The sequence below is a fragment of the Hyphomicrobium denitrificans ATCC 51888 genome (assembly GCF_000143145.1).
In the GTDB taxonomy this organism is placed as follows: domain Bacteria; phylum Pseudomonadota; class Alphaproteobacteria; order Rhizobiales; family Hyphomicrobiaceae; genus Hyphomicrobium_B; species Hyphomicrobium_B denitrificans.
This window is the reverse complement of the sequence record NC_014313.1, coordinates 2046807-2277492: the sequence shown is the minus strand read 5'-3', so window position 1 is coordinate 2277492 and position 230686 is coordinate 2046807. Positions and strand designations below refer to the sequence as shown.

Here is a 230686-nt window from a genome sequence, read left to right as displayed (position 1 = left end):
ATGCGATCGTCTTCTTCACCGGGTTTGCGACAGGACCGTTCATTCTGCAAAATCTCGGGCTCGATGGTCCGTGGCCATTCATCGTCGGGACGCTGGGCTCGGCGGTGGCGAGCATCCCCATATTGCTGGCGCGGCGGTTCGCGCCGGAGTTCTGTCACGACGGATCGAGCGACGTCACGTCCGCGCTTCGCATGGCGCCCGCAGCGATGGCCTCGGCATTCATCGGAGGTTTCGCCGAAATCACCAACCTGTCGCTCATCCCGAACGTCGGGCTCGCAGCCGGGCTGTCGCAGAACGAAGCGCTGGGCCTGCTCAGCGCCATGACGATCGGAGGCATCGCTCTCCAGTTCCCGATCGGGTGGCTCTCCGACAAGGTCTCGCGTCACGCCGTCACGATCGGCCTCGCCGTCGCGTTTGTGCTGCTTGTGCTGCTCTTGCCGTTCGCTTTAGCGAGTTCCGGCCAGGCGAAGATCGTGTGCTTCCTGCTCGGCGGCGCCATCCTCGGCTTCTATACGTTGGGCCTCGCGGTGATCGGTGAGCGCATCGCGCCGGGTGATCTCGCCGCCGCCAACGCCGCGTTCCTTGTCATGTATCAGGCTGGCTCCATCGTCGGCCCGTTCGCGGCTGGCGTGGCGATGACGGCGTCGCCGGTGAATGGCTTCGTCGCGATCATGACCGGCTTGATGATCATTTGCGGCGTGGCCGTCGTGCTGCTCGACAGGCGTGAGCGCCGCGCAGTCGAGCGTGGTTAACAGATTGTTTGCGCCATCGCGCTAGCTTGCAAGGGTCGAAAACGGAGCCGGCTTTTTGCATTGGCTCAGCCCCGCGCAAGGTGCGTGCGATGATGCGATCGGTTCTGTCTTTTTTTTCGGTGCTGGCGTTCGGCGCGATGACGGCGGCGCTTTTCATCGCGGTTCTGCCGTGGGTGTCGGGACATGCGCCGGATAATCTCAAGGCCCTGACCGATGGCCTGCAATTCAATTCGCTGATGCTGGGCTTGATCTTCGGCCTGATGCTGGGCTCGCTCGGCCGCTACAACTGGGCGGACATTCCGCGCCGCGTGGTGACGTGGTTCCTCGTGCGCGAGCGGCAGTTTTTCTATTACGCCCTGATCGCCATCTGCGCCGGCGTGCTGCTCTATTACTGACGCGTTCGGAGCCCATCAGAAAAGGGCGGTCCTTTCGAACCGCCCTTGAGGTAGTGCCTGAAATCTTTGGGTCGCCTCAGACCGAATAGTACATGTCGTACTCGACCGGATGCGGCGTCATCTCGTAGCGCATGTTCTCTTCCATGCGCAGCGCGATGTAGGCGTCGATCATGTCGTCGTTCATGACGCCGCCCGCTTTGAGGAAGTCGCGATCCTTGTCGAGGCTGTCGAGAGCTTCGCGCAAGGAGGCCGCAACGGTCGGAATCTTCGCAAGCTCTGCCGGCGGTAGGTCGTAAAGATTCTTGTCCATCGCAGGACCGGGATCGATCTTGTTCTGGATGCCGTCAAGGCCCGCCATCAACATCGCCGTGAACGCGAGATACGGGTTCGCGCCCGGATCGGGGAAACGGACTTCGACGCGCTTCGCCTTGGGGTTCGAAACGTGCGGAATGCGGCACGACGCCGAACGGTTGCGCGCCGAGTAGGCGAGCAGAACCGGCGCTTCGTAACCCGGGACGAGACGCTTGTAGGAGTTCGTCAGCGGGTTCGAGAACGCGTTGATCGCCTTCGCGTGCTTCAGGATACCGCCGATGTAGTAGAGGCACATCTGCGAAAGGTCGGCGTACTTGTCGCCCGCGAACATCGGCTGTCCGCCCTTCCATATCGACTGGTGGACGTGCATGCCCGAGCCGTTGTCGCCGAAGATCGGCTTCGGCATGAACGTCGCCGTCTTGCCGTAGGCCTGCGCGACGCTGTGCACGACGTACTTATAGATCTGCATATGGTCGGCCATCATGATCATCGGGCCGAACTTGACTCCGAGCTCATGCTGGGCGGCGGCGACCTCGTGGTGATGCTTCTCGACCGAGACGCCCATCTCCGACAGCACCGACAGCATTTCCGAACGGATGTCCTGGCAGCTGTCGATCGGCGGAACCGGGAAGTAGCCGCCCTTGACGCGCGGACGGTGTCCGAGGTTGCCCATCTCGATGTCGGCCGACGAGTTGGTCGGCAGCTCGCTCGAGTCGACCTTGAAGCCGACCGAGTACATGTCCGTCGAGAACTTGACGTCGTCGAAGATGAAGAATTCGGCTTCCGGGCCGAAATAGACTTTGTCGCCGAGGCCGAGCGACATCATGTAGGCTTCGGCCTTCTTGGCGATCGAGCGCGGGTCGCGTTCGTAGGGCTGACCCGTCGACGGCTCGAGAACGTCGCAGAACAGAACGACCGTCGTCTGCGCGAAGAAGGGATCGATGTGCGCCGACGTCGGGTCCGGCATCAGCGTCATGTCGGACGCTTCGATCGTCTTCCAGCCCGCGATCGACGAACCGTCGAAGGCGTAGCCGTCGCTGAACACGCTGTCGTCGACGCAGCTGACGTCGGCCGTCACGTGCTGCATCTTGCCTTTGGTGTCCGTGAATCTGAAATCCACGAACTTGGCTTCCTTGTCCTTGATGAATTTCAGGACGTCACTTGCGTTCTTCATAGACACTCCCCTGTCTTGCAATGCGTTACGGCTCCGGGCGAGCCGAGTTGGCCGATTGATGTGTTCAAACCGGAATTCGATCGTGCGGTGTTAGATTGCGTCGCGGCCGGATTCACCGGTGCGGATGCGGATGGCGTCCTCAATGGTCGAAATGAAGATTTTGCCGTCGCCGATGCGGCCCGTCTTCGCGGCCTTTTGAATGGCCTCGACGGCCTTGTCGAGCATCTCGTCGCTCAACACGACCTCGATTTTCACCTTCGGTAGAAAATCGACGACATACTCGGCGCCGCGGTAGAGTTCGGTATGGCCCTTCTGGCGGCCGAACCCCTTGGCTTCGATCACAGTAATGCCTTGCAAGCCGATTTCCTGTAGCGCTTCTTTCACTTCATCGAGCTTGAAGGGCTTTATGATCGCTTCAATCTTTTTCATTTTCGTCCCTTGATGATGGGCAGGATATCGAATGGCGACCCGCACCTGCCCAATGGCCAAATAGCTAGCAGGGGCCGTGCCAGTCTCGGCACCGGCATGGAATGCAAGACAAATCAAAGGCTTAGCTGTTGTCTGCGGATTAAATAGCCAGCCATGATCGAGTTATACGCCTAAAAAACAAGCCGTGTGCTTGAATTTCAGGCGGCAGACGAGGGCGCGGCGCCGTGACCGCCGCTGACGTAGGATCGAGCGCATCGCATGAACGAACTTTTGTCGACGACGGAGATGGCCGAGGCGGATCGTCTGGCTGCAGCGGGAGGCGTCCCGAGCCTCGATCTGATGGAAAACGCCGGCCGCGCCGTCGCCGAAGCGGCGCTGAAACTGGCCGCCGATCTCTCGCGCCCGAGCGCCCGCATCGTCGCGCTCTGCGGCCCCGGCAACAACGGCGGCGACGGCTTCGTCGCGGCCCGCCATTTGCGCGATCGCGGCTTCGACGTGCGGGTCTTTCTGCTCGGAGATCGCGCCGCATTGAAGGGCGACGCCGCCGAGATGGCGCGCCGCTGGCCGTTGCCCATTCGCCCTGCATCGCCCGACGCGTTGCAAAGCATGAACATCGTGATCGACGCGCTCTTCGGCGCCGGACTTTCGCGTCCGCTCGATGGCGAAGCCGCCGAACTGGTCGAGGCCGTAAATGCCAGCCGCATCCCGGTGATCGCCGTCGATGTTCCGAGCGGGCTCAACGGTTCGACGGGGCAAAGCGACGGGCCGGTCGTTCAGGCTCGGAGGACGGTGACGTTCTTCCGCAAGAAGCCGGGTCATCTTTTGATGCCGGGCCGCGACCTCTGCGGTGAGGTCATCGTCGCACAGATCGGCATCCCGGACAAAGTCCTCGAAACCCTGAAGCCTTCCGTGCACGAAAACCGGACGGACCTCTGGCTGTCGTCTTTCCGCTGGCCTGAGGACGCCGGACATAAATACGATCGCGGCCATGCCGTTGTCGTCTCAGGGCCGGCACTGCAAACCGGTGCCGCTCGCCTCGGCGCACGCGGAGCGATTAGGGCCGGAGCCGGCGTCGTGACACTCGTCGGCAATGCGACCGCAACCGCCATCATCGCCACGCAGGTCACGTCGATCATGGTGCGCTCGGTTGCGGGCCCCACCGCGCTTACCGACTTTCTCGCCGATACGAGGCGCAACGCCGTGCTGATCGGACCCGGCGCATCCGTCGGAGCCGAAACGGCGGCGGACGTTCTCGCGATCTTGCGATCCTCTGCGTCTGTCGTCCTCGACGCTGACGCCCTGACGTCGTTTGCCGACGGCGACAATGATCGCCCGCAACGAGAGGCCGGCATGGGCTTCCTGGTGCGCAACGGCGACAAGACGCTGAACGCCGACAGCTTGTTTGCGGCGATCAAAGCGCGTTCCGCGCCCGTCGTCCTGACGCCGCACGACGGCGAGTTCAAGCGCCTGTTCGGCGATGTCGGCGGCTCGAAGCTCGATCGCGCGCGGCACGCAGCCGAGCGATCCGGAGCGATCGTCATTCTCAAGGGAAGCGACACGGTGATCGCCGAACCCGAAGGCCGCGCGGCGATCAACGCGAATGCGCCGCCCTGGCTCGCAACCGCCGGATCGGGCGACGTACTGGCCGGATTCGTCGTCGGTCTTCTGGCGCAGCGCATGCCGGCGTTCGAAGCTGCCTGCGCGGCGGTCTGGCTGCACGGAGAGTGCGCGCGCCGCTTCGGCATCGGTCTGATCGCTGAAGATCTGCCTGAGCTTCTGCCGCCGGTGTTAGCCGATCTTCACAGCCGCAAACGGCGTTAAACGCGCCCGGCCTGTTTCAGCTGATCGTCGGCATGAAGAAACGCCTCGACTTCCGAGGTCGCGGGCGGGCTCGTCTCCGAAACTCCGAGCAACGCCATCAGCTGCGCGATTTCGACGAACTTTCGCGTCTTGCGATCATAGAGGCCGCCCTTGAACAGCGCCCGCGCTGCGACCTGACCGTCGCGCGGTCCGCCGTCGATGACGAAAATCTGCTCCATGACGACGAGGCTCGCATCCCAGCACAGCAGTTTGGTTTCGAGACGGAATGGCTGGAACGGACGAAGCTCGCGCTGGAAGCGAATAGTGATGGCGCTCGCGATCGGCGTCCAATTGTGACGCATCACCTCGCGCCATAGCCCCGACCTGACCATGGTGTCGAGGCGACCGAGGTCCATCAGCGTCAGATAGCGGCCGTTGTTGAGATGAAACGAAAGATCGAGATCGTGCGGCCACACCCGGAAATTCAGCGTCGACGATTCGCGCGGCAGGCTGACCGGCCCGCGTCGCCGCGCCGTCAGCAGGAGCCATAAAAGCCGCAGCCAGAGGTTCATCGGAACGGTCTCCGAAACGAGACTTGCAGCGTCACGCAGGCCCTACCTATAAGTCAAACAGGCTGACTGCCGCGGCAGTTCGCAATTGCTCCTTGCCGGGCCATAATGGCAATTTAAGAGGACTGTACGGCGAATCGCTTGGACGTCCGGCTGGAAAGGTGAACGACAGGAATGCTGCGGCCACTACGCCTCGCGCAGATACTCGTTGCGTCGGCTTTCGTCACGAGCGGAGTGCAGGCCGCCGAAGGCGTGCCGCAGCCGTCCGCCGCCGAGCAGGGCGCAGCGCAAATGGTGCGCGGCGACGTTGCGACCGCGGTGACGGCCTACACGGAAGCGCTGCGCGACACGGGCCTCGCCAACGACCGCCGCGCGACGATCCTGAATGATCGCGCCGTCGCCAACGCACGGCTCGGCCAGATCAAGCTGGCGCTCGAAGACTACAATCACGCGGTCGAGCTGTTTCCCGAATACCCCGTTGCTTACAACAATCGCGGCAACCTGCTCGTGGCCGTCGGTCAGCTCGACGAGGCGATGAAGGATTTCGACCGGGCGCTCGTGCTCGCGCCGGGCTACGCCGCTGCATATTCCAATCGCGCCAACGCCGAGATGAAGCTCGGCAAGCCCGCGGTCGCAATCCGTGATTTCACGAAGGCGATCGAACTGTTGCCGGCCAGCGCGCCGCCGCTGTCCGGGCGCGGCTTGGCCTATCTCGCGACCGATAAGCCGCATGCCGCCATCCGCGATTTTTCGCGTGCGGTCAGCGCTGATGCGCGCTTTGCGACCGCTTATCGCAACCGCGCCGAAGCGCGGATGACTATCGGTCTGCGCGACGACGCGATCGAGGACTTGTCCCGCGCCATCGCGTTCGACGTCAACAACACCGAACTCTACGTCGTTCGCGGCTACGCCTATCTGCTGAATGCCAATACCGCCTCGGCCTTGAAGGATTTCTCCCGCGCCATCGAACTCGATCCCAACGCGAGCGCGGCGTTCGAAGGGCGCGGCCTCGCCAACAGCTTCGCCGAAGCCTCCGACGAAGCCTATGCGGACTTGAACCGCGCCATCGAACTCGATCCGCGATCGCCGGTCGCATATGCGTTCCGCGCCGTCGTCTACAAACAGAACAACCAGCCTGACATCGGAGCGAAGGACGTCGAAACGGCGATCAAGCTCGATCCGAATTCGCCCGAAGCGCTCTGGGCGCGCGGCGAGATCGCGGAGGCAAGCGGCCATGCCGACACCGCGATCGCCGATCTGCGACGTGTGCTGCAACTGAAGCCGAGCTGGCAGTTCGCGGCCGACGCGCTGAAGCGGCTGGGCGCACCGATCGATGACGGCGATGACAAACCGCAGCCGTCGCTCGATATCCCGAAGTGGCATGTCGTCCAGAACGGAAAGACATATACCGCCGTGAGCGACGACTACGGGCAAATTCGCGTGCCGCTCGAAATGATCGGCGAAGGCTTGCCGAAGCTGCTCGACTGGGAGGTGAAAACAGCCCCCTACGCGAGCTACGGTATCCTGCGCTTTTCGGGCGGTAGCATGCCGGGCAAGAACGGCCCAGAGGACACCGAACTCGCAGCCATCGTCGATATCGCAGCGGCGAAGGTGATCGCGATCCAGCCCAACAAGCAGGGCGCTCGCGTCGCGACCTGGACGTGGGACGGCGACCACCTGCAAGTCGCGAGCGTCGACGGCGTAACCGACGAGTATCAGCTGCGCACCGTCGCGGTTGCGGCGGCCGCTCCTGTTCCGCAACGGCGCTACGATTCTTGGGAATCGCGGGAAACGCGTCAGCGCCGCGCGCCAAAACCGAAAACGATCTTCGACTTTTTGTTTGGCAACTGACGTCTTGCCGCAAGAACGCAGCGGCCCCGAAAGCGTTATCCGAATTCAGTCGGATTGGGACGCTGCGATAAAATCATGCATGACAAGCCAATCGTTCTCTGGTTCCGCAACGACCTTCGGCTTGGAGATCACGCGGCGCTCGTGGCGGCGGTCCATACTGGCGCTCCGATCCTACCGCTCTACATTCTCGACGATGCGTCACCCAAACAATGGAAGATGGGCGGCGCGTCGCACTGGTGGCTGGATAAAAGCCTCGCTGCGCTTGCGGGCGATCTCGCAAGTCGCGGCGGCCCGCTCGTGCTTCGTCGTGGCGACAGCGAGACCGAGTTGCTGCGCATGATCGAGGAGACCGGAGCAGCCGCCGTTTACTTCACCCGCAGCTATGAGCCGTGGGCAGTCGCGCTCGAGCAGCGGCTGAAAACAAAGCTCGACGACGCCAACGTCGCGTGCCGCCGCTTCGGGGGCCGCCTGCTTCGCGAGCCTGAAGACATGCGCACGTCCAACGGCGGATTTTACAAGGTTTACACGCCATTTTCGCGCGCCATCATGAAAGACCTCGTTCCGGCGAAATCCGTGCGCGCGCCCGAACGCATCGCGACGCTTGAGAAACAGCCCAAAAGCGAACGTCTGCGCGACTGGGCGTTGCACCCGCAAAAGCCCGACTGGTCGAAAGGTTTCGCAGCGGCCTGGCAGCCGGGCGAAGCCGGCGCACGCAAACGGCTTTCCGATTTTGTGCGAACTGCGCTGAAATCGTATGCGCGCGACCGCAATTGTCCGGCGACGCCCGGCACGTCGCGATTGTCGCCGCATCTCGCGTTCGGCGAAATCTCGCCCGCTGCATGCTGGCATGCGGCGGCACACGCTGGCGGCAAAACCAATGGCTCGGACAATGCGGCCGAGACATTTCTCAAAGAGCTTCTTTGGCGTGAATTCTCCGCCGGTCTTTTGTTTCATTTTCCCGAATTGCCCGAGGAGCCGTTTCGGCCGGAATTCTCGGCATTTCCCTGGCACGGGAACGCCAAGCATCTCAAAGCATGGCAAACCGGGCAGACCGGATATCCGATCGTCGACGCCGGAATGCGCGAGCTATGGGCGACGGGCTACATGCACAATCGCGTGCGCATGATCACCGCGTCGTTTCTCATCAAGCACTTGCTCATTCCGTGGCAAACCGGCGAAGCCTGGTTCTGGGACACGCTCGTTGACGCCGATCTCGCAAACAATTCGGCGAACTGGCAGTGGGTTGCGGGCTCCGGCGCCGACGCGGCGCCTTATTTTCGTATATTCAACCCGGTCTTGCAGGGCGAGAAATTCGATCCCGATGGCGACTATGTCCGCCGCTGGGTTCCGGAACTCGCGAAATTGCCCCGGCAAATCATTCACGCACCGTGGAAAGCCGATTCCGGCACGCTCATGGAAGCCGGCGTTAAACTCGGGAAATCATACCCAAATCCGATCGTCGAGCATGGTGAAGCCCGCGCCCGCGCGCTCGCCGGCTACGAACACATTAAAAATTCGCACTAGAGACCGGCTTTCTGGGACAGTAATTCCCGCACAATAAAAGGGCACGTCGCATGCGCCGGGCGCATGAGCAACATGTCGCTCGTAAGTATCTGGTTTAGAATATTCCCCGATAACAAGCACGATCTGGCCTACTCGGTCGCATCTTGTGATAGAGATAGGTGGGCTCCGCCGTATTGCGTAGGGAGAGAGTTATGTTGCGCGCACGAACCTTGGCAGCGTTGCTGTTCGCTGTTTTGCCGATTGTTCCTGTATCAGCTCAGGAGATCGGAACCAGTGAAAATGCCGGCAGTGCCGCGAGCGCGACTGCCGCGCCGGAGAAGGGCGCAGACGCAACGGAAGCCGCTGCCGTCGAGCCCAAACCGAAGCCGAAACCTTTGCCGCCGACGCTGACGGCATCAATCGATCTCACGCGCCAGACGATGACCGTCAAAGTCAACGGCGAGGCGCGCTATAGCTGGCCGATCTCGTCCGGTGTGGCCGCGTTCGCGACGCCGACCGGCAACTTCCATCCGCAGTGGACTGCGAAGATGTGGTACTCGCGCAAATACGACATGGCGCCGATGCCGCACGCCGTCTTCATCAACGGCGGCGTCGCCGTGCATGGAACTTCGCACACGAAATATCTCGGCAGCCCGGCATCGCACGGATGCATCAGGCTCGCGCCGGGCAACGCCGCGACGTTCTACAATCTCGTCCAGCGTCACGGCTATAGCCGGACGCGCGTCAGCGTTCACGGCCGCCCGAACTGGAAAGGCGGCACTCAGATTGCGAGCCGCAGCGAAGAAGATCGCAAGCCGCGGTACGCCGACAGCGGAAGCTGGTTCTGGGGCGATAGCAGCGATGACTCAGCCTACAATCCGCGCTTCACGCGCAAGAAGGCACCGAAGGGCCACGTCTACATCGACGGCAAGCTGATGAAAGTCTATCGGCGCAAGAACGGCGAATACGTCTACCGCCAAGCGCAGCGGCAGGTTTCTCCCGGCTATTCCAACAGCTATTGAGATCGCTTGAACGATCGGTGGAAATACGAAAAGGCCCGGTTTCGACCGGGCCTTTTTCTTTGATCGTCAGTTTCTTTGATCGTCAGAATGGGTTCCACGTCGGTTGCCGTGTGAAGCGCACATACCCGAGATTTGCTCCGATCCGCACGCCGACACCGGACCGTATCGGCGCCATGATGACCTGCCCACCCTTCAGCAACGTCAAACCGACGCCGCCGACGAAATAAGCCGACCCGTCGATGCCGGTGAAGTTGCGGTAGATGTCGTCGGAATTGTTCATCCGGTAGATGAGGAACAGCGTCCTCGACCCCGAGGCTCCGAAGTCGGTGCCGACTGAAGGTCCGTGCCAATAAACCTCGCGCACATCGCGCTCGTTGCGCATGTAGAGCGAGCCCTTGCCGAACCGAAGGCCAGCGAAGAACGCGCCGCCGCCTTCGGTGCCGAGCACGTAGCCCGTCGGCCGCCCCATTTCCTTGAAGGCGTGCTCGATGACGCTGGCGAGGTTGGTCGAGATCGTGCCGAAGAAACCGCGCGTCGCCTCGCGAACCTCGTCGATCGAATAGCCGTCCGCTTCAGCCGCCGGAGGTGAGGCCGCGCCGCCTTGTTCGCGCATCGCGAGGTCAGGCGTTTTGTAAGCGTCGTCCGGCTTCGTGTCGGCCGTCCACGGCGACGTAACCGGAGGCTTTGCGGCAGGCGGCGCGGGTTCCGCGTGTTTGACGGGTGCTGTGGCGGCGTGCTGCTCGGGCTTCGCTTTTTCGGGCGGCTGCGATGCCGTCTCGTGCGTCGCCGCTGGAGCCTGCGGCTCAGCCTCGGCGATCTTTTCGTCGAGGCGCCTGATGATGTGGTCGGACTTCGCCTTGATGACCTTGTTGAGTTCGGCGGCTGCCGATCTGACCTGCGGAAGCTTGGAGCAGTCAGGCACCGCACCATCGGGAACCCGGCCGAGCGAGTCGACTGTCAGCAGCAGTTCCGCACTCTTTTTGTCCAGGTCATCGAGCGTTGAATCTCTGACCGCGTCGAGAGCCGTCTCCTCGGAGCTTTCGTTGGAGAGCTTCTTCGCGGCCTTGTAACGCCGCAAGCGTTCTTGGATTTTGGGTTGCGCGTCGAGCGTCAGCGCGCGCAAGCTTGCTCCGGATTGATCGACGACTTCGGCGAAATCATTGGCCGTGCAATCGGCGGCAGCAGCGGGCTGTCCGAGGACAACGAGCGAGAGAAAAGCCGCGGCTGAGAAAAGACCCGGTCGCATGAATTGCAAGCTCCGAAAGCAGTCGCCCATATTCAAAAACGTAAGTCCTGATTCCGTCGTCTAAAGGGCCGACGGCCGATTGTCAGGTTTGTTGCAGGGATTTAGCAGTTAGACGCGCCATGAACCTGGCGGTATCGACGACGACGCGCGTATGCGAGCCGGATCCGATCTGATCGATACCATCGCTTGCAACGACGTCGAAACTCAGCTTGCGGCCTTCGACGGCTTTCAGCGTTGCGGTCGCTGTAACGGTGAAACCGAGCGGCGTCGGCGACGCGTGCGTCACATCAAGGTGCACGCCGAGGCTTTGATGTCCTTCCGGCAGGTGCGCTTCGATGCAATCCACCGCCGCCGCTTCCATCAGAGCGATGAGCATCGGGCTTGCAAACACGGGCGCGATGCCGCTGCCGACGGCGGGCGCGAGACGTTGCTCGACCACAAGCGCACTCGACGTCCCTTTCGAACCGATCGTTAACTTCGATAAATCCGCCATCTTCGGCTCCTTTTGGCAATCGGCCATAGCGGGCAACGCCGGGCGGGGCAAATCTTTTCGAGGCGGCGGCTTTCGTCGCGCGGCGGCGCTGCAGACGATAACCATTTCAGGCTGGAGCGCGCAGCCCTCGTTCCCTAGCGGCCCGGCCCTTCGAGCAGGCCCGGGAACACCGTGCCGGTCGGCCCGATCTCGATAAGCGCCGCGGCGCAACTCTCTTCGACCACCACCCGGCACTCGTTCGGATCGTCGAGCGTTCCGCACTGCTTGAGCTTGATCCACGCGTTGAAAATGCGAGACGCCTGCGCCTGGAACGTCTGCAGGTCGGCGCCCGTGTAAATCGTGTTGAGGGCCGGCACTTTGACCGTCGTTTGCGCGCCCTGGCATATTTCGATCGCGCCGAGCGCCTGACCATAGCGGGAGCCGACGTCGTGCGGCGTCATCTGCGCGACGGCGGAGCGTGCAGCGTCCTTTGCTTCGGTGTCCGACGGCGCCGCAGCAAAACTTGGCCAGGCCAGTGCGGCGGCGACGCAACTGACGATCACACCGGTTAAGCGTTTCGGGGCAGGCATGAATCCATCCGGAAGGCGTGCAAGGGCCCGAGCTTCGAGATGCTCGAATTTGAGCGAGGGGGTATACTTTTTCGTAAGCACAAGTCTTTCGTATTTGAGCAACCCTGACAGCACCTTATATGTTTCCCCGAAGGTCCGTTAGGAGTAAAACGGCAACCCCTGCACCAGCAACGTCCGACGCGCCGAGCGCGGTTGCCTGCGCCTCGCCGCCGCCCAATGGAGACTACCAATGATCTCTCGCATTTTCCTCTCCGCAGCTGCGCTCGGAGCCTTCGCACTCGCCACCGCCGGACCGAGCGCGGCGCTGACGAGCAAGGAATGCAGCACGAAATACCAGGCCGCAAAAACGGCCGGCACCCTGAACGGCAAATCCTGGAATGACTTCCGCAAAACGGAATGCGCCGGGGGCGATGCTGCAATGGAAGCGCCCGCGACCACAACCGCAGGCGGCGCGGTATTCCCGAAGTCGGTCGATCCCAAGTACGCGAAAGAGACTGCCGGCAAAGCCCGCATGCACACGTGTCTTGATCAGTACAAGGCCAACAAAGCCAACAACGGCAACGCCGGCTTGAAATGGATTCAGAAGGGCGGCGGTTATTACAGCAAGTGCAACGCCGCACTGAAAGGCTGAGGCGGCCGTCGTCCATCGGCGCCAAATAAATCGAAGGCGAGGCTAGGGCCTCGCCTTTTCTATTGGCTGCGAGAAAGCGCCTTCGACTTAGCGAGCGCCGCGATCACGCTGCCATGCAAGGAACAGCGACGTCGTCAAAGCCGTCAGGATCATGGTGCCCAAGATCGCCGGCTGTCGCATATAGGAATACCAGACGTCGAAACCGTTCACCCAGCCGCCGCGTCCGGTGAGCACGTTGTTCAAGACGAGAATGAGAAGCGCGACGCAAGACGTGAGCGCCGTCGCAACGCCGGCTTCCACCGCACGTTTCGTCAGGCGCGGGACCGAAATGGAGTTGCGGCCAATTGCGAGTTGTGTCCGGTCCGACATTTTTCGCTCCGTCGTTGATGCAGCATAAGAGCAGGGCGCGCCGCGAGAGCATCGAACCCCGATTCTATTTCTGTTTACCAGATTCGCCGCAGCAACGTGGCAAGGTCGAGGCAGTGAATTGTGCCTGTTATGCTGCCCGTGATGCTATCGCTTGCTATGTGTGATTGCCGGTTTGCTCATCGCGTCGCGCTCTTCCGATAGTCTGATCTGAGTGACGCGCCTTGTTACACGCCGACGGCTTGTTTTGCCGCCGATCTGGTCAGCAGCATTTGCATGCCTGTTTCACCCGGCATCGGAGCTAATGCTTTGAAGGCGATCGACCTCTCGGCCCATCTCACCGGCGACCTCGATCCATTGCGCAAACATTTCGAACTCGATCCTGAATAGGAGAAATTCATGGCGCGCACGCATTTGATCTTGGGCGGGCTCACAGCAGCCCTCATGAGCTTGTCCGCACCCGCAATCGCGGCGCCGGGCGGCTTGGCGACGGCAACTCCCGCCGCACACAATCAGACAACGCTTGTTCGTGGCGGCTGGGGTCACGGCGGCGGCGGCTTCGGGCACGGTGGCGGTGGTTGGGGCCACGGTGGTGGCGGCTGGGGACATGGCGGAGGCGGTTGGGGTCACGGCGGCTGGCACGGAGGCTACGGGCACCGTCGCGGGTATCCCTACTTCGCGTATTGGGGCGGTTACCCCTATTTCAACGATTACTATTATGACGACTACGGATACGATTACGGCTACGACACCTGCTACTACAGCCGCAGACTGCGCGCCCGCGTCTGTCCGGAATACTGAGCAGGCCGACACCGCCCGACGTCGTAATCGGGAATCATATGCAAGCTTGGCCCTCCGCACACATTGCGGAGCGGCCGACTTCAGCAGTTAGGCGATGGTGACAACCGTGAGACGCTTCGGCTTTTGCACAATGGTGGCGGCGCTAGGTTTCTGTTCAGGCGCCGCGCAGGCCCAGACGCTTTTCGAGGTCGAGCATGCGCGCGGAAACTATCGCGCCGGTCTCGTCAGCGAATATGATGCTGACCTGATCCGCACCTGGGGCGCGCCGAGCGGCAATTATCCCGGTGCACGATACCTCGACGCGCGCCAGCGCGAGACGCGAGCCGCAAGGACGCAGCGCGCTCGCGCCAAGCGAACCACAGGGCAATAGCACTGGCAACTATGCGCGCGGCTTGCGCGTCAGACGCTCCATGAATGCCATCGCGGCGTGCGGCGCGCGAACCTTTCCTTCGTGAATGAAGAACACGAAGACGTCGCGCGCTTTCTGTTTCAGCTTCGCATCCGGCTCGGCGACGTGCAGGTCATCCGGCACGCCGCCCTCAGCCCAAACCTTCGCCCGCGCAACCCATTCGTTGAGCGCCTTGGGCGTGTACGCCGTCGGAATATCGTCCTTACCGGTCTGCAGGCGCGCATAAACGAAATCGCCGGTCACATCCGCGATGGCCGGATACTTCGCGTGATCTGCAAATACGATCGCGACCGATTTCTTCCGAGCAAGATCGACGAAAGCCGGCGTCGAGAAGGAATCGTGCCGAACCTCGACCGCATGCTGCAGTTTTCGTCCGTTGAATTTTTCCGGAAGCAGATCGAGAAATGCTCCGAAGTCGGCTTCGTCAAATTTTTTCGTCGGCGCGAACTGCCAGAGCAGGGGGCCGAGCTTGTGGCCGAGTTCGGTGACACCCGACTCCAGAAATCTCGTGATCGACTCGCCAGCGCCGCCGAGTTCACGCCGGTTCGTGGCGTAGCGCGGACCCTTCAGCGTGAAGACGAACTCGTCCGGCGTTTCCGCGGCCCAACGCGCGAACGTCTGCGGCTTCTGCGTGCTGTAGTAGGTGCCGTTGATTTCGATCACGGGCAGCTGGCGGCTCGCGTAGCCGAGTTCCTTGGCCTGCGCGAGATCGTCCGGATAGAAGACGCCGCGCCAGGGTTCGAACGTCCAGCCGCCGATACCGGCGCGAATTTTGCCGTTTTTCGCGCTTTTGCCACTTTTTTCTGGCGCATGCGAAGGATCGTTGTGTCGGCGGGGCATCGACGGCTCCCATTCGCTGTTGTGTCGGTTTGCGGAAAACTGCCTGTCGCCGCCCGTTAAAACGCATTTGGACCGGGCGAATCGCTGCATACCCGCGACCTCACGGCGCAGCGAGAGGCGATAACCACAGCAATGTCGCGGCGATTTCCGCCGCTTATGTAACACGTCTGGCTCGCATGCTGGCAACGGGGTAATCTTTGAACTGGGCCGATCCAACGGGGATGGGCGCGGAGGGGAATGGATCAGACTGCTGATCTGACAACCGCCGGATTCGCGCGGTGGGGTGAAAGCAACAAACGCGAGCGCAATTTCTGGATTGCGCTGGCGTGTGCGGCTGTGCTCCACGCGTCGCTTTTTATCGGCGCCGTCAACAGCAAGACGAAGCGTCTCGGCGCTGAGAACGGCGCCGACAATGCGATCAGCGTTTCGCTCGTAACGGAAGCCGATCTCGAGAGCAGAGCCACGGTCGCCGAGGAACCGCAGCCGCCTCCTGGTCCGCCGCCGCAACCCGCACAACAGCCGCAGCCTCAGCAGCCGCCTCCGCAGCCCGAAGCGAAGCAGGAACCTCAGCCGCCTGAGCCTGAACCGCCGAAGCCGGAGCAGCAGGAAACGAAAGCGGAGCCGGCTCCGCAACCGGAGGACGTCAAGCCCGCCGAGAAGCCCGAGCTGAAAGAGTCAAAGCAGGAAGACCCGGACCCGATCGACGACGCGTCCGACCTCTTGTCGTTGCAGAATGAAAATCCTGCCAACGTGAAGAGCGCCGAAAAGCCGAAGCCGAAACCCAAGGCTGAGACCGAGACGCCGAAGGCCGCGCCCAAGCCTGCGCCGAAAAAGCCGCAAAAGAAGGTGGCATCGCTCGACTTGTCGACGCCGAAAAATTTGATGCAGCCGTCGTTCGGCGGCGGCCGCTCTGCGGGATTGCAGCGTCCGCCGGGGATCACGCGCTCCGGATTGAACGATGCCTTCGCACGCGGCGTGATCCGCGCATTGCAACAGACGATGCCGCAGCTCGTCGACATCAATGGCCGCGTTACGATCCGAATTCTTTTGTCGGAGACCGGCAACGTCGTCGAAGTCAGGTTGCTATCGGGGGCGAAGAATTCGACGCTCAATCAGGACGTCGTGTTCGCGGCTCAGCAGACGAGCTACCCGATCCCGCCGACCGGCTCCAATCTCGCCGATCGCACGTTCATGGTGACGTACATCTACGATTGAGAAAGAAAAACGGACGAAGCGCACGCGATGCACTTCGTCCATTGCTAGCCATCGCTCGATGCGAGACTAGCGCTGGCCGCCCGCCGTCTGCGACGTGGTCGAAGCGGCGCCGAGCTTCATCGGCGTATATTCCGGTGTTTCGCGACGGCACGCGCCGAGCGCGAGAGCTGCGAGACAAATTCCAAGAACCGCGATTTTCATGATTGCTGCCTCCCGTTGGGGTTTTCGACTGCTTGCCTGCATTTCGAAGCATCAACGTCGCGCAATTCCGGCCCGTTCCGCTCTGCACGATTGCTTTTGAAAGGATGTCACCGCAAATCCACACTCCGGTGAACCAGGCTGTTCGCGGAAAGCGCGCTCGCGTTGTTCTGCTCTGCCGTTTAATATCGGGGCCGATCGCGAAGGAGGCGCACGATGACATTTTGGTTCGCGGCCCGCCGAGCCGTTGTTTTGTCGGCCATCCTCGCACAGATGAGCGGCGTGCCCGCGCAGGCTGAAGCCGCAGCGGATGAGCCCGCCGGTTCCATCGAACAGCTTTTGAAATCCGGATGGGAAGTTGCGGGATACGCGAGCAACGCTGACAATCGCTCGACCTTCATTCTTCTCAAAAATTCCGCGCAGCCCTATCTCGTGCAGTGCCTCGCAGGATATGACGTGACGCGCACGCCGCGCGTTTTTCAAAATTGCTATAAGCTGCGCTGATCGCACTGCGCGCCACGGGGGGAAGAATGCATCGCGCCGAGCGCTTGAGCCGGGGAGCATGGGCAATTGTCGCTCTGCTGTGGCTCGTCGCTACACTGAATTATCTCGATCGCCAACTCGTCGTGACCATGCCCGGCCCGATCAAGGCCGACCTCGGCATCGGCAACGAGCGCTTCGGACTTCTCTCCTCGGTCTTCCTTTGGATCTACGGAATTTGCTCGCCGATCGCGGGCTATGTGGCGGATCGCTTCGGTAAGCGTCCCGTCATCATCGCGAGCTTGCTTGTCTGGTCGGCGGCAACCTTCGTCACCGGCATGGTGACGTCATTCGAAGGCATGCTCGCGGCGCGCGCCATGCTCGGCGTCAGCGAAGCCTTCTACATGCCGGCCGCCGTCGCGCTGATCGTCGAATATCATCGCGGGCCGACGCGCAGCCGCGCCACGGGCCTTCACTTGAGCGGCGTCTACGCAGGCTCCGTGCTCGGTGGCCTCGGCGGAGCCTTCGCCGAAATGTACGGCTGGCGAACCGGCTTCCTCGTGATGGGCGCGATCGGTGTCGCGTACGCGATGGTCCTGATGATCTTTTTCCCGCGCCCGTCCGATGGCGCATCCGATGAGCAGGCACGAGACGCCACCGCCGCCTCCGAAGCATTGCCCTCGACGCCGATCGCCGGTGCCTTCAAATCGCTGCTGACGACGCGCGGATTCCTCTTTCTCCTCGCGATGAATCTTTTGAACGGCGCCGCATACTGGCCGGTCCGGAACTGGCTTCCGGAGTTCTTCCGTTCCGAGCTTGGCGTCAATCAAGCCTGGTCCGGCATCTACGGACCAATGACGTTCAACGGCGCGGCATTTATCGGAATGCTGATCGCAAGCAACATTTCCGATTGGTGGTCGGGCTGGAACGAACGCGCCCGCGCACTCGTCCCGGCGATTGGGTTCATGATCGCCGCGCCGTGCCTGTTCGCGGTGGGAGCTGTCGACTACATCCCGATCATTCTTGCGTGTGTGCTCGTCGCTGGCATGTCGCAGGGCTTTCTCGATGCGAACCTGATGCCCGCCGCATGCACCGTGACGGACTTCCGTCATCGCGCCACCGCCTACGGTCTGCTGAACTTCGTCGGCACGACGGCGGGCGGCGTGATGACGTATGTTGGCGGCATGTTGAAAGAACAGAACGTGCCGTTCGGCACGACATTCCAGGTCGCGAGCCTGCTGATCTTCGTCGCGGGGCTTTGCCTGTTCGCCGTCAAACCCGCGCGTGTGGGATTGTCGGCTCCGCGTGCCGCTGGGCTGCTTCCACCTTCGCGCAACGAAGCCAGCGAGCGCGAGCCCGCGTCGCCCTAGGGCGCGGGCCCGGCTTTCACATACTGCGTGTAAAGCGCCTTCGAGACCGCGAGCAGGGCGGCATCGGCTTTCTCGCCCGGGAAATTCGTGACCGCGACGATCCCGGTATCGTGCTCGACATCGACAACGATCATCGCGAGATTCATCGAGTTCGATCCCGTGTGCACCAGCACCGGCTTATCGGTCCAATCGAAATGAGATAGTCCCCAGCCGCATGCGTAGCTTCCGCTTTTCGGCGTGCCGGGTTTGGGATGCGGAATTTCAGTTTTGATGTGCGCCTGATGCAGCCGCTTCAGGGTTTCCGGTTTCACCAGCGCAGGTCCGCGTTTGCCTTCTCCGGCATTCCAGCCTGCCCAGGTCGCGAAATCCGCGACGTTCATATGCGCGATGCCCGCAGGTCCGACGACTGCCGGTCCGTCCGCCGAGAGACCCCACGGCCGCGGAGTGACTTTGCCGTCCGCATCGACGCTATGACCGACCGCGGCGTCGTATTTTCCGAACGTCGCCTGCGGTCCAAGTCCCGCGGACTTGAGGCCGAGCGGTTCGAAAATCCGCGTCGTGATCAGCACCTCCCACGGTTTGCCCGAGGCCTGTTCGATCATTGATCCCACGATCGCGTATCCGAGGTTCGAATATTGAAATGCCGAACCAGACGGCACACTCAGATCATGCGCCGCGTTCCATTCGGAGATCATGCGCAGCCGATACGCCGTCAACGTATAGTCGAACGCATCCGAGCTGAAATAGAGCTTCATGATATCTTCGGTATCGCTCGGGATTCCGCTCGTATGCGAGAGAAGCTGCTCCAGCGTGATCGCCGCGAATTTCGGCTTGAGATCCGGCACCACCGGACCGAGCACTTCGCCGATGGTCGAATCCCATCGGAGCTTACCCTCGTCGATCAGCATTCCGGCGAGCGTCGCGGTCATCGCCTTGCCGTCCGAGCCGAGATGAAAGCGATCGTCTTGCGTGACGGGAATATCCATGCCGAGAACACGCACTCCAACCGCGCCCTGCGCGACGATCTTGCCATCCTTGACGATCGCCGCTCCGAGCGCTGGAAGCTGATATTGCGCGCGGATCGGTTCGAGCAGATCGGATAGCGTGCCGTCCGCCTGAGCCACGTTCGAGAAAGCAACGAATCCCGCCAGCGCAACAACCTTCGCAACGTGGACCATGAAACGCTCCAGGATGATCGCACCGGAAGAAAGGTGCATGCTGAGGACACTCCATTTCGATAGCGAAGGCGGATAACGGATATGCTTCCTTGCCCTCGACAACATGCGTAAAAATTTAAGAAATAAATCCGCCGCTCAAACCTTCGGCTGCAGCGGCGCTGGTGGATGGCTCGGCTCGCGATGGAAATATTTGAGCGTCAGATACGCGCCGATCCAGGAGCCGACGATCGCAAACCCGACATAGATCCAGTTGTTCGTATAACTGATGACTGCGAACGATGAGAGCATGTACCAGACGCTGCTCCAGTTCGCGGCAGCAAGCGCACGCCGGGACACGACGGACGACGTGAACATCACATAAGCGGCGTCCGTCGCTGCCGTCGCGACCAGGACGCCCGCGCCAATCCAATAATCGACCGTCATGGAAAACTCCTCTGTTGGATTATCGAAAATCGCCGCTGTGCCGAGCGACCGTCACCACCGCACTTTTTGGAGCGCAAAGAATCTGCCGAAGAGTTTGCGCACAGTGCGCGATGGAAGCTTTCCGCGTGCGAAATGCATGAACTTCGCGGTCGGGCCGACGGCCGTTCGAAAGCGCGGGCGCGGCGCATCGAGCGCGTTCGCGATTGCCTTGGCGACCTCGCCCGGATCGCGCGCAAGCTTTGCGACGTAAGCGTCGATGGTAACTTCGAGGTGGCGCAGCAGAGGCCGGTAGGCACTCGTCTCGGGTAGCACGCGTGGTGAGCTTTCCCAGATGTTGGTCCGATACGCGCCGGGCTCGATGAGGATTATGTCGATGCCGAAGGGCGCGAGCTCATAGGCGACGGACTCGGCCCAGCCCTCGACCGCCCATTTCGATGCGCAGTAGGGCGAGTTCGCAGGCTGCCCGGCGAACGCCGATTCACTCGACACGATCAGGATACGCCCGCGCCGCCGCGCTCTGAAGCCTGGCAGAAGCTTCTGCGTCAGGGCGAGCACGCCGAAATAGTTGACCTCCATGACGCGCCGGATATGCGCATCGCTCAAGTCCTCGAACGCACCACCGACGGCGACGCCAGCATTGTGCACGACCGCATCGAGAGGCCGTCCCTGCGTATCGAGGCGTGCAACCGCCGTATCGATCGATTTCGGGTCGGTGACATCGAGTTGCTCGACGCTGACGAGGTTTTGAACGTTGGCCGCCGCAACGGCGCGATCGAGTTCGGCACGCTTGCCGAGGTCACGCATCGTGGCGATGACGTTCCAGCCGCGTTTCGCCAGTTCGACGGTCGTGACGAGGCCGAAGCCCGTTGATGTTCCGGTAATAAGAACGGTTGGCATTTGAAAGCGCGCTCCGTATCGAAGTTTTTTCAATATTGCACCTTGCGGCCGGCTCCGCGAAGCGGAGTCGCAAGGTGCCCGAAGAACTTACCTTGCGGCCGGCTCTGCGAAGCGCAGTCGCAAGGCGCAATTCAAAGCCCCATCTTGTGCGCTCGCCGCCGCCGTATTAGCAACGCCAGGAAATCCTGATGCACGGAGTCGGAACCTATGTCTGAATCGACCAACACCGAAAAAACCCTCGCGGACTTGAAGCGCGAAGTCGCTGAACTCTCCGGCTTGTCGCTCGCAACCGGCGTCATTCTCACCCAGCTTCTGCAGAAGATTGCGAGCCGCGAGATGAATCCGCAAGGCGCCGCCGGTCAGATCGTCAACAACGCGCGGGCTGCGATCGAAGGCTTCACGGCCTCCCAGAATTCCGATCCCGTCATGAAAGCCCGCGCGCTCGAAGCCGTGCAGCAGTACGAGGATCAGATCCGCTCGGTCCTGCGCGAGTAGCGCCGCGTTAACCATCCAATACCTGCGGCAAGAGACGGCGGGAACAGCTGGGGCGTGGGCGGACGTTTACACCCTATATAGATTAGCCTCGCTAAGCTGCCTCCGATGATGCGCGAACAGGAGTTGCCATGAAACGGATATGGACCGCAGCCGTAAGCGTCGGGTTGGCCGTGGCATTCGGCGCTCCCGTCGCGCAGGCGGACATGATCTCCGAAGTCGAAGGCGCCCGCGCCAAGGAGCGCGCCGGTTATTACCTCAACAGTCAGGACCGCGAGAAGCTCCGGCGCTACGGTGGCAACACCGACTACCGCGACAGCTACGCCCGCGACTTCGACTATGGCCGTCGCGGGCCGGGAATGCGCATCTATATCGGCCCGGACGGCTATTACGGCCCCGGCCGATACTGATCGTCCGGCGTCAGGGCCGCCACGATCACTCCAGAAACGACACGCGCCCCGTCGAGACGTCATGCATCGCGGCGACGATCTTGAGCTGCTTGGCATCGACGAGATCGCGAAGCACGCCGCTGGTCTTCGTCAGGTTATCGGCGGCGAGCTTGGCATTCGCCACCGCCACCTGCTGCACGAACGACGTGTTCTTTGAGATGTGATCGCCCGGCGCATCCTTGCAGATCGTAACCGCCGGCTTGATCTTCGCGAGCAGCTGCGTCAGCTCGCCAAGCTCCGCGCCGTCGATCGCGCCTTTGACCGCCCCGCACTCGCTATGCCCGAGCACGACGATCAACCGCGCGCCGGAGAGTTTCGTCGCGAACTCGCAGCTTCCGATGATATCATCGTTGACGACGTTGCCCGCAACCCGCGCACTGAAGATGTCGCCGATGCGCTGGTCGAAGACGAGTTCGGGCGGAACGCGCGAGTCGATGCATCCGATGACGACGGCCGACGGAAATTGCCCCGCTGACGTCGCATGCACCTGCTTGAGCAAGTCGCAGTTGAGCGTGCTGCCCGACAGGAACCGCGCATTGCCATCCTTGAGGTTGGCGAGCGCTTCGTCGGGCGTCAGCGCCGCCTGCAGATTGCGCGTCGGCACCGCGCAGCTCCCGGCGGCGACTGCACGATCGAAGGTGAGAAGGCTGCCGGCGATCAGACCGCTGCAGCAGAAATGCCGTCGTGTGAGCATCGCGTGATCTCCTCGAAATATTTCGGAATGCGGTGAGGTCTTGCGTGATCTCTAATGCGCGGCCCGTTAAAACGGCATGATCGGCGAGCCAGGCTTGCGAACCACGTTGGATACGAAGCAGCAACCATGCGCGGCACGCTCAAGCGCTCGATTATCGCACGCATCCCCCCGCACCAGGGCGCGATTTGCTTAAAAGCGACGGAATTTTACGCTGCACGCGTTTTCTTGGAATTCGGCACGACGCAATAATGCGTCCGCTGTGTGCCTGAGGATGCCCTTGCGCCTGCGCACGGCCTCGGCCAAAATCACGAACCAGCTAGGAGGATATCGTGATCAAACGTCTTGCAATTATTGGATTTTTGGCACTTGGAACGGCCCTCGGAAGTTCCGCGGCTTCCGCCGCACCGGCCCCGGCGGGCCTCGCCGGTCTGAGCCAGGCGAAAACGAGCGGCATCGAGCTCGTCCAGCATCGCCGCGGACATTATCGGCATCGCCACTTCCGTCGCGGCTACGGCACCCGCCATTACCGGCACCGCAACTATCGCGGCTGGCATCGCTACAGCCACCGCCCCTACAACTGGCGTTCGCGCGGCTGCGTGATCGTCGGCCCGGTGTGGTTCTGCCCGTGAGCTGACACCCGCATCGGCGGGACACGATCTGACAATTCAAGCCGGGCGGAAAATCTCCGTCCGGCTTTTTTGTTTGCGCCGAGCGACTCGCGTTCCGCTGGACCCCCGGCCTTCGCTCCGCGCCCCGAGGATGACGAAGATCCCGACAAACGCACACGGCGGCCGGCTCCCCGCAAGGGGGTCGCCGTGTGCAATCAAAAACGGAAGCGGAGCCGCCAGCACCCACCTACGCTTTCTTCACGAACTCGGACTTGAGGCTCATCGGGCCGATGCCCTCGATCTTGCAGTCGATATCGTGATCGCTGTCGACAAGGCGGATGTTCTTCACCTTGGTGCCCATCTTCACGACATTGCTTGAGCCCTTCAGCTTCAGATCCTTGATGACGATGACGGTATCGCCGTCTTGCAGGGTGTTGCCCGCCGAGTCCCGGTAGACCTTCACGTCGTCATCGTCGGCTGCGGAGGCCGCTTGCGGGCTCCATTCGTGCGCGCACTCCGGACAGACGTAGAGGTTGCCGTCCTCGTAGGTGAATTCGGAGGAGCATTTCGGGCAGGGTGGCAGTGTGCTCATGAAGGATGCCTCTATTGAGGGCGCCATCCGACTCCGCATCGCGGAGCCGGCCGGATGGCGCGGATGTGTGTTGAGCCGGCGGCCCGGCGTGTTTGATGTTGGTTCTTTCGCGCAGAATTGAACCGCCGGGAATGAGTGAAACCGTCATCCTCGAACGGCCTCGCTCGACCGAAAGTGCGAAGAACGACGACACACGCATGTGCTGGCGGCCGGCTCCCCGCAGGGGAGTCGCCAGCACCAAATAAACTGCGAAGAACGACGACACACGCCTGTGCTGGCGGTCGGTGATCCGAGCGAACGCACACGGCGGCCGGCTCCCCGCAGGGAGTCGCCGTGTGCAAATAAGAACGACGCTCCAAGCATGTGCAACCGGCCGGCTCGCGGAACGCGAGTCGATTGCACCATCAATAACGCACACGCGCCATCCGGCCGGCTCCCCGGAGGGGAGTCGGATGGCGCAAGCAAAAGAGTAAAGCACGAAGCGGACGGGTTCCGCGGCGCGGTCTTCGCAATTTTAGTCTCGGAACCGGTCCGCTCCGTGACAGACCGAGAACAGGGTTCCGATCAGGCCACTTAAGGAAGCGGGATATTCCGCACACGGTTTCTCTCATGCCGTGCGGACTTGGCCGGTCGCCTTGTCCGCATCGCGCGCGTGACGCGAGCGGGTCGGGCTGCCCCACCCGAGCCCCGCGCGACGCCTCGCATGCAGCCCTTGCCGGATGGGTGAGGGGATTATGGGGGAGGCGGAGAAAGCGGGGATAAGTATTTTTGGGGGGCGCTCAATGGGCCGACGGCCTTGCCAGACGCCTAAGCCGTCGTATGAAATGCGATTATAGTCATTGTCTTTTAAATGAGTCTTCTATGGCGGAAGCATATAACCAGTCAGCTTTGCGTCACTACTTTGATAGCGAAAAGCTTGCAGATCTGGGTCGGTTTGACAATGCGGGGCACTTAATAGGATTCGCAGCGGAGTGCGCTTTGAAGCACGCTTTCGCTATAATGGAACCGGTCAACTCACCACGGGTTCATTTACCCGATTTGGCTAATGCCCTGCTTAAACATGTTAAATCTCGAAATTCACAAGAGACAGCGCTGCGGAACCTCTTGGCCCAGACAAAAGGAGGCTTTTTTGATGATTGGCGTGTTGCAGCCCGTTACGAGATCGATGGATTGGTCGACCAAGCGACATATAGAAAATGGAGAGGTTTGGCCCAACGGGCAATCGGCGCAGCGGGTCTGAGACCCTGAGGAAATGAAATGACGCCAAGCAGCAACCACCATTCGACTGTAGCCCGCTTTGATGACGCTTTGCCGACGTTCGTTCGCCTCGCACTCTCTGAATTCGGGGAAGAATTTTTAGGTCGTTCCCTCATACTACGCGATGCAAACGGTAGATTGACGCTTATTATTCGCGGCGATGTCGATCAGAGTACACGGAAGCGCTTTGACACTGCTGCTGAAGCGAGCTTGGGAGCTTATGTTTCCGGACCGACGGCAACGCCGCAAGAAATTTTCGACGATAGCCTGCAATCAAACGAGGGGGCGATCGCGGAGCGTGTTCTTGTAGATGGATCCTACGTCGCAGTTCAACTAGTTGATAGACGCATAGTAGGCCAGGATTGGAACCAACCACACTTTACAAGCTCTAAACCACCGCTGGCCGTCTTCTTCAGCGTGAAAGGTGGAGTGGGGAGAACCACGGCGCTCGCGGTCGCCGCGGCAGCTTTCTCGCACCAATCCAAAAATATTCTGGTTATTGACCTTGATCTAGAAGCTCCTGGGCTAGCTTCAGTTTTGCTTCCAATAGAAAATTTACCGAAATATGGGGCGCTCGACTATTTCGTGGAAAATGGCCTCAATGGTGTTGACGATGGCTTTTTGGAGGATTGCATATCTCCCTCCCCTCTCACTGCCGGTCGAGGGCTCGTGGAGATCGTCCCCGCAGTCGGGCGAATCGGCCGTAAAAACCCCCAAAATATTTTACCTAAGCTTGGACGCGCATTCCTCGATGATCCCAATGAGCGCGGAGCGATGAATTCATTTGGCGACCAGGTAAGGGAACTTGTCAAAGCATTCACCGCTAGACGAAGATATGATGCTGTATTTGTGGACGCGCGAGCTGGTCTCAGCGAAAGCACATCGGCTGCCATTATGGGGCTCGGCGGGGAAATTCTAATGTTCGGTGTGGACACGCCGCAGACATTCGACGGATACAGCTATCTTTTGGCTCATCTCGGTCGATTTGCCAAAGAGGCTAAATCAATTGATGATTGGCGATCTCGTCTTCGAATGATACATGCAAAAGCAGACCGCGGTGTCGAAGCGCTTTCCCACTTTCGCGATCAAGCACAAGAGGTCTTTTCTGCTTACATTTATGAGGAGGCTTCCCCTGGCGATTTTGATGCATTCAATTTTGACTTAGACGACCCTGACGCTCCTCACTTCGCTTGGCCCATCCCGTACGACGCGGCGTACGCGGAATTCGACCCGACGGCACGACGGGAACAACTCACGCGAGAGTTTTTCGATCGGACGTTCGGTCCTTTCGTAAATCGACTTGCAGAAGTACTCTTTGGTCTGGAGAGTACCGATGGCGGTCAGTGAAGTGCCGATTCGAGCGGTCCTACGTCGGCTTAATCCATCGGTTGCTCACAAGGCGGCCGAAAAGCCCAATATTGATGAAATTTATGCTCCCCTACACCATGCGGACGCGTTGGATCCAAATCGTGCACTGGTTATAGGGGGGCGTGGCGTTGGCAAAAGCTTTTGGGCTGCCGTTCTGGCGGCCAAGGACGGCCGTGCTGCCGCTGCCAAAGCTTATCCGCTTCTTGGTCTTAATAGACTTGATGTCGAACTCGGATTCCATGAAGGTGCCCTGGGCACAGGAGGGATCGCACCCTCTCCGGCAGCTCTCAGGTCAGCGTTGGTGGTCGCAAAGGACCCCGTATCAATTTGGCGATCGGTAGTTTTGAAGGCGCTGGACCGAGGCGCGGGGCCGCAAAAACTAAATGAACGTGTAAAGTGGCTCGAGAACGATCCTGAGACTTTCGAAGATCTCCTTTTGAGCTCTGACTTCGATCGGTCAAAAAGAGAACGACCTCTTTTAATTGTCTTCGATGCGTTGGATGTTCTCGCGAATGATTGGGAGACAATTCGGAAGTTGACCAGGGCTCTGGCCAAATTGGCTCATGAGATGAGTGCTAGACGTGCGATTCGATTAAAGCTTTTCATGCGCATAGACCAGTTCAAAGATATGCAGCGCAAAACGTTTGCGGATTTTTCAAAATTGCAAACTGCGGCTGTAGCTTTGGAGTGGAGACCTGTTGACCTTTATGGGGCAGTGTTTACGCGGCTTTGGAGAGATGTGCATGCGAATAAAGTAATACGGACTCTTGGCCGAGCGGTACCCATAGCAGTGGGAGGCGCCGATCTACCCAGAGAACTGAAAGAAGATGAGAATAAGCAGGACGCCCTTTTTTCCGCTTTTGCAGGCGAGTTCATGGGCGCCAACAAAAAGCGTGGTCGAACATATACCTGGGTTCCAAAGCATCTTGCGGATGCATATGGCGAAACTAGTCTTAGGAGCTTCTTGATAGCGCTGCGAGAGGCCGCAGAACGCGCAAGTAGCAAAACGGGGTTAGCGATCGACAGCAATGGCCTTCATGCGGGGGTCTTAAAGGCCTCTGATACGCGACGGGAGGAATTGAAGGAAGACCATCCGTGGGTGGAAGATGCTTTGAATGCGCTCGATGGTCTTACTGTGCCTTGCGAAGAGCACGAAATCATTGCTCGATGGCAAAATGCTAAAGTCCTCCAAAGCATAAAAAAGAGGATTAATCCCGAACGGCCAGCAGCACCGGTTCAACTTGAACTTTCGGAGCATGACACGAAAGAACAAGCACTACTTGATGCTTTGATCGAACTCGGCGTAGTCGAGCGTCGGGCGGTAAACCGGATAAATGTTCCGGATATTTTCCGAGTGGCGGCTCGCATGAAACGCAAAGGAGGAGTCGCGCCACGAAAAGGCTGAACGTATTTTTTCGTTACTCCGCCGCCGCCTTCTTCCCCGCCACCTTCGGCTTCCGCGCCAACACCGGCTTCAGCTACCGCCCGGTGAAGCTCTCCTTCACCTTCCAACGTCCTCTAGCGTGCCCGCCGCTTTTGTTGGCGCTCGGCGACTCCCGTTCCGGGAGCCGGCGGCCGAGCGGGATCACCCCTTCCTCGCCTTCTCAATCGCCGCAACATCGATCTTCCGCATCGTCATCATGGCTTCGAACGCGCGGCGGCCTTCGTCGCCGCCGATGGCCAGCGCTTCGGTCAGCACGCGCGGCGTGATCTGCCAGTTGACGCCCCACTTGTCCTTGCACCACCCGCATTCGCTCTCGCGGCCGCCGTTGCCGACGATGGCGTTCCAGTAGCGGTCGGTCTCGGCTTGGTCCTCGGTCGAAATCTGGAACGAAAACGCCTCGCTGTGCTGGAACGCCGGGCCTCCGTTAAGTCCGATGCACGGGATGCCTATAACCGTGAAGTTGACGACGATCACGTCGCCCGCCTTGCCTGACGGGAAGTCGCTCGGCGCGCGGTGGATGGAGCCGATGGAGCTGTCGGGAAACGTCTCGGCGTAGAAACGCGCTGCCTCTTCGGCGTCCTTGTTGTACCAGACGCAAATCGTGTTCTTGGCCATGAGTGCTCTCCCTTTTTGTAAGCGCTTTCCGACTCGCCTCCGGCGAGCCGGCCGGAAAGCGCGTTTTTTTGTTTGCGCCCGGCGCTCCTCTGCGAGGAGCCGGCCGCCGTGCGCGATGGCGTGCGCGTTATCTTACTAAGACGGCCGCGCACCTCCGGTTCCGACACGCGTGACGACTTTATTTTCGGGGTGAGGCTCTGCTTCGCGGGCTGCCCGGACCCGTCATCCTCGAACGGTCGAGCCTGCGAGGCCGTTCGGGGATCCAGCACAAGGCGCGCCGTAGGCTCTATAGTGCGTCTTCGACGAGTCTTACGCTGGATCCCCGGCCTTCGCATTGCTCGGCCGAGGATGACGAATTCCCTCGTGCTTTCTCTCACTGGTGGCAAGTGGAGTGGAATTACTCCGCCGCTTGCCGCTTGCTCTTTTTGGCTGTGCCTTCCGACTCGCTCTTTTGATGCGCGTCGCGACTCTCCTTCGTCGAGCCGGCCGCGGCGCGGCGTGCCAGCACGGGTTTCAGATATTGCCCCGTGTAGCTCTCTTTCACCTTCACGATGTCCTCGGGCGTGCCCGCCGCGACGATAGTGCCGCCGCCGTCGCCGCCTTCGGGGCCAAGATCGACGATCCAGTCGGCCGTCTTGATGACTTCGAGATTGTGCTCGATGACGACGACGGTGTTGCCCGCATCCGCAAGCTCGTGCAGCACCTCGAGCAGCTTCGCGACATCGTGGAAATGCAGACCCGTCGTCGGCTCGTCGAGAATGTACAGCGTACGTCCCGTCGCACGCCGCGACAGTTCCTTCGACAGCTTGATGCGCTGCGCTTCGCCGCCCGACAGCGTCGTCGCCTGTTGCCCGATCTTGATGTAGCCGAGCCCGACGCGCGCCAGCGTTTCGAGCTTGTCGCGGATCGACGGCACCGCCTTGAAGAATTCTGCGCCTTCCTCGACCGTCATGTCGAGCACGTCCGCGATCGACTTCTCCTTGAACGTGACGGCGAGCGTCTCGCGATTGTAGCGTTTGCCCTTGCATTCCTCGCAGGTCACGTAGACGTCGGGCAGGAAGTGCATCTCGATCTTGATGACGCCGTCGCCCTGGCAAACCTCGCAGCGCCCGCCCTTGACGTTGAACGAGAAGCGGCCCGGCTCGTAGCCGCGCGTTTTCGCTTCGGGCAGCCCCGCGAACCATTCGCGGATCGGCGTGAACGCGCCCGTATACGTCGCCGGGTTCGAACGCGGCGTGCGCCCGATCGGCGACTGATCGATGTCGATGATCTTGTCGAAATTCTCGATGCCGGTGATCTTGTCGTGCTCGCCCGGATGATCCTTCGCATTGTTGAGCTTGCGCGCCACGGCCTTGAAGATCGTGTCGATCAGCAGCGTCGATTTTCCGCCGCCCGACACGCCGGTGATGCAGGTCAGCAGCCCGACCGGGATCGACGCCGTGACATCCTTGAGGTTGTTCGAGCGCGCGCCGGTGACGGTCAGCATCTTTTTCGGATCGGGCGCACGGCGCTTTTTCGGGATCGGCACGTAGCGCACGCCGGACAGATATTCGCCGGTGAGACTCTCGGCCGACTCCATGATGTCGCTCGGCGAACCCTGGGCGATGACGCGGCCGCCGTGAATGCCCGCGCCCGGCCCGATGTCGACGATATGGTCGGCCGTCATGATCGCATCTTCGTCATGCTCGACGACGATGACGGTGTTGCCGATATCGCGCAGATGCTTGAGGGTACCGAGCAGGCGGTCGTTGTCTTTTTGGTGCAACCCGATCGACGGCTCGTCGAGCACGTAGAGCACGCCCGTCAAGCCCGAGCCGATTTGCGAAGCAAGACGGATGCGCTGCGATTCGCCGCCCGACAGCGTGCCGGATGAGCGCGATAGCGTCAGGTATTGCAAGCCGACGTCGTTCAGGAACTTCAAACGGTCGCGGATTTCCTTCAGAATGCGCGTCGCGATTTCCGACTGCTGCTTCGTGAACGTCTTCGGAACGTCGGCGAACCATTCGTTTGCAGCCTTGATCGAGAGATCACCGACCTCGCCGATGTGCTTGCCGCCGATTTTGACGGCGAGCGCCTGCGGCTTCAGACGATAGCCGCCGCACGCGTCGCACGGATGCGCCGCCTGATAGCGCGAAAGTTCTTCGCGAACCCAATCGCTGTCCGTTTCCTTGAAGCGCCGCGTGATGTTGCCGATGACGCCCTCGAACGGCTTCTCGGTCGAATAATTGCGCGTGCCGTCCCAGTACGTGAAGACGATATCCTCGTCGCCCGAGCCGTAGAGGAGCGCAAGCTGCACGTGCTTCGGCAGCCGCTCCCACGGCGTCTTCATCGACACTTTGTAATGCTTGGCGAGGCTTTCGAGCGTCTGCTCATAGTAGGGCGATGACACGCCGGTCTTCGCCCAAGGATAGATCGCGCCTTTTTCAAGCGAGAGCGTGGAATCCGGAACGACGAGATCAGGCTCGAAGCGCAGTTCCGAACCGAGGCCGTCGCACGTCGGGCAGGCGCCCGCCGGCGCGTTGAACGAGAACAGCCGCGGCTCGATCTCGTCGATCGTGAAGCCCGACACCGGACACGCAAACCGCTGCGAGAACATGATCCGCTCATGCGTCTCGTTCTTGTTTTGCAAAACGCCGCGTTGCTCCCTCTCCCCATCCTTTATGGGGAGAGGGTTGGGGTGAGGGGCGGCCGCTTGCTTCTCGTTCTGTTGCTGCCCCTCACCCTGACCCTCTCCCCGCTTGCGGGGAGAGGGGGAGTTGAGCGGCCTATCAACAAACTCCGTGATCGCGAGCCCATCGGACAACTTCAGCGCCTGCTCGAAGCTATCTGCGAGCCGCGTGCCCAAGTCCTTCTTCACGACGATGCGATCGACGACGACGTCGATGTCGTGCTTGTATTTTTTGTCGAGCTTCGGGGCGTCGCCGATGTCGTAAACGGTCCCGTTGATCTTGAGGCGCTGATAGCCCTTCTTCTGCCACTCGGCGATTTCCTTGCGATACTCGCCCTTTCGCCCGCGCACGACGGGTGAAAGCAGCAGCAGCCGCGTGCCTTCGGGCAGCGCGAGCACGCGATCGACCATCTGCGAAACGGTCTGGCTTTCGATCGGAAGACCCGTCGCGGGCGAATAGGGAACGCCGACGCGCGCGAACAGCAAACGCAGGTAGTCGTAAATCTCGGTGACCGTGCCGACCGTCGAACGCGGGTTCTTCGACGTCGTCTTCTGCTCGATCGAGATGGCGGGCGACAGACCGTCGATATGATCGACGTCCGGCTTCTGCATCATCTCGAGGAACTGCCGCGCGTAGGCCGAAAGACTTTCGACGTAGCGGCGCTGGCCCTCGGCGTAGATCGTGTCGAAGGCGAGCGACGATTTCCCCGAACCCGAAAGCCCAGTGAACACGACCAGCGCGTCCCGCGGAATTTCGAGATCGACGTTCTTTAGATTGTGCTCACGCGCGCCGCGCACGTGAATGGTCTTCATCAATTCGGAGCCGGGACGGGCGGCCAGCTTTTTTGTCGGTGATTTCATGGGGCAACGGTCTAGCCGAAGGGCGGGGGGCGCCGCAATGCGACCCCACGCGAGCGACCAAAAATGATGGCGGACAGCCCCATTTTCAAGGCCCCGCGTCGATGGCCACCACAAAGCAATCCCTTTGCTGGGAGACGGCCAAGCACGGCCGCCTGCTGTTTCCGCCCCCCAAGCCGCGGAACGCCGCGCCTTTCCCCATCCTTCACGGGAAGTGGGGAAGTGGGGAAGTGGGGAAGTGGGGAAGTGGGGAAGTGGGGAAGTGGGGAAGTGGGGAAGTGGGGAAGTGGGGAAGTGGGGAAGTGGGGAAGTGGGGAAGTGGGGAAGTGGGGAAGTGGGGAAGTGGGGAAGTGGGGAAGTGGGGAAGTGGGGAAGTGGGGAAGTGGGGAAGTGGGGAAGTGGGGAAGTGGGGAAGTGGGGAAGTGGGGAAGTGGGGAGACCTTCGCAGGCAAATCCCCTCTCCCCGTCCTTTACGGGGAGAGGGTTAGGGTGAGGGGCAGCCTCACGTAAATTTGCCCCGGCAATCCGCCAAGCCCTTCACCCCACCCCCGACCCCTGCCCTGAGGGGAAGGCACACGTCGCTGCCGAGCCAAGTTCAAGGAAAGATAGATGGACCGTCACGAACGCTGTTCGCGCGTGCAGAGCACGGAGCTTTTCCCTCTCCCCGTCCTTTACGGGGATAGGGTTAGGGTGAGGGGCAGCTTGAGGCACCGCCGGTTGCATCCGTTTCGCCACGCAACAAGGCAGAGCGAACCGTCGCTAATTCCCCTCCCCCTTGCGGGGAGGGGTTAGGGGTGGGGGAACGCGCCAGGCGTTATGCGTTGGAACGACCGCGACTCCTTCCGTCGCACCGGACGACTACCTCCACGCGCTGCCCGCGAATTTCGCCAACAATCCGCCAATCCCTCCACCCCACCCCCAACCCCTCCCCGGTGAAGGGGAGGGGAGAAGGGCGGAAGTCTCTCTGCCTGCGGACTGCCCGCGAACTGCTTCAAAGTTCCAAGGGGAGCGAGAAAAGCGACGGCCAAATCCGCAGCATTGAAGTGAGAGGAACAAGCGAAATCCGAAGCATCAAGCGCGTGGAAAAAGCGGAGGGCCAATCCGCCACATCGGCCCCCACACAACTCATGCGCAATCCACACACGCCATCACGAACGGCGTTCGCTCCACCACCCGTTCACACGGCTGTCAGCAAAACGACGCCATTCAGCCTTGACGCCATCCTATGGGTTTCGGAAACTTTTGCGGGCTTGTTATCAATGAGGGCACTGGAATGAGCGACGCTCCATCTCTGCTGAACATTTCGCACCCCGCGCATCCGGTGAACCGCACGCTGACGCTCGTCAAGCTGCTCGTGCTCGCCGTATCGGTCGCGGCCGCCGTCCCGACGGCGCGCAATCTCTACTTCTCCTGGAAAAACGACGTGCCGTTCAACCAGGTCGATCATCGCCTCGCGCAGGCGGCGCTGCTGGAGAAGAATTTCGGCTGCAAGATCGACTATCGCGCGCTCGTTACGCAGGGCTCCGCCCGCGTCGAGGTCGGAAGCTGCCCGAAGACCGGCGACATCTCGATCCGCGTGAACGGACCTCGCGGGCAGGTCAATTACGAATGGATCGCGTTCGATCGCCTTCCCAAACCGTTGACCTTGAACACCGCGAGCCTGCTCGACCTGATCGTGCCACGCGCGCTCGCCGCGGAAAATACGGCCGACGACCAGCAGTCGTTTGAGGTGGCGCAAGACATGTCTGTTCTTTGCCAGGCAAAATCCGGCGACAACATTATCCGCGTCGTGCAGTCGGGCGGACAATGCGTGCGTGAAACGGTGTCGATTTTCCGCGGCTCTGTTGAGAAGAGCGAAAACGTGCCGTGCGATAAAGCGTGCCCGATCAAATAGCGTCGGCTTGGCGCACGGTGGCGCGCGATTTGAATTCGCCTCGCCGTGCGCCTCACCATTCGTCCTTCTGCGGAAGACCGTCAGTCAGATCGTAGTAATCCGATTTCGATGCAACGAAGATGTGCTCGCTGATTTTGAGGCCTGTCGGCGTATCAAGCGTGCCTGCGGTGATGTAGATATCGCTGCTTCCGGTTTGCTTCCAAAACAGATTGCCGCCGCAGCGAGTGCAGAAACCGCGCTCGACTGTTTCCGAGGATCGGAACCAGCGCAGTGTCTCGTCGGAGAGAATTTTCAAATTCTCGCGCGGACAGGAAGTCATTGCAGCGAAGTTTCCGCTTGTTTTCGCACATTGCGAGCAATGACACGCGAGCACCGGACGGAGCGCGCCGGCAACTTCGAAAATCACACCCCTGCAAAGGCAACTGCCAGTCGCATGCAATTCGCTCATTGAATGCTCGCGCTTCGAACGTTGTCTATTCTCGGTTCCGGAAAGTTAAATGCACCGTATACAAACGATGTGCGACCGTTAAATATTTTTGATCGCATTCTCGCATATGACGTCTTGACGACACCGCATTTGAGGCACAGATTTAAGTGGTGACGGTGCTGCTGTCGCCAATGATCGCAAAGGCATCTCGGCCGATGGGGTCGATGAGCAGCGTTCGTGATGGCGAGTTGTTCGGCGCATGTGGTTTGTAAAGTCCCGTGCGCCGGATGAAAAAGGCGGTAAGCGTGACACGGCGAAACAATCGAGGAGGGAGATGACTCCACCGGATCATTCAACGGGACCTCGAGGATTGACGTTCACGAGGTCAGCAGCTTGACGGGCGCTCTCGAGACTTTGGCCGCGCTCATGACGGCTGTCACGTTCACAATTTGGATCTATCGCACGAGGGCGGCAGCCGTAAAGGTGAGCCAGAGCCTCGCTTCAAAAGCCCGGTTTTAGTCTGGGCACACCATCGAAGGTAAAAACGAACCCCGCGCGCATCCGAGGATGCGGCGGGGTTTAATTTTTGGCGATGCCGGTTGAATTGGCCGAAGTGAGATGCACGAAGCGCGCGTCTGAGCGCGGTGACTTTGCAAAATCGTCTCGCGCGTCGACACACGAGCGACCGGAAACGTCACCGCGCCGGCTGATATTCGCTGACAGTCCAGAGATTGCCCTCTGGATCTTCGAGATCAAATCCCATGACCCCGTCGGGAAACGCTGGCGACGTGCTGCGCCTTAGCGGCCTGAGGATGCGTGCGCCTGCATCGACAGCTTGTCGATAGTGCGCTTCGACGGCGTGCGAATTCGCAACAAGGCAGATGCAGGTTTTGCCGGCCTTTGCCCAAGGTCCGGTGCGCGGCGTCCTCGAAACGAAAATCATTCCATTGCCCCACGCGAGTTCTGCGAACTCGGGCTCTCCACTCGGTCCGTTGTAGGACGCCTTGGTTTCGAAGCCGAGCGTGGAGATCAGCCAATCGACGCCAGACTGCAGATTGTCGTAATAGACGCCGGGTATCAGAGACGGGCCGATGGCTGGAGCATTCATCATCGTCTCCTGCAAAACAGGTCAGGCCGGGCCGCCGGCTCGATGAAGCGCAGTCCCTTTAGCGCAAGACCGAATCTCAATCCTTGTGATTGGTGATGGCAACGAACGTGTCGTCGTTCTGGCAGCGGCGCTCGTGCATCAGGAAGTCATAGTAGCCGCAGCGTCCGTTGCCGGGATACTCGCGGCAGGCGCGCGGGCGCCCATGATAAATCGTGCAACGGCGCTCTTTCGTGTCGAAGAACTGGCAGATGCGGCCGTAATGCTTGTCGCCCTTGCGGCGCATCAAATATTTGTGCCCGTGGCCTTCGCGCGTATAGCGCTTCTTCGCCGTGTTGAACGTCACCTTGAAATATTTCGCGAGGCGTTCGACGTCGCGCTTGTTGAGCGCGATGACCGGATACGAGCAGCAATATCCCGGGCATTTCAGACAATTATAGTAAGCCATCTGCGGCTTTGGTGCTCCGGTCGTGCGCGGCGGCCGCGCGTGAAAAACAAACCATCGCCTTAGACCATGGCATCCGCCAGTCAAGCGCCACCAGGGCGACCGCCGCCACTCGGTTCGGATTTTCCCTTGCGCTGTTGCAGCTGCCTCTCTATATTAGAACATAAAGAGAACATGATCGGCATGGAAAGCGTGGACAACGGCAAATGATCTGAGGAAGCCCGACGCCCTAGCCTCTAATGTCGGTTGGAGATTCTGCGGTGCTGCCGCCGATACAACTAAGATGCCGCCGCGTTCATTTCAGATCAGTCCGAGATGAACCGGCCGATGACGCAATCCGCGTCTGAAGTTCAAACATGTTTCAAGGAGACTGCGAATGGCAGGTTCGGTCAATAAGGTCATTCTCGTCGGCAACGTCGGCAAGGACCCCGAAATTCGCCGCACGCAGGACGGGCGGCCGATCGCCAATCTCAGTCTGGCGACCAGCGAGACCTGGCGCGATAAGCAGACCGGCGAGCGCAAGGAGCGGACCGAGTGGCATCGTGTCGTCATTTTCAGCGAGCCGCTGTGCAAGGTCGTCGAGCAATATGTGAAGAAGGGCGCGAAGCTCTACATCGAAGGCGCGCTTCAGACGCGCAAGTGGACCGACCAGTCCGGCGCTGAGAAGTATTCAACCGAGGTCGTGCTGCAAGGCTTCAGCGGTACGTTGACGATGCTCGATGGAGCGTCCGGCGGCCGTGGCGCGTCGGTCGGCATGCAGGAAAGCGGACCCGATTACGGGAACGATGGCGGCTTTGGCTCAAGCGAGCCGCGCCGGGTGTCATCGAAATCCGGCGGCGGCGGTGGTGGCTCCAAAGGCGGCTTCGACAAAGCCCTCGACGACGAAATCCCATTTTAGTTTGCGCTTGGCGACTCGCGTTCCGCGAGCCGGCCGCCAAGCGCAATTCGCCAAGCGCGTGTCCCATCGTCATCCTCGAGCGCGCGAGCTTGCGAGCTCGTTCGGGGATCCAGTGCAATAAGTGCCGAAGGCCCAATAGACCGTCTTCGACGAGTCTTGTGCGGGATTCCCGGCCTTCGACGCAGCTTCGCCGCGCTCGGCCGAGAATGACGAAGACGTGCTAATGCAGCGTCACCGATGTGGGCTTGAAGGTCTCCTCCGACTGCCCCTCGATGAACAGGTGGCGCACTTCCGGAAATCGCGATTTGATCGCAGCCTGCAAACGCCCCGTCGCGTCTTCCACCGTTCGCGCGCTGATGCCGTCCTGAAAATCGACGCTTGCCGTGACCAGCACGTCGTTCGGGCCGAGATGCATCGTGCGAAGATCGTTGATCTTGCGAATGGGCTTTCCGGTGCCGATCTCGCCGGTCACGATCTCGCGAATGCCAGCTTGCACCACGCGTGACGCCGCCTCGCCGACGATCAGCGATTTGATCTCGATCGACATGAACGCCGCGACGCCCGCAAGCAGCAGACCGATCAGGATCGACGCGACGCCATCGGCTTTGTCGAAACCGCCGAGATGTGCGACGAGCGTGCCGAGGAGAGCGATCGTCAGGCCGAGCATCGCCGCCATGTCTTCAAGCACGATGGCGAACAGACTTGGGTCCTTCGATCGGCGCAGGGCTTCGACGAATCCGTTCCTCGCTTCCGGCCGCGCATTGAATTCGCGCACCGCCTTGAAGAGCGAAAAACCCTCGAGGATCATCGCCACGGCGAGGACGGCGTAAAGGACTTCCACGTTCTGCAGCGGGTGCGGATCGAGGATTTTCAGCACGCCTTCGTAGATGGCCACGCCCGCGCCGAGCGAGAACAGAACCATCGCGACGATGAAGCTCCAGAAGTAGATTTCCTTGCCGTAGCCGAACGGGTGCTGCTCGTCCGCCGGGAGCTTGGCGCGCGCAATGCCGAACAGGAGCAATCCCTGATTGGCCGTATCGACGAGCGAGTGAATGGCTTCCGAAAGCATCGCGGACGACAACGTCCAGGCCGCCGCGACGAACTTCGCGACCGCGATCCCGAAGTTGCACCCCAGTGCAATCAGAACGACTGATCTCGACCCGCCCGACGCCACGCTCACCCTCCGTACTTTTGGGCGGCCATGCGTAGCCGAAACGGCCGGGAGGCGTCTACTGCCAAAGCTTGGCTGACTTAACGCCCCGGTGTCGACCGATGCCGTCGTGGCGCACTATCAAAAACGGCGACACAAATGGCGGCGCACCTGGACCCGGCCGCCGGCTTTGCCGAAGTCCTGCCCTCGTCACGTCATGGCCGCGGAGGCGGCCATCCACGCGACGAGAGGCGGTCGCGAGCACTCAAGACATGACGGACACGAACGCCTTCGGAGACCGCCAAGCGCCTGCGCAGGCTAATCACTTCGACTTCAAAAACTCGACGATATGCTTGCGTGTCGCGGCGTCGGTGATGCCGTTGAAGGGCTTCATGTTGTTGCTCTGCACGACGGAGTCGGGGCTCGCGATGAACTTGTCGAGCGTTGCCTCGTCCCAGGTGAGGTTCGCCTGCTTCATCGATTGCGAATAGGCGTAGCCTTCGACCGCGCCGGATTTTCGCCCGACGATCTTGTGCAGGTTTGGTCCGAGCCGGTTATCGCCTTCCTTCCACGAGTGACAGGTACGGCAATTGTTATTGAACAGCTGTTCTCCGGAAGTTTGGTCGGCGGCGAACGCAGCTTGCGAGAACACCGCTGAAAGAACCAGCGCGGCCGCAATCAAAACCATATGCATTTGGCGTTTCCTTCATCGACTGCATCCGCCGCACGGTTGCGGTAATGCTGGATGGAAGAAAAACGCAAAAAACCCCGGTGCCGTTCCGCACCGGGGTAAACATGCAGACCACAACGATAATTCGCGCGTATGCGCGTCAGTTCTTCGGAGCTTCGGGCGGAGTTTGAGCTGGCTGCGCGGCCTCCTTCGCCTTGGCGAGCGCGTCCTGAGCCTCTTGCTTAGCCTTCTCGAGTGCTGGGCCGGCCTTTTCCTTCGCCGACTCGTAGGCTTCCTTCGCGGTCTCTTTTGCTTTCTCGTAAGCGGGGCCGGACTTGTCGCGAATTTCTTCGCCCTTTTCGGCGGCGCGCTGCAGCCAGCCCTTCGGCGGATTGGCGCGCTTATACGCCGGAGCGGCGGTCAGTGCTTCCTTCGTCGCTGTCGGCAGCGAGATGACGATGCCTTTCTCCGCCGCTTCGATGTTGAGCGACGGCAGGCTGACCGCAACCTTTTTCTCGCCGACGCCGAGGAGACCACCGACACCGACGATCGCGCCGATGATTTTGTTGTCGCCGTCGACGATGAGATCTTCGATGTCGCCGATCACCTTGCCATCGCCGTTATGGACGTTGACGCCGATGAGACGGTCCTTCGCGAGATATTCCGTCGACTTTTGCTCGGTGAGGAAGACGTCGTCGGCAAGCGCCGGGAGCGTTCCGGCGGAGAGCGTGAGGAAGGCGAGAGCGAAGAGTTTTGGGCTCATTGAGAGTTCCTTTTTAAGTCACGCGCGGGGCTCCCCGGCGCCGCGCCGCCGGTTCAATCAGGACCCACGAAAATCCCGAATCTGCACGATTGAGCAAATAGTCTCGGACTGTGTCCGGATGAAGTCACGGAAACGCCGCGCCGCGTGCAAGGCGGGACTAGTAACATATTGAATATACGTACGAATTTTTCCAGCGGGATTTCGCGTCACGTCGCCGCGCTGATAGCTTTCCGGCGCGCTTTCCGATATGGTATTCAGCACCATCCCGCGCCAGCCGAACGTCCGCGCTGCAGCCGCGATCTGCCTCCAAGAAAGTTGAGACTTTGACCGACAATAGCGACGACGAAAGACCGGCTGGCCGCGAGCCGAGCGACATCCGCCCCGTCTCCATTTCAGACGAGATGAAGAAGTCGTACCTCGACTACGCGATGAGCGTCATCATCTCGCGCGCGTTGCCCGATGTCCGCGACGGTCTGAAGCCCGTGCACCGCCGCATCCTGTTCGCGATGAACGAACTCGGGCTCGATTGGAATAAGAAGTACGTCAAGTCGGCGCGCATCGTCGGCGAGGTGATGGGCAAATATCACCCGCACGGCAACCTCGCGATCTACGACGCGCTCGTGCGTCTCGCGCAGGATTTCTCGATGCGCGTGCCGCTCGTCGATGGGCAGGGCAACTTCGGTTCGATCGACGGTGACCCGCCGGCGGCTGAGCGCTACACGGAATCGCGTCTCGCCAAAGTCGCGAGCTTCCTGCTCGACGATCTCGACAACGATACGGTCGATTATCGCGACAACTACGACGGCACCATTCAGGAGCCGTCCGTTCTGCCCGCCAAATTTCCGAACCTGCTCGTCAACGGTGCGGGCGGCATCGCGGTCGGCATGGCGACGAACATTCCGCCGCACAACCTCGGCGAGGTCATCGACGCCTGCATCGCCGACCTCGACAATCCCGAGATCGGTATCGACGAGCTTTCGCAGATCATTCAGGGCCCGGATTTCCCGACGGCCGGTCTCATTCTCGGCCGCGGCGGCATTCTCTCAGCCTATCACAAGGGCCGCGGCTCGATCATCATGCGTGCCCGCGTGACCGTCGAGCATATCCGCAAGGATCGCGAAGCCCTCGTCGTCTCCGAAATTCCCTATCAGGTGAACAAGCGCACGCTGATCGAAAAAATCGCCGATCTCGTGCGCGACAAGAAGATCGAAGGCATCTCCGATCTTTGGGATGAATCGAACCGCGAAGGCATTCGCATCGTCATCGAGCTGAAGCGTGATGCGGTCGCCGATGTCGTTCTGAATAACCTCTACAAGTATTCCGACCTGCAGACGACGTTCGGCGCCAACATGCTGGCGATCAACGGCGGCCGTCCGGAAAGCCTGACGCTGAAGGATTTCATCTCGGCGTTCACGAGCTTCCGCCAGGACGTCGTTACGCGCCGCATCAAGCACCTGCTGAACAAGGCGCGCGATCGCGCTCACGTGTTGGTCGGCTTGGCGATCGCCGTCGCCAACATCGACGAGGTGATCAAGCTCATCCGCTTTTCCGCGTCGCCCGCCGAAGCCAAAGAGCAGCTGATGGCGCGCGACTGGCCGGCGAAAGATATGGTGCCGCTGATCGAGCTGATCGCCGATCCGCGCCACAAGGTGTCGGCGACCGGCACGTACCGGCTTTCGGAAGAGCAGGCGAAGGCTATCCTCGAACTGCGACTTGCCCGCCTCACGGCTCTCGGCCGCGACGAGATCGCTGACGAGTTGAACAAGATCGCCAATGAAATCCGCGAATATCTTGCAATCCTTGCGTCGCGCGCGCGTGTCGTCGATATCGTCAAGGGCGAGCTGCAGACGATCAAGGATGAGTTCGCGACGCCGCGCAAAACCGAAATCGTCGACATCGAAGGCGAGGTCGAAGACGAGGATCTTATCCAGCGCGAGGATTGCGTCGTCACCGTCAGCCATAAGGGCTACATCAAGCGCGTGCCGCTCGCGACGTATCGCGCGCAGCGTCGTGGCGGCAAGGGCCGCTCCGGCATGTCGACGCGCGACGAGGATTTCGTCACGCAGCTGTTCGTGACGTCGACACATACGCCGGTGCTGTTCTTCTCGTCGCGCGGCATGTGCTATCGCATGAAAGTCTGGCGCTTGCCGCCGGCTTCGCCGCAATCGCCCGGCAAGGCGCTCGTCAACCTGCTGCCGCTCGCGCAGGACGAGGTCATCACGTCGATCCTGCCGCTGCCGGAGGATTCCTCGACGTGGAGCGAGCTTGAGCTGATCTTCGCGACACGTTCCGGCAACGTCCGGCGCAACGCGCTCGCCGACTTCGAGAGCATCAATCGCAACGGCAAGATCGCGATGAAGCTCGATGAAGGCGACAGCATTGTGCAGGTCGCGATCGCCAAGCCCGATCAGGACGTGCTTTTGACCAGCGGTAACGGCCAGTGCGTCCGCTTCCTCATCAGCGATGAAATCCGCCTGTTCAAGGGGCGCGACTCGACCGGCGTTCGCGGCATCAGGCTCGGCGACGGCGACGAAGTCATCTCGATGGCCATCCTCGATCACTTCGAGGCGTCAGCAGAGGAACGCGCCGCCTACCTGAAGCAGGCGAGCGCTCTGCGTCGCTCGGAAGAAACCGAAGACGCCGAACCCGTCGCGGAGGCCGACGCCGAGGAAGTCAGCGCCGAGGCCGTGACGCTCAGTCCCGAACGCTTCGCCGTGATGCAGGCGGGCGAGCAATTCGTGCTGACCGTTTCGAGCAAGGGCTTCGGCAAACGATCGTCGTCGTTCGAGTTCCGCACGTCGGGTCGCGGCGGCAAGGGCATCGTCGCGATGGTCGTCAACGATCGCAACGGCCGTTTGCTCGCGTCCTTCCCGATCGACGAGAAGGATCAGATCATGCTCGTCACCGACGGCGGCCAGCTGATCCGTTGTCCCGTGGACGGCGTCCGGATCGCGGGCCGCAACACCCAGGGCGTGCGCATCTTCAAGACGGAAGCCGAGGAGAAGGTCGTCTCCGTCGAGCGTATCACCGAGGATGAGACGGACGAGGGCAGCGAAGGCGTCAGCCCATAAGCAGGGGCTTGCCTGCGCCGTGCAGCCGGATGATCGCTTCGCTGAGCGGGCACTTCGCAACGAGTGCCCGCCAGTTGCGGATCGAGACTTGAAACCGGCCGCGGCGCTCGATGATCCCGTCGCTGACGAGCGACGACAGAATGCGTGATACGGTATCGGGATTGAGCGCGAGATAATCGGCGATGTTGTAGCGCGTCAGCGGGAGATCGAACGAGATCGCGCCGCCCGCCTGCATGCCGATATGCGCCCCGATCTCGACGAGAACCGCCGCGATCCGCTCCTCCGAATTCAATCCCGACATCGCTGCGATGTGCAGCTGGGCGCGTGCGTTCTGAACCTGCGGAAGTAGGAAGAGCGCTTTGCGAAGCTGCGGGTGCTGCTCCGCTTCTTCTGCAAGCGCCGTCATGGTCAGCTTCCAGAATTCCGAAGGCCGCTGCGTCGTCAGCGTCAGCTCGGGCAGCGGCGCCTGCAGCTCGGGGATCAGAACGTCGCCCTCATAAAGAAGCGACGTAACGGCGTGGATGTCGGTTTGCGCCGTGGTCTCGATGCAGACGACGCCACGGGCGACGATATAGACGAAGCCCGATCCGAGCGCGCTGACGGCATAACGATTGCCGAGCCGCACGAGCTGCGCACGCTTTTGGAGAGGCGCGAGGATGTTCGCACGGTCGCCTGACAGCATGCGGTCGATGATTTTCGCTGCGGTTTCATAAGACGACATAGTGTAGGGCTCGCAGCGATCGACCTCGTTAGACGTTTCTTATCGACCGGTCGCCTCCGCATGATTTTGATTGAAATCAACAAAATTCGTGGCGTGAGCGTCACACGCGAAATTATCGCGTCCATCGTCTGATCTCCGTCAGAAGTCGGCGCGGCAGCATCGTAGGCACGTTGCTGCGCTGCATCGATAACGTTTCTCAGACCGGCGAGTTGCTCGCGATTCGCGGTGGGGACTGAGAAGCAAATGGGGGTTAGGAAAATGCAGAAAGAAGCAATCGGCGTGCTTCTTGCGCTTGGGTTATCGATGATCGCTGCGCCAGCAAACGCTGGCAATTATAGCGGAGACACGCTGGTGCGCGTACAAGGCACCGTCGTCGTTCCGGACTCGAGCGCGAAGGTCAATATCGATCCGAACGCCAGTGCCGACGTCAGCACGGAAGTTCTTCCGACTCTGACGGTGACGCACTTCTTCACCAAGAACATCGCGGCGGAGTTGTTCTGCTGCTTCGCGCGTTTCGAAGCGGAAGGTAAGGGATCGCTGCACGGCACGGATCTCGGAAGCTTCTGGACCTTCCCCCGATCGTAACGCTGCAATATCATTTCGATCCGGTCGGCGGCTTCAAGCCGTACGTCGGCGCGGGCGTGCAATACATCCACTATTTCGACGGCGGCAAAAGCGATCTCGGCGGCGCCAAAATCAAGCTCGATGACTCATGGGGCTTCGCGCTGCAGGCGGGCGTCGACGTGGAACTCGGCCAGGGCTGGTACTTCAACGCCGACATCAAAAAGGTCTGGCTCGATACCGACGTTTCCTGGAAGGGCACGGACGTCAAGGCGAACGTGACGGTCGACCCGCTCATCGTCTCCGTCGGCCTCGGCTATCGTTTCAATCTCTCTGACATTTTCGGATCGCGTTCCGAGTATGCGCCACTGAAATAGAACGCGCGCGACACGCGAGTCTTTTGCGAGAGGCCCGGCGACATCCGGGCCTCTTTTTTGTTTGCACGATCGGGAGAGTAGAACGCGTTTAGGATCATGAAATGATTGAATTTTATCGGATAGGCAAATTCCTCGCCAGCCTTAACGCGCCTTTCAGGCTTCTCTGGCAGAACACCCCGGTCGAGTAGTGGGGCCGTCCCGATGAGTATTGCGTCTTTCGCGATTTTGCCGAAGCCGATGTGGGAGGTCGCGTGGGTGTACCTGCGTGCCGGCATTCCCGAGCTTTGGAACCGTTCGGCGCGCCTCGCCTGGATCATCATGGCGGCCTGCGCGGTGCTGCTCGCGATCCTGTCGGTCGCGATGGGCTTTCATTACGCGCCCTATCTGCTCACTGCCCAGTTCGTCATTCTGCTCGCGATCGCCGCGGCGTTGACAGGCGCCGGCTGGCTTCGTCCGGCGCTGATCATGGAAATGGCCGCGATTCTGATGGCGACGTTCCTCGTCGTGCCGCCGTTGTGCTCCGTTCTCGCTGCCTTCGCGATGCCGCTGCAGGATTCGGCGTTGGCCGAAATCGATCGCCGCATGGGCGTCGACTGGGTTGCGATTGCGTTCTGGTTCCGCGACCACCCTCTGCTTTCACGCGTGCTGTGCGACGTCTACGCCAGCAATCTCTGGCAGCCCGTCGTGTTGATCGTTGCGTTGACCGCGACCGATCCCCAGCGTTTGCGCGTGATGATCACTGCGTCCGCCATCACGCTCGCCATCACGATGTTCGGATTTTTCCTGTTCCCCGCGATGGGGCCGTATTGGCACTTCAATTTCACGCCCGCCGACTTCCCCGACGCGGTCAACGTCATGCCTTGGGAGCAGCCGAAGTTCATTGAAGGCTTGCGCAACGGCTGGCGCGAAATGGTGTTCAGCGGCATCGTCGAGTTCCCGAGCTATCACGCGGCGTCCGCCATCCTGTTCGCTGTGGCCTGGCGTGGTGTACCGATCATCGGCGTGCTCGGCATATTGCTGAACGTGGTCATGTTCGTCTCGACCGTCCCGGTCGGCGGCCATTACCTCATCGACCTGTATGTCGGGGCAGCCATCGCCCTGGTGAGCCTCGCGCTCGCCAAGCGCTACTATCGTGCGACGGACCGCATTCCCCCGCTCGAAGCTTGGACCCGCACCCGGGACGGCCGCCGGTTCCTGGCCGCGTTGCGAAAACGCCCGATTGTCTCGGCCCTGATCAAGCGGACGCTTAAGACCTCCTCTAAAGAAGCGGCGACGGCTTGATCTCGGATCGGTTGCGCCCTTACAAGCGATCATGATCCGCATCGGCTTCTATTCCGGCTCCTTCGACCCCGTGACCCTCGGGCACACCGACGTCATCCGTCGGGCCGCGGGCCTGCTCGATCGATTGGTCATCGGTATCGGCGTCAATCCCGGCAAGTCGCCGATGTTCACGACCGACGATCGCATCGCGATGCTGCAGGATGAAGTCCGTCCCATCGTGCGCGATACGAAAACGAAAATCGAGGTCGTGACGTTTTCCGGCCTGGCCGTCGATGCCGCGAAGGCCAACCGCGCGACCGTGATCGTGCGCGGCCTGCGCGATGGCACGGACTTCGACTACGAAATGCAAATGGCGGGCATGAACGGCGAGATGGCGCCGGACATTCAGACGGTCTACGTCGCGGCGTCCCCGCACGTGCGCCACATCGCAGCCAACCTCGTGCGCGCGGTCGTGTCGATGGGCGGCGATCCTTCGCCGTTCGTCTCCAAGGACGTTTTGAAACGGCTGAAGGCCAAGGCTGCCAAATCCAAGTAACGTCACGACGGACAACGCCATGTCGAAAAGAGCCGATCTATTGACGCTCGTCCGCGCCGTTCCGATCGGCCGCGTAACGACGTTCGACGTGCTGGCGCAAAAGATCGGCGAGCCCTTGGCGCTTGTTCAGTCGCTGATTGCGCATTTGTCCGAAGACGAGCGCGAGTTCGTGCCCTGGCATCGCGTCGTCGCGAAAGGCGGTGCGATCGGGCGTGGTCCGCATCGCGATCAGCAATTCGCCCGCCTCGTGCGTGAGGGCGTCCAGGTTCTGCCGGCGGGCATCGTTCACGACATGCCGCGCTTTCTCGTGACGTTCGACGGCGCGCCGCAGCACACTCGTAAACCTGTCGAACCCGCTCCCGAGCCCGCAGCGCCGCTCAGCCGCTCGCGCGGCATGAAATCCCATCGCTAGCGACGGTCCGGCCCGCCGAAATCCCTGTGCAAGCGCCGCAGCCCTGTCCAAGGGTTGCGATCAGGCCGTCAAATCGCCATAAGGGCGGCAACACTGCCGGCCGCAACGACAGAGCGGCTCCGCCCGCCTCTGGAAAACCTCCAAGACATCATGAGGAGCGCCATGACCCGCTATCTATTTCTTGCCCTCGCGTCCGTATTCGCGATGACGTGTCTCGCCGGAACGTCTGCGCGCGCCGCAGGCGACGATCTCGTCATTGAGCTGAAGACCGGCAAGGTCGTCATCAAGCTCCGGCCCGATCTCGCGCCGAAGCACGTCGAGCGCGTCAAGACGCTCGCCGGCGAAGGTTTCTACAACGGCCTCAAGTGGCATCGCGTGATCGATGGCTTCATGGCCCAGACCGGCGATCCGACCGGCACCGGCATGAGCGGCTCGAAGCTGCCCGATCTTCCCGCCGAATTTTCGCAGGAGCCGTACAAGCGCGGCTCGGTCGGCGCGGCGCGCACGCAGGATCCGAACTCCGCCAACAGCCAGTTCTTCATCTGCTTCAACGACAGCGGCTGCGCAGGTCTGACGGGCCAGTACACCATTTGGGGACAGGTCGTCTCGGGCATGGAGAACGTCGACAAGATCAAGCGCGGCGAGCCGGGCTCCGGCACCGTCGAGGATCCCGATACGATGGTCAAAGTTTACGTCCAGTAGCAAAACTCCCTTTCCCCATTCCTCCGCGCTTGGATTGGGGAGAGGGAACGAAATCATGAAAGGAGCCCACAAGTGGCTGACTACAAAGACCCCGAGAACACGCTGCTGATCGAAACCAGCAAGGGTCCGGTCGTGATCGAGCTTCGTCCCGATCTCGCGCCGAAGCATGTCGAGCGCATCAAGACGCTGGCGCGCGAAGGCTTCTACGACGGCATCGTGTTTCATCGCGTCATCGACGGCTTCATGGCGCAGACCGGTTGCCCGCAAGGCCGTGGCACCGGCAGCTCGAAGCTTCCGAACCTGCCCGCCGAATTCAACGCCGAACCGCACATTCGCGGCATCTGCTCGATGGCACGTGCGCAGAATCCGAACTCGGCGAACAGCCAGTTCTTCATCGTGTTCGACGACGCACGCTTCCTCGACAAGCAGTACACCGTCTGGGGCAAGGTGATCTCGGGCATGGAAAACGTCGACAAGATCAACAAGGGCGAGCCGCCTGCGAGCCCGGACAAAATGATCACCGTCCGCGTCGCTTCGGATGCAGCGTAATGGCCGACTCCTGTGACACGACCAAGGGCGCGCTTTGCGGCGCGCCTTTTCTCATTCTCGCCTGGGCAGGATTGGCCGGCGCTGCAGGCGTCGCGCTCGCCGCCGCCGCTTCGCACAAATACCCGAGCGCGTCGCTGGCCACCGCCGCGACCATGCTGACGCTGCATGCCGCCGGGGCCGTCGCCCTGATCGCCGTGGCGTCGCGCACCGCGCGCTCGTGTCTCTGGCAGGCCGTCGCCGCCCTGATGCTCGCGGGAGCTTCGATATTCTCGGGCCAAATCGCGTACCACACGATCTTCGATGACGCGTCGTTCCAGATGCTTACGCCGATTGGTGGTACGCTGATGATCGTGAGCTGGCTCGTCGTCACGCTGCTTGCGCTCATGGGAGCATGGCGTAGAGGCTGACACGAACGCGATGCGCACCGACCTTTTCGACTTCGAGTTGCCCGATAGCGCCATCGCACTGCGTCCCGCCGAGCCGCGGGATTCGGCGCGCCTGCTGGTCGTGCATCCAGTAAAGGGCGGTTGCGCGCGCGACGATGCCGAACTTTCCGACAAGACGGTTCGCGATCTGCCGGGCTTGCTCAATCCGGGCGACGCGCTCGTCTTCAACGACACGCGCGTCATTCCGGCGGCGCTCTCGGGCGTGCGTACGCGCGGCGACGTGCAGGCGAAGGTCGATTTCAATCTGACGAAGCAGGTCGGAGACAGTTCCTGGCGCGCCTTCGCGCGTCCTGCGAAACGTCTCGAGGTCGGCGATCGCGTGCATTTCGGCCACTCAGGCGAAAGCTGCTTTCTCGGCGCACTCGATGCGACCGTTTCGGCGAAAGGAGAGGCGGGGGAAGTCGAGCTGGCGTTCGACTATTCGGGGAGCATTCTCGACGATGCGATCCGCGCGGTCGGCGTGATGCCGTTGCCGCCTTACATCGCGTTGAAGCGTGGCGCCGACGATCGCGACCGCCAGAGCTATCAAACTGTCTACGCGAAGAATGACGGCGCCGTTGCCGCGCCGACCGCCGGGCTGCACTTCACGCCCGAGCTTTTCGCCGCCCTCGACGCGCGCGGCATCTCTCGCCATTTCGTGACGCTGCACGTCGGACCGGGCACGTTCCTTCCCGTGAAGGCCGATGACACCAGCGAGCACAAGATGCACAGCGAGTGGGGCGAGATCTCCGCCGAAACCGCCGCCGCGCTCAACGAAACGCGCGCACGGGGTGGACGCATCGTCGCCGTCGGCACGACGTCTCTGCGCGTTCTCGAAAGCGCCGCGGGCGACGACGGAAGCATTCCGGCCTGGTCGGGCGACACGTCGATCTTCATCACGCCAGGTTATCGCTTCAAAGCCATCGACGCGCTGATGACCAACTTCCACCTGCCGCGCTCGACGCTGTTCATGCTCGTCGCGGCCTTCTCCGGCCTCGGCACCATGCGCGCCGCCTACGGCCACGCCATTCACTCTGGCTATCGCTTTTATTCCTACGGCGACGCCAGCCTGCTATTCCCCGCGGATGCAGAGCCTAGCACCTGACCGATGACAGAACACTTCGCCTTCCATCTCAAGACGACAGACGGCCTTGCGCGTCTCGGCGAGATCACCACCTCGCGCGGTGTCATTCGCACGCCCGCGTTCATGCCGGTCGGAACGGTCGCGACGGTCAAGGCGCTCTATCCCGATCAGGTGCGCGACGCCGGTGCCGACATCCTCCTCGGCAACACCTATCATCTGATGCTGCGTCCCGGCGCGGAACGCATCGCGCGCCTCGGCGGGCTGCACAAATTCATGCGCTGGGATGGACCGATCCTGACCGACTCCGGCGGCTTCCAGGTGATGAGCCTCGGCAAGATTCGCAAGATCACGGAAGAGGGCGTCGCGTTTCAATCGCATCTCGACGGCTCGCGCCACATGCTGTCGCCCGAGCGCTCGATCGAAATCCAGTGCCTGCTCGGCGCGGACATTCAGATGCAGTTCGACGAATGCATCGAGTTGCCCGCCGAGCGCCGCGAGGTCGAGCGCGCGATGGAATTATCGCTGCGCTGGGCCGAACGCTCCAAGCGCGCCTTCGAGGCGCAACGTGCCGCTGGCGGCGCGCATGCGGGCCAGGCGCTGTTCGGAATCGTGCAGGGCGGCACCGACGCTGAACTCCGCCACCGTTCCGCGGCAGCGCTCGTCGATATGGATTTTCCGGGCTACGCCGTCGGCGGTCTCGCGGTCGGCGAAGGTCACGAGGCGATGATCGCGACGCTCGGGCAAACGCTGCCAGCGCTTCCGACCGACAAGCCACGCTACCTGATGGGAGTCGGAACGCCGCTCGACCTGATCGAGTCCGTCCGTCTCGGCGTCGATATGTTCGACTGCGTGATGCCGACGCGAAATGGCCGTCACGGCTACGCCTTCACGTGGAACGGCGCGCTCAACATGCGCAACGCCAAGTTCGCCGAGGACATGAGCCCGCTCGACGAGCTGAGCTCATGCCCCGGTGCGCGCGACTATTCGAAGGCTTACGTGCATCATCTCATCAAGTCCGGTGAATTCCTCGGCGCCATGATCCTGTCGTGGGTCAACACCGTTTTTTATCAGGACCTGATGGCGGCGATGCGGGACGCGATCGCGCACGGCCGCTTCGCCGAATGGGCCGACGAAACGAAAGCGCGGATCACGAAGCGGCCTGCTGCTCCATAGCGGCATCCTTGCTCTCGCGATGCGCGATGCGTTCGCGGTGCACGAGATAGATGCCCGACGCGATGACGACGCTCGACCCGATCAGCGTCCAGCGATCCGGCGTGTCGCCAAACACCAGGAACTCCAGCCCGATCATGCTCATCAGCTGGAAGTACAGGAACGGCGAGACGGATGACGCCGGCGCGAGCGCATAGGCATGGATCAGCAGATAATGCCCGAGCCCGCCAAGCGCGCCGGTCGCGAGCAGCAGCAGCCAATCGAACGCCGTCGCCGGCCACACCCATTCCGGAATGGCGAAAAATCCGCCTGCAACCACGCCGACGAGCAGCGCATAGAAAAGCGTGACGAGCGGCGGATCGACACCCGCGAGCTTGCGCGTCACGATCATGAACAGCGCATAAGCCGTCATCGACACGAGCGATGCCAGAAAGGCCGGATGAAACTCGACGATGCCCGGCCTGACGACGATCAGAACGCCGATAAATCCGGATACGATTGCAATCGCACGGCGCCATCCGACGTACTCGCCGAGTAGCGGACCGGCGAGCGCTGCCACGAGAAGCGGCGCCAGAAAGGCGATCGAGATCGTCTGGTCGAGACGCAGGTATTGGATGGCGATAAAATTGAACGCCGTCGTCGCCACCATGAACAGCGAGCGCAAAAGCTGTAGCCCGGGGCGCTTGGTTTTGAACCATCCCGGAACCGAGCGCGGCCCGAAGATAACCACCATCAGCAGAGCCTGGCCGAGGAAGCGGGCCCAGACGATTTCCGACGTGGGGATACCCTGGTAGCTGCCGAGGTATTTCGCGGTCGCATCGAGGCACGAGAACAGCGAAACAGCCGTGCACATCAGAAGAACGGCTTTGAGGCGGTCAGGCATGGCGGCGCCGTAATTGAAACGGGATGTTTCCGAGCCGAGTCCTATGGCGCCCGGCGGCTGCGGGAACCTCGAAGCACTCACACGTGGAAACGAATATGCGAGTGTCTAAGCGGAACTGCGTGCTGATACTGCGACCATATCGCCGCAGAACACGAGACCGGTGGCATCTAGGGCGTCGCTGCAACGCTTCCGCCCGCGGAATCGGTCAGAGCAGCTGCCAAATGTCGGGCTCAGGTGCGTAAATCTGTCCGGAAAGCCTCACCACGCGGGCCGCACGCAGCGATCTTTACACAACGCGTGCGCCGACACTTGCGCTCCGGCCAAAAGGCAGGTAACCGGACCCCTTCGGGGGCCCGTAGCTCAGCGGTAGAGCATCTGACTTTTAATCAGAGGGTCGTTGGTTCGATCCCAACCGGGCTCACCATTTCTTTCAAGGCGTTCGCGGATTTCGGCAGGGGCCGAAATTCGTGGGGTGCGATCGCGGTGCGAACCGGCGCAGCGATCACGCCGCATTCTCCCAACGCCGTGACGCGGCTCGTCTGCCTGCAGCACGATTGTTCGCGACTACAAGAACGAACTCAGCCAGGATTTGATCTTTCTCGAACGCTGCCGTTGGTCACGGTATTGGCGCCGACCTCCGTGCTCGAAGAACGGTCTGTCATAGAGACCGCATTCTTCGCACGGAGCTTTGCGGCCGCACTCGTCAGGCCAGCAACGAACTTCCGTGATGCGGTCGAGCAGAAGCCGTTCCAAGTGCAAATTCTTCGCGGACTTCACGAGGATGACCTCGTCTTTGACCGCCGTATCTCTGAGATGAGCAGCAAGAGCTTCGATATTGGCGAAGGCGCGGAACTTACCGCTGTCGATGTCTGCTTGCGGCGCCCGCGCCTTATGCGCCCACGGCCCGACGAAGCAGACTTCATCCGCGACCTGGACGGCGGCAGCGTAGGCATCTCTATACTTCTTTGTGGCGTTACCTGCGTAATCGCTGATCTGCCCCAGGATGAAACGCTTCTTGGGCGCGGTGATGGATCTCAGCGTCTCTAACGGCAGAAAAATGCTGTGATAGGGAGCCTTGGCGCAATCGAGAATTATGCGCGTCCCACCCGGAGTCGTGTGCGGGCTCATGCGCCCGTGAATGGGCGCGAACGAGGCGATCCTGGCGCGAACGGTTTGCGCGGGGACGCCGAGTTCGAGCGCAGACGTGGCGGCGGCTGCGATCGTCAGCCAGTTGTGCGCGCCGAGAAGCTGGGTTTCGAGATCAATTGTGTGGCCACCGCCGGTTAGCGTCAGCAAGAGCAGTCCGCATACGTCCGTCCGAATGTTTGTCGCGAGATAATCGCCGCCCGTCGTTCCGAAAGTGATCGAACGCGCGCGGGTGCGATCCGCCATGGCACGTACGTTCGGATCGTCGAAGTTGAGGACGACAAGGCCGTCGTCGGGAACGGCCTCGACCAGTGCCGATTTTTCTTGTGCCACCGCCTCGATGGATTTGAGCGTCGCGTAATGCTCGATGGCGACGAGCGTGATGATCGCAAGATCCGGCTTCAGCAGTTTCGCCGCTTGAGGTATATGCCCCGGCTTTTTCGTGCCCTGCTCGATGACGGAGTAGCGGGTGTCAGAACGTAGATTGAGCAACGCGTCGATGGCGTGGCCATATCCGTTACAAAGAAACTGCGACGTGACCTTGGAATGGCCCGCGAGAATATGGGAAAGCAGCGCAACGGTCGTTGTCTTGGCGCTGCTTCCGGTGACCGCGATGATGGTGGCGGAAGTTCTTTCGCGCTTGATCTTCGCGATCGTCTCTCGCGTCCGGAGCTTGATCGTATGCTCAAATGTTTTGTAGTTGCGCGCTAACTGGCCGGCTCCGCCAAACATCGAGCGCCTCCGAAATAAATAAAAGAAAGAGATTGAAAGAAATCAGCAGTCGTAAAATGTTGCGCCATTATAGCGATCGCATCTGATCGAGAAAGTTACGGCAGGCGGCTCGCTGTGGATAATGAATTTCCGACGCGCAAGCGCACAACCTGCGCCATCAGTGTCGGGAAAGTTTCCACATGTAAGAGAGATCTGAACGGCGATCACGTTCGCACGGCGCAAAGGTTTTGCCGTGAGATATGAGTCCTGCACCAGCATGTCTGGTGCAGGACCGAATTGAACTGTTTAGAACAACCAGCGCCACGATCCCCACGGATTCGAACGCTGATAGCTGTCGAGCTTATTCTTTTTGAGAACTTTAAATAACAGACTGGCAACCTTGTCGTTGTCCATGTCCATGAAGGGAATGTGCGTGCTCCCCTTGAGGCCGGCATCTTCGGCGAGCTTCAGCACTTCGGCGTTGCCGCCGTACTTGTTGATGAGCTTGGCACACAGTCGCGAAAGAATGACCTGCTGCTCGGTCTCTGGCCGGTTGTCACCCCACACAAACTGAATCTTCTTCAGCTTCGCGAGCTTTTTGAAATCCTCGAGCGGAACACCAAGAGGACCGAATGCACAGGCCGGCGTGAGGGCTGTGCAAAGCGTCGGGCTTTCGGGATCGCCGATCGGGAACACGTATCCGATGCTTTCGTAGGTGACGATTCCCGAAATATTACTTTTCGTCGTTTTCGCGGTTGTCTTCATGGCGCGAAGCCCGCCGGCTGAGTTCGTCAGATAAACAATCTGATTTCCGAGCCTGCCGGAGTCTGCGGCGACGGCTGCCGCATCCGTTTCAATCTCGATATTGTAAGCATTGTCGAATTCATCGTAGCGCGCGCCGGTCGCGTTCCACCAATACTCTTCAAGTTTTGGGCTGTTCGCCGGGAACTGAGTACCAGGATAGAACTCGGCGGGTGTCGGGACCTGACCGGCTGGAATCGTCGGTCCGAATTTCCATGCCGTGAAATTTCCCTGATCGCGATTGCTCGGCGTGTAGGTTATTGTTTCGCAGCTCCAGTTGGCACGCCCGACGCGCGGCCCGTCCCAAATATATGTCGGATAATCCGCACGCAGAAGCTTGTCCTTATAACCTTCGCCGCCATCCCAACGGTTTTGCCAGACCTGCGCACTGGAACTGTGCCACAAGACGATGCTCGTTTTGCGCGGATTTATGGGAAGGAAATACTCCACGTATCCATGATCACAGGAAAGCGTGCGATTGGGTGTTGCTGGTGTGTTGGAATTCGCGGGAGGCACATTAAAGTGCTTGCCGCCGATGATGAAGCCACCCGTTTTCTCGAGCACGATCGGATCTATGCGGGACGTGCCGTGAGCCCAGGCCCCTGGTGCTCCCGACAATATTAGAAGCGCCGCGATTGGAAGTTTTAATGTTCTTCTTGCTTCGGCCGAATGGCCGTCAAAATGCGCCATTATTTCCTCCTAGCAATGATTTTGTATGCGAGCGCAAATTGGCTTGGATGACATCCCAATGCGCTGGCGGAGGAAAAGATATGAAAGTGGCGTGGGTGGAACTACAACGTTCCTGCGCGTGTTGACATCATCCTGCTCCGTATGAAGATTATTTTCGGATATAGATATATTCGCCGATGGCAATTGATCCGATCAGCTGCAGCTTATGAAAACTTTGCGCCGGCCTTGTACTGTTTGGGCGTCATTCCGGTAAATTGACGAAAAACTTTCGTAAAATGGCTTTGGCTTGAAAATCCGTATGTGGAGGCGATTGCAGAAGCTGAAAGGCGCGTCGAGATCAGCATTTCCTTGCTGCCATTGATGCGTTCCTTCAAGACGAAGCGGTAAGGCGGCATACCGGTCGTTGAGCTGAATATGCGCGTGAAGTGCGAAGGGCTCATCTCAAGAAGCGCCGCAAGCTCAGCCACGCGAATGTGGTCCGTCAAGTTTGCGCTGATGTATTTCACGACGACAGCCGCCTGAGTTTGTGAAAGGCGCAATTCGCGGCAGGGCGCGCCCTGGATGCCGTCTGACCGGCTCGCGATGCACGCAAGCAATGCGATCGCGATGGCCTGCTCGAATGCTTCTCCCGAAGGGCACCCTTCCAGAACTTCATCGCGCACAACTGAAAGAATTATCGCAAGTCTCCGATCGCTGGTCGCTGGCGAGGAGTTTGCATTGTCACCGACGTTAGGACGAGCGCCTCGCCGCAACGAGGTTGATTTTGAATTTGAATTTGAGCGTGAAAGCCTCATTGTCTGAGTTCCCGATTTGCCTGATGCAAATCTTCAACGCCTTGCATGTGCGTTGTCTCGTCCCTTCATCACAGTGAACGTTTTCGCACTAACCAGGCGCGTGGCTGGCGACCAATAGCGATACGCGCAGGCTCAATGGTTATGGCCTGGACCAGAAGTTCTTCGATATTTGACGTGCTTTTTGATCCAAGAAATCAATATATCGGCAACCTGCAGATTGTTGTTGTCCTGCATGAACATGTGGCTGTTGCCGCGGATGCCGATGTCCGGCAGGGCAACGAACGTCATGTCGCCACCCGCATCCCGGATCTGTTTTTGCATCGTGATGCAGGCGGCAGGCGGCTGCGGCGTTGTAAAGTGGTCGCCGACGACAATCAGGATCGGAATATTTTTCAAGACGCGGATATTCGCCGGCGTCAGATTGGCAAAACATCCGGTCTCGAGCTGAATGATGCCCCGGACCCCCATCGAGCCCGGACGCAGGGCCGCCATCGTCGGGAACGGGCTGGACTGCGAATGTCCGACCAGGATTGCGCCTCCGAGCTGATTGGCGAGTGTCGCCATGTTATCCGGCGAATTGAACCGCGCATTCGGATCCGTTGGCGTGCAGTTGCCATCCGCGCATGTCGGCGAGGAGGCATCGCTCAAAGTCGAGTTCAGATCGGGAATGACCTGCTTGTAGAAATCGAGCGTTGCGCCTTTGCCGATGCCGACGGTTTTCATCGGAAAACGCTCGTCCTTGAACGGCGTCTTCGTTGCGTAATCGCCCCATCGGAACACGTTCCACGCAAACTGGTCGGTCGCGATAAGAATAGCGGGGTTTGACGTGTTTGGAAGGTCGCCGGTCAGAACCTTCTGATAGCGCAACGCGTCGAACCCCGAGCGACCGCGACCAACTTGTTCGCCCATGTAGGTCGCGAAGCCCTTTCGCGTAAAATATTCGTACCATCCCATGCGCCCATCAGGCGTGGTTTCCCATGTCTTCGACGTCAAGCAGCAGCCGTGCACGAAAACGATCGGGTATTGATCGGTCGTCCTCTGCGGGATCTGAAACTGAACGTACATCTGATTGATCACCGAGTTCCCGGAGTCGGACGCGAAGGTAGGCGGCGAGATGTATTTGGAATCGATGAACTGCGTGCTTCCACCCACAAAGAAGCTCCCCTGGCCACTCAGAGTCAGAGGCGGGGAAGGCTTGATGTCGGAGAGCTGCTGCGCCGAGGAGGGCTGCGAAGACCCGAACGATAGAAGAATAGCGATTGCGCATGCGGCCATCATCGAGCGCCGGCGGATCACGACCTGCAAGTCCTCGTTGTTCTCAAATCCGACCAGGGTATCCATTGAAGGGTCTCTCCTTTCGCTTCCTAAGCGACGCACGCATGCAGCATTCTCCTGCGGAGCAGCCGGGCATAATAAAGGCGCTCTCAAATTCGGAATCTTCGCGCTGAAGGAATAAAGTTGGTCGCCTGCGCACAGAGGTGCGATTTCTTCGCCTGGCTAAGCATCGGTTCGAAGAAGAGATGCAATTTTGAGAGAAATTTAAATTTAGAGAATTGCCGCCGGAGAACGTAACAGACGATCAAAATTTTGATCGGTACTCACGCGGAGAGCAGCCGAATTTTCTCTTGAAGCATCGAATGAACGTCGAGAGATCCCGAAAACCCCACCGGTACGCTAAAACGGATATTGGCGGATTTGCGCCAACGCCGGAAATAAGATCATGGCTGATGCGTTCGAGACGCCGCGAGGTGACGTAGCTGCTGAATGTCGTGCCGAGCATCGCAAACTGCTTATGCACGTATCGCACAGAAATGCCGAGATTATCGGCCGCCATGCTGGGACACAGTTCAGCGTCCGCAATGCGCGCATCGATGAAGCGTACCAACTCGCGCGCATAGTGATTAGAGGCATCTTCGGCAATGCCGTCGGGCCGGAATTCGTGTGAACGCCCACCGCTTATAGGCAAAAGCGCCGCGCACGCGCCCCCAAGCGCCGCCAATTCCTCAGGCTGAGCTGACGAAATATTATGGGACAGGAATGCGAAGCAGCTCGCCAGTGGCGGGATGATGTCGACCTTCGAAACGAGAAGATTGTCGAAAGTCTTGTCGGGTCGTCCGATCCGCTCCTTCGGAATGCAGAACGCGAGGTCTTCGAATGAAGTATCGCCGAGCTTTAAATGCTTCACCGGCAGCGTGCTATCGTAGAGGACGAGGTCACCTTTCTCAGCTGTGACGGTGACGTCATTCTGAGTGACGACAAGGCGTCCGGAAATCACGTAGTTCGCGTAGAGGCTGCCTTCCGGGCTTTTGGAGATCTCCGATTTGTTGCGCAATCCGAGTAACGGCGTCATTTTTGTGCGTGAGAGCGAGCCGAACTCCCCGGACAATCTGACAATGCGCGCGTTAAAATCCTGGTCCGACTTGTGCTCCATGAACCACGGCATGAATGCAGCGGCGACGATCTCCCGAAAAGCGGAAAAGCCGTCACGGGCGGAGTAGAATTCCGTATCGCAGACGCTCACAATCGTCTCGTCGGAATGGCCGCGTTTGCCTTCGACGTAGGTCATGAGATGCCCCAGCGATCGTTGCGAACCCGACCGAAACATGCCGAGTGAGGTGTTTCGATGCGCGTCGTTTTCCTTGGCGCCGCCTATCTAGCGAGCGCCGGCGGACGATGTCACTCGGAAAGCGGCGATAAGACATAATCCGGGCATCAACGAAACCGAAACGCATCATTCCGGACGACAAGATTGCAGGTGCGCCGCGCGGGCGACGGATGTTAAAGCTTTAATCGTTTTTGAGATTAGGTTGAAGCAAATCGGCCGGTGGCGCCATGTCCGATGATCCCCGTCTCCTGATCGCATTTTGTCATGCGATTGAACAATCAACGAAAAATGGATTTGAAGTTTTGGATCGCGAAAAGCTGACGGCGATCCATCGCGCGCTCATCACACTCAAGAGCCAGATCGAAGACACGCTGGCTCGCCTAGAAGAAAAAGAAAAAAAGCGCCGTCAGTTGCAATAGAAAAAAAGGCCGCCCCGATGGACGGCCTTTCTGTAGTTTCGTCTTTCGTGCGTAGGGCAGTATTATTCAGACGGATATAGCAGAACCGTATCCCAGAAATCGCACTTGTAATTCGTCCGGTAGTCTTTGCGATTTGAGGTCGACAGCGGGATGTCCTGAACAAGGTACTTCGCATTATTGCCGGCGCCGTACTTCGGCCAGGGCGAATTGCCCGAACCGTTTGGATTGCCGGACCACGCGAAGTTCGTCCACGCGGCAACGAGCTGATCGGAAAGCTTCGTTTCCTGACCCGTGAGTTCACGCGGCTGGCCGGTCGTCTGATCGAGGTTCACGCCGAGCTGACCGCCATGCCAGTTGTCGAACAGGAACTGGATGTCGATCGTATGAGCGGCACCCGGTTTGAAGCCCGGCATCTTCGGGAAGTAGTAGGGAGCGTCCTGATACGTGAAGTCGTAGGCATAGGACGTGATCTGCGGAGCCCAGAGATGCAGAACGTGATCGGCCTGGCATTTCTGCGTGTCGGTCTGCACCCGGTTGTAGGCTTTCATCGGATCGTTGCCGAAAGCCGACAGCGGATACTGTGCGAGAACGCGATCAGCCGTTCCTGCCGGGTAAGCCGGAGGCGCGCCGCCAGGACCGGCGTTGCCATTATATGTGGCCTGAAGCGCCGACGTGTATTGGGCGGCAGTCATCGGCACAAACGGCTGGCCGGAGAAGTATTCCGTGATACCGATCGAGAAGTTGGCTTCGTCCTGCACGCGCCCGCCCATCACCGGCATCTTGTTGAACTGACCCGTTGTCCAGGCCTTTTCCGGAGTGATCGGGATCACGGTGCCGTCGACGAACGGCCCGACGATATAAGGACCGTTTGCGTTGGGCGTACCCTGCAGCTGCAGGATGCGCTCAGGCGTCAGATCGCGAAGACACTGAGCCGAAGATTTGCTCGCGTCGGTGCCGCATCCGGCAGCAGTTGCAAAACCCTGCCCTCTGCCGAGTGCTGTTGCCGCTGAAGGCAAAGTCGGCAGCGGACCGCTTTCATAGATGGCGCGCGTCAACAGATTGGCGCTCATTGGAGAAAGAACGTTCGCCCCGGTGTCGGTTGCGCCTGCGGATTGTCCGCCGAGTGCAACACGATTGGGATCGCCGCCGAACGCCGCAATATTGCGCTGGACCCAGCGAAGGGCCTGCTGGATGTCCATGATGCCATAGTTGCCGGACAGATGGCCTTCACCGTTCAGCGCGGGATGCGATAGGTAGCCGAACAGGCCCATGCGATAGTTCAGAGTGACGACGACGGTCTCGCGTCCATCCGGGCCGCCCTGAGCAAGCTTGGTTGCGTCGTAATCGTTCGATTCACCGTCGACGTTGCCGCCGCCGTGGATCCAGACGATAACGCCCTTCTTCTTGCTGCTGCCTGTGGTGAAGACGTTCAGATACAGGCAGTCTTCCGTAACGCTCGTCGGTCCGGCGAATGCGCCGAGTTCCGTGACCTGCGGGCATGTATTGCCGAAGCTCGAACCGTCGCGAACGTTGTTCCAACGTTTGACGGCCTGCGGGGGCTGCCAGCGGAGCTTGCCCACGGGCGGCGCGGCGTATGGAATTCCACGGAAGACATTGACGCCACTGGCCGACGTACCCTGAACCTGGCCATCGGTCAGCGATACGATGGGTCCGTCATTGTTCTTCCCCGCCAAGGCCGATGATGAAACCAGACCGGCGGCTAAGAGCGAGCAGACGACAGCGCCTCGCCTCAGCGATGCATGTCGAGCTTCCGACACTATTTTGCTTCGCATTGTTCCTCTCCTCAAATTTTGTGCCCCTCGGCTTGCGTATGTCGGCAAACCATGAGGAGCAGCGGCACTGTTTGACGTGGATGCCGCGGGAGAAATTATGCGGAGAGCAGTTTTTTCAGCGTCGCGTCGAGAGAACTGCATCAGGCATGCGGTGCATGTCGAATGCGCAATCAGCGCATTGCCGTCGCATTGCGTGTAGTGGGTGAAAATCGAATGCAATTTGCCGCGATAAATCGGAATTGAATCGGCGATCGCAATATTAGAATCTGAAAACCAACAAGTGGCAATTATATCTTATTTTAAATAATGGGGCAATAAAAAGCGGAGCGCAAATAAATCGCGCTCCGCACGCTTGTTGCAGGAGATTTCAGTACGTCAACTGGGTGTCCCAGAAGTTGCACTTATAAGTGTCTCTGAAGTTGGAAACGGCCGTCGTAGAGAGCGGAATATCCTGGACGAAATATTTTGCGTTCTTGCCGGCACCGAATTTTGGCCATGGCGAATTTCCGGAACCATTCGGATTGCCGGTGTTGGCAAAGTTGCTCCACGCGGCGACAAGCTGATCCGAAAGCTTCGTTTCTTCGGCGTTGAGTTCGCGCGGCTGTCCCGTCGTCTGATCGATATTTACGCCAAGATTGCCGCCATGCCAGTTGTCGAACAGAAACTGGATGTCGATCGTGTGAGCGGCCAGCGGTTTGAATCCCGGCATTTTGGGGAAATAGTAGGGAGCGTTCTGATAGGTGAAATCATAGGCGTATGTTGGGACCTGCGGCGCCCAGAGCTGCATGACGTGAAGCTCGCGGCATTTTGCAGGGTCGGTCTGGAACCGCTCATAAGCCAGCATCGGATCGCCGCCGAAGCTCGAAAGCGGATATTGCGCCGCCGCCGGCCCGGTCACAGCGGCTGCATATTGCGCGGCGGTCATAGGCGCCTGCGGAGGTCCGGAAAAATACTCCGTGATGCCGGTCGTGAATGTGATTTCGTCTTTCACGGCGCCGCCGATAATCGGCATTTTGTTGAAGCGGCCGCTTGAGAACGCCTGCTCGGGCGTCAACGGAATGACGCTGCCGTCGACAAAAGCGCCGGCCGTATAAGGGCCGTCGGCATTCGGAGTTCCCTGCAACTGCAGAACCCGCGATACGGGAAGATCGCGCAAGCAGGCTGCGGCCGCAGTATTGGATCCTGGGCAATTCGCTGCCGTCGCGAACGCAGAGCCCTTCGTCAGAGCGTCATTGGCAGACGGGAGGGTTGAAAAGAAGCCGGGGGAGCTTTGATAAATGGCTCTGTTGAACAGGCCATTCGCATATGGAGAGAGCTGGTTTGCGCCAGTATCCACAGCGCCGGCAGACTGACCGCCGAGGGCTACCTTGTCAGGATCGCCGCCGAAGGCCGCAATGTTGCGCTGAACCCAACGAAGCGCGGCCTGTTGGTCGAGAATGCCGTAGTTGCCCCAAAGATGACCTTCGCCGTTGATCGAGGCATGCGAGAAAAAGCCGAAGATGCCGAGGCGATAGTTGAGCGTGACAACAACTGTCGGAACGCCTGACGGCCCACCCGTCGCAAGCTTGCTCGCGTCATAGTCGTTGGTTTCGCCGTCGATATTGCCGCCGCCGTGAATCCAGACGATGACCGGCTTCTTCTTGCCGTTACCGCTTCCGCCCGTCGTAAAGACGTTGAGATAGAGGCAGTCTTCGCTCGTGCTGGACGGACCCGCGAACGCGCCAAGCTCTGTCACCTGAGGGCATGTGTTTCCGAAGCGAGTCGCGTCGAGAGTGCCTTTCCATTTTTTGGCGGCTGCCGGCGGCTGCCACCGGAGCTTGCCGACGGGCGGCGCTGCGTAAGGGATTCCAAGAAAAACATTGACGCCTTTATCAGCATATCCGCGGACCGATCCGTCGACAGTGCTGACGACGGGCCCGTCGTTCGCCGCGCCAGCCAAAGTCGGTGCTGCCGCAGCAGCGACGGACAGCACGGAGACTGAAGCGAGTAATGCCATATAACGCGACCGCGCGCGGCGACGCCCTTCAATCGATGATGTATTGATGTGCATGATTCACTCCCTGAAACGCGGCGATCGCTTCACGACAGAGATGAAAAGGCGCGTCGCCTTTGGGTCGGTGTCTACCGGCTATCTGAGCGGCCTCTGCCGCGGGGAGTTGTCCATGATCTTTGTTGCTGCCGCGACGGCGTGAAGGCCCAAGTTGTTGCAGGAGCTGCACGGTGCGAGTGCTCGTTCGCGAAGCATCAGGCTCACAAGGTAAAGCAGGTCCAAGTCCGACTTGGAGCAGACTTCGCGAATATTGGGGATGATTCGGAGAATAATTGTGCGTGCCCTTATTCGCGCACTATTCTTCTCATTTAAAGCAAATGCCAGGGATTTGCTGGCAAGCGCAGATTTTCGGCGGCGCTATTATTTTGCCGGTTGGCTCACGTAATTCCGACGTAGTGCACTACACGCCATGGCTGTTGAGGGGCGAACACGTTATTGAGGCAGCGCTAGCATTGAAAAAAGCAGTGGCGCAAGAACCGCTGTGAGGAGGAGTCAATGACGAGCAATGTTGATGCCGCCTTCCGGCAACAAGGCGGTCATATCCATGTTTGGGATAGCCAATACGGCGCAAAAGCCGAGGCGTTCAGCCTCTTTCGGGAGACGATCTGCACGGCTTTCATGCCCTGGACGCCGGAATTTTACGGACGGGATTTCGTTGGTCGGGTCGAAAGCATCGACTTGGCAAATGGTGCAATCGGCCGTGTCCGTATGAGTCCGATCGTTGCAGTAAAAACGAAGTCTAACATTTCACACTCGCCAATAGATTGCATTCACGGCAATCTCATCATCTCCGGCGAACTCAAGGTCGACCAAGGCGGCACGACAAATATCGCGAAGCGCGGCGATCTCATTCTCTATGAGAGTTTTTCACCAGTTACTTTGACCGAACGCCCGGACGCACCGTGCGATAACCTGGCTTTTATCATCCCGACGTCGTCGTTTGCCCACTCGCAGGATATCGATCACAAATTCTCCAATATCCTGGTTCCGTCCGAAAAGTTGAGCGGTCCTCTGGCGGGCTGCCTCACGATGCTTGCACAATCGCTGTGCACGGCTCCCATAGAGGAGATCGCCGCTCTATTTCAGGCGTGCGTCGCGCTATTGCCCGTTGCGATCGGAGCGCCAGATTGTGTCCAGCATCCGAGCGTGCCCAAGAATTACTTGCTGTCCCGGATACTGGACTACATCGGCCAGAACCTTTCCGATCCCGAACTATCGCCGCCGAGGGTAGCGGATCAATTCGGCATCTCGGTTCGCTATCTGCACAAGCTGTTCGTACAATTCGGAACGACCTTCAGTGCGCACGTCACCGCCGAACGGCTGAAGAGAATAAAGTGGGATCTCGAAGTCAGTTCGGGCCGTCGTCCTTCTATTTCGGCACTGGCTTACCGCTGGGGCTTCAACGATCTTTCGACCTTCCACCGGGCTTTCAAAAAGCAATTTGGATGCACGCCGAGCAATTCTCACGCGCGTGACCTTGCCGGAGAATGTGGGATTGGCTTGCCGAACACAGCTCTGGCGCAAAAACGCGGATAGGATAATTAGCGCAATTCGGGGTCCGCGGTCGATCTCGACACGCAGACAGCGAGCTACGGCCTCGCCGAACGCGCACCGGAGTTGAATGACACGCGACGCGCTAACAAGTGTCCCAGTCATCGCAGGCGCTATCGCCATAGCGGCAGTGTCGTTTTCCCTACTCAGTTTTCCGCTTGCCGCCGCGTCATGTCTTCTCGGATGGATGATGCTCCTCATCGCGCAATCGGACGCGGAGCGATACATTATCCCGGATGCACTGTCGTTGCCGTCAATTCCTCTTGGCCTGCTCGTTGCCATTTCTTTCGACGAAACGAACCACAACCCGCCGCTGGTGATTGAGCATCTCGGTGCAGCGCTGGTAAGCGCCGCACTGCTCTTTGGTGTGCGGGCGGCCTACTATCATTGGCGAGGACGGGAAGGGCTAGGGCTCGGTGACGTGAAGCTTGGTGCGGTTGCGGGAGCCTGGACTGGCTTTCAAGGAATGACGAACTCTCTCCTTATTGGATGTCTTCTCGCAATCGGATACGTCGGCGTCGTGAGCCTATGGCATCGCCGGATTCCGGGCCGCGCCACGGCATTGCCGTTCGGTGTTTTCTTCGCGCCCGCAATCTGGCTCGTCTGGCTATGGAATGCGTTATAGAAGCCGACGCCCCGTGCTGGACCGGCGAGCATAGGCCAATCATCAATCACTTGATGGAGCCGCCGCCGACGACTCTCGGATCTTCGCGACTCTCGATGCGCGCGTCCCAAGCCGTTGGTCGCGGCGCCAGAGACGCCATTCCGGCGCGCAAGGCTTCTGCCGCGTTGCTGGCGTCTTCAGGATTGCGAATGACGATGGGGCGTATGAAAACGACAAGCTCTGTCCGTGTTCGCCCGTTGTCCGTCTCGCCCCCAAGCACGTCGCCGAGATATGGAATTTTATTGATGACCGGGATGCTGGACTTCGATCGGCTGACTTCTTCGCGGATCAGGCCGCCAAGCACAACCATTTGTCCGCTTTGAACCGCGATCGTACTCGTGACGCGGCGTTGTGAAATCGTGGGTGTCAGCGAGGTCGCTGCATCGGACTGGCCAGACGTATTCTGAACGGCGCTGACCTCCTGCTGCACTTCCATTGTAACGAGCCCATTGCTGTTGATGCGCGGTGTGACGTTCAAGATCACACCGGTATTCTTGAATTCGATCTCGTTGACAGTCGGCGAGTCGGGGTTAATCACGCTCTGAGCCTCGCGCGTGATGATGGGCACCTGATCCCCGACCTCAAGGATCGCCTGCTGATTGTGGAGAACCACGACAGACGGCGATGACACGATCCTAACCGCCGTTTCCTTGGCGAGTGCATCGAGAATAACGCGCGGGTCCGAACCGATGTTTCCGGCAATGAGATTCAGTCCGGGCATGACGGGCGCAATTGCCAATGCATCGGACGTGCTGAATCCGATGCCTCCGGATTTGCCGTGGTTCTTCTGCAGGAAGAACTGCACGCCATATTGAAGATTCTTATTGAGCGTCACTTCAGCGAGCGTGGCATTGATCAACACCTGTAGAGGCGGTTGATCGACGCGATGCAAGATTTGCAGAATTTTCTTGTAGTTTCGCTCTGACGCTTTGATGAGCAACTTATTATTGCGTTCGTCCGGCGTGACGCGGACCTGATCGGATGATGTGGCTGCCGACGACTGAGGACCCTCGTCAGCAGGTTCCTCTTCCGCCGATGCAAGCGTCGGAGCGCCTTTCAGCGGACTGCCGTTTGACGAACCGGACGCGTCACCTCCACCCAGACTTGTGCTTCCCGTCGTTGAACCGCTGAGCGGCCCGGAGTTCGAATTGCTTCCCGTCCCGCTCGAGGAGCTTCCGAAACTGCTCCCGGAACTCGTTCTTGATGCGGCGAGCGTTGGCGCAACTTCCTTCTCCTCAGCGCCGCGGCCCGAGCCTCCTGCCGCGCCACCCCCTGTGAAGGCTGCCATCAATAGGCGCGCCAAGTCCTTCGCTCTGCCGTTTTCGACTCTATAGACATAATAATTGTCGTCGTCGGCGCCACTGTGATCCAGGCGCGAAATCCATTCGCCGACTTTATCGACAGTTTGCGATCTCGGGGCCAAAACAAGTACGGCGTTGAGGCGGCCGATCGTTTGAAACTTCACAAGGCCGCGGCCTTGGCGATCGGTCTGGAACACTTGCTTGAGCTCGCGGATCACGTCATCCGGCGACGCATTGTCGAGCTTAAATATTCCCGCAGATTGTCCCTTCATCCAGTCGACGTCGAACATCGAGACGATTTCAACAATAGACTGCCGTGACTGGCCCGGCCCCCGAATGAAAAGCATATTATTGAAGACGCTCGCTCGCAGGTCTTCCTGTTTGACCATCAATCCGTCGAGCATCCGCATCATCGCTTCAGTCGAAACATATCTGAGTGCAAAAATCGAAACACCGTATCCTGCGCCAACCTCGCGGCTCTCGCGCACGTAATCGAACGCAGAAATGCCCTGCTGACGGGCGTCCGCTTCCGGCACGACACGATAGACGCCGTTTTCAATCAGCAGCGCGGCGTGGTTGGTCGCCAGAATGCTTTCAAGGATGGAAATGAGTTCTGCGCGGGTAACTGGCCCTCCCGTCGATATCGATACCCGGCCCTCTATGTGGGAATCAAACACGTACGTGATGCCGAGTGTGTCTTTCAAAACGACTTTGACGAGCTCGGATAAATCTGTGTCTGAAAAGTTCAGCTCGTACCCGGACGCATTTTGCGAGATGCCTGGCGTGCGCGCTTCGACGGCCCTGGTTGTCCGGTTATCGCCGGCGTATTTCGCAGCGATTGATCCGGTATTTAGCGTTGGATTTGAAACCGGTCGGACGCCCATCGGCGCAGCAGGAGACAGATCAGCATTCGAGAGCTTGGCGATTTCGTCCGGGGGCTCGATCAAGGGCTTTTCGAGTAACGCCGCACATCCTGAAACGCTCACGGATACTAATCCGAGCAGAGCGAAAACCTTCCAACCGAACATCAATGCTTCTCCCGTCGCAACTCAGACGCCAATAGGATGCTTGCAAAATTTGTCCTCCGTTCCCGCAGGTCCAACGAGCTTTGTCATTCCCCTCTCTCGGCTGGGACTTCGAATCGATCGGCGAAATGACAATAGCTTGATTAAAAAAGAACGGCGTCTTTTCGCTCTAATCGGTACGCATTGATTGAGTGTCTGTTGCGGCGACGTAACTTCAATATGAGGCATAACAGCGAAAGAATTTGCGCTCAGTGCACTCGATTGGATTTCCGTGCACTATCGTCAAAATCGGAATTATAATTACAGAGTTTCGAGATAAGGCTCGCCGGGAAAAATCAAAAATCCGGCATAAAAATCTTTTTAAGAAGACAGCATCATCTATGCTGATAAAAATTTTGCGCCGGAAAACTTCGTGCTCGGTGCCGGAGGCTCGCATGAGTGGAAGTTTCAAAGAATATCTTTTGAGCGAACGCCTCGTCACGCCGACTGATCTCGATAACGTCGATAAGTTTCGGCTCGAGTCCGGCGCCTCAATTTTTTCCGCCCTGCGCAAGGCATCAGGAATGCAGTCCCAGGCGATCGTGCGCGCCGTCGCGGACTATCACAAAATTGCGCGCGTTGAAGAAGGCGATTGGGGGCGCTTTCAGCCGCCGCAGACTGAAATACCGACCGCGTTTCTGCGCGAGAATAAAATCTATCCATTGGGTGATGTGGAAGACGGAATACTGCTTGCGATGGAGGATCCATCCGACGCGCAAGCCATCAATGCTGTGAGAATTGCGCTTCAGAGGGAAGTCATTCCGCGCGTCGCTTCGGCCGAAGATATTCTGGCAGCGATCGAGCGCATGGCGCGGGAGCGCGGCACGTCCGCGGTCTGGCAGGAAGCCGAAAAGGCTGAGGCCGGCGACGATGTCGAACATCTCCGCGATATGGCACTCGGCGCACCGGTGGTGCGGTTCGTCAACCAGATGATCCAGAACGCCGTGCATGCGCGGGCAACCGACATCCATATCGAACCGTTTGACGGCCACGTCGCAATCCGCATTCGCGTCGATGGTATGCTGCGGGACGTCACCGCGCCGCCCGCGCAAATGGCGAAGGCAATCGTCTCGCGTGTTAAAATTCTATCCGGTTTGAATATCGCCGAGCGTCGCCTGCCGCAGGATGGACGTGCGCGCATACGTATTAATGAGCATCGGCTCGATCTTCGCATTGCCACGATCCCGACGGTTCACGGCGAAGCCGTCGCTATCCGCTTGCTCGATAACGTTCGGCGCATGCTCGATTTCGCACCACTCGGATTTTGCGCCATTGATGAAGCGGAAATCCGCAAGCATTTGTCGGCGCCTTACGGTCTGATGTTGGTCACCGGGCCGACCGGATCGGGAAAAACGACGACTCTGGCCACGGCGCTGTCGTTGTTGAACGAAGGCCATCGAAAAATCCTGACGATTGAAGACCCGATCGAATATGAGCTTGACGGTATCAACCAAACGCAGGCGAAGCCATCGATTGGATTGAGCTTTGCCGACGCGCTCCGCTCATTCCTTCGTCATGATCCGGACGTGCTGATGGTTGGCGAAATGCGCGACGGTGAGACGGCGAGCATCGCGATTCACGCGGCTCTAACCGGCCACCTCGTTCTCTCGACCTTGCATACCAATACCGCAGCCGGCGCTATTCCCCGCTTGCTGGATATGGGGATCGACTCATTTTTGCTCGCATCATCGTTGCGCGGCGTGGTCGGGCAGCGGCTCGTCAGAGTCCTTTGTGAGCATTGCAAGCAGCCATCCGACGAAGTGCTGTCGCTCGGCCGCGCGCATGGCATTGATGCCGTGCCCGAGGGAAGCCGGCATTGGAGAGCGGTGGGATGCGAGCGCTGCTTCGGCACAGGCTACAGCGGGCGTGTCGTGATCTCGGAAGTCTTGAGCGTCGACGATGAAATTCGCGAGCTGATCCAGCCGAACGCTCAGCCCGCGCTGATCGAAGCGGCCGCGCGCCGAAAGGGAATGACCACGATGATCATGGACGGACTGGCGAAATGCCTGTCCGGAGTGACGACACAAGAAGAAGTTCGACGCGTGGCGCTCGACGTGTGACGTCGCCTCGCAAGTCGAAATAAAAACGTAGGCGGAGGAAAGCCAAGTGGCGCTATTCATTTGGACGCGCCGGTCGTGCGATCGGAGAGGCGCCTTCTAGTCATGCTTTATCGCTATACGGCGTTGACACGAACCGGCTCCAGCCTCGTTGGGGAAATGGAAGCTGTCGACAGGTCCACGGTCATTCAGGACCTCAATCAGCTCGGCCATTTTCCTATTGAAGTGTCGGAGATCAAGGGGGCTTCGAGTAGCGCTGCATCGGGCGGAGCTTCACTATTCTCCGGCCTGCCGTCGGCGCGCCAGATCACGCTCTTCACGCGCGAATTGGGAATGTTGCTGAAGGCCGGTTTGCCGCTCGATCAGGCGCTCACATTTCTCGAGCGTGACGCGGGATCAAAATCGCTTGCACGTTTGATCGGACGTGTCGGGACGGAAATCAGTTCCGGTAAGAGCCTTTGCGAAGCATTGGAAATGCAGGGCGGCGCGTTTCCGCCAATCTATTCGCGTATGGTTCGTGTAGCCGAAGCGAGCGGAACACTGGAAACGGTTCTGGAACGCATCGCGGCTGGCCGTGAGAAAGCGCAAAAGCTCAAGAGTATGGCGCTTTCGGAATTGCTCTATCCGTGTCTCCTGATCCTCATGGCAATTGCAGCCGTCACGATCATGCTGACCGTTGTCGTTCCGCGCTTCAAGGATATGATCGGCAATGCCGGCACGCAAATTCCCGATCAGGCGCGCTTCGTCATCGGCGCTTCGGATTGGCTCATTGCGAACTGGCAGTACCTTGTTGCCGCGATCGCGTCGGTTCTGGCTATCGTAGTCCTGGGTTGGTCGCGGATACGCGGCAACGTCGAGACGCTGCTGCTGCGCATGCCGCTGATCGGCGGCATCATGAAGCTCAATCTGACAGTCCGCTTCTGCCGCACGCTCGGCATGCTGATTGAGAATGGCGTCGATCTTCCATCGGCGATGAAGCTCGTTGGCGACGTGATCGGCAACAAAAACGCGTCTTCGGCGCTGAACGAGGCTTACGACGCGCTTCGGAAGGGACGTAGCTTTCTCGATCCAATCTCCGATTCCAAACTGTTCCCACCGGTCCTCATCAATATGCTTCGCGTCGGTGAGGAAACGGGAAGCCTCGCGTCATCACTTCTTCATATGGCGGAAGTCTTCGAGGAAAAGCTCGAGCGAACGGTTGAACGCACCTTCACGATTCTGGAGCCGGTCATCATCCTCGTCGTCAGCGGCATCATCGCGTTCATCATCGTCTCCATTCTGAGCGCAGTCATAAGCATCAACGATCTCGCTATGTGAGAAGGGTAACGACATGAAGGTCACGACGTATGAAGTGGGATTTAGCGCTCAGCGTACCGAACGGCGGCGAGATGGCGAACTGGGATTTACGCTCGTCGAACTCTTGGTGGTGATGGTCATTCTCGTTCTGCTCGCGAGCCTCGTTGCGCCGCGCGTCATCGGATATCTCGGCAGCTCACGAACAAAGACCGCGAAGGTGCAGATCGAAAGCCTGAGTACGTCGCTCGAACTCTACAAGCTCGATACTGGACAGTACCCCGATGGCCGCCAGGGCTTGGTGGCGCTCGTCCAGCGCCCTGGAAATATCCCGAGTTGGAATGGGCCTTATCTGAAGAAGGATCGCGTGCCGCTCGATCCTTGGGGCCAGCCCTATTTTTACGTCTATCCCGGCAAACACGGCGCTTTCGATATTCTGTCTCTTGGCGCGGACAAAAAGGAAGGCGGTCAGGGTGAGGATCAAGATGTCACCAGCTGGCAGTGAGCCGAAAGATTGCAACCGTGAAGCGGGCTTCACGCTCTTCGAGATGTTGGCCGTGCTTGTGATTGTTGCGCTGACGGCCGGCGCGATTTCGATGCTGTATCGGAGCCCTTCGAGCGAAGCCCAATTGAAAACGGCGTCACTTATGGCGGCCTCGCGCCTGCGAGATATTCGATCGGGAGCAATGATTTCGGGATCGGATCGTCTCGCCGTCATCGATGTCGCTCGCAAGTCGATCGAATTCAGCAACGGTATCGCGCCGATGACGTTTCCGCGATCGATCGATCTCGATGTCATGTCAGCCGATAGCGAACGGGTATCGCCAACGGCCGCCGGAATTCGCTTCTTTCCGAACGGAGCTTCGACGGGCGGCACCATCAACTTGAGATCAAGAGACAAAGCCTATGAAATTCGAGTCAACTGGCTTACGGGCCGCGTTTCGTCCGCCTCCATCAACTGAGGCGGCCGGGGCTTCGAGCGCGAACGCGGGTTTCACGCTGTTCGAAACCCTGATCGCAATGCTCGTTTTATCGATCGGCCTTGCCGGATTGTTCGAGGCGAACGGCCGCGCGCTGCGGACGGTTGGGACAGCCGCGGACTATGCAAAAGCCCGGGTGATTGCCCGCGGCCTGCTCGCCGATGCAACGACGGGCTGGTCAATTCCGCCGACGTCGCAGAACGGCAGCAGCGGCGGCTTTCAGTGGGCAATCGATGTCGCTCCGGAAACATCGCCGTGGGCAAAGGTCGACGTGCGCGATGGCTGGAAGCTGCGGCGCGTCCGCGTGACCGTCGCGTTAGGCGACGGGCGCGAGCTTGTGCTCACGACATTGAAGTTCGGACGTAACAATGGGTAGCGCGCAGCAGCCTCAGGATTGGAACGGGCAGAGCGGGTTCACGTTGATCGAGCTGCTCGTGAGCCTGACGATCCTCACGATGCTTCTCGGCATCGTGAGTTCGGCGCTGCGCACGCTGTCAATGCATTGGAACGCGAACGCCAACGGCATCGAACGTCTCGAAATGATTTCGCGCGCCTTCGATATATTCGAACGCGACGTGTCGGGCATGCGACGCCTGACGCGGATTGCTGACGTCGATCGCCGGTTCATATTCTCAGGCACCGCAAGCCGTTTGTCGTTCGTCACCGTAGAGCCGCCCTATCCGACCGCTCCGGGACTGTACTTCGTTGATTATTCGAATTCGGCGACGAACGGAAAAAATGAACTAATCAGAGCCCGTGCTCCGTATCAGGCCGGCATGTCAGCGTTCCCGGGAGCAACGCCAGCCAATAAAGTTTCACTATTGGATGGACCATTCGCATACCAATTCTCTTACGCCGAAAAAGGCAAGCGCCAAGGTTCCTGGCTCGCGACATGGAAAAAGCCGAACCGCCTGCCGGATCTCATTCGCTTGCAGATCGTTGACGCCAGATCGGGGGATGAAATCGCGCAACCCTTCATCGCCGCCGTGCGAGCCGATGCCGAAGTCGGCTGCGTAAGCGACGGTTCCGATGGCTGCAGCGCACGCACCGGAGGGGAATTCCATCAGAGCACTCCCGTCGCCAATGCGACCAAGGAGAAATGATTTCATGGAACAGCGAACCAAGTGCGCCGGACGGGAGCTTCAGCAGCACGGAGAAGCCGGGTTCGTCATGCTTGTCGTGCTCTGGGTCCTGACAGCGGCAACGATCCTCGTCGTCTCGTTCAATGCAGCGGTCCGCAGCAGCGCCGCGTCAGCAACGGCCGAAGTGGACTGGACCGTATCGGAAGCGCTGCTCGATGCAGGCCTCGAAGTCGGCGCCGCGCATCTCGTCGATCTCAATGAGAAGCAACGCTGGCCGGGAGATGGGACGCCGCACGCGATTGCGTTTGCCGGTGTGAAACTTGTCATCACCGCCACGGATGCAAACGCGCTGATCGACGTCAATCAGGCAGATGAAAAACTGTTGCGGTCATTTTTGCGCAAATTCTCGAGCGCGCCCGCCGAAGCCGATCGCCTGGGTTCGCTCATCATGGAGGCGCGTGAGGCGGCGGTGAACACGAACTCTCAAACACCTTCGAAAACGAATGATAACGCGTCGCAGGACACGTTTCGCGCGCATATGGCGTTCGCCGACGTATGGCAGCTTGGGCGAACGCGCGGCGTTCCCGAGAGACTGTTTAAGCGCATCGAACCCTATCTGACCGTCTACAGTGCCGAAGGCACGATCAATCCGGCGACGGCGCCCGAGAAAGTGTTGGAGGCCATTCCAGACATCAATCGCGCCGACTTGGTCAAGCTCAAGTATTCCAGCAGAGACGCATCGAACGACGTTCTGGACAAAGCACGGTCCTACCTGACGGAGCAGCGCGGCCCCGCGTTCATCATCAAAGTCAGCGCTCAGCGCACAGGCAGCAGTCACCGCGTCGAGCGCACGTTTGCGATCGTCACTGGCATCGATACGGCGGCACCATATCGATTGCTCGCGAAGTGGCCCACGGTGAGCGCGTCAGCGGAGAAGATGTGATGGCGCAAAGCGCAGACCGATTTGGCCGAATTCACCGCTTCTATGCGTGGTGGATTTATGAACTGAGCAGCGTGCTCACGCGCAAGCAGGCTAAAGAGCGGCCCTGGCGGACAATGCTTTATCAAAGCGCCGACGGCCTGCGTATCATTGCGAACAGCGACGGCCGGATCAAAGAAATTGCGATGCTTGCCCACGATGCAGGTAGCGATGCGATCGCGGACGCTAGACGAAGCGTGATTGGAAAACGGGACACCAATCAGATCCTGCTCCGGCTTGCACCCAGTCAGGTTGTGAGACGGACGCTGCGGGTTCCCCGCGCAGCAGCGGACCTGCTCAGCTCAGTCGTCGAGAACAAAGTCGAGACGATTGTCGCCTGGCCGGTAGAGAATACCTATTTTGGCTATCGCGTCGTCGCTGACGATCCGGCATCGAGTGATCAGATCGACACGGAAATCATCGCGACGACAAAAACGCTCGTCGATAGCGCGCTGCAAAGAGCGCAAGAGCTCGGGCTTTCTCCAAGAGCCGTCGATTTTGCCGAGGCACCGGAGGATGCCTCACAGGTCGAAATTCTGAAGTTGGAGCAGGATCCGGTCACGAGAACGGCCGCGCGCGTGAAAGTCGCGCTCGCAGGACTTGTTATTTGCAGCCTGCTTGCCGGGGGATTTGGGCTCTATCGGCTTTGGGATCTGCAAACGCAGTTCGACGAACTCGACGGTAAAATCGCGGCTGTCATGTCCAAGGTCGACGACATCAAGAAACTCAACGACGAGAATACCAAGATCAAAGATCAGCGCGAGCGTTTGGCCAAAATGAAATTGGACAACCGTCCCGCCATGGAGTTGATCGAAGCCCTGAGCCGCGCGCTTCCGGATACGGCTTATCTCGATGAATTTGAAATTCATGACGGCGAGGCGCGCATGGTCGGAAAATCAGCAGATCCGACGGGCTTGATCGGAGAACTTGAGAGCACGCCCGAATTTGAGGATGTGCGGTTCGCGGCGCCCACCACGCGCGAGGATGGTCAAAAGCTTGGAACATTTTCGATCGTTGGAAAAATCCAAGCTGAAGGAACACCGGAGAAACGTCAGTGATGCCGCTTGGAAGAACATACAAGGCTTATGCGGCCGTCGCCATTTTGATAGCGCTGCTGGCCGGCGTCGCGGCGCTTGCGGCGGTGCCATTTCTGCAGGTTGCGGGCCTGGAAGACGAGATTGCCGAAAAGCAGAAACTTTTGCCGGAGTTGCGCGCCAAGGTCGCGCATGAGGACAAGTTGCGAAAGGAGCATGAGGAGCTTTCGGCACTCGGACAGGACAAGAGCCTGCTGCTCGAGGGCGACAAGACAGGTGTCGCCGGTGCGAATTTGCAGAGTCTCGTCAATTCGCTGGTGGCAGCAAATGGAGGAACGGCCTCCAGCATTCAGATTCTTCCGCCCAAGGAAGACGGCAATCTGATGCGAATATCCGTGAGCGTATCAATCAACGTCGGGACGCAAGGCCTCCGCGATATCATTCATACGCTTGAGACAGGAATGCCGCTGATCTTTATCGACGACGTCTCCGTGCAAGCCATTCACGATGATTTCCGCCCGCCCGAGCCTCATTACATGGGGCCTCTCGAAGTGACTCTGCAGGTGAGCGGTTTCGCGGCTCAAGGCGGAGGAGCTTCCTGATATGACGAAGCTTCGCCCGTTGTTGCTCGCATTGGTGTCGCTTGGCCTTGCGGCGCTCGTAGGGTTCGATAACCGCGACATGCTGATGTCGATGTGGAGTAATCGCGGCACAGTTGCGGAAGCGGCGCATGAAGGCGCAGCCGCGAACAATGGGCAAGCCGAGCAGGTCGCTGCCGATGATGATGCAGCTCAACCGGAGAATGACGCGTTACGAACAGGCAATCCGCTCGCATCGTTTGAGAAGGGCGCGCTCAAGAATTGGGTGCAACGGCCGTTGTTCGCGCCGTCTCGCAAGCCGCCGCCGCCCGCGGAGGTGAAGCAGGCGGTAGCCCCTCCCAAGCCTCCGCCCGACTATCAACTGATCGGCGTGCTGCTCAATCAGAGGCGTACGATAGCTCTGTTGCGGAGCGAGAATTCCGGTGCTCAGTATCGTGTCGAGGTTGGCGACATGATTGGCGGATGGCTCGTCAAATCAGTCGAACGCGATACGGTCGTGCTGAAACGCGATGAAGACACGTCACAGGTTATCCAATTCAAGAAAGCATGTTCCAAACCCGACGATCCTAAGTGCTCGTAACGCTTAGTGCGCTACAGGCGGGCGACTAGGGCATAGGCGTAGGCTCCGGTGCCGGCGCTGATTTCATCGGCTTGGAACGATCGACGACCGCAATCAAAATCTTCTCAACACCTGTCACGTTCTTCGCGGACCGCACCAGCATGTAGTTTTGATTGCGCAGCAAACGCTCGAAAATTTTGGGTAAGTTGCCTTCATAGGTCGCGGTGATCGGCTCGTCGAAAGCGGGATCGTCGCTAGCCGAAATCTCTATACCGTATTTGTCGCGCACGGCCTCGAGAACGCTCCGGATCGTCGCGTTATCAAGTTTTAGCCGGATGCTTTGACGCGGATTTTCGCTTTCAATCGTAACGCCGTCGGCGCGCGCATTCGAAGGGAGCGTCAACGACGCTGACGCCAAAATCAAAAACAGGCGAAGACTTCGAATTTTCACATTTGATCTGACGGATAACAACATGGAGCATCTCGCACTGAGGATTAATAACACCCCGCGTCCAACATGCACTTGTCGAAGCGCCAATTGTCGAATCCCCAACGCTCATAAGACCAAGGCTCCCAGCCTTTCCCCATCAGCGCATCGCAACGATACATAACCTTCATGCAGCGCTGGAAATTCTGGCAAATGCCTTCATGCCGATGCTTGTGATAAACGCCGAGCCGTGGATCCCAGCCGAACATAGGGCGGCAATGAAAGCCATGCACCAACTGCACTGCAGCGCCAGGTAGTGTCGAAGCGGAATATTTTGGCAAGCCTAAAGAATTGGCGGGACCAGCAAGAATTGCGATCGACGCGAAACTGAAAAGGGCACTTTTTGCCAATTGAAGACACTTTCTGCAAATCGCCAAAGCCATCTCCATATTTCGCGGATTCGAATTCCAAACCGTAATAGAGTCATTCACGACTGCGGAATGACTTGCAAGGGCGGTTTTGGGCCGAAATAAACCGCAGGCCCGATTGCTTGCTGATCGTCACATGGAGGCAACGGGACTACACCGCTGGACCCGTACAGAGGCGAAAATATCGCGGGGCAGACCGAGCACATCGGAATCAACAATAAGGCGGCAGCGGCGGGAATCCGGCCGATCCTGCGCTTTCCTTTCATCCTTAGCGCCAACGGACGTCAGGCAGCTATGCCCCGCAGTCGCCTTGAAACATCGCTGACATCGCGGCTCAGGCAGCTAGGCCTTCGTGCTTCAACGCAAGATGAACCGTCGGACGCGCTTTCATCGCTTCCGCCAGCTTTTTCAACGCATCGGGTACCTTGACGCCGTTTTTCTCTGCCCAAAGCAGCATGACGAAGAGATAGGCATCGGCGACCGTCATGTTGTCTCCGAAAAGATAAGTGCCGGACGTCGGTTTGTGCTTGGCGAGGAACTCGAGACGCTTCGCTATCGCGTCCTTCGCCGCTTGTTTTTCTTCCGCAGTTGAGTTGGCGCTAAACAGAGGCTTGAAGGATTTGTGGACCTCGCTCGAGATAAACGCCAGCATTTCGAGCAGGCGATACTTTCCGTGTTTGCCGGGTGCTGCGAGCGTTGAATGACGATCCGCAATCTTCGTCAGAATGGCGACGTTCTCCGTAAGCACGTCGCCATTATCGAACTGTAGCGCCGGGACATAGCCCTTCGGATTGATATCCTTGAACGAACGTCCGTCCTCGAGTGCATGTGTTTTGAGATTGACTTTCACAAGATCGAATTTCTCGCCCGCCTCATGCAATGCAATGTGACTGGCGAGGCTGCATGCGCCAGGCGAATAGTAAAGTGTCAGCATGATGAGGCTCCATTGTTCGGGATGAGCGCAAGGCAATTCACAAGCCGCCGCGAAGCGCGAAGGCTGCGCGTTGGAGATATGAATTGCATTAGAAATTATAAGCGAACCGGGTCGATTTTCTGTCGATTAATGTCCGGAACGTTTTGAGCCGCTCAGCCGTTTTTTCTGTCCCAACCATGGAGACTGATCAAATGGGTAATGACCAGAAACAGGGCCACCAGCAGCAGGGTGGCGAGCAGCGTGGTGGTCAGCAGCAGCAGAGCCACGAACGCGACAAGCAGCATGAGAAAGAGCAGAAGAAGCAGCAGGGTGGCCAGGAAAATCGCCCCGGCCATCAGCAAGGTTCCGAGCATCGGAACGACGAAAGAAAGCGCTAACGAAATCGACACCCTGGCTCAATCGCCAGGGTGTTTTCCTATGATTACAAGTGTAGACCGCAGCTTGCTGATCGTCGTGGGCGAGTGCGCACACTGATGAAAATCTTTTAATAATAATCGCTGTTTTTATGACTTTGCGGGCTGGAACCAATCGCAGACGCGCCCTGTTGATGATGTGAAGACCGGTGTATCCCCCTGCACCAAAAGCCAGCGCACCCCCGGCTGGTGGTCTTCATTTGCGAAGAGGCTCAGTCTGCCCCCGGACTGGGCCTCTCCTCGTTCCGCTTCCTCACCATTACGTTTGCTTGCTTGGCAGGCGCGCTCGGCGCCGAATTGATCGCAAGCAAAAAGGGCTCGCAGCAATGCTACGAGCCCTCGTTTTTGAATTCGCTTCTCTCAGCTTACGCCAGCAAGATGATGTCGACGACTTCAAAAGTGTCGGGATCAATAATAGCGATCCGGTTATCGTCGATCTGGATGTACTCATATTCGCGATATGCCGGTACGATCTCGACCACAGCCAGCGGCACCGGATATAAATGCACCGTGCGCGGCAGCCGCACGCCGACATTCACTGCTACACCGAGATCACGGACTGGCGCGACGCGATGGCTGCTGAACGCCGAGCGCGCTCTGCTGCGTTGTTCAGTTGTGACGCTAGCGATCGATCCGCGATGTCCTTCCGCGCGACCTTCCGTGCCCTGACTCGCGCCGCTCGACGCGCCACCGCGGTCTTCTCCGCGCGCCTCGTTCCGGTTGCGATCCCGGTCTCCCGAAGCATTTCGATTTTTCATATCGGAATCGCGGTCGCCTCGGGCGTTGCGGTCTGAATTCCTTTCAGATCGATCAGCACGATTTCGCTGCATATCGCGATCGCGATCGGAGCGGCTTTCAGACTGCTTTCCGGTCCTATCTTTCTCGTGTCCGGGAGCGTACTCACGCGCGGACCCTTCGGATTTCATGTTGCCGGGCGCACGCTCATTGGCCGGCCCACTGCCTTTTTCATGTCCCGGCGCATAATTCGAGCCCGACGAGCCTTCGCTTGCGCCGGACGCTCCGCCCATACGCTCATGCGAGGATCTATCTGACATACCCGCGCCTGCGCCGCCTTTGTCGGCGTTCGGCGCGCCCTGCGCAAACGCCATTGGCGCGCCGATCATCAACGCGGCAATTGCAATTGAGGACTTCAGCATTTTCGTCTCCTTGTGAGATTCCACTAACCCGCAGTCGGGGAGGGAAACCGGGAAACGCTTCTGGCTGTTCCTTCAATTGTTGTTACGCTGATCAAAAGCGGCGCACGTTCATGAGCTATTCACATTGCGAACACGCTCTGCGGAGCTGACTACTTTTGCAGCGGCTCAGCGTCCGGCTTGTGGGGATCGTCGATTGGAATGGGTGCCGGCTGCGGCGGCTCCGTGGGTTCCGGCGGCAAGGGCGGTAACTGTCCAGGCTCTTGCGTCGGAAAAGGATTGGTCGGGGGATCGTGTTCGTTGCCCATTCTCGGAACTCTCCAGCTGTCGCTCGTCACGTGACGCGCACCAGTCGCGTCTCGTGTTAAGCGCGCAGCTCAAGCTTGGAGTTCCGACGGTGTGACGGCTAGCTGACACGACGCAAATAGCCCGCTGGGGGGCGGCCAGCGGGCTATCGCGCACGCTGAACATTAAACGTCCATGCTGCCGTCGTCGTCCGACCAGTCGTCATCCTGCTCGTCCTGCATGTCGTCGAGCGCAGCATCGTCGGCAGCGAGGTCTTTCCGCGCTTTATCGGCGTCGTCTTGCGCGTCCTGCGCATCGTCCTGAGCGCGATCAAGCTTGGCCTGGGTTTCGCTGGCCGATGCCGAACTGCCGCCACCGAAAAGATTGCGAATGCTGTCCGCGATGAACATGCCGCCGGCAACGCCGGTCGCTGTCGAAAGCGCAGTGCCGAGAAAGCTGCCGGTGCGCGACGGTTGCGACGCCCACGGGCTTTCAGTGGCTCGCGCAGGGTCGGGAGATGTTTCGGCATCCGCATACCGGCGGCCGGTCTGGTAGCTGGTCTGCGCGCCTGTCTGCGGCACCGATGAGCCGCCGAGAAAACTGGATGAACCGCGCGACGCACTGGCGCTGCGATCTTCGCCCGCGGCCTCAAGCTCCTTGATCCGCGCTTCGGCGCGATCCAGCGCCTGCTGCTGCACGAGCACGCTTTGCGTCAGATAATAGGGAGCGTCTGGAAAGCGAGACAGAATATCTCGAATGAGCTGTTCCGCATCCCGATCCTTCGGCCCGCCGCTTGCGCTTCGCAAGCGAGCAAACAAATCCTCGATGAGATGTTGCTCCTGAGAATCCATGACAGGGGCTCCTTCGCCGTTGTGCGCCACGCCGAATCCGCACGGCGATTGTTATGTAGGGTGCGGAACGGCGGAAGAAATACCGCCGCGATTACATTTCGGTCAGACGACTCTTGTTTCGTTGAGTTCGTGAACCTGGTTGTCGAACGAGCGCGCGGGGCTCAGCGCTGAATCGGCTTCAGGAAAGCTGACGCGCGATTGTGCGCGCGAGCGTCGCGCGTGAACGCGGTTGTCATACGGCAAAGAGCGCCGCGACGCCTTCCGCTGTTTGGCCTAGGCCGCAGCATCGCGCTTCTGTCGTTGGTCTGGGTCGCGCGCGAAAATCACCGGCGCGGCGCCGCCGCTCGCAAGCGTCAGCGCGTTGCGGAGCAAAGCGATTAGCGTTGCTCGGTCTGCGATCCGAGGGTCGCGATATTCTCGCCCGTGTGATCGAGCGTTTCCGCGATGAGCGCGATCGGCGCCTTCGACGGAACGGCACGGCGCACGATTTGCGGAGCCGGCCGACGTACAACCCGGCGCTCCGGCGCGGCCGAGGCGATCTTCTTATCGGAAGGCTTCTTCTCTGACGGCTTCGGCATCGCGCGCGCCAGCCCGCCGCCAAGGCCCATGTAGCCGCTCATCCATGTCGTTTGAACGGCGACGGTTTCGTCGATCGTAAGGCTCTGAGCCGCGAGATCGCCCGGAATGACGGACGCCGTCGCAGCGAACACCCCAGTCACGACCAGAATTCGAGGAAAGGTCACGGTGGTCAGCCCGGTGCAAGAGACAGCTCCGGGGAATTCAAGGTGCTTCGGGTAAACAAATAGTTAATGCGCGGAGCGAAGCGGGATACTTGGTTCCAGACCGGACGCGTCGATCTTGCCCTTGCGATCCGGTGTCGGAAGAACCGGAGTCGAAGCTTTGGCGAGTTCCGCATCGATATCGACGACGGTGCAGCCGGAGACACGCATCGCATCATTGATGCTGTTGGCCTCGCGCCGCATCTCCGCGAGCTTTTGCGTCTTAGGCTGGTCGATATAGGGCTTGCCTTGCATCAGATCGAAGACGCCCGAGAGCGTGTCCGGAACCGACTGCTCTTTCTCCATCACGCTCTTCAGGCTCTTCATGTCGCTGATGCGCTTCGACAGGTAGCCGCTCATCTTGGTGCACGGATCGCCGGGTATGGCGGGCTGCGCTTTGTGCTTGGCGGAGCAGGGCGTGCTTAGCATTCCGATGCTCGAAATCAGCATCGCGCCCAAGGCGGCGTGAAGACGAAACGAACGTCGCTTGAGCGGCAAGACTTTCATCGCGGTCGGTCCTTTGTTCGTCGTCTCGCCGCGCGAGTAATGTGCGGCGTCGATTTTTTACGCGACGGCCTGGCTCGAAATTGCGGCCACGCGACGATGCAGAGCTGTGTCTTTATTTCGGGCGCCAGAGTTGCCCGCACGCGCACTCCGTATGCAAAGAAACCAAGGGTTTGCTGCCCTTTCTCACGGCCGACTGTCGCTTGAAAGTCACGCGTCCGCGCGCCGCGACCTCGCCCGGCTCGACATAAATAATATGTTATAATATACGAAACCTAGATCGCGGCATATGGGGGCCGCTCTCGAGGAATTGGGGGAAATGATGCGTAGGTATGTTGGACTGACTGTGGCCGCTGTGGCGTTGGGGCCAATCTCGCCAACGCTTGCGCAAGAAACGCACGCGCAAGCCGCAACGCCTCCGGCATCTGCGAACCAGCAGGCGCAATCGAACTCGCAAACCGTCGGCGCTGAATTGCCGTCGGTAGTCGTCGTTGCGCCGAAAAAAGTCGCCACATCGAAGCCGAAGTCGCGGAAGCCAAAAAGGAATGCCCCGACAGGACTGAAAGCCGCAACATCGAAGCCGGTGGCGCCGCAATCGGTATCGTCACCTGACTCCGGAAACGACGATGCTGTTTCGGCGGCAACCATTCTACCGCCACCCGGAACGCTCATAACCGCGCAAACAGGGACGCAGGCGACAACAGTTACGAATGCCCGCAATATCATTCCGACGCACGGCGCAACGCTCACCGACACGCTGGATCAGCAGCCGGGCATTGCCGGTTCCACGTTCGCGCCAGGCGCAAATCGCCCCATTCTCCGCGGGCTCGACAACAACCGCGTGCGAATTCAGGAAAACGGGATCGCGACAGGCGACGTTTCCGACATCAGCGAGGATCATGCTTTTCCGGTCGATCCCTATAGCGCCGACAGCGTCACGGTGTTGCGCGGACCTTCGACCATTCGCTACGGATCGCAGGCGATCGGCGGCGTCGTCAGCGCCGAAAACCAGAGAATTCCGACCTACATTCCGTACGGCGGCTTCACCGGACAAATCACCGGCGGATTGAGCTCCGTCGATAACGGACGCGACGGAGCGTTCAAGGCGACGGCAGGCTCGCAGGGCTTCGCCATCCACGCCGACGGTTTCGCGCGCCATGCCGACAATTACGATACGCCGGAAGGCCGTCAGGAAAACTCATTTCTCGACAGCCGCGGCGCGTCGATCGGCGGCTCCTTTATCGGCCGCGATGGGTTCCTGGGCGTCAGCTACACGCGTTTCGATAGTCTTTACGCAGTGCCCGGCATCGAGGCTGCGGAAGAAAAATCGCGCATCGATATGGGCCAGGACAAGATCAACGCCAAAGGTGAATGGCGCGCGCCGGAAATGGGCATCGCCGCCGTGCGCGGCTGGTTCGGCTGGACCAACTACGCGCACAACGAACTCGTTTTCGAGGCGGACGAGGGGAGCGACGCCGTCGGCTCGCGCTTCACGAACCGATACACGGAAGGCCGTGCTGAAATCGAAACCGTGCCTTTTGCGACCGCGTTCGGCGCACTGACGAGCACCGCCGGCATTCAGATCAGCAACCGCCAACTGGCCGGCATCAGCTTCGAGGGCGACAACCTGCTCGAGCCCAACACGACGGATAGCATCGGCGGCTATCTGTTCGAGGAACTGCGCCTGACGCCTGCGCTCCGGCTACAGGCCAGTGGCCGCGTCGAGAACGATAACGTCAGCGGATCGATGTATGCGGATATCATGAACCCGCTACCCGACAGCCTTGTCGCCGAGCGCAAATCGTTCACGCCTGTCAGCGGCAGCCTCGGATTGCTCTATGACCTGCCGCACGGCATCGTGGCGCGGCTCACAGGAACCTACGCCGAGCGCGCCCCGGTTGCGCAGGAACTCTTTTCGAAAGGCGCGCACGAGGCAACGGAGACGTTCGAGATCGGCAATCCGGACATCGGCATCGAGACGTCGAAATCAATCGAGTTTGGTTTCAACAAAGCCGTAGGCCGCTGGCGGTTCGATTCATCCTTCTACTACGCGAAGTTCGATGGCTACATCTTCCGCGATTTCACCGGCGCAAAATGTGACGATACGATTGCCTCGTGCGGTTCCGGCAGCGAACTCGATCAGGTGATTTTCAATCAACGGGACGCGACGTTCTATGGCGTCGAGCTGGCGACCGAATACGACGTTGCTCAGATCTGGAACGGCATCTGGGGCGTCTCGGCGCAGTACGATTTCGTGCACGCCGAATTCTCGAACGGCGAGTACGTGCCGCGCATGCCGCCGCACCGGATCGGCGGCGGGCTCTACTATCGTGATGACGCGTGGCAGGCGAAGGTTTCATCCCTCTACGCATTCAATCAGAACGATATCGCCCCGCACGAAACGCCGACTGCTGGCTACACGCTCGTCAACGCCGAGATCAGCTATACGATGACGTTGAACGGCGAGGGCGGTATCGCGCCGAAGCTTATCATCGGGCTCAAGGGCGAAAACCTCTTGAACGAGGACATTCGCAGCAGCGCGTCGTTCAAGAAGGATGAAGTCCTGCAGCCGGGTGCGAACGCACGATTGTTTGGCACACTCGTCTACTGAATAGAGAGAACATCGCCAGTCATGCGTTACGTGCGACTGGCGATGATGTGTCCCGGCAAGCGAGAGCTAATGACCGCCAGCGCCTGCGGGGATCGCGGCGGGTTTGCGCATCAGCAACGTGAACAGCCCGGCCGTCGCAAACAGGATTGTCAGGAACAGGAAGACGTCCGCGAACGACAGCACGTTGGCCTGCTTGCGCACGAGCATCGCGAGCTGCTTCAACGCCGTCAGATCGCCATCGGGCATCACTTGCGACATGGACTGCTGCATGTTTCTGAGCTGATCTTCCGCCACCGCCCGGCCCCACGCAACGTTCTCATGCAGGCGCTCAAGATGCAGATCGAGGCGCTTATTGAGCAGCGTGTTGATGACCGCGAGGCCAACCGCACCACCAAGGTTGCGGGTGAGGTTGAACAAACCGGAAGCATTCTTCAATTGCTCCGGCGGCAGCGTTCCGAGTGACAGATTATTGATCGGTACCATGCACAACATCAGCGACGAGCCACGCAGGATTTGCGGAATGAAAAGCTCCCAGAAGTCCCAGTCGGCGGTGATGGCCGTCGTCCAGTAGGTACCGGCAGCGAAACCTGTGAATCCGATCAGCATCATCACGCGCGGATCGAGCACGCTCGCCAAACGTCCGCTGATCGGCGCGGTGAGGAACATCGCGACGCCCGTGACGAACATCGTCTCGCCGATCATCAGCGCATCGTAGCCGCGCACCTGCGCGAGATAGACCGGATAAAGATAGGTCAAGCCGTAAAGCCCGATGCCCATCGTGAAGCTGAAGGCCGAGCCGAACGCAAAGTTCCTGTCTCGAAAGGCGCGGAGCTCGACAATCGGTTCCCTCGCAGTCGCTGCCCGCCAGAAGAATACGATCGCGCCGACAACCGTCAGAACCGCGAAGGTCGCGATGGTGCTGTCGTCGAGCCAGTCGTAGCGCGGGCCTTCTTCGAGAACGTACTCGAGCGAGCCGAGCATCACCGCCATGCCGGCGAGCCCGACGAAGTCGAAGCGTCCGAACAGCGAATGATCCGGCTTGTCGAAATCGACCAGGAAATACACGGCGATAGCGACCAGAATGCCGGGCCCGACATTGACGAGAAACAGCCAGTGCCAGGAAAACGCATCGCTGAGATAGCCGCCGACGGTCGGGCCGATGGTCGGCGCCAGCGTCGCGACGAGACCGATGATCGGCGACACGATGTTGCGCTTCGACGGAGGAAAGAGCGAGAAGGCGACAGCAAACACGCTCGGTATCATGCCGCCGCCGATGAAACCCTGCAGCGCGCGATAGACGATCATCTGATCGATCGTCGTTGCCGTCGCGCAAAGCGCGCTCGCGGCCGTGAAGCCGATGGCTGCCGACAGAAACAGCACGCGCGTCGAGAGCGCACGCGCCAGAAATCCCGACAGCGGAATCATCACGACTTCGGCGATCAGATACGCCGTCTGCACCCACGGAATTTCATCCGAGCTTGCGGAAAGCCCGGCCTGAATTTCGGACAGCGACGCCGACACAATTTGAATGTCGAGGATTGCCATGAACATGCCGAACACCATGGCCATGAAGCCCGCGAGCTGGCGCGGCGTAACGCCGATCCATTCGAGCGTACCCGGCGGTACGTCGGAAGCAGGATTGGTTCTTGGTGTGTCTGATCGGCTCATCACCGTCACCTTCAGGTAACGCGATCTCCAGGACTAATTCGATGCGTGCTGCTGCTCGGCGGTCTTAGGCGTCGTGCGCGTGTCGATATCGACGACCACCGACAGCCCCGGCCGCAGCCGGCCTTTGGCTTCCGATGCTGGAACCTCGATGCGCACGGGCACGCGCTGCACGATCTTGGTGAAGTTGCCGGTCGCGTTTTCCGGCGGCAGCAGCGAGAACTGCGACCCGGACGCGGGCGCGACGCTGACGACCTTGCCCTTCAACACCGTTCCGCCAAGCGCATCGACCTCGACGTCGGCTTCCTGACCGACGACGATGGGACCAAGCTGCGTCTCCTTGAGGTTGGCGTCGACGTAGACCTTGTCGAGCGGAATGATGGCAGCGAGCCGCTTCGCCGGCGTCACGTAGTCGCCGACCTGCACGTTCTTGTTGCCGATGATGCCGTCGAACGGAGCGCGGATGACGGTGAAGGAAAGATCGCGCGCCGCTTGCTCGACGGCGACCTGTAACTCCTTCGCAACCTGCGTCGCCTGTTCGCGCTGCGCATGCAGAAGCGCGATGTTCGCGTCCGCCGACTGGATCGCGGCCTCGTTGGCCTTGACTTGCGCGCGTGCGGAATCGCGAGCGGCGATTGCGGCGTCGAGCGACGCCTTCGTCGCGTAGTCTTTCGCCGTCAGCGCATTCGTGCGGGAGAAATCAGCTTCCGTCTTGATGACGTTGGCTTTCGAAGCGTCGATCTGCGCGCGCGCCTGCGCCGCTGCGGCTTCAGCCGCTTTGATCTGAGCGTCGAACGTTGCGATAGCCGCGTTCTGCGTCGCGAGCTTGGACTTCGCCTGGTCGAGGGCCAGCCGGTAATCGCCGTCGTCGAGGCGCACGAGAACGTCGCCGCCTTTGACGAACTGGTTGTCGGCAACGGGAACATCGGCCACGTAAGCGGAAACCTTCGGCGAGACCATCGACATATGCACACCGACGTAGGCGTCGTCCGTCGAAACGATGAAGCGGCCGACGGTGATGTAGTGATATCCGGCCCACAAACCCGCCATTAGCGCCAGCGCGCCGATGCCGATGAAAATCGGCTTCTTGCGTGACGCAGGTTTCGACGCATCCTTGCTCGCAGCCGGAGAAGTGCTCCCGCTTTCGCGGGCTGTCGCGGGCTCGCCCGAGTCGGCGCGCGGCGAGGCATCGGCTTTCATGGCGCCGGCTTCTGAAGCCTCGGGAGCGCTGCTCGATTTTGCGAGGGAATGAATGCGCCCGCTGCCGGATTGCTGGTTTTGGCGGTGCGAGTTCTCGTCCGAGGGGTGATCGAGGACGGTCTGCAAAGTTCCTCGCGCCATGGGTAAATTCCCTTGTCTCGAAATGAGTAAATAAACCGTACGGTTCAGTTCGGACTTGACTTAGCTGCTCTGCTGGTCAATATCAAGGGGAAACTGAACCGTTTGGTTCACATGTTGACGCATTTCGACAATCGGGCGGTAGCGCTCGAATAGGATCAAAGTCATGGAAACTCGCCCAGCGACGCCGGAAGTTTTGGAACGACGAGGAGGGCGGCCAGCCGCCGGAACCGACCCGCACAAGCGTCGGCAGATATTGGAGGGTGCGGGACGTGTCTTCTCCACGCTCGGCTTCGATGCCGCGAGCATGAACGACGTCGCCCGCGAGGCGAAAGTCTCGAAGGCGACGCTCTACGTGTACTTCCAGGACAAGGAACATCTCTTCACGTCGATCTGCGCCGAGCGTCGCGATCGCAACATTTCAGAGCTGATCTCGCTCCTCGATCCGCAGAAGCCCGTCAGAGCCACGCTGCTTCAGTTCGGCACCGAGATGATGCGGCTGCTCTCTGATCCATTCGTCGTCGCTGCCCATCGCATCGTCATTGGCGTCGCCGAACGGATGCCGGAAATCGGCACCGAGTTTTTCGAGGCTGGACCGAAGCGGATGGCGACCGCGCTTGCGGCCTACATCGACGCACACATCGCGGCCGGGCGCTTGAACGTCCCGAATTCCTATCTCGCTGCCGCGCAGTTCCTTGAGCTTGTGCAGTCGTTGATCTTCCGCCCGCGTCTCTATGGTGCGATCACGGAACGTCCGACCGATCAGGAGATCGACACGGTCGTCGAATCTGCGGTCACGATGTTCCTCGCAGCCTATCGCGCGAAGGACGCAAACTGAGGACGGAACGGGTCGTCGTCGTCAGACGGCGGCCGCTTCCGGCAGCTGTTCCGCAAACGCCAGATCGCGAGGATTCCTCTCGACGCCCGCGAGCGTATGCCAATCAGGCAGGTTCGCGAGCGAGGAATCGATAAACGTCTGGTGCCAGAGCTGCGTCGCGAGCACCGCGACGAGGCCGAGTTCCATCGAGCTTCGCTGATAGAAGTGCGACGACAGCTCCGTATATTTCGTTCGCCACAGTGCGACGGCCTCGGGATCGAAGTATCCGGTCTTTTTCAGCGAGGCTTCGCTGAGAAGTTCGTCGACGTAGGGCAGACGCTGCTGCAGGAAAAAGCCATCGAGCGGCGCGCGGAACATGCCCTTCGGCCGCCACGCAACCGACTTCGGCAGCCATTTCTCCGCTACGCGCCGGACCAGATATTTTTCTCGCAGTCCTTTGATCTTCCAACTCGGATCAAGACCCGCAACGAAATCGAACACGTTGTTGTCGAGGAACGGATAGCGCATCTCGACCGACTGGCTCATCGCGATGCGATCGCCCTTGAGGCTCAGAAGCTGGCCCGGAAGATGAATGCGGCCCGCCCAGTAGATGGCGCGATTGATCGGATGCCAGCGCTCGGCCCGGCCGAGGTCGGGCGCGAAATCCGCGTACGGATCATGATCGCCAAGCTCGCCGAGCATGTCGCCGCTATAGAAACGAAAACGCGACGCGCCGAGCAGATCGTAAAAGCGCTGGAACGGATGCGCTCCGCCCGCCGACGGTGCGCAGCGGTCGAGATAGGCCACGGCGTCCTTGTTACAGCCGAGCCACGTGAAGAAGCGTCTGCGAATGGCGGCATCGATCGTGCCGCCTGAAATCGCGCCAAGCCACTCGAGCACGCGGTCGATCTTGTACCACGGATAGCCGGCGAACCATTCGTCGGAACCTTCGCCGGTCAATGCAACCTTGAAGCCCTTTTCATGCACTTTGCCTGCAAGAAGCATCAGCGCCGTGCACGACGTATCCGTGACGGGCGCTTCCGTTGCGACCAGCAGCCGTTGGTAGTTCGAAACGATTTCTTCCGAGCCGCACGGCACGATCGTTGGATCGGCCTTGAGATGGCGTGAGATCACTGCCGCCTGCTCGGTCTCGTCGAGTTTCGGATCTCGGATCTTGACCGTGAACGTCGCCGGCGGCGCGCCAAGAATGTCGCTCGCCATCGCGACGACCGTGCTCGAGTCGACGCCGCCGCTGAGATACGACGCAACCGGAACATCGGCGCGGAGCCGACGCTTCACTGCGCCATACAGAACGCTCTCGAACTCATTGACGAGCGCCTTCTCATCTTGGCCGCGCGCTTCTTTCCCTTTGTCGGGAAAGTCCATCGTCCAATACGCATGCTCGCTGATCGCGGCAGCATCGCCCTGACGGCCGCGCGAGATTTTCAAGAACGTGCCGGGCTGCAGGATGTTGATGCCGTCGAAGCAGCTGAACGGACCCGCGACCGCGAGAAAATTGAAGACCGCATCGATACCGCGCCGATCCGGCTTCGGCTCGATCATGCCGGTCGCGAGCAGCGTCTTGATCTCCGACCCGAAGATCAGCCAGTCGTTGCCGAACCGCGTCGTGCGCGTCCAGTAGAGCGGACAAATGCCGAAACGGTCGCGCGCGAGAATGAATTGCTGCTTGCGTTCGTCGAACAGCGCGACGGCAAACTGACCGTTGAGCTTTTCGAACATGTCTTCGCCGTGCGCTTCCCACATGTGCGGAAGAATTTCGGTGTCGCAGTGCGTTTTGAGCGTGTGACCGTGCGCCGTCAGATCGCGGCGCCAGTCGTCGTGGTCATAGATTTCGCCGTTGAAGACGACCGAGACGGATTTGTCCTCGTTGAACATCGGCTGTTGGCCATCGGCCAATCCGACGATGCTGAGGCGGCGCGATGCGAAGCCGACGCCGGGCCGCTGCAGATATCCGTCCTCGTCGGGGCCGCGATGCTGCATGGCATCGGCGGAGCGCTTCAGCACGGAGAGGGGAACCGAGCGGCGCCCTTTGAGATCAATGATTCCGAAAATACCACACATACAACGTCCAAACTTTTTGAGGGCTGTGAATTGCGCAGCCAGCGCGGCCGATAAAATTAGGATGTAGGCCGCATTACCGCAAATCTGCCGAGCAAGCTCTGGCGAATTTATGCTGCGGTTACCGTCCGGCGGTTCCGGAGCGGAATGTTTAAAGTCGGTACGTCACCGAATGGTGGTCGCCGTTCGCGACAAATACGCACAAACACGGGCGTTAAGGGAGCTAGGCCGGAAGGCTTAGCCCCCTCTTGAAATAGCGGTAAAAAACCGTCGATCGTGACCGGAAGATACTTACGGCGCCGGAGCCGGTGCCGGTGTGGTGGTCGAGCTGTCGGTTGCCGGCGGCGTAGCCGGTGTTTCAGCAGGCGCCGGAGCGGCTGGCGTTTCTGCCGCGGCCTTCTCGGCAGCTGCTTTCTCAGCGGCTGCCTTATCGGCCGCTTCCTTGGCTTCCGCAGCCGCCTTGTCCGCATCAGCCGCAGCTTTATCGGCCGTCGAGCTGTCGGTCGCGGCCTTGTCGGCAGCGTTGTCAGCTTTCTCTTTTTGACTGTCGCAAGCCGCGCTCCCAAGCGCGCCGAGCACAGCCAGCGCAATTAGCAACTTCCTCATGGCACATCTCCTAGCCGCAAAAGTAGTCTCACCGCTGAGTTAAGTAGGTGCGCAGGCATTCAGGCGCAATCACCGGCCGAAATCAAGGCGGTTGCCCTGAAATGCGATGAGCCTACTGAACATGGTTCGCGGTTTGAATACGAATTACATCTAATTCGCATATGCGAGCACCGGCAGGAGAGAGCTGCTTTCCCGCCGCTATTCCTTGCGCCGTCGCGTCATGAACGCCAATCGCTCGAGCAGATGAACGTCCTGTTCATTTTTGATGAGCGCACCGGCAAGCGGCGGCACGAGCTTGCGCGGATCGCTTTCGCGGATGAGAGCAGGATCGATGTCCTCGTGCAGAAGCAGCTTCAGCCAGTCGAGCAACTCCGACGTCGACGGCTTTTTCTTGAGGCCGGGGACGTCGCGCAACTCGTAGAAAATCCGAAGCGCATCGCCGACGAGCCGCTTTTTCAGTTCCGGGAAATGCACGTCCACGATCTGGCGCATCGTCTCGGCGTCCGGAAACTTGATGAAGTGAAAAAAGCAGCGCCTGAGAAACGCGTCGGGCAGTTCTTTTTCGTTGTTCGACGTGATCAGAACGATCGGACGCGTCGTCGCCTTCACCGTCTCGCCCGTTTCATAGACGAAGAATTCCATGCGATCGAGTTCTTGCAGCAGATCGTTCGGGAATTCGATATCGGCCTTGTCGATTTCATCGATCAGCAGTACCGAGCGCTCCGGCGCGGTGAACGCCTCCCACAGTTTGCCGCGCTTGATGTAGTTGGCGATATTCTTGACGCGCTCGTCGCCGAGCTGGCCGTCGCGCAACCGCGAAACGGCATCGTATTCGTAAAGTCCCTGCTGCGCCTTCGTCGTCGACTTGATGTGCCATTCGATCAACGGCGCGCCGAGCGCTCTTGCAACTTCGGCAGCGAGCACCGATTTGCCTGTGCCGGGTTCGCCCTTGATGAGAAGCGGGCGCTGCAACTGGATTGCGGCGTTGACGGCGACCTTCAGATCGTCCGTCGCAACGTAAGAGGAGGTGCCCTCGAATTTCATGAAACCCGTAACCTCGGAGTTTTGTGCTTCGCCAATCTATGGGGCGGCTGAAAGAACGAGCAAGATGACGGAAACGCACGACCGGCGGCCGGCTATCCTGCAATTATGCCGGAGTATCGCCGGAACATTCTCGTCAAGTACTTGTTTTAACTGTCAAAAATTAGTCGTTTTTGGACGCGGATTGGGCGGCGCGCATGCTTGACTTAGCGCCGCCTCGAATAGATAAGGATCGGCCGGAAATTAGGCCCGATTCACTTGGATCGAGTTTCCTTCGGCAACGATTATCAGCTCGAGCGCATAAGCCTCAGGAGAGGCGGACGATGAGCAAGACGATCGCGGCAAAGACGGCGAAGGGAAAATCCGCCGGGAAGAAGGCTGTTGCCAAGTCCGCTCAGTCGGCAAAGGCCAGCAAAACGCCGGCAGGCAAACCTGCCGCGGACAAAAAGAAAACGGCGGCAAAACCGGCGCCGGTCAAGTCTTCCAAGGTGAAGACGGCGACGGCCGCGAAACCGGCTACAAAGAAGGCTCCAGCAGCGAAGGTCGCAGCGCAGCCGGCCGCAGTGCCGAAACCGGCGTTAAAGAAGTCAGAGGGTACGAACAAGAAGATGGCTCCGCGCGTAAAGATTGCAGATATCGTTCTCCCTGCCGGCTACAAGCCGTCGGACGACGAGCCGTTCATGAACGACCTGCACAAGGCGTATTTCCGCAAGCGGCTGCTTGACTGGAAAGACGAGATCTTGCGCCAGACGCGCGAAACGCTGGCGATCTTGCACGAGGACTCGACACAGCACGCCGATCTCGCCGATCGCGCGACCTCAGAAACCGATCGAGCGACCGAGCTTCGCACGCGCGACCGTCAGCGCAAGCTGATCGCCAAGATCGACGCGGCTGTCGGCCGGATCGAGGACGGGACGTACGGATATTGCGAGGATACCGGCGAGCCGATCGGCCTGAAGCGGCTCGATGCCCGCCCGATCGCCACCCTGTCGGTCGAGGCGCAGGAGCGCCACGAGCGCCGCGAACGCGTTTATCGCGAGGAATAGCTGAGGCGAGGGCGCGGCCATACCCCGGCCGTCCCGTTTCGCGACATGGCTTTACCGGCCATTAATTGATTGGGGGGACACTCTTCTACCACAGCTTGTGCAGGCTGCGCGGCCGCCTTCCCGAAGGGGAAGTCGCCCGAGCAATTCTGGCCGTGCGCGCCGGGCGGCCGGCTCCCCGAAGCGGGAGGTCGCTCGACGCTATGCAACTGGCGGTGCGCGCCGGGCGGCCGGCTCCCCGGAGGGGAGTCGCCCGGCGCAAACAAAGGGAGACAACGCTCGTGTCGATTACGATCTCGTCTACGCTGGCAGCAGCGGCGATCGCGACAATGGCCAGCGCCGTTCTGTCTTCGACGTCTTGGGTGAACGCGCTCCCGTATGTCGATGTCAGCGCAAGCCCGGAAATGTGGAATGCCGCTTCGGCAGCGCGCAAACAGTCGGCGCGATCAGCAAAACGCAGCCTCCGAAATCAGTTTGCGAGTACCGTCCGGCCGCTCGATCTTCACAAATTTACGCTGGCCGATTTCGGCGACGTCGACGCTTCCCGCTAAGTCGATTTGATCCGGCCGATCTGTCGTAAATGGCCGCCTTTGCGGCCATGACGCTTTTGCAGCTATCGCTGAATTTCTAATCTCTAATCCCTATTCCCTAAAACCTAATCCCTAAAACTGCGGTCCGGAATCCGACTCCGGCGGAGGTTGCGAGCCACGCGCAAACATCGGCGGGCGGCGGAAACCCGCGCGATCGCGAGGCGGCGCAATTTCAGCCTGTGGCGGCGCGGCAGGCGGCGTGATGCCCGTTTCAATCACGACGTCGACGGGTCCGCCGGTCATCACCAGATGCTCGACGCCGTCGCGCCGGATCAGCAGCAGCTTTCTGCGGCTATCGATGCTGGCATGATCGACGACCTCGAGCCGGCGCTCGCCTTTTTGCCGGAACAGAACGGAGGAGGGACTGGTCCCGTTTAAATAAGCCCGCAGGAAAACCGCGATGCCCGCGCTCGCCAATCCCAGCACGACCAACAGCAACGTCCAGAAGATATAGCTTTGCATGCGCGCCTCGTGCCTGGTTGCCTCAATGCCGCGTATCGAATTCTTGCAAGAGATAGCGATCGATACACGCGAGTTGACTGCATGTTAACTCTCTTGAGCGAAGTCTTAGCCAACAGAAAAGCGCCGACTCGTTGCGGCACAGTTGCAGTTGCGTTTGAGTTCCAGTTCCCATGCTCCAGACTGACGCCCCGGCCATCGAGAATCAGATAGATTCCGAGCCCATGAAGGATCGCGAGGCGTTGAGGATCAATGCCGCCCCGCTCGACACGCTGAACACAGCGGAAGGGTTCGGCGGGTTCCTCCCCGTAGCAATGATTGTTGCCGCAGCGGGCGCCCTGGTTTTTGGCCTGCTTGCGAGCAGCTCCGGCAAGCCGGTTCTGCTGACCGTGATCGCGGTTCTGGCAATGCTCGGCATGTTCCTGATCTTTGGTGTCGCCGCCGGACACATTCGCATCGGAGCGCGCGTGGCGCCGGGCGATCTGCTCAAGGCCGCCACCGACGCCAGCGACGAGCCGCAGATTCTCGCGCACCAGGACAGCACGGTCGTCTACGCGAATGCGGCGCTCGAAGATATGTTCGGCCGCCACGAAGCCGGACCGTTCGCAGCGCTCGATGCCGTGATGAGCGCCGAGCCCGAAGCGACGCAAGCCCTCTTTCGCCTGACGCGCGCCGCCGAACGGGGCGAGAGCCGCAGCGAGGATGTCCGCTTGCGTCCAGGTCCGTCGCGCCGCCCGGCGTGGGTCAGGATTTCCGTGCGCCCGTTCGTGTCGACCGGCAATGGCGACGGCACGCTTCTGCGGCAGCGTCTCGCGCTGTGGCGCATCCGGGACATTTCGAAAGACAAGGCGCAAGAAGCGCAGCGCGTCGGCACGCTTGAAACCGCGCTCGCAGCCTTCGACACGATGCCGGCGGGCTTCATGTCGATCGCAGGCGACGGCACCATTCTTCACGTCAACGCCGCGTTCGAGCAATGGCTCGGCTATCCGGTCGGTTCGCTCCGGACGCATCATCTTCGCTTGGCCGAACTTGCGGGCGGCGACGGCGCGCGCCTCCTCGAGAACATGGCCGGGATACCGGAAGCCGATCAGCGCGTCGTCGATCTCGACCTGACGCGGCAGGACGGCCGCATGGTGCCGCTGACGCTTCTCGTCGAACCGGCGGGTGGTCATCCCGATGAAGGTTTCACGATCACCGCCATCAACCGTCTGACGGCTGGGCTCGGAGATCGCACGCCGCAGGACGTTCGCGCTTCGCAGTTCTTCCAGTCGGCGCCGTTCGGCATCGCGACGATCGACGGCGAAGGCCGGATCGCAAGCTGCAACGCTGCCTTCATGCGCCTCGTGCTCGACGGACGACCGGCGCAGGACGTTCTGGCTTGCGAAGCGCTGGGCCGTACGGGCGACGCTGGCGAGCGCACGCGCATCGAAGAAGGTCTCGCAGAGGTTCTTGCCGGGCGCGGCAACGTGCAGCCGATCGAGATTACGTCGGGCGATCAGAAGCAGTTCACCTGCCGGGTGTTCATGTCGCCGCTTGCCGCCGTGTCGGGCGGCGCCGCAGCGGCGCTCTACGTCATCGATGCGACCGAGCAGAAGCAGCTCGAGGACCGGGTTTCGCAGGCCCAGAAGATGGAAGCCGTCGGCAATCTGGCGGGCGGCATCGCGCACGACTTCAACAACGTGCTGACGGCCATCATCGGCTTTTCCGATTTGCTGCTGCAGACGCATCGCCCGAGCGATCCGTCGTACAAGGACATCAAGAACATCCAATCGGCGGCGAACCGCGCCGCTAATCTCGTCGCTGGACTGCTCGGCTTTTCGCGCAAGCAGACGCAGCAGGTCTCCGTGTTCGACCTGAACGAGCTGACGTCTGATATGCGCGCCATGCTGAAGACGCAGGTGCGCGAGAAGATCGATCTGCAGTTCCAGGCGGGACGCGATCTCTGGTACGTCCGCGCCGACAGCAATCAGCTGTATCAGGTCATCCTGAACCTCGCGCGCAACGCTCGCGACGCGATGCCCAGCGGCGGCAAGCTGACGATCCGCACGCAGAACGTCACCGAGCGCGAAAGCCAGCGCATGAGCCCCGCCGCGGGCTTCACGCCGGGCGAATACGTGCTGCTCGAAATCTCCGACACCGGCACCGGCATGAGCCCGGAGGTGATGGCGAAAATCTTCGAGCCGTTCTTCACGACCAAGGGCATCGGCAAGGGCACGGGCCTTGGCCTCGCCTCGGTCTACGGCATCATCAAGCAGTCGGGCGGCTACATTTTCCCCGAAAGTGAGCTCGGCAAGGGCACGACCTTCAAGATCTTCCTGCCGCGCTATGTCGTCGAGGATAACGAAGAAGCTGCAGCCGTGCGTCCGCAGCCGATCGCCGCCGGCAAGAAGGAACTCCAGGCAACCGATCTCACCGGCACCGGCCGCGTGCTGCTCGTCGAGGACGAGGTCGAGGTTCGCCAGTTCGCAGTCCGCGCGCTGAAGCGTCAGGGGTATCAGGTTCTGGAAGCGACCGACGGCGTCGAAGCGCTCGAGATCATGGCGGCGAATGAAGGTGAGATCGACATCGTCGTATCGGACGTCGTGATGCCGGAGATGGATGGTCCTGCGCTGTTCAAGGAACTGCGGAAGCGCAACCCGTCGATCAAGGTGATCTTCGTTTCGGGCTATCCGAACGAAGCCTTCCGCGAGAGCATGGGCTCCGACAATTTCGCCTTCCTGCCAAAGCCGTTCTCGCTCCCGCAACTCGCCGCGAAAGTGAAGGAAGAGCTGGCGAAGTAGAAGCCTCTCGCTTCGTCATCCTCGGCCGAGCGCGGCGAAGCCGAGTCGAAGGCCGGGGATCCAGCACAAGACTTGTCGCAAACGCAATATTGAGCCTTCGGCAATTCTTCTGCTGGATTCCCGAAAGGCCTCGCATGCTCGGCCGTTCGAGAATGACGAAAGAATCTCAGAGCCAGCCAGAATTTCGAGCGTCTGGGGATCTCTATCCAAACGCCACTTCTCCCCTCCTCTCAAGGGAGGGGCTGAGCATGACGTGAAGACCCATGCGGATCGCCTGAGAAAACTTCGCAAATGAAGTCGTGCGGCACACGCCTGTCCTGCTGCGAAATCACCACCGGTCCGCCGCATCACGCTTCTGTTACCCCCACCCCTAACCCCTCCCCGCAAGGGGGAGGGGAATGAAGCGGCGCCTCTGTTACCCGGCCTGCGAAGTGAGCAGCCGACGCATCGGTGGTTCGGGATGCAGGCTCTCACTCAGACGCTGCCCCTCACACTGACCCTCTCGCCGCGAAGAACGGGGAGAGAGAATGACCCTGCGATGATCCTCGCCCCACTTCTCCCTTCCCCTTGACGGGGAGGGGTCGGGGGTGGGGTGAAGACGCAGGCGGATCGTCTGCAGCAGAAATGAATGCGGGCGGCAACTGATGATCAGTGCACCGCCCGCATATCGGAACGAACTCGACGCAGATGTTTGCCGTCCGAGCTTGATCGAACCTTAGATCTCGCCCTTGAGACCCTTCTCGAAATATTTGTGAATGACCTTGTCCTGGTTCTCCAGGAGCCAGTCGATCGTCGGCTGATAGGTCATCGCCTTGTGAATGGCGAGCGCCGTCGCCTTGCGATGAATGTCGAACAGGATCTTGTGGTCGAGCTTCTCGATCGTCGCGACCGACGGGTTGAGCCACACCGACACGATGATGCCGAGATCATCGACCTTGTCGCGCGGCAGGTCGCCCGAGCGCACGGCGTCGAGCACGCCCATCGACGTCGCATACTGAACGGTGCCCATGAGGATGTTCGTGTAGCGCTCGTTCTCGACCGTCACCTTGCTGACGCACAGCGTCGGCGGACGCACCATGACGTCGGTGTTGAGCAGCGACAGCACCTTGCTGTGCCCTTTGGTCTGGTCGCCGAGAAGCGTCGCGAAGGCCGTGCCGAACGGGCCGTCCATCTCGCCGATCGCAACTTCGGGTTCCGCCGCAGTGCCTGGCGGGCCGCCCGCGACCAGGGCTTCGCCGACCCGGATGCCGAAACGGCCGCTTGATGCGCTCATGTCTAATACCTCGTCTTGGTTCCTGAAATCATTCGGCCCATGATGCCGAGTAGCGGACCGATAGCCCACTTGACCCCTGTCCACTCTATAAGTTCCGCTTATTTGAGTACGATGAGAACAAAACGTGATTGACGAGATTGGAACAAATAGGGTACATATATCCTTAATTGAAGGCGCTGGGCGCTTGCCATATTGAGGGACGACGATGGAACGGCCGGATTGGACTGTGCTCGAAGGGGGCAAGATGGATAAGAAGCAGGCGCTCGAACACGCGCTTCAACAGATCGACAAGAACTTCGGTAAAGGGTCGATCATGCGCCTGGGCGCCAATGATAAGGTCGATATCGAAGCGATACCGACTGGCTCGCTCGGGCTTGACATCGCCCTCGGCATCGGCGGCCTGCCCAAGGGCCGCATCATCGAGATTTATGGTCCCGAAAGTTCGGGCAAGACCACGCTTGCGCTGCATGTCGTGGCTGAAGCTCAGAAGCGCGGCGGCATCTGCGCCTTCATCGATGCCGAACACGCAATCGATCCGGGCTACGCCAAGAAGCTCGGCGTCAAGATCGAAGACCTTCTGATTTCGCAGCCCGATACCGGCGAGCAGGCGCTTGAAATCGCCGATACGCTCGTCAGATCCGGCGCCGTCGACGTGCTGGTCGTCGACTCGGTCGCCGCTCTGACGCCGAAGGCGGAACTCGAAGGCGAGATGGGCGACAGCCTGCCGGGCCTGCAGGCGCGCTTGATGAGCCAGGCGCTGCGCAAACTGACCGGCTCGATCTCGAAATCGAAGTGCATGGTCGTTTTCATCAATCAGATCCGCATGAAGATCGGCATCATGTTCGGCAACCCGGAAACGACGACGGGCGGCAACGCGCTGAAGTTCTACGCCTCCGTCCGCCTCGATATCCGCCGCATCGGCCAGATCAAGGAGCGCGAGGAAACGGTCGGCAATCAGACCCGCGTCAAGGTCGTCAAGAACAAGGTCGCGCCGCCCTTCAAGCAGGTCGAATTCGACATCATGTACGGCGAGGGTATCTCGAAAGTCGGTGAGCTGATCGACCTGGGCGTCAAGGCGGGCATCGTCGAGAAATCGGGCGCTTGGATGTCCTATAACGGCGACCGCATCGGCCAGGGCCGTGAGAACGCCAAGACGTATCTCAAGGAAAACCCGAAGATTGCCGCCGAGATCGAAAACTCGATTCGCGCGAATGCCGGATTGATCGTCGAGAAGATGCTGGTCAACCCGGACGCGGGTGAGGATGACGGCGAGGAGCCGGACGAGGACGGCGTGCTGCCCGACGAAGACACCAAGAAAGTCGCCAAGGCCAAGCGCTGACGAATCGAATGTCGGAGAACATCATCATCCTCGAACGGCGAAACCGTGAGCCGTTCGGGGATCCAGCATAAAACTGCCGGAGGCTCATTATAGCGCCTTCGACGAGACTTACTCTGGATTCCAGGTTTTCGCCTGCGCTCAGCCGAGAATGACGGAAGGGAGTGCGCCCACTATACAACCGTCATCCCGGCGCAGGCCGGGATCTGCCCAAGCCGATGCCTTGCGGTTTGTCGGATGCTCGGACGGATGCCCGCCTTCGCGGGCATGACGGAGACAGGGCCTGCAATATTCGTGGCGGACGGAGTCGCCATCCCGTGCCGTGAGACCGGCCTTTCCGTCTCACCTTCCGTTTCTGGACACTCTCCAGGGCCGCCGCTACAACGGCGGCCTTGAACCGTTCCAGGGACGCTTCGGTCCGGGCGGTTATGTCCGCGAATAAGGCTTGAAGGCACACATGGCTGGCGTCAGCGCAATCCGCTCTTCGTTTCTCGACTACTTCGCCAAGAACGGTCACGAGGTCGTGCCGTCGTCGCCGCTCGTGCCGCGCAACGACCCGACGCTGATGTTCACCAATGCCGGCATGGTGCAGTTCAAGAACGTCTTCACCGGGCAGGAAACGCGGGCCATCCCGCGCGCCGCGTCGTCGCAAAAGTGCGTTCGCGCCGGCGGCAAGCACAACGACCTCGACAATGTCGGCTACACCGCGCGCCACCACACGTTTTTCGAGATGCTCGGCAACTTTTCCTTTGGCGACTACTTCAAGGACCGCGCCATCGAGTTGGCCTGGAACCTGCTGACCAAGGATTTCGGCCTCGACGCCAAGCGCCTGCTCGTCACGATCTATCACACCGACGACGACGCTTATAAAATCTGGAAGAAGGTCACGGGCTTCTCCGACGACCGCATCATCCGCATCGCCTCGAGCGACAACTTCTGGCAGATGGGCGACACCGGCCCCTGCGGCCCGTGCTCGGAAATCTTCTTCGACCACGGCGATAAAATTCCGGGCGGCCCGCCGGGCTCGCCGGACTCGGAAGGCGACCGCTTCATCGAGATCTGGAATCTCGTGTTCATGCAATTCGAGCAGCGCGCTCCCGGCGATCGCATCGATCTCCCGCGCCCCTCGATCGACACCGGCATGGGCCTCGAGCGCGTCGCGGCCGTGCTCCAGGGCAAGCACGACAACTACGAGATCGACCTGTTCGAAAACCTCATCCAGTCGATCCGCCAGGAAGCCGCCAAGACCGGCGCCAAGGAGACGGGCGGCGACGCAAGCCCCGAGTTCCTGAACGTCGCCCGCCGCGTCATCGCCGATCACCTGCGCTCGACGAGCTTCCTGATCGCCGACGGCGTGCTGCCCTCGAACGAAGGCCGCGGCTACGTCCTCCGCCGCATCATGCGCCGTGCCATGCGTTACGCGCACCAGATGGGCTGCCACGATCCGTTGATGCATCTGCTCGTGCCGTCGCTGGTCCGCGAAATGGGCGACGCCTATCCCGAACTCGTGCGCGCGCAGCCGCTCATCACCGAAACGCTGAAGCTCGAAGAAACGAAATTCAAGCGCACGCTCGACAACGGCCTGAAGCTCCTGGGCGAAAGCTCCGCAAGCATCAAGAAGGGCGCCGTCTTCCCCGGCGACGTCGCGTTCAAGCTCTACGACACCTTCGGCTTCCCGCTCGATCTGACCGAAGACGCGCTGAAGCCGCGCGGAATTTCCGTCGACACCAACGCCTTCGACGCCGCGATGAAAAAGCAGAAGGATGCCGCCAAGGCCGCCTGGAAGGGCTCGGGCGAAGCGGCGACAGAAGGCCTGTGGTTCGAGATCAAGGACAAGGTCGGCGCCAGCGAGTTCCTCGGCTACGACACCGAGACCGCGGAAGGCATCGTCGCGGCGCTGGTCGCGAACGGCAAGGACGCCGATACATTGAAGGCGGGCGACGAAGGCGCGCTCATCCTCAACCAGACGCCGTTCTATGGCGAAAGCGGCGGCCAGGTCGGCGACCAGGGCGTCATCAAGGGCGCGAAGGGCGCGCTCTTCCGCGTGACCGACACGCAGAAAAAACTCGGCGATCTGTTCGTGCATTTCGGCAAGGTCGAGGCTGGCAGCTTCACGGCCGGCGATGCCGTCGAGATCGAAGTCGATCACGCCCGTCGCACGGCAACGCGCGCCAATCATTCCGCGACGCATCTGCTGCATGAAGCGCTGCGGCAAGTGCTCGGCACGCACGTCGCGCAGAAGGGCTCGCTGGTTTCGCCCGATCGCCTGCGCTTCGACTTCTCGCATACGAAGCCGATGTCGGCCGAAGAAATCAAAGCCGTCGAGGACATGGCGAATGCCGTGCTGCTCGAAAACACGCCTGTCGTGACGCGCTTGATGGCGCTCGACGAAGCCCGCGCGTCCGGCGCGATGGCGCTGTTCGGAGAAAAATACGGCGATGAAGTGCGCGTCGTCTCGATGGGATCGACGCGCCCCGGCGCCAACAAAGCATGGTCCGTCGAACTCTGCGGCGGCACGCATGTCACGCGCACCGGAGATATCGGGCTCGTGCGCGTCGTGGCCGAAAGCGGCAGTGCCGCAGGCGTTCGCCGCATCGAAGCGCTGACGGGCGAGGGCGCGCGCGCCTACCTCGATGAACAGGACGCGCGCGTGCGCGAAGCCGCGAGCGTACTGAAGACGCGTCCCGAGGACCTGATCGAGCGGCTGAAGCATCTTGTCGAAGAACGCAAGGTTCTCGAAAAGCAGTTGGCCGACGCCAAGCGGAAGCTGGCGCTCGGTGGCGGCGTCAACGGCGCATCTGACGGCGCGGATGCCATCCGCAGCATCGGCAACGTCAAGCTGCTCGCGCGCACCGTGCAGGGTCTCAACCCGAAGGATCTGCGTGGCCTGATCGACGACGGCAAGAAGCAGGTCGGCTCCGGCATCGTCGCGATCGTCGGCGTGACGGAAGACGGCAAAGCCGGTCTCGCGGTCGGCGTGACGGAAGACCTCGTCAAGTCGTGGAGCGCCGTCGATCTTGTGAAGGCGGGAGCCGAAGCGCTCGGAGGCAAGGGCGGCGGCGGCCGTCCCGACATGGCGCAGGCGGGCGGCCCCGACGGAGCCAAAGCCGGCGACGCACTGAAAGCCATCGAAGCCCGCCTTGCAGGCTGACGCGCATCGTAGACGCGACGCCTTCTCGCTCGTCATGGCCGCGCAGGCGGCCATCCACGCTGTGCGCAACGAACGCGGTCTCGCGTTTCGATGTCTGATTGCCACGACGCTCGCGGTTCACCCCGAATTGCCGGAGGTGGCAGGCTGCGAAACATAACCTTGCCGGGAATTCACGAGTGACGGTCGGGAAGTTTGGGTATATAGCCCGGCAAACTTCCTGCTGGGATACTCGCAAATGCATCGCTTCCGTGCCTTGGGTTTTGTCGTTTCGGCCGCGTCTGTTCTGGCGTTAACGCTTCCGGCGCTCGCCAACGATCCAGTCGTCAAGCTCGCGCCGACGCCGATGCCCAAAGCCGGTCCGACGGTCACGGCGGCGGAGGGATTTTGCGGTGATCCGACCGCGAAGGCTCAAGAGCTGATCGACCGGTATTCGGCGAAGTCCGATCTGAAGCAGGTCTACAAAAGCGATCAGTACATCGCCTACAGCGACGACGATAAGAACGCCTCCGTGATGTACACGTTCACGGTGAAAGGGCATCCCGCTTACCCGGCAGCCATCTGCCGCAAACCCGTGCAGCAGGGCGATAACCTCGTCATCACGATGGCCGTGGTTTGCGATGGCGAAAAGGACGCCTGCGCCACGCTGAAGAACGACTTCAACGTCATGACCGCCAAGATGCAGGCCGAAGTCGATCAGCAGATCGCTGCCCAGAAGAAATAGCGCGTTCGCTCACGCATGGCGGCCGGCTCGCGGAACGCGAGTCGCCATGCGCAATCCAAAACTCGGCCGGCTCGCGGAAGGCGCGAATTCGACCCGCGCGTGGCGGCCGGCTCCGCGAAGCGGAGTCGCCACGCGCAAAACAAAGACTCCACGCGCAATCTAAAGACTCTTCCTCGCAAGCCAGATGCTGTGCCCGCCGGTCTGCGGATCGTCAAACACGTTGGCGACGACCTCGAAGCCGTTGTCGGCGAGCAACGCGCGATAGGCGTCCGGTGCGAGACTGGAATGGTAGAGCGGTTCGCCGCCGAAGGTCCCCATTGCCACGCCATCGCTCGGCCCGCTGGTGAACATCAGAGCGGCATGAGGCGCCGCGTGCGCGCGAAAAATCGCAAACATGCGGCGCTGATCGTCCCGCGTCAGATGAAAGAAACTGTCCCACGCGAGCAGGCCGTCGAACGTTCGCCCGAGGGACAACGTGCGCATGTCCGCGACGTCCCATGTGCTGTCAGGAAAACGCGCCCGGCAGCGTTCGATCATCGCGGGCGACGAGTCGACACCATGAACCTGGTAGCCCGCTCGCGCGAAATAGCCCGCAATAGGCTCGCCCGCTCCGCAGCCGATGTCGAGGACCGAGCCGCCCTTGGGCAGCAACGCTTCGAAGCGCTGCAACCAAGCGCGTTCGGGTAGATTGCGGGATCGTTCCGCGTCCCAGAGGTGCGCGTGCCGTTCGTAAAGCCCGATGATGCGATCCGCCTCGCTGTCCGTCATGCGAAGCCTCGCATCATCGATCGTCGCGGCGCGTTTATGCTTTCGCGCCCATCGCCGCTTTCAGGTTCTCGTCGACCTTGTCGAGGAAGCCGGTGGTCGACAGCCATTTCTGATCCGGGCCGACGAGCAGCGCTAGGTCTTTCGTCATGAACCCGGATTCAACCGTCGAGATGCACACCTTTTCGAGCGTCTTGCAGAAGTTTGCCAGCGGCTCGTTGCCGTCAAGCTTGGCGCGATGCGCGAGACCGCGCGTCCACGCGAAAATCGAGGCGATCGAGTTCGTCGACGTTTCCTTGCCCTTCTGATGCTCGCGGTAATGGCGCGTGACTGTGCCATGCGCGGCTTCCGCTTCGACGGTCTTGCCATCGGGTGTCATCAGCACGCTCGTCATGAGGCCGAGGGAGCCGAAGCCTTGCGCGACGGTATCGGACTGCACGTCGCCGTCGTAGTTCTTGCAGGCCCAGACGTAGCCGCCCGACCACTTGAGCGCGCTCGCCACCATGTCGTCGATTAGGCGGTGCTCGTAGGTGATCTTGCGCTTTGCGAATTCATCCTTGAATTCCGCGTCAAAGATTTCCTGGAAAATGTCCTTGAAGCGCCCGTCATAGACTTTGGCGATCGTGTTCTTGGTCGAGAGATAGACGGGATAATTTCGTGCGAGCCCGTAATTCAACGACGCGCGTGCGAAATCGCGGATCGAGTCATCGAGATTGTACATCGCCATGGCGATGCCGGAGCCTGGCGCGTTGAAGACTTCCTTTTCGATCACCGCGCCGTCGTCGCCGGTGAACTTGATCGTCAGCTTGCCCTTGCCGGGAAATTTGAAATCGGTGGCGCGGTAGATGTCGCCGTAGGCATGACGGCCGACGACGATCGGCTGCGTCCAGCCCGGCACGAGGCGCGGCACATTCGTGCAGATGATCGGCTCACGGAAGATGACGCCGCCGAGGATGTTGCGGACGGTGCCGTTGGGGCTCTTCCACATCTCCTTGAGATTGAATTCCTTGACGCGTGCTTCGTCCGGCGTGATCGTCGCGCACTTGATGCCGACGCCATGGGTCTTGATCGCGTTGCCTGCGTCGATCGTCACCTGATCGTCGGTCTGATCGCGGTTCTCGACGCCAAGGTCGTAGTACTCGATGTTGAGATCGAGGTACGGGTGAATGAGCTTGTCCTTGATCAGCTTCCAGATGATGCGGGTCATCTCGTCGCCGTCGAGCTCGACGACGGTGCCTTCAACCTTGATCTTGTTCATGGGGATGATCTCGCAAGCGAAAATGGAGGGTGGGGGAGTGGGCCGGACCTTAAAGGTCCCCGGCGCACCGATGAAGCGTACCTTCGCCGCAGTCGTGCGGCAGTTCGCGAGCGGGATCAAGCCCTCCGGGGCTTAGACCAAAGGCTGGGCAAGCGCTGCTCATTTGTTTAGCAATGTTCCAAGCTAGGGACCCTTCAGTGCGCGTCTATAGTATGACTGCGGCGGCCGCTGCGGGATCGCGTGCGAAACGGAGACGGATTTGAACGCCGGGACTGAGACCGACAACCGTGATACGAACGTCGATGTGCGCATCGGCGCGGGCGGCGAACCCGTGCTCGGACCTCGCGAGACGCGCGTCGCCGAAGTCGTGCACGCCTGTCATGCGGTCTCGATCGATCAGGGCCTCGAAACGCTCGCCATTCCCGGACTGACGCGCCAGACGCTGGAGCCAGTGCTGCAGTACTGCGCCAGCCTCAAGTGCATCGAAGATCAGGTGACGTGCCCCGGCTGCAAGCGCCGCACCGAAGTGCAGGGCATCGAGACGCTCGATCAATTCATCCTGAGCAAAAAAGAGATCGTCGTCGGCGACGGACGCGTGCGTCTGAAAGGCGAAGGCACCGAGACGATCGCGACGCCGTGCCTCGAGTCCCTCGCCAAGCAGTGGTCGGGCGAGAATTACTGGTTCTGGGCGCGCCGCGTCATCCGCAAGCTCCGCCACGGCCTGCGCCGGGCGCATATGAAGGGCGAGCCGGTCGCCGGGGAAGGCGAGACGCCGTCGGTCATCCTGATGGAGCCGCAGCTCGCCGACAACATCGGCATGGTGGCGCGCGCCTGCGCCAATTTCGGGCTCGACGATCTCCGCCTCGTCAATCCGCGCGATGGCTGGCCGAACGAAAAGGCGCGCATCGCGGCCTCCGGCGCCAACTACGTGATCGACGATGCCCGCCCCTTCGAGAAACTCGAGGACAGCATCGCGGATTTGAACTGGATCGCCGCTACAACTGCTCGCCAGCGGGATATGCGCAAGCCAGTCCTGACGCCCGAGCAGGCGATCGCGGAAGCCCGCGCCCGGATCGCGCGCGGTGAACGCTGCGGAATTCTTTTCGGGCGCGAGCGCAATGGTCTCGAAACCGGCGAGGTCGCGAATGCCGACGCGCTGATCATGATTCCGGTGAATTCGCGCTTCGCGTCTCTCAACCTCGCACAGGCAGTGCTGCTTCTCGGTTACGAATGGATGCGCAGCGACGCCGGTCGCAGTCTCGGCCGCGTCACAACCTATGAGAAGCCCTTGAACGAAGGTCTATACATGGGCCGCGACCGCCCCGCGACCAAGGAGGAACTCATTGGTCTGTTTGAACATTTGGAGCGGGAACTCGAGGCAAACGGCTTTTTCAACCCCGCCCATCGCAAAACGGTCGTGTCACAAAACCTGCGCACGCTGCTGACACGAATGAACGCCACGGAACAGGAAGTTCGGACCCTTCGTGGCATAGTTGCCACGCTCGCACAGGGCAAAGGCAAGGCCCGAAAAGGCCCAAGTGCGACGCCTTGATCTGGACATGTTTTGGGCTGAGCGATGCCAAGGGAAAAGGCATACTGGCGATATGCAACGTGGCTTGCGAGACGCCGCGTCGGACGGCTTTCGACGGAAACCGGAAAAGAAATTCAGGCTCAACTGGAGATGTTGATGAATATTAAGGCGGGGGTGGTGTTGGCGGGCGTTGCTGCGCTGACGCTTGCAGGGAGTGTGACGTCAGCAAGCGCTCAGGACTTGAGTGAACACGCGGTCAAATCGTTCATGGAATACGCTTGGTCGCTGACGCCTCAGCAGTTTTCCAAGCCGGACGGCTCTGTCATCGTCATCGACAAGACGAAGAAGGATCAGGTCGTTGTTCCGCTGGATGTGGCGCGCGAGGTCATCAAGGCCGGCCGTCTGTCGGCGCACGCCCAGATCTGCGATTTGCGCGACGACCAGATTCTGAACCACCGCGCGCTCATGCGCCGCGAAGAGTTCAAGAAGAAGTGGACGCCGCAGCAGATGGTCTACATCAGCCAGCTCCACCTCACGACGGTCATGCTGCTAACCGGCCGCATCCGTCTCGTCGAGAAGCAGGGCGACAAGGAAGTCGTCGTCGACGAGAAGAAGGAGTCGGCGCAGTCGTGCACCGACGAGCAGAAAAAGAAGGTTAAGGAGCTGATCACGGCTTACGTCGAGGCGAGCCCGCCGGTGAGTGCGGTCGCCGGTAAACCCCCAGCCCAGCCAGGCCAGCCCCAGCAGGGAGCCCCCACGGCCACCGGCTCGGTCGCGGGCGGCACGACGGTCGAGAAGAACTAGCGGCGAATAGGCCGTTGACGAGACGGCCGACCGCCTCTATCAACCAACCCGCGCGGGCCTTCGGGCCCGCGTTTGATTTCCGCGCACCCGTGGCGGGACTGTAGAAGGTCCATGCCTGTCAGCCCTCGAATGAGGGTAGAGGAGGGGGCGCTCCACACGGCCGCGCCGGTCATTTCGGCCTGCGGGGTCTCAACTCATGGAGTGCTAGAAGATGACTAAGCGCATTCGCGCCAAGCATAAGATCGACCGCCGCCTTGGCGAGAACATCTGGGGCCGCCCGAAGAGCCCGCTCAACCGTCGTGAAAGCCGTCCCGGCCAGCATGGCGAGCGCCGTTCGGGCAAGCTGTCCGACTTCGGCCAGCAGCTCAAGGCCAAGCAGAAGCTCAAAGGCTATTACGGCTCGATCTCCGAGCGCCAGTTCCGCGCCGCTTATGACGAAGCTTCGCGCCTCAAGGGCTCGACCTCGGAACTTCTGATCGGCCTGCTCGAGCGCCGCCTCGACGCGTTGGTCTACCGCGCCAAGTTCGTGCCGACCGTGTTCGCCGCGCGCCAGTTCGTCAGCCACGGTCACGTCACCGTCAACGGCAAGCGCGTCACCATTCCGAGCTACCGCCTGCGCATCGGCGACGTCATCGAAGTGACGGAAAAGGCGAAGCAGCTCGCGCTGGTTCTTGAAGCCATCAAGAGCGCTGAACGCGACGTGCCGGACTACGTCAACGCCGACCACAACAAGATGACGGCGGCTTTGACGCGCATCCCGGCGCTTTCGGACGTGCCCTATCCGGTTCAGATGGAACCGAACCTCGTCGTCGAATTCTATTCGCGCTAATTTCGCTCACGCATGGCGGCCGGCTCGCGGAACGCGAGTCGCCATGCGCATCAAAACTTCGGCCGGCTCCGCGAAGCGGAGTCGCCATGCGCAACTAAAAATGCAAAGCCGGCGCACGTCGCCGGCTTTTTTGCGTTGCAGAAGACGCGCCATTAGCCGAAAGCAGAATATATTTATCTGCAACAGTCATTCGCTTCGCACACGTCCTTCAGCTTAGAGTTGAGAATAACAAAGCTGAAAGCTGAAGGGGGGCGCGCATGACGCCAATAGAACCGATAACTTCGTCAGACCGGCGGAGGGGCATCTCGCGCGAGGAACGTCGCGTGATATTCGCATCCTCGCTCGGCACGGTCTTCGAATGGTACGACTTCTATCTCTACGGCTCTCTAGCGACCATCATCGCCGCGCAGTTCTTCTCGCTGAAAGATCCGTCCGGCGCCTTCATCTACAATGAATCCACGCGCAACATCTTCGCGCTGCTGGCGTTCGCAGCCGGCTTCATCGTCCGCCCGTTCGGCGCCATCATCTTCGGCCGCATCGGCGATCTTGTCGGCCGCAAAAATACGTTTCTCGTAACGATCCTGATCATGGGCCTGTCGACGTTCGTCGTCGGCCTGCTGCCGAGCGCGACGTCGATCGGCATTGCCGCTCCGATCATTCTGATCGGGCTGCGTCTGCTGCAGGGCTTGGCGCTCGGCGGCGAGTACGGCGGCGCCGCGACGTATGTCGCCGAGCACGCGCCGTCCGGCCGGCGCGGTATGTATACGAGCTGGATTCAGACGACCGCGACTCTCGGGTTGTTCCTCTCGCTCATCGTTATTCTCGCGGTTCGTACGATCGTCGGCGAGGACGCGTTCAAGGAATGGGGCTGGCGCATTCCGTTCCTGGTTTCGATTCTTCTGCTCGGAATCTCGGTCTGGATTCGTCTGTCGCTATCGGAATCGCCCGCCTTCAAGAAAATGAAGGAGGAGGGCAAGGGCTCCAAGGCGCCGCTGACCGAAAGCTTCTTCCATTATCCGAACAACAAGTATGTGCTGCTGGCGCTGCTCGGCCTCGTCGCCGGTCAGGGCGTCGTCTGGTACACTGGCCAGTTCTACGCGCTGTTCTTCCTGCAGAGCATTCTCAAGGTCGACGGCTATTCGGCGAACCTTCTGATCGCCTGGTCGTTGCTGTTCGGCACGCTGTTCTTCGTGTTCTTTGGCTGGCTGTCGGACAAGATCGGCCGCAAGCCGGTCATCCTCGCAGGCTGCCTGATCGCGGCGCTGACGTACTTCCCGCTCTTCAAGCTTCTCGCCGAGACGGCCAATCCGGCGCTCGCGCATGCGATCGAAACCGTGCAGGTGAAGGTCGTTGCCGATCCGGCCGAATGCGGTTCGCTGTTCAATCCGGTCGGCACGCGCAAGTACACGACCAATTGCGATAAAGCCCGCGACTGGCTGTCGAAGGCATCGGTGAAGTATTCGACCGAGGCAGGCCCCGCCGGTCAACCGGCAAAAGTCGTGATCGGAGACAAGGAAGTTCCGGCCACCGATCTGGAGACGGCCGTCGGCGATCCGAAGGACAAAGTGACTGTCGGCTCGCAAGCGATCAACGAAGCCGGTTATCCGCAGGCGAATGATCCCGGCATCGTGAAGCTGGCCCATCCTTTCGACATCTTCCGCAGTCAGGCGGCGACGGTCGTCGGCATCCTGTTCATCCTGGTGCTCTATGTGACGATGGTGTACGGGCCGATCGCGGCGGCGCTGGTCGAACTATTCCCGACCAAGATCCGCTACACATCGATGTCGCTGCCCTATCACATCGGTAACGGCTGGTTCGGGGGCCTTCTGCCGGCCACAGCATTCGCCATGGTGGCCGCAACGGGCGATATCTACTACGGCCTCTGGTACCCGATCGTCGTCGCCGCGGCGACGGCCGTCATCGGCTTCCTGTTCATTCCGGAAACCAAGGATCGCGACATCCACACGATCTGATGAGCGCCAAGCCGCTGTGTAGGCTCGTGGGACGTACGTTCATGAAAAGGCCGCTTGAATAGCGGCCTTTTTAGTCAGGCGTGTCGCCGCCCATGATCGCGCGCGATGGTGACACGCGGATCGCCCGACATCGCCGGCCCGCTTCCGGCTGGCCGCCGCCGCAACGTCGGCCGGTCGACGTTCGCCCAGCCATAGGCCAGCATCGTCATCATCGCGGACGCGGCGAAGAAATAGACGCCAGGCAGCACGGTCGCTTCCGTATAGCCCGACGAATTGACGTAGAAGATCATGAGCGCCAGCACCATCACGTCGGTCATCGAATAGCGCCCGAGCCACTCCATCGTCGCGATCGAACGCTTGCGGAAGTCCGGCGGCATGTCGTGCGAGGTGATGAGCGTCAGCAGATAGAAAAGCTTGAGGAAGGGAAAGAACACTGACACCGCGAAGACCACGGCCGCGAGAAAATATTCCTCGTTCTCGAACAGCGCGTACATGATCGTCAGGATCGAATGTTCGTTCGTCCAGACGTAGATCGTCGTGAAGCGGATCGTCGGCATGATGATGCCAAGCGCGAAAAAAACCGTCGCGAGAATGATCAGGAAGCTCAGCGCGAAATTCCGCCAGCCGTGCGAGCGCTGGGTCGCCCCGACGTCGGGCTCCGGCAAAACGGGCACGAGTTCCGGCGCCGCCGCCATGCCGTCCGTCCTGATCCAGGCATACGACAGGATCATCAGGATGACGGCCGCCGTGAAGAAGTAGACGCCGTTGAGGCTCGACGCGTCGTAGACGCCCTGGCTCTTGATGAAGAAGATCGTGAGCGCCAGCACGAGCACGTCATGCATCGACCATTTGCCGAGCCATTCGAGCGCCCGCAGCCGCTGATGATGGCGCACGATCTCCGCGGGCGGCAGCGTCGAGACGAGCAGCAGATAAAGCAGCTTCGTGATCGGCAGCAGGATCGAGAATACGACGACGATCAAACCGAGGAACGTCTGCCCGTCGCGCAGCAGAACCTGCACCGTCGAGATCAGCGAATGCTCCGTCGTCCAGAACGTGAAGCTCGTGAGCTTCAAGATCGGCAGCGTGATCCCGAGCGCGAGACAGACGCTGGCCGTCAGGATCGTAAGCGACAGAAAGAACCGTCGTCCGCTTAGCCGCATGGCTGGTCTCGCCGAAAACCGCACCGCCCGGAGATGCTGTTCGAATGCAACAACGGCATTGAGCATAAATTAGGACGGCGGCGCTGTAAGCCGGGGAACATTTCGCGACGGCGGCGCGCGCTCCTCGCAGACCCGCAACTCTGCGCCATGCGTGGTAACTTCGCTTCCACCTGCAGGCCGAACTCCGCTATAGGGGGCGGGAGCATGCGAGGGCGTCATCGGTGAGCTTCCGGGCTTTGAAGAACCTGCGATCCATTCGGCGCGTGGCGAAGGGCGGACGCCTGACGCTGCTCAAATGCGCGACGCTGCTCCTGGCAGCCTGCTCCAGCGAAACCCTGGCGCCGCAGAGCGCGATTTGGAACGGACCGTCAAACGCAAGGACGGTTGCTGCAACTCCGATCGAGACGGGAAGCGCCAGCGCTCGGCGCAGCACCAAAGCCACGGGCGAACGAGGATGGGGCGACTATAGCGGCCGTCGTGGCCAGACCGAGCCGCCCGCCGAAATCGACTACGCCTTCAGGGGTGATCCCAACGCCAGCCCGACTTTCGCGGCCGGTCCGGGGCAAATGTAGCTGCACGGCCAATTCTGGCGGCGTTTCATCGGCTCAAAATCACCCGCCGCTACGGAATCTTCACATCCTGCGTGTTTGCTGCTTCGCGGGTGCGCGAGGGCAGTCGCATGAATCATTTCCAGCCGGCGCGAGTGCGCGATCTGTACGATATCTCGGAAATGACATAACTTGCGATGGTCTCGGCACGTCGTATTTCGCTCACAACCTCGGCAGGCTCTCAATGAGTGGCGATACTGAAACGCGAGCATCGGCAGACGCTGGCGTGCAACAGAAGTCGGCGGTAGCCCGGCTGTTCCGGCCAATGACAGGAATTCCAGCGGCATGCGCATTAGTGGGCGTCCTGACGCTCGCGGCATGCGGTGAAAAAAATGCATTCGTGCCGCCGCCGCCGCCGAAGATCGAAGTCGCCCAGCCATTGAAGAAGACCGTCACGCGCTATCTCGAAGCGACGGGCAACACGGCAGCGGTGAACACGACGACGCTCGTCGCCCGCGTCCAGGGATTCATTCAGGCGATCAAATACAACGACGGCGATCTGGTCAAAGCCGGCGACGTGCTGTTCGTCATCGAACAGAAGCCTTATCAGCTCTCGCTCGAGCAGGCCGAGGCCGGTCAGGCGAGCGCGCAAGCCGACACGAAGAAGGCTGAAGCCGACTACGCGCGTCAGGTCGATCTCGCCGCCAAGAACATCGCGAGCCAGGCGACCCTCGATCAGGCGACAGCCTCCAAGGACGCGGCCATCGCCAAGCAGACTCAGTCCGAGGTCGATATCGAGCAGGCCAAGCTCAACCTCAGCTACACGGAAGTCAAAGCTCCCTTCGACGGGATCGTGACGGCGCGCGAAGTTTCGCTCGGTCAGCTTGTCGGCGCCGGCGGCCCGACGACGCTCGCGACCATCGTGCAGCTCAATCCGATTTACGTGAACTTCGCCATCAGCGAAACCGACGTGCAGGACATCCGCTCCAGCATGCGCGCCCAGGGTCTGACGCGTGAAGACATGAAGAAAATCCCGATCGAGGTCGGCCTGCAAAGCGAGCAGGGCTATCCGCACAAGGGCACGCTTGACTATGCCGCGCCGACGATTACCGCGGCGACCGGCACGCTGCTGGTGCGCGGCGTGCTGCCGAACGAAAATCGCTCGCTTCTACCTGGATATTTCGTGCGCGTGCGCGTTCCGCGCGCCGAACAGCCGAACATGCTTCTCGTGCCGGACCGCGTCGTCGGCAGCGACCAGAGCGGACGCTATGTCCTCGTCGCCAACAAAGACAACGACCTCGAGCAGCGCAAGGTCGTGCTCGGCCAGCAGGTCGGCGACCTCCGCGTCATCGACAAGGGCCTGCAGCCGGATGATCGCGTCGTCATCTCCGGCCTGATGTCGGTCATACCCGGCCAGAAGATCGACCCTGTTGCCAAGACGATCGCGCCGCCAGCGGAAACCGCGCCATGATCTCGAAATTTTTTATCGAGCGTCCCGTCCTCGCGAACGTCATCGCGATTTTGATGGTCGTGATCGGTGCGGTCTCCGTGCTTCGCCTGCCGGTCGCGCAATATCCCAACGTCGTTCCCCCGACCGTCCAGGTGACGACGCGCTATCCGGGCGCCAACGCCCGCACCGTCATCGATACCGTCGCACTGCCGATCGAGCAGCAGGTGAACGGCGTCGAGAACATGATCTACATGCAGTCGTACGCGGCGTCCGACGGCACCTATACGCTGACGGTCACGTTCGATATCGGCACCGACCTCAACAACGCGCAAATTCTCGTGCAGAACCGCGTGTCGGCTGCGATGGCGTCTCTACCGCAATCGGTGCAGGTGCAGGGCGTCGTCGTGCAGAAGAAGTCGACGTCGATCCTGCAGATCGTGACGCTGACCTCGCCGAACAACAAGTTCGACAGCCTCTATCTTAGTAACTACGCGACCATCCGCCTGAAGGACGAGATTTCGCGCCTGCCTGGTGTCGGCAACGTCAACGTCTTCGGCGCTGGCCAGTACTCGATGCGCGTCTGGCTCGATCCGGAGAAAATGCAGGCGCGCAGTCTTAACGCGCAGGACGTCATCAATGCGCTGCAGCAGCAGAGCGAGCAGGTGACGGCCGGACAGATCGGCATGCCGCCCGTGGCAGGCGATCAATCGTTCCAATACACGCTCGACGTTTCGAGCCGCTTCGATGATGCCAGCCAGTTCGCCAATGTCGTCGTCAAGACCGGCACGAACGGCGACCTGACGCGATTGCGCGACGTCGGCCGCGTCGAGCTTGGCGCGCAAACCTATGCGCAGATTTTCAATCTCAATGGCCAGCAGGCCGCCGGTCTTGCGATCTTCCAGACACCGGGCGCCAACGCGCTCGATGTTGCCAAGGAAGTGAATACCAAGATGCAGGCGCTGGCGAAGGAGTTTCCCGAGGGCGTCGAGTACACGATCCCCTTCGACACGACGATCTTCGTCCAGCAGGCCATCGACGAAGTTTATAAAACGCTGTTCGAAGCCGCGATCCTGGTGCTGATCGTCATCCTCGTCTTCCTGCAGGATTGGCGCGCCATGCTCGTGCCCGCGACGACTGTGCCGGTGACGATCATCGGCGCGTTCGCGGCCATGGCGGCGATGGGCTTCTCGATCAACCTGTCGACGCTGTTCGCGATCGTGCTCGCCATCGGCATCGTCGTCGACGACGCGATCGTCGTCGTCGAAGGCGCGGCGCACAATATCGAAAAGGGCATGTCCGGCCACGACGCATCGATCGCCGCAATGAACGCCTTGATGGGCCCGATCATCGGCATCACGCTGGTGCTGATGGCAGTGTTCCTCCCCGCATCGTTCCTGCCGGGGCTCACCGGCCAGATGTACGCGCAGTTCGCGCTCGTGATCGCCGCGACCGCGTTGATCAGCGCCGTCAACGCCGCGACGCTGAAGCCGACGCAGTGCGCCATGTGGCTGCGCCGTCCGGTGCCGCCCGAGCAGCGCAACTTTTTCTATCGCGGCTTCAACGCCGTCTATGATCGCCTCGAAGGCCGCTACACGCGGCTCATCGATAGAATGGTGCATCATAGTGGGCTGATGGCGCTCATCGCCGCCGCCATCATCGGCGGTTCGATCTACGGCATGACGCGCGTCGCGACCGGCTTCCTGCCGATCGAGGATCAGGGCTACTTGCTCGCAGCCGTGCAATTGCCCGACGGCGCCTCTCTCGGGCGCACGCAGAAATCGCTGGATCAGGTGGAAAAGATCGCGCGCGCCGTTCCCGGCGTCGAGCGCGTCATCACGATTGCCGGCATCTCGCCGCTCGACAACAGCGCCTCGCTCGCCAACGCGGGCGTCGCCTACATCATGCTGAAGGACTGGGCTGAACGCGGCAAGGGCGAGGACCTGCTGTCGCTCTATACCGGCCTCAATGCGAAAATGTCGGCCGTCACCGACGGCAGTGTCATGGTGCTGCCGCCGCCGCCCATTCAGGGCATCGGCAATGCCGGCGGCTTCACGATGCAGATCGAGCTGCGCGATGGCAGCTTTGATCTCGGCAAGCTCGAAAATTCGACGAACGCGGTTGTGCAGGCGGCGAGCACGCAGTCGGCCATCCAGCGCGCCTCGACGCCGTTCCGTGCCTCGGCTCCGCAATACAAGGTCACGATCGACCGCGAGAAGGTACAGACGCTGCTGCTGACGACGGATCAGGTCTTCCAGACGCTCGCGACCTATCTCGGTTCGAGCTACGTCGACCAGTTCAACAAGTTCGGTCGCGTCTTCCAGATCTACGTTCAGGGCGATGCCGGATTCCGCATGACACCGGACGAGGTTCTGAACCTCAAGGTTCGCAACCAGAACGGCGACATGGTCCCGCTCGGCACCGTGCTCACGATCACGCCGATCGTCGGGCCGTCGCTGATCAGCCTTTATAACCTCTATCCGTCGGCCTCCATCGTCGGCGTTCCGGCGAAGGGATTCTCCTCCGGCGACACGATGCAGCTGATGGACGACATCGCAGCGAAAACGCTGCCGCCCGGCGTCGGCTCGTCGTGGACGGCGCTGTCGTTCCAGGAAAAGCTCGTCGGCGGCCAGATCTATTACGTCTTCGCGCTGGCGATGCTGCTCGTCTATCTCGTGCTCGCCGGACAATATGAGAGCTGGTACACGCCGCTCGCGGTGCTGTTCGCCGTGCCGTTGTCGCTGATCGGTCCCGTCGGCGTCATGCTCGGGCTGAGGATCGACAACAACCTCTACGTCCAGATCGGCCTCGTGCTGCTCATCGCGCTTTCTGCGAAGAACGCCATTCTGATCGTCGAAGTCGCGCGCGAGCTTCGCGCCGAAGGCAAGTCCATCATGGACTCGGCCGTCGAAGCGGCGAGGGCCCGGTTCCGGCCGATCCTGATGACGTCGTTCGCGTTCATTCTCGGCGTCGCGCCGCTTGTGCTCGCGACAGGCGCCGGCGCATCGGCGCGAAAGTCGATCGGTATCACCGTGTTCAGCGGCATGATCGCTTCGACCTGCCTCGCGGTGATCTTCGTGCCGTCGATGTTCGTCGTTATTCAGCGCTTCGAGGAATGGCGGAAATCGCGCAAGGGCAAAGCAGCGCCCGCCGCTGTCGCTCCGCCGCACGCTTGAGGCGGCAGGAAACCGGACAACAAAAAAGGCGGACCGGAAACGGCCCGCCTTATTTCTTTGCGCTGAACGCTTGAAGCGTCAGGCGTGATGATGCGCGTGCGGGATGCCCTTCGAGCAGATCAGATCGTGCAGCTCACCGGCCGAATACATCTCGCGCATGATATCGCAGCCGCCGACGAATTCGCCCTTGACGTAAAGCTGCGGAATGGTCGGCCAGTTCGAGAACGACTTGATGCCGTCGCGGACGCCCTGATCGTCGAGCACGTTCACATCCTTAAACTGCACGCCGAGATGCTCGAGAATCTTCACGGCCGTCGCCGAGAATCCGCACTGCGGAAACTGCTTCGAGCCTTTCATGAACAGCACGACATCGTTGCTGGCGATGGTATCGGCGATTTTTTGCTGGACGGGATCAGAGGCCATGACGTTGGTTCCTAATGTTCGGGACAGCCAATCTCGGCGCCCTTTGAAGCGAGATGTGGGCGAGACGCCCGGCGAAGTCAATCAGCCGACACTGCGGTTGTGAGTTGCAGGGCATGGAGCACATCGCCCATGCGCCCGCCGAGCGCGTCGTAGACCATCTGGTGCTGCTGGACGCGGCTTTTGCCTTTGAACGCCGCGGATACGACGTGGGCGGCCCAGTGGTCGTTGTCACCGGCAAGGTCCCGAAGTTCAATTTGGGCATCGGGAAATCGGGCTTTGATCAGCCGCTCGATCTCAGGGGCGGGCATCGGCATTCGCAGTCTCCGGAAGATAGCTGTTTGCGCTTAGACGCGGTCACGGAATCTATGCCGTGTCGCATCAGCGGAGGCAAGGGTGATGATAAGAGTTTCTGATCAAATTCTCACGCGATTGCGATTGGACGTTATCGGCCGAAGGGCTTACGTTGATGGTCATGGAGCGGAAGCTCTTGCAGTCTGATGGAGGACATCATGAAGACCTGGACAAAGCCTGCCGTTCGCGAGCAGGAAGTCGGCCTCGAAGTTACCTCGTACCTTCCGGCCGAGATCGACCTCATCTAAGGACGATCATCTCCGAATTTGACGCGGTGGCAGTTTCTGCCACCGCGTTTTTTTATTGCCTGAGAACATGAGCCGCTATCAGGCGGCAAACGCTCTCTCCCGATATTGCGCGCCCTGCAGGCTACTGCTCGCAATTGAGCGTGAGCTTGACCCACGGCAAATCAAGCTTGCATTTTCCCGACTTCGTTTTCGTGAATACTTTGCCCATGCCGAGGTCATTGAGCTTGTCTCCAAGCTCGGAGGGCGTCACTTCATCCGCTGATGCAGTCTCTTCGTTTTGCTGCGAAGGCTTAGGCTTGGCGTCGTTCGTCGCGGCAGGCGGCTCGCCTTTCGGTTTCGCAGCTTCGTTCGCATTGGGGCTCGATTGCGGCGCAGGCTTATCGCTTACCGCCGGCCCTGCATCGGATTTATCCGCAGGCGTGATCGACGGCGCAGGGGCCGGAGCAGGCGGCGGCGTGACGACCGCAACCTTCGAATCGGAGTCAGGCTTCGTCTCGGCAGGCTGTCCGGACTTCGCTTCGATCTCAGTATCCGGCTGACCGCAGAGCTGCAGATCGGCAGGCGCGCGCGTCCAGATCATCGTCTTCGACAGGAAGCGCATGCCGGCATAACCCGTGACGCGCAGCGTGCCGTTGGCGAGCGGTTTCAGCTCGACATTATATTTGCGGCCCTTCTCCGGCGAATAGATCCAGCCGTTGTCCCAAAGCCCGCCCCCCGTCGGCACGACGTTGCCGATGATCTGCTTGCCGCAACCTTTCGCGTCGCCGGTGTCCTTCACCCACACGACGTTGCCGCAAAGCGCGTTGCCGCACGCCTTGATCTCGATGGCGCCGCGGCCGGTGTCGTTGATCCAGATGCCTGTCGGATCGGCAGCGGAAGCAGCGCTTACAGACACGATCGGCAGCAGGCTCGAAACGGCAAATGCGGATGCGATGATTTCAACTCGGCGCATGACACGATCCTTCTATGGTGTTCCGATTGCTATGGTTGCTCTCGCCTGAGGGCGCTGTTTCGGAAGGAACAGGTGCGAAGCGCGATGGCGCCTTGGTCCGCACGAAGAGCGTTAAGGAAGCGCTCCTGATTGATCGAAGAAAAATTTCGAATGAATTTCGTGACGGGTGAAACGAACGCAAATCACTCGCCGTAGACACCCCTGTGAGTTCGGGGACGACATTCGAGTGCTCCCTTTCATCTCACGCCGACGATTTTCAACTTAGTTCATACGGAGACGTTCCATGATGAAGCCATTTCTGGCAGCGACGATGCTTGTCCTGTCGACATCAATCGCATTTGCCGATGACAACGGCAGCATTACGGCAAAAGCCATGCACGACCATCCCGGCACGATGGGCGGAAATACCGCAAATGCCACGGCAAAACCCGATTCCGGCAGCCTTACCGAGCGCCAGATGCAAAATCAGCCCGGCGTAAACAGCGATACCAAAGGCATGACGGCAACGCCGAATGCCAAACCGGACAGCGGTTCAATTTCCAGCAAGGAAATGATGGACAATCCCGGCGCGCGTAAGTGACGCAAGACCTACTCGGATAGAGCCATCAATTTCGAAACATCGATCAAGAGGAAGCGCAGGCGCGTTCCCTCTTGATCTTAACGCAGTTCATTTCATTTGAAGTAGCGGCGCGATCTATCGCACGCCGAGAAGTTCGACTTCGAACAGCAGCGTCGCGTTCGGCGGGATGACGCTGCCCGCGCCGCGTGCGCCATATCCAAGTGCGGGCGGAATGATCAGCGTGCGCTTGCCGCCGATCTTCATCGACGCGACGCCTTCGTCCCAGCCCTTGATCACGCGGCCCATGCCAAGCGGAAATTCAAACGGCTGCCCGCGATCGACAGACGAGTCGAACTTCGCGCCCTTCTTGCCGTCCTGATAGAGCCAGCCCGTGTAGTGCATGATGCAGGTCTGGCCGGCAGCGGGCGCGGCGCCCGAGCCGACGACGGTATCTTCAAACTGCAGGCCGGACGATGTCGTGGTCATTTGCGATCCTTGTGTTTGTGCGAGTGCGGATGAATTGGTCAGAAGACTTGCGCCGGCTGCAAGTGCTGCTGCCATGATGACAATGGTTGTCAATCGACGCATGGCGGTTCCTTTTGTTTTCGCGTGAAGGACTGATCTTTAACTTCAGCCGCCCATCAGCTTCGGCAGAAATCCTTCGTTCGCGGTGCGAAGCTCGGACAGCGGCAGCGCCGTTTCACCTGTGAGGCTGATTGCGTCGCCACCGACACGGCCGACGATGCGCGCCGGAAGCTCAAGCAGGCGCGCGCGCTCCAGAACTTCCTCGGCCTTCTGCGGCGTCACTTCGACGACGTAGCGGCCCTGATCCTCGCCGAACCAGACGGCGTGCGTCGGCAGCTTGCCCTCGTAAGCGTAAAGCTCGATGCCCATGCCGGACGCATCGCGAGACAGACCGTTCTTGCCGCCCGCAAGGGCCATTTCGGCAATCGCAACGATGAGCCCACCGTCGGCGCAATCGTGCACGGCGAGCGCGCGGCCTTCACGGATCAGCGCGCGAATGAGACGCCCGGCTTTGACTTCCGCTTCGAGATCGACCGGCGGCGGCGCGCCTTCGAACTTGCCCGTCGCGTGCTGCTGGTAGAGCGATTGCCCGAGATGGCCTTCCTCGCGGCCGATGACGATCAGCACGTTGCCTTCGGTCTTCAGGCGAATGTCGGCGAGCTTCGAGGAATCGGGAATGAGCCCGACGCCGCCGATCGCCGGTGTCGGCGGAATGCCGACGCCGTTCGTTTCGTTGTAAAGCGAGACGTTGCCCGAGACGACCGGATAGTCGAGCACGCGGCACGCTTCGCCCATGCCGCGCACGCTGGCGACGAACTGGCCCATGACCTCGGGCCGTTCCGGATTGGCGAAGTTCATGTTGTCGGTGATCGCAAGCGGATCGGCGCCCGTTGCCGTCAGGTTGCGCCAGGTCTCGACGACGGCCTGCTTCGTGCCTTCTTCCGGATCGGCGGTGACGTAGCGAGGCGTCACATCGCACGCGACCGCGAGCGCTTTCTGAGTGCCGTGCACGCGCACGACGCCCGCGTCGCCGCCAGGACGGCCGACGGTGTCACCCATCACCATGTGATCGTACTGTTCCCAGATCCAGCGGCGCGACGCGAGGTGATGTCCGCTCATCAACTCCTTCAGCGTACCGAGGATCGAGTTCGGCGCCGGCACCCATTCGGGCAAAATCTTCGCGGGCTTTTTGGGCTCAGTGTACGGACGCTCGTACATCGGCGCGGAATTCGCGAGCACCGGCACGGGGAGGTCGGCCTCGACGTGCCCCTTGTGCTTGATGATCATGCGCTGCGTATCGGTCGTGTGACCGATGACGGCGAAGTCGAGGCCCCATTTCGCGAAGATCGCTTTCGCGTCCGCTTCACGCTCGGGCTTCAGGATCATCAGCATGCGTTCCTGGCTTTCCGAGAGCATCATCTCGTAAGCCGTCATGCCGGTCTCGCGCTGAGGCACGAGGTCGAGATCGAGTTCGATGCCGACGCCGCCCTTGTCCGCCATCTCCGAAGTCGACGAAGTGAGGCCCGCCGCGCCCATGTCCTGGATGGCAATGATCGAGTCCGTCGCCATCAGTTCGAGGCAGGCTTCGATCAGCAGCTTCTCGGTGAACGGATCGCCGACCTGAACTGTGGGGCGTTTCTCGTCCGACTTTTCATCGAATTCCGCCGACGCCATCGTCGCGCCGTGGATGCCGTCGCGTCCCGTCTTCGAACCGACGTAGACGACGGGCAGGCCGACGCCCTTGGCGGCGGAATAGAAAATCTTGTCCGTCTTCGCGAGTCCGACGCACATGGCGTTGACGAGAATGTTGTTGTCGTAGCCCGTGTCGAAATTCGTCTCGCCGCCGATCGTCGGAACGCCGGTGCAGTTGCCGTAGTGCGCGATGCCCGCAACGACGCCTGAGACGAGATGCCGGGTCTTCGGATGATCGGGCGCGCCGAAGCGTAGCGCGTTCATGTTGGCGACAGGCCGCGCGCCCATCGTGAACACGTCGCGCATGATGCCGCCGACGCCCGTCGCCGCGCCTTGGAATGGCTCGATGTAGGACGGGTGATTATGCGATTCCATCTTGAAGACGACCGCATCGCCGTCGCCGAGATCGACGACGCCCGCGTTCTCGCCCGGTCCCTGGATGACCTTCGCGCCCGATGTCGGCAGCGTCTTGAGCCATACGCGCGAGGATTTGTACGAGCAGTGCTCGCTCCACATGACCGAGAAAATGCCAAGCTCGCAGATCGACGGCTCGCGGCCGAGAATTTCTAGGAGCCGCTGGTATTCGTCCGGCTTCAAGCCGTGCTCGGCAACGATCTCGGGCGTGATTTTTCGCGTCGTCGTCTCTGTCATCAGGATCTCGTAGGGCGCTGGAATTGGGTCCGCTTATATGGTCTTGAGCAGCGTTTGTCGCCCTTCCGGCCGTGCACCCCCAACGGCCAAACGTCGCTCTCTTGGTTGGCGCCGGGCGACTCCCCTGCGGGGAGCCGGCCGCCCGGCGCGAGGCTGCGAGCATGCTCCGGCAGGTTGGACGTTGATTCCCCCGCGGCTCCTCCGACGTCATGGCCGCGCAGGTGGCCATCCACGACCAATCCCAGGAAAAGTTTCATTCCCGCCGCTGCGGCGGAGCATGAGTGCTCGGAAGACGGAGACGAACGTCGCGTGGATGGCGGCCTGCGCGGCCATGACGAAACCGGACGCGATCTCAGACCGAACTCCGCAAGCATGTCGTCTTGAGCCTGCGACCGCGCGCAACCGCATTGATCTGCGACTACCCGCAAAGGCTGTGACGCATATGCCCTACCCGGTTGGGCTGTGACGGTTCCGCGCTGCACAATCGGCATTACCGCGTTGCAATAATATGGATTTTCTACCGGAGGTCAGAGGCTTATCTCTGTAACCAGCGCAGACGTCACGCCCAGACAATCGTGCGCGGGCTTGAACTCGGCGCTCTTGGACAGTGGAGATCCTGTCATGACGACTTTCGCAAAACTCGCAAGCGTTGCGCTTATTTCTGGTTTGGCCATGCTCTCCGGAGCCGCAGGAGCATCGGCGGATCAGCCGGCTGCCTATCATGTCAAACCCCTGAAAGGCATCACATTCGCGGTCGGTTCGAAGCGCGCGGTTGGTTATTACACGAGCGACGATCATGCCTGCCGCCTGACGCTGTTGCTGTCGGACGCCTACTCGGGCGACGAGAAATCGTTTTCTGAGCCGGTCCGCGTCAACCTGACGATCGCAGAAGGCGCTTCTGGCAGCGTCGATGCGCTCGACGGTTCGGCCGTGTTCCGCTGCGCAAAGGGCGCCGGTTCGCTGACGATGCAACTCGTGCAGAAAATCGCTTATAACGCATCTGCGAAATAACGCTGATTTTAGCTCGCGCTTGCAACACGTGAATATCGGGAAGGGAGCCCACGCTTCCTTCCTTTTTTATTTTGATTTAACGATTGAAATTATTAACAAAATTAAGGCTTAAAAGCTGTCTCTTGGGGGTTGCGAGCCGCGCAGAGCAGGCAGCCAAACGCCGCACTGGCGCAATCGCACTGCATCATATATCTACAGTGTAGAACGAAGCGGCCCGGGGGCTCTATCCCGGGAACTGGCGGGCACTGACGCAAGCCGGTTAGCTGAACAAAGGTGACTTATGAAGGCCCTCGTTGTTGCTGTGCTCAATGCGTTGACGTCCGCTCCGGTGGATGTCCGATCCAGCCAGCAGCGCGGGAATGCCCGCTAAACAGCGGCGCATTCGACTGCACGGAGAAGGGGCACTCAGCCCCTTTTTTGTTGCCTGAAGCGCTGACTTATTTGCGAAGAGCATTCGGCCCGATAGAATGGCGCGTGGGCACCGTCCCGCTTCATCTCAACATTGGAGCACACCATTGAGCCGGCACCGTCCGGACGAATGGCGGCGTCTCCGCAAGCGAGTCGATGCGATGGATAACAGCGCCGATCACGGTGTCCGCTTCGGGCGGATTGCAGCCATGCTGCCGGTCAAGGACATCAGCAAGGCCTACGAATTCTATTCGAAGGTCTTGGGCTTCAGGAAAACCTTCGAGAACGGCAGTCCCGTCGGCTTCATGATTTTGAAGCGCGACGCCGCCGAAGTGCATTTGACACTACAGCCGCGCTACGAAGCCGCCGATTTCAACGTCGCGCATTTGATGGTCAGCGACGTCGACGCCCTGCACGACATCTGTCAGAAGGCGGGCCTCAGGATCATCAAAGGTTTGAAGGACAAGGATTACGGCCTGCGTGCGTTCGTCTTCGAGGACCCCGACGGCAATCGCATCGACGTCGGCCAACCTATTTGAAAGTCTATTTGAGCCTAAGCCAACTGCGGACGGATGCGCGCGCATCCGTCCGTGTCCGTTTGGAAGCGTTACGCCGAAAGCCAACCGCGCGACAGCACCGGGGCGGAGTTCACGTCGTTGAACACGAACTTCGGTTTGAATCTCGGCGCAGACGCCATAGCGATCAGCTGCTTCACGGATAATTCACGCAGGCTCTCGGACAGCTGCAACTGCAATTTTTTCAACCGCATGAGGCGCACGGAGCGCGGCGCAGCCGAGCTTTCCTCGCGCTCGATCAGCTGACGAATTTCCCCAGAACGCTCAAGCAGGGTGACGAAACGACGGGACATTGATTCCTCCGGTCGGAAAGTTGGAGGTATGTCCGGTGTTGAACTCAATACAGCACCGGGCACACCCGATGCGGTCCGACATCGCAGCGCCATCATTGGCTCTGCCAGAGGGGCCCGGCCCCGCAATCCCTAGACATCTAAGGTCGTTTCGCCCGCCGACAAGGGGTCAACGAAAATGCCCCGGAAAGATCACAATTGCGGTTGGCCCAGCACCGGATGGGTCGCTTCCAACCACCAACCCGCGTAGATGGCCGCCTTCGCGGCCATGACGGTAACGGTGATGGTGGCGCTTCAGCCGCTCAGTCGAGATCGAGCGAGATCGAGACGGTTACCCTTTTCGTCATGGCCGCGCAGGCGGCCATCCACGACAAGCCCGTAGGAACCTTCGAATAAGTCGTCGCCGCTCTCGCCTGATTGGTGATTGAAATGCGCACGCACTACATTCTGCACCAACGCGTGGAGGAATAGGGGTGTGGGGCAGCGGCGCACGCGGCCATCCACGACAAGCGCGATGCAAGAATTCTATAAACCCGACGCAGCGATACCGCTCAACGTCGGTCAGCCGATGTGATCAAGCTGCCGCTTCGAGCGTCGACAGCAGAATGCTCTCGAACACGCGCCGGCCATCGGTGCCGCCGAGCGCCGACTCATAGAGGCGTTCGGGATGGGGCATCATGCCGAGCACGCGGCCCGTTTCGTTGACGATGCCAGCGATGTTGCGCTGGGCGCCGTTCGGGCACGTTTCGGATGAAACAGCGCCCGCCGCATCCGAATACCGGAATGCGACGCGGCCTTCGCCTTCGAGCCGGTCGAGCGTCTCGCTATTCGCGAAGTAGTTGCCCTCGCCGTGCGCGATCGGAACCTTGATGACCTCGCCCTTGCGATAGCACTTGGTGAAGAACGTCTGATCGTTCTCGACCTTCAGGAACACGTCGCGGCAGATGAAGTTGAGCGATGCGTTGCGCATCAGCGCGCCGGGAAGCAGTCCGGACTCGCACAGGATTTGAAAGCCATTGCAGATGCCGATGACCGGCGTTCCCGCGTTCGCCTTGGCGACGACGTCCTTCATGATCGGCGAGTGTGCGGCCATCGCGCCGCAGCGCAGATAGTCGCCATAGGAGAACCCGCCCGGCAGCACGATCACATCGGACGAGGGGACGCTCGCATCACCATGCCAGACCATCTTCGGCGCGAAACCGGTGATCCGCTCGATCGCCGTTTTGACGTCGCGATCGCAGTTCGAACCCGGAAAGACGATAACGGAAGCACGGAGCATGGCGGCCTCTAAATGGACGGCGGAATTAGGTGACAAGTGTGAGGCATCGAATACCCGCAATCTCGGACTGGACGCAACGACCGTATCCCCGCACCCAGCATGACGCCCCGGAAAATCCGCCTAGCCCTTCACCCCACCCCCGACCCCTCCCCGTCAAGGGGAGGGGAGAAGCGGGTCGAAGGTCATCGCGGCTGCATTCCCTCTCCCCGTCCTTTACGGGGAGAGGGTTAGGGTGAGGGGCAGCCTAGCGCCCCAATTGCCACGCGCCTCTCCGGTGCAATCCGAAGATTGAAGCCCACCAATTCCCCTCCCCCTTGCGGGGAGGGGTTAGGGGTGGGGGTAATGACACAAGCGTTGATGTAGCTGAGAGACTGGATTCGTTTGCGAGTGGGAAAGGCGGCGCTCCCCTGCTGAAATCCGCCTTGGCCCTCTTCACCCCACCCCCAACCCCTCCCCGTCAAGGGGAGGGGAGAAGTGAGGGGATCATCGCAGGTGCATTCCCTCTCCCCGTCCTTCACGGGGAGAGGGTTAGGGTGAGGGGCAGCCAGATCTGCGAAGGGCAGCTAGGGCACTATGCAAGCCTTGGCACAGCCGGTTCGCCCGTCGTTTGCTTCACAAACTGGAAAATCGGCGTCGTCGAGCGCGGCGATGCACGTCGCGTGGCTGATCGCGATCTCCCCGCCAAGCGGGAAGAATTAGGGATGGAAGGAAGTTCTGCCCCGTTACGGCATCGGCGAAAGCGGAGAGCGTTCGCGCTTCTGGCGCTCGACGTCGTCGCGCGACGCGTTCGTCAAGCGCGTGTCTTCGACCTTGAGCGCCGCCATCAGAGCATCGAACTGCGCCCGATCGCCATAGCCGCACGCCTTGCTCTGCGACGTCCACACACCGGTCACCTGCTTCACGAACTTTCGCAGAGTGACCGCCGGATGCGCCGGCTCGCCGGGCTGCGTGAACCTGATCTCGACGCGCCACACGTCGGGATTGGCGACTGTCACGACATCCCGGCCCTCAACCCTCTCACGCTGTGCGCCAGGCAACCACGATAGCTGGTTATGAAGAGCTTCGAAGCCCACGCTGCAATCGAGGTCGGGCGCCAGCACCGGTTCCGCGCCCGCCGAACCGGAGCGGAGTCCAGATGCGGCAGCGATCGTGGCGATGGCCAGCGCAATGGCTCGCCCGGCCCGCATCAGGGCGCGATCTCGTAGCTGTAATTCTCGATGACCATGTTCGCGAGCAGGTCCTTGCACATCCGCTCGACGATGGCGCGCGCCTTGTCGGGGTCGCTCTCGGCCAGATCGACCTCGACGTACTTGCCTTGGCGGACGTCACTGACGCCGGAAATCCCGAGGCCCTTGACGGCACCCTCGATGGCTTTGCCCTGCGGATCGAGGACGCCGTTCTTCAAAGTGATCTTGATGCGGGCTTTCATGCTCAGCTCTAGGAATTTGGTTTCAGGGATTAGGGAATAGCATCCCTAATCCCAAGTCCCTAATCCCTCAATTGGGTTTGCCGTTGATGGGGTTCGACGTGACGAGCACCGGACCTGCGCCGCGCGGACGCGGATTTTCCGTCAGCACGCCGAGACGGCGCGCGACTTCCTGATAGGCCTCGAGCACGCCGCCGAGATCGCGGCGGAAACGATCCTTGTCGAGCTTGTCGCCCGATTGGGCATCCCACAACCGGCAGCAATCCGGGCTGATCTCGTCAGCAAGCACGATGCGGACCTGCTCGTTATCGTAAAGCCGGCCGAACTCGACCTTGAAGTCGACGAGGCGGATGCCGATGCCGAGGAAAAGCCCGACGAGGAAGTCGTTGACCCGCAGCGCCAGCTGCATGATCTCGTCGATCTCCTGGGGCGTCGCCCAGCCGAACGCCGTGATGTGCTCTTCCGATACCATCGGATCGTTGAGCTCATCCTTCTTGTAGTAGAATTCAACGATCGAGCGGGGAAGCTGCGCACCTTCCTCGAGGCCGAGGCGCGTCGCGAGTGAACCCGCCGCGATGTTGCGCACCACGACTTCGAGCGGAACGATCTCGACTTCGCGGATCAGCTGCTCGCGCATGTTCAAACGCTTGATGAAGTGCGTCGGCACGCCGATCTCACCGAGTTTCGCGAAGATGTACTCGGAGATACGATTGTTGAGCACGCCTTTGCCTTCAATCAGCGCGTGTTTCTTCGCGTTGAAAGCAGTTGCGTCGTCTTTGAAATGTTGGATGAGCGTTCCCGGCTCGGGACCCTCATAGAGGACCTTGGCTTTGCCCTCGTAGATGCGCCGACGCTTGTTCATTCCTGGACCTCTGAGGATCAACAGCTTGCACTCACTCATGCTTAGATAAGATTTCTATCAACGCACACACACTCGGACGCGGACGCCTTGATTTTCCAACCTGTTTTCTGCATGTCGGGGTAAGGAGCCGCGCGCCTTTTCACGCTCGAAAGCCTAGCCGGGAGACTAGCCGAACGCCAGGGGCGGCACAATCTAGACCATGAGCCGCAGCACTTTTCGGAGGGCTTTGGCCAAGCCATTGATTTCGCTCGCACCGCCGATTAATCCTGGTGAAGAGCGGATGCAACGGGAACATTACCACTACGCGCCCAGCGGGCGCCTCGTGACACTACAACCTAAAGTCGTGAGCCGGACTACCAGACAAGCGCCAAGGAGATACGACCAGATGACCACGTTCAATGAACGCGAGCAGGGCTTCGAGAAGAAGTTCGCTCTCGATTCGGAGCTGAAATTCAAAGCCGAGAGTCGCCGCAACAAGGCCGTTGCCGAATGGGCCGGCGCGAAGCTCGGCCTCAACGATGAGCAGCTTCACAACTACATCAAGGAAGTTCGCAAGGCCGATCTCGCGGAAGCCGGCGACGATGACGTGTTCCGCAAACTGAAAGGCGATTTCGCCGCGAAGGGCGTCGCGATCGACGATGCGGAAATCCGCTCCGTGATGGCGAGCGCGCTCGCCCAAGCCGTGACCGATCTCGAGTCGAAGGGCTGAGCGTTTCTGCGCTCCCTTACCGCGCTGCCTCGTTCGAAGGGCGAGCGATTATCATCATCCTCGGGCTCGTCCCGGGGATGATTTTTTTGCGCCCCTTGCTCGAGCCTCGTCAGAGCTTGGCTGCAGCTAGCTGTGAGGCTCGACGCGTCGCGCCTGCCGTCACCATGCCTTAACGTCATGGCCGCGCAGGCGGCGATGACGTTGGGACTGGAAACCTCAAGCGCGCTTCCGCACACCTAATCCCTAAAACCCAATCCCAAATCCCTAAAACCTAGTCCCTCGCTCAATCAACCGAGCGTCTTCAAAAACTGCCCGAACTGCAGCAGGCCTTCGGGCCAAGGCCCATGACCGGACGTGATGTTGATGTGTCCGCTCTCACCGGCGTCGCTCAGCGTCGCGCCCCATGCCTTCGCAAAATGTTCGGCGCGTGCGTAGCTGCAATAGAGATCGTTGTTGGCGACGACGAGATGCGCTGGGAAGGGCAACCGGCGTTCCGGCATTGTCTCGAATCCGCGCGGCCCCTTGTCTGGAGGCCAGCGTCTGCCTCCCGTGTCGGGCCAGTAGTGCGCGTAGTCGACGTCGGCGGGCGCCACGAGAAACGCGCCGATGACGCCGCTGCGCTTCAGCTTGTCGGCCGCGAAGATGAGCGCAGGCACCCCGAGCGAATGCGCGACCGCGACGACCGGCTGCGTCGCGCCGCTCGCGAATTTCGCCATGCGGTCGCCCCACGCTTCGACGTCCGGATTGTCCCAGTCTTCCTGGATCACCCTACGCGCGGTTTTGAGGTTGCGCTCCCAGCGGGATTGCCAATGGTCGGGACCTGAATTCTGCCAGCCCGGCACGAGGAGAATGTCGATTTCAGATGTTTTCATCGGCGACGTGCTTAGCCGACGCCTCGTGCGGAGAAAAGCCTCCAGGCGCGGTTTGACGGCCTCAAGCGGGAACCGGACGCGTCAGGTCGCGTTGCTCAGGGCATCGAACCCCCGGCCGCCCCAGGAGAACCCAATGAAAATCGAGAACCTCGAAGACCTGTTCAATCACACGCTTGAAGACATCTATTACGCCGAGAACAAGCTGGTGAAAGCGCTTCCGAAAATGGCGAAGGCTTGCGACTCCTCTGCGTTGGCGAAGGCATTCATGGGCCATTGCGAGGAAACCAAGGAACACATCACCCGGCTCGACGAAGTCTTCAAAGCCATGGGTCGTAAGTCGAAGGCGACAGAGTGTCCGGCCATCAAGGGCATCCTTGAGGAGGGCGAAGAGCTGATGTCGGAAATCAAGGACCCGGACACACGCGATGCCGCGATGATCGCCGCTGGCCAGGCTGCGGAGCACTACGAAATTACGCGCTACGGCACGCTCGTCTCCTGGGCGAAGCTGCTTGGCCACAAGGACGTCGCGACGATCCTCGAAAAGACACTGAAAGAGGAATACGGCGCCGACGACAAGCTGACCAAGCTCGCCGAAAGCCGCCTCAACAAGGAAGCGGCATAACTTTCAAACTCACAGCGGCGGCGCGACGGGATCGGAGACGAGATACACTTTGTAGATCGCTCCTGTCGCGCTGCCGTTCGTGCGAGTGAGGCTGCCGAGCGCGGTCACAGTCCGGAATTTCGATTTGAGCAAGTCGACGTCCACGCGCCGGTCGAGTTCGACGTAAAGCGCTGGCTTCCGCAGAATGTCCGAAGACAAAGGCGGCAGAAATTCATAGCGAATACGCTGATCGAGCTGCGCAACGTCGCTCTTGCCCTTGAGCGCGAACGCCAGTTGTCCTGTCGAAGCGTAGCTCGACGTCGCGACCCAACCTGCTCCCGCTTCAATGCGTTTCTTCTCGACAGCGTCGCCAAGCTCCGTCCATCCGTACATCTGCTCGGTTGGAGCTTTCATCTGCGCGGCTGCCGCGATGGGATGAAGCGCATCGGCGTAGATTGCGGCGGTTACGAAAAAGCCCAACCCAAGCGCCGTCGTGAATACGGCTGAATGTCGTCGCTCCGGAGTGATCGCACCAATCGCCAGCGCCGCGCAGATGGCAAGCGGCGGGTAGAGCGGGGCAGGCCAGTTGCCTTGAACGCGGTCATGCAGCGCGTGAACGGCGAAATACGTCAGCATCGGCAGCACGGCTGCGGCGAGCAGGATGTCGTTGCTCCGGCGATGCCGAATGGCGGATCGCACCACTTGGACGAGCCCGATAGCTGCGAGAACTGCGATGACAGGGCTCACCAGCGCCAGGAGCGTTCCGAGGAATTCAACGAAGTAGAGCGGTCCGCTGAGCGTGCCGCTATGGCCGACGCGTCCGAACTGTTTGGTGAACGACGCCCAGTCGTGTTCGGCGTTCCACACGATGACGGGAAGCGTTGCGAGCATCGCGATAACGCCGCCGATCCAGAGCTGCGGCGCCCGGAACCAGCGGCGATTTTCAGGCGATGCGATAAGCCAGATCGCGATCGTCGCGCCCAGAAACAGGTTCGTATATTTCGACAGAAGGCCAAGGCCCGCGAACGCGCCGATCGCAAGCCACCAGTTCGCGTTCTTCGAGTGATCGAGTTCCGCGAGCGCCCACAGCACGAGCCCGGCAAACAGCACCGACGGCAGGTCGGGCGTCACGAGAATGCCGCCGATCGCGAGCAGAGGCATGGCGAGCAAAAGCCAGACGGCGACTCGCGCTGTTTCACGCCCGTAGAGCAGGAACGCCGTCCGCCACAGCAGAACGGCGCCGAGCAAGTGACACAACGGTGCGATGAAGCGCACGCCGAAGGTCGTGTCGCCGATCAGCACGCGGCCTATTGCGATCATCCACGCAATCATCGGCGGATGATCGTAGTAGGAGAGCGACGGCGCCAGCGACCAGAGCCGGTAATAGGCTTCATCATCGACGAAACCCGTTGCCGCCGCCATCACGAGACGGAGCGCGAACAACGCGATCGCCGCGACGATCAGAATGACATCGGCGCGATCGACGCGCGGAATTTCCGCCGTAGCAATGACAGGCGGTGCGTCTGGCAGATCGCGCACTATTTTCTCCACGTCAGCATGGAACTGACGGCATAGTTGAAGACGGCTGCCATCACCGCGCCCGCAATACCGGCGCGCCACCAGCTGGCATCACGCAGATAGATCAGCTCGGCGACGCCGACGTTCGCGAGCGTGCCGATGCTGCAGACGAGATAGAACGTCAGCAGGCCCTTGAAAACGGCAGAACCCGTCAACCGGCGGTCGCGGAACGTCAGCGCGTTGTTGAGGAAGAAATTCGACGTCATCGCAACCAGCGCGGCGATGAACTGCGCGGCGTTGAACGGGATGTGCGTCGTGGTCAGAACGGACCGGAGCGTCGCAAGGTGCACGACAAGGCCGGTTGCGCCGACGAGCGCAAACAGGAAGAAGCGCGGCGAGATCGTGTTGCCCGAAAGCTTCGACAAGAGCAGCCCGAGGAAATCGGCTATCACGAGCGCGTCGAGCTTCGACGTCCCGAGCTGACGCGGCCGGAATTGATAGGGCATCTCTACGATTTTGAGACTTTCCGGAGCCGATGCCAGAATGTCGAGCAGCAGTTTGAATCCGCCCGTCGCGAGGTTCGGCGCGATGCCGTCGATGGCATCCCGGCGGATCATAAAAAATCCGCTCATCGGATCGCTGACGTTCGTCTTGAGCAGCAAGTTCGACACGCGCGTGGCCAACGTGCTGGCGTTGCGCCTGAGTGTTGAGAAGCCGCCTTGCGCGTCGCCCGATTGCGCGTAGCGCGTCGCAATGACGAGATCGGCGTTTCCGGTTTCGATGGCGCCGAGCATCTTCGGCAGCAGCGCTTCGTCATGCTGCAGATCGGCGTCGATGACGGCAACGATATCGGCGGCGGATGCCATCATGCCCTCGATGACCGCGCCCGCAAGGCCACGACGGCCGACACGCCGGATCACGCGCACGCGTCCGTCGCGTTCGCCGAGAGACCTGACGGCCGCGACTGTGCCGTCGGGACTGTCATCGTCGACGAAAATGATTTCCCACGCGATGTCGCCGAGCGCGCGTTCGATCGCGGCAACCGTCGGCGCGACGTTCTCCGCTTCGCGATACGTCGGCACGATGATCGAAACGCGCGGCCGCGCCTGAGCCGCCGCTCGGCCGTGCAGAAAGTCTCTCGGTTGAGCGGCGATAATCGCATTCATCGGTCGTGGTCTTTCAGTCGAGTCCCCGGCATGTATGCATGCCCGGGAGCGCAATGGACAGCAGGCTGATCAGTTGAGCGGCGTCGGCGGTTTGGCCTAGGCCGGGGCTTCATGCTGTTCGGCGAGATCGGAGGCCCGGATCGTGTCGAAAAGAAGCTGCAAGCTGGCAGCCGTCAGCGCCATCAGGACGCCCGCGAATATAACGTCGGATAGGAAATGCCCGCCTTGCGCGATACGCGTCAGACCGGCGATGCTGCCGAGAACAATGCCGAGCAAAATCAAGCGTCGACCGTGCCGCCGCAGCAAAAACGCCGCCGCGAAAAATACGATGTAAATCGCCGAGGCTTCGCCCGAGACGAATGAGCAGTTCCGGCCGCATTGGTCGGACGGCGGAAATACCGGCGTGAACGTCTTCGCGCCACCGAACTCGATGACGTCGCGCGGCCGCGCGCGGCCCCAATGGTCCTTGAAGCCGATGTTGGTGACGACGAGCGGCCCAATGATCAGACAGAGCGTCAGAAACAGCCACTTATTGAAAGCAAACCCGAGACAGCTTCTCGATGGCCGGCCCGCAACGACAAGTCCGACGACCGTCGCCGCGCAGATGAAATAAAATGCAAAGCTGAAGCCGTCGCGGACGGCCCAGACCAGCGGCGAGGTAATGCCGGCGAAGCGGCTGTTGCCTTCGTAAAAGGCTTGCGCAACGGCCATGTCGAGGCCGGGCAACAATTGAAACAGCAGAAAGGCAATGGCTCCGGTTGCCAAAGCAGCCTTGATCATCGCGTGAGCGGAAACCCCTGGCCGCTCATCCGCGCCATCGACGTCCCAATGGCGTTTCGGTCCGAAACTGACTTCCGGCGACCACATCGCGAACAACCCCACAGCCCAAATCGGGCTGCAAAGTCGTCAGACGGCATGACATCGCTGTGTCGCTTCCACTACAGTTCTGTAAACGTCAGCTGACGTTGCCGGAAGAGCGCATGAGCAGCGAATAAGCAGCGCACACAGAGCGGATCGTGCACTGCTGTCTCTTCAGTGCGCGCCAAAAACCCGCTTGAAGATCGTGTCGACCTGGGCGGTGTGATAGTCGAGATCGAACATCGCCTCGAGCTTCGCCGCCGGAACCTTCGCCGTGACGTCCGCGTCGCCCTTGAGTTCGGCGAGAAAGTCCTTGCCCTGTTCCCACGTCTTCATGGCGTTGCGCTGGACGAGCGCGTAGGCGTCCTCGCGGCTGACACCGGCCTGCGTCAGCGCCAGCAGCACGCGCTGCGAATTGTGCAGGCCGCCGAGCTTGTCGAGGTTCTTCTTCATGTTGCCGGGATAGACGACCAGCTTCTCGATGATCCCGGCGAGCCGGTTCAACGCGAAATCCAGCGTCACGGTCGCGTCGGGCCCGATCATGCGCTCGACGCTCGAATGCGAGATGTCGCGTTCGTGCCAGAGCGCCACGTTTTCCATTGCGGGGATCGAATAGCCGCGAACGAGGCGCGCAAGCCCGGTCACGTTCTCGGACAGCACAGGGTTGCGCTTGTGCGGCATTGCCGACGAGCCCTTTTGCCCCGGTGAGAAATACTCTTCCGCCTCCAGAACTTCGGTCCGTTGCAGGTGGCGGATCTCGATCGCGAGCCGTTCGATGCTCGAGGCGACGACGCCAAGCACCGCGAAGTACATCGCGTGCCGGTCGCGCGGAATGATCTGCGTCGAGACGGGCTCGGGCGTCAGACCCATCTTCTCCGCGACGTAAGCTTCGATGCGCGGATCGATGTTCGCAAACGTGCCGACCGCGCCGGAGATGGCGCATGTCGCGACTTCCTTCCGCGCGGCGACCACGCGTTCGCGGGCGCGCTCGAACTCGGCGTAGGCGAAGGCGAGTTTCAGGCCGAACGTCGTCGGCTCGGCGTGGATGCCGTGGCTGCGCCCGATCGTGACCGTGTCCTTGAACTCATAGGCGCGCGCCTTCAGCGCTGCGAGCAGGCGGTCGATATCGCCAATGATCAGATCGGCCGCGCGCACGAGCTGCACGTTGAGGCAGGTGTCGAGAACATCCGACGACGTCATACCCTGGTGCACGAAGCGGGCTTCCGGACCGACGAATTCCGCAAGGTGCGTCAAAAATGCAATAACGTCGTGTTTGGTGACGGATTCGATTTCGTCAATTCGTGCCACGTCGAATGAAGCGGCCGAACCCTTTTCCCAAATCTTTTTCGCCGCATCCTTCGGAATGAGTCCGATTTCAGCGCTCGCCGTTGCAGCGTGCGCTTCAATTTCGAACCATATCCGAAAGCGCGTTTCCGGCTCCCAGATCGAGGTCATTTCTTTGCGTGAATAGCGAGGGATCATTATGGGCAAATCCTTGATGCAGTGCGGGAGGCGTAGCAGAGCAGCAACGGTGCATCAATCAATCGCGCGCTTTTTCAGTGAATTATTAGGATTTGACTGCAACGGAGCACGTTCGCTGCCCTGCAGCTAATGCTCTGCAATAATTTGTGAAACCTGAGCCTATTTCTCGCCAGTCCTCCGCCACGATCACATGACCAGATGCGCGTGTTGGGCGCAGGCGACGGACGTTGTTGTTCAGCTTGTATTCACTGCAGCTAGTCCACAGTCGTCTAATTCGTCGATCATGCTTTCTTATACTTCATTTAATTCAGCGATCGGCGCCCTAAATGGAAAGCTACTGAGTCGAAAGGAATGACGAGGCGTGGGAACCTCGGAATCCTTTTTAAAACGGAGCGGGAGACACTACTGCTATGGCACAACAGATGGGCAGCGGCGACTTTGCCGAGCTGGTCCACCAGATGGAACAGTCGGACGACGATCCTCGCCAATGCTACGCGCTCGTTAAGAGACGCATCACGGAATTCCGGCGCTCGGGGAAAGCAGTGCCGGACGAATTGTCGAGATTGGAAAAAAGCCTCGCGACGGAATGCATGCACGCCTCGCAGGGCCGCTAAGTTATCCAGATCGAACTCCGTCGCGCGGATAATAACTAAGCGCGGCTCGGCTCGGCTGAGCATCACCTGCCACGTGTCTCGATTTCAGGGATCATGGCAACCGTTCAGGGTTGCCGTGACGAAGACCCGGAGACGAAGCGGCAGGGTAGCGGTAATCGCGTAATATATTTGAGCAATTACAGAACGTTATGAGTGCCGTCGCAGAACGGCTCGTCGTCGGTTGCCTTGCAGCCGCAGATGTTGAAGACGCCAGTGTGATCGACGGTGAACTGGAGCGGGACGAAGCTCGTCCCCTCGTGCGAGCCGTCGCAGAACGGCTGCGTTTTCGAGCGTCCGCATCGGCAGTACCAGTATTCCTGGCCTTCCGTCAGCTCGACCTGGAACGGCCCTGTTTGAGCGATAACCGCCTCATCCGACATCAATGAACCTCCTGCCGCATTCGAACGCGCCTTGACGTACGCATATTTTTGAATTCTTCCAAAGTCGCTAACGGGTTTAGCCACATCGGGCAAGTGGGTGGGCGGAATGTCCCCCAGCATCCGGCGGCTAGCCAAAGCGCGGTAAACCGACAGCACACGGATTGAGTGCGCAGCCCGTATTTTGAGCATGACCCGGTCCAGAGGCACGCGAATTGTAGACATCTCTAAATGCCTGCTCCAAGCTCGGCCCGCGCAGAATCTCCGGGGGGATGCCGGGGGACGCACTACCGGGAGGTGGGCGCCAGGGCGCTATCGGCATCAGGCAGGCAAACGGCACCAGGAGACGCGCAACCATGCCCAATCTCTTCAGAAAAAAAGCGGTCGCCTACGACAACTCCGAATTCGGGTTGAAGCGCTGCCTGAGCGCGCTGGATCTCACCCTGCTCGGCGTCGGCGCGATCATCGGAACCGGCATTTTCGTGCTGACCGGCCACGCCGCCGCGGTCCAGTCGGGGCCGGGAGTCGTGCTCTCGTTTATCGTCGCGGGCGTCGCATGCGGGTTTGCGGCGCTTTCTTATGCCGAATTGGCCTCGAGCGTCGGGGGCTGCGGCAGCGCCTACGGCTACAGCTATGCGGCCTTCGGCGAACTGATCGCCTGGATCATCGCCTGGGACCTGATCCTCGAATATGGCGTCTCGGTCGCCGCCGTCGCCAACGGCTGGTCGGGGTATTTGAACAACGCCCTGACGGCAATGGGGATCGGACTGCCGGACACCCTGGTCCGGGGACCGAGCGCGCTCGCGTGGAACGAGCATCTTGGCGGTGCTCTCCAATGGTTCGGCTTCGATCCGAACGCGCCGGGGGTGAAGGAGGCAGGTCGCGGCGGCTTCATCAATCTGCCTGCTGCGGGCGTCATTCTGATGCTGATGCTTTTGCTCATCGCGGGTGTCAAGGAAAGCGCCCGCATCAACGCCGCGGCGGTCGTGATCAAACTGATTGCCATCGCGATTTTCATCGGCGTCGCGGTTTTCAACGTCAATCCCGACAACTGGTCGCCATTCCTGCCGTTTGGCTGGTTCAGCCACGACGGCAGCCGCCCCATCGGCGTCCTGGCCGGTGCGTCGATCGTCTTTTTCGCCTACGTCGGCTTTGACGCCGTTTCGACGGCGGTTGAGGAGGCCTATGACCCGCAACGCGACGTGCCGATCGGTATCCTCGCGGCGCTGGTCTTTTGTACGGTCATTTACGTGATCGTCTCTGCGCTGATGACCGGCATCGTGCCGTATCACGCGCTGAACGTGCCTTCTCCAGCGTCGGAGGCGCTGCTGCGCATCGGGCACAATACGGCAGCCGGGCTCGTCGCAACGGGCGTCGTCGCCGGTCTCACGACGGTTATGCTGGTGCTTTATTATGCCCTGACTCGCATCATCGTCGGCGTTTCGCGCGACGGCCTGCTTCCTTCGTTTTTCGAGGCCGTCAATCCGCGGACGCAGACGCCTGTTCGGACGACCGTCATCGCGGGTACCGTTATGGCGATCATGGCGGGTTTCATCCCGCTGGGCGTTCTGGCCGAACTCGTCAACATCGGCACGCTGGCGGCTTTTGTGCTCGTCTGCGGCGGCGTTATCGCCCTGCGCTTTTCACACCCCGACATGCCGCGCCCGTTCAAGACGCCGGGCGGGATCGTGCTGCCGGTTCTGGGCATTCTCTCGTGCGGATCGCTGATCGCGTTCCTGCCCTATGAGACGCATCTGCGCTTCATTGCCTGGCTTGCGCTCGGGCTGGTGATCTACTTCGGATACTCGATCCGGCGCAGCAAGCTCGCGGTGGCCTGAGCCTCGCGAGCAGCGCGCCAGCGGCGAACGAGGTGACTGAGCCGTCAGTCTTCCAACAGGCGTGTCGCCGCCGCGTGCGGCGACATCGTCCCGGAGAGGACCGAGTCGGCAAGCGTATCGAGCCCGCCCTTGCTGCCCGCCTTGATGCGGTTGGCGACGATGTCGGACGCTGCCCGCGCGATCAGATACCTGGCCCGGCGGCGCCTGCGGCTGACCGCATCTTCCGCGCGCACCTTGCCGCCGAGTTGATCCAGCGTCTCGATCAGCTTCGGAACGCCTTCGCCGTTGATGGCGGACGTCTTCAGCACCGGGACTTTGTCGCTCATCGTCGCGCGGATCGAAAGCGCCCCGACGAGCTGCTGCAATGTCTGCTCCGCGCCCGGCCGGTCGGCCTTGTTGACGACGATCACGTCCGCGATTTCGAGCAGGCCGGACTTCATCGCCTGAATGTCGTCGCCGAGCCCAGGGGCTGCGATGACGACGCGGATGTCGGCGACTTCCGCCACGTCGATTTCGTTCTGCCCCGTTCCGACCGTCTCCAGCAGCACGACGTCGTAGCCCGCGCCGTCGAGCGCATCGATGATGCGCACCGCGGCCGGTGACAAGCCGCCGAGATAGCCGCGCGACGCCAGCGAGCGCACGAACACGCCGTCGTCGTCGAGCGCCGCGGTCATGCGAATGCGGTCGCCCAAAATTGCGCCGCCCGAAACCGGGCTCGACGGATCGACCGCAATGACGCCGACTGTGCGCCCTTGCTGCCTGAGCTGCGCGATGATGGCGTTGACGAGCGTCGACTTGCCGGCTCCCGGCGGTCCCGTGAAGCCCACGACGAGGGCGTGGCCGAGATGCGGCTGCAGCGACCGGAGAAGTGCAGGGGCCGCGGCCGACAGCCGTTCGAGTTCCGTGATGACGCTGGCGATGGCGCGCCGCTCGCCCTTGCGCATGCGCTCGACCGTGCCCGGCACGTCGGCGTCAGGAATGCGCGCGACGGGCGCCCGTGTTTTCTCATCCGTCTTCATCATACGGCTGATAAGTGGGAAGCCGGGCGAGCGCAACGGCTGAGCCGAAGTTGCGGCTTATTGCGTGAGACTTAACCATACGGAACGCGCGGCCGGAACCTGTCCGCCGGGGCCTGTGGCGACGCAAAAACAGCCGCTCGCTAGAATTTCTCGGCGATCGTGTCCTCGCGCTGGGGCACCTTGGCCGGAGCGCTCGCGAGAATGGCGGGCACCACGTCCTCGATCCGGTCGACGACGTTGAAATGCACGTCGAGGCCGGAACGGATGAAGGTATCGCCCTTCATGTGCTCGAGCAGCTTCAGGAACGGGTCCCAGAAACCTTCGATGTTGGCGATCACGATCGGCTTCGTGTGCCGTCCGAGCTGCGACCAGGTCAGCTGCTCGACCAGTTCTTCAAGCGTGCCTATTCCGCCCGGCAGCGCCACGAACGCGTCGGCGCGATCGAACATCAGCTGCTTGCGAACGTGCATGCTTTCGACGACGATCAGCTCGTCGACATCCTTGAGCATCATTTCACGCGCCCCGAGAAAGTCGGGGATGATGCCGGTCACCTTGCCGCCGCCGCCGAGCGTCGCGCGCGCAACTTCGCCCATCAGGCCGAGGCTGCCGCCGCCGTATACGAGACGGAGGTTGTGATCGGCCAGCGCCTTCCCGAGCTTTCGCGCGGCGACGGCATAAGCCGGATTAAGACCCTTCCCGGAGCCGCAGTAGACGCAGACGCCTTGGACGGGAGAAGGCACAACAAGCTTTTTGGCGGCGGACGTATCCACCGCCGGTTTCAAAATTTCATTCATTCGTATTCCGTTTTTTGTCATCGATGATCTTAATCTAAGAAGCCGGTGCCCCCGTCACCAGAGCATCGCGGCTCCTCAATGGAGGCATTTTCCGGGCGCGGCCGGATGTGCGGCGCAATCCGGTGGTGGCCGATGAGGTACAGCGGCTCATACAATTCCTGACCCGTATTGGCTGCGAGCGCCGTGGTGTGCTTAGTTCGTAGTGGACTTACAAGGCGGTGTTATGAAATCGGGGCAACCAGCCGTTTCTAAGAAGAAAACGGCCGACGCATTCGTGCGGGCGGGACGCATCCCCGTGACCGCAATGGTTGTGCTCCTGGCGCCACTACCCGCGAGCGCGGCACTCGTGCAAACGCAGCTTTTCAAGGACGACATCGCGACCGTCGGCGAAGTCGAGGTCGCATGGATCGATCCTGCCGCCGCAGTCGTCGCCGATCCGGTCGTCCGCATGGCCGATGCCGCGTCCGGTGGCGTGACCGTCAAGTCGAACACGGAGCCCGTTCCGGAGACCACGCTCGCGCAAGCGGCCCCGGCGGAGCCCGCCAAGCCTCAGCCAGCCGGAACCGCGAAGCCTCACGAGAGAGACACGCCGGTCGAAGGTCTGGGCTTTGCCGACCGCGTTCGCGATTGGCTCGCCCGCGCCAACCGCGAATTCCAGACGACGATCGTCCCGCGACTGACGGTGCCCGGAACCGGCGGCACGTCCGCCGAAAAGGATTCGATCGCCCGGAAACTGGACGAAGTGAAGGAACAGGACGCAGAGGCGGTAGAGGCCGCGCGCCGCGCCAAGGATGCGCTCACCGCCGAGAAGGCCCGGCAAGCGGAAGACGCGCGTCTGGCGAACGAGGAAGCGAAACGCGTCGAGGAGGCTCGCAAGGCCGAGGAAGCGAGAGCGGCCGCGGAAGCCAAGGAAGCCGAGGACCTTCGTAAAGCCATCGAAGAGGCGAAGCGCAAAGACGACGAGCGCAACGCTCTCGCAGCAGCCCAACGCGCCGACGAAGACCGCAAGGCCGCCGAAGACGCGTCGCGGCATCTCGAGGAAGCCCGCAAAGCTGAAGACGCGCGACGGGCGGAGGAAGCGCGCAAGGTCGCGGAAGACGAAGCCAAACGCGCGGACGAACAACGTAAGCTTGCCGAAGAGCAGAAGCGAGCCGACGACGCGAAACGGATCGAGGAAGCTCGCAAAGTCGAAGAGGCGCAGAAGGCCGCCGACGAGGCGAAGCGAGAGCAAGAGGCTCGCCAGGCCGCCGAAGACGCCAAACGCGCCGAGCAGGAACGCTTGGCGCGGGAAGCCGCGAAGCAAGCCGAAGAAGCGCGTCTGGCGGCTGAAGCCAAGCAGAAGCGCGAGCGGCTGGAAGCCGAAGCCGCACGCATCGATGCCGAGGATCGCGCGGCCGAGGCCGAGCGCAAAGCCGCGGAAGCGAAGCGTCTCGATGACGAGAAGGCCAAACGCCTCGAAGACGAACGCGCCGCTGCCAAGCTCGCCGCCGAGAAAGCCGAGCAGGAACGTCAGCGCGCGGCTGCCCTCGAGGCCGAAACGAAAAAGCAGCAGGCGGCCGCCGACGCGCCGCCGCAGACATCCGAAACCCGTACCCCTGAAACGGGAACGCTGGCGGGGAAGTCCTCAGAGCCGTCGCCGGCGTCCGGAAGCAAGAAATCGCCGAAGACGAAGCCTGCGGAAAGCAAGGTCGCCTCGCGCAAACTCGCGCGAGGGCCGGTCGTCAGGCGCTGGATCAGGCGTGCGCCGCGCTGCCACCTAGCGGGACGCCGCATCCGCCCGCCTGGGCATTACACGATTGCGAGCGGCGACACGCTCTGGCGCATATCTCGGCGTCATTACCGCGTCGGCTGGCTTTATTGGCGGCTCTATCGGGCCAATCGCTCGATCATCCGCAATCCGGATCTGATTTACCCCTGCCAGCGCATTTTCATTCCGGCCCGCCGCTGATGGACATTTTTCCGCTCTGACCCTATTTCAACGCGATGCAGCAACGACAATCGAATGGCGCCGCAGGCCGCGGCCTCTCTTTGGCTCGCCTGACGCCGACCGCTGAAACCGTACGTATTCTGCGGGCGCTCTGGCCGTACGTCTGGCCCCACGATCGGCCCGATCTGCAGCGCACGATCGTCGGATCGCTGGTGCTGATCGTCATCGCGAAAGCGGCGACGGTCGGCGTTCCGTTTACGTTGAAATGGGCGACCGACGCGCTCGTCGCAGCGACCGGCGGACACGTTCCCGCGAACCAGACGATACCTTGGTTGATCGGCGCACCGATCCTGGCGTGCGTGTTCTACGGCGTTGCCCGCATCGTGATGTCCTTGCTGATGCAGGTGCGCGAAGGCATGTTCGCGCGCGTCGCGATGCATGCGGTGCGCACGCTGGCGCTCGCGACCTTCGAGCACATGCACCGGCTGTCGCTGCGCTTTCATCTCGAGCGCAAGACGGGAGGATTGACGCGCGTGCTCGAGCGCGGCCGCGCCGGCATCGAGAACATCAGCCGCATGGCGCTGATGACGCTGATCCCGACCATCGTCGAATTCCTGATGATCATCATCGTCTGCGCCTTCGAGTTCGACTGGCGCTTCATCGTGACGATCGTGACGATGATCGTCTGCTATCTTTGGTTCACGGTTCACACGACCAACTGGCGGCTGAAAATCCGCCGCGTGATGAACGAAAGCGATACCGACGCCACGACCAAGTCCGTCGACAGCCTGCTGAACTACGAGACGGTGAAATACTTCGGCGCCGAGCAGCGCGAGGCCGCGCGCTACGACAAGTCGATGGAGCAGTACGAAAAGGCCAGCATCAAGACCTTCACCACTCTCGCGGTGCTGAACTCGGGCCAGGCGGTCATCTTCACCATCGCGCTGACGGTGTGCCTCGTGATGGCCGCCAACGACGTGCTCGCCGGCACTTCGACGGTCGGGCGCTTTGCGATGGTGAACCTGCTGATGCTGCAGCTGTTCATGCCGCTGAATTTCATGGGCATGGTCTATCGCGAAATCCGCCAGGGACTGACCGACATCGAGCGCATGATGGAAGTGCTCGACCAGAATCCGGAAGTCGCAGATCGCGAAGGCGCTGGGCTTCTAAAAGTCGACGGCGGCACGATCCGTTTCGAGCACGTCGGCTTTTCCTACGATCCCGAGCGGCAGATCTTGAATGACGTGTCGTTCGAGGTGCCGGCTGGAAAAATGGTTGCGATCGTGGGACCGTCGGGTGCGGGCAAATCGACGATCAGCCGTCTGCTGCTGCGCTTCTACGACGTGACGAGCGGGCGGATCACCATCGACGGCCAAGACATTCGCGACGTCACGCAGGCATCGCTTCGCGCCGCGATGGGCGTCGTCCCTCAGGACACCGTGCTCTTCAACGACACGATTTTCTACAACATCAAGTACGGCCGCCATGATGCGACGGACGACGAAGTCTTTGCCGCCGCGAAGATGGCGCAGATCGACGATTTCGTGAAAACGCTGCCGGACGGCTACGACACGATGGTCGGCGAGCGTGGGCTCAAGCTGTCGGGCGGCGAAAAGCAGCGCGTCGCCATTGCGCGAACGATTTTGAAGGCGCCGCCGATCCTCATTCTCGACGAGGCGACGAGCGCTCTCGACAGCCATACCGAAAGAGAGATCCAGGACGCGCTCGATCGCGTGTCGAAAGACAGGACGGCGGTCGTCATCGCGCACCGGCTTTCGACGATCATACACGCCGACAATATTCTTGTTCTCGATGCGGGTCGCGTCGTCGAACAGGGCACGCATGCGGAGCTTGTCACCCGTCGCGGACTTTACGCCGGACTGTGGGCGCGTCAGCGTCAGGCGGAGAAGGCGCGCGAAGAGCTTGCGCATGCTCTGGAGGAAGCCGGTGAGCCGCGTCGCGCCGACGACGTTGCCTTGCTCGAACCCGTGCGTTCGTGAAAAGAATAACCCCGGGGAGAGGTCGGGAGAACCTGCCCCGGGGTCTTTACGAGCTCTGACTGGCCCCTTCCGGGAGGCAGGCGGCAGAACTCGAACTCGTCGCGCTGCGAGCGTTACTGGACGACCTTCGCGATTTCGCCGTCGAGGCGCTTTTTCGCGAGGCCCGTAGCCTTGTATTCCTTGATCTTGTCGAGGTTGACGGGCTTGCCGACCTGCACGAGCACGACCATGCCCATGCCATAGTGCGGCGCGCACTTCAGGACGTAGAGCCCTTCCTTTTCGGCGTTGAAAACGACTTCCTTGCTGAAACCGCCCTTCACCGGCGCAACGCCTTCCGGCCATACCTCGCGCACGCTCTCGGCATTGTGGCTCTTGTCCGTCGGCACGAACTTGACCGTGTCGCCGGCTTCGACTTTCACGAAGCCGGGTTGGAACACCATGGTGTTTCCGGCATCGTCTTTGTTGCGCATTTCGACGACGTGCTCGGCCGCCGTCGCGAAGCGAGGCACGATGATCGCGGCCAGTGTGATGGACGTTGCAAACAGGATCTGGCGAGAGAGTTTCAAGGCACGCTCCTTGGGTCGTTTCGATTATTTACTGAAAAAGTATAGAATTGGGAAGCGGAACGCTCAAGGCAGCGTTGCGAGGGTCAACAGCGGCTTAACGAAGCTGCTTGCGGTTCGCGTCGGAAATCATCCCAGCGATGCCTGCCGCTATTTGGAATAATTCTTCGGAATTGTTCCCATAGCTCTTGCGGCTGCTAGACTGAGGGCGTCATCCGATAGCCGGCGAAGGCAGCGCGCTTGAATTCCGACAATCTCATTTCAATGGCGAAACAAGCAGGGAACGCCATCTGGCGAGCTTCCGTGATCGTCCTCTGGGTCATCCGCGGTCTGCTGCGGACGGCGTGGTCCATCGTGCGCGGACCGATCATCGCCGCGCTGAACGTGATCGCCGCGCTGTTCGTCCTGTTCGAGGAATGGGGCTGGCGTCCGCTTTCGGCATTCATCGCCCGCCTCGCGAAATATGCGCCCATCGCAGCGGTCGAGCGCTTGATCGCGAGCCTGCCGCCCTATGTAGCTTTGTTCGTCATCGCTTTGCCGACTGCGCTACTGCTGCCGTTGAAGTTCGTCGCCGTCTGGCTGCTGGCGAACAATCACTTCGCCTCCGCGACTATGCTTTTCGTCGGCGCCAAGCTGGTATCCACGGCGCTCATCGCCCGCGTCTTCATCCTGACGAAACCGGCGTTGATGCGCATCGGTTGGTTCGCACGCCTCTACGAATGGTTCGTGCCCTGGAAGGATGCGTTGTTCGCCGAAATTCGCGCCTCGTGGGTCTGGCGCTACAGCCGGATGCTGAAGACGCGGATCAAGCTGGAGATCGCGCGTGTTTGGGGGCGAATGCAGCCCGGTCTTGCCGACAAGTGGCGTCGCTGGACGGGTCTCGAGCTGCCACGATTGTTGAGAAAATGAGTCGGCGCGGGGCAGCGTCCTAGTTTACAAAAGTTCGCAAGAACAGCGCGTTTTGTGCGCTATTCTTCGCAAAAATGCGTTCTGAAGACGACTGCGCGCGCATTCTATTGCAGGTCAGCAACAGCATTCCCGAGGAAGTGTTTCAGACGCCCGCTTGCCCCCAGTCTAATGTTGACGGGGAGTGTCAACTAATTGTTGTGTCCCTCAGCCGGGGTTTGCTGAGCCGTCGCCGCAGTCTCGTCGCCAAGCCATCGAGCAGGCATGGCTGCAGCGCATTGGGGGAATTGAAATGAGGTCAATGGTCAAAGCCGGCGCGGTGTCGGCGTTGGGGCTTTTGTCGCTGGGGGCAGCCGCAGGAGCCTGGGCCGAAGATAAGCCCGTCACCGGAGTTCCCGAAGAATCGATCGCGGCCGGCTGGAACGATCCCGTGCGCGCGTCGTTCGCGCAGCGCGGCGTCCTGTACGGCCTGAACTACACCGGCGAATACTACAACGTGACGTCCGGCGGCGTGTCGCGCGGCTCGACGTACAACGGTTTGATCGAAACCTACGTCGACCTCGATCTGGAGAAATTGCTCGGCTGGAAAGGCGGCACCATCCACGCCAACGCTTATTACGTCCACGGCATCGGCCCGACGACGAACACAGGCAGCAGCTTCGCGGTCAGCAATCTTGAAGGCTTTGAGACCGTCCGCCTTGACGAGCTGTGGTTCGAGCAGGCGCTTCTCGACGATAAGTTGAAATTGAAGTTTGGTGCGATCGCAGCCGATACCGAGTTCTTCGTCAGCGATACTGCCGGCGCATTCTTGAACGGAACATTCGGCTGGGCGGGCATTCTCGCGACCAACATGGTCCAGGGCGGCCCTGCATATCCGCTGACCGCGATGGGCGCCCGCGCGCAGTTCGCCCCGACCGACAATCTCACAATCCTCGCCGGCATCTTCAACGGCAGCCCTGCGAACCCCTATGCGGACGACTCGCAGAAGAGCAATCGCCACGGGACGGACTTCCGTTTCGGCGACGGCGCGCTCCTGATCGTCGAAGGCGCATTCAGGTACGACATCGGCCTCGCCGGTACCGTCAAGGTTGGCGGCTGGCGCCAGTTCGATGCTCCGGACGGCATCTACCAGGACTTCAATACTGGAGAGACGGTCAACCAGGCATCTGGCCTCTATGCGATTGTCGATCAGCAGATCTGGAAAAATGGCGACGATCAGAGCGTGAGCATCTTCGGACGCGTTTCCGGCAGTCCGACGAGCCACAGCGTCATGGATATGTACTTCGACACCGGCGTCGTATTCAGCGGCTTCGTGCCTGGCCGCGCGAAGGACGCCTTCGGCGCAGCTTTCGGCTGGGGTCAGATTTCGTCCGATCTCGTCAGGCTCGACCCCGCCGATGGGCGCGCAACCTATGAGTCGGTGCTCGAACTCAACTATACGGCTCAGATCTGCGACGGCGTCACGCTGACGCCGGACTTCCAGTACTTCTGGAATCCGGGCGCAACGCAGGATGTCGGACACGCAACGGTCATCGGTGCCCGCGCCAAGGTCAGCTATTAAGCAGGCTGGCCCCGCGTGAGCGGATTTTAGGAGTTCGCCTTCTGGCGCCGCCGGTCCGGCTGCGCTAGGAGGCGTTTTCATGAGTGAGCCACAAGATACGCCTCCGCCGATCCTGATCGCCGGGCCGACCGCGAGCGGCAAGTCGGCGCTGGCGCTGGCGATCGCCGAGCACGTCGGCGGCGTCATCATCAATGCCGACAGCATGCAGGTCTATCGCGAGCTGCGCATCCTGACGGCGCGTCCATCGCCGGAGGAAGAAGCTCGCGTGCCGCACGCGCTTTACGGCTTCATCCCCGCCTCGGACGCCTATTCCGCAGGTCGGTTCGTTGCCGACGTCGCCGATGCACTGGCCAAAGCGCGCAAGGCAGGACAGCGCCCGGTGATCGTCGGCGGGACGGGTCTCTATTTCAAAGCGCTGCTCGAAGGTCTGTCGCCGATCCCAAGTATCGATCCGGCGATCCGCGAGCACTGGCGTGCCGAGGCTGAGCGGCGCGGCGCGGCCGAACTGCATCGCGAACTCGCGGCGCGCGACACGCGCATGGCCGACCGGCTCGCGCCGAACGATACGCAACGCATCGTGCGGGCGCTCGAGGTGATCGAGCAGACGGGCAAGTCGCTCGCCGACTGGCAGCAGATTCCGGGCGTTCCCTTATTCGACGCTGCGAACTCCGTCCGCTTTCTCGTGACGCTCGACCGCGAAGACCTCCACGCCCGGGCCGACGCCCGTTTCGATCGCATGATCGCCTCGGGCGCGCTGAACGAGGCACGAGACCTGGAGGCTCTGCAACTCAATCCCGACCTGCCGGCGATGCGGGCCATCGGCGTGCGGCCGCTTCTGGAGGTCGTGCGCGGCCAAAGCTCTATCGAAGCCGCCGCCGACGCGGCGAAGGCCGAAACGCGGCAATACATCAAGAGGCAGGAAACATGGTCACGTCGAAATATGATTTCGTGGAAACAAGTAAATGCGCAACATATGGAAAGTATTGACCGCGATATTTTCGCATTTATTTAGTGTTGACGTTGACCGAATAGACTCTTTTGCCTACGTTTCACACCTTTCAAAGGCTTCGAAAAAGCCGCCGACGAGCCGATCCAGGAGTTCGCCACATGGCACGAACAATGACGGGTGCCGAAATCGTTCTGACCGCGCTCGCCGACCAGGGCGTCGAGCTGATTTTTGGCTATCCGGGCGGAGCCGTCCTGCCGATCTATGATGAGCTTTTCCAGCAGGACAAGATCCGCCACATCCTCGTGCGCCAGGAAGGCGGCGCGCTGCACGCGGCCGAAGGCTACGCGCGTTCGACGGGCAAGGTCGGCGTGTGTCTGGTGACGTCGGGTCCCGGCGCGACCAACGCTGTGACGGGCCTCGCCGACGCGCTGATGGATTCGATCCCGCTCGTCTGCATCACCGGCCAGGTGCCGACGCACCTCATCGGCAACGATGCTTTTCAGGAATGCGATACCGTCGGCATCACGCGTCCGTGCACGAAGCACAACACGCTCGTGAAGAACGTCAACGATCTCGCACGCGTGCTGCACGAAGCCTTTCATATCGCGCGCACGGGCCGTCCCGGTCCCGTCGTCGTCGACATTCCGAAGGACGTGCAGTTCGCGATGGGCAACTACGTCGGCCCGTCCAACATCCAGCATAAGACCTACCGTCCGTACCTGAAGCCGGACCAGTCGGCCGTGCGCGAAGCCGTAGAGGCGATCGCGGCCGCCAAGAAGCCGGTGTTCTACACGGGCGGCGGCATCATCAACTCGGGTCCGAAGGCGAGCCAGCTGCTGCGCGAATTCGTGCGGCTTACCGGCTTTCCAATTACCTCGACGCTGATGGGCCTCGGCGCCTACCCCGCGTCCGACAAGCAATGGCTCGGCATGCTCGGCATGCACGGTACCTACGAAGCCAACCTCGCGATGCACGATTGCGACGTGATGATCAACATCGGCGCACGCTTCGACGACCGCATCACTGGCCGCATCGACGCGTTCTCGCCGAACTCGAAGAAGATCCACGTCGACATCGATCCGTCGTCGATCAACAAGAACATCCAGGTCGACATCCCGATCGTCGGCGATTGCACCTACGTGCTCGAAGAGATGCTGAAGATCTGGAAAGCCAAGGCGCCCGTGCTCGATAAAGCGGCACATAAGGCATGGTGGAAGCAGATCGACGGCTGGCGGGCGAAAAAATCGCTTGCCTACAAGAACTCCAAAGACATGATCATGCCTCAGTATGCGTGTCAGCGTCTTTACGAGTTGACGAAAGACCGCGACACCTACTTCACGACCGAGGTCGGCCAGCACCAGATGTGGGCCGCCCAATTCCTCCACTTCGAGGAGCCGAACCGTTGGATGACGTCGGGCGGACTTGGAACGATGGGCTACGGGCTGCCCGCCGCGATCGGCGTGCAGCTTGCGCATCCGAAGTCGCTCGTCGTCGACGTGGCGGGCGATGCGTCCATTCTCATGAACATCCAGGAATGCTCGACGGCGGTGCAGTACCGGCTGCCGGTGAAGGTGTTCATCATGAACAATGAGTACATGGGCATGGTGCGCCAGTGGCAGCAGCTTCTGCACGGCAACCGCCTGTCGGAAAGCTACACGGAAGCGCTTCCGGATTTCGTCAAGCTCGCCGACGCCTATGGCTGGACCGGCATGCGCTGCGATCATCCCGCCGATCTCGACGACGCGATCGAGGCGATGATCAACACCAAGGGCCCGGTCATCTTCGACTGCCACATCGCCAAGCTCGCCAACTGCTTCCCGATGATCCCGTCGGGCAAAGCCCATAACGAAATGCTGCTCGGCGAAAACGTTTCCGACGAAGACGTCGAGCGCGCGATCGGCGATGAAGGCAAGGTATTGGTGTGAGACACATCAAAAAACGCAGTGCGGTCTGGGGCTTTCTCATTGCGCTCGCATTGGGCGCGAGTGCCATTGCTCCGGCGCCTGCGTTCGCCAAGGAGACGTGGGACCGCGTCGCCAACATCAAAGACTCGGCGAAGCGTCTTGCCGAGCTGCATAAGCGCGAAGGTTCGCAAGGCGTCCTGAAGTTTCTCGACGCCTGCTATCGCACCCAGATGCTATCGAGCAAATATACCCCCGGCCTCGAGTCGTGCATGGCGCAGGATTACATGCACTCGCAGGTGCTGGCGCGCATCTACGCGCGAATTCCGCAAGCCGAGCGCGTGCGCATGGGCGTCCCGGCGCCCGAAGACATCGCCAACTCCATGGGGCAGCGGTTCGTCGCTGCGTTCAAGCAATACAAGATATCGGTCAAGGAAGCCGACGCTTTCAGAAAGCTCGTCGATAAGAACGGCATGCCGATCTTCATCAAATCCGCGTTTCCGCCGAACACGCCCGGCGATGCGGGCAGCGACGGCGCTCAGGGCGGACGCTGACCATGCTGAAACTCGTCATCGCCAACAAGCTGTATTCGTCGTGGTCGCTGCGTCCGTGGGCTCTCCTCAAAGCTTTCGAAATCCCGTTTGAAGAAGTCACCATTCCGCTACGCCGTCCCGACAGCCGCGAGCGGCTTATGGAATATTCGCCGTCCGGCAAGGTTCCGGTTCTCGTCGATGATGACGTATTCGTCTGGGAAAGCATGGCGATCGTTGAAACGATCGCCGAGCGCTATCCGGATCGCGCAATCTGGCCGCGCGATGCCAAGGCGCGTGCACACGCTCGCGCAATCTCCAACGAAATGCACAGCGGCTTTCAGGCGCTCCGCCAGGCATGCCCGATGCATCTCGGCGCGCGGTTCGCGACGCCCGTGCTGACGGACTCGCTGCAGGCAAACATCGATCGCATCGAAGATATCTGGTCCGAAGCCCGCAATCGTTTCGGCGGCAACGGACCGTACCTCTACGGCGCCTTCACGGCGGCCGACGCAATGTACCTTCCGATCGTCACGCGCTTCGAGACTTACGGGGTCCCGGTTCGCGAGGCGACGCGCGCCTACATGGACACCATGCTCGCGCATCCCGCTTTTGTTGAATGGCGAACAGCGGCATTCAGCGAAGAGTGGAGAATTCCGGATTATGCGGTGGGCCACACGCTCATCGAAAGCTACGTCTGACGATTGAGATCATCACAATGGCCGAGCCGCAGAAACAGTCCCACTATCCAAGTCCGGCGCGCACGCAGGAGATCGTCTCCCGCACGCTGTCGATCTTCGTCGACAACGAACCGGGCGTGCTGGCGCGAGTCATCGGGCTGTTTGCCGGCCGCGGCTACAACATCGATTCGTTGACCGTGACCGAGGTCGAGCACGAGAAACACCTGTCGCGCATCACCGTCATCACCAGCGGCACGCCCGCCGTGCTCCAGCAGATCAAGCATCAGCTCGAACGGCTCGTGCCGGTGCACCGCGTGCGCGACCTGACGGAAGAGGGCGATGCCATCGAGCGCGAGCTGGCGCTGATCAAGGTCGTCGGCAAGGGCGAAAAGCGGATCGAGGCGCTGCGCATCGCCGAGATTTTCCGTGCCCGCGTCGTCGACACCTCGACCGAGCACTTCGTTTTCGAGATGACAGGCAAGCCGTCGAAGATCGAGACCTTTCTCAATCTCATGATCGAGCTTGGCCTCGCCGAAGTCTCGCGCACCGGCATCGCCGCCATCGGGCGCGGACCCGGCGGCCACTGAATTTTGTACTAGGGAGCATCCAGGAAGCCGGCCTGCAAAAAGTTCAGTTAATGAAGCTCGGGTTGTCCGGGCTTTGAAACCCGCCGTCCGTTGCTGCCGCGTCCGTTCGCGCACGCAATGACCGTTGAAACGGCGGGGCGTTCTGAGTAGGTTCCGGCCATATTTTCTGGGCGCTCTCTATCGCGTCCCACGTCAACCCAGCCCGACCGTCGATTCCGACCGGGGAACCCGAAAGGCCGCCCATGCGCGTCTATTACGATCGTGATGCCGACATCAATCTCATCAAGTCGAAGAAAGTTGCTGTCGTCGGCTACGGCAGCCAGGGCCACGCGCACGCGCTGAACCTTCGCGACTCTGGCGTCAAGGACGTCGCGATCGCGCTTCGCAAGGGCTCGGCCTCCGCACAGAAAGCGGAGAAGGAAGGCTTCAAGGTTCTCGACGTGGCGGAAGCCGCCAAGTGGGCCGACGTCATCATGATGCTGACGCCCGACGAGCTGCAGGGTGACATCTATAAAGATCACCTCGCTCCGAACATGAAGAAGGGCGCTGCGCTGCTTTTCGCGCACGGCCTCAACGTGCATTTCAATCTGATCGAACCGCGCGACGATCTCGACGTCGGCATGGTCGCGCCGAAAGGCCCCGGCCACACTGTTCGCGGCGAATACCAGAAGGGCGGCGGCGTGCCGTGCCTCATCGCCGTGCATCAGGACAAGAGCGGCAACGCGCACGATCTCTTTCTCTCGTATGCGTCGGCCATCGGCGGCGGCCGCTCGGGCGTCATCGAGACGACGTTCCGCGAGGAATGCGAAACGGATCTCTTCGGCGAGCAGGCAGTTCTCTGCGGCGGCCTCGTCGAACTCATCCGCAACGGCTTCGAAACGCTCGTCGAAGCGGGCTACGCCCCGGAGATGGCCTATTTCGAGTGCCTGCACGAAGTGAAGCTCATCGTCGACCTCATCTATGAGGGCGGCATCGCCAACATGAACTACTCGATCTCGAACACGGCCGAGTACGGCGAATACCGCACCGGCCCGCGCATCGTCACTCCCGAGACGAAAGCCGAGATGAAGAAGGTCCTCGCCGACATTCAGTCCGGCCGCTTCACGCGCGACTGGATGCTCGAATGCAAGGCCGGACAGCCGAGCTTCAAGGCGACACGCCGCCTGAACGACAGTCATCAGATCGAGGAAGTCGGCGCCAAGCTGCGCGCCATGATGCCGTGGATCTCGAAGAACAAGCTCGTCGACAAGGGCAAGAACTAAAGTCCGCCGCGTTCAGCGGCGCCCGGACGAATGGAACAGGAAGCGGCGGATCGATTTCCGCCGCTTTTTTTTATTCGGCGATCGCCGACGTTGACGCGCACGAGCGCACGACATCGAGACGAATTGCAGAATAGGGAATATGAGGGAATGCCGAAGCCGTGAACCGACCCGCACTGCCGCTCTCTTGGGGAGGGTTTACGTGCGGCAGCGCGGGCGGTCCACGTCATATCCAGCCGTTCGCCCAATACGCAGGACGGATGGCCGGGACTAACGCGGGCGGCAGAGGAGCGGGGACCTCTGCCGCCCGTTTCCGAATTCTGCCGCTCACGCAGCTTCCTCGGATATGGTGGGGCTCCGCGCAGCACATTTGCTACGTGGGCCCGATGGCTGTTCCATCGGGAGGCAGAACGACCCCTGCATGCACCTCGCCACGCTTCGATCCTGATGCAACACCAGGACTTAGAACCGGCAATGAGGTGCTGGGAGATCTTGACTGTCGCCCCCCAGCGACGCTGTCTTGAGAGCGATATGCGATTGGAATCGTGTCCACGTCATGACCGAACTTCGCAATTTACATGGCCAAGCAGATTTTATGCGGAGACGCGACCCTGCAAAAACATGCGATGATATCAGTGCTTTGAGCATTTAAATCTGTCTCAAAATGACCGTTGCGGGTTCTAATCAGATCGAGACTTATTTGTGGCTTGGCTGTTTGTTCGATGACGCAAAGTGAGTTCGATCGCGTGACGCGCAACGATTTGGATGGCGTCAAAAAACTTTCCTCGTGTCTGTTGCAGGTGAGTTCCGCGCGCTGGGAGTTTGCAGACGACAACGCCAGCGCGATCGATGCGCAATGGGCCGAAGCACAGCGCGCCAATCCGAATTACTTCAACGGCACGATCTATCTCGTCGATGGCGTGACGATCTCTGACGGAGCGTTGCGAGCATCGCTGCTGCGTACGGATTTCAAAAGCTACCTGTATTGGCGGCTCGCTGGGTTTCCGGACGCGGGCGTTCTCGACGGCTTCGGCTCGGCGCTCATTCGCACGCAAGACGGACACATCATGCTCGGCCGTCAGCGAATGGGAAACGTCAACGGCGGACAAGCCTATGCACCCGCCGGGTTCATCGACGAGAAGGATGTCGGCGCCGACGGCATCATTCGCATTGAGCGCTCAGCGCTGCGCGAGGCTGCCGAGGAAACAGGCGTCGATCCTGACGCGCTCGAGAAAGACGACGGGTATTATCTGACCCGCTCCAGAGCGCAGCTGTCGATCGGCGTGCCGTTGCGCATCAACATGACGGCGGCCGAATTCGTCCGTCGCGTCGAGGAGCACATCCGCGCCACGAGCAATTCGGAACTGGACGCGATCATCTCCGTCGCCGGAGTGTCCGACATCGAGAACCTTCCGATGCCGCGCTACATGCGTGTGCTGATGGATGCGCTTTTCGCAGGCATCTGATCCTGCTCTCACACTGCAAAAAATGCTTGGCGGCAGAGGCGCCTTGCCTCATGGTGCCGCCGCTCCGCTGATAGGGCGTGGGTTCGGCTCATAGCGGGGAGACTGGCGCGCAATGGCGCTCAATTACTATATCCTTGACGTATTCACCGAGAGACCGTTCGGCGGCAATCCGCTGGCGGTCGTCACCGAAGCCGACAGTCTCTCGAGCGCCGACATGCAGACGATCGCGCGCGAGTTCAATCTCTCTGAAACGGTCTTCGTTCTGACACCGACGAGCGCCGGACACACTGCCCGCATCCGCATCTTTACGCCAAGCCGCGAGCTTGCGTTCGCCGGTCACCCGACGCTGGGCGCCGCGGTGCTCCTGGCGGAACTTCGATCGCAGCCGCAGCTCAACGGCGAGAGCGATGCGATCATCGCGCTCGAAGAAGAAATCGGCAGCGTCCGCGTCGGCGTCCGCTTGCGCACGCAGGCCGCCGCATTCGGCGAGTTCGATGCGCCGAAAGCGACCGCAACCCTCGAACGTCTGCCGGAGCCGGAGGAAGTGTCCGCCGCTGTCGGACTGATCCCGATCGAGGTCGGATTTGAAAACCACAAGCCGACGCTGCTCAGAGGTGCGAACAACTTCGCGTTCGTGCCGGTCGCCAATCTTGAAGCGATGGCGAAAGTGAAAGTCGCGCCGCAGCGCTGGGCGGATGTTTTCTCATCCCGCGACGTGCACGGTGTCTTTCTCTATACGCGCCAGTCCGTGCGCGTGCAGTCGGCATTTCATGCCCGCATGTTCGCGCCCGATCTCGGCGTGCCGGAAGACCCCGCAACCGGTTCGGCCGCGGCTGGCTTCGCGCACGTCATCAACGAGTTCGACGAATTGCCCGACGGCACGCACAAGCGCGCCATCGAGCAGGGCATTGAGATGGGCCGTCCGAGCGCCATCGCGCTGACGATGACCATCGGGCGCGGCAAGCTCGAGACCGTACGCATCGGCGGCCACGCCATCCGGGTCGCCGAGGGCAAGCTGCTCGCCTGACGTCTGCGGCTCGTTCAGCGACCGCGCGGCAGCATCCGGAGAAGCGTGTTGTCTTTCTGCAGATAATGGTGCGCGAGCGCTGCCAGCGCGTGAAACCCGATCAGGAAGTAGAGCGCGTTGCCGATGTACTCGTGCACGCCCTCGATCTGCTTGGCGAGGTCTTTGTTTTCGGCAATCAGCGGCGGCAGCGTCAGCCCGAAGAACGGGATCGGCTTGCCTTCCCCGCTCAGGATGAGCCAACCGAGCACCGGCATCGCGATCATTGCCGCATAAAGCGCCGCATGCATTGCGTGCGCAGCGCCCGTCTGCCAGGCACTGGGGCGCGGCACGATCTGAGGCGCGCGTGTCTGGCTTCTAAGGAAAATCCGGACGATGACCAGCAGCAGGACCGTCAGCCCGAGCATGAAATGCAATGCTTTAAGTTGGTCCCGTGGATCGCTGCCCTTGGGAAAGTAAACACGCAGTTCGATCGCCGCAAACACCGCTGCGATGAGGACGGCCGTGAACCAATGGATCGCGATGAGGGCAGGCGGGTAGGTCTCCCGGCGGAGCGTCGTTCCGGCAACCGAAGTCATAATGTGGTGTCTCCAAGCGTTTTGCGGGCATCAGAACTAAGGAAGGCTAAGCCGGCCCCGCGTGTCCGGCTGAACGGCGAAACCTTTAAGACCCGTCGGTCGAGGCGCCGCACCTCCCCCACTCTTGCATTTTGGGATTACTTTAGACCATTTAAAGATTGCCGGGCTTGACACGGGCGGGGGTTTTGGCGTTCCACAGGATCAGATGACACAGGTACCGTTCCCAGTTTGGCCTTGCGCGCAGCGCGCCCTCCGTCAGGAGCGTGCCCGGGAATTCGTGTGCTGGTGCGAAAATGGTTTCCTATTGCCGCTTACGGGCCCCTGGGCCGCATGAAGCTCGGCTGTCCGCCGGGTGGTGCTCAGGGGATCGACGACTTTTAAATGAGCGTAGAGCGACAAGCGGCGACCCCCATGAGCGGTCGCCCGGCAAAGGATAGAAACCGATGACGTCCGTTACCGACAATGCGCCGGCCGCGCCGAAGCGCGACGAAGACAAGATCCTGATTTTCGATACCACGCTCCGCGACGGCGAACAGTGCCCCGGCGCGACGATGACGTTCGAGGAAAAGCTTCAGGTCGCCGAACTCCTCGACGACATGGGCGTCGATATCATCGAAGCAGGCTTTCCGATCGCGTCCGAAGGCGACTTCGAGGCGGTGACGGAAATCTCCAAGCTGGCGCGGCAGTCGGTGATCTGCGGATTGGCCCGCGCCAACTTCGCCGATATCGATCGCGCGGGCGAAGCCATCAAGCACGCCAAGCGCAGCCGCATTCATACCTTCATCGGCACGTCGCCTCTGCATCGGCAGCATCAGCTGCAGCTCTCGCAGGACGAGGTGTTCGAGCGCGTCGTCGCATCCGTAACGCGCGCCCGCGGCTACACCGACGACGTCGAGTGGAGCGCGATGGACGCGACACGCACGGAGCACGATTACCTCTGCCGCGTCTGCGAAGCGGCGATCAAGGCCGGCGCCACGACGATCAACATCCCCGATACCGTCGGCTACGCGCTGCCCGAGGAATATTTCGACCTCATTACGATGCTGAGAACGCGCGTTCCGGGCATGGACAAGGTTGTCATTTCCACCCATTGCCACGACGATCTCGGCCTTGCGGCTGCAAACTCGCTCGCGGGCGTCCGCGCCGGCGCGCGCCAGATCGAATGCACGATCAACGGTCTCGGCGAGCGCGCAGGCAATGCGGCGCTGGAAGAGATCGTCATGGCGGTCCGCACGCGTCACGATCTGATGCCGCATCACACCGGCATCAAGACCGAGATGCTGTCGCGCGCCTCGAAGCTCGTCTCGGCAGTGACGAATTTCCCCGTGCAGTACAACAAGGCGATCGTCGGCCGGAACGCCTTCGCGCACGAAAGCGGCATCCATCAGGACGGCGTGCTGAAGCACACCGAGACTTACGAGATCATGACGCCGGAGTCGGTCGGCGTCGGAAAATCGTCGCTCGTCATGGGCAAGCACTCGGGCCGCGCCGCGTTCAAGTCGAAGCTCAAGGAACTCGGCTACAATCTCGGCGACAACGCGATGGAAGACGCCTTCAATCGCTTCAAGGCGCTCGCCGACCGCAAGAAGCACGTCTACGATGAGGACATCGAAGCCCTTGTCGACGACGGCGTCGCGCACATGAACGACCGGGTCAAGGTTGCGGCGTTGACGGTGATCGCCGGAACGATGGGTCCGCAGTCGGCGACGCTGACGCTCGACATCGAAGGCCAGTCGAAAACGGTGCAGGCGGTCGGCAATGGACCTGTTGATGCAACCTTCAACGCCATCAAGCAGCTCCTGCCGCACAACGCCCGCCTCGATCTCTACCAGGTGCACGCCGTGACCGAAGGGACCGACGCCCAGGCCGAGGTTTCCGTGCGCCTCGAAGAGGACGGACGCATCGTGACGGGCCGCTCCGCCGATCCGGACACTCTGGTGGCCTCCGCTCGCGCCTACGTGGCGGCACTTACCAAGCTGACGGTGAAACGGCAGAAAACCGCGCAGGCCCAGCAGGCCGTTTAAGCGGCGGTTCGGCGGGCTCGCATGCGGCATCGCCGACGCAGACAAGGCTTGGATCAAGAGGGGGTGGACAGTGCGGTTCGCCGATGCTATGCGCTCCCTCTACGGGGCCCGCAATTGGGCCCCTTCGACGTCCTTGGGCCATCGCAGGCCACCAGGACGCCACGGCGGGTGATTAGCTCAGTTGGTAGAGCAGCTGACTCTTAATCAGCGGGTCCACGGTTCGAGTCCGTGATCACCCACCATTTCAATGACTTACAGTTACGACGCGTACGTCGTAAAAACTATAAACTCCTATAAACATTTTGATCGTGCCTTTTTGTGGGGGCAGCTTCAGGAAGCAGCGTGTTGCTCCTGAAGAAACTGTCCGCTCACCTTAAAAAGGTGAAACCAACGTGCGCCGTATCGCCAGCGGTGATAATTCCGAACACTCTGATCGATCAGGTGTTCTCTTGTCGACCGGGACAGCTCCCAAAGCACGTAATTCGGCGGGCCGACTAGGGGCTCAGTATGGCTCTGCGCTGAGTACGCATCGCTGACAAAATCTGGAACCTAGTCAAAGCGACAAACGATCTTGTATCAGACGCCCTTGGCAGACACTAGCTATCGCTTCCGGCAATTGCGTCGCCTCCATACAAGGCCTGTGCGTCGCCCATTTTTGTTGCCGGCAGATCCCGCCTTTCGATAGGAACGTAATCATCATACGATCGCGACGCGCGATAGTCAGTCCAGTTATAAATAGAGAATTGCACGCTTCGAAACGTGCTTAATAGTGTTCGTTTGGCGCAGCAGATGGCTAAATTTCCAAATATAAAAAATGTAATTAAGCGACTCAAATTCTGCGTGAATTCAAAACCGCCATTGGTGTTCGAGGCAGCAGCTATTTGCCATGCGATATGCCACGCACCAGCTCATAAACACATGATGGTGGTTGCAAATCTGGGATGGGAAAAAAGGTAGATTAAGCAAATTAACGCGCATTTCTAGAAATGCGACGTTGATGAAACATCAGTCCGATTTGTCTAAACGTCACTTCCGCACTTTATGAGATCTGCAGAATAGATGAGGACGTTCTTGAAAGGCTAATTCGAGACAAAGAAATTACGCGCAAAACGACCGCCGTACGGGCTCGCAAAATTGGGTTGGCGCAAATTAAAAATCAAAAAGCGCGGGAATAAAGCTTATTATGGCCATCTCCAAGATGAGCGTAATGTGGCAATTACATGATTGAACTTTGGCAAAATACAATGCGCAACAATATATGCAAACAAATTATTTCAATAGCTTATAGCTGCTTCCTTTAACAGAAAGAGTTTCCAATTGTATTAAGTGGAAAATGCACGGATTCATATCCATGCGGCGCGCCCACAAATAGCGAAGCACTACATATCTCTGAATGCTTATTTGAAACGAGAATGATCGCCCGACCACCTTCGGGCGAAATGAGGACGTTCGTCTTGGTGCGTATCAGAGGTCGTAAGTCAGCGAACCCATCCATTTTGGCGTAAGGAATGTATCATATAAGCAAATCGAAGGCCCACCGACGATCATGCCGGTCCTGCGGAAGGCCAGCAGCAGATTCAAGCCAAGGTCATCGGCCAGTACATCAAAAGTCTTTCGCTCGAGAATCCCAATTTTCGCAAGTTCATTGCGAGCCCGGGCAATCTGCCGAACGTTGAGGTCGAGGTGGGCGCCAGCGCTCAACGCATCAAAAACGATCTCTATGAATCCGCCATCGAGTTCAAAGCGACGGCGTCGAACAATCTCGGAACGATCTGAGAGCGCCTACGCGCGCAAGGAGGGCTCGCCCGAGCTTCATAGCGCGCACACTATCCTGCAAAACATTCGCAGGTCACTTGCGAGGCCGGATTTCCGGCCACTGGTTCCAAGAAGCTGCGCCGACATCATCCGGTCGGCCAATGTCGCCCCCTTCAGAACGCAAACGAGTCCGAGGATCAGAAGACCCAATACGAAAGCCGCGACCGCGAAAAAGAAAGTTATCCATCGTTTCGCACCGCCCCTGCCGCCGCACGAAAGAGACTGGCATCCTTGGAAAGCTGCTCGACGACCGGCTGAAGAGTATCCAGGCAATGAACGAGAACGTTGCCGGTCGCGTCGGATTTTACCGGCATGGTGCCGGGCAACAGGCTCGAAAGCGCGCAGAATGCACTTCGTGCCGGTCCGGCTGATATGGGGCAAGAAAACTGGACATAGCCCGGATTAAGCGGAAGCTTCGGGTCGAAGGCGCGCTTGGCGACATCAAGGCCGGCGATGACGGACTGCCGAAAGAAATGCAGCATGAACTTGAGCAATGGCAGCAAAGACGGATGAGTCGGGGCTGGGGGTAGCAGGAACAGGCTGATCCACGTTGCGATGATCGCGGCAAAAATACCAACGGCGAAATCGTTCCGATCACCCAATGTCAGGATGACCCAAAGAGCGAAGAACATCGCTCCTCGAATAGCGGCACTTCTCCAGAAGTTTGACACGTTGGACGCAATGTCAGTCATGCAAGCAACTCTCGGACGGCAACATCTAGGAGTTCGACGCTTTCAGAAACCCAAAACCATCGTCGTCTCTCGCGTCTCCTCAGAACGAGCCGAAAAGTGAACCCAGGACAATAACGACCACGAGCGCGACGACCGCCCCGACGATCGCAACCATTGCAAGATCGCGGTAGCTTTCGCGATGGCTCGTGCCGCATACGGCAAGCAGTGTCACGACGGCACCATTGTGCGGGAGACTATCGAGCGTGCCGGCGCTGATGACCGCAACACGGTGCAAGAGCGATGGATCGATGCCGGTTTCCGACGCAATACGCACGAAGGTTTCACCGAGCGCATCGAGGGCAATCGTCAAGCCACCGGAAGCTGAACCGGTGAGGGCGGCGAGGATGTTGGTCGCTGTCGCAAGAGAAACAAGTGGATTAGAGCCAATCGATAGCACCCAATCGCGAACAACGGCAAAGGCCGGAAGCATGGCAACGACTGCGCCGAATCCGACCAGGCTTGCAACGCTGACCGCAGGCAAGACCGACGCATTGGCTCCAGCGTCAATGCTTGCGCGCAGATTCGGCAAACGCTCCCGATTGATGAGGATGAGCAGTACCGTTGCGGTTGCGAGCGCCACAACGACCGACCAGACACCCGCCACTGCGGAAAGCGACGTCGATCCCCACTTGTCTTCAGCCAAAAAGGAAAAGTCGAGCCGTGGCAGGACCAGCATCGCCATCAAGAAATTGACAATCACGACAGTCGCCAATGGCAGAGCCGCCAGCGCCACGGGCGGCAGCGTCTCGCTCGCCTGTCCGTGTTGAAGTTCTGCGGTGTCGAATTCGCGCGCGCTCGTTGCACGTTCGCGGATGAACTGGTCATCGGCAACACCATTTGCCGGAAGCATATCTGCGCCGCCATACCCCTCGCCTGCGCGCTCTGCGGCGGCCTGACTGCGCTTCAGCCACCACATGCCGAACGCCAGCATGATGCCGGAGGCAATGATACCGAGAATGGGCGCGGCGAACGGTGTCGTTCCGAAGAACGGCATCGGGATCGCATTCTGGATTGCCGGAGTTCCAGGCAATGCTGACATTGTGAACGTCGATGTGCCGAGAGCAATCGCGGCGGGCATCAAACGGCGAGGAATGTTCGCGGCGCGAAACAGATCCTGCGCCATTGGAGCAAGCACGAAAAAGGCGACGAACAGGCTGACGCCGCCGTACGTCACTGCGGCGCCCGCAAGCACGACGGCTAACATGGCATGCGAAGGGCCCATGCGTTCGCTCATGTAACGCGAAATCGCCCTGACGGAACCGCTATCGTCCATCAGTTTGCCGAATAGCGCACCGAGTAAAAACAGCGGAAAGAACTGAGCAAGAAACTGCGCTGCGCTGCCCATGAACGTCTGGGTCCAATGCGCAAGAAGCGGTTCACGCGAGAAAGCTGCAGCGATGAGCGCCGCAGCCGGAGCCAACAGAAGAATGGTCCAGCCGCGATATGACAGCCAAATTAAGAAACCGAGACCGACCAGTATGCCCAGCAAACCCATTGCGCGGTACTCGGCTCAAAAGCACATCGAAATCGGCAGGCGGGAAAATCATGGAAAGGTGCCGATCATCCAAACCGCCGAACGAGATTAATCTCAAAGGCTATCGTGGATTGTGTTCGACATTTTACCAGATGATCTCGTTTCGGCATACGTTCCATTTTTCGCAAGCCGATGCAATTGATCGTCGTACATCGGTTAATGGCAGTGCAATGCTTGCATTCACATGTGCCGAGATGCCCGTCATTCGTTTGCATCTTAGAGTATGTAAACAGCCGCGCAGATGATAAGCGGTATCCATATTGATTGAATGTATAATGCGGATTGCCATCGTACTGCTATTACGCCGACATAACGCAAAACGCATGTCTTCGCTCGTCCTCTGCGTTATGCCTCGGCTCTATCTGTTCGCTATACGCAAAGAGGTCCGACGTGTCCGTCAAGCGCGATGTCGTACTGGTTGACTTGGCGCTGCAGGGCGGTGGATCTCACGGCGCCTTTACCTGGGGCGTGCTTGATAGGCTGCTCGAAGAACCCTGGCTTAAAATAGAAGCTATATCGGGGACGTCGGCTGGAGCCATGAATGCCGCCGTATTGGCTGACGGCTGGACGTCTGGCGGAGCCGAAGGAGCGCGCGCAGCACTCGACAACTATTGGCAGCGCGTTTCACAAGCGGCGTCGTTCAGTCCGTTGCAGCGATCGCCACTCGACGTGATGATGGGACGCTGGGCGCTCGACACGTCTCCGGCATACCTCGCAATGGATTTGATGTCGCGAGTGCTTTCGCCCTATGATCTGAACCCATTGGGCCTCAATCCGCTACGCGGCATCCTTTCCGAAAGTATCGACTTCTCGCGTCTTCCGAGTTCACCGATCAAGCTGTTCGTGACGGCAACCAATGTCCGGACGGGACGCGGGCGGATATTTCGAAACGCCGAAATTACTGCCGATGTGCTACTGGCCTCTGCCTGTCTCCCGACACTCTTCCAAGCGATTGAAATCGATGGCGAGCACTACTGGGACGGTGGCTACGCAGGCAACCCGACGATCACACCGCTTATTCGTGAAAGTGATGCAATCGATACCATCTTGGTGCAGATCAATCCCCGGGAACGGTCTGAACCGCCGCGCACCGCAAGCGATATTCTCAATCGATTGAATGAGATTTCGTTCAACTCCCCTTTAATGAAAGAGCTGCGGATGATCGCCGTTCTGCGTCAGGTCGCCGACCCCGGAAATGGCGAAGGGGCCCGCTGGGCAAGGATGCGGACGCACCGAATTCTGACCGACATGCTCGCGGATTTGGGAGCCTCATCCAAGCTCAACGCCGAATGGGCATTTGTTTCCATGCTGAAGGAGCAGGGTCGAAAGAGCGCCGATGAATTTCTTGCCACTCATGGCAACGACGTCGGCGTCCGCTCGACCGCTGATCTCGACGTGCTTTTGGCCGAGTGCTGATCGGCGTGGATGCAATCCAGAAGTGTCCGATATTTCGAGCACGAAGTCCGCGATTGGGTGAGCGCTCGATACAGCGTTAGCCAGGCAGAAGAACACAGCGAATGAACGCCTCGCTCACAACCGCGATCTCAAAGGGCGAGCACGTCGCAGCCACACGGGAGTTGGGGCCCGCTTGGGCCCGGCCGCTATCGCCGTAGATTTTATAAGTTTCTGAAAAATTGGTCGGTGAACCTCCGCCCCCCAGCCCCCCCCCAGACTGACAGCCACGGCTTATAGGCGTCAATGGCGGAATATAAGCATCAATTTGAACCCGAGCGCCTCCCCTATTCGTCAATAACCTAACGTGTCGAGACATAGTATGAGTTTGTAGATAAGGTCACCCCACTATATTCGCGCTCTTGTTCCGGTATTTTTCTTCCACACTGACCGTTGGTGCGAATTGGTGGATTCGAGTGACGCGTCCCAAGGTCAGACCTCTGATTGCGGTCATGATGCCGAGAGAGTGGACGAAAGTCGCGCAAGTAGGCAGATCATCTTCAGCTCTGCCGGTTACGTCCGCTTTGGTCTCAAAAGCGAAACTGAGGAAGCATGTGTTCAGACCAGTTCAACCGCTAGAACTCGATCAAAACGTCACGTCATCCGCAGCGCCCAACGGTAGATCGCTGCGACCCTTCGTGCCCATGTGGTTGCGGGTGTCGAGGAAGGTGAGCCGATATGCGTTCACAATCCCGTACTCGCTTCTTGAGCTGGCAACGCGCTCGACGTGCAGGAGCCCTTCGACGGCGAGCAACGACAGCGCGCGTTTGATGTTGTTCTTCGCAACGCCGGAGTAGTCTGTGATCTTCTCGTAGGACACCCTCGTCAGATTTGATGCGTCGTCGCGAAGAGCGACGAACAGAAGGTAAAGCTTCAGAGCGTCGAGTTCGGCGGGCTGCCTTAGGCGGAAATTGTCGAAAGCCCATACTCGTTCGTTCGTATACAACCGCGACGCAGGCAGCTTGCCCCAGCCCTGGTAGAGGTCGTAATCAGCCAGCAAATACTGGCTTCGCTCCGTCCCAACCTTGCAAATTAGCTTTTGCGCTCCCAATCGAGCCAAGCCTTCGGCGACTTTTGACCGGCTGAGGCCTGTGGCTGCCGTCAGTTCGTCATAGGTCAGCTCGGCAATCCCCGTCGCTTTGTCAGCTTGTTGGGCGATGACGATGAGCACCATCAACGCGCCGACACTGGACGCACCTTCTCCCTTGCGCCACCGGAAGGCCTTTAGTCCGCCTTGAGCGATCCAGCCAGTCGGAAGCATGACCCAAGGCCGCAAACGCCGCATCATGATGTGTGCTTCCCGAGCGCCGACTTCACCGCCCAGATGGCGAATGCGCGAGGCCAAGCGCGCCAAGCGCAATCAATCCAATCAAATGCTCCCCGCTCAGGGCGGCAAAGCCCGTGAGAATGCCCTCTACGAATTCCTTCATGCTCGCAATCCTTTGCGTTGATTGAGCTGCAAAAAATTTACGAGAGCGTAGTTTCTATATCTAGAGACAATCGCCCGGCAACATGCCGGATATGCGCCCGTCGTGGGGAAGAAAATACGGTAGAATCAGAGCATTAATGTGCCGCAAGCGCGGTTCGCGGCAAGTTCCAATCCAGTTCACGACGAGCCTTCCGCGAACTGCCAGAACTACCCCGCGGGGCATGGCGCATAGACCTCGGCTGGCGATGCCAAGAACATCCGCTCGATCTCTCGACCGGAAGCTTCCACGAGTACGCGCGAGGCCAGGCAGCTCGTCCTTCGCGCGGCGGTAATCGTCCAAGGCGATTGATCTCGCAGCGGGCGCGTCGAGCCGCTTTACCCGGTTCTTTCCGACCAACAGATAGGCCTGACCAAGCGCGTTCAAAGACTGCGCCCTCATCGCAGCGTTAATGTCGTTTGCCCAGTGGAGGATACCTCCGCGGGCCCGGCGATCATCGACGGAAAATGCGGTCTCGCCATAACCCAGGCTCAGGATTTGAACCTGATTCCGCTGGATAGCGAAGCAAGATAGAGCATCCGCTAGCCCGTTCATAACCGGGTTGTTAGCCCAGTTCCCGCCGTCAACCATGGTGTACCCGTTGTTGGGCAAGCTCTCGAAAAACGTTGGCGCGGCGGACGTCGCCAGGCCAACCCTAACCATCCGCTCCACCCGATCCTTCTTATAATCAGGATGGTGAGGCGTTTTATAGAGCCGCGGTTCGCCGTGCCTTCCCTTGAACGCCGGAATGCACAGCCTCAGCCGAGATTCGCCGAACGTCGTCTCACCGAACAGCCGCAGCAATTCGTCTTCCAACGGCTTGCGTTCATAAGCCGTTCGAATGACCTGGCGGACAAGTCGCAACAGTCGGTTAAAGTCGCTCGCCGGTGGGAAAATGTTACCGCCGCGCTCCATGTACACCGTCAGAATGTCCGCGGCGGAAAGGCCATAGCCGAGCCCGAGCGATATTATGCCTCCGGTCGACGTACCAGCTAGCAGGTCGAAATATTCCCCGATGGCAGCGACCGCCTAGGTAGCGACGCTCCAACTCGGCCAGGATCGCCGCTGGCAAGATCCCGCAGATGCCTCCGCCATCGATGGATAAGATTCGGGAGGGTCTGCCCTCCGGCCAGCCTTGAGGTATCCGCTGCTGCTGAATTGTGCCGTCCGAACGCGGGGGCGGGATATATGTCATCAGCCCGCCCTCCGTGCGGTTTCGAGGTGGCGGCCGCTGCCGGCCCATTTGCCGGTCGCGCGCCAGCCGTCGTAACAAGCCAGCCAATCAATCGTCCATTTCACGGTGGTTTCCGAGAGAAGGCGAAGGGTGTCCATTCACCGGCCTCGTGATCGAAGAGGCATAACGATGGAAATACAGGATCATCCCAGTAAGCATGCGGAAGATCGCCTTCGGCATCCCTCTACGTTGCCGCAGAACCGGATCGACAACGCGCACCCGGGGCTGCTGACGCAGCGGGTCAATCAGCTCGACGATGGAAGGGGCCATATACGCGATGCTCACCTCATAACTCGAGAAGCTGGGCCGGAGTGGGCCTCGCCACAGCGCACGGCGATCATCGCTGCGTTCCAACCTTAAGGTTGGCCACGCAGCGATGATCGCCGCGATCTGCTGTTTGATCGTCGGCATCATTTTTTGCGGCTTCCCATGAAGGTGTGGGACCGCGCGACTGCCGGGGAAGGAATGATGACGCTGGCCGCAGGAACAAGCAGCCCGCCCTTTGGCGTATAGCTCTGATGAGCGGAACCGCACCATGCGTAAGGCGTTGCGAGGGAAGCTAACTCTTGCGGCACGCAATGCCGCTGAAGGCCAGGGCGAGGACGATGAGGGTCTCCTCGATGATCTTGCGGAACTGTCCAACCCAGATAGACCGAAGCACGAATGACGCCAGCCTATTCACCGGCCGAGCTGACATTGAGGGAACTCGGCATAAACGATCCCAAACAGATCGATGTCGAAGTCATCGCGTGGCATCTCGGCGCCAAGGTCAAATATCGTCCGCTCAAGAGCTGCGAAGCACGTATTGTCGGACGTGATGACCGCGCCATCATCTCGGTCGACAATACGAAGACAGAAGAGCGGCAGCGCTTCTCGGTCGGACATGAATTGGGCCATTGGCACCACCACCGGGGCCGGTGCCTTATTTGTAGGTCCGACGACATCGGCAATGTGCGCAAAGGGGCTGCTGACCCGGAGCGCGTTGCGGATGGTTACGCTGCAAATTTGCTGATGCCCTGGTACATCTTCAATCCGTTCGTGGGGTCGTTCCGATCGCTGTCGCTCGGCGTACTTCGCGAAGCGAAGAAGACGTTCTGCGTGAGCCTCACCGCCGCCGGCCTCAGGGTAATCAAGTCGAACCGCTTCCCTGCTTTGCTTGTGTGCCACACGCGTGCGGGTCGGCGCTGGTTCCGGCAGTCCGATCAAGTGCTGGAACGGTGGTACGTTGATTTACAACAAGAACAATATAACTCTTAATCAGCGGGTCCACGGTTCGAGTCCGTGATCACCCACCATTGAATTGCTAGGATTTTTCGCTCTTCTCGCCGTTTCTAGAGCCGCCGGTTTGGCAGTCGTTGGCAGAGCAACGTTTTGTTTCTGTTCTCCATCCGGATGATTGCAGCGTAGGGACGCGGGTCCCACAAATCGCATGTCGCGGTAATGGCCATGCGGGCTCCTCAATTCCTTATGCAACGGGATAAGGCGTGAAGCGCCGCTCGTTTTCATCGACGGCGGTGCGCCCGCCAATCGGCGGAAATGCGCGTTGCGGACAATTCGGCCGCTCGCAGACCTTGCAACCCACGCCAATCGGCACCGCAACGCCTGAGTTGGCGAGGTTCAAGCCTTTCGCGTAGACGAGCCGGTTCGCGTGACTGAGGTCGCAACCGAGCCCGATTGCGAAGGTTTTTACCGGCGCACCGAAGCCGCCGTGCCCTCGCGACACCGTTCGCGCGACCCAAAGATACGTCCGTCCGTCAGGCATTTGCGCGAGCTGCGTGAGAATACGCCCTGGCGTGGAAAATGCTTCGTACACGTTCCATAGCGGGCATGATCCGCCGACGCGCGAAAAATGGAAATCCGTCGCCGACTGACGCTTCGAGATATTTCCGGCACGATCGACGCGCACGAAGAAGAACGGGACGCCGCGAGATTCCGAACGCTGCAATGTGCTCAAGCGATGACAGACCGTTTCAAATCCGACGCCAAAACGCTGACCGAGCAGATCGATATCGTAGCGCAGGGCTTCCGCCGCTTCGAGAAACGGCGTGTAGGGCATCACCAATGCGCCCGCGAAATGATTTGCGAGGCCGATGCGCGCCAGGCGGAATGTTTCATCGCTATCGTCGGCGGCATCTTTCGCCAGCCGGTCCAGCGTGTCGCCGATGTCGAGAAAGGCAAGCTGCGTCGCCATCTCGAAGGCCTGCTGGCCAGGGTTGAGGTTCGCGGAAAGTTCAAGCGTGCGCCGCGCGCGATTGAATCGCCGTTGCGGCGAGAGCGTATCGGTTGCGGGAACAATAACGATATCGACGCCATGCTCCGAACGCAGATACTCTCGCAGTCCGGTCGCGACGTCACCGATCACGAGCTGGGCTTTGTCGAACAGCGCTTCGGCGGCTTCGTCGAGCTCCGCGATGTAGTTGTGATGCGCGTAAAAATAATCGCGCACCTTTTCGTAGGGCATCAGCGTCGCGGGTTCGATCTCTTCCGCGCTCAGCCCGAAGCGTGATGCCATCGCGTCGGCGCGCTCGGACGCCTGGCGTGACCGCGCCTGCAGCGCAACGATGGCGCGTCCAACCGCCGGCATGTTGGCGGCAATTTCGCGAATCTCCGTGAGTGCGACGTGCTCGCCGAGGCCGGGGTCGGCGAGCACGTCCTTCAAATCCGCGATGAGACGCGCTTCCTCGTCTTCGGAAAAAAGCTGCACATCGACGCCGAACACGGAGTTGATCTTGAGCAGGATCGGAACCGTCAGCGGTCGCTGATTTTTTTCGATCTGATTGAGATAGCTCGGGGACAGTTCGAGCGCCCGCGCCAGGGCGACTTGCGTCAGCCCGCGCTCCTCGCGGAGCCGCTTCAGGCGAACGCCCATGAACGCTTTTCTCATGCAGACCTCGATATTCGCAAAATTCGCAAATTCGCAACCCTAGCCTCGCAAAACTCCGCAATTTCAGGCGTTTCGCGCGACTTCGGAATGCGGATATTGCGAATATCAAGTCATTTGGCAAGCGAGGACGGCATGAAGACTTCGGAAATAGTGCAGCTGGGAATCGATGCGGCTTCCGACCGGTTCGATGGGATCGAGCGACCCTATTCCGTTGCCGACGTCATGAAGCTGCGCGGTTCGGTGCCGATCCGATACACGCTCGCCGACATCGCCTCGAAGCGTCTTTGGCAACTTCTCAATGCCGAACCTTATGTGCACGCGCTCGGCGCCGTCACCGGCAATCAGGCGATGCAGATGGTCCGCGCCGGATTGAAAGCCATCTATCTCTCCGGCTGGCAGGTCGCCGCTGACGCCAACACGGCGAGCGCGATGTACCCCGACCAGAGCCTCTATCCGGCGAACGCCGGTCCGGAGCTTGCGCGCCGCATCAATCGTACCCTGCAACGTGCCGATCAGATCGAGCACATGGAAGGCAAGTCGAGCGTCGCGACGTGGTTTGCTCCGATCGTCGCGGATGCGGAAGCCGGGTTCGGTGGGCCGCTGAACAGCTTCGAGATCATGAAGGCTTACATCGAAGCGGGTGTTGCCGCCGTTCACTTCGAGGATCAGCTTGCTTCGGAGAAGAAGTGCGGCCACCTCGGCGGCAAGGTTCTAATTCCGACAGCAGCGCATATTCGCAATCTCGTGGCTGCGCGACTTGCCGCCGACGTCATGGGTGTTGCAACGCTCATCGTCGCGCGCACCGACGCCGAGTCGGCGAAGCTCATCACGTCCGATATCGATGAGCGCGATCGCGAATTCATCGTCAAAGGTGAACGTACGGCCGAAGGCTTCTACACGTTACGCAACGGAGTCGACGCCTGCATCGCGCGCGGCCTCGCCTATGCGCCGTACGCCGACTTGCTGTGGTGGGAAACATCGACACCCAATATCGAGCATGCGCGTAAATTTGCCGAGGCCATTCACGCCAAGTATCCCGGCAAAAAACTCGCCTACAATTGCTCGCCGTCATTCAACTGGCAGAAGAAGCTCGATCCCGCGACGATCGCGAAGTTCCAGAGCGAGCTTGGCGCGATGGGTTACAAATTCCAGTTCGTAACGCTCGCTGGCTTCCATCAGCTGAACCACAGCATGTTCGAGCTTGCGCAAGGGTATCGCGATCGCGGCATGGCTGCGTACTCGGAACTTCAGCAGGCCGAATTCGCGAGCGAAGCGCGCGGCTATACCGCGACGCGGCACCAGCGCGAAGTCGGAACCGGATATTTCGACGCCGTTTCTCTTGCGATTACCGGCGGAACCTCATCGACGACAGCCATGTCGGCATCGACCGAGACAGCGCAATTCCATGACGATGCAGTGAGACCGGCGGCCGAATAAGCCGCCATGCGGGAGCTATTGCCTTGAGATCAGCGGACATCATCAACATGGCCGAGCCGTTCAACGGACCCAAAAATCACGATGTCGACGCAGCCATCCGCAAGGTCGCGGACACACTGCACCGGCTCAATCTGCAAATTCATCAGGCCGTCGAAGCTGGCGCGTCGATTGAGCTGATGCGCGCCCATCGCGTGCACAACGGTCGCGGACAATGGGGCGATCAGATGGTTCCGATCGTGCGCGTGCCCGACACGCCTGCAAAGGAATGACCGATGTCGCCCGATCCTGCTGAGACGCGCTTTGCCGAAATCGTATTTCCTGAACAGGCCAATCATTACGGCACGCTGTTCGGCGGAACGGCTTTGAACTTGATGAGCAAGGCTGCGGCGATTGCCGCCGCCCGGCGCGCAGGCGCGAGCGTCGTCATGGCGCGATCCGACCGCGTCGATTTTCACTTGCCAGTTCTCGTCGGCCAGCTCGTCGAACTCATCGCGCGCGTCGAACGGGTCGGGCGTTCGTCGATGACCGTCAAGGTCGAGGTCGTCGCCGAAACACTCGGCAAAGCCGATCGCAAGCTGGCAATGCGCGGCAGCTTCGAAATGGTCGCCGTCGATGAACACGGCCGGCCGCAACCGATCGCGGCACAAACCGCCGCTTGAACTTATCCAGTCATTCGAAAGGCAAGACGCGCATGGTTCAGTCTGCAAACCTTGGCTTCCCACGCATCGGCTTGAAGCGCGAACTCAAAAAGGCGACGGAAAGCTATTGGAAAGGGGAGCTCGATTACCTCGCGCTGCGTAAACTCGGCGCCGACCTTCGCGTGCGCCATTGGCGGCTTCAGCGTGATCTCGGGATTGAAATCATCCCTTCGAACGATTTTTCGTTCTACGATCAGGTTCTCGATACGACAGCGATGCTTGGCGCGGTGCCGCCGCGCTATCGTAATGACGGCGCTGGAAACTCCGTGAAGTTCTCGCCATCGGCGCGGACCTCCAATGCCTATGCGATGATGGCCGATGTTGCCGAAACCGCGGAGGTGCAGGGCAGCGTCGATCTCGACACCTACTTCGCGATGGCGCGCGGATCTGCTGCTGCGCCCGCGATGGAAATGACGAAGTGGTTCGATACCAATTACCACTACATCGTCCCGGAGTTTTACGAGGATCAGGAATTCCGGCTCGCGTCGCGCAAGGCGATTGACGAGTTCAAGGAAGCCAAGGCGCTCGGCATCCATACGCGGCCAGTGCTGGTGGGGCCGATCACTTTTCTGTCGCTCGGAAAGGCGAAAAGCGCGGATCTCGATCCGCTAGCGCTTATCGAGCGTGTGCTCCCCGTTTACACCGAAGTTCTGACGACGCTTGCTTCCGAGGGCGCGGATTGGGTGCAAATCGACGAACCGATCCTCGGCACCGATTTGAATGACGCGCAGCGCGACGCCTTTCGTAAGGCCTACGCGGCCTTGTCGAAGTGCGGTCTGAAAATCCTCGTTGCCACTTACTTCGAGCGACTCGACGACAATCTATCGCTTGTTGCCGCGCTGCCGATCGACGGACTGCACATCGATCTCGTTCGCGCGCCGGAGCAGCTTGCGTCCGTTCTGTCGGTTTGGCCGAAGTCGCGCACCCTGTCGCTCGGCGTCATCGATGGACGCAACATCTGGCGCGCCGATCTCGACGCCGCCTTCAGCCTCGTCGAAAAGGCGATTGCTGCGCGGGGACCTGACAGTCTCCAGATCGCGCCGTCGTGCTCGCTCTTGCACGCGCCGGTCGATCTTGACAGCGAAACGAAGCTCGACGACGAACTCAAATCCTGGCTGGCGTTCTCAAAGCAAAAGCTGGCTGAACTCGCGGCGTTGACGCATGCGGCCAATAACGGGAAGCAAGCGGCAGAAGAAGCATTCGCGGCAAGTGCGGCGGCCGTGAAATCGCGTGCGTCGTCGGCGCGTGTTCATGATGTCAATGTCGCAGCGCGCCTTGCGGGCTCTAGTTCTGGCGATGCCAATCGCGCCGGATCCTTCGAGCAGCGTCAGGCGAAGCAGCGCAAGCGTTTCGCCTTGCCGAAATTCCCAACGACGACGATTGGATCGTTTCCGCAAACGGAAGAAGTCCGCAAAGCGCGCGCCGCGCATCGCCGCCGTGACATCGATGATGCCACATATGACGCGTTTCTTATGAAGGAGACCGAGAACGCTATCAGCGTTCAGGAAAACCTCGGCATCGATGTGCTCGTTCATGGCGAGTTCGAGCGCAACGATATGGTGGAATACTTCGGCGAGCAGCTTTCCGGATTCGTCTTCACGCAAAACGGCTGGGTTCAATCGTATGGAAGCCGGTACGTAAAGCCGCCGATCATTTTCGGCGATGTCTCGCGACCGAAGCCGATGACGGTGCGCTGGTCGGCTTACGCCCAGTCGCTTACGACAAAGCCCATCAAAGGCATGCTGACTGGCCCCGTGACGATCCTGCAATGGTCTTTCGTTCGCGACGACCAGCCGCGTTCCGTCACGTGCCGGCAGATTGCGTTCGCCATCCGCGACGAGGTCGTCGATCTGGAAAAAGCTGGCATTGGCATCATTCAAATCGACGAGCCGGCGTTGCGCGAAGGCTTGCCTATAAGGTTGAAGGACAGGGAAGCTTACCTCAAATGGGCCGTCGAGTGCTTTCGACTCACGGCAGCCGGAGCATCCGATCTGACGCAGATCCACACGCACATGTGTTACGGTGAGTTCAACGACATCATGGAGGCGATTGCTGCGCTCGACGCCGACGTCATTTCAATCGAGACGTCGCGCTCGCAGATGGAATTGCTCGATGGCTTTTCAGAGTTCAAGTATCCGAACGAGATCGGACCGGGCGTCTACGATATTCATTCGCCGAGATGCCCATGCGTCGGCGAGATGACAAATCTCATCGCGAAGGCACGCGAGCGGCTCGCGCCGGAGCAAATCTGGATCAATCCGGATTGCGGCTTGAAAACGCGCAAATGGGATGAAGTTCTTCCTGCGTTGAAGAACATGGTCGAGGCAGCGAGAAAGATGCGGGAGAATACCTAGCGACGTCGTTGTGGCGAGGTCCGCCAAAGCTCTCCTTCCCAACGGCAAATTTTGCCGTCGCAAAATGGCGGCGCTTGAAGCGCGCTGCTTTGTAAATCGCAATCGGCCGCGGCCTCTTAGGCGCGCGGCCGATTGGCGAAGCAACCCTATTCGGCGAAAAGCTGGCGCTTAATAAGTCTTAAATCATGCACGCCGGCTGAAGGCCGTAAGGCGTGCAAATTCGGCTGCGCGCAATTGCGCCGTTGGTCGTTGTCAAAATTCTCTCATATATCCAAGACTATATACTGAAAAAATTAAATAAGCTGATGCAGGGAGCGGCAAACGAACCAAGCGTGGCCAATGTGATGCGCGCGGAGAGACGCTCTTGCGAGATACAAATCAGACGACCGAGATCCCGAAAGCCCAAACACCCGAGCAGTTGATCGATCAGGCGGCGCTTGCTGGCCTTGGGCATATGACATCCGGTCTATCGCCGATCGGCCTAACGCTGGCTGTTCTGGATTGGAGCATGCATCTGGCCGTGGCGCCCGGAAAGCGGATCGCGCTCGCCGAAGCCTATGGGCAGCTTCTTGCGGACACGATGCAGCGCGCGGCGCGTGGCATCAGCGGCGTCGAGGTCGAAGACGGAGCGGGTCATAGCAAAACACCTGCGCGGCGCGATCCTCGCTTTTCCGGCGACGCCTGGAATCAGTTTCCGTTTCAGTTCTGGGCCGACACCTTTAGCGCCGTTGAGGATTGGTGGGCCTCGGCGACGCGCGGCGTGCCGGGCGTGTCTCCGCATCATGAAGCCGTGGTGTCATTCGCCGTGCGCCAGTGGCTCGACATGTGGTCGCCCTCCAATTCTCCGTTCGCAAATCCGGCCGTCGGGCAGCAGACGCTTCGCGAAGGCGGTGCCAATCTCGTCAGAGGCGCGCAAATTTGGCTCGAAGACGCAGAACGGATTGCGGGCGGAAAACTTCCGACAGGCGCTGAAGCGTTCAAGGTCGGCGAGACGGTCGCGGCAACGCCGGGCAAAGTCATCTTTCGCAATCACCTGATCGAGCTGATCCAATACGCTCCGGCCGGAGAAACCGTGCACGCGGAGCCGATCCTGATCGTTCCCGCATGGATCATGAAGTATTATGTGCTCGATCTGTCGCCGCACAATTCGTTGATCAAATTTCTCGTCGACCAGGGCTTCACGGTTTTCTGCATCTCCTGGCGCAACGTCTCCGCTGAGGATCGCGATCTTTCACTCGAGGATTATCGCCGGCTCGGCGTGATGGCGGCGCTCGATACGATTTCCGCCGTCGTGCCGGATCGGCCGGTGCACGCCGCCGGCTACTGTCTCGGTGGAACGCTCCTGTCGATCGCCGCGGCTGCGATGGGCGAAACGGGCGACGATCGTCTAGCAAGCGTCACCTTGCTCGCAGCTCAGACCGACTTCACCGAACCGGGCGATCTGCAACTGTTTATCGACGACAGCCAGGTGGCTCTTCTCGAAGCGCTGATGGGGCAAAGCGGCACGCTCGACTCCTCGCAAATGGCCGGTGCGTTCCAGCTTTTGAAATCCAACGACCTGATCTGGTCGCACATGATCCATGACTATCTCATGGGTGAGCGCAGCCAGATGATCGACTTGATGGCCTGGAACGCCGATGCAACGCGAATGCCCTTCCAGATGCATTCGGATTATCTGCGCAAACTGTTCTTGCGCAACGATCTCGCGAGCGGACGCTACGTCGTCGATGGCAATCCGATCGCGCTGCAGAATATCCGCGTTCCGGTGTTTGCGGTCGGAACGGAGCGCGATCATATCGCGCCCTGGAAGTCGGTTTATAAAATCCACTATCTCGCGGATACCGGCGTCACCTTCGTACTGACGAACGGCGGACATAACGCCGGCATCGTCAATGAACCCGGACATGCGAACCGCCATTTCCGTCTTCTGACGAAAGCGCGAAACGACATCTGCCTCAGCGCCGACGAATGGTTTTCCGCGGCCAAGGTGAAGGACGGATCGTGGTGGCCCGTCTGGACCGACTGGCTCGCGGCGCACGCTTCACCTGAAAGAGTTTCACCGCCCGCAATGGGCTGCGAGGCGAAGGGCATCTCGCCGCTTGCTGCCGCGCCCGGAACCTATGTGCTGCAACGATGACAGCTGTGATCCCCCAGATCCGCCTGACCAATCGCACGTTCGACGAATTGGAAATCGGCGAGAGCGCCTCTCTCACGCGGTTTGTGAGCGAAGACGACATCAAGCTGTTTGCCGCGACATCGGGCGACGTCAATCCCGCCCATCTCGACGCGGCTTATGCGGCGACCGATATGTTCGGTCACGTCGTCATTCACGGCATGTGGACCGCAGCGCTGCTGTCCACGCTACTCGGTACGCAATTACCGGGACCTGGAACGATCTACCTCGGCCAGGACCTGCGCTTCCGTCGTCCGGTCGCGCCGGGCGATACCGTCACGGCAACCGTTACCGTGCGTGAGAAGGGGCCGGATAAGCGCGTCGTTCTCGATACATTGTGCGTCAACCAGCACGGCAAGGAAGTGTTGTCGGGCCAGGCGACGGTCATCGCACCAACCGAAAAACTGAGCCTGCCGCGCATTCCGGTGCCGGAAGTCGCGCTCCGTCGTCACGGCCGCTTCGATCAGGTCCTCGAGCAGGCGAAATCGCTGCCTGCGTTGCCGACCGCCGTCGTGCATCCGTGCAGCCCGGAAGCGATCTCCGCGACGATCGAAGCCAAACTCGAAGGCCTCATCGAACCGGTGCTCGTCGGTCCGCCGCACAAGATCGCTGCCGCTGCCGAGAAAGCCGGCGTTTCGATCGAAGGCTTGCGCATCGAGGCGACCGAGCACAGCCACGCCGCCGCCGCCAAGGCCGTCGAGCTTGCGTCGTCGGGTGCCGTTCATGCGTTGATGAAAGGCAGCCTTCATACCGACGAATTGCTCGGCGCCGTCGTCGCGGTGCAGTCGGGCCTGCGCACAGAGCGGCGCATCAGCCACGTCTACGTGCTCGACGTGCCGTCGTATCCCAAGCCCTTGATCGTCACGGACGCGGCGATCAACATCATGCCGACGCTCGATCAGAAGCGCGACATCTGCCAGAACGCCATCGACCTGATGCACGTGCTCGGCGTCGCCGAGCCATTGGTTGCCGTTCTCGCCGCCGTCGAAACGGTCAACCCCGCGATGCCCGCAACGCTCGAAGCCGCCGCCCTGACGGTGATGGCGGCGCGCGGTCAGATCACCGGCGCGAAAGTCGACGGCCCGCTGGCGTTCGACAATGCCATCAACCTCGACTCTGCGCGCATCAAGGAGATCGTGTCGCCCGTTGCGGGGCGCGCCGACATTCTCGTCGTTCCGAACCTGGAAGCGGGGAACATGCTCGCCAAGCAGCTCATTTATCTCGCTGGCGCCGACGCCGCCGGCCTCGTGCTTGGTGCGCGCGTTCCGATCATTCTGACCAGCCGATCCGATACGCTGCGCGTGCGGCTGGTGTCGGCCGCGTTGGCCAAGCTCGTCGCAGAACACCGGACCAGCGCGACCGCATGAGCGAAATTCTGATTACCTTCAATCCGGGCTCATCGACCATCAAGCTCGGTCTTTACCGTATGGCGGAAGACGGGCCTGTGCGATTGGGCCGGGGCGTCATCGATCTCAGACGCACGCCGCTGCTGTTGCACGTCGTCGAAGGTCCGACCGTTGCCGACATCCCGTTACGCGCCGAAGTCACCGAGGATCTGCACGAACTCATCGATGAAACGCTCGACTGGCTGAGCGATCACTTCGCACTTCAGGGAATAGCTGCGGCCGGTCATCGCGTCGTGCACGGCGGGGACGCTTTCTCCGGTGCAACTCTGATCACCGATGACACGCTGGCGACGATTGCGCGCTTCGTCGATCTGGCGCCGCTGCATCAACCGCAGAGTCTCCGGCTGATCCGCGCCATCCGTCATCTCCGCCCCGACCTGCCGCAATCGGCGTCGTTCGACACGGCGTTCCATAGGACGCAATCCGACATCGTTCGCCGCTTCGCCCTGCCTCGTGAAATGTTCGATGCCGGGATCAAGCGATACGGATTTCACGGGCTGTCCTACAAATTCGCGGCATCGCGGCTGCGCGAGCTTGCGCCCGATCTCGCAGCCGGACGTGTCGTCGCCGCGCACCTTGGCAGCGGCGCGAGTCTCTGCGCGCTCGAAAACGGCGAAAGCCGCGATACGAGCATGGGCTTTTCGACGCTCGACGGAATCCCAATGGCGACGCGCTGCGGCGCGCTCGACCCGGGCGTCGTCATCCATCTTCTGAAGCAACAAGGACAATCGCTCGCGAGCGTCGAAGACATTCTCTATCACCGATCGGGATTGCTCGGCGTCTCGGGAATAAGCGCCGACAGCCGCGATTTACTCGGCAGCGATCAACCGGCGGCACGAGAAGCGATCGCATTGTTCACACATCGGATCGCGCAGGAGATCGCCGCGCTCGCGACGACGTTGGGCGGCCTCGATGCCGTTGTCTTCACGGCGGGCATCGGTGAACATCAGCCTTCGATACGCGCTGCCGTATGTGCGCGCCTCGCGTGGCTCGGCGTCACGCTGGACGACAATGCAAATTCCGCGAGCGCAACACGCATCGACGCGCAAGACAGCAAAGTCGGCGTTTTCGTCATTCCGACGGACGAAGAGCAGGTGATCGCCACCGAAGCCTGCGCGCTTCTGATGTCCAGCAGAGAGGCCTGATGAAACCGATCGTCGATCTCACCGGCAAGCGCGTTCTTGTCGTCGGCATCGCCAACAAGAGCAGCATCGCCTATGGCTGTGCCGAGGCACTGAAGGCCGCCGGTGCCGACCTCGCGGTGACGTACCTGAACGCCAAGGCCGAACCACATGTGAGGCCGTTGGCGGAGGAACTGAACGCGTCGATCATCGTCCCGTGCGATGTCCGCATTCAAGGCGAGTTGGAAAGCGTTTTCGATACCATTCGCGCGACGTGGGGTCGTCTCGACGGCATCGTGCATTCCATCGCCTTCGCGCCACGCGAGGACTTGCACAACAGTCTTGTGCTGTGCTCGGCCGAAGGCTTCGCGATGGCAATGGATGTCTCATGCCACTCATTCATCCGCATGGCGAAGCTGGCGTTGCCGTTGATGGTCGATGGCGGCAGCCTGCAAACGGTGAGTTTCTTCGGCGCCAGCCGCGTGGTCGAGCACTATAATCTCATGGGGCCAGTCAAGGCCGCGCTGGAAGCGACGGTGCGGACTCTCGCTTCCGATCTCGCGCCGCGCCGCATCCATGTGCACGCGCTGTCATCCGGGCCGATCGCGACGCGCGCGGCCTCAGGGATAGATCGCTTCGACGAGCTTTTGGAAAAGACGCGCGAGCGCACGCCGGATCATCAGCTGGTGACGATCGAACAGATCGGGCGCATCTCGGCATTTCTCGCAAGCGACGCCGGAAGCGCCATGACGGGCTCGACGTCCTATGCCGACCACGGCTTCCACGTCGTCGCGTAACCTGATCTGAAATTGCCTGCGCCGGTCTTCCGTCGTCGTTGCACTCGGGGCCCATTCTGACGCAGGTATGGCTGCGATAACCTGTCATAAAAGTTGCGAGTCGCAGGTCCCTTACAACATTTCGGATTGGGCGAAAGTCGAAGACAATCACCGCGCGAGCCCCAGTGACGCACTTGACTTAAATCAAGGTTGCTAACTGTTCATCATCCGAGTGTGCGGCTTCCCTGGTGGGATCGGGAGGCAGCTTTGCAAGATGTATTGGACGAGCGCTCAGGATTAAGCGACTCGCTGGCGCTGATTAGCGCAGTCATAATGGGCGTAATTGGTCTGATCTTCGCGGTCGCTGGAGAGGAGGAAATACTCCGATTTCAGGGACTGCTTTTATTGGTTGCTGGCGTCGCGGCTGGTTTATATGTCGCAACCCATCCGACCAATCTCAGAGAAGAGAAGCGTTCCGGCTATTTCGATGGCCCAATTCGCGTCGCGACAATCGCGTGCGTGTTCTGGGGCGTCGCCGGCTTTCTTGTCGGCGACATTCTCGCTTGGCAGCTCGCGTTCCCGGCTCTCAATCTTGACCTGCCGTGGACCAACTTCGGCCGCCTGCGCCCGGTCCACACCTCAGCCGTCGTTTTTGCATTCGGCGGCAACGCGCTCATCGCGACATCGCTTTACGTGGTCCAGCGCACGAGCCAGGCGCGAATGCCGGGCAAATGGGCGCCGTGGTTCGTCGTTTGGGGATACCAGCTCTTTATCGTCATCGCCGCGACCGGCTATTTGATGGGCGTAACGCAAAGCAAGGAATACGCAGAGCCCGAGTGGTATGCGGATATCCTGCTGACGCTCGTGTGGGTCACCTATCTTCTTGTGTTCCTCGGCACGCTCAGAGGCCGCCAGGAACCGCACATCTACGTCGCGAACTGGTTCTTCCTCGGCTTCATCGTCACTGTCGCGATGCTGCATGTGGTCAACAACCTCGCGCTGCCGGTATCGTTTCTCGGAACGCTGAGCTACCCGCTGTTCCCCGGCGTCCAAGGTGCGATGACGCAATGGTGGTACGGGCATAACGCCGTCGGCTTCTTCCTGACGGCCGGCTTCCTCGGCATCATGTACTACTTCATTCCGAAGCGCGCCGAGCGCCCCGTGTACTCGTACCGCCTGTCGATCGTGCACTTCTGGTCGCTGATCTTCCTCTACATCTGGGCCGGTCCGCACCATCTCCACTACACCGCTCTGCCGGAATGGACGCAGACGCTCGGCATGACGTTCTCGATCATGCTGTGGATGCCGTCATGGGGTGGCATGATCAACGGTCTCATGACGCTCTCGGGTGCATGGGATAAGCTCAGAACCGACCCGGTCATCCGGCTGCTCGTCGTCAGTGTCGCCTTCTACGGCATGTCGACGTTCGAAGGACCGCTGATGTCCATCAAAGAGGTCAACTCGCTCTCGCACTACACCGACTGGACGATCGGGCACGTGCACTCGGGCGCGCTGGGATGGGTCGGCATGATCTCGTTCGGTGCCGTCTACTGCCTCGTTCCGTGGCTTTGGAAGCGCAAGGGTCTCTACTCGCAGAAGCTTGTCGAGTGGCACTTCTGGCTCGCGATGATCGGCATCGTTCTCTACATCTCGTCGATGTGGGTGGCGGGCATCACGCAGGGGCTGATGTGGCGTGCATACGACCGCCTCGGCTTCCTCAAGTATTCGTTCATTGAAACAGTCGAGGCGCTGCATTGGCCTTACGTCATCCGTGCGACAGGCGGCGTCCTGTTCCTGCTCGGCGGGTTGATCATGGCCTACAACATCTGGCGCACCATTCGCAGCGACGTGTCGGTCGACGTACGGGATCAGCCCGCGGTCGCCGCAGCACCGGAACTGCGCCCCGGCGCCATCGCAATGCCAGCCGAATAAGGAGCGATAATCGTGAACCACGCTATCTTCGAGCGAAACTCGATTATTCTTCTGATCGGCGCGCTGATTGTCGTGTCGATCGGCGGCATCGTCGAAATCGCACCGCTGTTCTACGTCAAATCGACAATCGAGAAAGTGCAGGGCATGCGCCCGTACTCGCCTCTCGAGCTTGCCGGACGTGACATCTACGTGCGCGAGGGCTGCTACAATTGCCATAGCCAGATGATCCGTTCGCTCCGCGACGAGGTCGAACGCTATGGTCATTACTCGCTGGCCGCGGAAAGTATGTACGATCATCCGTTCCAGTGGGGGTCGAAGCGCACGGGTCCGGATCTTGCTCGCGTCGGCGGCAAGTATTCGGATGCCTGGCACGTCGAGCACATGCGCGATCCGCGCTCGGTGGTGCCGGCGTCCATCATGCCGGGCTACCCGTTCCTCGATCAGACGCTGCTCGATACGTCGAATATTTCGCGGCGCATGAAAACCCTGCAGACGATAGGCGTGCCTTACACCGAAGAGATGATCGCCAACGCCGACAAGGACGTCGTTGCGCAAATCTCGCCGGACACGAAGGAGGCCAAGGCTCTGCTGGCGCGCTATCCGAAGGCGCAGGTGCGTAAGTTCGATGGCCAGGCGGCGGGAGAGAACGTCCCTCCGACGGAACTCGATGCCGTCATCGCCTACCTGCAGATGCTCGGCACGCTCGTCGACTTCACCAAGTTCGACGCCAGCGGTCCCAACCTGCGATAGGGGAGATTAGGCCGTGCCTTACGAAGACATACAAGTCGTTACGCAGATCGCGTCGCTCGCATTGTTCATGGGCATCATGATCGCCGCGTACATCTACGCTTTTCGCAGAAGCAACAAAGCTAAATTCGTCGAGGCGTCCGCTATGCCTCTTCGTGACGATGCGCCACCTGCCGATTGGGATAAGCAATGAGCCATCACAAAAAAATCGATGAAGTGACGGGTGTCGAAACGACCGGCCACGTCTGGGACGGCGACATCTGCGAACTGAACAAGCCGCTACCGAAGTGGTGGCTCTACACGTTCTACGCCTGCATACTCTGGTCCATCGGCTATTGGATCGTGTATCCGGCCTGGCCGCTGGTCAACAGCTACACGATGGGCGTGCTGGGGTTCAGCCAGCGCACGCAAGTGCAGAATGAGATCGACGAATGGAAGGCGGGGCAGGCGAAATATCGCACGCAGATCGCGGAGCTTCCGCTTGCCGACATCCGCAAGAATGAAGAACTCTTTCAGTTCTCGATCGCCGGCGGCGCAGCGCTTTTCGGTGAAAACTGCGCCGGTTGCCACGGTCGTGGTGCTCAGGGCGGCATCGGATATCCCAACCTGAATGATGACGATTGGCTATGGGGCGGAAATCTCGATCAGATTCACGAGACCATCTCCTACGGCATCAGAAACGGAAACCCGAAGGCGCACGATACGGCGATGCCGCATTTCGGAACCGACAAGATCCTCGATAATGCGCAGATCAGCGACGTCGCAAACTTCGTTCGCTCGTTCGCGCATCTCGACGTCGATGCCGAGGCGGCCAAGCGAGGCTCGCAAATCTATGCCGACAACTGCGCCGCCTGCCACGGTGAGCAGGGCAAGGGCAATCAGGACATGGGCGCCCCCAACTTGACGGATGCCATCTGGCTCTACGGCAGCTCGCAGGAAGCCGTCATGCAGAGCGTTCGCACGGGACGCGGCGGCATCATGCCGGCATGGTTGGAGCGTCTCGATCCAGTCGCAGTTAAAATGCTGACGCTTTTCGTGTATTCTCTCGGTGGAGGGCAAGCCGAAGCGGCGAGCGCTCCGGCCGCAACGGTGCCAGAAAAAGCCCAATGACGACGACGAGCAAACCGAACAAATTTCTGATCGGAGGGGATAGCGCTCACTCTGCGCCGTCCCCTACCACGCCGGCGCATTCGGATTACGTCTCACGCAAAAAGATCTACCCCAAGCTTGCGCGCGGGACGTTCCGAAATGTCAAATGGGTGGTGATGGCGATCACGCTCGGCATCTACTACATCGTGCCGTGGCTGCGCTGGAACCGTGGCGAGGGATTGCCGGATCAGGCCATTCTGTTCGACTTTGCCAATCAGCGTCTCTTGTTCGGGCCGATCGAAATCTGGGCGCAGGAATTCTACTACGTCACCGGGCTGCTCGTCCTCGGTGCGCTCAGTCTGTTCCTCGTGACATCGATCGCCGGTCGCATGTGGTGCGGATACGCCTGTCCGCAGACCGTCTGGACCGATCTCATGATCGCAGTCGAACGCTTCTGGCAGGGCGATCGCAACGCGCAGTTGCGTCTTGATGGTCAGGGCTGGACGTTCGAAAAGATCTGGAAGAAAACGGTCACACATCTGTCGTGGGTGCTGATCTCGCTCGCGACGGGCGGCGCGCTCGTTTTCTATTTCCGCGATGCGCCGACGCTGGGCGTCGAACTGCTGCACGGAACGGCGCCCGTCGTCGCCTACGTGTTTCTCGGGCTCTTCGCGCTCACGACCTATCTGCTTGGCGGCCTCGCGCGCGAGCAGGTCTGCATCTATATGTGCCCGTGGCCGCGCATCCAGGGCGCGATGGTCGATCACGACTCGCTCCTGATCTCGTATCGCGATCTTCGCGGAGAGCCGCGCGCTGCCCATAAGAAGGGCACGACTTGGGACGATCGCGGCGATTGCATAGATTGCCGCGCATGCGTCGCCGTTTGCCCGATGGGCATCGACATCCGCGATGGATCGCAGCTCGAATGCATCCAGTGCGCGCTGTGCATCGACGCCTGCAACGAGATCATGGATCGCGTGGAACGGCCGCGTGACTTGATCGCCTACACGACGATCGGCAACCTCTCCAACGCCACGACCGCACCGCGCGAGGGCTGGCGCATCATTCGCCCACGCACCATCCTTTATACGATTATGATCACGCTCGTCGCGTCTCTGATGGGCTGGTCGCTTCTCAATCGCGCCGATTTCGAGCTGAGCGTCATCCAGGATCGCAATCCGCTGTTTGTCGTTTTGAGCGACGGCGGCGTGCGCAACGGCTACACGGTGAAGATTGCGAACAAGATCGAGCATACGCGTCAATTCAAGCTGCGCTTCAGCGGCGTGCCTGGACTGCAGCCCAAATTCGTCGAGTTCGACGGCATCGATCCGACTATAGAAGTGGGGCCGTCGGAAGTGCGGGCGGTGAAGGTTTTCCTGTTGCTCCCCGGCGACAAGAAGAAAGACCTGAAGTCCGATGCGGAACCCGTGAAGATCGAACTCGACGAAGTTTCGAACGGACACTCGACGTCACGCACGACAACCTTTAGGAGCCCGTCATGAGCGCTGCGGTGTCAGAGAAAGGTACGATTCGCGGCTGGCACGTGCTTGCCGCCCTCGTCGGCTTCTTTCTGATCGTCACTGCCGTCGATGTCATCATGATCACGAAGGCGGTTTCGACATTCAGCGGCGACACGGCCGACGCTTATCGCAAGGGCTTGGCCTACAACCATACGCTCGAAGAAGAAGCCCTGCAGGATAAGCGCGGGTGGCACGAAAGCCGGTCGTTCGATTCCGCCACGGGGCGCCTTTCGATTACCGTCACCGATGAAAACAAGACGCCGGTCGACGGCCTCAACCTGCAGGCTGACATCGGCCGCGCGGCGACCGACATTTTCGACCGTAGCTTCGCGTTCGAGCCCTTGGGCAACGGCACCTACGGCGCCGAAATCGCCGGATTGTCGGAGGGCGCGTGGACGCTGTCGGTCAACGCATCGGATAACGGCAAGATCGTTTACAGATCGAGGGCCCGGATATGGAAGCAGCCCTAGATGCCCCGGTCGTAACGCACGAACCAAAGGCAACGTCACGTCAGACGGTCGTCCTCTCGGTGCCGACCATTGTTTGCGGGAATTGCCTCCGCTCGGTTGAAAATGCGCTGCGCACACTGCGGGGCGTCGAAGCGGCACGGGCCAACCTGACGACCAAACGCGTGTCGGTGGTCGTCGATCCCGAACTGAGTTCCACGGTCGACCTGACGACGGCGCTCGAGCGCGCCGGTTATCCGTCGGCACTTCTCGCGGACGATGCCGAAACCGAACAGAAGGCGCGCGTCAGCGAACTCGTCCCGCGCGTCGGCGTTGCCGGATTTGCAGCCGCCAATATCATGCTGCTGTCCGTTTCGGTCTGGTCAGGCCAGGCGAGCGACATGGACAGCTCCGTCCGCGAGTTGTTTCACTGGCTGTCGGCGCTCATCGCACTACCGGCCGTCGGCTATGCGGGCCAGCCGTTCTTCAGATCGGCGATTGCGGCGCTGAAGGCGCGGCGTCTCAACATGGACGTGCCGATCTCTCTCGGCGTCCTGCTGGCGACGGGCATGAGCCTCTTCCAGACGATGCGGAATTCGGATCAGATCTACTTCGACGCCGCCGTTACGCTTCTGTTTTTCCTGCTGATCGGCAGGGCCCTTGACGAGCGCATGCGCACGAAGGCGCGGGGCGCGGCCGAAAACCTGCTGGGCCTCAGGGCAAAAGACGCCACGATCGTCGAAAGCGATCAGACGACCAAGGTCATTTCCGCGGCGAAACTCAAGCCCGGCATGATCATCGCAGTCGCGGCGGGCGAGCGCGTTGCGGGCGACGGCGAAATCATTTCCGGCCAGAGCGAAATCGACGAGAGCCTGATCAGCGGCGAAACACGGCCGCGCGCCGTTAGCGCTGGCGATTCCGTCTATGCCGGAACCGTCAACTGCGGCGGCGCCTTGCGCGTGCGCATTACGGCTGCCGAAGAAAACACGCTGCTGAGCGAAATCGGGCGCATGATGCTCGCCGCCGAGCAAAGCCGCGGCCGCTACGTGCGTCTCGCGGATCGCGCCTCGCGCCTCTATGCACCCGCCGTGCACGTTCTCGGCTTGACGACCTTTGTCGTCTGGATGCTGATCGGCGCGCCGTGGGAGCAGGCGCTGACCTATGCGATCGCGGTGCTGATCATCACATGCCCCTGCGCGTTGGCGCTGGCCGTGCCCGCCGTGCAGGTCGCCGCGATGAGCAGGTTGTTCAGCAAGGGCGTCATCGTCAAGGCACCCGATGGGCTCGAGCGTCTCGCCGAAATCGATTGCGTCATCTTCGACAAGACCGGCACGCTGACGACCGGAGAGCTACGCCTCTGGACCAGCGGCAGCATCGATACGGTCGCGCTCGCACGTGCAGGCTCGATTGCCGGAGCAAGCAGGCATCCTTACGCGCAGGCGCTCGTGAAAGCGGCCCGCGAACAGGGCATTCGCGCGCCAGCCGTCGACGACGTGCAGGAAGTCGCCGGTTCCGGTCTCATCACGACCTCGGCCGGTGTCGAAGAAAAAGTGGGCTCCGCCGCTTGGGTTGGCGCCGGCGCTGGCCAGGCATCGATCTGGTACGGCGCCGCAGGCAAACCGCCCGTCGGCTTCGATTTCGTCGATGAACCGCGGAAGGACGCGAACGCCTGCGTTTCTGAACTGCAGCGCTCCGGATACATGGTCAGCGTGCTGTCGGGCGACCGGCGCGATGCCGTCGAGCAGACAGCCGTCGCTTGCGGCATCGAGGGTTGGGCCGCCGAAGTTCGCCCCGATCAGAAGCTGCAGACGATCGAAGCGTTGAAGGCGCAGGGCTACAAGACGCTGATGGTCGGCGACGGCCTCAACGATGCGCCCGCACTTGCCGCTGGACATGCCTCGCTGTCGCCCGCGTCGGCCATCGACATCGCCCAGAATGCCGCCGACGCCGTCTTTCAAGGCGAACTGCTGCAGCCGGTCATCGAGACGCTGGCGATCGCCAAAGCCGCGCGCAGTCTGGCGCTTCAGAACTTTGCGATCGCGATCGTTTACAATTCCGTTTTCGTGCCGCTCGCGATGTTGGGTTACGTGACGCCGTTGATTGCGGCATTGGCCATGTCCGGCTCATCCATTATGGTGACCGCCAACGCGCTTCGGCTACGTTCGATGAAACTGCATCTGCCAATGATCGGAACATCGCAATGACTGCGCTCGCTTGGCTCATTCCTGCTGCGTTGACGCTCGGTATGATGGGCCTGGCAGGCTTCCTTTGGGCGCTCCGCAGCGGCCAGTTCGACGATCTCGAAGGTGCCGGCTGGCGCGCTATCAGCGACGATAACGATGTCGCCGATGCGCCGCCGCATCGAGGACCGGCAGGCGATGCTTGAGCAGGACTTCATTCGCGGTGCAGCTGCGGGGCTCGCCAGTGCATTCCATTGCAGCACGATGTGCGGCGGGATCGCCTGCGGCGCCAATATGCTGCTCGGAGCGAAGTCGCCCGGCGATAGGAACCTCAATCTCGCATTGATGCAAGTCGGGCGCATCGCGACCTATTCCGCGATCGGCGGCGTCGCGGGCCTGCTCGGCGGCTCAGTGCTTGCCAACTCGCCTTTCAGCAATCCGGCCGTTCTGCAATGGGCAACGGCAGTGTCGCTGCTTTGGATGGGCATGGTCCTCGCCGGAGTGATGCCACGGCTCGCACTGATTGATAGTGGCATGCAGGCCATCGCGTCGCGCGCGAACACGCTTCTGCGGCCCGCCGGACAGACCCGTTACATTGCGCCGGTGACGATGGGTGTGGTCTGGGGACTGAACGCCTGTCCGATGGTCTACGGCGCGGCGTTCCTCGCCTCGCTCACCCAGACGAGCGTCCAAGGCGCGACGTTCATGCTGGGCTTCGGCATCGGAACCGTTCCTGCCGTGATCGCGTCGGCGCTTGGATTGTCGTGGCTCAGCCAGCGTGCCGACGGGACGCGATGGAAACCATTTGCAGGATTAGCGCTCGCAGCTGCCGGCGTAGCGGTCATCTACTTTCCGCAGCATTTCGCCAATCTGCTGTGTCTCGTTCAATAGCTTGAAGCTCTCCAATCATCGGAAACAGAGCGAGCGCGATCAATTCGATCACGCTCGCCTCATTGCTTCCCGACGGGAGTCGTTCGCAGCGCCGCTTATGATTTGAAGAACTGATAGTCCGGCAATGCTTTCAGCGAATCCTTGGTGCCGTCGGTGACGATCTTCAGGCTCGTCCCGTCGCGCGTGATCTTGAGATTGCTGAACGGGACCGAGACGTATTTTTCGCCCAGACCGAGGAAGCCGCCGACGCTCAGCACGACCTCGTCCATCGAGCCATCGGCTTTGAGAACGATATCTTCGACGCTGCCGATATTCTCGTTGGTGCTGTTGTAAACTTTCGTGCCGACAAGCTTGCTGGTGCGGAATTCATCCGCCGTTTGCATGTTGTCAGCTGCAAACACGGGCGCACTGATTGCGCTTGCAGCAAGAACCGCAGACGCTGCAAGGCTCTTCAGGAAAAGACGGGTCATGTATGCCTCCATTACACAGGTGCATACAAATCGCCTGACGCCCCTATTGGTTCCCCGCAATGCTTTTGGTGAACGCTCGCATCCGGGTTTGGTGAGCCGTAAACGCCGCGCAGTTAATGGCGCTTATGCGCTGTAGCGCTTGACGAACAGCAGCGCGCAAGCGAGGCAGCCGGCGGCTGCGGCTCCGATGATGATCAGGGCCAGCCAATCGGCGCCCGCGTATCCCCAGAATGCGCTCATGACGTGCGAGCCTCCGTCAGCAATCCCGTGTCTCTCATCCGCGTCTTGCCGAAATCGGTGAGGGCGTAATGGAATGTCAGCATCGGCTTGCCGCGAATGGTTTTCAAATCCGATTGCAGCCGTGCCACCAGGCCGCCGGCAGCCAGTTCGTCGAGAGCAATGCGCACGCTATTCTCCCAGTATTCCCCCGAAAGACCATATTCGCGAAGCGCCCTCGCGATCAGTTCTTCGTCCCAAAGGCTGGCGGAGCGGCTAAGCTCGACCAGCAGGAAGCCCTTCTGATGCAGCTTCATGGTGTACTCACCCCTGTGCCTATATCGCGAAGCTGAGCAACGGATTCAGCGGGCTCGCTGAACATGACGAAACTGCCGAGCACTGTCAGTACGAGGCCGATGAGGAAATACCATTCCGGCAGCTGCAGCGTGAAGGCGGCGATGAAGATGAGCGCGAAGATCGCATAGAGATTGCCGATCGCTTCGCCGCGCCCGACGCCGATGAGAGTGAAGCTTTTATAGAACGAGGTGTAGCAATATGCGTGACAAGCGGCAGCAAGCAGGATCCACAGCACCGCTTTGCCGTGCGTCATCGTATCGACGATCAAGGTTCCGATCGGATACTCTGTGAACAGCGCCAGAAATGGCAGGATCAAAAGTCCCCAGAAGAAGATCTCGAACGTGAAGCGGCATTGAATACCGGCATCGGGGTCGGACACGTCGATCGCGCGAGCCGCAACCGCGCCTTCCAGTCCCCAGCCAATAGCCGACATGATGCCGCCGACATAGCCGAGCCACGCATGGTTGCTTGAAATGTCGAGTTCGCCGAACAGGCCCGGCCCGTAAATCGCGATGCCGCCCATGATGATGATCGCCATGCCGAGGGCAGCGCGCCCGGTGATCTTTTCCTTGAACCACAGCCGCGCGACGACGGCGCCGATGACAGGATAGAAGAGGGAGGTCACAGCCGCAAATACCGGACCGACAAAGCCCATCGCCATGTAGGAACCGAATATCGCGAGCGGCCCTCCGCAGAGAGATGCGAGCGCGTACCACTTCGAGATCCGGCGAAAGCGAACGATCGTGCGGCCGTAATCCGGGATCTTCCCGAGCGCCCCGTTCCAAAGCAGCAGAAAGCCGAAAATCATGATCGCGTGAATCCACGTCATGACCGCCGTTGCAGCGAGGCGAAGTCCCATGTCGTCGGCCGCGATATCGACGTAGGGTTTCTCATACCAGAGCGCAGTCCCCGGCACGTACCAGGCGCCCCAGAGCACTGCTGTCCACAACGCCCAGGCGAACCCCCAACGCTGCAAGCGCGCGTAGTGCGCCTTGAGTGCTTCTGTCCGGAGCCCGTCAACGGTCTCGGCTGTGGCCATCAGAAAGTCCCTTCGCTGCGCAGCACACAAAGTTCAGCCGAAAATCGACGCCGCCGGCTTTCAAACGTATCGGTCGGATTAGTTTTTACTGGCGAGGATCAGACAATAGTGCCAATTGGCATCATTCGCCGCGCGTCACCTTTGCGGGGCAGGCTTTTGATGCTCCGAGACGGACGGTCGACCTCGCACCATGAGCGGCAAATCCAAGACAACACCGGTCACACGCCTGACCGACGAGGAATGGTTTCACCGCACCGGCCGGGTCGCGATGTCGATCGGTCAGGACACGTTTCACCGCGAGCTTCTTGAACTATTCGGCTCTGCGATGCAGCACGATTCCAGCTGGATCATGCGCTACTCGCGCTTCGCGCCGCCCGACGTCCTTTATACGCACAACGTGCCCGACGAGATCGTGCAGCTCTACACGCGCGAATGCTCGACGATCGATCCGTATTCGAGCCATTGGAAAACCCGCGGCGCACCCGGCGTTCTGACGCTGTCGCGTCTCAAATCAGAGAATGTCGAGTTCATCATATACGAGAAGATGTTTGGCGCCGCCGCCAACATTTCCGACGAACTCGCAATGTTCTTCACCACGGTCGGACATTGTTGCCTGGCGTTATTCCTGGTGCGCGAGAAGGGCACGTTCTCGGCTGCCGACGTCGCGAGGGCGGAGCTGATCTTTCCGGCGCTCGACGGCTATCACCATGCGCATCTAAGCTCGCTGTTCAACGAGCTCAAATACAGCAACCGGTCTGGTATGGACGCCTTCATAAAACGTCCGATGCTCATTCAGGACCGCTTTCACGAGCAGGTCTATGCGAGCGACTCCTGGATTCAGGCCGCAGCACAAGACCCGGCGATCGACGAGATCGTGCACGCAGGAGCAAGCAAGGCGGCGCAGAAGTTCGAACTGCGGAATTTCATTCTGCGATCCGAGGCGCTCGATCGCCACTTTCCTCTCGCGCCGGGCGGACGCATCTACGCGCTGGAGCCGAACGCCTCGGCGAAAACCCAGCACGAGCATGTCGATCAGGTTGCCGCCACGCTCAGCGACTTCACACGGCGAGAGCGTGAAATACTGGCGCTCATCATGATGGGGCAAAGCACGGGCGAGATCGCGCAAAAGCTCGAAATAAGCAAAGGCACGATCAAGAATTGCCGCTTGCGCATCTATCGCAAGGCCGATGTCACGTCTGAGCGGGCGCTGGTGAACAAGTTCACCTCGATATTCAGGTGATCGACGCCGCATCAGCGTTCAATACAACCTGAACGAATATATCAGCGCGCGTTGCCTGGCAGCAGCGATCAAAGCGACATTGCTGAGGCGTCAACCGCGAGGCTCTCGGAGGGCCGGTATTCGCGGAGCATTTCTGATGTGCCCGAAGCAAACTCCGCGCGATGCTCCGGCGGGGTGCGCAACGATTCCAGATACGAGATGGCGTTGACGTCGATGAGCCCGACCATCGCGGGAATATAGGGGAGGTCGAGAAGCTTCGCGATCATGGTGCGATGCAGTCCGGAGCCGCGCATGACGGCAAATCGGCCGGCTGCGTCGATGCCGATTTGAACACCGCCGTACTCTCGAAAATTCCAGGGCTTCAATTGCTTCTGGGTCTTGAACGCTCGTTCTCTTTCAATGCGGCGATAGAGTTCATCCAGCTTGCGATAGCGCCGCGCCACCGCTGATTTGGTATTATGGCTGATGCCGGCACGAAAGAACTTCACGCGCGTCATGCGATTGATGAAGTCGGGCGTTTCCTCCCAAGGCAAGCCATCGCGCCAATGCATCAGACTGGACTTCACCGGGATCACGTCTTCCAGCGGCGAGAAGCTCAAGCCACGGCGCTCGAAATCGACAATGCGCCCGCTCGTCCGACGATTATTCAATCCTTCAGGTAGTTGCCCCATGTAGAAGTTGATCTTTTTCGGATCGACCCAAATGAGTTCGGCCGTTCTCGGCGCTGCCGTGCCAAACACGGCGTGATTTTCCCTGTCCCGGTGGAGGGCACGCAGCGCGATCATGATCTGCTTGATGTCGTGAATGGCCATCATGTCCTCGACGACTGAAGAATGATGTTTCGGGCAGCAGCGACCGACGTTTCGATGTCGCCGCCGTTGTGAAATAGAACGTACGTTGTCGGCGTACGGCGCGATAAGCAGTCGAAGACAAGACGGTCGTATCGCGCATGTCCGGCTTCGGTCATTTCTCGCTTGCGCTGCGAGAGACGCGCATTGGGAACCAGGAGATGCATGACCGGGATGCGATGTCCGAAGACGCGCGACAGCCGGGAAGCCCGGTGGAGCCTCGGATGGTCGGATTTTCGGTCGACGATGACGAAATCGATCAGCGCGCGGTCGACGAGCGTCAGCTTGCGTCCCGGAAATAGGTTCAGAAACGGAAGGGCCGCGGCAGCGCGCACATAGTTGAAGGGCGCCAGCGTGTCGTCAAACTTTTCCCGGCCCTGAAACAGCAGCGGTCGGATCAGCGCGACAGCAATCTTGTAGAGAATGGAATTTCGATAGAGCCGCTTGCCGACGTAGCTATTGAATCTATTCGGCTCGGCCTCGCGGAGTTTTTTGATGACGCTGGTTTTGCCGGAGCCGTCGCAGCCCATGATCGACATGCTGCGCGTTTTGCGGGGAGCGTCGAGCCACGCCGCGCGCATCTCCGTCACGACCTTGTGGCGGAATCGTCTCGATGGTCTCGCGGCAGGCCAGAGCTTATTGTCCGCAAGCAGCTTGCGGCTGACCGCCAGCGCCTGTTCGTCGATCTTGCCCGAGTGCTGGATCCGAGCGAGTGCAGCAGCCAATTCGGAAGAGCCAGCCGAAGCGCACGTGCTTTCGTAGTTCGAGAGTCGTCCGCGCACGTGATCGTTGTCGAGCTTCCGCTTCTTGCTGATCAGATGCTCAAGGTAGATCGCCGCTTCGATCTCAGGCGGTAATCTCACGATCCCGTTTGACGCCCCGGCCAGATGAGCGACATCTTCGAACCTGAGATAGTTCGCGCCGCCGGCAAGCTGCCAAAGCTCGATCCAGAAATCGAAACAGAGGCTGTCGCGTCCGTCGATGTCGAAAATCTCGAGGCCTACCTTATCGGTAGAGCGCGATCGTATGACCGCATGACATTCGCCCGCGAGCGTCCACTCAAACACCGCACTCAATAGTGCGTCTACGGACGAACGGCTGACGAGGAGGTCAACGTCTCCGCGACCGATATCCTCTGCGCTGAGCGGGGCTCCGCGAAGCTGCACGAAGCACCAGGGTCCATTCCGAATTCGGTCGATGATCGAGGAAAGATCTGACCGTGCATTTTCAAGCGGTGCGGCGCCGATGTGGTTTTGCCACTTGTGAGCTTTATCCGCCGGAAGTGCGCTCGCAGTCTCGCCGATCAACCGCCAATCGGCGTCAGAAATTTCCAGCTTTTGCGACACGCGCAGCGTCGTCATGCTGTCGAAAACCCGCGTCGCAAGGTGGAAGAATGAGTGCGGATCGCCCGGCCATTCGAGGGGCTCATCAATGCGAGATCGAAAACGGTGCTCTCGGCCGCCGCGCGGCGCCGTCGGTTCGGCGCTCGGAATTTTATTCTCGCATGACGGAACGATGCCGCCGCCCGGCGCCTTGAACTCCGCATCAGCACGGTCCTCCCGTCTGAATTTGCTTCGTCAATCAAGCCAAATGGTCGAAAGCAGAATAGGCCAAGTAGCCTAGGTAGGGCGCCCTATTGTCACAAAAATGTCAAGGGTCCGACATGGAATTGTTATGTATGGAAACCGTTTGTGAGCGGGGCCGAGGTCTACGAGGCCGCAGCAGCCTCTCTGCGTCACCCGGCAGTCGTACATGCTTGATCTCGCAGCACTCGGTCCAATGTCGAGTCGAATGGACGGGACAGCCGCATATCATCCGCCGACAGCCTTAGTATTTAAGCGGTCGCGGACTTGGTTCCGTTCATCCAGGCTTGGCCTAGTTCCCAGGCAACAGAAAGAATTATGGGACCAACAAAGAGGCCAATAATTCCATAGGCGATCGTCCCGCCAATGACGCCGATGACGATGACCAACATGGGAGTAGTGAGACCACGTGTCATTAAGATCGGGCGCAAAACGTTATCCAATAGCCCAATTGGTACCATGTAGGCGGTAAACAAAAGGGCGTGCAGCGCTTCCTGAGTCATCCAACTCCAAACAAGGATCGGCAGAAAGAGAACGCCTGGACCAATTTGGAGAATTCCAAGTACCAGCGAAGCGAAAGCGAAAATGCCCGCGCCGGGTACGCCGGCCACAAGAAAACCGATCCCTCCAAGAAACGATTGCAGCAATGCAACCCCAAGAACGCCACGAGAAATATTGCGGATAGTTGCGCCGGCCAGTTCCACCATTTCTGTACCTCGCGGGTTCAGAACGCGTTCCATTATCCGAGCAAGTACTTTGACAAGCTTGGGGCCTGGGCAAAAGAGAAAACCTGCTACGATAATCGAGAGCAGGAACTTGAGCAGCCCAATCAAAACGTTCGACGCAACCTGGAGGAGCCAGCCAGCCACAGGTTTCAACGCGGGTGCTAATTCAGCGAGTTGCGAGCTGATGTCCGTAATGGCGCGCGTCCAAAGCCGATAGATTTGATCTCCAGCGATTGGCCAATCTTTGATCGATTCTGGAGGGGCAGGAATGGATAATCCGCTGTCAAGTTTTTGGACAATGACTTCCACTCCATTGAGCAGACCGAAGCCAAGCCACGTCACAGGTGCTAAGACGACAAGCATGCAAAGTAACGTAACGAATGCGGCGGCAAACTTCGGGCTATTGAGCCAATGTGCGAGCCAGCGGTAGATGGGGTAAAGCGCCACTGTCAGAATGGCGCTCCACACTAAGATCGTCAGAACCGGAGCAACGATTGCAAACGACAAATAAGCTAGCAACGTAAGCAAGCTGATACGAATAGCAAGATCGATCGCGACGGTCTGATCCTTCTGCGTATCGATCTCCGGCATTCGTTAAATTCCGGTTCAACTACGATCTCTATGCGCTTGGGCTATCTGTCTTCTTAGCCATCGGGTCCATGAATTTGCGCGAATAACTTCCACCACTTTAGCTTAGATCCAGTGCGGTAAATTTATCCTGGGCATCCGCGATGGCGATGTCCCAATTGAGGGATACGCCTTTTGTAAAAGGGTGCCCCCTATATCGAACCAATAGCACGCTACGCTCCATTGAAGGGAGCCAATCAATGATGAATTGGGGCGAATATATCAGCTGATCGTTGACCCTCATACTAAGTCGTCACCAAGGAAGCGTCCACAGTTTGTGTGTTGTCATGCTGAGCAGCTTCGATCCTCCGAGTCATTATTAGCATCAACTTCCATATTAAACGCTCTTGGCTCTCACGATGATTTTCGATAATATATCTCTCGATGGCTTTGGCGTGTCGTCCTTAGGCAAGTGTTCGGATTAAATCTTCAACCCTAAGAGGATTTAATGACATCGCCGCGAGCGAACTTTTGAATTACTGACTAGGGCACGAACCAACTTCGGTATCGGCTCTCCTACGAGATATATCACTTCGACGCACGTTCTCGGATCGTAGCCAACACAACACAGATTGTGGGGTACTAGGAAGGAGAGCGGCATGCGCAACACATTAGGCGCGGTCGTTGCACTTTATTTGATGTCATTTCCGGCCCTTGCGCAGCCGAATGAAGCCCCATCACAAATATCAGTCGGCGTCGTAACCGCTGCGCGCAAGCCAATTGCAAAATCACTGGATTTCGTTGGCCGTGTCGAAGCTATCGATCGTGTTGAGATCAGGGCGCGTGTCACTGGTTACCTGGAAGAGGTCGAATTCAAAGAAGGCGACTTGGTGCAGGCTGGCGCGTCCCTCTACAAAATCGAGAAGGGGTTGTTTCAGGCCGCAGTTGGAGAAGCGGCGGGCGCACTCGACCGGAGCAAGGCCGCAAAGGTATTGAGCGAAGTCCAACTGCAACGTGCTGAAGAATTGTATGAGAGGAACGTTGGCTCAGCCGTCGCGCGCGATCAGGCGCGCGCCACTGATGAACAGGCCAAGGGCACGATCCTTATCGATCAGGCCAACCTGGACACGGCTAAGATCAACCTCGGCTACACCGATATTGTTGCCCCGGTGACGGGAAAAATCGGTCGAACGAACGTCACCAAGGGAAACGTCGTAAGCCCCGAGAGCGGGCCTTTGACGGTCATCGTCAGCCAAGATCCCATGTACGTTACGTTCCCTGTTAGCCAGCGGGAATTCCTGCGTTTGCAGCAGACAGGCAAACAACTCGACGTCACTCAGTTGAAAGCCAATTTGCAATTCGCCGATCTCAGCAAGTACGACCAGGAAGGCACCATCAATTTCGTCGATGTTACGGTCAATCGCACGACCGATACCGTGCTCGTTCGTGCCGCCTTTCCGAATCCGAAAGGCGTACTCATCGACGGGCAACTCGTCCATGTATCGATTGAAGCGGGCAAGCCTGTCGAAAAAGTCGTCATCCCGCAGTCGGCACTCATCGCCGATCAGCAAGGGACATACGTCTTCGTCGTCGATGACGGAAAAGCCGCTATCCGGAGGGTAAAGACCGGCGGCGAAAGCGGAGGCACGAGCATCATCGTCGAGGAGGGCTTGAGCGGAGGGGAGCAGGTTATTGTCGACGGTCTGCAGAGCGTGCGCCCAGGCGCAGCCGTGATCGCAACGCCTGCCCTTCAACTCCAGGATCGGAGTTGAAGGGATGTTATCCTCTATCTTCGTCGACCGCCCAAGACTTGCCATTGTCATCGCGATCGTCACGACGATAGCGGGCGTCCTAGCGCTATACGCAATCCCCTTTGCTCAATATCCGGATATCGTTCCGCCGCAAGTGCAGGTCACGACGACGTACCCGGGAGCCAATTCATCCGTTGTCGACACTTCGATCGCGCAACCCATCGAAGCGCAGGTCGTCGGCGTTGATAAGATGATCTACATGAAGAGCGTGAGCGGGGACGACGGCAGCTATACGCTGATCTGCTCATTCGAACTCGGAACCAATCCCGATATAAATACCGTGAATGTCAACAATCGGGTCCAAGTCGCGCTATCGAGCTTGCCACCCGAGGTTCAGCGCCAAGGCGTGTCCGTTAAGAAGAAATCCTCAGCCCTTCTTGGCGTTGTGGCGCTTTACTCGCCCAAGCACACCCATGATCCGCTCTTTCTGTCCAACTACGTCACGATCAACCTGCTCGACCAAATAAAGAGCACACCGGGCGTTGGTGACGCCGTCCTTTGGGGACCGCAAGACTACGCGATGCGGGCTTGGGTCAAAACCGACAGATTGACCGGATTGGGACTGACGACCGGTGACGTCATCAATGCGATCCAGGCTCAGAACGTTCAAGCTGCCGTCGGCAGGATAGGCGCGCGGCCGATATCAAACGAGCAGCAACTTCAACTCAATATCCAAACGAAAGGCCGCCTCAATAGCGTTGCTGATTTTGAGAAGATCGTACTGCGGACCAACCCTGACGGCTCGGTGCTGCGGCTGGGCGACGTTGCCCGGCTTGAACTGGGAGCCGCAAATCTGGATCGCGATACTCTATTCAACGGGGGGCCCGCCGCCGTTATAGCGATCTACCAATCGCCAGGGGCCAACGCGATCACCACCTTGAAAGCGGTGCGCACCAAGCTTGAAACCGCCGAGAAGCGGTTTCCTGATGACATGGCTTGGAAGGTTACCTACGACCCGACGCAATTCGTGACGGACACCATCCATGAAGTGCGCAAGACTCTGATTGAAGCGTTCATTCTTGTGGTGCTCGTCGTTTATCTCTTTCTGGGCAGCGTTCGCGCAACACTGATACCGACTCTCGCGGTTCCGGTTAGCTTGATCGGCGCATTTATTGTTCTGCTGGCGATAGGATATTCGGCAAACACAGTCTCGCTACTCGCAATTGTCCTCGCGATTGGCATTGTGGTCGACGACGCCATCGTCGTGGTCGAGAATGTCGAACGCGTGATGGAAGAACATCCGGAGCTATCGCCGCCCGAGGCCACGAAACGAGCCATGGCCGAAATCACGGCTCCGATCATTGCCATAACGTTGGTTCTGCTCTCCGTCTTTGTGCCTGTCGCCTTTATTCCGGGCATTTCCGGAGAACTGTTTCGTCAGTTCGCAGTGACCATTGCCGTTGCGATGCTTTTGTCGGCGATCAATGCTCTAACGCTGTCCCCAGCGTTGTGCGGCATTCTCCTCACACCGCATCATGGGCCGCGACGAGGCCCGATCGGCGCAATCATGCGGGCGATCGACAATGTGCGGGACGCCTATGGCGCAGCCGTCGCTCGCTTGTTGCGAATTTCTCTGTTTGGCCTGGCGTTAGTGGGCGTCGCGCTCGCAGGCACCTATGGGCTGGCCAAGGTGACTCCAACAGGATTTCTCCCCGAGGACGACCAAGGCGCATTGTTTGTGCTCGCACAGCTCCCCGGTGGCGCATCGGTGGGCCGCACAATTGATGTCGTCCGCCAGACCGAGGAGATTCTCAAAGGCGAAGCCGCCGTTCAGGACGTGACCTCGGTCGTGGGCCTCAATTTTATTGATAACTATTCGCAGTCAAATGCTGCGTTCATGGTCGTGACGTTAAAGCCATTTGAGCAACGCAAGGATCGCGCTCTGGGTGTGCGTTCGCTGATTCAACGTCTCGGCCCCAAGCTCAGAGAGATTCCTGGAGGTACGGTCGTGCCGTTGGCACCGCCGCCGATCATCGGCCTCGGATCTGGAGGCGGGTTTGCGTATGTCCTTCAGGACCTGCGGGGAGGGGATCCGAAAGCATTGGCCCAAGTTTTGCGCGGGCTACTCGTTGCCGCTAACCAGGACCCAAAACTGGACCGCGTGTTCAGTACTTTCTCGGCAACAAACCCTTCGCTGTATCTCGATATCGATCGCGATAAAGCGCAGATTTTGGGAGTACGGCTCAACGATGTTTTTCAAGCTTTGCAAGCGTCCCTTGGCGGGTATTTCGTCAACAACATGAATCTGTACGGCCGCACCTGGCAGGTACAGGTTCAAGCGGATGCCTCGGATCGTTCTAGTATCGACGATCTCTACCGGATCAACGTGCGCAATGAAAAAGGCCAGATGATCCCGATGCGGAGCCTCGTCGAGGTTCGAGTCGTCGTCGGTCCGCCATCGATCATTCGCTATAACAATCTTCGCGCGGTCACGATTCAAGGATCCCCGGCAGCAGGCGTGTCCTCTGGACAAGCGCTGAACGCGATGGAGGCAGTCGCCGCCCGCACCCTGCCGGATGGTTATGCCGGTGAATGGACAGACACAGCGTTCCAAGAGAAGCGAGCAGAGGGAAAAACCGCGCTCATCCTCGGGTTTGCGCTGCTGTTCGCCTACTTATTCTTGGTAGCTCTCTATGAAAGTTGGACGATTCCGGTGCCGGTTCTTCTTTCCGTCAGCGTCGGCGTGTGCGGAGCTTTCGCAGCCATCGCCATCGGGGGGTTGACCCTCGATCTCTATGGACAAATCGGGATGGTCGTTCTTATCGGTCTTGCGGCGAAGAACGGCATATTGATTGTCGAATTCGCAAAAGAGCAACGCGAGCGTGGGGTTGCGCTCGATGAAGCCGCCACGGAGGGGAGCCGTTTACGCTTCCGTCCGGTGATGATGACTTCCTTTGCCTTCATCCTGGGACTGCTTCCTCTTGTCGTCGCAGTCGGCGCTTCCGAACTCGCACGTCGCAATGTCGGGACACCCGTCTTCGGCGGAATGATAGCCGCATCCATCATCGGCATATTCGCAATCCCGTCCCTTTACGTCACCTTCCAAGCCATACGCGAGAAATTTAGGCCTTCAGCCCGCCCTGCGACGAAGCCGGAGATTAAACAGGCTGCATGAGCTTGCGGCGATACCAGCCACATGAAATTAATCGCAATATACGAAACGATGTGGTCGCGGATATTCCAATTGGCTTGCACAGAATTTTCTGCGCAGCGCAATAAGAACAAGCACGTCGGCACTTCCTGCTATCTTGCAACCGTCACGGGGCAATGCGCACGGGCAACTACACTGCTTGAGACCGAGCCAAGCACGAGCCGCGCTATGTTGCCTTTGCCGCCCGTACCGACGACGATATGGTCAATTCCATTGTCCTCGGCATAAACGACGATGGAGCGCGCCGCATCGCGGCTTCTCACGCTTACCGTCTTGGGATTGGAAATACCCGCTTTACTCGCGACAGCAGAAGCATTGTCGAGAACGCGTTTCTCGTCGGAATCTTCCCAGGTATACACAATAATTCCACCTCGCCCGTCGCCTCCGGCAGGCAAATTGACGGCGAGTAGAGTGAGGTCGGCTCCAGTAGCTTTTGCCAGTTCAGCCGCTTGCGTTATTGCGCTCTCGGAATGGCCGGTATCGTCTACTGCACAAAGCACTTTATGGGTCATTCTTTTGCTCCATTTGGAGTAAGCTTAGTTTGCTCGCCAGTCCCTCAGCCGTGATCAACGCTATCGTTTCACAAAATAGATTGCTATAGATAATTATATTATCGCACATTTAGTGATTACCATAAATCTGAAAAGCCAGTCCCTGCAACGAAAGGAATTTAATGGCGCCGTCTGGGCGCGTCTAATCGATGATGTGGTAGCCGCCATCAATATAGAGCGTTTCGCCGGTTATCAGTTTCGCCCCGTCCATGCCGAGAAAGGCTACCGCAACGCCGACATCGTCGATCGAGACTAGGCTCCGGCTTGGCGCTTTTGATTGTGCCTTTTGAAGAAGCTTATCAAATGCCGTAATTCCAGATGCGGCGCGCGTTTTCAGAGGACCGGGAGATATTGCGTGCACCCGGATGCCTTTTGGTCCTAATTCGGCGGCCAAGTATCTTGTCGTCGATTCAAGAGCGGCTTTCACTGGGCCCATGATGTTGTAGTGCTCCACGACCATTTGCGAGCCGTAGTAAGTCATCGTGAACAAGGCGCCACCTGATTTCATGAGTGGCTCGGCAAGCTTGGCCATCCTGATAAACGACCAGCACGAAATCTCCATTGCACGAAGAAATCCATCTCTGGAGCAATCGACGACGCGACCCTGCAGGTCATCCTTCGGAGCAAACGCGAGGGAGTGAAGGCATAGATCGAGCCTTCCCCACCTCTTCTCAATTTTTTCGAATACGTCCTCAAGTTGCCCTTCATGCTGGAGGTCGAGAGGCATGAGGATTTGCGCGCCGACCTCTTTAGCCAGGGGTTCGACGTGCGGTTTAGCTTTTTCATTAAGATACGTAACCGCAACGTCTGCGCCGAATGCGTGAAATGCCTTAGCACATCCCCACGCTATGGACTGATCGTTTGCGATGCCGGTAACGAGCGCCTTTTTGCTTTTGAGCAAGTTTAGCGAAGAAACATCAATCATGCCCGCTTCTCCTTGGGCATTTTTTGCATTTGCAACATTTGCAATGTGTGCCTTGCAATCATCAGCTCTTCGTCGGTCGGCACCACGTAACACCCAACACGGGAGGCATCGCTGGAGATGCGGAGTTGGTTTTTTCCGTTCGCTGTTTCCGACAGTTCTATCCCAAAGCACGACATGCGAGCGACCACCGCTCGGCGAATTGCCGGCGCGTTTTCTCCAATTCCGGCGGTAAAGACCAAGCCATCGATTCCGCCCAATGCCGTCGCGAGCATCCCCCCGAAAAGCGCGATGCGATAGGCAAAGTAGTCGAGTGCCAGCTTGGCCCTTGGGTCGACGCTCGAGAGCAAATCTCTGACGTCATTGCTAATGCCTGATAGGCCCTTGAGACCGCAATCGTTATAAAGGAAATGCTCGACGTCTTTAACGCTCATGCCCTTTTCATTCATAAGATAGAGCACGACGCCAGCGTCGATCTGACCTGGACGCGTACCCATCGGCAAACCGTCCAGAGCCGTAAATCCCATGCTGCTTTCAATGCTCTTTCCTCCTTGTTGCGCACACATCGATGCGCCGCTTCCCAGGTGAGCGACGACGACCCGATGATCGCCAATTTCAGGAGCGACTTGCGGAATCCTCGATGCAATATACTCGTACGACAACCCGTGAAATCCATATCGGCGCACGCCCTCACGATAAAATCGATCAGGAATCGCGTAGCGGTCCGCAATTTCCGAATGATGTCTATGAAAAGCAGTGTCGAAACACGCGACCTGCAAGAGGTGCGGCTGTCGCTCCAGAACGATTCTTATTGGTGCGAGGTTGTTCGGTTGGTGAAGAGGTGCAAGGGGCACAAATCGCTGTAGGTGATCTAGGACGCGGGAGTTGAGCAACGTTGGTTCAATAAATTCCGGTCCTCCGTGGACGACCCTATGCCCGACCGCAACGGGCAGCCTTCCAACATACTCACGTAGGAACACGACCAGTCTATCAAGTGCGTGATGCAATTCGCCGACTTCGTCGGTCCCCCACACCTTATCAATGACACGTTGACCGGTAGCATCGCTTGCAACTAATCGTGGCCTTGTCCCAATACCCTCGATCTGACCTCTAAGCCGCCGATCGAGTTGTTTTTCGGGCGCAATTGCAAACAGCTGAAATTTAATACTCGAGCTGCCCGCGTTGATGACCAGTATGGTATCGGACATTGGTCATGCTCTGATCGGAGCGTTAGCCCGTCTGCTGTAAGCAAGCAATTTGGCGACGGCGCAGGAAGCCAGGCGTGTCCGAACATTGTCCGCTCGCGACGTCAGAATGATTGGCACTCTTGCTCCAAGAACGATTCCAGCAGCGTCAGCATTAGAAATAAACGTAAGATTTTTGGCGAGCATATTGCCCGCTTCCAAATCCGGTACGACAAGGATTTGCGCATGTCCCGCCACAGGCGACTTGATGCCCTTGACGCGCGCCGCCGTTAAACTGATGGCATTGTCGAACGCAAGTGGTCCATCCAGTTCTCCGCCGGTGATCTGACCACGATCAGCCATCTTGCAAAGCGCGGCTGCTTCAATAGTCGACGGAATGGCGGTGGTAACCGTTTCGACGGCCGATAGAATAGCAACTTTGGGCTTGCCGAGACCTAAGGCCGTGTAGAGGTCAATTGCGTTTTGGATGATATCACGTTTCGCCATCAGATCCGGCGCTATGTTAACTGCAGCATCCGTCACAAACAGCGTCTGTGAATGTGTGGGCACGTCCATGACAAACACGTGGCTAATTCGTCTTTCGGTGCGAAGACCCGTTTCTCGACTCGTCACGGCACCAAGGAGCTCATCGGAATGAAGACTGCCTTTCATGAGCAGTTCGGCTTTGCCGCTACGCACGACATCAACGGCCTTTGCGGCGGCGGCGTGGCTGTGCGGCACGTCGATGATCTCGAGACCATCGAGATTGAGACCAATTGTTCTCGCAATATCGATGATCTTTGCTTTTGGTCCCACGAGTATCGGGGTTATCAGTCCCGCATCCCGCGCTTCGATGGCGCCACGAAGTGATGACTCGTCGCAAGGCTGTGCTACGGCGGTCGGAAGCGGACTTAGACGCTGCGCCGCTGCAACCAGTCGTTCGTATTTTTCATGCCGATGAATTTTGGAGACGATTGCCTCTGCCATGGCGCCTCTCCTTCGGAAGTTTCACCACGCGATTGATAAAGAAATATCGCCGGGCATACCGCCGGGAAAACTGATGATTTCCGCGCGAAGTTTGTAGCCGAGCGGCCGCAATTCCTTGTCGTAGAAATCGTAAGCATCCTTGGCGAAACCTGTCAGCGTCGTTGGCCATTCCGCGTCGGCAATATTGATCCGCCTTCCACCGTCGCTGCAGTAGCTAGACGGGAAGGTGATGACCTCTAAATGATGATGGCCGTTTTGAGCGGCGATCCGAACTGCGTTGTTTATCCGCTCGACGGCTTCGGGTGCGACTTTGCGCGACATGAAAGCCTCGCGTAGCGCTCGGTCTTGTTGCTTCTTTTTGTTCGCTAACTGCCGATCGCGATCAACCTCTGCCATCTCCGCGTCAGAGCTAATCATCTTTAGGTCTTCGGGGCGAAGGAGTCCGGGCATTGCTACCTCCGTTTGTCTGGGGCCGACGAACCTTGCTCCCATTAATGCCGCTTTTCGGCTCTGCTGTTGCGCGATGTCGAAATGGCTGCCTGCTTTGCAGGCATCGTCGTGATGTCTTCACTTTCAAATAATGCTTCCACTTCCGCCAAGCGTTCACGCGCCAGCTTGCTGTGAACTCCGACCAATTCGATCATGCGATCGAGCTTGCCCTTCATTCGGGTTGCCAAGTCTGGATCGGTGGCGAGCATCTCTGGGATGGCGGCAACCGCGCGACGTTCATCAAGAAGCAACATCAAGAATTGTTCGCGCAGGATCTGTTTGAATGCGGCAAGATTCAAACCTTTGCCGGTTTCATCTCGCATTCTTCGGAGAAGATTGAAGCCGCGTTCATCCACGGCTCCATCGGGCATTCGTACATATAGCAGCGCACGAATAACTGCTTCCCGAGGACCACCATCGGCGAGCCTTTGCTTCAGTTCGGCTATTTTTTTCTCAACGAGAGCGTGATGCGCGGGATCATCTCCTACTCTGAGACGTGGAATTTCATCGGATGCCCTGAGACCGACTGCTGCCTGAAGAAATGGCGAACCGTAAATCGCATGAAACCATGCTTGCGACGTATCGTCTCGAGCATCCCTGTAGGCGTCGAGTGCCAGGACCATCCAGTCGCCGAACCACTCTTGCATCTGCCAAAAGATGTTGTCTTTTGAAACGGGTCGGCGCATTTCCCGAAGCCGAACGGCATCGGACGCCAGCGATCGGATGAATGGGTTGGCGCCTGAGAAGAATTCGTACTGCATGCGCAAAGGATGAAGCCGGCGCATCAATTCGGCTGAACTCTCATTCGTCCAGGTTTGAATCCAGGGCTGAACAAATGTCCGATAGAGACCAAGATTTATTTCGGAGAGCCGGGCGACGGTCGCAAACTCGCGGTCATCGTCCTCACTATTGCTGCCGAGCTCGCGAATATCATCCAAGCTGCGCGCTTCAAAACGAATAAGATAGTCGCCCAAAATGAGATCTGCCGTGGGATCGTCGGGATCCTTCGGCGTCATAACGGCTTCGTAGAGGCCCGGCGGCAACGTATCGATTAAATCGATGTTGTTCGCAAACTGATCATGCTCTTTTTTGGCAATAGACCCCGATACAAAAATTCCAAGATGCCCGATAGATTCGTGCACAGCATAGACGATCGTCTGCCCGTGGGCTCGAATGTCTTCAACGCTATCGTAAAGATCAATTATCCAGTTCAACGCTTGCGGCGGCGGCGTGATGTTGTCTGCCTTCGAACAGAAGATCACGATCGGCGAACTGATACTGCGAAGATCGATGAGGTTGCCGTTCGAAGACCTGACGGACGCCGATGACAGCTTGTTTCCAACGAACAATTCGTCGGCGATGAACTGCATCTCACCGGCGTTGAGAAGCACATGACCGCCCCACCATTGTTCAAATTCCAGATATCTCGGGGCTTCGGTGTCGATTTTGGAATAGAGATTGTAGTGCTTGGACCAAAGGGTATTCGCGGGATTGAGATTCTCGAAATTAGAAACCAACCACGCACCATCGAACTTGCCGTTTCCAACATCCCCGAGCAAAGCCGTCGTCCAAGTGCCGCCGAGCACGCCAGCGGTATATCGCATCGGGTTTTGTTTTGGCGCTCCAGCCCAATACGATAAAGGAGATCCTGCCACAATAATCGGACCAAAAAGCTCTGGTCGCGCCGCAGCAAGCATCATTACTGCCCAGCCCGCTTGGCAGTTTCCTATCACGGCCGGCTTACCATCGGCCTCGGGATGTAAACTGATCACGTGCTCGAGAAATTTCGCTTCCGCCTCAGCGATGTCCTCGATGGTTTGACTGCTAACGGGATCGGGAAGGAAGCCGATGAAGTAACAAGGGTGCCCCGCCTTCATCGCTACGCCGATCTCGCTTTGCGGCTTGAAGCCTCCAATGCCCGGCCCATGTCCGGCTCTCGGGTCGACAATCACGAAGGGACGCTTGAACTTATCCGGCTTCTTGCCGTCAGGTGGAATGATACGGGCAAGGACGTAATTTACTGGCTTTTTAAGCTCACGTCCGTCGAGCACGAGCTCGCAACTAAATTTCAGAACATGCGGCGCAACTTTCGCGGCATGTTCGTAATACTTAGCACTCCTTTGCTCCAAGACGTCGAGAAAGAGAATGCTCCGCTGCCAAGCGTCGATCGAATAGTTCCACGCGTCCTGCAACAGCCCAAAGGGCCATTGGACGCTAGTCTCGCACGCCGCTGGAATTGCGGGCTCGGCCATATGCGCTACTCAAAAAATCAGCATGCATATCAATATGCGTCAGCATATGCCGAGATTGCTTAAAATCAAGAGAGGAATCGTGACGGGTTCGATCCAAGGTTTTAGGCGCGAACACAGTAATACGTCTCATTCTAGGGTTCGGCCCTTTGGTGAACAAAGTTCGTCGCCACCCGAAGTCATTCCGACGATTGAGATTCCGCAGACGTTGCGTTGCATTGCTGCGCCAAGACATCCGACTTTAAAATTGAATTTTGATCCAGCGTCCACGCGACGTGATCCAATTCATTAATGCTGTCGTCGTCTGCTTGATGATCGACGGGATACCTATGGCGTGATCCGGTGGATGCTCATCTCAATTTATAAATCTATTGCCGTCGATGGCACGTCGGATCATTGTGAGAGTGGGCCCCTGGACCGAGGTCGCTCGGATATCCGGGTCTGCTGATGGTTTAATCGCATGGCCACTAACCCCGCCGCTTCGCCTACATCTAAGCAAAGCCAACTCCTGCCACCGCAATCAACAGGTGACCGGTCGGGCTTTAGCCGCTGGCTGCCGGGTCTACGGATATTGCGCCAATATCGACCGGTTTGGCTCAAACACGACATCGTCGCTGGGTTCGTTCTTGCTACGATGCTCGTTCCTGTCGGGATTGCCTATGCGGTCGCATCCGGCGTGCCAGGCATATATGGGCTCTACGCAACGATCATCCCGCTATTGGCGTACGCTCTTTTTGGCCCGAGCCGAATTCTCGTTCTAGGCCCGGATTCATCACTCGCCGCTGTTATTCTTGCGGTTGTTCTTCCTTTGTCGGGCGGAGATCCACTTCGCGCGATCGCACTCGCCAGCGCAATGGCAATCGTCTCAGGCGTCGTCTGCATCGGAGCAGGATTGATCAAACTGGGCTTTGTAACCGAACTCCTCTCCAAGCCCATACGCTACGGCTACATGAACGGTATCGCCCTAACGGTTTTACTGAGCCAAGTACCAAAACTTCTCGGTTTTTCCTTTGAAAGTCACGGTCCTCTCCGTGATCTGGGGTCGATCATGAAAGGCATAATCGGCGGGCGAGTGAATTGGACTGCGTTCTTGATAGGTGCCGGAGCGCTGCTCACGATCTTCGCGCTGAAGCGAAGTAAGGTGCCCGGCCTGCTAATTGCTGTCGCAGGAGCAACCGCGATCGTCGGAATTTTTGGGTTGAGCAAGAGTGCAGGCGTGTCGGTTCTCGGGTCACTCCCGCAAGGCTTACCCTCATTCGATGTTCCCTGGATCAATCTCGCAGATGTTACGACAGTTCTATCAGGTGGCCTGGCCGTCGCGCTCATCTCATTTGCCGATACGAGCGTTCTTTCTCGCGCCTACGCCGCGCGCACGCGAACATATGTCGACCCTAACCAGGAGCTGGTCGGCCTTGGCGTAGCCAATCTTGCCGCCGGTTTTTTTCAAGGCTTCCCAATCAGCAGCAGTTCGTCGCGTACTCCCGTCGCCGAAGCGGCCGGAGCTAAAACTCAATTGACCGGCGTTGTTGGTGCGCTGGCGGTTGCACTTCTCATTATCGCTGCTCCCAATCTCCTGCAAAATCTGCCTACGAGCGCTCTCGCTGCCGTTGTTATTGCCTCGGCTATTGGACTGGTCGAGATCCAGGATCTGATCCGCATCTATAAAATGCAGCGATGGGAATTCTGGCTTTCGATGTTGTGCTTCGCCGGCGTTGCCACGTTCGGCGCAATACCCGGGATCGCATTCGCAGTGATCATCGCCGTTATAGAATTTCTTTGGGACGGATGGAGGCCCCACTCCGCTATCCTTGGCCGGGCTAACGGGATAAGCGGCTATCACGATGTCAGCCGCTACCCGCAGGCTCGTCTCATCCCGGGACTTGTTCTCTTCCGTTGGGATGCCCCACTTTTTTTCGCCAACGCAGAACTGTTTCAGGCACGCGTCATTGGCGCTGTCGAGAATTCGCCGACACCCGTGCATTGGGTTGTTGTAACGGCTGAGCCCGTGACAAGCGTGGACGTCACAGCGGCCGATGTTCTCTCTGAACTTGAAAAAACTCTAAGAGAAGCCGGTATCAAACTTTCGTTTGCCGAATTGAAAGACCCCGTCAAAGACAAGTTGAAGCGTTTTGGATTGTTCACGCAGTTCGGAGAGCAATCCTTCTATCCAACAATTGGAGCAGCTGTGAGGGCATATCTCACGTTGCATCCCGTAGATTGGGTTGATTGGGAAGACAAACACCCGTCCGCATCCTGAGCGATAGAACATGCGATGTTGAACTGGTTCCTAGCCTTTGTGCCGATCGCGATCGTCCTCCATCATTTCGCGCCAGGACGGTATGAACTTGTTTTCATAACAGCGGCCATCGGCATTTTACCGTTAGCTGCGTGGCTCGGGCGGGCAACCGAGCAATTGGCAGACCGGTCGGGCGAAGGCATAGGAGGCCTTCTCAACGCAACTTTCGGCAATGCCGCAGAACTTATCATTGCACTCGCAGCTCTTCGTGCCGGCCTCTATGACGTTGTGAAAGCCACGATTGTGGGCTCGATCGTTGGAAATATCCTTCTGGTCCTTGGCGCTGCCATGCTAGCCGGGGGAATGCGATATCCGGAACAGCACTTTAACTTGGCAGGCGCTCGAGCGCAGGCAACAATGCTGACTCTGGCAGCGATCGCGCTCATCATTCCCGCCGCCTACCATGGCCTCGTGGGAGAGCTATACGCAGGCGGCGAGAAATCCCTCAGCATCTCGATTTCGTTGGTGCTTTTGGTCGTCTACTGCATGTTTCTTCTATTTTCGCTCTGGACGCACCCATCATTTTTTTGCGGCGTCAACCTGCCAGACGATGAAACAAGCTCGCAACCTTGGTCACTCTCATGGTCCATCGCCGTGCTCGCGATATGCACGTCGGCGATTGCGTGGTTAAGTGAAATTCTCGTCGGCACAATTGAACCGACGGCTCAGGCACTCGACCTCAGCGATATTTTCATCGGCGTATTTGTAATCGCGATTCTTGGTAACGCCGCCGAACATGCCTCCGCCATCACGGCGGCGATAAAGAACCGAATGGATCTCAGCTTATCGATCGCGATCGGATCGAGCATTCAGGTGGCGTTGTTCGTTGCCCCTTTACTCGTCCTGGCAAGTTTAATTATTGGGCCCGAGCCCATGGACCTTCTTTTCGGAAAGGGATTGATCCTCGCGGTGTTCGTCGCAGTCCTCATTACAGGCCAGATCGCAAGCGATGGGCGGTCGAACTGGCTAAAGGGCGTTCAACTTCTCGCTGTTTACCTGATCCTCGGTCTCGCCTTCTTTCTTACTCCGCGAGCCTGAAATAATCGGCTGTCGGTACTCGCCTCAATGCGATATAGAAAATCATATACGTTAAGCGTCGGATACATTCTTTGCGGCTCATATAGCCGAAATTGATTCGGTACTTTAAATTCGCGATTTTAAAGAACTCAGCCAGACTGGGATCGACAATGGAAAAAGGTAAAAGCGTTGACGCGCAGCTTGATGAAGAATCTCCTTCCGAAAAAAAGCTTAAACGCAAGGACTATGAGCGCGAGCTCAAGCGTCTTCACGTGGAACTCGTCAAGCTCCAGGAATGGGTGCGGCACGCAGGAAAGAAAATTTGCATCATATTCGAAGGACGCGATGGCGCCGGTAAAGGTGGAACCATCAAAGCTATCACAGCACGAGTAAGTCCGCGAATTTTCAGGGTGGTTGCGCTTCCAGCTCCAACCGAGCGGGAACAATCTCAAATGTACATTCAGCGCTATCTTCCACACCTGCCAGCGGGCGGAGAAATCGTAATTTTCGATCGCAGTTGGTACAATCGCGCAGGTGTTGAGCGCGTAATGGAATTCTGCTCGGAGAAGCAGGCCGAGAGATTTTTGAAGATCGTGCCCGATGTCGAGAAGGCGATCATCGACTCTGGAGTTATCCTGATTAAGTACTGGTTGGAAGTCAGTCCCGATGAACAAACGCGCCGGCTTGAGGCGCGCATTGATGATGGTCGAAAAATCTGGAAGCTCTCAAAGATGGATCTGAAATCCTACACCCGTTGGGATGAGTATTCACGAGCCCGGGATGAAATGTTTGCAGCGACAGACACCCCTTGGGCACCTTGGTACGTCGCGCGGTCCGATGATAAAAGAAAGGCACGGTTAAATATAATAGAGCATCTTCTTAGTCGCATTCCTTATACGGAGATAAAGCGCGAGAAGGTCAAACTTCCGAAGCGGCATGTTGCATCCATTTCTGAACGCGAAACACACTCATTCAAATTTATTCCCGAACCGCACTAAGGACCGACGCACCCGGGAGACGACATTTTATTGGAGTGGTCGCAGAGCTAGCTCGTTGATTTCGACCTCCGTACTCCCGCTCGGTGGGGTAAAAGTGTACTTTTCGGATTTCGGAACTGCTTCTTCCCAATTGTAGCCATTGGTTTGCTGGCTACCTTCATCGGAACTCCGGATGAGGGTCTTGCACGGAAGCGGCACACCATCTTCCCGAAGCCAGGCTGTCCATTTATCCGAATCGGCTTGGGACGTGTATTGCATGTCGTATCGGACGCAAGACAATCCACCAATGCGATCGACGCCCGTCTTTGTGACTTTCAGATCGCTGTCACCGCGTGCAACGTCACCAATCACCCCGAGAAATTGGAGGACCCGCGCTTGGAATGCGGCTAGTCCGGTAAATAAGTTCACGGCTTCAATCGGTCGTTCAGTTGCAGGCCGCTGCGCGTACTTCTTCTTTTTCTCATCGTAGATGGTGAAGACTTTTCCGTCGGACGTCATCAAATAGGAGAAACCGTCACCGGAAAGTTCAATGCGCAATAAGTTCGGGCGTTCGACATAGAAGTGAGCTGTGCCCCGAGAGGAACCAAGTGAAATATTTTGTGCGTCATACGATGTGGTGAACTGGATCGAGTTATTTTTTAGATAATCTTCCAAACGAGCGAACACGTCACGCGTATCGTCTGCCGCCGTCTTATCCCCCGCCTGGGGCAGCCCATTTGCCGCGAAGCATGTGCCCGCGCAAAGTGCATACAAAAACAGAAGAGGAATAAGCGGGATCAAATACGCTTTCGAAAATGAGCTGATTGATTTCATTTCAGCCTCACGCTGGAAACCAAATACCCGACGCTGGCACTCTTTGCCGCCAGCATCAGCCAGTCAAACGAATACGTCGTCGCGTCAAAGCACTTGCTCGTGTTGGTAAATTAAATCACGATCAAGAGTAATGTAGCGCATTATGGCGAGAGCTCGGAATATAATTTGTATATTAGCGGGTAACCGTCGCCGATTTTTCCGGCCGTGTTCGCCCAAGTAGGATTGTAGTTTTCAAAATCACCTGGGCACGCGTTTCCATTGCAAGGGTCATTAAGACGATGACTGCCGGTCGAAAAAGGCATACTCTATTTTGGTTTACTCACCCTCGGCCAATCATTCGGCCAACGTTTAATTGCACTTCTTGGCAGCAAGTCATTGTTGATGAGTTCAGGAGTTGTGCGTCATGAAGCCTAGTCTAAAGCTGAGCTTGGTATTTCTTTTCTCCATTTTGATAGGCTTTACTGCCCTTCTCTCCCATGCAGACGCCAGGCGGGGTGGAGGCTTTCGCGGCGGCGGATTCGGTGGCGGCGGCTTCGCCCGCGTGCACCGTGGGTCGTTCAATCGTGGCGGAGTCTATCGCAATTCAGCTGTTCGGCGGAACGTCCGCAGGAATGTCGTTCATCGGAATGTGCGAAGGAACGTCGTCCGTAGGAATGTCAGAAGGAACTGGGTAGTTGGCCGTCGCTACTACGGCGGGATCTACTATGGTCACGTTCGGCGCTACTGGCGTGGCAGATGGTGGGCATACGGTGTTGGCTCATGTTGGCGGCTCACACCTGACGGATTCTACGTTTGGGTCTGTTATTGAGATAGGCTTGTCATCACCCAACTGCCTTCTTAGCCGAGATCTAGTTTACTGCTGGATCTCGGTTCGTGCGCTCCTACACTTCGCTTCAGATAGTCTTAGGGATGAGACGCAAGTCGTCGTTTGACACGTCTTCCTGTCGATAAGCACTAATCGGCTGGTCGCCACAAACCTCTAGAAATTCACGTAGCTCGGCGCGTTTGCGTATCTCGGCTTTGGTGGGCCTACTCACGCTCACGAGCGGTCGTCTCAATGTATCTTTCGACGAGTATTGACGCGTTCTCTGCGGAATGAAGGGTGGGTGCTCGCGCATCTGAATGAGAGGGCGATGTCTCCGGTGTCGCAATTCTGTCGAATGCGACTTCGGAACTCACGGTAAGATCTTGGAGCAATCGAGTAAGAAAGCCATTGTTTTCAATGGGCTTCTATAAAACCAATGGCTTAGCTTAAATTGGCGCCCCGTAGGGGACTCGAACCCCTGTTGCCCACGTGAGAGGCGGGTGTCCTGGGCCACTAGACGAACGGGGCCGGCGCAAGCCCAGACGTGTAGTCGGTCGGTGCCGTTCGATCAACCCCGAAAACAGCGTCGAAGACGCGCAAGCCGAAACCGGTACCGGACAGCATCAGTGCCAGCATCAGTGCCGTTGGCGGCCAAGCCGGAATTAATCAGTGCGTGCGGCCGACGGGCTAGTTTTTCGGCAGCGCCTCAACCGGCTTTACATCGACGACCCGGCGGCCTGTATTGAGGTCGATGATCGTGATGTCGGTCCCTTCAGGGCCGTCATGATGGATAGCGAGCCGATTGCCGGAAAGCGAGATCGATACAACTTTAGAGCCCTTCGGAACTTCGAGCGTCACCTCGCCGGTGGTCCGCCAGGCGGCGCTGATGCTCGGAATTCCTTGCCCTGCCGGTGCCGATGTCGACAGCCCGATCACTTTCACGATGACGGCGCCGAGGCCCATGAGGATCAACGCCCCTAAACCAAGGACGACGATCTTGAGGTTGCGCTGCAGCTTGTGTTCGCGCATCACTTCCGACGAGGTCGGCTCACCGTTGCTCATTCTGATCGTGCTTCTTTCTTTTCACCGTTCCTGATCGTGCCAGATACTACGAAATCCCATGACGCGATCGAGCTGACTGCCGCCGCAGAGGACGCCGGTCAGCGCCTCGATCGCTGGCTGGCGCAAAAGATCGAAGATCTGAGCCGAGCCCGCATCCAAGCGCTGATTCGCGACGGCTACGTCAGCGACGGCGGAACGATACGAGAGGCGCGCACGCCGGTCAAACCGGGCATCACCTATAGGGTCGAACTGCCGCCTGCGAGCGAACCGGATGTCGCTGGAGAGACCCTGCCGCTGTCGATCGTCTATGAAGATGCGGACCTCATCGTCATCGACAAACCCACAGGGCTTGTCGTGCACCCGGCGGCCGGCCATGCCTCAGGGACGCTGGTCAATGCGCTGATCGCGCATTGCGGTGACAGCCTCTCCGGGATCGGAGGCGTCAAGCGGCCCGGCATCGTCCACCGGCTCGATAAAGACACGTCCGGACTGCTCGTCGTGGCGAAGACGGATGCCGCGCATCAAGGGCTTGCGGACCAGTTCAAGAGCCACGGCCGCGACGGCCGGCTGTTCCGGAGCTATCTCGCGTTCGTCTGGGGGCGGCTGCCGCTTCCGAAAGGAACGATCAGCGCACGTCTCGGCCGCAGCCAGGCCAACCGCACGAAAATCGCGGTCGTGCGCGGCGAGGCGGGACGTTCCGCGACGACTCATTATGAAGTCCTCCAAGTCTTTCCGGGAGAACGCTCGACGGGCGACGTCTCGCTCGTCCGGCTGGTGCTCGAAACCGGACGTACGCATCAGATCCGTGTGCATCTCGCGCATATCGGACATCCCGTTTTGGGGGATGCGGTCTACGGCAGTGGTTTCCGGACGCGGCTCGCATCTTTGAAGGAAGCGGCGCGTGCGGCGGCTTCAGAGCTGTCGCGCCAGGCTCTGCATGCCGAAACACTGGAGTTCGAGCATCCGACCAGCCTGAAAAAGCTCAAATTTTCCAGTGAATTGCCCGCCGATCTCAGCGATCTCGCAATTGCGTTCGCAGCGACGGAAAAGCCCAAGAAGAAACGTTTGTAGTGAGTATCGCAATCAGCGGTTAATCCGCTCGCGCGACGCTCAAAACGTCGTGACAGGAACCACCGATGAATTGCGAGATTTAACGACTATGTAACGTGCGGCGTTGGGGGCGCGAAGATAGACTCCCACGACATGAAGGGAGCGACGGACCGTACCGCTTGAAGCGGGTGAAGGTCCGTAGAGGGCTTATGGCTGCAACAAAAGGTCTTCCGACGCTGGCTGGCGGGTCGCTCGGCCTCTCGCGGTATCTCGAGGAGATCCGCAAGTTTCCGATGCTCGCACCCAACGAAGAATACATGCTCGCCAAGCGTTGGCAGCAGCATGAAGATTCCGACGCGGCCGAAAAATTGGTCACGTCGCATCTTCGCCTCGTCGCGCGCATCGCGATGGGCTATCGCGGCTATGGCTTGCCGATCGGAGAAGTGATCTCCGAAGGCAACGTCGGCTTGATGCAGGCGGTGAAACGGTTCGACCCGGAAAAGGGCTTCCGCCTCGCCACATATGCGATGTGGTGGATACGCGCATCCATTCAAGAGTACATTTTGCGCTCGTGGAGCCTTGTGAAGATGGGCACCACGGCGGCGCAGAAGAAGCTCTTCTTCAATCTTCGGCGCGCCAAGAGCCAGCTGCAGGCACTGGACGACGGTGATCTGCGACCAGAGCACGTCAAGGCGATCGCGACCAAGCTCGGCGTTCCGGAAGAGGATGTGGTGAGCATGAATCGCCGTCTCGGCGGTGATGCTTCGCTCAACGCGCCGATCCGCGCCGAATCGGAGTCCGGTGAATGGCAGGACTGGCTCGTCGACGATACGCCGACGCAGGAAGACCGGCTCGTCGAGGACGAGGAACTGCGGCGGCGCAAGTCGTACCTCTCTTCGGCCTTGTCGGTGCTGAATGACCGTGAACGCCGCGTTTTTGAACAGCGGCGTCTGGCGGAAGAGCCGGCGACGCTTGAAGAACTGTCGGCCGAGTTCGGCGTCAGCCGCGAGCGCATTCGCCAGATCGAGGTGCGCGCCTTCGAGAAGGTTCAGAAGGCGGTGACCTCGACGGCGCGGCGGGCGGAAGCGCCGGCGGCGTAACGCGTTCATAGACCTGGCCGTTTGTTTCTTGACGCGGCCAGGTCTGCCCCTTACCGACAAATCTGCTTTCGAAGCATGGCGGCGCCAACCGGTGCCGCCATCATCATATTCATTGCTTTTTTCATGCGCAGACGGTTTGCTCTCGTCTTCAATTCCAAAGCTGGCGTCGCGATCCCGCGCCTGCTCGACGGTGTGCTCGGCGTCATGCGGGGAGCCGGAGCAAATGTCTTTCAGCTTCCGGCGCGCAGTGCAGCCGAAGCCAGTGAACGGGCGGCGGACGTCGCGCGGCAAGGCAATTGCGATGCCGTCATTGCTGCGGGCGGCGACGGCACGTTCCGCGCCGTTGCGACGGGTGCGGCCAATACTGAACTGCCGATCGGGTTCGTGCCGCTCGGCACGGGCAATGTCCTGGCGCACGAGATCAGGCTTCCGCGTCGCGCCGCGGACGTTGCGCGCGTCCTGCTTGAAGGAGCGGAGATTGACGTCGGCGGCGGCACGGTCAACGGCGCGCCGTTCTTCCTGATGGTCGGCGCCGGATTCGACGCCCGCATCGTCGCGCGGTTGAACTATCGCACCAAGCGCGTGCTGGGCCGCGCAGCTTACGGCTATCCGGTCATCAAGACGCTTGCGGAAGGCGTCGAGCATTTCGACGTCGAGCTGGACGGGCGGCGCTTCGCGGCAAGCTGGCTGATCCTGACGTTCGCGAGCCGCTATGGCGGGTCCTTCGTGCTGACCCGCGAAACGGGCGTCGGACACGATCGCTTGATCGCGGTCGTCATCGAGGCGCGCTCGCGTCTTGCGATTGCGGGAAGCGCGATTTCGCTCGCCTTGGGTCGCCTCGGCGATCCGGCATCGTGTCCGTCAGGCGTGCATGTGCTGCCGGTGCGGCGTGCGCTAATCGGACGTCAAACCACGGTGGCGCTTGAGGTCGACGGCGACGAGGCGGGCACGTCGCCGGCTGAGGTGAGCGCGGACGGCCCGCGCATTCGGCTGATTGTCCCGGATGTGTATGTTGCTGATCTCACGGATCGTCATACGAATCGCGTACCCTGAGAACTGTGAAGCGTTGTGAGGCTTAGCCTTACAACACGTGCGAGCGTCAGAGCGAGATACGGGGGTCAATGCCCTTTTCTTCTCTGAACCGGATCCTCAAGGGCCGGCAGATGGCTATGAACGGCGCGTGGCAGCAATGGACAGGGCTGCCCGAGGGAGCGTCGCTCAGGCTCAGGTTCGTCGCCTTCACGACCTTGTCCACCCCTTCCCGCTACTTCGATGTCGACTATCCGACGTTAGCGCGCCGCTCAGCGAGCCCGTGTGCTGAGCGTATGCGTGCGTTTCGCCCGACCACGAAGACCACCTCGCCCTTGCGGCGGGGCCGCGGACATCTGGAAGATGGAGTGCCTCATGCAGAAGCGCTATCGCCGGCCAGCCGACTTTCTAAGACCACATGCGAAAAATGCTCCGCGTGAACTGTCGAGGAAACCGCGCTGGTTGTTTCTGCTCTGGCGACAACACCTGAAATATCCTCCAAGTAGGAGGTGACTGGGCAATGCCGGGTAGTGTGCGACGAACCCCGGCCACATCGAAACAGAAAAGGCTGGCCGCCGCGCCAGCCTTTTTTGTCGGCGTTGGGTCGCTGGGTCTTCGCGCTTCCGGCCGGCTCCGCGCAGCGGAGTCGGAAGTGCCAACGACAATCGGCGCTTCCGGCCGGCTCGCGGAACGCGAGTCGGAAGCGCCAACTAAAAAGGCAGGCGCGCGATCTCGTGCGAGAAATAATTGTCGATCGCCGAGACGATCGACTGCGCGACCTTTCCGCGCCAACCATCCGATTGCAGATTGCTCGCATCCTGCTTGTTGGTGACGTAGGCGAGCTCGATCAGGACAGACGGGAATTGCGCCGTCTTGAGCACGCGGAAAGCGGCCTGCTGATCAGGCTCGTTTCGCATCGGCGTGCTCTCGCCCATGTTCTCGATCACCGTTTTCGCGAACATGCCGGTGCGTTCGTGTGTCATTTCAACGTCGCGCTCCGCGAGATCCGCCAGGATGCCCCTGACCGCGCTGACGTCGTCGCTGACCTTTCTGACCGTATCGATTTCCTCCGCCGAGAGAACGTTTTCGGCGGCGTTGCCTTTGGCTGAGCGTTCGAGATTTTTCGCGACGCCATCGCGCAGCGTGTAGATCGTGGCACCGCGTGCGCGCGAGCCCTGGTCGGAATAGTCGGCGTGAATGGCGATGAAGATGTTCGCCCTGTTGCGCTCGGCATATTTCGTTCGGTCGTCGAGCGGAATGAACGTGTCGTCGTTGCGCGTCATCAGAACTTTATAGCGGCCGGTTTTTTCGAGCAGATCGCGCAGCACGAGGCTGAACGCCAGCACGACGTTCTTCTCGACCGTCCCGAACTTCACCGCGCCGGAGTCGTATCCGCCGTGGCCGGGATCGAGCACGATGATCGGCTTGAATGCCTTCGCGGCGCGTTCGGTCGGCTTCACGGCCGGACGGGGAAGCGGCGGCTGCAACTGCAAACCCGCAGCGCCGAGGGCGGACGGCTCGGCGAAACCTTTCATGCCCGGACCGCCCATCGGAGAGCCGGCCGGACGAATGACGATGGCAAGGCGCGACAGCCCCTTGTCGTCCTGCTCGATCGCCGAGCTTTCGACGACGACCGGCTGCGTCACGCCAATGACGATGCGCGTCGTTCCAGGAGCGGCCAGTCCGGCACGCACCGCTCTCACCAGGCCGACGGGCTTGTTCTCGTCGATCGCGGGGAGCTGCATGGTGACGTCGGGAAGTTCGATGACGACGCGGTTCGGATTGGCGATCGCGAAAACGCGATAGTCGACCTTGCGTTCGAGCCCGACGACAAATCGCGTGCGAAGAACCTTCGAACGGGAATCGGCGTCGGGAGAGGGATTGGCGATCGCGATCTGGGACTTGCCCGTTTTCGGCGCGTCGGCGGCAGAGCCTGCGGCGGATGCCGCGCCGGTGACGGCACAGAGCAAGGCCGCTGCCATCGCGCAGCGCTTCGCTCGGTGTGCCGGTCTTTGCATTCTTGGTCCCCCGTGGCGCTGCCATTCCCCCAAGCGCCACACATCGAATGTGTGCCTACGGAACGTGGCGTTTTGGCGGTCGGCGCGGTACGACGTTAAGGTTATCGGATGGCACGGTTAAGCCCTCGTTAAGCGTGACGAGAGGCTTTGAGTCGAGCGAATTCGTGGCGTTAGCGCTTCGCCGTTTGCCACGCTGCGGCCGCTTCGTCGTCGCTTTCGCGGGCGTCGACCCAATGGCTTTCACCGCTCGCCAGGACTTCCTTTTTCCAGAAGGGCGCGCGCGTTTTCAGATAGTCCATCAGGAATTCGGCGGCGGCGAAGGCGTTCTGCCGGTGTGACGCACACGCGATCACGAGCACGATGTTGTCGCCAGGCTTCAACGACCCGACGCGATGCACGACCAGCGACGCGGAGAGGTCGAAGCGGCGCTGGGCCTCGGCCTCGATGCGCTCGAGCTCGGCCTCCGTCATGCCGGGATAATGTTCGAGAACGAGTTCGGTGAGCGCTTCGCCATCCTTGTGATCGCGAACCTTGCCGACGAACAGCGCCACGCCGCCAACGCCGGTATCGCCGTTCGTCAGTCGCGCCATCTCGGCTGAAATATCGAAGTCCGATGTGCTGACGCGAACAGCCACGAACGTCAGCCTCCCGTCACGGGCGGAAAGAAGGCGATCTCACGTGCCCCGGCGATCGCCGCTCCGGGCTTCGCATGCGCATGATCGAGCGCGACACGGATGGCCTCGGGTTTCGCGAAGGCAAGATCGAACGGATGCCCGCGCGTCGGCTGCCAATTCAGAAGATCGCCGACGGTGACGATCTCGGGCGGCAGCGCGAGACGCTCCTCGTTGAGGCCCGTCTTTTCCCTGAGCCAGGCGAAATAGCGCAAAACAACGGTTTGATCGTGCACAGCAGTCATGGTGACTTACCCGCCTATCGCGTGGCGAATGCCGGCTTTGAGATAATCGTAGCCGGTCACCAACGTAAGCAGTGCGGCGACCCAGAGAAGGGTGACGCCTGCGGTCGTCGTCCCCGGCACGAGACCTTCAGCAGCCGGTCCGGCAAGCAGCATCGCGAGCGCAACGAATTGAACGGCCGTTTTCCATTTCGCGAGCTGCGTCACGTGGATTTTGACGTTGAGTTCGGCCAGAAACTCGCGCAGGCCGGAGACGAGGATTTCACGTGACAGAATGATGATTGCCGCCCAGATCGACCAGCCGCCGATCGTATCGGTATAGACGAGCATCAGCAGGGTCGCGCCGACGAGCAGCTTGTCGGCAATCGGATCGAGCATGCGCCCGAGCGTGGACTGCTGCTCCCACATGCGCGCGAGGTAGCCGTCGAGCCAGTCCGTGACGCAGGCGGCGACGAAGATCGCGAACGCCACCCATCGCGCCGTGTCGGTCATTCCGAAGAACAGCACGCCCGCGAGAACCGGCACCGCCGCGATGCGGCCGTAGGTCAGAATGTTGGGCAGGCTCGTCGGCAGCGAGCGTTGCGCGATATGATCCATGATTTGGGGTAGCCGCAGGGGCAAGGCTGCGTCAATGGGGTACTCTCAAAGTGCAGCAAAGTCGCAGTTATGAGGCCTCCGATACAGCCGGATGCGCCGCAAAGCCCTCCGATCCGCCGATATGCGCGCGCCGTAAGGCCTCGTAAATGGCGACCCGCAGATCCGACTGGACCCTGAGAGAGTGCGTGATGTCCGGCAGCAGGACACGCAGCGAGAAATCCGTGGTCGTCGGCGAGTAGCCTTCGAAGACGGCGACGGGTGCTGGCTCCCGCATGACGTTCGGATGCCGGTTGGCGCATTCCGACAGAACCGCGAGCACAAGGCGCGGATCGGTATCGGGTCCGGAGCTGAATTTCATCACGACGCGGCCCAACGCATTGCGGTGCGTCCAGTTCAGAACGCGGCCGGTGACGAGTTCGGAATTCGGCACGATGAGGCTGGCGCGGTCGGACGTTTCGATTTCGGTCGAACGTACGGAGATGCGCTTGACGACGCCTTGCTCGCCGCCGACGACGACAAGGTCGCCGACCTTGATCGGGCGCTCGATGAGCAGGATCAGGCCGGATACGAAGTTGTTGACGATCGATTGCAGACCGAAGCCGATACCGACCGACAACGCGCCCGCGACGATCGCGAGATTGGTGATGTCGAAGCCCGCGTAGGACACGGCGGCAATAGCGCCGAGCCCTGTCCCCGCATAGCCGACGGCCGTGTCGATCGAGTTCGCGATGCCCGGGTCCATCCGAGGCGCGACGAGTACATTGTCGCGCAGGCGCCGCTGAACGAGACGCGTCACGAACACGAACGCTACGAAGATCGCGATTCCGATGAGAATGCGAACGAGCGAGATCCGGAACTGGCCGATCTCGAATCCGAACAGCAGGCGTGCAGACCAGTCTCGGATATCGGCGCCCGAGAAGCCCCACTGCAGCATCAGCACCGGAATGGTTGCCAGAATGACGCCGAGCGTCAGCAGGCTTTCCGTCAGCCAGCCAAGCTGTTTGCGGCGCGTTTCATCGAAGCCCATCCGCTCTTCGAGAAGCACGCTGATGTGACCGCGCGACGTGGTGTTGCCGCGCGTGAAGGCGCGGATCGCGAGGTACAGCAGCGTCGAGATCATCCCGACGACGCCCGTCATGACGAGCTGTTGCGCCAGGAAGCGTCCGAGAGCCACGTAGCCGACGAGGCAGCATCCGATGATCGCGAAGGCCGCGAGCCAGAGGGGCAGCTTGAGCCACAGCGGACGATGCCGTCCGACGGCCTTTAGCCCGCCCGCTTCGCTCGCTTCGAACGGCGTCAGCAGAAGCCCGATCAGCACGAACGCGAATGCGAGGCTGGTGAACAAGGATTGCACGACGCTCAGCGCCAGCGGGAAGTAGAACACCTGCGCGAACGACGACAGGAACAGGTCGATGCAATAGATCAGCGCCAGGAAGCGGATCAGTCGCGAGATGCGTCGCGCGCTGCGGCTCGACAGCAGAACGAGCCGGCGCTCGGGCTGGCCTGGCGCGAATACCGCCGAGATCAATGCCGAAACGCCGACGAAAATCAGCGCGCTATCGAGCAGCGCCCCGCCCACGGGCGCGGCCGTCGGCTCATAGAGCAGTCCGAAATAATGGAGGCCGCCGAATAGCAGGAACGTCGCCGCGACGCCCGGAATGGCGCGGACGGGCGCGATCCAGGACGCGGACGCGGCGCGTTCGAAAAACGTCGGTGGGGTCGCGTTCTCGTTGGGTCTGTAGCGCGTGATCGCAAGCGCGAGGCCCTTGAGAAAAATATAGAGACCGATGACCGCAGCGATCAGCATCGCGACGTTGGTCTTCTGCTTGTCGACCGACGAGGTCCAATCGTTGACGTTATATTTGAGACGCCATTCGACGTTCGGCGCGACGCGCGCAAGGTCGGTCCAGAACTGCGGAAACAGCGGGCTGGTGATGCGCTCGGTGAGATTTTTGACAAAGAACGACAGTCGCAGATTTGTGATCTTGTCGATCGCCTGCCGTGCGCGCCACCACGTGACGCGCAGCGTCTTCGTCGCTTCGTCGAGTTCTGTCGATTGCACCGCGAGGCGCACGCGCTCGGCGGCGACCGTTGCAGACTCGGGTGGCGCATCCTTGGCCGGTGGCGGCCCGAGCTTGCTCAGTTGGCGGTCGATCTCGTCCTGTCTCGGACGGATCGAGTCCGCGGTTTTGGTTGCTTGCGCGATGACGCTATCGATCTGGTCTCGCAATTCGGACAGCGTGTCGTTTGCGGCGCTGATGCCTGAGAGACGTTTCTCGGCGGTGTCCATCGAGTCGACCATGACAGTGATCGCATCGTTGACCTCGGGCGAGAGGACGGGCGCCGGCTTTGGCGGCGGAGGAGGAGGCGGCGGGGTTTCGGCGGCTGCAGGCTCGCCGGGCACGGCATCCGGGCTAGCGGGAGGCGCAGCATCGGCTGCAGGAGCGGCGGGCTGGGGCGCAGCGGGCTGAGGCGCCGCCGCTGGCTGTCCGGCGGCAGGCTGTGGTGCAGGCGCGGTTTGCGCGACGGGAGCCGGCTGCGCCTTTGCAGGTTGCGGCGCTGGAGCGGGCGCTGCCGGTGCGGCTTGGTTCGGCGCGGGAGCCGCAGGCTGCGCCTGTGCCGCCGCCTGTCCCGCAGCCGGTGTCGTCGTCGAAGTCCAGTTCGGCGTTCCCGGCTTTGCTTCAGCGGAAGGAGCCGCCAGCGCGAGCGCAACGACAGCCGCAAACACATGTTTCAGCATCAGCGAAATGCGAACTCCCTGACGATCTGGATTTGAGAGCAAGCGCTTGGCGCTCAAGTGCCGCGAAATTAGGGCAACACCCGTGTGGCTGGCCAGTGACTTTTGCTCGCACGCGCTGGCTCTAGACGGATCGATCGTGGAAAAAGTCGTAGATTCTCCGGGCCATATCGGCAGAAATTCCCTCAACCGCTTTCAAGTCCTCGATACCCGCGCGCGAAACCGCTTTGGCCGAGCCGAAATGCTTGAGGAGCGCGCGTTTGCGCGTCGGACCGATGCCGTCGATCTCATCGAGGGGATTGACACCGAGCGCCTTTGCCCGCTTGGCGCGATGCGTTCCGATGGCGAAGCGGTGGGCTTCGTCGCGCAGGCGCTGCACGAAATAGAGAACCGGATCGCGCGTTTCGAGCATGATCGGCTGCTCGCGGCCGGGAATGTGGAAATGCTCGCGCCCGGCGTCGCGATCGGGTCCTTTTGCGACACCGATCAATTGAATGTCGTGCAGTCCGAAGCCTGCGAGAACCTCACGTGCAACCGAAAGCTGGCCGAGGCCGCCGTCGATCAGCACCAAATCCGGGCGATCGGGGAAGGCGACGTCGTCGTCGGCGGTGGTTTCTTCGACAACAGCTTGCTCGACGAGAGCGGCGGGGATCGCTTCGCTCACCGTGTCGGCGACGAGTTCGGCAACTTCGGTTTCGATTTCTTCAAGCACCTCGGCATCGGCGATGCGCTTGAACCGCCGTGTCAGCACTTCACGCATCATCGCGTAATCGTCGCCGGGCGTCACATCGGGCGACTTGATGTTGAACTTGCGATACTGGCCTTTGACGAAGCCTTCCGGTCCCGCGACGATCATCGCGCCGACGGCGTTCGTGCCCGCGATATGACTGTTGTCGAAGACTTCGATGCGCCGCGGCGGGGCGGCTAAAGCGAAGCGTTCCGCCACGCCTTCGAGCAGCCGCGCCTGCGTCGAGCTTTCGGCGAGCTTCCGTCCCAACGCTTCGCGCGCATTGGTCAGTGCATGTTCGACGAGGCTCGATTTCGTGCCGCGTGCGGGAACGCGAATTTCGACCTTGCGCTGGGCTTTGCTCGCTAGCGCTTCGGCGAGCAGCGCGCGGTTCGGAATGTCGTGCGAAATGAGGATCAGGCGCGGCACCGGCTTGTCGTCGTAGAACTGCGCGATGAAACTATCGAGCACGTCCGGCGCATCGAGCGAACGATCGGCCTTCGGATAGTAGGCGCGATTGCCCCAGTTCTGCCCGGTGCGGAAAAAGAAGACCTGGATGCACGTTTGCCCGCCGTCCTGATAGGCGGCGAACACGTCGGCTTCCTCGACACCGTCCGGGTTGATTGCCTGATCGGCCGTGACGTGCGCTAGCGCCCAGAGGCGATTGCGGTACTTCGCAGCCGTCTCGAATTCGAGCGCGTCGGCTGCTTCCTGCATCAGCTGTTGATACATCGCGCGCACGCTCTGGCTCTCGCCTTTGAGGAAGCGTTCGGCTTCGACGACGAGCTCCCGATAATCATCGAGCTGAATTTCGCCGGTGCACGGCGCCGAACAGCGCTTGATCTGATAGAGCAGGCAGGGACGCGTGCGGCTCTCGTAGACGCTGTCGGAACAGGAGCGCAGAAGAAACGCGCGCTGCAGCATGTTGACGGTGCGATCCACCGCGCCCGCTGAAGCAAACGGACCGAAGTATTCGCCCTTTCGGTTGCGCGCGCCGCGATGCTTCATCACCGCAGGCGCCGGATGATCGCGCGCGATGAGAATATACGGGAATGATTTGTCGTCGCGCATCAGCACGTTGAAGCGCGGCCGGAAACGTTTGATGAGGTTGGCTTCGAGGAGCAACGCTTCGGCTTCGGTCGAGACCGTTACGAATTCCATCGATGCCGTCGCGAGGATCATGCGCGCGATGCGGTTCGTATGGCCGTTGAGGCGCGCATAGTTCGAGACGCGCGATTTGAGCTGCCGCGCCTTGCCGACGTAGATGACCTCGCCCGCCGTATCGAGCATGCGATAGACGCCGGGGGACTGCGGTAAAGTCTTCAGGTAGCCGGCTATGACGTCGGCGCCGGTCTTGGCCGGAGCTTCGGAGCCGGCATCGTGGCCCGCCGGTATCTGGTCTTCAGTCATCGCATACCTGAAATTCGGCGCACCTAAGGTCGATCAACGGCAGAGGTCAAGCAAACCGGGTGTCCACGCCACAAAATCACCATGTCCGAGGGATGGTCTGACGCCCTCAGCACATCAAAAGAGAGCAGGATTTTGTGGGGGGTACCATGCGCTCTGTTTTCGCCATTCTGGGCTTCGCGCTGATCCTGTCGCTACCCGGAGTTCTACTCGCAAAACCTGTCCGGGAGAAGGCTCCGGAGGCCGCATTCCGGGGCAACGAGGACCTGCTTCGGTGGATCAACGGCTACCGCCGTAAACCCGAGCCGCAACGGGTGCCCGATGCCGTCAAGGCGATGTCGGCGTACGGGCTGACGAAGGATTCCGATCAATCGGGCATTTACATCGGGTTCGTCGCGGGCGTCATCGGATCGAATTCGGCGAGCGCCGAAGATCTCGTCTCGAAGATGTTTCCGCTGCCGCCTGAAGATCAGGTGGTGATCATCAAGGGCATTGCCTATTCCGGCCTTCCCGGCTGGCGGCCTCTGCTTCGTACTTTCATCGAACGCATGCCGGCACGCAAGGATCTGATCGAAAAGTTTCTCTACGGCGACAAGCCCGTGCTGACGGCGCTCTCGATCAAGGAGGATGCGACGGTCATCGATCTGAACTGGGGCTACTATTTCGCGACCGGATGGGAAGCTCCGATCCGCCGCATCGCGTCGGCACTGGCCTATTCGCTCGAAAAGGATAAGGTCGACACGCTGACGATTGGCGCCATGGCCAAGTGGACGCTGGCGCAGAACGCTTCGCGCGACAACGATCTTCTGATGATGCTGAAGCGAATATCGAGCGACAGCGATCCCTCGATCAAGAAGCCGCTCATCGAAGTCATCGACGCGTCGGAAACGCTAGAGCTTTCGAAGATCCGCAAGGATGCGCTCGCATCGATCGACGAGCTGAAGGCGAAAGGCTCGGAGAAACTCCGGAATTACAACTGGTGGGGCCAGGCAGGTCAGACGGTGTTAGCGCTGGGCTGTGTCGCAGCCGGAGCAATGGGTCAGGTTCAATTCGGCATCCCGTGCGTGATCGGCGGCGCTGCGTCGACGGCGGCGCTCAACTACTTCAAGCCAACCGATTGATCGCTTTCGTCATCCTCGAGCGGGCGAGCTTGCGAGACCGTTCGGGGATCCAGCACGAAAAGAGCCGAAGGCTCAATATCGCGTCTGCGACGAGTCTTGCGCTGGATCCCCGGCCTTCGCTTGCGCTTGGCCGAGGATGACGGTTGTCGAGGGAAATGGCCCGAGCTGTTTAGCGGCTATTCTTGGGATCAACGACGTATTCGGGAAGCGGTCCGCCAAGCCCCGACGGCTGCGGTGCGAAATCCTGCCAGCCGCGCGCCGGTCGTGGTGCGGGCGGCATCGTCTCCTGCGCGGCATGCGTCTCGCCGGTGCAATACTGCTCTTGATATTGACCTGCGATGAAATCGATCGACTTGGCGTAATGGCGATCTGCGGCCCACCGTCGTGCGAGATCACCGAATGTCACTGCGCGGCCGAGACGGTTCGATTTCGCGATGATGTCGTTTTGATTTTCGCGCGTCCGCTTCGCGATCGGCTGCACCAGGCGTTCACCCGAATATGCGACGAGGTGCTGAATTTGTGCGTGCACGCCGGTTGCAACGTCGACGAAGCGTTCGCCCGGAACGCCGTTGCCCGTCGCACCGATGCCCGCAAAATTATTCTGCGTCTCGTTGACGTCGCCGCGACGGCCATCGCCGCGCCGGAACTTCAGGAAGTTGGTTTCGATCGCCATCTGGAAGAAGGCGAAGTCCCAACGCACATGCCAGCCTTCGCCGTAGAGCTTGTAGAACCGGGCGATGCTTGCGAAGCGCGCGTCGACCTTGGCATTGCGTTGCGCCAGGAAGGCCATCAGCCGGTCCGGCGTTACGCACGCCGGAACTTGGTTCGTCGCGCCGGTACGAATGGGCGGCGCTGCGTCGGCCGCAGACGCATAGAGCGCGAGCGCGGCCGCCGAAGCAAACGTCGCGACGGCGCGTTTGCGAAGCGATGAGTTTGGTATTGCCATGCGAGAGCGGCCCTTTACTACGCGCCGCACTCAGCCATCCGGGCAGAGTTCGAAGGCTTTATCGAGCGCCTGCGAGGGATTGGTGAATTCACCGACCGTCTCGCCGCCTTTGGCGTAAGCCGCGATATAGGCCGCCGCTTCGCGCTTCTCCGAACCTTCGTTGACATCGAGGACCGTGTAGTTGTCCTGCCGGTCGGCGCGCGCTCTGATGATCACGGAGTGACCGCCGCCGTAGCTCGCAGTCCAGACCTTGCACGTCGGCCGAGCGGAGGGCGACAGCGTCGGCGTCGATTTCGACGTAATGCCCGGAAGCACGGACGACTTGGTGCCGGAGCCGAGAGCGGCCGTCTGTATTTTCTTGGTTGTCTTCTTGGTGGGTTCGACAGGCGCGGAGTCTGCCGGTCGACGCGTTTCCGTTTCAGCCGATGCAGCAGCCACGGCGTCGGCCGGTGGTGCGGCAGCGTTGATGATCTTGACGGCCTGCGCCTTTTCCGGCTGAGCCGGTTCGCCGACAGCTACAGTCTGTGCGTCGTCAGTCTGCGGCACGAGTTCTTCCGCGCCAAGGCCCGAGCGAACAAATGAGCCGGACTTGCGTGCTTCTTCGACGGCGCGGCGAGCGAGTTCCGCTCCCGACAGCTTGGACGAGGACGCGCCAGCGTCCGCCATCGCAACCTTCGGATCGGAAGCGGTCGATGTCTGAGCCGGTGCGCTGCCCGGACGAGCCAGAGCCAGCAACTCAGGATTGGGATCGGCTGCCCGGCAGGGACTGCCATAGAAGCTCTCGGCGATATTTGAGATATCGCGTGCATAGCGGCGCGACGTCGGCGCCCACTGTTTCGAGACCTGCTCGTAGTTGACCGGGCCTTTGAGCGTCTTTTGCCAATCGGTCAGCACACCCCATTCCTGCACCTTGCGGGTCCGCTCGGCGACGGGATCGTCGAGATGCTCGCCGGCATAAAGAAGGAGATGCTGAAGATGGGCCTTCACGCCCGTCGCGACATCCGCAAAGCTTTCACCCGGGACGTGCTTTCCGGTGGCGCCGAGACCGGCGAAATTGTTCTGATTGGATTTGACGTCGCCTTTGAACGTCAGGTTGCCCGTTTCGAGCAACATCTGGAAGAAGGCGATGTCCCAGCGGATTTTCAATTCGTCGCCGATGCGCATGTAATCTGCGGCGATCGTCGAGAAATGGCCGTCCACATTGCCGTTGCGGCTGTTGAGGAACGCCATCAAGCGTCCAGGCGTGGCGCACGCCGGAACGGAGTTTGTCTTCGTCATTTTGACTTGTGGAAGGTCTGCCGCCGAGGCCGGCAGCGGCGCTACAACCAAAGGCATGGCTGCAGCGAAGACGAACGCCAATGGCGTCCGAACGCGGCTTATCATGGATACACCCATAACGACGCGGCACCCCTCGAAGAGCGCCATACAAAACCAATTAAGGTTCGTAAGCGCTTAACGTTAAAAAAGAGTTGAGACCCCCCGTGAGTCACCGCGAGGATCGCCAAGCAATAGGGCGGTAATTAGGGCGCGACAGGGTCAGATTGAGGCGGAAACGGCGTGCGCCGCGATTCATGAATCGCGGCTGGCGTTTCACTTTGGAGCGGATCAGGTGAGGTGTTGACCGCCATCGAGAGCGATCATCTGACCCGTGAGCGAGGGCGTCGCGAGGATGAAACGCACGGCGGTTGCGATTTCCTGCGCTGACGGCCCACGCTTTAAAAGAGTCGACTGCTTCTCCTTATCGAAGTCGTCGTCGGTCTGATGGATACTTTTAAGAACGGGACCGGGGCCAATGGCATTGACGCGGATGCGCGGAGCAAGCGCCTGCGCAAGTGTTCGCGTCGCCGTCCAAAGCCCGGCCTTCGAGATCGTATAGGAGAAGAATTCCGGCGTCAGATTCCAGACGCGCTGGTCGATGATGTTGATGATGTTGCCGTCGCAGCCCTCCGGCAGCTGCCTGGCCATGGCTTCGGAGAGGAAGACGGGAGCCTTGAGATTGATGCAGAGGTGCAGGTCCCAGGTTTTCTCGTCGAGGTGTCCGATGCTGTCGGGCAGGAACTCGGACGCATTATTGATAAGGGTCGTGAGAGGCCCAAGCTCTCGCCCGATCGTTGCGACCAGGGCGTCCAGAGCCTGACGGTCGGCGAGGTCGGCCTGAAAGGTGCGCGCGCGGCCGCCACGGTCGCGGATGTGCTGCGCGAGGGCTTCAGCTTCTGTCCCCGAATTCCGGTAGTGGATGGCGACGGCGAAGCCGGCCTCGGCCAGATCGAGAGCTATGGCGCGTCCGATGCGGCGGGCGGCGCCTGTGATCAGGACGGTCCGGCTGGCTTCTGATGTTTGGCTCATGGCTGCCGATTAGCAGAATCGAACGCGGGAATCACTGTCGGTCCGGGTGTCGGCGGCCAGAGAGGGGGCGAGGACTGCGAAAGCGTGGCCGAATCACTGCCCAGTTGCTCCGCATCCCGCCCCTGTTGCAGGCAAGCGGCAGCCTGGAGTGTGCATATTTTGGAGGCAAATTTGCTTTATCGGGGCCAGCTATTGCGGCATCGTTGCCACAATGTGACAGCGCCCCCCCGAAGTCGGTGTTTCCTGGGCCTAAACACTTGTGTCAACCGGCCGAAGAAGTTTCTCTCACCAACAACGCGGTGTGAATCGAGGGGTCCGCAAGTGCGGCGACTGCGAACCGCTGATTGGACGGGGGTTGTCTATGGCAAAATTTAAAAGTTTCTTGGGTGTGGCTGGGGTCGCAGCACTCGCGTCGTTGGCGATGTCGACGGCTGTACTTGCAAGCGACGGTGAAGATCGGAAGTTCGGCTATTCGATCACGCTGACGGGAACGAGCGACTATATCTTCCGCGGTATTTCGTCGAACGATCAGTTGCCCGCATTCCAGCCCTTCATCGAGTTCACGTACGGCATTGCCTACGTCAACTTCCAGGGCTCGAACATCGCGGAGCCGCTGGCCCCGTTCGAAATGGACATCTCGGCCGGTATCCGTCCGGTCACCGGTCCCGTGAGCTGGGATATCGGCGTCCTCTACTACACCTATCCGGCTTCGCAGGCTGGCTGGGGCGCAACCGACTACGTCGAATTCAAGGTCGGCGCGTCGATCACGCCCGTCACCAACCTGACGCTCGGCCTCACCGGCTATTGGACGCCTGATCAGGGCGGCGCAGCTGGCGAAACCGAAACGGTTGAAGGCAACATCAGCTACACGCTTCCGAAGTTCGCGATCTTCGATCCGACGCTTAGCGGCACGCTTGGCTACACGAATGGCGATGGACCGAACTACTTCCTCGGCAAGGTCGACGATTACACCTACTGGAACGTTGGTGTGAAGCTCGCAGTCGACAAGTATTTCATGGACTTCCGCTACTGGGATACCTCGATCAACGACTCGTTGGCCGACTCGCGCTTCGTGTTCTCAGCTGGCGTCAATCTGCCATAACTTCTCTCTTCTAGATCTCCCGACTGAGTCGAACCGGGGCCCTCGTTGGGCCCCGGTTTTTTGTTGCATACATGAGACGAGGCGCTTGCGTAGGTCCGCAACTCACGACACAAAAGTCGTTCGGGCTCTTTCGGCGGGCGACAATATTCGTGCTTCCGGCAGTCTTTATCCTGGTCGCTCTGACCATCGCTATCGCGACCGCGCTGCTTGCACCGCGGCTTTTGCCGCGCCGTGTGCGGATGGACGTCGCTCCCGACCGCCCGCGGGCGTTCGGAAGCGAGATGTCATGGCTCGCCGTCAAGACGGATGACGCCGGGCGCTTGGCGGCCGTTCTCGGCCTCGACGATTTGAGCGTCGCGAACTGGAATTCCGGAATCGGGGCAATCTACGACCTGAAGCTCTCCGATACGTTCGTCTTCATTTCGCCTCCGGTCGAGGGTTGGACGTTCGTCGCGGGTGTGTCCTTGCCGTTGCCGCAGCGGGGAGGGTTCGTCGACAAGGCCGCGCCGCTTCTGACGCGCGTCGCCCGCGAATTTCGCTCCGTGCAGTATTTCGCAACTTTCCCGATCATCGACTTCTACGCCTGGGCGTGGTTCGAGAATGGCCAGCCGATGCGCGCTTCCGCCTTTGGCGAAGCAGGGCCTGTGTGGGACGCAGGCCGTCCGACCGCCCGCGAACGGGAGTTAGGCCTGTCGACGCTGGAACTTCGCGGCATCGTCAATCGCCAAGGCGATATCGGCGGGGCGCTGCAGCTTCATCCGACCGAGTCGCATGTGCTCGGCATCGCAGGCGGTTGGGGCTTGAACCCGATGACGATCGAAGCGCTTGGCGGTCGACACAGCACGGGCTGGATCGCGCGTGCACCGCATGCGTGGCGTGCGGAACGTGTGCGCTCGGCGGCCTGAGAGACGGGATCGCGACTTAGATCGCGCTAACTCCGATCACAACAGATCCGATTCGTGCCTTACCGGGCTTGCCGCCCGTAATCGTAATCCATGCGCGGCCCCGGCAACGGCGCCTGCCGTTGCGTGTTCTGAGGTGCGCTCTCGGCGGACGTATTGTCCGGCACGCTGCGTCTGGCGGTCGTATCCGGACCGCCTGTCGATCGCGTCGGCGGAATGAAGACGCGATCGCTCGCACAAAGCTTTCTCGGATTTTCGTTCTGTCCGCATGAGCGCGGCTGACCGTCTTTCG

211 protein-coding genes, 3 tRNA genes and 1 pseudogene (2 of these 215 only partly in view) are annotated in these 230686 nt (G+C 60.0%); 112 read left to right on the top strand and 103 right to left on the bottom strand.

The features are described 5' to 3' along the window. Positions 1-752 carry the 3' portion of an MFS transporter gene (locus tag HDEN_RS10955; RefSeq protein WP_013216180.1) on the top strand. It extends 433 nt beyond the left edge of the window, so 752 of the gene's 1185 nt are visible here — the last part of the coding sequence; its start codon lies off the left edge, out of view; the stop codon is at positions 750-752. 89 nt (positions 753-841) lie between these two features. Further along, positions 842-1147, top strand: coding sequence for a hypothetical protein (locus HDEN_RS10950; RefSeq protein WP_013216179.1), 306 nt, complete (start codon positions 842-844; stop codon positions 1145-1147). 76 nt (positions 1148-1223) lie between these two features. On the opposite strand, the gene glnA is transcribed toward HDEN_RS10950, so the two are convergent. After that, positions 1224-2633 carry a type I glutamate--ammonia ligase gene (gene glnA / locus HDEN_RS10945; protein WP_013216178.1) on the bottom strand — a complete coding sequence of 470 codons (1410 nt, stop codon included), beginning with the start codon at positions 2631-2633 and terminating at the stop codon, positions 1224-1226. A gap of 90 nt (positions 2634-2723) precedes the next feature. Further along, positions 2724-3062 (bottom strand): P-II family nitrogen regulator, encoded by a 339-nt coding sequence (locus tag HDEN_RS10940; RefSeq protein WP_013216177.1) that lies wholly within the window; start codon positions 3060-3062, stop codon positions 2724-2726. 258 nt (positions 3063-3320) lie between these two features. Here HDEN_RS10940 and HDEN_RS10935 point away from each other — a divergent pair, with 258 nt between their 5' ends. Beyond that, positions 3321-4883 (top strand): bifunctional ADP-dependent NAD(P)H-hydrate dehydratase/NAD(P)H-hydrate epimerase, encoded by a 1563-nt coding sequence (locus HDEN_RS10935; RefSeq protein ID WP_013216176.1) that lies wholly within the window; start codon positions 3321-3323, stop codon positions 4881-4883. Here the strand turns inward: HDEN_RS10935 and HDEN_RS10930 are convergent. Continuing rightward, positions 4880-5434, bottom strand: a complete 555-nt coding sequence (locus HDEN_RS10930; RefSeq protein ID WP_013216175.1) for a thioesterase family protein — start codon at positions 5432-5434, stop codon at positions 4880-4882. The two genes, HDEN_RS10935 and HDEN_RS10930, sit on opposite strands and share 4 nt — an antisense overlap. Positions 5435-5605: 171 nt before the next feature. Here HDEN_RS10930 and HDEN_RS10925 point away from each other — a divergent pair, with 171 nt between their 5' ends. The 3 genes from HDEN_RS10925 (at position 5606) to HDEN_RS10915 (ending at position 9807) form a co-directional block, all read left to right on the top strand. Next, positions 5606-7282: a tetratricopeptide repeat protein gene (locus HDEN_RS10925; protein ID WP_013216174.1), complete on the top strand. Its 1677-nt coding sequence runs from the start codon at positions 5606-5608 to the stop codon at positions 7280-7282. Positions 7283-7357: 75 nt separating this feature from the next. Then, positions 7358-8806, top strand: coding sequence for a cryptochrome/photolyase family protein (locus tag HDEN_RS10920; RefSeq protein ID WP_013216173.1), 1449 nt, complete (start codon positions 7358-7360; stop codon positions 8804-8806). A 191-nt stretch (positions 8807-8997) separates the two neighbouring features. Continuing rightward, the gene (locus tag HDEN_RS10915) at positions 8998-9807 is read left to right on the top strand and encodes a L,D-transpeptidase (RefSeq protein WP_013216172.1); all 810 of its coding nucleotides are present in this window, start codon (positions 8998-9000) and stop codon (positions 9805-9807) included. Positions 9808-9889: 82 nt separating this feature from the next. Here the strand turns inward: HDEN_RS10915 and HDEN_RS10910 are convergent, their stop codons facing one another. From HDEN_RS10910 to HDEN_RS10900, 3 genes are all read right to left on the bottom strand, one after another. Beyond that, positions 9890-11053: a DUF1134 domain-containing protein gene (locus HDEN_RS10910; protein WP_013216171.1), complete on the bottom strand. Its 1164-nt coding sequence runs from the start codon at positions 11051-11053 to the stop codon at positions 9890-9892. Positions 11054-11135: 82 nt separating this feature from the next. Continuing rightward, complete coding sequence (locus tag HDEN_RS10905) at positions 11136-11546, bottom strand: thioesterase family protein (protein ID WP_013216170.1); 411 nt, start codon at positions 11544-11546, stop codon at positions 11136-11138. Positions 11547-11680: 134 nt separating this feature from the next. Beyond that, positions 11681-12115 carry a hypothetical protein gene (locus tag HDEN_RS10900; protein WP_150103243.1) on the bottom strand — a complete coding sequence of 145 codons (435 nt, stop codon included), beginning with the start codon at positions 12113-12115 and terminating at the stop codon, positions 11681-11683. A 229-nt stretch (positions 12116-12344) separates the two neighbouring features. Here HDEN_RS10900 and HDEN_RS10895 point away from each other — a divergent pair, with 229 nt between their 5' ends. Next, positions 12345-12746 (top strand): hypothetical protein, encoded by a 402-nt coding sequence (locus tag HDEN_RS10895; protein ID WP_013216168.1) that lies wholly within the window; start codon positions 12345-12347, stop codon positions 12744-12746. A gap of 87 nt (positions 12747-12833) precedes the next feature. On the opposite strand, the gene HDEN_RS10890 is transcribed toward HDEN_RS10895, so the two are convergent. Then, positions 12834-13115, bottom strand: a complete 282-nt coding sequence (locus HDEN_RS10890; RefSeq protein ID WP_013216167.1) for a hypothetical protein — start codon at positions 13113-13115, stop codon at positions 12834-12836. A gap of 396 nt (positions 13116-13511) precedes the next feature. Between HDEN_RS10890 and HDEN_RS18375 the strand changes: the two genes are divergently transcribed. Beyond that, positions 13512-13913, top strand: coding sequence for a hypothetical protein (locus HDEN_RS18375; protein ID WP_013216166.1), 402 nt, complete (start codon positions 13512-13514; stop codon positions 13911-13913). Positions 13914-14007: 94 nt separating this feature from the next. Then, positions 14008-14283: a hypothetical protein gene (locus HDEN_RS10880; protein WP_013216165.1), complete on the top strand. Its 276-nt coding sequence runs from the start codon at positions 14008-14010 to the stop codon at positions 14281-14283. Between the two features lie 9 nt (positions 14284-14292). Here HDEN_RS10880 and HDEN_RS10875 read toward each other — a convergent pair whose 3' ends face one another. Then, entirely contained in the window at positions 14293-15162 is an 870-nt protein-coding gene (locus tag HDEN_RS10875; protein ID WP_013216164.1) for a DUF72 domain-containing protein, read from the bottom strand. 237 nt (positions 15163-15399) lie between these two features. Between HDEN_RS10875 and HDEN_RS10870 the strand changes: the two genes are divergently transcribed. Continuing rightward, positions 15400-16377: an energy transducer TonB family protein gene (locus HDEN_RS10870; RefSeq protein ID WP_013216163.1), complete on the top strand. Its 978-nt coding sequence runs from the start codon at positions 15400-15402 to the stop codon at positions 16375-16377. Between the two features lie 66 nt (positions 16378-16443). On the opposite strand, the gene HDEN_RS18570 is transcribed toward HDEN_RS10870, so the two are convergent. Then, entirely contained in the window at positions 16444-16578 is a 135-nt protein-coding gene (locus HDEN_RS18570) for a hypothetical protein (RefSeq protein WP_013216162.1), read from the bottom strand. A 213-nt stretch (positions 16579-16791) separates the two neighbouring features. Between HDEN_RS18570 and HDEN_RS10865 the strand changes: the two genes are divergently transcribed. Further along, positions 16792-17079 (top strand): hypothetical protein, encoded by a 288-nt coding sequence (locus HDEN_RS10865; RefSeq protein WP_013216161.1) that lies wholly within the window; start codon positions 16792-16794, stop codon positions 17077-17079. Positions 17080-17105: 26 nt separating this feature from the next. Continuing rightward, positions 17106-18425, top strand: coding sequence for an MFS transporter (locus HDEN_RS10860; RefSeq protein WP_013216160.1), 1320 nt, complete (start codon positions 17106-17108; stop codon positions 18423-18425). On the opposite strand, the gene HDEN_RS10855 is transcribed toward HDEN_RS10860, so the two are convergent. From HDEN_RS10855 to HDEN_RS10845, 3 genes are all read right to left on the bottom strand, one after another. Then, positions 18422-19642: a serine hydrolase domain-containing protein gene (locus HDEN_RS10855; protein ID WP_013216159.1), complete on the bottom strand. Its 1221-nt coding sequence runs from the start codon at positions 19640-19642 to the stop codon at positions 18422-18424. The two genes, HDEN_RS10860 and HDEN_RS10855, sit on opposite strands and share 4 nt — an antisense overlap. Positions 19643-19738: 96 nt before the next feature. Further along, positions 19739-20026 carry a hypothetical protein gene (locus HDEN_RS10850; protein WP_013216158.1) on the bottom strand — a complete coding sequence of 96 codons (288 nt, stop codon included), beginning with the start codon at positions 20024-20026 and terminating at the stop codon, positions 19739-19741. 51 nt (positions 20027-20077) lie between these two features. Continuing rightward, positions 20078-20923, bottom strand: a complete 846-nt coding sequence (locus tag HDEN_RS10845) for an SDR family NAD(P)-dependent oxidoreductase (RefSeq protein WP_013216157.1) — start codon at positions 20921-20923, stop codon at positions 20078-20080. A gap of 207 nt (positions 20924-21130) precedes the next feature. On the opposite strand from HDEN_RS10845, the gene HDEN_RS10840 reads away from it, so the two are divergent. Continuing rightward, the gene (locus HDEN_RS10840; RefSeq protein WP_013216156.1) at positions 21131-21418 is read left to right on the top strand and encodes a hypothetical protein; all 288 of its coding nucleotides are present in this window, start codon (positions 21131-21133) and stop codon (positions 21416-21418) included. Between the two features lie 128 nt (positions 21419-21546). After that, complete coding sequence (locus HDEN_RS10835) at positions 21547-21825, top strand: hypothetical protein (protein ID WP_013216155.1); 279 nt, start codon at positions 21547-21549, stop codon at positions 21823-21825. Positions 21826-21850: 25 nt separating this feature from the next. On the opposite strand, the gene HDEN_RS10830 is transcribed toward HDEN_RS10835, so the two are convergent. Then, positions 21851-22558 (bottom strand): carbonic anhydrase family protein, encoded by a 708-nt coding sequence (locus tag HDEN_RS10830; protein ID WP_013216154.1) that lies wholly within the window; start codon positions 22556-22558, stop codon positions 21851-21853. Between the two features lie 329 nt (positions 22559-22887). Between HDEN_RS10830 and HDEN_RS10825 the strand changes: the two genes are divergently transcribed. Then, positions 22888-23187 (top strand): hypothetical protein, encoded by a 300-nt coding sequence (locus tag HDEN_RS10825; protein WP_013216152.1) that lies wholly within the window; start codon positions 22888-22890, stop codon positions 23185-23187. Between the two features lie 226 nt (positions 23188-23413). On the opposite strand, the gene HDEN_RS10820 is transcribed toward HDEN_RS10825, so the two are convergent. Further along, positions 23414-23758, bottom strand: coding sequence for a zinc ribbon domain-containing protein YjdM (locus HDEN_RS10820; RefSeq protein WP_013216151.1), 345 nt, complete (start codon positions 23756-23758; stop codon positions 23414-23416). Between the two features lie 1257 nt (positions 23759-25015). On the opposite strand from HDEN_RS10820, the gene HDEN_RS10815 reads away from it, so the two are divergent. After that, on the top strand, positions 25016-26362 hold the full coding sequence (locus HDEN_RS10815) for a MinD/ParA family ATP-binding protein (protein WP_013216149.1): 1347 nt from the start codon (positions 25016-25018) through the stop codon (positions 26360-26362). Continuing rightward, positions 26349-27788 carry a hypothetical protein gene (locus HDEN_RS10810; protein ID WP_013216148.1) on the top strand — a complete coding sequence of 480 codons (1440 nt, stop codon included), beginning with the start codon at positions 26349-26351 and terminating at the stop codon, positions 27786-27788. The genes HDEN_RS10815 and HDEN_RS10810 overlap by 14 nt, the downstream gene beginning before the upstream one ends. A gap of 180 nt (positions 27789-27968) precedes the next feature. On the opposite strand, the gene HDEN_RS10805 is transcribed toward HDEN_RS10810, so the two are convergent. Next, positions 27969-28442, bottom strand: a complete 474-nt coding sequence (locus HDEN_RS10805) for a VOC family protein (RefSeq protein WP_013216147.1) — start codon at positions 28440-28442, stop codon at positions 27969-27971. A gap of 397 nt (positions 28443-28839) precedes the next feature. After that, positions 28840-31971 (bottom strand): excinuclease ABC subunit UvrA, encoded by a 3132-nt coding sequence (gene uvrA, locus HDEN_RS10800; protein ID WP_013216146.1) that lies wholly within the window; start codon positions 31969-31971, stop codon positions 28840-28842. 1270 nt (positions 31972-33241) lie between these two features. Here uvrA and HDEN_RS10790 point away from each other — a divergent pair. Next, the gene (locus tag HDEN_RS10790; RefSeq protein ID WP_013216144.1) at positions 33242-33862 is read left to right on the top strand and encodes a hypothetical protein; all 621 of its coding nucleotides are present in this window, start codon (positions 33242-33244) and stop codon (positions 33860-33862) included. Between the two features lie 52 nt (positions 33863-33914). Here the strand turns inward: HDEN_RS10790 and HDEN_RS10785 are convergent, their stop codons facing one another. From HDEN_RS10785 to HDEN_RS10775, 3 genes are all read right to left on the bottom strand, one after another. Beyond that, positions 33915-34310 (bottom strand): GFA family protein, encoded by a 396-nt coding sequence (locus tag HDEN_RS10785; RefSeq protein ID WP_013216143.1) that lies wholly within the window; start codon positions 34308-34310, stop codon positions 33915-33917. A 673-nt stretch (positions 34311-34983) separates the two neighbouring features. Beyond that, positions 34984-35397, bottom strand: a complete 414-nt coding sequence (locus HDEN_RS10780) for a VOC family protein (RefSeq protein ID WP_013216141.1) — start codon at positions 35395-35397, stop codon at positions 34984-34986. Between the two features lie 76 nt (positions 35398-35473). Next, positions 35474-35842, bottom strand: a complete 369-nt coding sequence (locus HDEN_RS10775; protein WP_013216140.1) for a YkgJ family cysteine cluster protein — start codon at positions 35840-35842, stop codon at positions 35474-35476. A gap of 373 nt (positions 35843-36215) precedes the next feature. On the opposite strand from HDEN_RS10775, the gene HDEN_RS10770 reads away from it, so the two are divergent. Further along, positions 36216-36737 (top strand): single-stranded DNA-binding protein, encoded by a 522-nt coding sequence (locus HDEN_RS10770; protein ID WP_013216139.1) that lies wholly within the window; start codon positions 36216-36218, stop codon positions 36735-36737. A gap of 220 nt (positions 36738-36957) precedes the next feature. Here the strand turns inward: HDEN_RS10770 and HDEN_RS10765 are convergent, their stop codons facing one another. The 3 genes from HDEN_RS10765 to HDEN_RS10755 form a co-directional block, all read right to left on the bottom strand. Further along, positions 36958-37911, bottom strand: coding sequence for a cation diffusion facilitator family transporter (locus HDEN_RS10765; RefSeq protein ID WP_013216138.1), 954 nt, complete (start codon positions 37909-37911; stop codon positions 36958-36960). Between the two features lie 298 nt (positions 37912-38209). After that, complete coding sequence (locus HDEN_RS10760) at positions 38210-38581, bottom strand: c-type cytochrome (RefSeq protein WP_013216137.1); 372 nt, start codon at positions 38579-38581, stop codon at positions 38210-38212. A 136-nt stretch (positions 38582-38717) separates the two neighbouring features. Next, entirely contained in the window at positions 38718-39320 is a 603-nt protein-coding gene (locus tag HDEN_RS10755) for a PRC-barrel domain-containing protein (protein ID WP_013216136.1), read from the bottom strand. A 323-nt stretch (positions 39321-39643) separates the two neighbouring features. On the opposite strand from HDEN_RS10755, the gene gyrA reads away from it, so the two are divergent. Beyond that, a complete protein-coding gene (gene gyrA, locus HDEN_RS10750) occupies positions 39644-42391 on the top strand; it encodes a DNA gyrase subunit A (protein ID WP_013216135.1) in 2748 nt (915 codons plus the stop codon). Here the strand turns inward: gyrA and HDEN_RS10745 are convergent. After that, complete coding sequence (locus tag HDEN_RS10745) at positions 42381-43112, bottom strand: Crp/Fnr family transcriptional regulator (RefSeq protein WP_013216134.1); 732 nt, start codon at positions 43110-43112, stop codon at positions 42381-42383. The two genes, gyrA and HDEN_RS10745, sit on opposite strands and share 11 nt — an antisense overlap. A 243-nt stretch (positions 43113-43355) precedes the next feature. On the opposite strand from HDEN_RS10745, the pseudogene HDEN_RS18635 reads away from it, so the two are divergent. The 9 genes and pseudogenes from HDEN_RS18635 to tgt all read left to right on the top strand — a co-directional run bounded on the left by HDEN_RS18635 (position 43356) and on the right by tgt (position 50211). Continuing rightward, positions 43356-44050 (top strand): annotated as a pseudogene (locus HDEN_RS18635) (OmpW/AlkL family protein). Positions 44051-44251: 201 nt separating this feature from the next. After that, positions 44252-45331: a phosphatase PAP2 family protein gene (locus HDEN_RS10735; RefSeq protein ID WP_013216133.1), complete on the top strand. Its 1080-nt coding sequence runs from the start codon at positions 44252-44254 to the stop codon at positions 45329-45331. Between the two features lie 31 nt (positions 45332-45362). Beyond that, positions 45363-45866 (top strand): pantetheine-phosphate adenylyltransferase, encoded by a 504-nt coding sequence (gene coaD, locus HDEN_RS10730; protein ID WP_013216132.1) that lies wholly within the window; start codon positions 45363-45365, stop codon positions 45864-45866. A 19-nt stretch (positions 45867-45885) separates the two neighbouring features. Beyond that, positions 45886-46278: an MGMT family protein gene (locus tag HDEN_RS10725; RefSeq protein ID WP_013216131.1), complete on the top strand. Its 393-nt coding sequence runs from the start codon at positions 45886-45888 to the stop codon at positions 46276-46278. Positions 46279-46440: 162 nt separating this feature from the next. Further along, positions 46441-46980: a peptidylprolyl isomerase gene (locus HDEN_RS10720; protein ID WP_013216130.1), complete on the top strand. Its 540-nt coding sequence runs from the start codon at positions 46441-46443 to the stop codon at positions 46978-46980. Positions 46981-47052: 72 nt separating this feature from the next. Further along, positions 47053-47529 (top strand): peptidylprolyl isomerase, encoded by a 477-nt coding sequence (locus HDEN_RS10715; protein WP_013216129.1) that lies wholly within the window; start codon positions 47053-47055, stop codon positions 47527-47529. Continuing rightward, on the top strand, positions 47529-47936 hold the full coding sequence (locus HDEN_RS10710) for a DUF423 domain-containing protein (RefSeq protein WP_013216128.1): 408 nt from the start codon (positions 47529-47531) through the stop codon (positions 47934-47936). Before HDEN_RS10715 ends, HDEN_RS10710 begins: the two co-directional genes overlap by 1 nt. 10 nt (positions 47937-47946) lie before the next feature. Beyond that, positions 47947-49059, top strand: a complete 1113-nt coding sequence (gene queA / locus HDEN_RS10705) for a tRNA preQ1(34) S-adenosylmethionine ribosyltransferase-isomerase QueA (RefSeq protein WP_013216127.1) — start codon at positions 47947-47949, stop codon at positions 49057-49059. 3 nt (positions 49060-49062) lie between these two features. Beyond that, positions 49063-50211 carry a tRNA guanosine(34) transglycosylase Tgt gene (gene tgt / locus HDEN_RS10700; RefSeq protein WP_013216126.1) on the top strand — a complete coding sequence of 383 codons (1149 nt, stop codon included), beginning with the start codon at positions 49063-49065 and terminating at the stop codon, positions 50209-50211. On the opposite strand, the gene HDEN_RS10695 is transcribed toward tgt, so the two are convergent. Continuing rightward, positions 50186-51091, bottom strand: coding sequence for a DMT family transporter (locus HDEN_RS10695; RefSeq protein ID WP_013216125.1), 906 nt, complete (start codon positions 51089-51091; stop codon positions 50186-50188). The genes tgt and HDEN_RS10695 overlap by 26 nt on opposite strands. 349 nt (positions 51092-51440) lie before the next feature. On the opposite strand from HDEN_RS10695, the gene HDEN_RS10690 reads away from it, so the two are divergent. After that, positions 51441-51515: transfer RNA gene (locus tag HDEN_RS10690), tRNA-Lys, on the top strand. 140 nt (positions 51516-51655) lie between these two features. Here the strand turns inward: HDEN_RS10690 and HDEN_RS10685 are convergent. The 5 genes from HDEN_RS10685 to HDEN_RS17775 all read right to left on the bottom strand — a co-directional run bounded on the left by HDEN_RS10685 (position 51656) and on the right by HDEN_RS17775 (position 57799). Then, positions 51656-52969 carry a Mur ligase family protein gene (locus tag HDEN_RS10685; protein ID WP_013216124.1) on the bottom strand — a complete coding sequence of 438 codons (1314 nt, stop codon included), beginning with the start codon at positions 52967-52969 and terminating at the stop codon, positions 51656-51658. Between the two features lie 285 nt (positions 52970-53254). Further along, positions 53255-54313, bottom strand: coding sequence for an alpha/beta hydrolase (locus HDEN_RS10680; RefSeq protein WP_245256617.1), 1059 nt, complete (start codon positions 54311-54313; stop codon positions 53255-53257). Between the two features lie 329 nt (positions 54314-54642). Further along, positions 54643-55101, bottom strand: a complete 459-nt coding sequence (locus tag HDEN_RS10675) for a helix-turn-helix domain-containing protein (RefSeq protein WP_049775299.1) — start codon at positions 55099-55101, stop codon at positions 54643-54645. 264 nt (positions 55102-55365) lie between these two features. Next, positions 55366-56574 (bottom strand): alpha/beta hydrolase family protein, encoded by a 1209-nt coding sequence (locus tag HDEN_RS10670; RefSeq protein WP_013216121.1) that lies wholly within the window; start codon positions 56572-56574, stop codon positions 55366-55368. A gap of 238 nt (positions 56575-56812) precedes the next feature. Continuing rightward, positions 56813-57799 (bottom strand): AraC family transcriptional regulator, encoded by a 987-nt coding sequence (locus HDEN_RS17775; protein WP_013216120.1) that lies wholly within the window; start codon positions 57797-57799, stop codon positions 56813-56815. A 266-nt stretch (positions 57800-58065) separates the two neighbouring features. Here HDEN_RS17775 and HDEN_RS10660 point away from each other — a divergent pair, with 266 nt between their 5' ends. Then, positions 58066-58257 carry a hypothetical protein gene (locus tag HDEN_RS10660; protein ID WP_013216119.1) on the top strand — a complete coding sequence of 64 codons (192 nt, stop codon included), beginning with the start codon at positions 58066-58068 and terminating at the stop codon, positions 58255-58257. Between the two features lie 62 nt (positions 58258-58319). On the opposite strand, the gene HDEN_RS10655 is transcribed toward HDEN_RS10660, so the two are convergent. Both HDEN_RS10655 and HDEN_RS10650 read right to left on the bottom strand, forming a co-directional pair. Beyond that, complete coding sequence (locus HDEN_RS10655) at positions 58320-60050, bottom strand: carboxylesterase/lipase family protein (protein WP_013216118.1); 1731 nt, start codon at positions 60048-60050, stop codon at positions 58320-58322. 367 nt (positions 60051-60417) lie between these two features. After that, positions 60418-62046, bottom strand: a complete 1629-nt coding sequence (locus HDEN_RS10650) for a carboxylesterase/lipase family protein (protein ID WP_049775384.1) — start codon at positions 62044-62046, stop codon at positions 60418-60420. Between the two features lie 549 nt (positions 62047-62595). Between HDEN_RS10650 and HDEN_RS10645 the strand changes: the two genes are divergently transcribed. Continuing rightward, entirely contained in the window at positions 62596-63636 is a 1041-nt protein-coding gene (locus tag HDEN_RS10645) for an AraC family transcriptional regulator (protein WP_013216116.1), read from the top strand. 85 nt (positions 63637-63721) lie between these two features. After that, positions 63722-64276 (top strand): prepilin peptidase, encoded by a 555-nt coding sequence (locus HDEN_RS10640; RefSeq protein WP_013216115.1) that lies wholly within the window; start codon positions 63722-63724, stop codon positions 64274-64276. Positions 64277-64322: 46 nt separating this feature from the next. Here HDEN_RS10640 and gspD read toward each other — a convergent pair whose 3' ends face one another. After that, a complete protein-coding gene (gspD, locus tag HDEN_RS10635) occupies positions 64323-66644 on the bottom strand; it encodes a type II secretion system secretin GspD (protein ID WP_013216114.1) in 2322 nt (773 codons plus the stop codon). 431 nt (positions 66645-67075) lie between these two features. Between gspD and HDEN_RS10630 the strand changes: the two genes are divergently transcribed. The 10 genes from HDEN_RS10630 (at position 67076) to HDEN_RS10585 (ending at position 75284) form a co-directional block, all read left to right on the top strand. Further along, positions 67076-68740 carry a GspE/PulE family protein gene (locus HDEN_RS10630; protein WP_013216113.1) on the top strand — a complete coding sequence of 555 codons (1665 nt, stop codon included), beginning with the start codon at positions 67076-67078 and terminating at the stop codon, positions 68738-68740. 102 nt (positions 68741-68842) lie between these two features. Next, positions 68843-70054 carry a type II secretion system F family protein gene (locus HDEN_RS10625; RefSeq protein ID WP_013216112.1) on the top strand — a complete coding sequence of 404 codons (1212 nt, stop codon included), beginning with the start codon at positions 68843-68845 and terminating at the stop codon, positions 70052-70054. A 13-nt stretch (positions 70055-70067) separates the two neighbouring features. After that, a complete protein-coding gene (gene gspG, locus HDEN_RS10620; protein ID WP_013216111.1) occupies positions 70068-70535 on the top strand; it encodes a type II secretion system major pseudopilin GspG in 468 nt (155 codons plus the stop codon). Further along, a complete protein-coding gene (locus tag HDEN_RS10615; protein ID WP_013216110.1) occupies positions 70516-70992 on the top strand; it encodes a GspH/FimT family pseudopilin in 477 nt (158 codons plus the stop codon). Before gspG ends, HDEN_RS10615 begins: the two co-directional genes overlap by 20 nt. Next, positions 70937-71386, top strand: coding sequence for a prepilin-type N-terminal cleavage/methylation domain-containing protein (locus tag HDEN_RS10610; protein ID WP_013216109.1), 450 nt, complete (start codon positions 70937-70939; stop codon positions 71384-71386). The genes HDEN_RS10615 and HDEN_RS10610 overlap by 56 nt, the downstream gene beginning before the upstream one ends. After that, positions 71379-72113: a PulJ/GspJ family protein gene (locus HDEN_RS10605; RefSeq protein WP_013216108.1), complete on the top strand. Its 735-nt coding sequence runs from the start codon at positions 71379-71381 to the stop codon at positions 72111-72113. The genes HDEN_RS10610 and HDEN_RS10605 overlap by 8 nt, the downstream gene beginning before the upstream one ends. A gap of 4 nt (positions 72114-72117) precedes the next feature. Then, on the top strand, positions 72118-73035 hold the full coding sequence (locus tag HDEN_RS10600) for a type II secretion system protein GspK (RefSeq protein WP_013216107.1): 918 nt from the start codon (positions 72118-72120) through the stop codon (positions 73033-73035). Continuing rightward, positions 73035-74129 (top strand): PilN domain-containing protein, encoded by a 1095-nt coding sequence (locus tag HDEN_RS10595; RefSeq protein ID WP_013216106.1) that lies wholly within the window; start codon positions 73035-73037, stop codon positions 74127-74129. Before HDEN_RS10600 ends, HDEN_RS10595 begins: the two co-directional genes overlap by 1 nt. Further along, positions 74129-74707, top strand: coding sequence for a type II secretion system protein GspM (gene gspM, locus HDEN_RS10590; protein WP_013216105.1), 579 nt, complete (start codon positions 74129-74131; stop codon positions 74705-74707). Before HDEN_RS10595 ends, gspM begins: the two co-directional genes overlap by 1 nt. A 1-nt stretch (position 74708) precedes the next feature. Next, entirely contained in the window at positions 74709-75284 is a 576-nt protein-coding gene (locus HDEN_RS10585) for a hypothetical protein (RefSeq protein ID WP_013216104.1), read from the top strand. A gap of 25 nt (positions 75285-75309) precedes the next feature. Here HDEN_RS10585 and HDEN_RS10580 read toward each other — a convergent pair whose 3' ends face one another. The 8 genes from HDEN_RS10580 to HDEN_RS10545 form a co-directional block, all read right to left on the bottom strand. Then, entirely contained in the window at positions 75310-75801 is a 492-nt protein-coding gene (locus HDEN_RS10580) for a hypothetical protein (RefSeq protein WP_150103240.1), read from the bottom strand. Next, on the bottom strand, positions 75759-76133 hold the full coding sequence (locus HDEN_RS18180) for a hypothetical protein (RefSeq protein WP_150103239.1): 375 nt from the start codon (positions 76131-76133) through the stop codon (positions 75759-75761). The genes HDEN_RS10580 and HDEN_RS18180 overlap by 43 nt, the downstream gene beginning before the upstream one ends. A gap of 319 nt (positions 76134-76452) precedes the next feature. Further along, a complete protein-coding gene (locus HDEN_RS10570; protein WP_013216102.1) occupies positions 76453-77052 on the bottom strand; it encodes a glutathione binding-like protein in 600 nt (199 codons plus the stop codon). Between the two features lie 152 nt (positions 77053-77204). Continuing rightward, entirely contained in the window at positions 77205-77441 is a 237-nt protein-coding gene (locus HDEN_RS18370) for a hypothetical protein (RefSeq protein WP_013216101.1), read from the bottom strand. 389 nt (positions 77442-77830) lie between these two features. Further along, positions 77831-78622, bottom strand: coding sequence for a DUF1236 domain-containing protein (locus HDEN_RS10560; RefSeq protein WP_013216100.1), 792 nt, complete (start codon positions 78620-78622; stop codon positions 77831-77833). Between the two features lie 467 nt (positions 78623-79089). After that, a complete protein-coding gene (locus tag HDEN_RS10555; protein WP_013216098.1) occupies positions 79090-79755 on the bottom strand; it encodes a DUF2076 domain-containing protein in 666 nt (221 codons plus the stop codon). 377 nt (positions 79756-80132) lie between these two features. Continuing rightward, the gene (locus HDEN_RS10550; RefSeq protein WP_013216097.1) at positions 80133-80498 is read right to left on the bottom strand and encodes a hypothetical protein; all 366 of its coding nucleotides are present in this window, start codon (positions 80496-80498) and stop codon (positions 80133-80135) included. 63 nt (positions 80499-80561) lie between these two features. After that, the gene (locus HDEN_RS10545) at positions 80562-81041 is read right to left on the bottom strand and encodes a hypothetical protein (RefSeq protein ID WP_013216096.1); all 480 of its coding nucleotides are present in this window, start codon (positions 81039-81041) and stop codon (positions 80562-80564) included. A gap of 286 nt (positions 81042-81327) precedes the next feature. Between HDEN_RS10545 and HDEN_RS10540 the strand changes: the two genes are divergently transcribed. After that, complete coding sequence (locus HDEN_RS10540) at positions 81328-83649, top strand: TonB-dependent receptor (protein WP_245256616.1); 2322 nt, start codon at positions 81328-81330, stop codon at positions 83647-83649. A gap of 66 nt (positions 83650-83715) precedes the next feature. Here HDEN_RS10540 and HDEN_RS10535 read toward each other — a convergent pair whose 3' ends face one another. Both HDEN_RS10535 and HDEN_RS10530 read right to left on the bottom strand, forming a co-directional pair. After that, complete coding sequence (locus HDEN_RS10535) at positions 83716-85317, bottom strand: DHA2 family efflux MFS transporter permease subunit (RefSeq protein ID WP_013216094.1); 1602 nt, start codon at positions 85315-85317, stop codon at positions 83716-83718. Positions 85318-85350: 33 nt separating this feature from the next. Beyond that, on the bottom strand, positions 85351-86655 hold the full coding sequence (locus HDEN_RS10530) for an HlyD family secretion protein (RefSeq protein ID WP_013216093.1): 1305 nt from the start codon (positions 86653-86655) through the stop codon (positions 85351-85353). A gap of 163 nt (positions 86656-86818) precedes the next feature. Between HDEN_RS10530 and HDEN_RS10525 the strand changes: the two genes are divergently transcribed. Then, positions 86819-87490 carry a TetR/AcrR family transcriptional regulator gene (locus HDEN_RS10525; RefSeq protein ID WP_013216092.1) on the top strand — a complete coding sequence of 224 codons (672 nt, stop codon included), beginning with the start codon at positions 86819-86821 and terminating at the stop codon, positions 87488-87490. Between the two features lie 21 nt (positions 87491-87511). On the opposite strand, the gene asnB is transcribed toward HDEN_RS10525, so the two are convergent. From asnB to HDEN_RS10510, 3 genes are all read right to left on the bottom strand, one after another. After that, on the bottom strand, positions 87512-89551 hold the full coding sequence (gene asnB, locus HDEN_RS10520) for an asparagine synthase (glutamine-hydrolyzing) (RefSeq protein ID WP_013216091.1): 2040 nt from the start codon (positions 89549-89551) through the stop codon (positions 87512-87514). Positions 89552-89839: 288 nt separating this feature from the next. Beyond that, a complete protein-coding gene (locus tag HDEN_RS10515) occupies positions 89840-90154 on the bottom strand; it encodes a hypothetical protein (protein ID WP_013216090.1) in 315 nt (104 codons plus the stop codon). A gap of 198 nt (positions 90155-90352) precedes the next feature. Next, positions 90353-91198, bottom strand: a complete 846-nt coding sequence (locus HDEN_RS10510) for an AAA family ATPase (protein ID WP_013216089.1) — start codon at positions 91196-91198, stop codon at positions 90353-90355. A gap of 320 nt (positions 91199-91518) precedes the next feature. Here HDEN_RS10510 and dksA point away from each other — a divergent pair, with 320 nt between their 5' ends. Together dksA and HDEN_RS10500 are read left to right on the top strand one after the other, a co-directional pair. Continuing rightward, on the top strand, positions 91519-92241 hold the full coding sequence (gene dksA, locus HDEN_RS18565; RefSeq protein WP_013216088.1) for an RNA polymerase-binding protein DksA: 723 nt from the start codon (positions 91519-91521) through the stop codon (positions 92239-92241). A gap of 278 nt (positions 92242-92519) precedes the next feature. Further along, positions 92520-92789, top strand: coding sequence for a hypothetical protein (locus HDEN_RS10500; protein WP_013216087.1), 270 nt, complete (start codon positions 92520-92522; stop codon positions 92787-92789). Between the two features lie 111 nt (positions 92790-92900). Here the strand turns inward: HDEN_RS10500 and HDEN_RS10495 are convergent, their stop codons facing one another. Further along, a complete protein-coding gene (locus tag HDEN_RS10495) occupies positions 92901-93290 on the bottom strand; it encodes a flagellar biosynthetic protein FliO (protein WP_013216086.1) in 390 nt (129 codons plus the stop codon). 170 nt (positions 93291-93460) lie between these two features. On the opposite strand from HDEN_RS10495, the gene HDEN_RS10490 reads away from it, so the two are divergent. After that, entirely contained in the window at positions 93461-96067 is a 2607-nt protein-coding gene (locus tag HDEN_RS10490) for a PAS domain-containing hybrid sensor histidine kinase/response regulator (protein ID WP_013216085.1), read from the top strand. A 715-nt stretch (positions 96068-96782) separates the two neighbouring features. Here the strand turns inward: HDEN_RS10490 and fae are convergent. Continuing rightward, positions 96783-97340, bottom strand: a complete 558-nt coding sequence (fae, locus tag HDEN_RS10485; protein ID WP_013216084.1) for a formaldehyde-activating enzyme — start codon at positions 97338-97340, stop codon at positions 96783-96785. Between the two features lie 205 nt (positions 97341-97545). On the opposite strand from fae, the gene recA reads away from it, so the two are divergent. From recA to HDEN_RS10470, 3 genes are all read left to right on the top strand, one after another. Then, a complete protein-coding gene (gene recA / locus HDEN_RS10480; RefSeq protein WP_013216083.1) occupies positions 97546-98679 on the top strand; it encodes a recombinase RecA in 1134 nt (377 codons plus the stop codon). 454 nt (positions 98680-99133) lie between these two features. After that, the gene (alaS, locus tag HDEN_RS10475) at positions 99134-101827 is read left to right on the top strand and encodes an alanine--tRNA ligase (protein ID WP_013216082.1); all 2694 of its coding nucleotides are present in this window, start codon (positions 99134-99136) and stop codon (positions 101825-101827) included. Between the two features lie 235 nt (positions 101828-102062). Further along, complete coding sequence (locus tag HDEN_RS10470) at positions 102063-102548, top strand: hypothetical protein (protein WP_013216081.1); 486 nt, start codon at positions 102063-102065, stop codon at positions 102546-102548. Positions 102549-102707: 159 nt separating this feature from the next. On the opposite strand, the gene HDEN_RS10465 is transcribed toward HDEN_RS10470, so the two are convergent. Beyond that, entirely contained in the window at positions 102708-103316 is a 609-nt protein-coding gene (locus tag HDEN_RS10465) for a class I SAM-dependent DNA methyltransferase (RefSeq protein WP_013216080.1), read from the bottom strand. A 34-nt stretch (positions 103317-103350) separates the two neighbouring features. Next, a complete protein-coding gene (locus HDEN_RS10460) occupies positions 103351-104571 on the bottom strand; it encodes an NADP-dependent isocitrate dehydrogenase (protein ID WP_013216079.1) in 1221 nt (406 codons plus the stop codon). Between the two features lie 259 nt (positions 104572-104830). Here HDEN_RS10460 and HDEN_RS17990 point away from each other — a divergent pair, with 259 nt between their 5' ends. From HDEN_RS17990 to HDEN_RS10440, 4 genes are all read left to right on the top strand, one after another. Continuing rightward, positions 104831-106123, top strand: coding sequence for an RNA methyltransferase (locus HDEN_RS17990; protein WP_013216078.1), 1293 nt, complete (start codon positions 104831-104833; stop codon positions 106121-106123). 135 nt (positions 106124-106258) lie between these two features. Next, positions 106259-106906 (top strand): hypothetical protein, encoded by a 648-nt coding sequence (locus HDEN_RS10450; RefSeq protein ID WP_013216077.1) that lies wholly within the window; start codon positions 106259-106261, stop codon positions 106904-106906. A 211-nt stretch (positions 106907-107117) separates the two neighbouring features. Beyond that, on the top strand, positions 107118-107735 hold the full coding sequence (gene rpsD, locus HDEN_RS10445; RefSeq protein ID WP_013216076.1) for a 30S ribosomal protein S4: 618 nt from the start codon (positions 107118-107120) through the stop codon (positions 107733-107735). Positions 107736-107992: 257 nt separating this feature from the next. Then, entirely contained in the window at positions 107993-109708 is a 1716-nt protein-coding gene (locus HDEN_RS10440) for an MFS transporter (RefSeq protein WP_013216075.1), read from the top strand. 74 nt (positions 109709-109782) lie between these two features. On the opposite strand, the gene HDEN_RS10435 is transcribed toward HDEN_RS10440, so the two are convergent. After that, positions 109783-110868, bottom strand: coding sequence for a paraquat-inducible protein A (locus HDEN_RS10435; RefSeq protein WP_013216074.1), 1086 nt, complete (start codon positions 110866-110868; stop codon positions 109783-109785). A gap of 221 nt (positions 110869-111089) precedes the next feature. On the opposite strand from HDEN_RS10435, the gene HDEN_RS10430 reads away from it, so the two are divergent. The 3 genes from HDEN_RS10430 (at position 111090) to HDEN_RS10420 (ending at position 116039) form a co-directional block, all read left to right on the top strand. Then, positions 111090-111440, top strand: coding sequence for a hypothetical protein (locus HDEN_RS10430; protein ID WP_013216073.1), 351 nt, complete (start codon positions 111090-111092; stop codon positions 111438-111440). Positions 111441-111660: 220 nt separating this feature from the next. Continuing rightward, entirely contained in the window at positions 111661-112887 is a 1227-nt protein-coding gene (locus HDEN_RS10425) for an efflux RND transporter periplasmic adaptor subunit (RefSeq protein ID WP_013216072.1), read from the top strand. After that, the gene (locus HDEN_RS10420) at positions 112884-116039 is read left to right on the top strand and encodes an efflux RND transporter permease subunit (protein WP_013216071.1); all 3156 of its coding nucleotides are present in this window, start codon (positions 112884-112886) and stop codon (positions 116037-116039) included. Before HDEN_RS10425 ends, HDEN_RS10420 begins: the two co-directional genes overlap by 4 nt. Positions 116040-116117: 78 nt before the next feature. Here the strand turns inward: HDEN_RS10420 and grxD are convergent, their stop codons facing one another. Then, positions 116118-116462 (bottom strand): Grx4 family monothiol glutaredoxin, encoded by a 345-nt coding sequence (grxD, locus tag HDEN_RS10415; RefSeq protein WP_013216070.1) that lies wholly within the window; start codon positions 116460-116462, stop codon positions 116118-116120. A gap of 77 nt (positions 116463-116539) precedes the next feature. Beyond that, positions 116540-116776 carry a BolA/IbaG family iron-sulfur metabolism protein gene (locus HDEN_RS10410; protein ID WP_013216069.1) on the bottom strand — a complete coding sequence of 79 codons (237 nt, stop codon included), beginning with the start codon at positions 116774-116776 and terminating at the stop codon, positions 116540-116542. A gap of 195 nt (positions 116777-116971) precedes the next feature. Between HDEN_RS10410 and pqqA the strand changes: the two genes are divergently transcribed. Continuing rightward, positions 116972-117061: a pyrroloquinoline quinone precursor peptide PqqA gene (gene pqqA / locus HDEN_RS10405; protein WP_015598411.1), complete on the top strand. Its 90-nt coding sequence runs from the start codon at positions 116972-116974 to the stop codon at positions 117059-117061. Between the two features lie 121 nt (positions 117062-117182). Here the strand turns inward: pqqA and HDEN_RS10400 are convergent, their stop codons facing one another. Beyond that, on the bottom strand, positions 117183-118013 hold the full coding sequence (locus tag HDEN_RS10400; RefSeq protein ID WP_013216067.1) for a DUF2147 domain-containing protein: 831 nt from the start codon (positions 118011-118013) through the stop codon (positions 117183-117185). Positions 118014-118323: 310 nt separating this feature from the next. On the opposite strand from HDEN_RS10400, the gene HDEN_RS10395 reads away from it, so the two are divergent. Beyond that, positions 118324-118593, top strand: a complete 270-nt coding sequence (locus HDEN_RS10395; protein ID WP_245256614.1) for a hypothetical protein — start codon at positions 118324-118326, stop codon at positions 118591-118593. A gap of 114 nt (positions 118594-118707) precedes the next feature. On the opposite strand, the gene HDEN_RS10390 is transcribed toward HDEN_RS10395, so the two are convergent. After that, positions 118708-119160: an FKBP-type peptidyl-prolyl cis-trans isomerase gene (locus HDEN_RS10390; RefSeq protein WP_013216065.1), complete on the bottom strand. Its 453-nt coding sequence runs from the start codon at positions 119158-119160 to the stop codon at positions 118708-118710. A gap of 42 nt (positions 119161-119202) precedes the next feature. Then, complete coding sequence (gene purL / locus HDEN_RS10385; protein WP_013216064.1) at positions 119203-121440, bottom strand: phosphoribosylformylglycinamidine synthase subunit PurL; 2238 nt, start codon at positions 121438-121440, stop codon at positions 119203-119205. 621 nt (positions 121441-122061) lie between these two features. Here purL and HDEN_RS10380 point away from each other — a divergent pair. Then, on the top strand, positions 122062-122451 hold the full coding sequence (locus tag HDEN_RS10380; RefSeq protein WP_013216063.1) for a hypothetical protein: 390 nt from the start codon (positions 122062-122064) through the stop codon (positions 122449-122451). Between the two features lie 569 nt (positions 122452-123020). Continuing rightward, on the top strand, positions 123021-123398 hold the full coding sequence (locus HDEN_RS10375; RefSeq protein ID WP_013216062.1) for a glyoxalase superfamily protein: 378 nt from the start codon (positions 123021-123023) through the stop codon (positions 123396-123398). A gap of 68 nt (positions 123399-123466) precedes the next feature. Here HDEN_RS10375 and HDEN_RS10370 read toward each other — a convergent pair whose 3' ends face one another. The 6 genes from HDEN_RS10370 to purC form a co-directional block, all read right to left on the bottom strand. Further along, on the bottom strand, positions 123467-123823 hold the full coding sequence (locus HDEN_RS10370) for a hypothetical protein (protein WP_245256613.1): 357 nt from the start codon (positions 123821-123823) through the stop codon (positions 123467-123469). A 203-nt stretch (positions 123824-124026) separates the two neighbouring features. Continuing rightward, positions 124027-124161, bottom strand: a complete 135-nt coding sequence (locus HDEN_RS18560; RefSeq protein ID WP_280642159.1) for a hypothetical protein — start codon at positions 124159-124161, stop codon at positions 124027-124029. A gap of 137 nt (positions 124162-124298) precedes the next feature. Continuing rightward, a complete protein-coding gene (gene purQ, locus HDEN_RS10365) occupies positions 124299-125003 on the bottom strand; it encodes a phosphoribosylformylglycinamidine synthase subunit PurQ (RefSeq protein WP_013216060.1) in 705 nt (234 codons plus the stop codon). A 722-nt stretch (positions 125004-125725) separates the two neighbouring features. Then, complete coding sequence (locus HDEN_RS10360) at positions 125726-126190, bottom strand: hypothetical protein (RefSeq protein ID WP_013216059.1); 465 nt, start codon at positions 126188-126190, stop codon at positions 125726-125728. Continuing rightward, positions 126190-126432: a phosphoribosylformylglycinamidine synthase subunit PurS gene (purS, locus tag HDEN_RS10355; protein WP_013216058.1), complete on the bottom strand. Its 243-nt coding sequence runs from the start codon at positions 126430-126432 to the stop codon at positions 126190-126192. Before purS ends, HDEN_RS10360 begins: the two co-directional genes overlap by 1 nt. Positions 126433-126499: 67 nt before the next feature. After that, on the bottom strand, positions 126500-127291 hold the full coding sequence (purC, locus tag HDEN_RS10350) for a phosphoribosylaminoimidazolesuccinocarboxamide synthase (RefSeq protein WP_013216057.1): 792 nt from the start codon (positions 127289-127291) through the stop codon (positions 126500-126502). Between the two features lie 385 nt (positions 127292-127676). On the opposite strand from purC, the gene HDEN_RS10345 reads away from it, so the two are divergent. Next, the gene (locus HDEN_RS10345; RefSeq protein ID WP_013216056.1) at positions 127677-128000 is read left to right on the top strand and encodes a DUF1476 domain-containing protein; all 324 of its coding nucleotides are present in this window, start codon (positions 127677-127679) and stop codon (positions 127998-128000) included. Between the two features lie 287 nt (positions 128001-128287). Here HDEN_RS10345 and HDEN_RS10340 read toward each other — a convergent pair whose 3' ends face one another. Beyond that, entirely contained in the window at positions 128288-128872 is a 585-nt protein-coding gene (locus HDEN_RS10340; RefSeq protein ID WP_013216055.1) for an RBBP9/YdeN family alpha/beta hydrolase, read from the bottom strand. Between the two features lie 133 nt (positions 128873-129005). Here HDEN_RS10340 and HDEN_RS10335 point away from each other — a divergent pair, with 133 nt between their 5' ends. Further along, positions 129006-129494: a YciE/YciF ferroxidase family protein gene (locus tag HDEN_RS10335; protein ID WP_013216054.1), complete on the top strand. Its 489-nt coding sequence runs from the start codon at positions 129006-129008 to the stop codon at positions 129492-129494. A 9-nt stretch (positions 129495-129503) separates the two neighbouring features. Here the strand turns inward: HDEN_RS10335 and HDEN_RS10330 are convergent, their stop codons facing one another. The 4 genes from HDEN_RS10330 to purB form a co-directional block, all read right to left on the bottom strand. Then, positions 129504-131012, bottom strand: coding sequence for an ArnT family glycosyltransferase (locus tag HDEN_RS10330; protein ID WP_013216053.1), 1509 nt, complete (start codon positions 131010-131012; stop codon positions 129504-129506). Continuing rightward, complete coding sequence (locus tag HDEN_RS10325; RefSeq protein ID WP_013216052.1) at positions 131012-132157, bottom strand: glycosyltransferase; 1146 nt, start codon at positions 132155-132157, stop codon at positions 131012-131014. The genes HDEN_RS10330 and HDEN_RS10325 overlap by 1 nt, the downstream gene beginning before the upstream one ends. Positions 132158-132253: 96 nt before the next feature. Beyond that, positions 132254-133024 (bottom strand): phosphatase PAP2 family protein, encoded by a 771-nt coding sequence (locus HDEN_RS10320; RefSeq protein ID WP_013216051.1) that lies wholly within the window; start codon positions 133022-133024, stop codon positions 132254-132256. A gap of 165 nt (positions 133025-133189) precedes the next feature. Continuing rightward, positions 133190-134497, bottom strand: coding sequence for an adenylosuccinate lyase (gene purB, locus HDEN_RS10315; RefSeq protein ID WP_013216050.1), 1308 nt, complete (start codon positions 134495-134497; stop codon positions 133190-133192). Positions 134498-134907: 410 nt separating this feature from the next. On the opposite strand from purB, the gene HDEN_RS10310 reads away from it, so the two are divergent. Then, complete coding sequence (locus HDEN_RS10310; RefSeq protein WP_013216049.1) at positions 134908-135111, top strand: hypothetical protein; 204 nt, start codon at positions 134908-134910, stop codon at positions 135109-135111. Positions 135112-135287: 176 nt separating this feature from the next. Here the strand turns inward: HDEN_RS10310 and HDEN_RS10305 are convergent, their stop codons facing one another. Further along, positions 135288-135530 (bottom strand): CDGSH iron-sulfur domain-containing protein, encoded by a 243-nt coding sequence (locus HDEN_RS10305; RefSeq protein WP_041921636.1) that lies wholly within the window; start codon positions 135528-135530, stop codon positions 135288-135290. A gap of 353 nt (positions 135531-135883) precedes the next feature. Between HDEN_RS10305 and HDEN_RS10300 the strand changes: the two genes are divergently transcribed. Further along, a complete protein-coding gene (locus HDEN_RS10300) occupies positions 135884-137365 on the top strand; it encodes an APC family permease (protein ID WP_013216047.1) in 1482 nt (493 codons plus the stop codon). 44 nt (positions 137366-137409) lie between these two features. Here HDEN_RS10300 and meaB read toward each other — a convergent pair whose 3' ends face one another. Beyond that, positions 137410-138384 carry a methylmalonyl Co-A mutase-associated GTPase MeaB gene (gene meaB / locus HDEN_RS10295; RefSeq protein WP_013216046.1) on the bottom strand — a complete coding sequence of 325 codons (975 nt, stop codon included), beginning with the start codon at positions 138382-138384 and terminating at the stop codon, positions 137410-137412. Between the two features lie 140 nt (positions 138385-138524). Continuing rightward, the gene (locus tag HDEN_RS10290) at positions 138525-139178 is read right to left on the bottom strand and encodes an LOG family protein (protein ID WP_013216045.1); all 654 of its coding nucleotides are present in this window, start codon (positions 139176-139178) and stop codon (positions 138525-138527) included. A 223-nt stretch (positions 139179-139401) separates the two neighbouring features. Here HDEN_RS10290 and HDEN_RS10285 point away from each other — a divergent pair, with 223 nt between their 5' ends. Further along, positions 139402-141126, top strand: coding sequence for a LysM peptidoglycan-binding domain-containing protein (locus HDEN_RS10285; protein ID WP_013216044.1), 1725 nt, complete (start codon positions 139402-139404; stop codon positions 141124-141126). A gap of 35 nt (positions 141127-141161) precedes the next feature. Then, a complete protein-coding gene (locus HDEN_RS10280; RefSeq protein ID WP_013216043.1) occupies positions 141162-143105 on the top strand; it encodes an ABCB family ABC transporter ATP-binding protein/permease in 1944 nt (647 codons plus the stop codon). 113 nt (positions 143106-143218) lie between these two features. Here HDEN_RS10280 and HDEN_RS10275 read toward each other — a convergent pair whose 3' ends face one another. Then, entirely contained in the window at positions 143219-143671 is a 453-nt protein-coding gene (locus HDEN_RS10275; protein ID WP_013216042.1) for a pseudoazurin, read from the bottom strand. 261 nt (positions 143672-143932) lie between these two features. Between HDEN_RS10275 and HDEN_RS10270 the strand changes: the two genes are divergently transcribed. The 10 genes from HDEN_RS10270 (at position 143933) to HDEN_RS10220 (ending at position 154534) form a co-directional block, all read left to right on the top strand. After that, positions 143933-144577, top strand: coding sequence for a hypothetical protein (locus HDEN_RS10270; RefSeq protein ID WP_049775290.1), 645 nt, complete (start codon positions 143933-143935; stop codon positions 144575-144577). 289 nt (positions 144578-144866) lie between these two features. Then, on the top strand, positions 144867-146135 hold the full coding sequence (locus tag HDEN_RS10265) for a carbohydrate porin (RefSeq protein WP_013216040.1): 1269 nt from the start codon (positions 144867-144869) through the stop codon (positions 146133-146135). 79 nt (positions 146136-146214) lie between these two features. Continuing rightward, a complete protein-coding gene (gene miaA / locus HDEN_RS10260; RefSeq protein ID WP_013216039.1) occupies positions 146215-147147 on the top strand; it encodes a tRNA (adenosine(37)-N6)-dimethylallyltransferase MiaA in 933 nt (310 codons plus the stop codon). A gap of 95 nt (positions 147148-147242) precedes the next feature. Next, positions 147243-149009 carry an acetolactate synthase 3 large subunit gene (locus HDEN_RS10255; RefSeq protein ID WP_013216038.1) on the top strand — a complete coding sequence of 589 codons (1767 nt, stop codon included), beginning with the start codon at positions 147243-147245 and terminating at the stop codon, positions 149007-149009. Beyond that, positions 149006-149539, top strand: coding sequence for a hypothetical protein (locus HDEN_RS10250; RefSeq protein WP_013216037.1), 534 nt, complete (start codon positions 149006-149008; stop codon positions 149537-149539). Before HDEN_RS10255 ends, HDEN_RS10250 begins: the two co-directional genes overlap by 4 nt. Before the next feature lie 2 nt (positions 149540-149541). Further along, entirely contained in the window at positions 149542-150216 is a 675-nt protein-coding gene (locus tag HDEN_RS10245) for a glutathione S-transferase family protein (RefSeq protein WP_013216036.1), read from the top strand. Between the two features lie 17 nt (positions 150217-150233). Then, complete coding sequence (ilvN, locus tag HDEN_RS10240) at positions 150234-150782, top strand: acetolactate synthase small subunit (protein ID WP_013216035.1); 549 nt, start codon at positions 150234-150236, stop codon at positions 150780-150782. Positions 150783-151024: 242 nt separating this feature from the next. Further along, positions 151025-152044, top strand: a complete 1020-nt coding sequence (ilvC, locus tag HDEN_RS10230; RefSeq protein ID WP_013216034.1) for a ketol-acid reductoisomerase — start codon at positions 151025-151027, stop codon at positions 152042-152044. 719 nt (positions 152045-152763) lie between these two features. Continuing rightward, positions 152764-153507, top strand: coding sequence for an NUDIX hydrolase (locus HDEN_RS10225; RefSeq protein ID WP_013216033.1), 744 nt, complete (start codon positions 152764-152766; stop codon positions 153505-153507). A 112-nt stretch (positions 153508-153619) separates the two neighbouring features. Further along, positions 153620-154534, top strand: a complete 915-nt coding sequence (locus HDEN_RS10220; protein WP_013216032.1) for a PhzF family phenazine biosynthesis protein — start codon at positions 153620-153622, stop codon at positions 154532-154534. 14 nt (positions 154535-154548) lie between these two features. Here HDEN_RS10220 and HDEN_RS10215 read toward each other — a convergent pair whose 3' ends face one another. Further along, on the bottom strand, positions 154549-155109 hold the full coding sequence (locus HDEN_RS10215) for a cytochrome b (RefSeq protein WP_013216031.1): 561 nt from the start codon (positions 155107-155109) through the stop codon (positions 154549-154551). A gap of 443 nt (positions 155110-155552) precedes the next feature. On the opposite strand from HDEN_RS10215, the gene HDEN_RS10210 reads away from it, so the two are divergent. The 3 genes from HDEN_RS10210 (at position 155553) to HDEN_RS10200 (ending at position 158909) form a co-directional block, all read left to right on the top strand. Further along, the gene (locus tag HDEN_RS10210; protein ID WP_013216030.1) at positions 155553-157133 is read left to right on the top strand and encodes a 2-isopropylmalate synthase; all 1581 of its coding nucleotides are present in this window, start codon (positions 155553-155555) and stop codon (positions 157131-157133) included. 166 nt (positions 157134-157299) lie between these two features. Continuing rightward, positions 157300-157375 (top strand) — tRNA-Lys (locus HDEN_RS10205). Positions 157376-158708: 1333 nt separating this feature from the next. Next, positions 158709-158909: a protein-export chaperone SecB gene (locus tag HDEN_RS10200; RefSeq protein ID WP_081446238.1), complete on the top strand. Its 201-nt coding sequence runs from the start codon at positions 158709-158711 to the stop codon at positions 158907-158909. Between the two features lie 218 nt (positions 158910-159127). On the opposite strand, the gene HDEN_RS10195 is transcribed toward HDEN_RS10200, so the two are convergent. Together HDEN_RS10195 and HDEN_RS10190 are read right to left on the bottom strand one after the other, a co-directional pair. Continuing rightward, on the bottom strand, positions 159128-159640 hold the full coding sequence (locus HDEN_RS10195) for a Na+/H+ antiporter subunit E (protein WP_041921634.1): 513 nt from the start codon (positions 159638-159640) through the stop codon (positions 159128-159130). A 79-nt stretch (positions 159641-159719) separates the two neighbouring features. Then, on the bottom strand, positions 159720-161174 hold the full coding sequence (locus tag HDEN_RS10190; RefSeq protein ID WP_013216028.1) for a GntP family permease: 1455 nt from the start codon (positions 161172-161174) through the stop codon (positions 159720-159722). A 429-nt stretch (positions 161175-161603) separates the two neighbouring features. Here HDEN_RS10190 and HDEN_RS10185 point away from each other — a divergent pair, with 429 nt between their 5' ends. Next, on the top strand, positions 161604-162629 hold the full coding sequence (locus HDEN_RS10185; RefSeq protein WP_013216027.1) for a patatin-like phospholipase family protein: 1026 nt from the start codon (positions 161604-161606) through the stop codon (positions 162627-162629). 622 nt (positions 162630-163251) lie between these two features. On the opposite strand, the gene HDEN_RS10180 is transcribed toward HDEN_RS10185, so the two are convergent. The 4 genes from HDEN_RS10180 to HDEN_RS10170 all read right to left on the bottom strand — a co-directional run bounded on the left by HDEN_RS10180 (position 163252) and on the right by HDEN_RS10170 (position 165779). Beyond that, positions 163252-163953 (bottom strand): hypothetical protein, encoded by a 702-nt coding sequence (locus HDEN_RS10180; RefSeq protein WP_013216026.1) that lies wholly within the window; start codon positions 163951-163953, stop codon positions 163252-163254. Positions 163954-164155: 202 nt separating this feature from the next. Continuing rightward, a complete protein-coding gene (locus tag HDEN_RS10175) occupies positions 164156-165100 on the bottom strand; it encodes a patatin-like phospholipase family protein (protein ID WP_245256792.1) in 945 nt (314 codons plus the stop codon). Positions 165101-165325: 225 nt separating this feature from the next. After that, the gene (locus HDEN_RS18665) at positions 165326-165463 is read right to left on the bottom strand and encodes a type II CBASS E2 protein (protein WP_013216024.1); all 138 of its coding nucleotides are present in this window, start codon (positions 165461-165463) and stop codon (positions 165326-165328) included. Beyond that, entirely contained in the window at positions 165414-165779 is a 366-nt protein-coding gene (locus HDEN_RS10170) for a hypothetical protein (protein ID WP_245256612.1), read from the bottom strand. The genes HDEN_RS18665 and HDEN_RS10170 overlap by 50 nt, the downstream gene beginning before the upstream one ends. A 249-nt stretch (positions 165780-166028) precedes the next feature. Here HDEN_RS10170 and HDEN_RS10165 point away from each other — a divergent pair, with 249 nt between their 5' ends. Further along, the gene (locus tag HDEN_RS10165; protein ID WP_013216021.1) at positions 166029-166622 is read left to right on the top strand and encodes an ImmA/IrrE family metallo-endopeptidase; all 594 of its coding nucleotides are present in this window, start codon (positions 166029-166031) and stop codon (positions 166620-166622) included. A 208-nt stretch (positions 166623-166830) separates the two neighbouring features. Here HDEN_RS10165 and HDEN_RS10160 read toward each other — a convergent pair whose 3' ends face one another. Next, positions 166831-168249: a short-chain fatty acyl-CoA regulator family protein gene (locus tag HDEN_RS10160; protein ID WP_013216019.1), complete on the bottom strand. Its 1419-nt coding sequence runs from the start codon at positions 168247-168249 to the stop codon at positions 166831-166833. Positions 168250-168381: 132 nt separating this feature from the next. Here HDEN_RS10160 and aceA point away from each other — a divergent pair, with 132 nt between their 5' ends. From aceA to HDEN_RS10075, 17 genes are all read left to right on the top strand, one after another. Continuing rightward, positions 168382-169686, top strand: a complete 1305-nt coding sequence (aceA, locus tag HDEN_RS10155) for an isocitrate lyase (RefSeq protein ID WP_013216018.1) — start codon at positions 168382-168384, stop codon at positions 169684-169686. 23 nt (positions 169687-169709) lie between these two features. After that, a complete protein-coding gene (locus HDEN_RS10150) occupies positions 169710-169955 on the top strand; it encodes a hypothetical protein (protein ID WP_244466005.1) in 246 nt (81 codons plus the stop codon). 3 nt (positions 169956-169958) lie between these two features. Further along, positions 169959-170345: an acyl-CoA thioesterase gene (locus HDEN_RS10145; protein WP_013216016.1), complete on the top strand. Its 387-nt coding sequence runs from the start codon at positions 169959-169961 to the stop codon at positions 170343-170345. Between the two features lie 32 nt (positions 170346-170377). Then, positions 170378-172738 carry a 5-methyltetrahydropteroyltriglutamate--homocysteine S-methyltransferase gene (gene metE, locus HDEN_RS10140; RefSeq protein ID WP_013216015.1) on the top strand — a complete coding sequence of 787 codons (2361 nt, stop codon included), beginning with the start codon at positions 170378-170380 and terminating at the stop codon, positions 172736-172738. A gap of 364 nt (positions 172739-173102) precedes the next feature. Continuing rightward, positions 173103-174875 (top strand): PHA/PHB synthase family protein, encoded by a 1773-nt coding sequence (locus HDEN_RS10135; RefSeq protein WP_013216014.1) that lies wholly within the window; start codon positions 173103-173105, stop codon positions 174873-174875. Then, positions 174872-176278: a bifunctional enoyl-CoA hydratase/phosphate acetyltransferase gene (locus tag HDEN_RS10130; RefSeq protein ID WP_013216013.1), complete on the top strand. Its 1407-nt coding sequence runs from the start codon at positions 174872-174874 to the stop codon at positions 176276-176278. The genes HDEN_RS10135 and HDEN_RS10130 overlap by 4 nt, the downstream gene beginning before the upstream one ends. Further along, positions 176275-177462, top strand: coding sequence for an acetate/propionate family kinase (locus HDEN_RS10125; protein ID WP_013216012.1), 1188 nt, complete (start codon positions 176275-176277; stop codon positions 177460-177462). Before HDEN_RS10130 ends, HDEN_RS10125 begins: the two co-directional genes overlap by 4 nt. Further along, positions 177462-178235, top strand: a complete 774-nt coding sequence (gene fabI / locus HDEN_RS10120; protein WP_013216011.1) for an enoyl-ACP reductase FabI — start codon at positions 177462-177464, stop codon at positions 178233-178235. The genes HDEN_RS10125 and fabI (HDEN_RS10120) overlap by 1 nt, the downstream gene beginning before the upstream one ends. 312 nt (positions 178236-178547) lie before the next feature. After that, positions 178548-180146: a cytochrome-c oxidase, cbb3-type subunit I gene (ccoN, locus tag HDEN_RS10115; RefSeq protein WP_245256610.1), complete on the top strand. Its 1599-nt coding sequence runs from the start codon at positions 178548-178550 to the stop codon at positions 180144-180146. A 12-nt stretch (positions 180147-180158) separates the two neighbouring features. Then, a complete protein-coding gene (gene ccoO, locus HDEN_RS10110; RefSeq protein WP_013216009.1) occupies positions 180159-180896 on the top strand; it encodes a cytochrome-c oxidase, cbb3-type subunit II in 738 nt (245 codons plus the stop codon). A gap of 13 nt (positions 180897-180909) precedes the next feature. Further along, positions 180910-181086 carry a cbb3-type cytochrome c oxidase subunit 3 gene (locus HDEN_RS10105; protein ID WP_013216008.1) on the top strand — a complete coding sequence of 59 codons (177 nt, stop codon included), beginning with the start codon at positions 180910-180912 and terminating at the stop codon, positions 181084-181086. After that, positions 181083-182003: a cytochrome-c oxidase, cbb3-type subunit III gene (ccoP, locus tag HDEN_RS10100; RefSeq protein WP_013216007.1), complete on the top strand. Its 921-nt coding sequence runs from the start codon at positions 181083-181085 to the stop codon at positions 182001-182003. The genes HDEN_RS10105 and ccoP overlap by 4 nt, the downstream gene beginning before the upstream one ends. Then, entirely contained in the window at positions 182000-183484 is a 1485-nt protein-coding gene (gene ccoG, locus HDEN_RS10095) for a cytochrome c oxidase accessory protein CcoG (RefSeq protein WP_013216006.1), read from the top strand. The genes ccoP and ccoG overlap by 4 nt, the downstream gene beginning before the upstream one ends. Further along, positions 183481-183972: a FixH family protein gene (locus HDEN_RS10090; RefSeq protein WP_013216005.1), complete on the top strand. Its 492-nt coding sequence runs from the start codon at positions 183481-183483 to the stop codon at positions 183970-183972. Before ccoG ends, HDEN_RS10090 begins: the two co-directional genes overlap by 4 nt. Next, a complete protein-coding gene (locus tag HDEN_RS10085) occupies positions 183957-186152 on the top strand; it encodes a heavy metal translocating P-type ATPase (protein WP_013216004.1) in 2196 nt (731 codons plus the stop codon). The genes HDEN_RS10090 and HDEN_RS10085 overlap by 16 nt, the downstream gene beginning before the upstream one ends. Next, a complete protein-coding gene (gene ccoS, locus HDEN_RS10080) occupies positions 186149-186334 on the top strand; it encodes a cbb3-type cytochrome oxidase assembly protein CcoS (RefSeq protein WP_013216003.1) in 186 nt (61 codons plus the stop codon). The genes HDEN_RS10085 and ccoS overlap by 4 nt, the downstream gene beginning before the upstream one ends. Continuing rightward, the gene (locus HDEN_RS10075) at positions 186297-187019 is read left to right on the top strand and encodes a sulfite exporter TauE/SafE family protein (protein WP_245256791.1); all 723 of its coding nucleotides are present in this window, start codon (positions 186297-186299) and stop codon (positions 187017-187019) included. Before ccoS ends, HDEN_RS10075 begins: the two co-directional genes overlap by 38 nt. Before the next feature lie 95 nt (positions 187020-187114). On the opposite strand, the gene HDEN_RS10070 is transcribed toward HDEN_RS10075, so the two are convergent. From HDEN_RS10070 to HDEN_RS10060, 3 genes are all read right to left on the bottom strand, one after another. Beyond that, positions 187115-187489: a PRC-barrel domain-containing protein gene (locus HDEN_RS10070; protein ID WP_013216001.1), complete on the bottom strand. Its 375-nt coding sequence runs from the start codon at positions 187487-187489 to the stop codon at positions 187115-187117. Positions 187490-187725: 236 nt separating this feature from the next. Next, positions 187726-188022, bottom strand: coding sequence for a hypothetical protein (locus tag HDEN_RS10065; protein ID WP_013215999.1), 297 nt, complete (start codon positions 188020-188022; stop codon positions 187726-187728). Continuing rightward, complete coding sequence (locus HDEN_RS10060) at positions 188019-189101, bottom strand: DMT family transporter (RefSeq protein ID WP_013215998.1); 1083 nt, start codon at positions 189099-189101, stop codon at positions 188019-188021. Before HDEN_RS10060 ends, HDEN_RS10065 begins: the two co-directional genes overlap by 4 nt. 190 nt (positions 189102-189291) lie before the next feature. On the opposite strand from HDEN_RS10060, the gene HDEN_RS10055 reads away from it, so the two are divergent. Further along, a complete protein-coding gene (locus HDEN_RS10055) occupies positions 189292-190341 on the top strand; it encodes a helix-turn-helix transcriptional regulator (protein WP_013215997.1) in 1050 nt (349 codons plus the stop codon). Between the two features lie 68 nt (positions 190342-190409). On the opposite strand, the gene HDEN_RS10050 is transcribed toward HDEN_RS10055, so the two are convergent. The 3 genes from HDEN_RS10050 to HDEN_RS10040 all read right to left on the bottom strand — a co-directional run bounded on the left by HDEN_RS10050 (position 190410) and on the right by HDEN_RS10040 (position 194088). Then, positions 190410-191153, bottom strand: coding sequence for a hypothetical protein (locus HDEN_RS10050; protein WP_013215996.1), 744 nt, complete (start codon positions 191151-191153; stop codon positions 190410-190412). Next, on the bottom strand, positions 191153-192550 hold the full coding sequence (locus tag HDEN_RS10045; protein ID WP_013215995.1) for a hypothetical protein: 1398 nt from the start codon (positions 192548-192550) through the stop codon (positions 191153-191155). Before HDEN_RS10045 ends, HDEN_RS10050 begins: the two co-directional genes overlap by 1 nt. 473 nt (positions 192551-193023) lie before the next feature. Next, the gene (locus tag HDEN_RS10040; RefSeq protein ID WP_013215994.1) at positions 193024-194088 is read right to left on the bottom strand and encodes an AI-2E family transporter; all 1065 of its coding nucleotides are present in this window, start codon (positions 194086-194088) and stop codon (positions 193024-193026) included. 635 nt (positions 194089-194723) lie between these two features. On the opposite strand from HDEN_RS10040, the gene HDEN_RS10030 reads away from it, so the two are divergent. Beyond that, positions 194724-195836 (top strand): efflux RND transporter periplasmic adaptor subunit, encoded by a 1113-nt coding sequence (locus tag HDEN_RS10030; RefSeq protein WP_013215993.1) that lies wholly within the window; start codon positions 194724-194726, stop codon positions 195834-195836. 4 nt (positions 195837-195840) lie between these two features. Then, on the top strand, positions 195841-198990 hold the full coding sequence (locus tag HDEN_RS10025; protein WP_013215992.1) for an efflux RND transporter permease subunit: 3150 nt from the start codon (positions 195841-195843) through the stop codon (positions 198988-198990). A 128-nt stretch (positions 198991-199118) separates the two neighbouring features. Here HDEN_RS10025 and HDEN_RS10020 read toward each other — a convergent pair whose 3' ends face one another. From HDEN_RS10020 to HDEN_RS09995, 6 genes are all read right to left on the bottom strand, one after another. Beyond that, a complete protein-coding gene (locus tag HDEN_RS10020; RefSeq protein ID WP_013215991.1) occupies positions 199119-199538 on the bottom strand; it encodes a universal stress protein in 420 nt (139 codons plus the stop codon). 181 nt (positions 199539-199719) lie between these two features. After that, a complete protein-coding gene (gene fabI / locus HDEN_RS10015; RefSeq protein ID WP_013215990.1) occupies positions 199720-200502 on the bottom strand; it encodes an enoyl-ACP reductase FabI in 783 nt (260 codons plus the stop codon). Further along, positions 200499-201707, bottom strand: a complete 1209-nt coding sequence (locus HDEN_RS10010) for an acetate/propionate family kinase (RefSeq protein ID WP_013215989.1) — start codon at positions 201705-201707, stop codon at positions 200499-200501. Before HDEN_RS10010 ends, fabI (HDEN_RS10015) begins: the two co-directional genes overlap by 4 nt. A gap of 3 nt (positions 201708-201710) precedes the next feature. Continuing rightward, positions 201711-202670 (bottom strand): phosphate acetyltransferase, encoded by a 960-nt coding sequence (locus HDEN_RS10005; RefSeq protein ID WP_013215988.1) that lies wholly within the window; start codon positions 202668-202670, stop codon positions 201711-201713. Between the two features lie 21 nt (positions 202671-202691). Next, positions 202692-203120, bottom strand: a complete 429-nt coding sequence (locus HDEN_RS10000) for a hypothetical protein (protein WP_013215987.1) — start codon at positions 203118-203120, stop codon at positions 202692-202694. 41 nt (positions 203121-203161) lie between these two features. Further along, positions 203162-205411, bottom strand: coding sequence for a DUF3141 domain-containing protein (locus HDEN_RS09995; RefSeq protein ID WP_013215986.1), 2250 nt, complete (start codon positions 205409-205411; stop codon positions 203162-203164). Between the two features lie 457 nt (positions 205412-205868). Here HDEN_RS09995 and HDEN_RS09990 point away from each other — a divergent pair, with 457 nt between their 5' ends. The 3 genes from HDEN_RS09990 to ppk2 all read left to right on the top strand — a co-directional run bounded on the left by HDEN_RS09990 (position 205869) and on the right by ppk2 (position 209719). After that, on the top strand, positions 205869-207665 hold the full coding sequence (locus tag HDEN_RS09990) for a SulP family inorganic anion transporter (RefSeq protein ID WP_013215985.1): 1797 nt from the start codon (positions 205869-205871) through the stop codon (positions 207663-207665). A 15-nt stretch (positions 207666-207680) separates the two neighbouring features. After that, positions 207681-208742, top strand: coding sequence for a calcium/proton exchanger (gene cax / locus HDEN_RS09985; protein ID WP_013215984.1), 1062 nt, complete (start codon positions 207681-207683; stop codon positions 208740-208742). A gap of 149 nt (positions 208743-208891) precedes the next feature. Next, the gene (gene ppk2, locus HDEN_RS09980) at positions 208892-209719 is read left to right on the top strand and encodes a polyphosphate kinase 2 (RefSeq protein ID WP_013215983.1); all 828 of its coding nucleotides are present in this window, start codon (positions 208892-208894) and stop codon (positions 209717-209719) included. Positions 209720-209746: 27 nt separating this feature from the next. Here ppk2 and HDEN_RS09975 read toward each other — a convergent pair whose 3' ends face one another. From HDEN_RS09975 to HDEN_RS09960, 3 genes are all read right to left on the bottom strand, one after another. Continuing rightward, on the bottom strand, positions 209747-210532 hold the full coding sequence (locus tag HDEN_RS09975) for a DUF2092 domain-containing protein (protein ID WP_013215982.1): 786 nt from the start codon (positions 210530-210532) through the stop codon (positions 209747-209749). Between the two features lie 1257 nt (positions 210533-211789). Continuing rightward, positions 211790-211865: transfer RNA gene (locus tag HDEN_RS09965), tRNA-Glu, on the bottom strand. 159 nt (positions 211866-212024) lie between these two features. After that, complete coding sequence (locus HDEN_RS09960; RefSeq protein ID WP_013215980.1) at positions 212025-212399, bottom strand: hypothetical protein; 375 nt, start codon at positions 212397-212399, stop codon at positions 212025-212027. Positions 212400-212435: 36 nt separating this feature from the next. On the opposite strand from HDEN_RS09960, the gene HDEN_RS09955 reads away from it, so the two are divergent. The 3 genes from HDEN_RS09955 to HDEN_RS09945 all read left to right on the top strand — a co-directional run bounded on the left by HDEN_RS09955 (position 212436) and on the right by HDEN_RS09945 (position 215602). Beyond that, positions 212436-213470, top strand: a complete 1035-nt coding sequence (locus HDEN_RS09955; protein WP_013215979.1) for an RluA family pseudouridine synthase — start codon at positions 212436-212438, stop codon at positions 213468-213470. A gap of 188 nt (positions 213471-213658) precedes the next feature. Next, positions 213659-214549 (top strand): RNA polymerase sigma factor RpoH, encoded by an 891-nt coding sequence (rpoH, locus tag HDEN_RS09950; RefSeq protein WP_013215978.1) that lies wholly within the window; start codon positions 213659-213661, stop codon positions 214547-214549. A gap of 123 nt (positions 214550-214672) precedes the next feature. Next, on the top strand, positions 214673-215602 hold the full coding sequence (locus tag HDEN_RS09945) for a diacylglycerol/lipid kinase family protein (RefSeq protein ID WP_041921977.1): 930 nt from the start codon (positions 214673-214675) through the stop codon (positions 215600-215602). A gap of 686 nt (positions 215603-216288) precedes the next feature. On the opposite strand, the gene HDEN_RS09940 is transcribed toward HDEN_RS09945, so the two are convergent. The 6 genes from HDEN_RS09940 to uvrC all read right to left on the bottom strand — a co-directional run bounded on the left by HDEN_RS09940 (position 216289) and on the right by uvrC (position 223980). Next, positions 216289-217560: an N-acetylmuramoyl-L-alanine amidase gene (locus HDEN_RS09940; protein ID WP_013215976.1), complete on the bottom strand. Its 1272-nt coding sequence runs from the start codon at positions 217558-217560 to the stop codon at positions 216289-216291. A gap of 206 nt (positions 217561-217766) precedes the next feature. After that, positions 217767-218231: a molybdenum cofactor biosynthesis protein MoaE gene (locus HDEN_RS09935; RefSeq protein ID WP_013215975.1), complete on the bottom strand. Its 465-nt coding sequence runs from the start codon at positions 218229-218231 to the stop codon at positions 217767-217769. A 5-nt stretch (positions 218232-218236) separates the two neighbouring features. Beyond that, positions 218237-218512 (bottom strand): molybdopterin converting factor subunit 1, encoded by a 276-nt coding sequence (gene moaD / locus HDEN_RS09930; RefSeq protein ID WP_013215974.1) that lies wholly within the window; start codon positions 218510-218512, stop codon positions 218237-218239. 6 nt (positions 218513-218518) lie between these two features. Then, a complete protein-coding gene (gene pgsA, locus HDEN_RS09925) occupies positions 218519-219106 on the bottom strand; it encodes a CDP-diacylglycerol--glycerol-3-phosphate 3-phosphatidyltransferase (protein WP_013215973.1) in 588 nt (195 codons plus the stop codon). Between the two features lie 67 nt (positions 219107-219173). After that, on the bottom strand, positions 219174-221846 hold the full coding sequence (locus HDEN_RS09920) for a DUF3772 domain-containing protein (RefSeq protein WP_013215972.1): 2673 nt from the start codon (positions 221844-221846) through the stop codon (positions 219174-219176). Positions 221847-221967: 121 nt separating this feature from the next. Continuing rightward, positions 221968-223980: an excinuclease ABC subunit UvrC gene (gene uvrC / locus HDEN_RS09915; protein WP_013215971.1), complete on the bottom strand. Its 2013-nt coding sequence runs from the start codon at positions 223978-223980 to the stop codon at positions 221968-221970. A gap of 146 nt (positions 223981-224126) precedes the next feature. Here uvrC and HDEN_RS09910 point away from each other — a divergent pair, with 146 nt between their 5' ends. Further along, complete coding sequence (locus tag HDEN_RS09910) at positions 224127-225098, top strand: hypothetical protein (protein WP_013215970.1); 972 nt, start codon at positions 224127-224129, stop codon at positions 225096-225098. 169 nt (positions 225099-225267) lie between these two features. Here the strand turns inward: HDEN_RS09910 and HDEN_RS09905 are convergent, their stop codons facing one another. The 3 genes from HDEN_RS09905 to HDEN_RS09895 all read right to left on the bottom strand — a co-directional run bounded on the left by HDEN_RS09905 (position 225268) and on the right by HDEN_RS09895 (position 228390). Beyond that, complete coding sequence (locus HDEN_RS09905; RefSeq protein WP_013215969.1) at positions 225268-226044, bottom strand: glucosaminidase domain-containing protein; 777 nt, start codon at positions 226042-226044, stop codon at positions 225268-225270. A gap of 30 nt (positions 226045-226074) precedes the next feature. After that, positions 226075-227322: a glucosaminidase domain-containing protein gene (locus HDEN_RS09900; protein WP_245256609.1), complete on the bottom strand. Its 1248-nt coding sequence runs from the start codon at positions 227320-227322 to the stop codon at positions 226075-226077. A gap of 327 nt (positions 227323-227649) precedes the next feature. Further along, entirely contained in the window at positions 227650-228390 is a 741-nt protein-coding gene (locus tag HDEN_RS09895; protein WP_013215967.1) for an SDR family oxidoreductase, read from the bottom strand. 361 nt (positions 228391-228751) lie between these two features. Between HDEN_RS09895 and HDEN_RS09890 the strand changes: the two genes are divergently transcribed. Beyond that, entirely contained in the window at positions 228752-229492 is a 741-nt protein-coding gene (locus HDEN_RS09890; protein WP_013215966.1) for a TorF family putative porin, read from the top strand. A gap of 149 nt (positions 229493-229641) precedes the next feature. After that, complete coding sequence (locus tag HDEN_RS09885; protein WP_013215965.1) at positions 229642-230397, top strand: hypothetical protein; 756 nt, start codon at positions 229642-229644, stop codon at positions 230395-230397. A 59-nt stretch (positions 230398-230456) separates the two neighbouring features. On the opposite strand, the gene HDEN_RS09880 is transcribed toward HDEN_RS09885, so the two are convergent. Then, a protein-coding gene (locus HDEN_RS09880; RefSeq protein ID WP_013215964.1) for a ribonuclease T2 family protein crosses the window boundary here: on the bottom strand, positions 230457-230686 show its end. It continues 727 nt past the right edge of the window; the window shows 230 of its 957 coding nt (coding positions 728-957); its start codon lies off the right edge, out of view; it ends in the stop codon at positions 230457-230459.

What these genes read in the sequence shown, in the direction of transcription:
- HDEN_RS10950 (WP_013216179.1), top strand. Translation starts at nt 842, where the DNA reads ATGATGCGATCGGTTCTGTCTTTTTTTTCGGTGCTGGCGTTCGGCGCG.
- glnA (WP_013216178.1), bottom strand. Translation starts at nt 2,633, where the DNA reads ATGAAGAACGCAAGTGACGTCCTGAAATTCATCAAGGACAAGGAAGCC.
- HDEN_RS10940 (WP_013216177.1), bottom strand. Translation starts at nt 3,062, where the DNA reads ATGAAAAAGATTGAAGCGATCATAAAGCCCTTCAAGCTCGATGAAGTG.
- HDEN_RS10935 (WP_013216176.1), top strand. Translation starts at nt 3,321, where the DNA reads ATGAACGAACTTTTGTCGACGACGGAGATGGCCGAGGCGGATCGTCTG.
- HDEN_RS10930 (WP_013216175.1), bottom strand. Translation starts at nt 5,434, where the DNA reads ATGAACCTCTGGCTGCGGCTTTTATGGCTCCTGCTGACGGCGCGGCGA.
- HDEN_RS10925 (WP_013216174.1), top strand. Translation starts at nt 5,606, where the DNA reads ATGCTGCGGCCACTACGCCTCGCGCAGATACTCGTTGCGTCGGCTTTC.
- HDEN_RS10920 (WP_013216173.1), top strand. Translation starts at nt 7,358, where the DNA reads ATGCATGACAAGCCAATCGTTCTCTGGTTCCGCAACGACCTTCGGCTT.
- HDEN_RS10915 (WP_013216172.1), top strand. Translation starts at nt 8,998, where the DNA reads ATGTTGCGCGCACGAACCTTGGCAGCGTTGCTGTTCGCTGTTTTGCCG.
- HDEN_RS10910 (WP_013216171.1), bottom strand. Translation starts at nt 11,053, where the DNA reads ATGCGACCGGGTCTTTTCTCAGCCGCGGCTTTTCTCTCGCTCGTTGTC.
- HDEN_RS10905 (WP_013216170.1), bottom strand. Translation starts at nt 11,546, where the DNA reads ATGGCGGATTTATCGAAGTTAACGATCGGTTCGAAAGGGACGTCGAGT.
- HDEN_RS10900 (WP_150103243.1), bottom strand. Translation starts at nt 12,115, where the DNA reads ATGCCTGCCCCGAAACGCTTAACCGGTGTGATCGTCAGTTGCGTCGCC.
- HDEN_RS10895 (WP_013216168.1), top strand. Translation starts at nt 12,345, where the DNA reads ATGATCTCTCGCATTTTCCTCTCCGCAGCTGCGCTCGGAGCCTTCGCA.
- HDEN_RS10890 (WP_013216167.1), bottom strand. Translation starts at nt 13,115, where the DNA reads ATGTCGGACCGGACACAACTCGCAATTGGCCGCAACTCCATTTCGGTC.
- HDEN_RS18375 (WP_013216166.1), top strand. Translation starts at nt 13,512, where the DNA reads ATGGCGCGCACGCATTTGATCTTGGGCGGGCTCACAGCAGCCCTCATG.
- HDEN_RS10880 (WP_013216165.1), top strand. Translation starts at nt 14,008, where the DNA reads ATGGTGACAACCGTGAGACGCTTCGGCTTTTGCACAATGGTGGCGGCG.
- HDEN_RS10875 (WP_013216164.1), bottom strand. Translation starts at nt 15,162, where the DNA reads ATGCCCCGCCGACACAACGATCCTTCGCATGCGCCAGAAAAAAGTGGC.
- HDEN_RS10870 (WP_013216163.1), top strand. Translation starts at nt 15,400, where the DNA reads ATGGATCAGACTGCTGATCTGACAACCGCCGGATTCGCGCGGTGGGGT.
- HDEN_RS18570 (WP_013216162.1), bottom strand. Translation starts at nt 16,578, where the DNA reads ATGAAAATCGCGGTTCTTGGAATTTGTCTCGCAGCTCTCGCGCTCGGC.
- HDEN_RS10865 (WP_013216161.1), top strand. Translation starts at nt 16,792, where the DNA reads ATGACATTTTGGTTCGCGGCCCGCCGAGCCGTTGTTTTGTCGGCCATC.
- HDEN_RS10860 (WP_013216160.1), top strand. Translation starts at nt 17,106, where the DNA reads ATGCATCGCGCCGAGCGCTTGAGCCGGGGAGCATGGGCAATTGTCGCT.
- HDEN_RS10855 (WP_013216159.1), bottom strand. Translation starts at nt 19,642, where the DNA reads ATGCACCTTTCTTCCGGTGCGATCATCCTGGAGCGTTTCATGGTCCAC.
- HDEN_RS10850 (WP_013216158.1), bottom strand. Translation starts at nt 20,026, where the DNA reads ATGACGGTCGATTATTGGATTGGCGCGGGCGTCCTGGTCGCGACGGCA.
- HDEN_RS10845 (WP_013216157.1), bottom strand. Translation starts at nt 20,923, where the DNA reads ATGCCAACCGTTCTTATTACCGGAACATCAACGGGCTTCGGCCTCGTC.
- HDEN_RS10840 (WP_013216156.1), top strand. Translation starts at nt 21,131, where the DNA reads ATGTCTGAATCGACCAACACCGAAAAAACCCTCGCGGACTTGAAGCGC.
- HDEN_RS10835 (WP_013216155.1), top strand. Translation starts at nt 21,547, where the DNA reads ATGAAACGGATATGGACCGCAGCCGTAAGCGTCGGGTTGGCCGTGGCA.
- HDEN_RS10830 (WP_013216154.1), bottom strand. Translation starts at nt 22,558, where the DNA reads ATGCTCACACGACGGCATTTCTGCTGCAGCGGTCTGATCGCCGGCAGC.
- HDEN_RS10820 (WP_013216151.1), bottom strand. Translation starts at nt 23,758, where the DNA reads ATGAGCACACTGCCACCCTGCCCGAAATGCTCCTCCGAATTCACCTAC.
- HDEN_RS10815 (WP_013216149.1), top strand. Translation starts at nt 25,016, where the DNA reads ATGACGCCAAGCAGCAACCACCATTCGACTGTAGCCCGCTTTGATGAC.
- HDEN_RS10810 (WP_013216148.1), top strand. Translation starts at nt 26,349, where the DNA reads ATGGCGGTCAGTGAAGTGCCGATTCGAGCGGTCCTACGTCGGCTTAAT.
- HDEN_RS10805 (WP_013216147.1), bottom strand. Translation starts at nt 28,442, where the DNA reads ATGGCCAAGAACACGATTTGCGTCTGGTACAACAAGGACGCCGAAGAG.
- uvrA (WP_013216146.1), bottom strand. Translation starts at nt 31,971, where the DNA reads ATGAAATCACCGACAAAAAAGCTGGCCGCCCGTCCCGGCTCCGAATTG.
- HDEN_RS10790 (WP_013216144.1), top strand. Translation starts at nt 33,242, where the DNA reads ATGAGCGACGCTCCATCTCTGCTGAACATTTCGCACCCCGCGCATCCG.
- HDEN_RS10785 (WP_013216143.1), bottom strand. Translation starts at nt 34,310, where the DNA reads ATGAGCGAATTGCATGCGACTGGCAGTTGCCTTTGCAGGGGTGTGATT.
- HDEN_RS10780 (WP_013216141.1), bottom strand. Translation starts at nt 35,397, where the DNA reads ATGAATGCTCCAGCCATCGGCCCGTCTCTGATACCCGGCGTCTATTAC.
- HDEN_RS10775 (WP_013216140.1), bottom strand. Translation starts at nt 35,842, where the DNA reads ATGGCTTACTATAATTGTCTGAAATGCCCGGGATATTGCTGCTCGTAT.
- HDEN_RS10770 (WP_013216139.1), top strand. Translation starts at nt 36,216, where the DNA reads ATGGCAGGTTCGGTCAATAAGGTCATTCTCGTCGGCAACGTCGGCAAG.
- HDEN_RS10760 (WP_013216137.1), bottom strand. Translation starts at nt 38,581, where the DNA reads ATGCATATGGTTTTGATTGCGGCCGCGCTGGTTCTTTCAGCGGTGTTC.
- HDEN_RS10755 (WP_013216136.1), bottom strand. Translation starts at nt 39,320, where the DNA reads ATGAGCCCAAAACTCTTCGCTCTCGCCTTCCTCACGCTCTCCGCCGGA.
- HDEN_RS10745 (WP_013216134.1), bottom strand. Translation starts at nt 43,112, where the DNA reads ATGTCGTCTTATGAAACCGCAGCGAAAATCATCGACCGCATGCTGTCA.
- HDEN_RS10735 (WP_013216133.1), top strand. Translation starts at nt 44,252, where the DNA reads ATGAGTATTGCGTCTTTCGCGATTTTGCCGAAGCCGATGTGGGAGGTC.
- coaD (WP_013216132.1), top strand. Translation starts at nt 45,363, where the DNA reads ATGATCCGCATCGGCTTCTATTCCGGCTCCTTCGACCCCGTGACCCTC.
- HDEN_RS10725 (WP_013216131.1), top strand. Translation starts at nt 45,886, where the DNA reads ATGTCGAAAAGAGCCGATCTATTGACGCTCGTCCGCGCCGTTCCGATC.
- HDEN_RS10720 (WP_013216130.1), top strand. Translation starts at nt 46,441, where the DNA reads ATGACCCGCTATCTATTTCTTGCCCTCGCGTCCGTATTCGCGATGACG.
- HDEN_RS10710 (WP_013216128.1), top strand. Translation starts at nt 47,529, where the DNA reads ATGGCCGACTCCTGTGACACGACCAAGGGCGCGCTTTGCGGCGCGCCT.
- queA (WP_013216127.1), top strand. Translation starts at nt 47,947, where the DNA reads ATGCGCACCGACCTTTTCGACTTCGAGTTGCCCGATAGCGCCATCGCA.
- tgt (WP_013216126.1), top strand. Translation starts at nt 49,063, where the DNA reads ATGACAGAACACTTCGCCTTCCATCTCAAGACGACAGACGGCCTTGCG.
- HDEN_RS10695 (WP_013216125.1), bottom strand. Translation starts at nt 51,091, where the DNA reads ATGCCTGACCGCCTCAAAGCCGTTCTTCTGATGTGCACGGCTGTTTCG.
- HDEN_RS10685 (WP_013216124.1), bottom strand. Translation starts at nt 52,969, where the DNA reads ATGTTTGGCGGAGCCGGCCAGTTAGCGCGCAACTACAAAACATTTGAG.
- HDEN_RS10670 (WP_013216121.1), bottom strand. Translation starts at nt 56,574, where the DNA reads ATGGATACCCTGGTCGGATTTGAGAACAACGAGGACTTGCAGGTCGTG.
- HDEN_RS17775 (WP_013216120.1), bottom strand. Translation starts at nt 57,799, where the DNA reads ATGACCTACGTCGAAGGCAAACGCGGCCATTCCGACGAGACGATTGTG.
- HDEN_RS10660 (WP_013216119.1), top strand. Translation starts at nt 58,066, where the DNA reads ATGTCCGATGATCCCCGTCTCCTGATCGCATTTTGTCATGCGATTGAA.
- HDEN_RS10655 (WP_013216118.1), bottom strand. Translation starts at nt 60,050, where the DNA reads ATGCGAAGCAAAATAGTGTCGGAAGCTCGACATGCATCGCTGAGGCGA.
- HDEN_RS10650 (WP_049775384.1), bottom strand. Translation starts at nt 62,046, where the DNA reads ATGGCATTACTCGCTTCAGTCTCCGTGCTGTCCGTCGCTGCTGCGGCA.
- HDEN_RS10645 (WP_013216116.1), top strand. Translation starts at nt 62,596, where the DNA reads ATGACGAGCAATGTTGATGCCGCCTTCCGGCAACAAGGCGGTCATATC.
- HDEN_RS10640 (WP_013216115.1), top strand. Translation starts at nt 63,722, where the DNA reads ATGACACGCGACGCGCTAACAAGTGTCCCAGTCATCGCAGGCGCTATC.
- gspD (WP_013216114.1), bottom strand. Translation starts at nt 66,644, where the DNA reads ATGTTCGGTTGGAAGGTTTTCGCTCTGCTCGGATTAGTATCCGTGAGC.
- HDEN_RS10630 (WP_013216113.1), top strand. Translation starts at nt 67,076, where the DNA reads ATGAGTGGAAGTTTCAAAGAATATCTTTTGAGCGAACGCCTCGTCACG.
- HDEN_RS10625 (WP_013216112.1), top strand. Translation starts at nt 68,843, where the DNA reads ATGCTTTATCGCTATACGGCGTTGACACGAACCGGCTCCAGCCTCGTT.
- gspG (WP_013216111.1), top strand. Translation starts at nt 70,068, where the DNA reads ATGAAGGTCACGACGTATGAAGTGGGATTTAGCGCTCAGCGTACCGAA.
- HDEN_RS10615 (WP_013216110.1), top strand. Translation starts at nt 70,516, where the DNA reads ATGTCACCAGCTGGCAGTGAGCCGAAAGATTGCAACCGTGAAGCGGGC.
- HDEN_RS10610 (WP_013216109.1), top strand. Translation starts at nt 70,937, where the DNA reads ATGAAATTCGAGTCAACTGGCTTACGGGCCGCGTTTCGTCCGCCTCCA.
- HDEN_RS10605 (WP_013216108.1), top strand. Translation starts at nt 71,379, where the DNA reads ATGGGTAGCGCGCAGCAGCCTCAGGATTGGAACGGGCAGAGCGGGTTC.
- HDEN_RS10600 (WP_013216107.1), top strand. Translation starts at nt 72,118, where the DNA reads ATGGAACAGCGAACCAAGTGCGCCGGACGGGAGCTTCAGCAGCACGGA.
- HDEN_RS10595 (WP_013216106.1), top strand. Translation starts at nt 73,035, where the DNA reads ATGGCGCAAAGCGCAGACCGATTTGGCCGAATTCACCGCTTCTATGCG.
- gspM (WP_013216105.1), top strand. Translation starts at nt 74,129, where the DNA reads ATGCCGCTTGGAAGAACATACAAGGCTTATGCGGCCGTCGCCATTTTG.
- HDEN_RS10585 (WP_013216104.1), top strand. Translation starts at nt 74,709, where the DNA reads ATGACGAAGCTTCGCCCGTTGTTGCTCGCATTGGTGTCGCTTGGCCTT.
- HDEN_RS18180 (WP_150103239.1), bottom strand. Translation starts at nt 76,133, where the DNA reads ATGGCTTTGGCGATTTGCAGAAAGTGTCTTCAATTGGCAAAAAGTGCC.
- HDEN_RS10570 (WP_013216102.1), bottom strand. Translation starts at nt 77,052, where the DNA reads ATGCTGACACTTTACTATTCGCCTGGCGCATGCAGCCTCGCCAGTCAC.
- HDEN_RS10560 (WP_013216100.1), bottom strand. Translation starts at nt 78,622, where the DNA reads ATGCTGAAGTCCTCAATTGCAATTGCCGCGTTGATGATCGGCGCGCCA.
- HDEN_RS10555 (WP_013216098.1), bottom strand. Translation starts at nt 79,755, where the DNA reads ATGGATTCTCAGGAGCAACATCTCATCGAGGATTTGTTTGCTCGCTTG.
- HDEN_RS10545 (WP_013216096.1), bottom strand. Translation starts at nt 81,041, where the DNA reads ATGAAAGTCTTGCCGCTCAAGCGACGTTCGTTTCGTCTTCACGCCGCC.
- HDEN_RS10540 (WP_245256616.1), top strand. Translation starts at nt 81,328, where the DNA reads ATGGGGGCCGCTCTCGAGGAATTGGGGGAAATGATGCGTAGGTATGTT.
- HDEN_RS10535 (WP_013216094.1), bottom strand. Translation starts at nt 85,317, where the DNA reads ATGAGCCGATCAGACACACCAAGAACCAATCCTGCTTCCGACGTACCG.
- HDEN_RS10530 (WP_013216093.1), bottom strand. Translation starts at nt 86,655, where the DNA reads ATGGCGCGAGGAACTTTGCAGACCGTCCTCGATCACCCCTCGGACGAG.
- HDEN_RS10525 (WP_013216092.1), top strand. Translation starts at nt 86,819, where the DNA reads ATGGAAACTCGCCCAGCGACGCCGGAAGTTTTGGAACGACGAGGAGGG.
- asnB (WP_013216091.1), bottom strand. Translation starts at nt 89,551, where the DNA reads ATGTGTGGTATTTTCGGAATCATTGATCTCAAAGGGCGCCGCTCGGTT.
- HDEN_RS10515 (WP_013216090.1), bottom strand. Translation starts at nt 90,154, where the DNA reads ATGAGGAAGTTGCTAATTGCGCTGGCTGTGCTCGGCGCGCTTGGGAGC.
- HDEN_RS10510 (WP_013216089.1), bottom strand. Translation starts at nt 91,198, where the DNA reads ATGAAATTCGAGGGCACCTCCTCTTACGTTGCGACGGACGATCTGAAG.
- dksA (WP_013216088.1), top strand. Translation starts at nt 91,519, where the DNA reads ATGAGCAAGACGATCGCGGCAAAGACGGCGAAGGGAAAATCCGCCGGG.
- HDEN_RS10495 (WP_013216086.1), bottom strand. Translation starts at nt 93,290, where the DNA reads ATGCAAAGCTATATCTTCTGGACGTTGCTGTTGGTCGTGCTGGGATTG.
- HDEN_RS10490 (WP_013216085.1), top strand. Translation starts at nt 93,461, where the DNA reads ATGCTCCAGACTGACGCCCCGGCCATCGAGAATCAGATAGATTCCGAG.
- fae (WP_013216084.1), bottom strand. Translation starts at nt 97,340, where the DNA reads ATGAGCGCATCAAGCGGCCGTTTCGGCATCCGGGTCGGCGAAGCCCTG.
- recA (WP_013216083.1), top strand. Translation starts at nt 97,546, where the DNA reads ATGGAACGGCCGGATTGGACTGTGCTCGAAGGGGGCAAGATGGATAAG.
- alaS (WP_013216082.1), top strand. Translation starts at nt 99,134, where the DNA reads ATGGCTGGCGTCAGCGCAATCCGCTCTTCGTTTCTCGACTACTTCGCC.
- HDEN_RS10470 (WP_013216081.1), top strand. Translation starts at nt 102,063, where the DNA reads ATGCATCGCTTCCGTGCCTTGGGTTTTGTCGTTTCGGCCGCGTCTGTT.
- HDEN_RS10465 (WP_013216080.1), bottom strand. Translation starts at nt 103,316, where the DNA reads ATGACGGACAGCGAGGCGGATCGCATCATCGGGCTTTACGAACGGCAC.
- HDEN_RS10460 (WP_013216079.1), bottom strand. Translation starts at nt 104,571, where the DNA reads ATGAACAAGATCAAGGTTGAAGGCACCGTCGTCGAGCTCGACGGCGAC.
- HDEN_RS10450 (WP_013216077.1), top strand. Translation starts at nt 106,259, where the DNA reads ATGAATATTAAGGCGGGGGTGGTGTTGGCGGGCGTTGCTGCGCTGACG.
- rpsD (WP_013216076.1), top strand. Translation starts at nt 107,118, where the DNA reads ATGACTAAGCGCATTCGCGCCAAGCATAAGATCGACCGCCGCCTTGGC.
- HDEN_RS10440 (WP_013216075.1), top strand. Translation starts at nt 107,993, where the DNA reads ATGACGCCAATAGAACCGATAACTTCGTCAGACCGGCGGAGGGGCATC.
- HDEN_RS10435 (WP_013216074.1), bottom strand. Translation starts at nt 110,868, where the DNA reads ATGCGGCTAAGCGGACGACGGTTCTTTCTGTCGCTTACGATCCTGACG.
- HDEN_RS10425 (WP_013216072.1), top strand. Translation starts at nt 111,661, where the DNA reads ATGAGTGGCGATACTGAAACGCGAGCATCGGCAGACGCTGGCGTGCAA.
- HDEN_RS10420 (WP_013216071.1), top strand. Translation starts at nt 112,884, where the DNA reads ATGATCTCGAAATTTTTTATCGAGCGTCCCGTCCTCGCGAACGTCATC.
- grxD (WP_013216070.1), bottom strand. Translation starts at nt 116,462, where the DNA reads ATGGCCTCTGATCCCGTCCAGCAAAAAATCGCCGATACCATCGCCAGC.
- HDEN_RS10410 (WP_013216069.1), bottom strand. Translation starts at nt 116,776, where the DNA reads ATGCCGATGCCCGCCCCTGAGATCGAGCGGCTGATCAAAGCCCGATTT.
- pqqA (WP_015598411.1), top strand. Translation starts at nt 116,972, where the DNA reads ATGAAGACCTGGACAAAGCCTGCCGTTCGCGAGCAGGAAGTCGGCCTC.
- HDEN_RS10400 (WP_013216067.1), bottom strand. Translation starts at nt 118,013, where the DNA reads ATGCGCCGAGTTGAAATCATCGCATCCGCATTTGCCGTTTCGAGCCTG.
- HDEN_RS10395 (WP_245256614.1), top strand. Translation starts at nt 118,324, where the DNA reads ATGCTTGTCCTGTCGACATCAATCGCATTTGCCGATGACAACGGCAGC.
- HDEN_RS10390 (WP_013216065.1), bottom strand. Translation starts at nt 119,160, where the DNA reads ATGCGTCGATTGACAACCATTGTCATCATGGCAGCAGCACTTGCAGCC.
- purL (WP_013216064.1), bottom strand. Translation starts at nt 121,440, where the DNA reads ATGACAGAGACGACGACGCGAAAAATCACGCCCGAGATCGTTGCCGAG.
- HDEN_RS10380 (WP_013216063.1), top strand. Translation starts at nt 122,062, where the DNA reads ATGACGACTTTCGCAAAACTCGCAAGCGTTGCGCTTATTTCTGGTTTG.
- HDEN_RS10375 (WP_013216062.1), top strand. Translation starts at nt 123,021, where the DNA reads ATGGATAACAGCGCCGATCACGGTGTCCGCTTCGGGCGGATTGCAGCC.
- HDEN_RS10370 (WP_245256613.1), bottom strand. Translation starts at nt 123,823, where the DNA reads ATGATGGCGCTGCGATGTCGGACCGCATCGGGTGTGCCCGGTGCTGTA.
- purQ (WP_013216060.1), bottom strand. Translation starts at nt 125,003, where the DNA reads ATGCTCCGTGCTTCCGTTATCGTCTTTCCGGGTTCGAACTGCGATCGC.
- HDEN_RS10360 (WP_013216059.1), bottom strand. Translation starts at nt 126,190, where the DNA reads ATGCGGGCCGGGCGAGCCATTGCGCTGGCCATCGCCACGATCGCTGCC.
- purS (WP_013216058.1), bottom strand. Translation starts at nt 126,432, where the DNA reads ATGAAAGCCCGCATCAAGATCACTTTGAAGAACGGCGTCCTCGATCCG.
- purC (WP_013216057.1), bottom strand. Translation starts at nt 127,291, where the DNA reads ATGAACAAGCGTCGGCGCATCTACGAGGGCAAAGCCAAGGTCCTCTAT.
- HDEN_RS10345 (WP_013216056.1), top strand. Translation starts at nt 127,677, where the DNA reads ATGACCACGTTCAATGAACGCGAGCAGGGCTTCGAGAAGAAGTTCGCT.
- HDEN_RS10340 (WP_013216055.1), bottom strand. Translation starts at nt 128,872, where the DNA reads ATGAAAACATCTGAAATCGACATTCTCCTCGTGCCGGGCTGGCAGAAT.
- HDEN_RS10335 (WP_013216054.1), top strand. Translation starts at nt 129,006, where the DNA reads ATGAAAATCGAGAACCTCGAAGACCTGTTCAATCACACGCTTGAAGAC.
- HDEN_RS10325 (WP_013216052.1), bottom strand. Translation starts at nt 132,157, where the DNA reads ATGAATGCGATTATCGCCGCTCAACCGAGAGACTTTCTGCACGGCCGA.
- HDEN_RS10320 (WP_013216051.1), bottom strand. Translation starts at nt 133,024, where the DNA reads ATGTGGTCGCCGGAAGTCAGTTTCGGACCGAAACGCCATTGGGACGTC.
- purB (WP_013216050.1), bottom strand. Translation starts at nt 134,497, where the DNA reads ATGATCCCTCGCTATTCACGCAAAGAAATGACCTCGATCTGGGAGCCG.
- HDEN_RS10310 (WP_013216049.1), top strand. Translation starts at nt 134,908, where the DNA reads ATGGCACAACAGATGGGCAGCGGCGACTTTGCCGAGCTGGTCCACCAG.
- HDEN_RS10305 (WP_041921636.1), bottom strand. Translation starts at nt 135,530, where the DNA reads ATGTCGGATGAGGCGGTTATCGCTCAAACAGGGCCGTTCCAGGTCGAG.
- HDEN_RS10300 (WP_013216047.1), top strand. Translation starts at nt 135,884, where the DNA reads ATGCCCAATCTCTTCAGAAAAAAAGCGGTCGCCTACGACAACTCCGAA.
- meaB (WP_013216046.1), bottom strand. Translation starts at nt 138,384, where the DNA reads ATGAAGACGGATGAGAAAACACGGGCGCCCGTCGCGCGCATTCCTGAC.
- HDEN_RS10290 (WP_013216045.1), bottom strand. Translation starts at nt 139,178, where the DNA reads ATGAATGAAATTTTGAAACCGGCGGTGGATACGTCCGCCGCCAAAAAG.
- HDEN_RS10285 (WP_013216044.1), top strand. Translation starts at nt 139,402, where the DNA reads ATGAAATCGGGGCAACCAGCCGTTTCTAAGAAGAAAACGGCCGACGCA.
- HDEN_RS10280 (WP_013216043.1), top strand. Translation starts at nt 141,162, where the DNA reads ATGCAGCAACGACAATCGAATGGCGCCGCAGGCCGCGGCCTCTCTTTG.
- HDEN_RS10270 (WP_049775290.1), top strand. Translation starts at nt 143,933, where the DNA reads ATGGCGAAACAAGCAGGGAACGCCATCTGGCGAGCTTCCGTGATCGTC.
- HDEN_RS10265 (WP_013216040.1), top strand. Translation starts at nt 144,867, where the DNA reads ATGAGGTCAATGGTCAAAGCCGGCGCGGTGTCGGCGTTGGGGCTTTTG.
- miaA (WP_013216039.1), top strand. Translation starts at nt 146,215, where the DNA reads ATGAGTGAGCCACAAGATACGCCTCCGCCGATCCTGATCGCCGGGCCG.
- HDEN_RS10255 (WP_013216038.1), top strand. Translation starts at nt 147,243, where the DNA reads ATGGCACGAACAATGACGGGTGCCGAAATCGTTCTGACCGCGCTCGCC.
- HDEN_RS10245 (WP_013216036.1), top strand. Translation starts at nt 149,542, where the DNA reads ATGCTGAAACTCGTCATCGCCAACAAGCTGTATTCGTCGTGGTCGCTG.
- ilvN (WP_013216035.1), top strand. Translation starts at nt 150,234, where the DNA reads ATGGCCGAGCCGCAGAAACAGTCCCACTATCCAAGTCCGGCGCGCACG.
- ilvC (WP_013216034.1), top strand. Translation starts at nt 151,025, where the DNA reads ATGCGCGTCTATTACGATCGTGATGCCGACATCAATCTCATCAAGTCG.
- HDEN_RS10225 (WP_013216033.1), top strand. Translation starts at nt 152,764, where the DNA reads ATGACGCAAAGTGAGTTCGATCGCGTGACGCGCAACGATTTGGATGGC.
- HDEN_RS10220 (WP_013216032.1), top strand. Translation starts at nt 153,620, where the DNA reads ATGGCGCTCAATTACTATATCCTTGACGTATTCACCGAGAGACCGTTC.
- HDEN_RS10215 (WP_013216031.1), bottom strand. Translation starts at nt 155,109, where the DNA reads ATGACTTCGGTTGCCGGAACGACGCTCCGCCGGGAGACCTACCCGCCT.
- HDEN_RS10210 (WP_013216030.1), top strand. Translation starts at nt 155,553, where the DNA reads ATGACGTCCGTTACCGACAATGCGCCGGCCGCGCCGAAGCGCGACGAA.
- HDEN_RS10195 (WP_041921634.1), bottom strand. Translation starts at nt 159,640, where the DNA reads ATGACTGACATTGCGTCCAACGTGTCAAACTTCTGGAGAAGTGCCGCT.
- HDEN_RS10190 (WP_013216028.1), bottom strand. Translation starts at nt 161,174, where the DNA reads ATGGGTTTGCTGGGCATACTGGTCGGTCTCGGTTTCTTAATTTGGCTG.
- HDEN_RS10180 (WP_013216026.1), bottom strand. Translation starts at nt 163,953, where the DNA reads ATGATGCGGCGTTTGCGGCCTTGGGTCATGCTTCCGACTGGCTGGATC.
- HDEN_RS18665 (WP_013216024.1), bottom strand. Translation starts at nt 165,463, where the DNA reads ATGGACACCCTTCGCCTTCTCTCGGAAACCACCGTGAAATGGACGATT.
- HDEN_RS10170 (WP_245256612.1), bottom strand. Translation starts at nt 165,779, where the DNA reads ATGATGCCGACGATCAAACAGCAGATCGCGGCGATCATCGCTGCGTGG.
- HDEN_RS10165 (WP_013216021.1), top strand. Translation starts at nt 166,029, where the DNA reads ATGACGCCAGCCTATTCACCGGCCGAGCTGACATTGAGGGAACTCGGC.
- HDEN_RS10160 (WP_013216019.1), bottom strand. Translation starts at nt 168,249, where the DNA reads ATGAGAAAAGCGTTCATGGGCGTTCGCCTGAAGCGGCTCCGCGAGGAG.
- aceA (WP_013216018.1), top strand. Translation starts at nt 168,382, where the DNA reads ATGAAGACTTCGGAAATAGTGCAGCTGGGAATCGATGCGGCTTCCGAC.
- HDEN_RS10145 (WP_013216016.1), top strand. Translation starts at nt 169,959, where the DNA reads ATGTCGCCCGATCCTGCTGAGACGCGCTTTGCCGAAATCGTATTTCCT.
- metE (WP_013216015.1), top strand. Translation starts at nt 170,378, where the DNA reads ATGGTTCAGTCTGCAAACCTTGGCTTCCCACGCATCGGCTTGAAGCGC.
- HDEN_RS10130 (WP_013216013.1), top strand. Translation starts at nt 174,872, where the DNA reads ATGACAGCTGTGATCCCCCAGATCCGCCTGACCAATCGCACGTTCGAC.
- HDEN_RS10125 (WP_013216012.1), top strand. Translation starts at nt 176,275, where the DNA reads ATGAGCGAAATTCTGATTACCTTCAATCCGGGCTCATCGACCATCAAG.
- fabI (WP_013216011.1), top strand. Translation starts at nt 177,462, where the DNA reads ATGAAACCGATCGTCGATCTCACCGGCAAGCGCGTTCTTGTCGTCGGC.
- ccoN (WP_245256610.1), top strand. Translation starts at nt 178,548, where the DNA reads ATGGGCGTAATTGGTCTGATCTTCGCGGTCGCTGGAGAGGAGGAAATA.
- ccoP (WP_013216007.1), top strand. Translation starts at nt 181,083, where the DNA reads ATGAGCCATCACAAAAAAATCGATGAAGTGACGGGTGTCGAAACGACC.
- ccoG (WP_013216006.1), top strand. Translation starts at nt 182,000, where the DNA reads ATGACGACGACGAGCAAACCGAACAAATTTCTGATCGGAGGGGATAGC.
- HDEN_RS10090 (WP_013216005.1), top strand. Translation starts at nt 183,481, where the DNA reads ATGAGCGCTGCGGTGTCAGAGAAAGGTACGATTCGCGGCTGGCACGTG.
- HDEN_RS10085 (WP_013216004.1), top strand. Translation starts at nt 183,957, where the DNA reads ATGGAAGCAGCCCTAGATGCCCCGGTCGTAACGCACGAACCAAAGGCA.
- ccoS (WP_013216003.1), top strand. Translation starts at nt 186,149, where the DNA reads ATGACTGCGCTCGCTTGGCTCATTCCTGCTGCGTTGACGCTCGGTATG.
- HDEN_RS10075 (WP_245256791.1), top strand. Translation starts at nt 186,297, where the DNA reads ATGCGCCGCCGCATCGAGGACCGGCAGGCGATGCTTGAGCAGGACTTC.
- HDEN_RS10070 (WP_013216001.1), bottom strand. Translation starts at nt 187,489, where the DNA reads ATGACCCGTCTTTTCCTGAAGAGCCTTGCAGCGTCTGCGGTTCTTGCT.
- HDEN_RS10065 (WP_013215999.1), bottom strand. Translation starts at nt 188,022, where the DNA reads ATGAAGCTGCATCAGAAGGGCTTCCTGCTGGTCGAGCTTAGCCGCTCC.
- HDEN_RS10060 (WP_013215998.1), bottom strand. Translation starts at nt 189,101, where the DNA reads ATGGCCACAGCCGAGACCGTTGACGGGCTCCGGACAGAAGCACTCAAG.
- HDEN_RS10055 (WP_013215997.1), top strand. Translation starts at nt 189,292, where the DNA reads ATGAGCGGCAAATCCAAGACAACACCGGTCACACGCCTGACCGACGAG.
- HDEN_RS10050 (WP_013215996.1), bottom strand. Translation starts at nt 191,153, where the DNA reads ATGGCCATTCACGACATCAAGCAGATCATGATCGCGCTGCGTGCCCTC.
- HDEN_RS10045 (WP_013215995.1), bottom strand. Translation starts at nt 192,550, where the DNA reads ATGACGACGCTGCGCGTGTCGCAAAAGCTGGAAATTTCTGACGCCGAT.
- HDEN_RS10040 (WP_013215994.1), bottom strand. Translation starts at nt 194,088, where the DNA reads ATGCCGGAGATCGATACGCAGAAGGATCAGACCGTCGCGATCGATCTT.
- HDEN_RS10030 (WP_013215993.1), top strand. Translation starts at nt 194,724, where the DNA reads ATGCGCAACACATTAGGCGCGGTCGTTGCACTTTATTTGATGTCATTT.
- HDEN_RS10025 (WP_013215992.1), top strand. Translation starts at nt 195,841, where the DNA reads ATGTTATCCTCTATCTTCGTCGACCGCCCAAGACTTGCCATTGTCATC.
- HDEN_RS10020 (WP_013215991.1), bottom strand. Translation starts at nt 199,538, where the DNA reads ATGACCCATAAAGTGCTTTGTGCAGTAGACGATACCGGCCATTCCGAG.
- fabI (WP_013215990.1), bottom strand. Translation starts at nt 200,502, where the DNA reads ATGATTGATGTTTCTTCGCTAAACTTGCTCAAAAGCAAAAAGGCGCTC.
- HDEN_RS10010 (WP_013215989.1), bottom strand. Translation starts at nt 201,707, where the DNA reads ATGTCCGATACCATACTGGTCATCAACGCGGGCAGCTCGAGTATTAAA.
- HDEN_RS10005 (WP_013215988.1), bottom strand. Translation starts at nt 202,670, where the DNA reads ATGGCAGAGGCAATCGTCTCCAAAATTCATCGGCATGAAAAATACGAA.
- HDEN_RS10000 (WP_013215987.1), bottom strand. Translation starts at nt 203,120, where the DNA reads ATGCCCGGACTCCTTCGCCCCGAAGACCTAAAGATGATTAGCTCTGAC.
- HDEN_RS09995 (WP_013215986.1), bottom strand. Translation starts at nt 205,411, where the DNA reads ATGGCCGAGCCCGCAATTCCAGCGGCGTGCGAGACTAGCGTCCAATGG.
- HDEN_RS09990 (WP_013215985.1), top strand. Translation starts at nt 205,869, where the DNA reads ATGGCCACTAACCCCGCCGCTTCGCCTACATCTAAGCAAAGCCAACTC.
- cax (WP_013215984.1), top strand. Translation starts at nt 207,681, where the DNA reads ATGTTGAACTGGTTCCTAGCCTTTGTGCCGATCGCGATCGTCCTCCAT.
- ppk2 (WP_013215983.1), top strand. Translation starts at nt 208,892, where the DNA reads ATGGAAAAAGGTAAAAGCGTTGACGCGCAGCTTGATGAAGAATCTCCT.
- HDEN_RS09975 (WP_013215982.1), bottom strand. Translation starts at nt 210,532, where the DNA reads ATGAAATCAATCAGCTCATTTTCGAAAGCGTATTTGATCCCGCTTATT.
- HDEN_RS09960 (WP_013215980.1), bottom strand. Translation starts at nt 212,399, where the DNA reads ATGAGCAACGGTGAGCCGACCTCGTCGGAAGTGATGCGCGAACACAAG.
- rpoH (WP_013215978.1), top strand. Translation starts at nt 213,659, where the DNA reads ATGGCTGCAACAAAAGGTCTTCCGACGCTGGCTGGCGGGTCGCTCGGC.
- HDEN_RS09945 (WP_041921977.1), top strand. Translation starts at nt 214,673, where the DNA reads ATGCGCAGACGGTTTGCTCTCGTCTTCAATTCCAAAGCTGGCGTCGCG.
- HDEN_RS09940 (WP_013215976.1), bottom strand. Translation starts at nt 217,560, where the DNA reads ATGGCAGCGGCCTTGCTCTGTGCCGTCACCGGCGCGGCATCCGCCGCA.
- moaD (WP_013215974.1), bottom strand. Translation starts at nt 218,512, where the DNA reads ATGACTGCTGTGCACGATCAAACCGTTGTTTTGCGCTATTTCGCCTGG.
- pgsA (WP_013215973.1), bottom strand. Translation starts at nt 219,106, where the DNA reads ATGGATCATATCGCGCAACGCTCGCTGCCGACGAGCCTGCCCAACATT.
- HDEN_RS09920 (WP_013215972.1), bottom strand. Translation starts at nt 221,846, where the DNA reads ATGCTGAAACATGTGTTTGCGGCTGTCGTTGCGCTCGCGCTGGCGGCT.
- uvrC (WP_013215971.1), bottom strand. Translation starts at nt 223,980, where the DNA reads ATGACTGAAGACCAGATACCGGCGGGCCACGATGCCGGCTCCGAAGCT.
- HDEN_RS09910 (WP_013215970.1), top strand. Translation starts at nt 224,127, where the DNA reads ATGCGCTCTGTTTTCGCCATTCTGGGCTTCGCGCTGATCCTGTCGCTA.
- HDEN_RS09905 (WP_013215969.1), bottom strand. Translation starts at nt 226,044, where the DNA reads ATGGCAATACCAAACTCATCGCTTCGCAAACGCGCCGTCGCGACGTTT.
- HDEN_RS09900 (WP_245256609.1), bottom strand. Translation starts at nt 227,322, where the DNA reads ATGACGAAGACAAACTCCGTTCCGGCGTGCGCCACGCCTGGACGCTTG.
- HDEN_RS09895 (WP_013215967.1), bottom strand. Translation starts at nt 228,390, where the DNA reads ATGAGCCAAACATCAGAAGCCAGCCGGACCGTCCTGATCACAGGCGCC.
- HDEN_RS09890 (WP_013215966.1), top strand. Translation starts at nt 228,752, where the DNA reads ATGGCAAAATTTAAAAGTTTCTTGGGTGTGGCTGGGGTCGCAGCACTC.